The 230686-nt window shown below is 44.1% G+C and carries 195 protein-coding genes and 2 tRNA genes (2 of these 197 cut by a window edge); 68 read left to right on the top strand and 129 right to left on the bottom strand.

Annotated elements, in window-relative coordinates:
* Together CPIN_RS05730 and CPIN_RS05725 are read left to right on the top strand one after the other, a co-directional pair.
* A protein-coding gene (locus CPIN_RS05730) for a nucleoside permease (RefSeq protein WP_012788831.1) crosses the window boundary here: on the top strand, positions 1–153 show its end. 1056 nt of this gene lie to the left of the window's left edge; the window shows 153 of its 1209 coding nt (coding positions 1057–1209); the start codon falls outside the window, past its left edge; its stop codon occupies positions 151–153.
* A gap of 115 nt (positions 154–268) precedes the next feature.
* Complete coding sequence (locus tag CPIN_RS05725; protein WP_012788830.1) at positions 269–1459, top strand: Gfo/Idh/MocA family protein; 1191 nt, start codon at positions 269–271, stop codon at positions 1457–1459.
* Between the two features lie 70 nt (positions 1460–1529).
* Here the strand turns inward: CPIN_RS05725 and CPIN_RS36380 are convergent, their stop codons facing one another.
* A complete protein-coding gene (locus tag CPIN_RS36380; protein WP_012788829.1) occupies positions 1530–2123 on the bottom strand; it encodes a DUF6134 family protein in 594 nt (197 codons plus the stop codon).
* Between the two features lie 149 nt (positions 2124–2272).
* Positions 2273–4123, bottom strand: a complete 1851-nt coding sequence (locus tag CPIN_RS05715) for a 2-oxoacid:acceptor oxidoreductase subunit alpha (RefSeq protein WP_012788828.1) — start codon at positions 4121–4123, stop codon at positions 2273–2275.
* Between the two features lie 453 nt (positions 4124–4576).
* Between CPIN_RS05715 and CPIN_RS05710 the strand changes: the two genes are divergently transcribed.
* The 5 genes from CPIN_RS05710 to CPIN_RS36375 all read left to right on the top strand — a co-directional run bounded on the left by CPIN_RS05710 (position 4577) and on the right by CPIN_RS36375 (position 8545).
* On the top strand, positions 4577–5320 hold the full coding sequence (locus CPIN_RS05710; protein ID WP_012788827.1) for a Bax inhibitor-1/YccA family protein: 744 nt from the start codon (positions 4577–4579) through the stop codon (positions 5318–5320).
* A 318-nt stretch (positions 5321–5638) separates the two neighbouring features.
* Complete coding sequence (locus tag CPIN_RS05705; RefSeq protein WP_012788826.1) at positions 5639–5956, top strand: peptidase associated/transthyretin-like domain-containing protein; 318 nt, start codon at positions 5639–5641, stop codon at positions 5954–5956.
* A gap of 147 nt (positions 5957–6103) precedes the next feature.
* Entirely contained in the window at positions 6104–6859 is a 756-nt protein-coding gene (locus CPIN_RS05700) for a head GIN domain-containing protein (RefSeq protein WP_012788825.1), read from the top strand.
* Between the two features lie 102 nt (positions 6860–6961).
* Positions 6962–7549: an RNA polymerase sigma factor gene (locus CPIN_RS05695; protein ID WP_044220936.1), complete on the top strand. Its 588-nt coding sequence runs from the start codon at positions 6962–6964 to the stop codon at positions 7547–7549.
* A 3-nt stretch (positions 7550–7552) separates the two neighbouring features.
* Positions 7553–8545 (top strand): FecR family protein, encoded by a 993-nt coding sequence (locus CPIN_RS36375; RefSeq protein ID WP_012788823.1) that lies wholly within the window; start codon positions 7553–7555, stop codon positions 8543–8545.
* 60 nt (positions 8546–8605) lie between these two features.
* Here CPIN_RS36375 and CPIN_RS39300 read toward each other — a convergent pair whose 3' ends face one another.
* The 7 genes from CPIN_RS39300 to CPIN_RS05655 form a co-directional block, all read right to left on the bottom strand.
* Positions 8606–9904, bottom strand: a complete 1299-nt coding sequence (locus CPIN_RS39300; RefSeq protein WP_245552088.1) for a 2'-5' RNA ligase family protein — start codon at positions 9902–9904, stop codon at positions 8606–8608.
* Between the two features lie 9 nt (positions 9905–9913).
* Positions 9914–11179 carry a kynureninase gene (gene kynU, locus CPIN_RS05680; RefSeq protein WP_012788821.1) on the bottom strand — a complete coding sequence of 422 codons (1266 nt, stop codon included), beginning with the start codon at positions 11177–11179 and terminating at the stop codon, positions 9914–9916.
* 118 nt (positions 11180–11297) lie between these two features.
* Positions 11298–12083, bottom strand: a complete 786-nt coding sequence (locus tag CPIN_RS05675; RefSeq protein ID WP_012788820.1) for a TIGR00266 family protein — start codon at positions 12081–12083, stop codon at positions 11298–11300.
* A gap of 170 nt (positions 12084–12253) precedes the next feature.
* Positions 12254–15829: an efflux RND transporter permease subunit gene (locus CPIN_RS05670; RefSeq protein WP_012788819.1), complete on the bottom strand. Its 3576-nt coding sequence runs from the start codon at positions 15827–15829 to the stop codon at positions 12254–12256.
* A gap of 17 nt (positions 15830–15846) precedes the next feature.
* Complete coding sequence (locus CPIN_RS05665) at positions 15847–16953, bottom strand: efflux RND transporter periplasmic adaptor subunit (protein ID WP_012788818.1); 1107 nt, start codon at positions 16951–16953, stop codon at positions 15847–15849.
* A 35-nt stretch (positions 16954–16988) separates the two neighbouring features.
* On the bottom strand, positions 16989–18356 hold the full coding sequence (locus CPIN_RS05660) for a TolC family protein (protein ID WP_012788817.1): 1368 nt from the start codon (positions 18354–18356) through the stop codon (positions 16989–16991).
* Positions 18357–18370: 14 nt separating this feature from the next.
* Positions 18371–18979 (bottom strand): TetR/AcrR family transcriptional regulator, encoded by a 609-nt coding sequence (locus CPIN_RS05655; protein WP_012788816.1) that lies wholly within the window; start codon positions 18977–18979, stop codon positions 18371–18373.
* A 516-nt stretch (positions 18980–19495) separates the two neighbouring features.
* Between CPIN_RS05655 and CPIN_RS05650 the strand changes: the two genes are divergently transcribed.
* From CPIN_RS05650 to CPIN_RS36370, 7 genes are all read left to right on the top strand, one after another.
* The gene (locus CPIN_RS05650) at positions 19496–20140 is read left to right on the top strand and encodes a DUF502 domain-containing protein (protein ID WP_012788815.1); all 645 of its coding nucleotides are present in this window, start codon (positions 19496–19498) and stop codon (positions 20138–20140) included.
* Positions 20141–20350: 210 nt separating this feature from the next.
* Complete coding sequence (locus tag CPIN_RS05645; RefSeq protein ID WP_012788814.1) at positions 20351–21292, top strand: zinc dependent phospholipase C family protein; 942 nt, start codon at positions 20351–20353, stop codon at positions 21290–21292.
* A 182-nt stretch (positions 21293–21474) separates the two neighbouring features.
* Positions 21475–22545, top strand: a complete 1071-nt coding sequence (serC, locus tag CPIN_RS05640) for a 3-phosphoserine/phosphohydroxythreonine transaminase (RefSeq protein WP_012788813.1) — start codon at positions 21475–21477, stop codon at positions 22543–22545.
* A 295-nt stretch (positions 22546–22840) separates the two neighbouring features.
* Complete coding sequence (locus tag CPIN_RS05635; RefSeq protein WP_012788812.1) at positions 22841–24082, top strand: DUF1015 domain-containing protein; 1242 nt, start codon at positions 22841–22843, stop codon at positions 24080–24082.
* 160 nt (positions 24083–24242) lie between these two features.
* Positions 24243–25322 carry a tetratricopeptide repeat protein gene (locus CPIN_RS05630; protein ID WP_044217942.1) on the top strand — a complete coding sequence of 360 codons (1080 nt, stop codon included), beginning with the start codon at positions 24243–24245 and terminating at the stop codon, positions 25320–25322.
* A 42-nt stretch (positions 25323–25364) separates the two neighbouring features.
* A complete protein-coding gene (gene paaN / locus CPIN_RS05625; RefSeq protein ID WP_012788810.1) occupies positions 25365–27023 on the top strand; it encodes a phenylacetic acid degradation protein PaaN in 1659 nt (552 codons plus the stop codon).
* Positions 27024–27038: 15 nt separating this feature from the next.
* Positions 27039–27701 carry a YceI family protein gene (locus tag CPIN_RS36370; RefSeq protein WP_012788809.1) on the top strand — a complete coding sequence of 221 codons (663 nt, stop codon included), beginning with the start codon at positions 27039–27041 and terminating at the stop codon, positions 27699–27701.
* 89 nt (positions 27702–27790) lie between these two features.
* Here the strand turns inward: CPIN_RS36370 and CPIN_RS05615 are convergent, their stop codons facing one another.
* Together CPIN_RS05615 and CPIN_RS05610 are read right to left on the bottom strand one after the other, a co-directional pair.
* A complete protein-coding gene (locus CPIN_RS05615) occupies positions 27791–29602 on the bottom strand; it encodes a serine hydrolase (protein WP_012788808.1) in 1812 nt (603 codons plus the stop codon).
* Between the two features lie 73 nt (positions 29603–29675).
* A complete protein-coding gene (locus CPIN_RS05610; RefSeq protein ID WP_012788807.1) occupies positions 29676–30062 on the bottom strand; it encodes a winged helix-turn-helix transcriptional regulator in 387 nt (128 codons plus the stop codon).
* A gap of 145 nt (positions 30063–30207) precedes the next feature.
* On the opposite strand from CPIN_RS05610, the gene CPIN_RS05605 reads away from it, so the two are divergent.
* The 5 genes from CPIN_RS05605 to CPIN_RS36365 all read left to right on the top strand — a co-directional run bounded on the left by CPIN_RS05605 (position 30208) and on the right by CPIN_RS36365 (position 34092).
* Positions 30208–31338: an alpha/beta hydrolase gene (locus CPIN_RS05605; protein WP_012788806.1), complete on the top strand. Its 1131-nt coding sequence runs from the start codon at positions 30208–30210 to the stop codon at positions 31336–31338.
* A 75-nt stretch (positions 31339–31413) separates the two neighbouring features.
* Entirely contained in the window at positions 31414–32124 is a 711-nt protein-coding gene (locus tag CPIN_RS05600) for a carboxypeptidase-like regulatory domain-containing protein (protein WP_012788805.1), read from the top strand.
* Positions 32125–32146: 22 nt separating this feature from the next.
* Complete coding sequence (locus CPIN_RS05595) at positions 32147–32872, top strand: carboxypeptidase-like regulatory domain-containing protein (RefSeq protein WP_012788804.1); 726 nt, start codon at positions 32147–32149, stop codon at positions 32870–32872.
* Between the two features lie 27 nt (positions 32873–32899).
* Positions 32900–33283, top strand: a complete 384-nt coding sequence (locus CPIN_RS05590; RefSeq protein WP_012788803.1) for a hypothetical protein — start codon at positions 32900–32902, stop codon at positions 33281–33283.
* A gap of 44 nt (positions 33284–33327) precedes the next feature.
* Positions 33328–34092, top strand: a complete 765-nt coding sequence (locus CPIN_RS36365) for a carboxypeptidase-like regulatory domain-containing protein (protein WP_012788802.1) — start codon at positions 33328–33330, stop codon at positions 34090–34092.
* Here the strand turns inward: CPIN_RS36365 and CPIN_RS05580 are convergent, their stop codons facing one another.
* On the bottom strand, positions 34093–34455 hold the full coding sequence (locus CPIN_RS05580) for an AraC family ligand binding domain-containing protein (RefSeq protein ID WP_012788801.1): 363 nt from the start codon (positions 34453–34455) through the stop codon (positions 34093–34095).
* A gap of 358 nt (positions 34456–34813) precedes the next feature.
* On the opposite strand from CPIN_RS05580, the gene CPIN_RS05575 reads away from it, so the two are divergent.
* Positions 34814–35974, top strand: coding sequence for an iron-containing alcohol dehydrogenase (locus CPIN_RS05575; RefSeq protein ID WP_012788800.1), 1161 nt, complete (start codon positions 34814–34816; stop codon positions 35972–35974).
* 79 nt (positions 35975–36053) lie between these two features.
* Here the strand turns inward: CPIN_RS05575 and CPIN_RS05570 are convergent, their stop codons facing one another.
* From CPIN_RS05570 to CPIN_RS05560, 3 genes are read right to left on the bottom strand one after another with little or no spacing between them, the layout of a single operon-like run.
* A complete protein-coding gene (locus tag CPIN_RS05570; protein ID WP_012788799.1) occupies positions 36054–39455 on the bottom strand; it encodes an ATP-binding protein in 3402 nt (1133 codons plus the stop codon).
* A 28-nt stretch (positions 39456–39483) separates the two neighbouring features.
* Positions 39484–40080, bottom strand: coding sequence for a DUF4194 domain-containing protein (locus tag CPIN_RS05565; RefSeq protein WP_012788798.1), 597 nt, complete (start codon positions 40078–40080; stop codon positions 39484–39486).
* A gap of 14 nt (positions 40081–40094) precedes the next feature.
* On the bottom strand, positions 40095–41561 hold the full coding sequence (locus CPIN_RS05560; RefSeq protein ID WP_012788797.1) for a DUF3375 domain-containing protein: 1467 nt from the start codon (positions 41559–41561) through the stop codon (positions 40095–40097).
* A gap of 225 nt (positions 41562–41786) precedes the next feature.
* Here CPIN_RS05560 and CPIN_RS05555 point away from each other — a divergent pair, with 225 nt between their 5' ends.
* From CPIN_RS05555 to CPIN_RS05545, 3 genes are all read left to right on the top strand, one after another.
* On the top strand, positions 41787–42065 hold the full coding sequence (locus CPIN_RS05555; protein WP_148230511.1) for a hypothetical protein: 279 nt from the start codon (positions 41787–41789) through the stop codon (positions 42063–42065).
* An 88-nt stretch (positions 42066–42153) separates the two neighbouring features.
* On the top strand, positions 42154–42693 hold the full coding sequence (locus CPIN_RS05550) for an SRPBCC family protein (RefSeq protein ID WP_012788795.1): 540 nt from the start codon (positions 42154–42156) through the stop codon (positions 42691–42693).
* Positions 42694–42861: 168 nt separating this feature from the next.
* Positions 42862–43773, top strand: a complete 912-nt coding sequence (locus CPIN_RS05545; RefSeq protein ID WP_012788794.1) for a glycosyltransferase family 2 protein — start codon at positions 42862–42864, stop codon at positions 43771–43773.
* A gap of 118 nt (positions 43774–43891) precedes the next feature.
* Here CPIN_RS05545 and CPIN_RS05540 read toward each other — a convergent pair.
* From CPIN_RS05540 to CPIN_RS05530, 3 genes are all read right to left on the bottom strand, one after another.
* Positions 43892–43963 (bottom strand) — tRNA-Arg (locus CPIN_RS05540).
* 84 nt (positions 43964–44047) lie between these two features.
* Complete coding sequence (locus tag CPIN_RS05535; protein WP_012788793.1) at positions 44048–44614, bottom strand: MarC family protein; 567 nt, start codon at positions 44612–44614, stop codon at positions 44048–44050.
* Positions 44615–44757: 143 nt separating this feature from the next.
* Positions 44758–45408: a tetratricopeptide repeat protein gene (locus CPIN_RS05530; protein ID WP_012788792.1), complete on the bottom strand. Its 651-nt coding sequence runs from the start codon at positions 45406–45408 to the stop codon at positions 44758–44760.
* 165 nt (positions 45409–45573) lie between these two features.
* On the opposite strand from CPIN_RS05530, the gene CPIN_RS05525 reads away from it, so the two are divergent.
* From CPIN_RS05525 to CPIN_RS05495, 7 genes are all read left to right on the top strand, one after another.
* Entirely contained in the window at positions 45574–46242 is a 669-nt protein-coding gene (locus CPIN_RS05525; protein WP_012788791.1) for a FadR/GntR family transcriptional regulator, read from the top strand.
* A 9-nt stretch (positions 46243–46251) separates the two neighbouring features.
* Positions 46252–47484: an MFS transporter gene (locus CPIN_RS05520; protein WP_012788790.1), complete on the top strand. Its 1233-nt coding sequence runs from the start codon at positions 46252–46254 to the stop codon at positions 47482–47484.
* 387 nt (positions 47485–47871) lie between these two features.
* Positions 47872–48162 (top strand): 2TM domain-containing protein, encoded by a 291-nt coding sequence (locus CPIN_RS05515; protein ID WP_012788789.1) that lies wholly within the window; start codon positions 47872–47874, stop codon positions 48160–48162.
* Between the two features lie 47 nt (positions 48163–48209).
* Complete coding sequence (locus tag CPIN_RS05510; RefSeq protein ID WP_012788788.1) at positions 48210–50000, top strand: AMP-dependent synthetase/ligase; 1791 nt, start codon at positions 48210–48212, stop codon at positions 49998–50000.
* A gap of 89 nt (positions 50001–50089) precedes the next feature.
* Positions 50090–50161: transfer RNA gene (locus CPIN_RS05505), tRNA-Arg, on the top strand.
* 138 nt (positions 50162–50299) lie between these two features.
* Positions 50300–51106: an SDR family oxidoreductase gene (locus CPIN_RS05500; RefSeq protein WP_012788787.1), complete on the top strand. Its 807-nt coding sequence runs from the start codon at positions 50300–50302 to the stop codon at positions 51104–51106.
* 61 nt (positions 51107–51167) lie between these two features.
* Entirely contained in the window at positions 51168–51974 is an 807-nt protein-coding gene (locus tag CPIN_RS05495) for a helix-turn-helix domain-containing protein (protein ID WP_012788786.1), read from the top strand.
* A gap of 357 nt (positions 51975–52331) precedes the next feature.
* Here the strand turns inward: CPIN_RS05495 and CPIN_RS05490 are convergent, their stop codons facing one another.
* Positions 52332–53102, bottom strand: coding sequence for a carboxypeptidase-like regulatory domain-containing protein (locus CPIN_RS05490; protein ID WP_012788785.1), 771 nt, complete (start codon positions 53100–53102; stop codon positions 52332–52334).
* 118 nt (positions 53103–53220) lie between these two features.
* On the opposite strand from CPIN_RS05490, the gene CPIN_RS05485 reads away from it, so the two are divergent.
* Positions 53221–53712, top strand: a complete 492-nt coding sequence (locus CPIN_RS05485) for a hypothetical protein (RefSeq protein ID WP_012788784.1) — start codon at positions 53221–53223, stop codon at positions 53710–53712.
* A 208-nt stretch (positions 53713–53920) separates the two neighbouring features.
* On the opposite strand, the gene CPIN_RS05480 is transcribed toward CPIN_RS05485, so the two are convergent.
* Entirely contained in the window at positions 53921–54712 is a 792-nt protein-coding gene (locus CPIN_RS05480) for a carbon-nitrogen hydrolase family protein (RefSeq protein WP_012788783.1), read from the bottom strand.
* Positions 54713–54789: 77 nt separating this feature from the next.
* Between CPIN_RS05480 and CPIN_RS05475 the strand changes: the two genes are divergently transcribed.
* Complete coding sequence (locus CPIN_RS05475; RefSeq protein ID WP_012788782.1) at positions 54790–55413, top strand: hypothetical protein; 624 nt, start codon at positions 54790–54792, stop codon at positions 55411–55413.
* 12 nt (positions 55414–55425) lie between these two features.
* On the opposite strand, the gene CPIN_RS36360 is transcribed toward CPIN_RS05475, so the two are convergent.
* The 5 genes from CPIN_RS36360 to CPIN_RS05450 form a co-directional block, all read right to left on the bottom strand.
* Complete coding sequence (locus tag CPIN_RS36360; protein ID WP_012788781.1) at positions 55426–55917, bottom strand: ester cyclase; 492 nt, start codon at positions 55915–55917, stop codon at positions 55426–55428.
* 110 nt (positions 55918–56027) lie between these two features.
* Positions 56028–56816: a PhzF family protein gene (locus tag CPIN_RS05465; protein ID WP_012788780.1), complete on the bottom strand. Its 789-nt coding sequence runs from the start codon at positions 56814–56816 to the stop codon at positions 56028–56030.
* A gap of 72 nt (positions 56817–56888) precedes the next feature.
* Complete coding sequence (locus CPIN_RS05460) at positions 56889–57170, bottom strand: hypothetical protein (protein ID WP_012788779.1); 282 nt, start codon at positions 57168–57170, stop codon at positions 56889–56891.
* Positions 57171–57273: 103 nt separating this feature from the next.
* Positions 57274–57681: a MarR family winged helix-turn-helix transcriptional regulator gene (locus tag CPIN_RS05455; protein ID WP_012788778.1), complete on the bottom strand. Its 408-nt coding sequence runs from the start codon at positions 57679–57681 to the stop codon at positions 57274–57276.
* Between the two features lie 36 nt (positions 57682–57717).
* Complete coding sequence (locus tag CPIN_RS05450; protein ID WP_222838181.1) at positions 57718–58746, bottom strand: AraC family transcriptional regulator; 1029 nt, start codon at positions 58744–58746, stop codon at positions 57718–57720.
* Positions 58747–58817: 71 nt separating this feature from the next.
* On the opposite strand from CPIN_RS05450, the gene CPIN_RS05445 reads away from it, so the two are divergent.
* Together CPIN_RS05445 and CPIN_RS05440 are read left to right on the top strand one after the other, a co-directional pair.
* Positions 58818–59216, top strand: a complete 399-nt coding sequence (locus CPIN_RS05445; RefSeq protein WP_012788776.1) for a nuclear transport factor 2 family protein — start codon at positions 58818–58820, stop codon at positions 59214–59216.
* Positions 59217–59277: 61 nt separating this feature from the next.
* Entirely contained in the window at positions 59278–59745 is a 468-nt protein-coding gene (locus CPIN_RS05440) for a hypothetical protein (RefSeq protein ID WP_012788775.1), read from the top strand.
* Positions 59746–59847: 102 nt separating this feature from the next.
* Here the strand turns inward: CPIN_RS05440 and CPIN_RS05435 are convergent, their stop codons facing one another.
* The 6 genes from CPIN_RS05435 to CPIN_RS05410 all read right to left on the bottom strand — a co-directional run bounded on the left by CPIN_RS05435 (position 59848) and on the right by CPIN_RS05410 (position 68805).
* Complete coding sequence (locus tag CPIN_RS05435) at positions 59848–61260, bottom strand: PKD-like family lipoprotein (RefSeq protein ID WP_012788774.1); 1413 nt, start codon at positions 61258–61260, stop codon at positions 59848–59850.
* Positions 61261–61275: 15 nt separating this feature from the next.
* Positions 61276–62106, bottom strand: coding sequence for a DUF4843 domain-containing protein (locus tag CPIN_RS05430; RefSeq protein WP_012788773.1), 831 nt, complete (start codon positions 62104–62106; stop codon positions 61276–61278).
* A 15-nt stretch (positions 62107–62121) separates the two neighbouring features.
* Entirely contained in the window at positions 62122–63588 is a 1467-nt protein-coding gene (locus CPIN_RS05425) for a RagB/SusD family nutrient uptake outer membrane protein (protein ID WP_012788772.1), read from the bottom strand.
* Positions 63589–63599: 11 nt separating this feature from the next.
* Positions 63600–67046 (bottom strand): SusC/RagA family TonB-linked outer membrane protein, encoded by a 3447-nt coding sequence (locus CPIN_RS05420; protein ID WP_012788771.1) that lies wholly within the window; start codon positions 67044–67046, stop codon positions 63600–63602.
* Positions 67047–67095: 49 nt separating this feature from the next.
* Positions 67096–68097 (bottom strand): FecR family protein, encoded by a 1002-nt coding sequence (locus CPIN_RS05415; protein WP_012788770.1) that lies wholly within the window; start codon positions 68095–68097, stop codon positions 67096–67098.
* Positions 68098–68196: 99 nt separating this feature from the next.
* Complete coding sequence (locus CPIN_RS05410) at positions 68197–68805, bottom strand: RNA polymerase sigma factor (RefSeq protein ID WP_012788769.1); 609 nt, start codon at positions 68803–68805, stop codon at positions 68197–68199.
* Positions 68806–68940: 135 nt separating this feature from the next.
* On the opposite strand from CPIN_RS05410, the gene CPIN_RS05405 reads away from it, so the two are divergent.
* Complete coding sequence (locus tag CPIN_RS05405; RefSeq protein ID WP_052306743.1) at positions 68941–69243, top strand: hypothetical protein; 303 nt, start codon at positions 68941–68943, stop codon at positions 69241–69243.
* Between the two features lie 58 nt (positions 69244–69301).
* On the opposite strand, the gene CPIN_RS05400 is transcribed toward CPIN_RS05405, so the two are convergent.
* The 18 genes from CPIN_RS05400 to glf form a co-directional block, all read right to left on the bottom strand.
* On the bottom strand, positions 69302–71206 hold the full coding sequence (locus tag CPIN_RS05400) for an ABC-F family ATP-binding cassette domain-containing protein (protein WP_012788767.1): 1905 nt from the start codon (positions 71204–71206) through the stop codon (positions 69302–69304).
* Between the two features lie 94 nt (positions 71207–71300).
* On the bottom strand, positions 71301–72872 hold the full coding sequence (locus tag CPIN_RS05395) for a hypothetical protein (RefSeq protein ID WP_012788766.1): 1572 nt from the start codon (positions 72870–72872) through the stop codon (positions 71301–71303).
* A gap of 121 nt (positions 72873–72993) precedes the next feature.
* A complete protein-coding gene (gene fcl, locus CPIN_RS05390) occupies positions 72994–73923 on the bottom strand; it encodes a GDP-L-fucose synthase (protein ID WP_012788765.1) in 930 nt (309 codons plus the stop codon).
* A gap of 7 nt (positions 73924–73930) precedes the next feature.
* Entirely contained in the window at positions 73931–75043 is a 1113-nt protein-coding gene (gene gmd / locus CPIN_RS05385; RefSeq protein ID WP_012788764.1) for a GDP-mannose 4,6-dehydratase, read from the bottom strand.
* Positions 75044–75144: 101 nt separating this feature from the next.
* Positions 75145–76293, bottom strand: coding sequence for a glycosyltransferase (locus tag CPIN_RS05380; RefSeq protein ID WP_044217926.1), 1149 nt, complete (start codon positions 76291–76293; stop codon positions 75145–75147).
* Between the two features lie 53 nt (positions 76294–76346).
* A complete protein-coding gene (locus CPIN_RS36355; protein WP_012788762.1) occupies positions 76347–78029 on the bottom strand; it encodes a DUF4091 domain-containing protein in 1683 nt (560 codons plus the stop codon).
* A 16-nt stretch (positions 78030–78045) separates the two neighbouring features.
* The gene (locus CPIN_RS05370; RefSeq protein ID WP_012788761.1) at positions 78046–79125 is read right to left on the bottom strand and encodes a glycosyltransferase; all 1080 of its coding nucleotides are present in this window, start codon (positions 79123–79125) and stop codon (positions 78046–78048) included.
* A gap of 1 nt (position 79126) precedes the next feature.
* Positions 79127–80257, bottom strand: a complete 1131-nt coding sequence (wecB, locus tag CPIN_RS05365; RefSeq protein WP_012788760.1) for a non-hydrolyzing UDP-N-acetylglucosamine 2-epimerase — start codon at positions 80255–80257, stop codon at positions 79127–79129.
* A 22-nt stretch (positions 80258–80279) separates the two neighbouring features.
* Positions 80280–81269 carry a glycosyltransferase family 2 protein gene (locus tag CPIN_RS05360; protein WP_012788759.1) on the bottom strand — a complete coding sequence of 330 codons (990 nt, stop codon included), beginning with the start codon at positions 81267–81269 and terminating at the stop codon, positions 80280–80282.
* Between the two features lie 13 nt (positions 81270–81282).
* Positions 81283–82434, bottom strand: coding sequence for an EpsG family protein (locus CPIN_RS05355; protein ID WP_012788758.1), 1152 nt, complete (start codon positions 82432–82434; stop codon positions 81283–81285).
* A 25-nt stretch (positions 82435–82459) separates the two neighbouring features.
* The gene (locus CPIN_RS05350; RefSeq protein ID WP_012788757.1) at positions 82460–83614 is read right to left on the bottom strand and encodes a glycosyltransferase; all 1155 of its coding nucleotides are present in this window, start codon (positions 83612–83614) and stop codon (positions 82460–82462) included.
* A gap of 5 nt (positions 83615–83619) precedes the next feature.
* Positions 83620–84645, bottom strand: a complete 1026-nt coding sequence (locus tag CPIN_RS05345; protein ID WP_012788756.1) for an ATP-grasp domain-containing protein — start codon at positions 84643–84645, stop codon at positions 83620–83622.
* Complete coding sequence (locus CPIN_RS05340) at positions 84642–85907, bottom strand: oligosaccharide flippase family protein (RefSeq protein WP_012788755.1); 1266 nt, start codon at positions 85905–85907, stop codon at positions 84642–84644. Before CPIN_RS05340 ends, CPIN_RS05345 begins: the two co-directional genes overlap by 4 nt.
* Before the next feature lie 2 nt (positions 85908–85909).
* Positions 85910–86971 carry an NAD-dependent epimerase gene (locus tag CPIN_RS05335; RefSeq protein ID WP_012788754.1) on the bottom strand — a complete coding sequence of 354 codons (1062 nt, stop codon included), beginning with the start codon at positions 86969–86971 and terminating at the stop codon, positions 85910–85912.
* Between the two features lie 34 nt (positions 86972–87005).
* A complete protein-coding gene (locus tag CPIN_RS05330; RefSeq protein ID WP_012788753.1) occupies positions 87006–88091 on the bottom strand; it encodes a hypothetical protein in 1086 nt (361 codons plus the stop codon).
* 46 nt (positions 88092–88137) lie between these two features.
* Positions 88138–90630 (bottom strand): SLBB domain-containing protein, encoded by a 2493-nt coding sequence (locus tag CPIN_RS05325; protein ID WP_012788752.1) that lies wholly within the window; start codon positions 90628–90630, stop codon positions 88138–88140.
* A gap of 377 nt (positions 90631–91007) precedes the next feature.
* Complete coding sequence (locus CPIN_RS05320) at positions 91008–91994, bottom strand: hypothetical protein (protein WP_012788751.1); 987 nt, start codon at positions 91992–91994, stop codon at positions 91008–91010.
* 24 nt (positions 91995–92018) lie between these two features.
* Positions 92019–93131, bottom strand: a complete 1113-nt coding sequence (gene glf, locus CPIN_RS05315; RefSeq protein ID WP_012788750.1) for a UDP-galactopyranose mutase — start codon at positions 93129–93131, stop codon at positions 92019–92021.
* A gap of 286 nt (positions 93132–93417) precedes the next feature.
* Between glf and CPIN_RS05310 the strand changes: the two genes are divergently transcribed.
* A complete protein-coding gene (locus CPIN_RS05310; protein WP_012788749.1) occupies positions 93418–93906 on the top strand; it encodes an RNA polymerase sigma factor in 489 nt (162 codons plus the stop codon).
* Here the strand turns inward: CPIN_RS05310 and CPIN_RS05305 are convergent.
* The 6 genes from CPIN_RS05305 to CPIN_RS05275 form a co-directional block, all read right to left on the bottom strand.
* A complete protein-coding gene (locus tag CPIN_RS05305) occupies positions 93903–95102 on the bottom strand; it encodes a sterol desaturase family protein (RefSeq protein ID WP_012788748.1) in 1200 nt (399 codons plus the stop codon). The genes CPIN_RS05310 and CPIN_RS05305 overlap by 4 nt on opposite strands.
* A gap of 182 nt (positions 95103–95284) precedes the next feature.
* On the bottom strand, positions 95285–96346 hold the full coding sequence (locus CPIN_RS05300; protein ID WP_044220898.1) for an AAA family ATPase: 1062 nt from the start codon (positions 96344–96346) through the stop codon (positions 95285–95287).
* Positions 96347–97161: 815 nt separating this feature from the next.
* A complete protein-coding gene (locus CPIN_RS05295) occupies positions 97162–97788 on the bottom strand; it encodes a DinB family protein (RefSeq protein WP_187294744.1) in 627 nt (208 codons plus the stop codon).
* Between the two features lie 729 nt (positions 97789–98517).
* Entirely contained in the window at positions 98518–99600 is a 1083-nt protein-coding gene (locus CPIN_RS05285) for a PA0069 family radical SAM protein (RefSeq protein ID WP_012788745.1), read from the bottom strand.
* A 50-nt stretch (positions 99601–99650) separates the two neighbouring features.
* Entirely contained in the window at positions 99651–101432 is a 1782-nt protein-coding gene (locus CPIN_RS05280; RefSeq protein WP_012788744.1) for a MutS-related protein, read from the bottom strand.
* 101 nt (positions 101433–101533) lie between these two features.
* Positions 101534–102967, bottom strand: a complete 1434-nt coding sequence (locus CPIN_RS05275; RefSeq protein ID WP_012788743.1) for a glycoside hydrolase family 125 protein — start codon at positions 102965–102967, stop codon at positions 101534–101536.
* A 177-nt stretch (positions 102968–103144) separates the two neighbouring features.
* On the opposite strand from CPIN_RS05275, the gene CPIN_RS05270 reads away from it, so the two are divergent.
* The 3 genes from CPIN_RS05270 to CPIN_RS05260 all read left to right on the top strand — a co-directional run bounded on the left by CPIN_RS05270 (position 103145) and on the right by CPIN_RS05260 (position 109957).
* A complete protein-coding gene (locus tag CPIN_RS05270; protein WP_012788742.1) occupies positions 103145–106471 on the top strand; it encodes a methylmalonyl-CoA mutase family protein in 3327 nt (1108 codons plus the stop codon).
* A 901-nt stretch (positions 106472–107372) separates the two neighbouring features.
* A complete protein-coding gene (gene ligA, locus CPIN_RS05265) occupies positions 107373–109502 on the top strand; it encodes an NAD-dependent DNA ligase LigA (RefSeq protein WP_012788740.1) in 2130 nt (709 codons plus the stop codon).
* A gap of 14 nt (positions 109503–109516) precedes the next feature.
* Positions 109517–109957, top strand: coding sequence for a nucleoside deaminase (locus CPIN_RS05260; RefSeq protein WP_012788739.1), 441 nt, complete (start codon positions 109517–109519; stop codon positions 109955–109957).
* A gap of 62 nt (positions 109958–110019) precedes the next feature.
* Here the strand turns inward: CPIN_RS05260 and CPIN_RS05255 are convergent, their stop codons facing one another.
* The 3 genes from CPIN_RS05255 to CPIN_RS36350 form a co-directional block, all read right to left on the bottom strand.
* The gene (locus tag CPIN_RS05255) at positions 110020–110946 is read right to left on the bottom strand and encodes an SPFH domain-containing protein (RefSeq protein ID WP_012788738.1); all 927 of its coding nucleotides are present in this window, start codon (positions 110944–110946) and stop codon (positions 110020–110022) included.
* Positions 110947–111093: 147 nt separating this feature from the next.
* Positions 111094–111303 (bottom strand): hypothetical protein, encoded by a 210-nt coding sequence (locus CPIN_RS38895; protein WP_012788737.1) that lies wholly within the window; start codon positions 111301–111303, stop codon positions 111094–111096.
* Between the two features lie 152 nt (positions 111304–111455).
* The gene (locus tag CPIN_RS36350) at positions 111456–112160 is read right to left on the bottom strand and encodes a LuxR C-terminal-related transcriptional regulator (protein WP_012788736.1); all 705 of its coding nucleotides are present in this window, start codon (positions 112158–112160) and stop codon (positions 111456–111458) included.
* Between the two features lie 548 nt (positions 112161–112708).
* On the opposite strand from CPIN_RS36350, the gene CPIN_RS05240 reads away from it, so the two are divergent.
* On the top strand, positions 112709–113314 hold the full coding sequence (locus tag CPIN_RS05240; RefSeq protein WP_012788735.1) for a superoxide dismutase: 606 nt from the start codon (positions 112709–112711) through the stop codon (positions 113312–113314).
* A gap of 54 nt (positions 113315–113368) precedes the next feature.
* Here the strand turns inward: CPIN_RS05240 and CPIN_RS05235 are convergent, their stop codons facing one another.
* The 22 genes from CPIN_RS05235 to CPIN_RS36345 all read right to left on the bottom strand — a co-directional run bounded on the left by CPIN_RS05235 (position 113369) and on the right by CPIN_RS36345 (position 134269).
* Positions 113369–114154, bottom strand: a complete 786-nt coding sequence (locus CPIN_RS05235) for a 3-keto-disaccharide hydrolase (protein ID WP_245552086.1) — start codon at positions 114152–114154, stop codon at positions 113369–113371.
* 10 nt (positions 114155–114164) lie between these two features.
* On the bottom strand, positions 114165–115553 hold the full coding sequence (locus tag CPIN_RS05230; RefSeq protein WP_012788733.1) for a Gfo/Idh/MocA family protein: 1389 nt from the start codon (positions 115551–115553) through the stop codon (positions 114165–114167).
* Between the two features lie 171 nt (positions 115554–115724).
* On the bottom strand, positions 115725–117392 hold the full coding sequence (locus tag CPIN_RS05225) for a S41 family peptidase (protein ID WP_012788732.1): 1668 nt from the start codon (positions 117390–117392) through the stop codon (positions 115725–115727).
* A 118-nt stretch (positions 117393–117510) separates the two neighbouring features.
* Entirely contained in the window at positions 117511–117741 is a 231-nt protein-coding gene (gene yidD, locus CPIN_RS05220; protein ID WP_012788731.1) for a membrane protein insertion efficiency factor YidD, read from the bottom strand.
* Positions 117741–118130, bottom strand: coding sequence for a ribonuclease P protein component (locus CPIN_RS05215; protein ID WP_044217915.1), 390 nt, complete (start codon positions 118128–118130; stop codon positions 117741–117743). Before CPIN_RS05215 ends, yidD begins: the two co-directional genes overlap by 1 nt.
* A gap of 100 nt (positions 118131–118230) precedes the next feature.
* Positions 118231–118386, bottom strand: a complete 156-nt coding sequence (gene rpmH / locus CPIN_RS37535; RefSeq protein ID WP_012788729.1) for a 50S ribosomal protein L34 — start codon at positions 118384–118386, stop codon at positions 118231–118233.
* Between the two features lie 177 nt (positions 118387–118563).
* Complete coding sequence (locus CPIN_RS05210; protein WP_012788728.1) at positions 118564–119073, bottom strand: OmpH/Skp family outer membrane protein; 510 nt, start codon at positions 119071–119073, stop codon at positions 118564–118566.
* Between the two features lie 63 nt (positions 119074–119136).
* Positions 119137–119673, bottom strand: coding sequence for an OmpH/Skp family outer membrane protein (locus CPIN_RS05205; protein ID WP_012788727.1), 537 nt, complete (start codon positions 119671–119673; stop codon positions 119137–119139).
* A gap of 183 nt (positions 119674–119856) precedes the next feature.
* On the bottom strand, positions 119857–122601 hold the full coding sequence (locus CPIN_RS05200; protein WP_012788726.1) for a BamA/OMP85 family outer membrane protein: 2745 nt from the start codon (positions 122599–122601) through the stop codon (positions 119857–119859).
* Positions 122582–123343: an undecaprenyl pyrophosphate synthase gene (locus CPIN_RS05195; RefSeq protein WP_012788725.1), complete on the bottom strand. Its 762-nt coding sequence runs from the start codon at positions 123341–123343 to the stop codon at positions 122582–122584. The genes CPIN_RS05200 and CPIN_RS05195 overlap by 20 nt, the downstream gene beginning before the upstream one ends.
* Positions 123344–123574: 231 nt before the next feature.
* Positions 123575–124441, bottom strand: a complete 867-nt coding sequence (gene porG, locus CPIN_RS05190; RefSeq protein WP_012788724.1) for a type IX secretion system protein PorG — start codon at positions 124439–124441, stop codon at positions 123575–123577.
* Positions 124442–124570: 129 nt separating this feature from the next.
* Positions 124571–125458: an NAD kinase gene (locus CPIN_RS05185; RefSeq protein ID WP_012788723.1), complete on the bottom strand. Its 888-nt coding sequence runs from the start codon at positions 125456–125458 to the stop codon at positions 124571–124573.
* 498 nt (positions 125459–125956) lie between these two features.
* Entirely contained in the window at positions 125957–126616 is a 660-nt protein-coding gene (locus tag CPIN_RS05180; RefSeq protein WP_012788722.1) for a CBS domain-containing protein, read from the bottom strand.
* Positions 126617–126938: 322 nt separating this feature from the next.
* Positions 126939–127706 carry an alpha/beta fold hydrolase gene (locus CPIN_RS05175; RefSeq protein WP_012788721.1) on the bottom strand — a complete coding sequence of 256 codons (768 nt, stop codon included), beginning with the start codon at positions 127704–127706 and terminating at the stop codon, positions 126939–126941.
* Between the two features lie 71 nt (positions 127707–127777).
* Complete coding sequence (locus tag CPIN_RS05170) at positions 127778–128320, bottom strand: CvpA family protein (RefSeq protein WP_012788720.1); 543 nt, start codon at positions 128318–128320, stop codon at positions 127778–127780.
* Between the two features lie 86 nt (positions 128321–128406).
* Positions 128407–128859: a GatB/YqeY domain-containing protein gene (locus CPIN_RS05165; protein ID WP_012788719.1), complete on the bottom strand. Its 453-nt coding sequence runs from the start codon at positions 128857–128859 to the stop codon at positions 128407–128409.
* 24 nt (positions 128860–128883) lie between these two features.
* On the bottom strand, positions 128884–129234 hold the full coding sequence (gldC, locus tag CPIN_RS05160; protein ID WP_012788718.1) for a gliding motility protein GldC: 351 nt from the start codon (positions 129232–129234) through the stop codon (positions 128884–128886).
* Between the two features lie 48 nt (positions 129235–129282).
* A complete protein-coding gene (locus CPIN_RS05155) occupies positions 129283–130377 on the bottom strand; it encodes a glycosyltransferase family 4 protein (protein ID WP_012788717.1) in 1095 nt (364 codons plus the stop codon).
* A 253-nt stretch (positions 130378–130630) separates the two neighbouring features.
* A complete protein-coding gene (locus tag CPIN_RS05150; RefSeq protein ID WP_012788716.1) occupies positions 130631–131053 on the bottom strand; it encodes a hypothetical protein in 423 nt (140 codons plus the stop codon).
* Positions 131054–131109: 56 nt separating this feature from the next.
* Complete coding sequence (locus CPIN_RS05145) at positions 131110–132255, bottom strand: ABC transporter permease (RefSeq protein WP_012788715.1); 1146 nt, start codon at positions 132253–132255, stop codon at positions 131110–131112.
* A gap of 4 nt (positions 132256–132259) precedes the next feature.
* On the bottom strand, positions 132260–133402 hold the full coding sequence (locus tag CPIN_RS05140; protein ID WP_012788714.1) for a glycosyltransferase: 1143 nt from the start codon (positions 133400–133402) through the stop codon (positions 132260–132262).
* 63 nt (positions 133403–133465) lie between these two features.
* A complete protein-coding gene (locus tag CPIN_RS36345) occupies positions 133466–134269 on the bottom strand; it encodes an alpha/beta fold hydrolase (RefSeq protein WP_012788713.1) in 804 nt (267 codons plus the stop codon).
* A 72-nt stretch (positions 134270–134341) separates the two neighbouring features.
* Between CPIN_RS36345 and CPIN_RS05130 the strand changes: the two genes are divergently transcribed.
* The 3 genes from CPIN_RS05130 to CPIN_RS05120 all read left to right on the top strand — a co-directional run bounded on the left by CPIN_RS05130 (position 134342) and on the right by CPIN_RS05120 (position 138308).
* Positions 134342–136135 carry an acyl-CoA dehydrogenase FadE gene (locus tag CPIN_RS05130; protein WP_012788712.1) on the top strand — a complete coding sequence of 598 codons (1794 nt, stop codon included), beginning with the start codon at positions 134342–134344 and terminating at the stop codon, positions 136133–136135.
* Positions 136136–136219: 84 nt separating this feature from the next.
* Complete coding sequence (locus CPIN_RS05125; protein WP_012788711.1) at positions 136220–137956, top strand: N-acetylmuramoyl-L-alanine amidase family protein; 1737 nt, start codon at positions 136220–136222, stop codon at positions 137954–137956.
* Positions 137957–137975: 19 nt separating this feature from the next.
* Positions 137976–138308, top strand: a complete 333-nt coding sequence (locus tag CPIN_RS05120) for an SdpI family protein (protein WP_012788710.1) — start codon at positions 137976–137978, stop codon at positions 138306–138308.
* Positions 138309–138378: 70 nt separating this feature from the next.
* On the opposite strand, the gene CPIN_RS05115 is transcribed toward CPIN_RS05120, so the two are convergent.
* The 3 genes from CPIN_RS05115 to CPIN_RS05105 form a co-directional block, all read right to left on the bottom strand.
* Positions 138379–139431, bottom strand: a complete 1053-nt coding sequence (locus CPIN_RS05115; RefSeq protein WP_012788709.1) for a phytase — start codon at positions 139429–139431, stop codon at positions 138379–138381.
* A gap of 29 nt (positions 139432–139460) precedes the next feature.
* Entirely contained in the window at positions 139461–142277 is a 2817-nt protein-coding gene (locus tag CPIN_RS05110; RefSeq protein WP_012788708.1) for a TonB-dependent receptor, read from the bottom strand.
* A 634-nt stretch (positions 142278–142911) separates the two neighbouring features.
* Positions 142912–144549 carry a tetratricopeptide repeat protein gene (locus CPIN_RS05105; RefSeq protein ID WP_012788707.1) on the bottom strand — a complete coding sequence of 546 codons (1638 nt, stop codon included), beginning with the start codon at positions 144547–144549 and terminating at the stop codon, positions 142912–142914.
* Between the two features lie 301 nt (positions 144550–144850).
* Here CPIN_RS05105 and CPIN_RS05100 point away from each other — a divergent pair, with 301 nt between their 5' ends.
* Entirely contained in the window at positions 144851–145204 is a 354-nt protein-coding gene (locus CPIN_RS05100) for a carboxymuconolactone decarboxylase family protein (RefSeq protein ID WP_012788706.1), read from the top strand.
* A gap of 100 nt (positions 145205–145304) precedes the next feature.
* Positions 145305–146339, top strand: coding sequence for a 2-oxoacid:ferredoxin oxidoreductase subunit beta (locus tag CPIN_RS05095; RefSeq protein WP_012788705.1), 1035 nt, complete (start codon positions 145305–145307; stop codon positions 146337–146339).
* 78 nt (positions 146340–146417) lie between these two features.
* Here CPIN_RS05095 and CPIN_RS05090 read toward each other — a convergent pair whose 3' ends face one another.
* Positions 146418–147059, bottom strand: a complete 642-nt coding sequence (locus tag CPIN_RS05090) for a LysE family translocator (RefSeq protein ID WP_012788704.1) — start codon at positions 147057–147059, stop codon at positions 146418–146420.
* Positions 147060–147171: 112 nt separating this feature from the next.
* A complete protein-coding gene (locus CPIN_RS05085; RefSeq protein ID WP_012788703.1) occupies positions 147172–148704 on the bottom strand; it encodes a GH3 family acyl-acid amido synthetase in 1533 nt (510 codons plus the stop codon).
* A gap of 157 nt (positions 148705–148861) precedes the next feature.
* Between CPIN_RS05085 and CPIN_RS05080 the strand changes: the two genes are divergently transcribed.
* The gene (locus CPIN_RS05080; protein ID WP_044217911.1) at positions 148862–149635 is read left to right on the top strand and encodes an inositol monophosphatase family protein; all 774 of its coding nucleotides are present in this window, start codon (positions 148862–148864) and stop codon (positions 149633–149635) included.
* A 12-nt stretch (positions 149636–149647) separates the two neighbouring features.
* Complete coding sequence (gene thiL, locus CPIN_RS05075) at positions 149648–150682, top strand: thiamine-phosphate kinase (RefSeq protein WP_012788701.1); 1035 nt, start codon at positions 149648–149650, stop codon at positions 150680–150682.
* Between the two features lie 299 nt (positions 150683–150981).
* Here the strand turns inward: thiL and CPIN_RS05070 are convergent, their stop codons facing one another.
* The 15 genes from CPIN_RS05070 to CPIN_RS05000 all read right to left on the bottom strand — a co-directional run bounded on the left by CPIN_RS05070 (position 150982) and on the right by CPIN_RS05000 (position 167581).
* Positions 150982–152655, bottom strand: a complete 1674-nt coding sequence (locus CPIN_RS05070; RefSeq protein ID WP_012788700.1) for an ArnT family glycosyltransferase — start codon at positions 152653–152655, stop codon at positions 150982–150984.
* A gap of 21 nt (positions 152656–152676) precedes the next feature.
* Entirely contained in the window at positions 152677–153783 is a 1107-nt protein-coding gene (gene nagA / locus CPIN_RS05065; RefSeq protein ID WP_012788699.1) for an N-acetylglucosamine-6-phosphate deacetylase, read from the bottom strand.
* 69 nt (positions 153784–153852) lie between these two features.
* Positions 153853–154236 carry an SMU1112c/YaeR family gloxylase I-like metalloprotein gene (gloA2, locus tag CPIN_RS05060; RefSeq protein WP_012788698.1) on the bottom strand — a complete coding sequence of 128 codons (384 nt, stop codon included), beginning with the start codon at positions 154234–154236 and terminating at the stop codon, positions 153853–153855.
* A complete protein-coding gene (locus CPIN_RS05055; RefSeq protein ID WP_012788697.1) occupies positions 154236–155030 on the bottom strand; it encodes an amidohydrolase in 795 nt (264 codons plus the stop codon). The genes gloA2 and CPIN_RS05055 overlap by 1 nt, the downstream gene beginning before the upstream one ends.
* 190 nt (positions 155031–155220) lie before the next feature.
* On the bottom strand, positions 155221–155682 hold the full coding sequence (locus CPIN_RS05050; protein ID WP_012788696.1) for a regulatory protein RecX: 462 nt from the start codon (positions 155680–155682) through the stop codon (positions 155221–155223).
* 66 nt (positions 155683–155748) lie between these two features.
* A complete protein-coding gene (locus tag CPIN_RS05045; protein ID WP_012788695.1) occupies positions 155749–158100 on the bottom strand; it encodes an ATP-dependent helicase in 2352 nt (783 codons plus the stop codon).
* 129 nt (positions 158101–158229) lie between these two features.
* Entirely contained in the window at positions 158230–158730 is a 501-nt protein-coding gene (locus CPIN_RS05040) for an RNA polymerase sigma factor (protein ID WP_012788694.1), read from the bottom strand.
* Positions 158731–159458: 728 nt separating this feature from the next.
* Entirely contained in the window at positions 159459–159920 is a 462-nt protein-coding gene (gene rpiB, locus CPIN_RS05035) for a ribose 5-phosphate isomerase B (protein ID WP_012788693.1), read from the bottom strand.
* A 104-nt stretch (positions 159921–160024) separates the two neighbouring features.
* A complete protein-coding gene (tatC, locus tag CPIN_RS05030; protein ID WP_012788692.1) occupies positions 160025–160876 on the bottom strand; it encodes a twin-arginine translocase subunit TatC in 852 nt (283 codons plus the stop codon).
* A 761-nt stretch (positions 160877–161637) separates the two neighbouring features.
* Entirely contained in the window at positions 161638–162903 is a 1266-nt protein-coding gene (locus CPIN_RS05025) for a hemolysin family protein (protein ID WP_012788691.1), read from the bottom strand.
* An 82-nt stretch (positions 162904–162985) separates the two neighbouring features.
* A complete protein-coding gene (gene gmk / locus CPIN_RS05020; protein ID WP_012788690.1) occupies positions 162986–163552 on the bottom strand; it encodes a guanylate kinase in 567 nt (188 codons plus the stop codon).
* A gap of 128 nt (positions 163553–163680) precedes the next feature.
* The gene (murA, locus tag CPIN_RS05015; RefSeq protein ID WP_012788689.1) at positions 163681–164994 is read right to left on the bottom strand and encodes a UDP-N-acetylglucosamine 1-carboxyvinyltransferase; all 1314 of its coding nucleotides are present in this window, start codon (positions 164992–164994) and stop codon (positions 163681–163683) included.
* On the bottom strand, positions 164991–165716 hold the full coding sequence (locus tag CPIN_RS05010) for a DUF4290 domain-containing protein (RefSeq protein WP_012788688.1): 726 nt from the start codon (positions 165714–165716) through the stop codon (positions 164991–164993). Before CPIN_RS05010 ends, murA begins: the two co-directional genes overlap by 4 nt.
* Before the next feature lie 379 nt (positions 165717–166095).
* The gene (locus CPIN_RS05005) at positions 166096–167022 is read right to left on the bottom strand and encodes a tryptophan 2,3-dioxygenase family protein (RefSeq protein ID WP_012788687.1); all 927 of its coding nucleotides are present in this window, start codon (positions 167020–167022) and stop codon (positions 166096–166098) included.
* A gap of 91 nt (positions 167023–167113) precedes the next feature.
* Positions 167114–167581, bottom strand: coding sequence for an Lrp/AsnC ligand binding domain-containing protein (locus tag CPIN_RS05000; protein WP_012788686.1), 468 nt, complete (start codon positions 167579–167581; stop codon positions 167114–167116).
* Positions 167582–167966: 385 nt separating this feature from the next.
* On the opposite strand from CPIN_RS05000, the gene trmB reads away from it, so the two are divergent.
* From trmB to CPIN_RS04970, 6 genes are all read left to right on the top strand, one after another.
* Positions 167967–168770, top strand: coding sequence for a tRNA (guanosine(46)-N7)-methyltransferase TrmB (gene trmB / locus CPIN_RS04995; RefSeq protein WP_245552084.1), 804 nt, complete (start codon positions 167967–167969; stop codon positions 168768–168770).
* On the top strand, positions 168742–168942 hold the full coding sequence (locus tag CPIN_RS04990) for a C1orf53 family protein (protein WP_012788684.1): 201 nt from the start codon (positions 168742–168744) through the stop codon (positions 168940–168942). Before trmB ends, CPIN_RS04990 begins: the two co-directional genes overlap by 29 nt.
* Before the next feature lie 195 nt (positions 168943–169137).
* Complete coding sequence (locus CPIN_RS04985) at positions 169138–169581, top strand: IPExxxVDY family protein (protein ID WP_012788683.1); 444 nt, start codon at positions 169138–169140, stop codon at positions 169579–169581.
* Positions 169582–169656: 75 nt separating this feature from the next.
* Positions 169657–169887 (top strand): 4a-hydroxytetrahydrobiopterin dehydratase, encoded by a 231-nt coding sequence (locus CPIN_RS04980; RefSeq protein ID WP_012788682.1) that lies wholly within the window; start codon positions 169657–169659, stop codon positions 169885–169887.
* Between the two features lie 17 nt (positions 169888–169904).
* On the top strand, positions 169905–171986 hold the full coding sequence (locus CPIN_RS04975) for a histidine kinase (RefSeq protein ID WP_083781066.1): 2082 nt from the start codon (positions 169905–169907) through the stop codon (positions 171984–171986).
* 24 nt (positions 171987–172010) lie between these two features.
* Entirely contained in the window at positions 172011–172766 is a 756-nt protein-coding gene (locus tag CPIN_RS04970; protein WP_012788680.1) for a LytR/AlgR family response regulator transcription factor, read from the top strand.
* Between the two features lie 41 nt (positions 172767–172807).
* Here the strand turns inward: CPIN_RS04970 and rho are convergent, their stop codons facing one another.
* Entirely contained in the window at positions 172808–174535 is a 1728-nt protein-coding gene (gene rho, locus CPIN_RS04965; RefSeq protein ID WP_044217905.1) for a transcription termination factor Rho, read from the bottom strand.
* A gap of 484 nt (positions 174536–175019) precedes the next feature.
* Here rho and asnS point away from each other — a divergent pair, with 484 nt between their 5' ends.
* From asnS to CPIN_RS04945, 3 genes are all read left to right on the top strand, one after another.
* Positions 175020–176459, top strand: coding sequence for an asparagine--tRNA ligase (gene asnS, locus CPIN_RS04955; protein WP_012788678.1), 1440 nt, complete (start codon positions 175020–175022; stop codon positions 176457–176459).
* 296 nt (positions 176460–176755) lie between these two features.
* A complete protein-coding gene (locus CPIN_RS04950) occupies positions 176756–177286 on the top strand; it encodes an ExbD/TolR family protein (protein WP_012788677.1) in 531 nt (176 codons plus the stop codon).
* Positions 177287–177316: 30 nt separating this feature from the next.
* A complete protein-coding gene (locus CPIN_RS04945; RefSeq protein WP_012788676.1) occupies positions 177317–178273 on the top strand; it encodes an isopenicillin N synthase family dioxygenase in 957 nt (318 codons plus the stop codon).
* Positions 178274–178344: 71 nt separating this feature from the next.
* On the opposite strand, the gene CPIN_RS04940 is transcribed toward CPIN_RS04945, so the two are convergent.
* Entirely contained in the window at positions 178345–179382 is a 1038-nt protein-coding gene (locus CPIN_RS04940) for an alpha/beta hydrolase (RefSeq protein ID WP_012788675.1), read from the bottom strand.
* A 220-nt stretch (positions 179383–179602) separates the two neighbouring features.
* Here CPIN_RS04940 and chrA point away from each other — a divergent pair, with 220 nt between their 5' ends.
* Positions 179603–180796 carry a chromate efflux transporter gene (chrA, locus tag CPIN_RS04935; protein WP_012788674.1) on the top strand — a complete coding sequence of 398 codons (1194 nt, stop codon included), beginning with the start codon at positions 179603–179605 and terminating at the stop codon, positions 180794–180796.
* Position 180797: 1 nt separating this feature from the next.
* Here the strand turns inward: chrA and CPIN_RS04930 are convergent, their stop codons facing one another.
* From CPIN_RS04930 to ku, 3 genes are read right to left on the bottom strand one after another with little or no spacing between them, the layout of a single operon-like run.
* On the bottom strand, positions 180798–181241 hold the full coding sequence (locus CPIN_RS04930) for a hypothetical protein (RefSeq protein ID WP_012788673.1): 444 nt from the start codon (positions 181239–181241) through the stop codon (positions 180798–180800).
* A gap of 55 nt (positions 181242–181296) precedes the next feature.
* Positions 181297–183882 (bottom strand): DNA ligase D, encoded by a 2586-nt coding sequence (ligD, locus tag CPIN_RS04925; protein ID WP_012788672.1) that lies wholly within the window; start codon positions 183880–183882, stop codon positions 181297–181299.
* Positions 183879–184673, bottom strand: coding sequence for a non-homologous end joining protein Ku (ku, locus tag CPIN_RS04920; RefSeq protein WP_012788671.1), 795 nt, complete (start codon positions 184671–184673; stop codon positions 183879–183881). The genes ligD and ku overlap by 4 nt, the downstream gene beginning before the upstream one ends.
* Before the next feature lie 93 nt (positions 184674–184766).
* Here ku and CPIN_RS04915 point away from each other — a divergent pair, with 93 nt between their 5' ends.
* Positions 184767–185114: a hypothetical protein gene (locus CPIN_RS04915; protein WP_012788670.1), complete on the top strand. Its 348-nt coding sequence runs from the start codon at positions 184767–184769 to the stop codon at positions 185112–185114.
* An 87-nt stretch (positions 185115–185201) separates the two neighbouring features.
* On the opposite strand, the gene CPIN_RS04910 is transcribed toward CPIN_RS04915, so the two are convergent.
* From CPIN_RS04910 to CPIN_RS04895, 4 genes are all read right to left on the bottom strand, one after another.
* Entirely contained in the window at positions 185202–186263 is a 1062-nt protein-coding gene (locus CPIN_RS04910; RefSeq protein ID WP_012788669.1) for a DNA topoisomerase IB, read from the bottom strand.
* A 16-nt stretch (positions 186264–186279) separates the two neighbouring features.
* Entirely contained in the window at positions 186280–187146 is an 867-nt protein-coding gene (locus CPIN_RS04905; protein ID WP_012788668.1) for an SDR family oxidoreductase, read from the bottom strand.
* A gap of 75 nt (positions 187147–187221) precedes the next feature.
* On the bottom strand, positions 187222–187875 hold the full coding sequence (locus tag CPIN_RS04900) for a YciE/YciF ferroxidase family protein (RefSeq protein ID WP_012788667.1): 654 nt from the start codon (positions 187873–187875) through the stop codon (positions 187222–187224).
* A 31-nt stretch (positions 187876–187906) separates the two neighbouring features.
* On the bottom strand, positions 187907–188248 hold the full coding sequence (locus CPIN_RS04895; protein ID WP_012788666.1) for a hypothetical protein: 342 nt from the start codon (positions 188246–188248) through the stop codon (positions 187907–187909).
* Between the two features lie 453 nt (positions 188249–188701).
* On the opposite strand from CPIN_RS04895, the gene CPIN_RS36340 reads away from it, so the two are divergent.
* The 3 genes from CPIN_RS36340 to CPIN_RS04880 are packed head-to-tail and all read left to right on the top strand — an operon-like array spanning position 188702 to position 191975.
* A complete protein-coding gene (locus tag CPIN_RS36340; RefSeq protein ID WP_012788665.1) occupies positions 188702–190090 on the top strand; it encodes a sensor histidine kinase in 1389 nt (462 codons plus the stop codon).
* Positions 190083–190538, top strand: a complete 456-nt coding sequence (locus CPIN_RS04885; RefSeq protein ID WP_012788664.1) for a response regulator — start codon at positions 190083–190085, stop codon at positions 190536–190538. Before CPIN_RS36340 ends, CPIN_RS04885 begins: the two co-directional genes overlap by 8 nt.
* A 3-nt stretch (positions 190539–190541) precedes the next feature.
* On the top strand, positions 190542–191975 hold the full coding sequence (locus CPIN_RS04880; RefSeq protein ID WP_012788663.1) for a hybrid sensor histidine kinase/response regulator: 1434 nt from the start codon (positions 190542–190544) through the stop codon (positions 191973–191975).
* A gap of 89 nt (positions 191976–192064) precedes the next feature.
* Here CPIN_RS04880 and CPIN_RS04875 read toward each other — a convergent pair whose 3' ends face one another.
* From CPIN_RS04875 to CPIN_RS04865, 3 genes are all read right to left on the bottom strand, one after another.
* On the bottom strand, positions 192065–192547 hold the full coding sequence (locus tag CPIN_RS04875) for a low affinity iron permease family protein (RefSeq protein ID WP_012788662.1): 483 nt from the start codon (positions 192545–192547) through the stop codon (positions 192065–192067).
* Positions 192548–192661: 114 nt separating this feature from the next.
* Positions 192662–194131, bottom strand: coding sequence for a sigma-54-dependent transcriptional regulator (locus CPIN_RS04870; protein ID WP_012788661.1), 1470 nt, complete (start codon positions 194129–194131; stop codon positions 192662–192664).
* 58 nt (positions 194132–194189) lie between these two features.
* Positions 194190–194621, bottom strand: coding sequence for a response regulator transcription factor (locus tag CPIN_RS04865; RefSeq protein WP_012788660.1), 432 nt, complete (start codon positions 194619–194621; stop codon positions 194190–194192).
* A gap of 655 nt (positions 194622–195276) precedes the next feature.
* Between CPIN_RS04865 and CPIN_RS36335 the strand changes: the two genes are divergently transcribed.
* From CPIN_RS36335 to CPIN_RS04840, 3 genes are all read left to right on the top strand, one after another.
* Positions 195277–196257 (top strand): helix-turn-helix transcriptional regulator, encoded by a 981-nt coding sequence (locus CPIN_RS36335; protein WP_012788659.1) that lies wholly within the window; start codon positions 195277–195279, stop codon positions 196255–196257.
* A gap of 67 nt (positions 196258–196324) precedes the next feature.
* Positions 196325–197077, top strand: a complete 753-nt coding sequence (locus tag CPIN_RS04850) for a hypothetical protein (RefSeq protein ID WP_012788658.1) — start codon at positions 196325–196327, stop codon at positions 197075–197077.
* 837 nt (positions 197078–197914) lie between these two features.
* A complete protein-coding gene (locus tag CPIN_RS04840; protein ID WP_012788656.1) occupies positions 197915–200023 on the top strand; it encodes a protein kinase domain-containing protein in 2109 nt (702 codons plus the stop codon).
* Between the two features lie 141 nt (positions 200024–200164).
* Here CPIN_RS04840 and CPIN_RS04835 read toward each other — a convergent pair whose 3' ends face one another.
* From CPIN_RS04835 to CPIN_RS04795, 8 genes are all read right to left on the bottom strand, one after another.
* Positions 200165–201307 (bottom strand): DUF4221 domain-containing protein, encoded by a 1143-nt coding sequence (locus CPIN_RS04835; RefSeq protein WP_044217895.1) that lies wholly within the window; start codon positions 201305–201307, stop codon positions 200165–200167.
* A gap of 33 nt (positions 201308–201340) precedes the next feature.
* The gene (locus tag CPIN_RS04830) at positions 201341–202501 is read right to left on the bottom strand and encodes a DUF4221 domain-containing protein (RefSeq protein WP_187294743.1); all 1161 of its coding nucleotides are present in this window, start codon (positions 202499–202501) and stop codon (positions 201341–201343) included.
* A 1291-nt stretch (positions 202502–203792) separates the two neighbouring features.
* Positions 203793–204662 carry a metallophosphoesterase family protein gene (locus CPIN_RS04820; protein WP_012788652.1) on the bottom strand — a complete coding sequence of 290 codons (870 nt, stop codon included), beginning with the start codon at positions 204660–204662 and terminating at the stop codon, positions 203793–203795.
* A gap of 15 nt (positions 204663–204677) precedes the next feature.
* Positions 204678–205202 carry a hypothetical protein gene (locus CPIN_RS04815; protein ID WP_012788651.1) on the bottom strand — a complete coding sequence of 175 codons (525 nt, stop codon included), beginning with the start codon at positions 205200–205202 and terminating at the stop codon, positions 204678–204680.
* Between the two features lie 85 nt (positions 205203–205287).
* Positions 205288–205599: a hypothetical protein gene (locus CPIN_RS04810; RefSeq protein ID WP_012788650.1), complete on the bottom strand. Its 312-nt coding sequence runs from the start codon at positions 205597–205599 to the stop codon at positions 205288–205290.
* A gap of 181 nt (positions 205600–205780) precedes the next feature.
* A complete protein-coding gene (locus tag CPIN_RS36330) occupies positions 205781–208330 on the bottom strand; it encodes a metallophosphoesterase (protein ID WP_012788649.1) in 2550 nt (849 codons plus the stop codon).
* A 62-nt stretch (positions 208331–208392) separates the two neighbouring features.
* A complete protein-coding gene (locus tag CPIN_RS04800) occupies positions 208393–209781 on the bottom strand; it encodes a RagB/SusD family nutrient uptake outer membrane protein (RefSeq protein ID WP_012788648.1) in 1389 nt (462 codons plus the stop codon).
* Between the two features lie 27 nt (positions 209782–209808).
* The gene (locus tag CPIN_RS04795; RefSeq protein ID WP_083781065.1) at positions 209809–213180 is read right to left on the bottom strand and encodes a SusC/RagA family TonB-linked outer membrane protein; all 3372 of its coding nucleotides are present in this window, start codon (positions 213178–213180) and stop codon (positions 209809–209811) included.
* A 358-nt stretch (positions 213181–213538) separates the two neighbouring features.
* Between CPIN_RS04795 and CPIN_RS04790 the strand changes: the two genes are divergently transcribed.
* From CPIN_RS04790 to CPIN_RS04775, 4 genes are all read left to right on the top strand, one after another.
* Positions 213539–214087, top strand: coding sequence for an RNA polymerase sigma factor (locus CPIN_RS04790; RefSeq protein WP_012788646.1), 549 nt, complete (start codon positions 213539–213541; stop codon positions 214085–214087).
* 66 nt (positions 214088–214153) lie between these two features.
* Positions 214154–215302, top strand: coding sequence for a FecR family protein (locus CPIN_RS04785; protein ID WP_012788645.1), 1149 nt, complete (start codon positions 214154–214156; stop codon positions 215300–215302).
* A 35-nt stretch (positions 215303–215337) separates the two neighbouring features.
* Positions 215338–216648 (top strand): DEAD/DEAH box helicase, encoded by a 1311-nt coding sequence (locus CPIN_RS04780; RefSeq protein WP_012788644.1) that lies wholly within the window; start codon positions 215338–215340, stop codon positions 216646–216648.
* Positions 216649–216705: 57 nt separating this feature from the next.
* Positions 216706–217035, top strand: a complete 330-nt coding sequence (locus CPIN_RS04775) for a DoxX family protein (protein ID WP_222838180.1) — start codon at positions 216706–216708, stop codon at positions 217033–217035.
* Positions 217036–217088: 53 nt separating this feature from the next.
* Here CPIN_RS04775 and CPIN_RS04770 read toward each other — a convergent pair whose 3' ends face one another.
* The 9 genes from CPIN_RS04770 to CPIN_RS04730 all read right to left on the bottom strand — a co-directional run.
* The gene (locus tag CPIN_RS04770; protein WP_012788642.1) at positions 217089–218603 is read right to left on the bottom strand and encodes a SusD/RagB family nutrient-binding outer membrane lipoprotein; all 1515 of its coding nucleotides are present in this window, start codon (positions 218601–218603) and stop codon (positions 217089–217091) included.
* Between the two features lie 20 nt (positions 218604–218623).
* Positions 218624–221905 carry a SusC/RagA family TonB-linked outer membrane protein gene (locus tag CPIN_RS04765; RefSeq protein ID WP_012788641.1) on the bottom strand — a complete coding sequence of 1094 codons (3282 nt, stop codon included), beginning with the start codon at positions 221903–221905 and terminating at the stop codon, positions 218624–218626.
* Between the two features lie 90 nt (positions 221906–221995).
* The gene (locus CPIN_RS04760) at positions 221996–223018 is read right to left on the bottom strand and encodes an NAD(P)H-dependent glycerol-3-phosphate dehydrogenase (protein WP_012788640.1); all 1023 of its coding nucleotides are present in this window, start codon (positions 223016–223018) and stop codon (positions 221996–221998) included.
* Between the two features lie 365 nt (positions 223019–223383).
* Complete coding sequence (locus CPIN_RS04755; protein WP_012788639.1) at positions 223384–225426, bottom strand: glycoside hydrolase domain-containing protein; 2043 nt, start codon at positions 225424–225426, stop codon at positions 223384–223386.
* 121 nt (positions 225427–225547) lie between these two features.
* Entirely contained in the window at positions 225548–225835 is a 288-nt protein-coding gene (locus CPIN_RS04750; RefSeq protein WP_012788638.1) for a hypothetical protein, read from the bottom strand.
* 350 nt (positions 225836–226185) lie between these two features.
* Complete coding sequence (locus CPIN_RS04745; RefSeq protein WP_012788637.1) at positions 226186–227541, bottom strand: efflux RND transporter periplasmic adaptor subunit; 1356 nt, start codon at positions 227539–227541, stop codon at positions 226186–226188.
* A 32-nt stretch (positions 227542–227573) separates the two neighbouring features.
* Positions 227574–228932, bottom strand: a complete 1359-nt coding sequence (locus CPIN_RS04740; RefSeq protein ID WP_044217882.1) for a TolC family protein — start codon at positions 228930–228932, stop codon at positions 227574–227576.
* Between the two features lie 169 nt (positions 228933–229101).
* Entirely contained in the window at positions 229102–229764 is a 663-nt protein-coding gene (locus tag CPIN_RS04735) for an ABC transporter ATP-binding protein (protein WP_012788635.1), read from the bottom strand.
* A gap of 3 nt (positions 229765–229767) precedes the next feature.
* Positions 229768–230686, bottom strand: the 3' end of a protein-coding gene (locus CPIN_RS04730; RefSeq protein ID WP_012788634.1) for an ABC transporter permease. Its footprint extends 1493 nt past the window's final position; 919 of the gene's 2412 nt are visible here — the last part of the coding sequence; its start codon lies off the right edge, out of view; the stop codon is at positions 229768–229770.

Raw genomic sequence — 230686 nt, 5'->3', positions numbered from 1 at the left:
CTGATCTCTGCTCCTATTGTAAGCGCTTTCAAAACAGGAGAAGGTGCACACAACTGGACCAGCATCTGGCTGATCCCTGCTGGTATCGCACTGGTAGTAATGCTGTTGTTCCTGTTGCTGTTCCGCGAAAAATCTGAAGCTAAACAGGCGTAATACGTACTGTCCAAACATATTACACTCCGCAGTGAACTACCTATGTCAACCTGGTGTTTTACTGCGGAGTTTTTATTTCAGCCCTATCGTCATCACTTAATTCAATCAGATAATTATGCAACGTATTTCCATGTTAGGTTCCGGCTTTATCGGCCGCTTCTATGCAGACTCCTTACAGGGACAGAGAAGCCGGGACAAGATTGTCAGCATCTATTCGCGCAGAGAAGAGAGTGCGAAGAAATTTGCAGAAGACTATAATGTCGCTCACTGGACTACGGATATGGAAGCATCCATTGCACATCCGGATGTGAATGTGGTTTGTATTTCCCTTCCTAATAACCTGCACGAAGCAGCAGTAGCACTCTGCTGTAAACACAAGAAAGGCGTCATCTGTACCAAGCCCCTGGGCCGTAATGCAGAAGAAGCGAAACGTATGCTGGAAATGGTAGAAGCTGCCGGTATCTTCAACGGCTATCTCGAAGACCTGGTATACACCCCGAAATTCCTGAAAGCACTGGATAGCGTTAAAAGTGGCGCTTTGGGACGTATTCTCTGGGCTAAATCCAGGGAAACACACCCCGGCCCGCACAGCGAATGGTTCTGGGATAAAGAACAGGCAGGTGGTGGCTGTATCCTCGACCTGGGATGCCATTGCGTAGAGATTGCACGTAGCTTTATCGGAAAAGATATCAAACCGGTAGAAGTAATGTGCTGGGCAGATACACAGGTAAAACCCATCGATGCAGAAGACCATGCAATTGGTCTGGTGAAATATGAAAATGGCGCTATCGGGCAGTTTGAAGTAAGCTGGACATTCCGCGGCGGACTTGACCTGCGCGATGAAGTAATGGGTACTGAAGGTACTATCTGGTTAAACAGCTTCCTGCGTACCGGCTTTGATATGTTCACAACCGGTAAAGGCGCTGATTATGTAGCAGAAAAGGCAGAAAGTAACAGTGGCTGGCTATTCCCGGTAGGTGATGAACTGAATGAGCTGGGCTATAACCACATGTTTGCTGATATGTTCAATGCAATTGAAAGCAATCAGCCTGCACGGGAAACATTCTATGACGGATATGTAGTGAACGCTGTACTGGATGCTGCTTACCGCAGCGCTGCCAGCAAACAGTGGGAACCTGTAAAGCTGGATATTTGGCGTGGTCAGACTGGCTTAACGAAACCACAGACACTGGTAGACTACGATGCTGATCATTACCTGGTGAAAGAAGAGATGACCCACTTCGGCGCCAAGAAACTCATCCTGAAAGAGAAGAAAACAGGGCAGATCATTGAACGTACGATATAAGTAAATTAAAAAGGGACTTCTGAGAAGTCCCTTTTTAATGCAATATTTTTTTGTTGTCTGTTCAGCAGTATCAACTTACTCTGATAATATACGCCTTACCCAGTGTCTGCGATACCTCTACCTGTACCAGTGTCCCTTTTTCGTATTTATAGACGTTTTTTTTGCCCTCTGGCAGCAGCAGCTCATACAAACCATTACCGAGTGAGTTAAGCGTCAGAAAGATACCTAAAGTCTCAGAGAAGATCTTCGTGATCTGCCGGGGTTCCATGAAGTACATTTCACCTACGGAATGAATGATCTCTGCCGTGTTTAATACGGACTTCTGTCCGTTCAGTACCACAGAATAATTTTTCGCTTCCCGTTGCGTAACAATGGTTTTGTCATCTCCCTCTTTTCCTGAGCTTTTGATCACCTTCGAACGGACAAGAATGTTATTGTCGAAATCGCAGGAAATATCCAGGTTGAATTTCGCCAGCAGTTTCATGTCCACTTTACTTTGGATAGAGATATTGCGGGATGCGCCGTTTACTTTACAATGTGCAGTCACATTACCAATAATGTGATTACTGAAACGTATTTCGTAATTGTGCGTTTGGGCGTGTAACAATGCACTGTTCAATGTAAACAGGCAGATAAACAGTGTAGACCAGATGGCGCCTTTCATGATAAAGGTTTTGGCTATGTTGTAGTAATCCGTACTTATATAGCAAACGTGCAGTCGCCTGTTTTGTTATATAGTATTAAATATAATAAAAATCCCGCCCCGAAAGGCAGGATTCTATATAAATTATCATGAAAGGAATGGCTGCATTACTACTGCAACATCTCTTTGATCTTGATTACCAGTTCTCCTTTAGTAATAGGTACTCCCATTATTTTATTGTAACCAACTGCATCGATCAGGAACTGCTCACGGATGATCTTGATCAGCTGACCATTGTTGATCTCAGGAATCAGTACTTTATCATAGCTATGCAGTATTTCTGCCAGATTTTTAGGGAATGGACGCAGGTATCTGATGTGTGCGTGCGCCACTTCATGCCCTTCCGCCAGTAGTTCCAGTACAGCGCTCTTAATCGCACCATAAGTAGAACCCCATCCGAGTACCAGTACCTTACCTTTTTCAGGTCCGAGTTCGATCGTCTGCGGAGGAATATGATCAGCGATTTTGTCCACTTTCTCCTGACGGATACGCACCATTAACTCATGGTTTTCCGGATCATAGCTCACATTACCGGTAATGTTCTGTTTTTCCAGACCACCGATACGGTGCTCCAGACCCGGCGTACCTGGTACTGCCCATGGACGTACGAGGTTTTCATCACGGTGATAAGGCAGGAACTGCTCTTCGTGATCTTCCAGTCCTTTTTTGAACGTTACAGGAATAGCAGGCAGATCTTTGCTCTGTGGGAAACGCCATGGCTCAGCACCATTCGCGATATAACCATCACTCAGCAGGATCACCGGCGTCATATGTGCAATTGAGATGCGGAATGCCTCAAATACTGCGCTGAAACAGTCTGATGGTGTAGAGGCAGATACGATCGGCATCGGACACTCACCATTACGACCATAATAAGCCTGTAAAAGGTCAGATTGTTCTGTTTTGGTAGGCAGCCCTGTTGAAGGACCACCACGCTGGATATTGATGATCAGCAGTGGAATTTCCAGCATGACCGCCAGACCCATTGCTTCACCTTTCAGTGCCATACCCGGACCGGAGGTAGTTGTAACCCCCATATGTCCACCATAGGAAGCGCCAATTGCGGAAGTAATACCGGCAATTTCATCTTCCGCCTGGAAAGTACGGATACCAAAGTTTTTATAACGGCTCAGTTCATGCAGGATGTCGGAAGCCGGTGTGATTGGATAAGTACCCAGGAACAGCGGCAGACTAGCCTTCTGGCTGGCGGCGATCAGACCGTAGGCCAGGGCGGTATTACCAGTGATACTGCGGTAAGTACCTGGCTCCATACGTGCTTTTTCCACACGGAAACGGGTGCTGAACGCTTCTACTGTTTCCGCGAAGTTATAACCCGCATGTAATACCTTCAGGTTACTATCGAGGATATCCGGCTTCTTGCCGAATTTCTCATTCAGGAAGTTCTCGGTGCTTTCCATGTTACGGTCGTACAACCAATAAAGGAAGCCCAGTACAAACATGTTCTTTGCACGGTCTTTTTCCTTCATACCCATGCTTGATTCTTTCAATGCTTCACGGGTCATTTTGGTAACGTCCATGGTGTGCAGCTGATAAGACTGCAGGGAACCGTCTTCCAGCGGATTTACGCCATCAGGATAGTTAGCCAGACGCAGGTTCTTGGCATCGAAACCATCGGTGTTAGCGATGATGATACCACCCTTTTTCAGGCTTTTCAGGTTAGCTTTCAACGCAGCTGCGTTCATCGCCACCAGTACGTCACAGGCGTCGCCGGGAGTGAAAATACGGTTAGAGGAAAAGTGCAGCTGGAAGCCGCTCACGCCTGCAAGGGTTCCCTGCGGGGCGCGTATTTCTGCCGGGAAATCCGGGAATGTGCTAAGGTCATTGCCGATCAACGCGGTGTTATTGGAAAACTGCGTACCAGTCAACTGCATACCGTCTCCACTGTCGCCAGCAAATTTTATCACTACATCTTCTATCTGTTGAACCGAAGTATTTGACATTGAATATCTTATTTAACTATCCTTTGTTTTTCAGGCTGTAAATTTAATAATTCGGCAGGTAGTAACCTCCGGATATATTAAAGCGCGTAGCCAAGGTCAGGGAAGACAAAAGTACACAAAGTCAATAGACTTTTCCGAAGAGAGCTATATAGTTTAATGTTATGCCGCATAACTTTAAGTAATTATGCGACCCGGCACTCAAGGTGCGCTGCTTACAGTCTGCCTGATTTTGACCGCAAAGCTATGGCAGCTTTGCTTTCATTGTTTATGTATTCGGGAAATTGATTCCGCCCTTTCTGTTTTTGTGCCAATGCCCGCCAGCAGAAGGTCCCAATACCGGGAAAATATGGATTGTGCAACAAATACTTAGCTTTTTACATTATAATCCCCTATAATAAGTGACTGAAATTCTCCCTGAAATTGTACTTTCGTAGGGACTAAACCTTTTTTATCATGGCATTATTTGGATCCAGCAGTAACCCTATACTGAGTGACAAGACACTACAGAAAGCAGGTTCTCAAAGCACAGAAGGCACCATGACCATCAATGGCACCATTGGCAAAATGGCCTTCTTATTAGCATTGGTAGTAGCCGCAGCAGTTTATGCATGGGGCGTTCCGGGCAGAAACCAGAATCCTCTTCCGTTCCTTTACGGCGGTATGATCGCTGGTGTCATTATCACCCTCATTATTATGTTCAAAAACGAGTGGGCACAATACCTGGCGCCGGCTTACGCACTTGCGGAAGGGCTGACACTGGGCGTACTTTCCGTACTGTTCCACAACCTCTATAATGGTATCGTATATCAGGCAGTAGGGCTCACCTTTGGTGTTTTCGCCGCTATGCTGATCCTGTACAGAACACGTATCATCCGTGTGACGGAAAGGTTCAAACAGATCGTTTTTACCGCTGTTGCAGGTATCGCTATATTTTATGCATTAGCCTGGATCCTGAGCATGTTCAACGTGCGCATTCCATTCCTGCATGAAGGCAGCCCTATCGGTATCATCTTCTCCCTGGTGGTGGTTGCAGTCGCTTCCCTCCGCCTCTGTATTGACTTTGATTTCATCGAAAAAGGTGCGCAGCAGCGCGCTCCGAAATACGTTGAGTGGCTGGCCTCTTTCGGTATGCTGCTGACCCTGGTTTGGCTGTACCTGGAAATCCTGAGTCTCCTCGCCAAACTGAACAGAAGATAAACTCTTTTAAATAGATGGATAGTACAAAAGCCCGCACCAACGTGCGGGCTTTTTGTTGGCAGTATGCGCCATTTTGTTGTGTACGTTCTCCATTCTGACATGACCATTTTTCACCTGCTGGCAGGTTTATGTTAAGGCATAATCCCCTATTGTTAAAGCCTTTGTAAAGGAATGTTAAAACACCTCCCGAGGATTATGTAACTGACCCGGTGGCATGGTAATTGATCTTTTCTATACGAAGTTCTTTAGTTGATTTCATCAGCAGATATGCTTACACCACAAGGCCATACTATATTGTATAACCTTAAATCGAAACATATGAACAAAGTTCAGGTAAGCATATTCGCCCTTGCAGTTTCAGCAATTGCAACCTTCTCTTTCCGCAATATGGAAGGAGGTTCCATCACCGGTAAAGTAACACCGCTTGACGGAGCCAGTACCGCCTGGGCCATTTATGGCGCAGATACACTGAAAGCCGATCTGCTGGACGGCACATTCAACGTGCAGGGCGCGAAGGTCGGTAACTACACCGTGATTATAAGTGCAAAGCAACCATTTAAAAATGTGACGCTGAGCGATGTAAGAGTGGAGGAAGGAAAAGTGACCGATCTGGGCGAAATCAAATTAGAACAATAAACAAGAGCAATAGTTGGTTTTCATAGGGGTTAATCAAAAAGCCGGTTCCATACGTCCGTATGGCCGGCTCTTTTTTTTGTACATAATGAGCCCGTTTAGGGGTACTTCTCTCATTTGCCGTTATAATGTTCAAAGTCCCCTGAAAAGATGAAAGCACTGAACTATAAAAGCATTTTTTACGGCAAATGGAGCTCCGCCGGCTGGGAGCTGCTTTTACTCGCCTTTTTCAGCATTGCCCTGACAGCCTGTAACAAGGAAGTCATATCGGGCTCAGGCATCGTTATTACAGAAACAAGACAAGTCCCGGCATTTTCAGACGTAGTTGCTGAGGGATCCTTCCGCGTACATTTAAGACAGGAGGCCGACGGTCCCGTTGAAGTAACGGCCGATGACAATGTCATGCGGGCTATTGATACCTATGTCAGCGGCAGCACCCTCCATCTGCGCATTAAAAGCGGCGTCAAACTGCATACGTCCAGAGATGTCGATATCTATGTAAACTCCAGCCAATATTACGGGGTCTCCTTTTCCGGCGCCGGTAGTGTAGAAAGCCTGGATACGATCAAAACCAACCGGTTTTCCTATAAAATGGATGGAAGTGGTAACGCCCGTTTCAGAATAGTAACTGACAGATTGGATACAGAAGTAGATGGCAGTGGCAACATACAGCTGTTTGGCAGTGCCACCAGCTTTCACAGTGAGATCAGTGGCAGCGGAGATATCAGCGGACTGGACCTGAATTGTCAGGATGCCAATCTCTCTGTTAAAGGATCAGGTAATCATACACTAAGCGTATCACATTCCCTGGATGTCAGCATACGGGGTAGCGGAGATGTCAGGTACAAAGGAGCCGCTACTATCAGAACAGATATAAAAGGATCAGGAAGAGTTATCAAATTATAAATACCGAAAGCGTCACACATGCAGGCTGGTTACATAACAGCATTTTCAGGTACTGCCAGCACTTTTGTGAGCAGGAATAAGGACAAAACCTATTTTTGCACTATGCCCGAAAATGCAGAACTACAGCAATTACTAATGGAGAATGAAGATGCCTTTATGGAAGCGCTCTTCAGGACCTACTTTTCATTTGTCTGCAAGACTATCTACCGTATTGTCCAAAGCAATGCGACAGCGGAAGACCTTGCACAGGATGTGTTCATTAAGATCTGGAACCGGCGCGCAGAGCTCCACCAGGTATATTTTAAAGCATATTTGCACAGAGCAGCTATCAATATGGCACTGGATTATCTTGATAAAAATAAACGCAGAGGTGTACATATGCCCATGGAGGAATATATGGAACCTGTACAGGCAGCACCTGCCGGTCAGAGCCTCCATCAAACCACCCGGCATATACAGCAGGCCATTGATAAACTGCCCGAAAAATGCAGAGAAATCTTTATCCTCAGCCGTTATGAAGAACTATCCTACCGGGAGATCGCCACTACGCTGAATATATCTGTAAAGACCGTCGAAAACCAGATGATGACAGCGCTTAAAAAACTACGGGTATCCCTCCAGGACTATTTACAGGTATTCATTCTGTTTCTGGCAGGCAGCGCTATTTATCCTTTACTTTTACAATTTTAATGTATGTCATACACCTTTGACCATATAGAATCGTTGATTGTGCGCTCGCTGGAAAGCAGCCTGAGTGACGCCGAGCAGACAACCCTGCAAAGCTGGCTGGAGGAGGATGACGCCAACCGCCGCTATTATGAGGAATTGCGTAAAACATGGGATCTCACTGGTAGTGCCGATGATAATATCGTGCCTGATATTGATGCAAACTGGGCATCCTTTAACCGCAAGCTACAGCATGGTAAGCAACAACAACCTACGGCGATTGTAAGAAACATGAACAGCTACCGCGGGCTTATCCGGGCTGCTGCAGCCGTGTTATTACTTGGAGGCGTTGCAACAGCATATTTTCTGTTGAAAGGCCCTGAACAAATGACGGTGCAGACAGCGGCCAATGAAACCAATATCATTGTACTGCCTGACGGTTCCAAAGCATTCATCAATAACAACAGTACCCTGCGCTATGCAAAGAACTTCAATAAAGGAGAAAGGGCTATACACCTGGAAGGCGAAGCTTTCTTTGATGTGGTAAAAGATGATGCGCATCCTTTTGTGGTGTATACACCGCAGACGCGAACGCAGGTACTCGGTACTACTTTCGATGTGAAGGCCTACACCGTACAACCGGTGGAAGTATTCGTGCTGAGCGGAAAAGTATCAGTGTCCGGACAGGAACAGCAAACCAAACAGGTAGTATTGACGGAAGGCCGGAAAGTAACTGTGGGCAAGGACCAGCAGCTGGCAGAAGATGCTATTTCCAACCATGATTTTATCGCATGGAAAGACAATATCATGGTCTTTAATGACGAGCCAATCAGCCATGTCATCAAAAAAGTAGAAGCATTGTATGATGTGAAAATCGTGGCAGATGAGAATGTACAGGAATACACGATCAGGACCAGGGTAACACCGGGTCAGCCATTAGAAGAGGTATTGAATACAATTGCGGCGAGTGCGAATGTGAACCTGACGAAAGAAGGAAGTGTGTACAGACTGGGTAAATAAAACAATGCTTAGTGATAAATAAAAAAAGGTGGTCTGTCAAACAGACCACCTTTTTTATTGTCAGGCTCCTCCCAGTTTGCATTTCTGCAAAACTTCCCAGGATTTACCGTTATGACGGAGGAAGTACAGGTTATTCACCTTAAAGGTGGCTTTATATTCCTTGTTTTCGTATTCAGGCCATGCCTTTTCAAACTGCGCATCTTCCAGGTCTTTGAAAGCAACTGTTACATGCGGAGTGAAACCGGTACGAGCCAGCATTGTACTGAAACCAAATTCCTTACGCAGGAAGTTGATCAGCTGTCTGTGCAGGGCGCCCATAGTTTCGCTCTTCTCGACGTTAATAAACAGAACGCGGTTCTGTTTATTCGGGAAGGTGCCGTAACCATCGAGGGATACCTCGAACGGAGCCTGTGTTTTGGCAAATTCAGCCAGTTCGTCACAGAAAGCTTTTTCCAGTGCAGGATCAGCTGTGAAAGGTACCTGAAGCGTGATATGCGGCAGTACTTTCAGCGCATACATCGGACCATACTTTTCAGCAAATTCCTGTTTTATTTTGATGATCTCCTTACCTACTTCAGCAGTAGGGAGTAAGGCGATAAAATAGATCTTGTTATCCACTTTTGGTGGGAATGGCTTACGCATACCACCACCGCCGCCACGGTTGAAGCCTCCGCCGCCACCGCCGCGATTGTAGCCTCCGCCACCGCCGCCGCGATTGTAACCACCGCCGCCACCGCCGCGATCATAACCACCACCGCCGCCGCCGCGATTGTAACCACCGCCGCCACCGCCGCGATCGTAACCACCGCCGCCACCGCCGCGATTGTAACCACCGCCGCCGCCGCCGCGATCGTAACCACCACCGCCGCCGCCGCGATCGTAACCACCGCCGCCACCGCCGCGATCGTAACCACCACCGCCGCCGCCGCGATTGTAACCACCGCCGCCACCGCCGCGATCGTAACCACCGCCGCCACCGCCGCGATCATAACCACCGCCGCCACCGCCGCGATTGTAACCACCGCCGCCACCGCCGCGATCGTAACCACCACCGCCGCCGCCACGGTCATAGCCGCCACCGCCACCGCGGTTGTAGCCACCACCATCACGGTCGCCGCCATAGCCACCATTGTCGCGTGGGCGATATCCACCGCCGCCGCCATCACGATCTCCACGGTTGTAACCACCGCCTTCACGATCAGAATTATAAGGCCTATCTTCTCTAGGTCTGCCCTCCCTTTCGTTATTAAAATCGGGTTTGAAGTAACCGCCCGGTCTCTCCTTATTGGGATCTTGGTCTTTTTCTGTACCAGGTGGAGAGTAGGGCCTGCGGGGGCGTTCGTTTCTCTCAAAAGTCATCTTACTTAATTAAGCGTTTGAATCAATATTAGCTATGATTTCATAAAAATGAAATACGTCTCCATATGAGTTATATAAGGGCGCCGGTGAAATACGAATTACTCCGGGTTCCCGCCAATCGACGATTATACCGGCGTCAGTCATCTTTTGTTGGATTTCTCTCCCTTTTTCATGAAAGAGCAAAGATAATTGAGCACCGCGTTCCTTACAATTTTTTGGCGTAATTATTTCAAATTTTATGTTTTCTATATGTTTTAACAGGAATTCAAGATAATTGGTGAGTTTTATGCTCTTATCTCTTAAAGCTGCCATCCCGGCGGACTCAAATAGTTCCAGTGAGGCTTTTAATGCTACCATGTTAAATACCTGCGCCGTGCTAATTTGCCAGCCTTCTGCACGGTTTTTGGGTTTAAAACCCTTCTCCATTTTAAAACGGGTACTTTCTTCATTGCCCCACCAGCCACCTAGTCTTTGCCGGTTAGTATCGAGGGCGTGTTTCTCGTGTATAAATGCTCCACCTACAGCGCCGGGGCCTCCATTTAAATATTTATATGAGCACCAAACGGCAAAATCTACTTCCCAGTCATGCAAATTCAAAGGTACGTTTCCTACTACGTGTGCCAGGTCGAACCCGACTATAGCCCCAACTCTATGGGCTACTTCCGTAATGGACTGCATATTAAACAATTGGCCGGTATAATAGTTTATTCCCCCCAATAATATTATTGCTAAGCTACTACTTTCCCGCTCAATAATCTCAAAAATATCTTCCTCCCTGATCAAACGTTCGCCGGGCCGGGGGGCCACTTCTATTATAGCTTCGGCTGGATTATAGCCATGCAGTCGTACCTGTGTCTCCAATGCATACTGATCGCTCGGAAATGCGCCCGCCTCCATCAGCACTTTAAAGCGCTGTTTTGTAGGTTGGTAAAAACTCATCAATAAAAGATGAAGATTTACAGTAAGCGTATTCATCACTGTCAACTCTTCCTGGCTGGCTCCAACTATTTTTGTGAGTGGTTTGCTACAGTATTGCTGATAATAAAGCCACGGATTTTCTGCATTCCAGTATCCTTCTACCGCGTGATGTTTCCAGTCATTCAGTTCCTGTTCTATTGCCGGTTTAACGTTCTTCGGCTGTAACCCCAGAGAATTTCCGCAAAAATAGATGGCATCTTTTCCATTTCTCTGCGGGAAATAAAATTGCTCTCTATACGTCTTTAATGGGTCTGATTGATCTTGCTCTTCAGCAAACCTCCTTGATAATTCAAACATAAATCAAAATTCCAGGTTTCTCTTAACCTGATTCCGTCATTACCTGTACTCTACTTAAAAAAATGAGTACTGTTGCTGCCTTCCATGGCAAACGGAATCACTATAACGTGTCTTAATATCAATCTCCGTCCAGTAAATTACCAAGCCCACCCAGAATACTGCCTTCTTCCTTACGCTTCCCTGTACCATAAGACACCAGTCTTGCGGCCATTCTGCTGATAGGTAAGGACTGTATCCATACTTTACCAGGACCTCTTAAAGTGGCAAAAAACAATCCTTCGCCACCAAATACCATATTTCTGATTCCTTTTACAAATTCAACGTCAAAATGCACTCCTGAAGTATATGCTACCACACAACCTGTGTCTATTTTTAATACCTGACCGGGTAAAAGGTCTCTTTCGATAACCATCCCCCCTGCGTGCACAAAGGCCATACCATCCCCTTCCAGCTTCTCCATAATAAAGCCTTCACCGCCAAAAATGCCGGTTCCGAGCTTACGTTGCCATTCAATCCCAATACTAACACCTTTCGCTGCACAAAGGAACGCATCCTTCTGACAGATCACCTTGCCACCCATCCGCTGCAGATCCATTGGAATGATCTTACCCGGATAAGGCGCGGCAAAACTCACCTTCTTCTTACCCTGCCCCATATTCGTGAAAGCAGTCATAAAAAGGCTCTCCCCGGTCAGCATGCGCTTGCCTGCTGATACCAGTTTGCCAAAAATTCCCTGATTAGCTTGTGAACCATCCCCGAACATAGTTTGCATCTGAATATCCTGATCCATCATCATAAAACTGCCGCTCTCAGCAATTGCAGTCTCCTGTGGATCTAGCTCAATCTCGACAATCTGTATTTCTTCGCCATAGATACGGTAATCTATTTCATGGTTGCGTCGCATAGCGTATGATATATTAATCAGGTTAACAAGAATGGCTCTTGTGCGTCAAATGTAAGCAATTGCTGCCTCAGTCAATTGTTAAAATTTGTTAAGGTATAAAAAAAGAAACCGCCTCGTGGAAACGAAGCGGTACCTGTTAAACCTACAACTGTTACACTGTATAGTGTGAACTAAACTCTTTCATGCATCTTCTTATCTTGATGATGTGTATGATTAGTGTGTGTTTCGGCTACCTCTCCCTCATGCTCCTCCCCGCTCGGGAAGAAATTATAAGGTTTAGGCGACATATAAGCCGGATCATGCATTTTCCGCACTTCCTCTTTCTTCATAAAGAGTTTCAATATCAGCACCAGGAAAGGCACATATTTCAGATTTCTTGCCAGTCCGTAACGGTCCAGTACGTCGATGGAACGTTTATTCATTGCATACATTACCGGTACCAGGATCAATGTCAGGAAGGTCGCAAACACCAGTCCGTATACCATCGTCCAGGCCAGCGGTCCCCAGAAAGCCACGTTATCACCTCCGAAGAAGATATGAGGCTCAAAGGAAGAGAACAGTCCGGCAAAGTCGATGTTAAATCCTACTGCCAGGGGTATCAGACCCAGAATGGCCGCTATCGCTGTCAGTAACACAGGGGTCATACGGGTTCTTCCCGCCTCAATCACCGCTTCATATACAGGCATCTTCTGCTGTATCAGCAGATCAGTAAATTCAACCAGTACGATACCGTTACGTACAACGATACCCGCCAGCGCCATAATACCTACACCGGTCATTACAATAGAGATGTCCATACCAAAGATGGCAAAACCGAGGAATACCCCTATAATGGAGAATAATATTTCCATAAAAATAACCAGCGGACGACCAATAGAGTTAAACTGTGTCACCATGATCATCAGAATCAGACCAAAAGCACCCAGCATCGCCATACCCAGGAAGTTAGAAGTCTCCTGCTGATCTTCCTGCTCACCCGTCATTTTTACACTGATACCCGGCGTCTTAGGGAAGTCCTGTATTGCTGTCTGTATCTGCTGCACCACCTCATTTGTGTTGAAACCTGTCAATACATTTGAGTATAAGGTTACAACACGCTTCTGATCAATACGTTTGATACTTGCGTATGTGTTAGAATACTTAATCGTAGCTACCGCCGATAATGGCACCTGACGGATCGTACCGTTCATATTCATATCACGGTACACAATATTCAGGTTCATCAGGGTATTGATATTGTTACGCTGATCCTCGCGGAAACGCACCATTATCTTATAGTCGTCTTCCGGATCACGGAACTTGGAAGCTTCCTGTCCGTACAGTGCTGTACGTAAGGCCATACCGATGGTGGTCGTACTGATACCTTCCCTGTTTGCTCTTTCACGGTCAATGTTCACCAGGATCTCAGGCTTGTTGCTCTGGAAGTCTGATTTCAGCTCTTCCACGCCACCAATCTCCAGACTGTCCAGGTAACGTTTCATTTTATCAGCCGTAGCAGTCAGTGCTTCAAATTCATCTCCGGAAATCTCGATGTTGATCGGTTTACCTGTCGGAGGACCACCCTGCTCCTGCTCCACAGTAATATCCACTCCAGGAATACCTCTTACCGCCTTACGGATCTTATCCAGGTATTGTACAGTAGAATGTCCGTCACGTTTACCAAACTCTACGAATGCTACAGTCACTTTACCCTTGTGCGGCTGCACACTCATATCCATCTGTGAAGGATCGCCGGCGCCTACTGCAACGTTGGAGATGATAGATTCTACAATAGGATTCTTCTTACCAACTACTGCCGTAATTTTTTGTTCAATGATATGCGTAACGGAGTCAGTATATTTCTGGTCCGTACCCATCGGCAATTCAATATATGTATAGATGAAGTTCGGATCTGCCTGTGGGAAGAACACGACTTTCGGACTGGTCACAACAGTCAGCATGATACTGAATAGCAACAATGCAAATGTGCTGATCAGGATCCATACCGGACGCCATCCTACAAGACACCATTTCAGCACCTTTCTATAACGTTCCTGCACACGCGGCCATGTATTCGTCTGGAAACGACGGGCAACACCACCCAGCCAGAACCTTTCCAGCATGATCATCGTCAGTGCGAAGAGGGTGAAATTACCTACACCTTTACTACCTGATACATATGCAAGCAATGCGATCACCACAAACACAATCGTCAGGATCTTCATACTCCTGTTGAACGTTGGCTTCGGATGATTTTCTCCTTCATGACGATCCATAAAGTCAACCGCAAATACCGGGTTGATAATATACGCCACAATCAATGATGCACCCAATGTCGTGATCAGCGTTACCGGCAGGAAGAACATGAAACTACCAATGATACCAGGCCAGAACAACAGCGGGAAGAAAGGCGCCAATACCGTTAGCGTACCGGAGAACACCGGCAGAAACACCTCTCCTGCTGCTACTTTCGCAGCCTTCACAATACCCAGGTCTTTCCTTTCATAAAATATACGGTGCACGTTTTCTATCACCACGATCGCATCATCCACTACAATACCTAATGCCAGCAGGAATGAGAACAACACCATCATATTCAGGGTGAAATCATACATTGGCATCAGCAGGAATGCAATAAACATTGAGATCGGTACGGATAATGCCACGAAGATCGCGTTCACTGCACCCATGAAGAACATGAGGATCAATGTTACCAGTAAGAAACCGATGATGATTGTATTGATCAGGTCATGCAGCGTTACACGCGTAGAGTTGGACTGATCAGCAGTAACAGTTACATCCAGTCCCGCAGGCAGATAATCTGCCTTCATTTCATCAATGATAACACGGATCTTATCGGATGCGTCGATCAGGTTTTTACCGCTCTGTTTGATCACGTTGAGGGTGATTACATTCTTGCCATCCAGACGCGCGTAACTTTCCTGCTCTTCAAAACCGTCTACTACTTCTGCTACATCTTTCAGGTATACCGTTGCACCTGACATACCACGTACAACGATATCGCGTATCTTATTAGCATCTTTGTATTCACCTTTCACACTCAATGTACGCTTCTGTCCATCCATAGAAACCAGACCACCGGAGATGGTGCGGTTTTCCATCGCGATCGCATTAGCTACGTCGTCAAAGGTGATCTTCGCCGCGTCCATTTTGTATTTATCGACGTTGATCTGGATCTCTCTTTCCAATGCGCCGACAATATCCACACGGGTAATTTCATTCAACGCCTCGATGCGGTCCTGCATTTCATCTGCATACTTCTTCAGTGACTGCAGATCAAAATCACCTGACAGGTTCACGTTCATGATAGGTATCTGCGATACGTCTATCTTGATGATCTGTGGTTCCTGTGTAAGGTCGTTTGGCAGATCTTTCTTCGCATCATCTACTTTCTCACGTACTTCCTGCCGCGCAGTTTCCATATTCTCACTCGCGTCAAATTCTATCGTGATGGCAGAATAGTCCTGCATGGAAGTACTCTTGATAGACTTCACACCGGAAATACCACCCAATTGTTTTTCTATAGGTTTCGTCACCAACGTCTCCATGTCTTCCGGAGAAGTACCGCTGTAAATGGTGCTGATATAGAACTGAGGAAACACTACTTCCGGAAACTGTTCCTTCGGCAGGCTCTGATAGGACATAATACCTGCGAGGGCCAGGATAATGGTAGCCACATAAATGCTTACCTTATTATCAATGGACCAGCTGGTAGGTTTAAATTCTTTATTCAGGTTGTCTTGCATAAACCAGTTTTAGAGTATTAAAGCTGGATAAGGTCATTATCATTCAATCCCTGGTAACCGATAGTTACGATCTTGTCACCTGTCTGCAGTCCGCTTGTGATCTCTGCCTTATCATTATAAGTGCGGCCCATTCCGATCTCTCTTCTTTTCGCTATCATCTTACCGCTTTGATTCTGTGCAACGATCACATAAGGTTTACCTAATGAGTACTGTATAATATTCACCGGTATTACAACTGCTTTCTGTGCAACGTAATCGATGATCTTCATTCTTGCGATCATGTTAGGACGCAGTTCCGGATCATTCTGTAAAGGCACTTCTAATTTTATAGTACGGCTTGTCGGATCAATCACCTTTGAAGCAAAACCGATTTTAGTACGAATGTTCTTTTCGATATCCGGGAATTCCAGCACTACCTGATCACCGGTTTTTACTTTGCTGGCATAAGCTTCTGCTACATTCGCCAGTACACGCAGGTTGCTGCCGTTTACCACGCGGAACGCCGGACTACCAGGAGCCGCATTATCACCCAGTTTAACGATCACCGCATCCACTGTACCATTGATAGGAGAAATGATCCTTGCCTGAGACATCTGATCCTGCAGGGTTGCCATTTTCCTTTCCAGTGATTCTTTCTGTGTTTTTGCATTCAGGTACTGTACTTCAGAACCGATTTTCTGATTCCAGAGGTTCTGCTGTTTCTGGAACATGGTATTTGCCAGGTCCAGCTGTGTACGCAGTTCCGCCATATTCGCCCTCATGATCTGATCATCAACCTGAGCCAGTGACTGTCCTTTACTTACGTTCTGTCCTTCTTTTACATGTATTGCTGTAACGATACCAGGAATTTTAGCAGATACGCTGACGTTCTCACGCGCATCTACAGCACCCTGTACATCGATATAATGTTCGAATACTGTATCCTGTACGTCCGCAACGACCACGGCTTTCTTTTTACGTTCAGTAGTATCCTTTTTCTGTGTTTGTTTTTCCAGTTCAGCGATCTGTTGTTTCAGGGTAGCTTCCTCTTTTTTAAGCTCCGCCAGTTTTTCCTCCGGCGAAGGACTGCCACAGGCAGCCATGAGTGCAACGATCAACAGAGCGGGACGATATATCTTGGACATATAATAAAGAGTTAATAGTTAGTTGTAGTTTTCGCTTACAGTTTTCCGTATGCTTTCAGGTAATCTACTTTTGCTACTGCCGCATTATACAACGCAGTGAAGTAGTTATTCTGTGCAGTGAGCAGTTCATTTTCAGCAGTGCTCATTTCCAGGCTGGAGCCAACACCTTCACGATATTTGATCTGTGTGGTATTGTATACTTCTTCTGCCAGTTGCATATTGCTTTCCTGCGCTTCCAGTGTCAGGATGTTATTCCGTAAGCTGGAAGTGGACTGCGCCTGTTCCATATCAATACCCAGTTTGGTATTTTCCAGTGACAGTTCTGCTTTTTTCACCTGAAGGAAAGCCTGATCTTCCTTGCGTCTGCGCTGCATACCACTGAAAATGGTAAAGGACAGGTTTACACCATAGGATACATAACCATACCATGTTTCACGGTTGAAGTAGTTGAACTGATCACTTGCGCGGCTCATACCGCCGGTACCAAACAATGACAGGGTCGGCAGTGTCTGGAACTTGTAGCGTTTCAGATCATACTCATATGCTTTCTTCTGCGTCTGGAGCAACTGATATTCTATACGCTGTCCATAGTCAAATTGTTCCGAAGCGATCGCAGATTTAATCTCAGCGGTTGACAAGGTATCTGTCAGCTGGATTGGCTGCTGAATTGCCATCCCCATCTGATATTTCAGTGCAGCAAGACCTACTTCGGTCACATTGCGTAGCTTTGTTTCTTCTGTACGAAGGTTTGTCAGCTGTACGACCAATCTGTCTACATCCAGCTTTTCCACCAGACCATTTTTATAAGTCTCTTTGGTTTCGTTCAGCAGTTTGTCCAGATTTTTGATGTTATTGCCGAGTATCTCCAGACCTCTGCGGGCGGAGAGCACGTTATAATAGGCTTTATAAACGCCTACTTTCACATCTACTTCTGATTTCTTTACTGATTTGGAAGCCAGCTGTTCCAGTGTTTCTCTGGCTTGTAAAGCCACCAGTACACTTGGGTCGAACAATACCTGTTTCAGGGTAATTTCTCCGATCACGTTGTACTTCAGACCGAATGAGAAAGGCACCAGTGTACCTTTGGGAACGGTGTCGCTAAAGTTGGACGCGTCTATCAGTTGTTTCTGTACAATAGGGTTATGCTGATAAGTGCCTGAACCGGCAAGCGTAGGCAATGCCATACCGCTTACTTCTTTGTTCTTGGCCAGCTGGATCAGTTCATCCAGTTTAGCCGAGCGTACGGAAGCCTGGTTGGCAAGTGCGTAATCTACCGCCTGTTGTGCAGACAGTGAGATAGTTTCCTGCAGCGGCGCTTTTGCGGGCTGCTGGGCCATCGCACAGTGAAAGATCATCAGCAGCAGGAGTCCTGTCAAACCTGCGTGCTTTTTGTCAAGTTGCATAAAGGTCATTGGTTTTACGATAGTTGTAGTTTATTCTCTTCCACGCGTTTGTAGCCTTCGGGAGAAACAAGTCCGTACAGGAAATGTTCCAGCAGAATACATTGTACTTTGCTCATGTCATATTTCCCGTAAGGGAATATGTCAGGCTGAAAACATAGCATGGAAGTAGCCAGTCTGTACTGGGTCATTATTTCGATATCAAAATCATTTCTATATAATCCTTCACGTACGCCTCTTTCTAAATTCAGTCTTACGGTTTTTTGCAGGTTGTTATTCTTATAATCCTGAAATACCTGGTACGCTTTCGTATGGAACTTTTGCAGATCGAACAGGATGATCGGGTTCATATTACGGAAGCTCATATCCAGCTGTTTCATGACGAGGAATAGTTCGTCTATGGCGTTCGCGGCTTTCTCCTGATTTTCAATACATTCCTTATCCAGTTGTTGCAGATACCGCGCTATGGCGTGCATCACCAGTTCATCTTTATCTGCAAAGTGAGCATACAGGGTCTTTTTGGATACACCCATACGCTGAGCGATATCATCCATTGTGATTGAGCGTGTTCCGAACTGGCAGAACAGACTGAATGCAGTATCCAGAATACGTTCCTGTATCTCCATTTTATGTGGTATGTATGTTTCTTATTATCTTCTGCAAATCCTTATAGTGATGGTTTGGTCACTTCCTTCCGGCTTCATAGTTTCTTTGGTGGTCTCTAACTGATTTGCAATGCTGAGACAAAACTATGGAAACTTTTTAAACTACAAAAGTTTCCAACGCAAATAATTTTAATATACTTATCCTGTATGTAGCAGTCTCTGTTTAAGTGCCGGGGGTTCAGTATAATCCTTTTTTACCTTATCAGGTGGGTGCAGGGAGCTGATCTGGTGTATATAAGATTCAGGGCAGCGCTACCTCAGGAGCATATCAAGGCTACCTTTTTCGGCTGCCGGTGTATGATCGATGTCGTTTCCTTTCTTCACCATACCGACCTGCTATTTATAGCAGGTATATCATTACGGTGCGCAGGTAGTCATAACATCCCCTGATGATAAAATAAACGATGTAACTTTGACCTGTCAGATATCATTATCCGGGATATTCCCGGATCGTTCACGTATTTGCATTTAAACTATATGTCTCCTAAAAGTCGTCTTAAAGTTCTGGCAGCACGCATACTGAGGTATTTCTTCCAGGGTTTACTGATACTCGCTCCTATGGGTGTAACCGCCCTGACGCTGTACTGGGTATTTGTTACTATTGACAATATCATCCCAAAGGAAATTCTGCCGCTGGAAACGCCGCTCAGATACCTCCGCTATAAAGGCGTCGGATTTGTATTGGTATTGTTACTGGTGATTGTAGTAGGTTATCTGAGTTCCTCCTTTATTGTGAGCCGCATCTTTGCATTGTTTGATCACATGCTGGAAAGGACGCCTTTTATTAAATATATCTATACTTCTGTAAAAGATGTGTTTGACGCATTTGTGGGTGAGAAAAAGAAGTTCGATCATCCGGTACTGGTGCAGATATATGGCGAAGATGTTTGGGAAATGGGTTTTATTACACAGCCTGATATGTCTAACTTTGGACTTGAGGGATATACTGCGGTATATGTACCACATGCTTATGCCATTACCGGTAAGGTATTTATGGTGCCTGTCGGCAAGGTGAAACCGCTGACCAACATTTCTGCCGGCGAAGCGATGAAGTTTGCCGTAAGTGGTGGTGTGACCAACATCGAAGTACACGACAAGCATGAAAAGAAAGAGGTACGCTGATGATTACCTCTTACAGATAACTCCTGGCGTTGGTCAGATGCCGTTCAGACATTAGTTATCCTTCGTTCATCCTTCGTTCATGAACGAAGGATGAACGAAGGATAACTAATATCCAAGCCTTATCAATCCCTTACTATTACTGTTTCTTTCCCGCTCCACGAACTGATTATTTATCTTAATATTACAATTGTCTGTTAACCAACCAAGCTTATGCACCATATCTTTCTGGCGTTCTGCCTGCACGTGATTACTATTCCTGTTTACGGATGGGGCTTCTTCGCTCATCAGCGCATTAACCGCCTGGCAGTATTTTCTCTGCCTCCGGAGATGCTGGTATTCTATAAACCTAATATTGAATACCTCTCCACACACGCGACAGATGCAGATAAAAGAAGATATATCATCCCGGAAGAAGGGCCACGGCATTACATCGACATAGATCATTACGGCCAGGCGCCATTTGCCGCGCTACCAAGATCCTGGGAGGAAGCACTGTTAAAATATACTGCGGATACATTGCAGACATATGGCATTTTACCCTGGTATCTTACACAAATGCTCTCCCGTTTGACACAGGCATTTAAAGACAAGGATCCTGACAGGATCATGCGGCTAAGCGCTGACATCGGCCACTATGCAGGCGATGCCCATGTACCGTTACATGCCTGTTCAAATCACAACGGACAACGCACAGGGCAGCAGGGAATACACGGACTGTGGGAATCCCGCATCCCCGAATTGATGGCTGATAAGACCTTTCAATACCTCTCTGCGAAGGCATACTATATAAAAGATATTAATGCATACACCTGGCAGATAGTGCTGGAAAGCGCTGCAGCTGCGGATACGGTGTTACAGCAGGAAAAATTAGTAAGTGACAGATTCCCTTCCGGCAGGAAATTTGCGTATGAAAAACGCAACGGGAAACTGATACGAAATTACGCAACAGCCTACGCGAAAGCCTATCATGGCGCATTAGGAGACATGATAGAACGTAGAATGAGCGCCGCAATCTCAGCTACAGCCAACTACTGGTATACCGCCTGGATTAATGCAGGAATGCCGGTGCTGAATAACCTCAAAAAAGGTAGCCGTACACAAGATCCCGTTCATCCCACACCTGAGCGCATGATAGGCCGGCAGGAAGCCTGAAACAGGCTTCCAATTAATTTCGATTTTAAAAAAATATAAATTATCTTTGTTAGTACTATCTTTTTAGCCTTATCCTACACGCGTTCAGCATCAATGTGAAATGCCATACTTTTTTTTCCATTCCTCTGACAAAACCAAACAAAGTGGAACAAGCAAACAATTTATTTAACTTAGAACGACCTATGAAGGTGCACAATTTTAACGCAGGGCCTTCCATATTGCCGAATGAGGTGCTGTACAAGGCCAGTAAAGCTTTGATTGACTTTGAAGGTTCAGGAATGTCTATTTTGGAAATAGGGCATAGAACACCATTGTTTCAAGCTGTATTGGACGAAGCACGGGATCTTGTTAAAGAGTTGATGCAACTCGAAGACGATTTCGAAGTTCTCTATCTTCATGGAGGTGCGACAACGCAATTCATGCAGATACCGTTGAACCTCCTCGAAAACGACGGCACGGCATCTTATATTGATACCGGTGTTTGGAGCAATAAGGCAATAAAAGAAGCGAAACAGTACGGTTTCGTGGACGTAGCTGGCAGTTCAAAAGACAGCAACTATAACCACATTCCTAAACAGTTCAGCGTCTCCCCAAAATCTACCTACCTGCACATTACCACTAACAATACCATTTATGGTACGCAGTGGCAAAAGATGCCGGAGACAGATGTTCCGTTGATCGCTGACATGAGTAGTGATATACTCAGCCGTTCACTGGATTTCAACAAATTCACGCTCATTTACGCGGGCGCCCAGAAAAACATGGGAGCAGCAGGCACTACACTCGTAATTGTCCGCAAAAGCGCATTGGGTAAAGTAACACGTAAGATCCCAACGATCCTCGATTACCGTAATCATATTGAGAACGGTTCCATGTTGAACACCCCTCCCGTATTTGCTATCTATATTTCCATGCTCACACTCCGCTGGTTGAAAGAACAGGGAGGCGCTGCTGCTATGGAAATAGAAAATGAGAAAAAAGCAGGTCTGCTGTACAACGAGATCGATCAGAACCCGTTGTTCCGTGGTACCGCTCAGAAGGAAGACAGGAGCCGTATGAATGTATCGTTCATCATGGACAAACCTGAGCTGGAAGAAGAATTCCTCAAATTCTGCAAGAAAGAAGATATCGTAGGTATTAAAGGGCACCGTCTCGTAGGTGGCTTCAGAGCTTCGCTTTACAATGCGCTGCCATATGAAAGTGTGGAAGTACTGGTAGAGGCCATGAAGTATTTCAGCCTGAAGAAAGCCTAATTCAATTAGGAATTAGGAATTACGAATTAGGAATTGTTTTGATTAGACTGTCACACAGATAATATTCTAAATATTATTCAAGTCAAATAAATAGAATGGCGCTTCAATAACTGAGGCGCCATTTTTATTTATACTAAACCCCATTTTAAAAATGTCACATTAATTGAGTATTCAACTATTTGCTATACTAATTCCTAATTCCTAATTCCTAATTCCTAATTCTTAATTCTTAATTGACTATCACTTAGACGGGAAAAATTAATTATTTACTTTTGCGGCCTAACAATCTATTATCATGGCAATCATCAGACCCTTCAGAGGATTAAGACCTACTCCGGAACTTGCAGAAAAAGTTGCTGCCCGCCCTTACGATGTGCTCAGCGCAGCAGAGGCAAAAGCAGAAGCTGCCGGTAACCAGTACTCGTTTTACCATGTTTCCAAATCGGAAATTGACCTTCCGGAAGGTACCGATGTGTACAGTCAGTCTGTATATGATAAAGCTGCTGAAAACCTGCAGAAATTTATCAAAGAAGGAACCCTGTTCCAGGACAATACCCCTTGCTACTACATCTACCGTCTGATCATGAACGGCCGCACCCAGACAGGTCTGGTGTGTGCTTCTTCTGTATCTGATTACAACATGGGTATTATTAAAAAGCACGAATTTACCCGTCCTGACAAAGAACAGGACCGTATCAACAATATCAAAACAACCCGCGCACAAACAGGCAACGTATTTCTGGCATACAACGACGTTCCGGAAGTAAACTCCCTGATCGATCATTGGATCCATGCAAATGCACCTGCTTACGACTTCACTGCTGCTGACGGTATTCAGCATACCGTATGGGTAGTAAATGAAGAAGGCGCTGTAAACGATATTACTTCCCTGTTTTCCAGCAAAGTGCCGCACACTTATATCGCCGACGGTCACCACCGCGCGGCATCCGCATCACTGGTACAGAAAGAATTTGAAGAAAAACAAATGATCGGTACCGACGATCCGGCTAATTTCTTCCTGACGACGATCTTCCCTGCCAGCCAGCTGGTAATCCTGGATTACAACCGCCTGGTAAAAGACCTGAACGGTCTGACCAAAGAAGCCCTGCTTTCCCGTCTGGAATACGATTTCACCGTAGAATCTATCGGTCACCTGCCACAACAGCCATCCATGCTGCATGAATTCAGCATGTACCTGGAAGGAACCTGGTACCGTCTCGTTGCCAAAGAAGGTACCTACACCACAGATCCGATCGGTATCCTGGATGTGACGATCCTGTCCAACAACGTACTGGATAAAATACTGGGCATCAAAGATCAACGTACCGACAAACGTATTGATTTCGTAGGTGGTATCCGCGGATTACAGGAACTGGTAAAAAGAGTGGACAGCGGTGAAATGAAAGTAGCATTTGCCCTGTATCCGGTAACTATCCAGCAACTGTTTGACATCGCTGACAGCGGTAATGTAATGCCTCCGAAAAGCACCTGGTTTGAACCAAAGCTGCGCGATGGCCTTATCTCTCAGATGATTTAATCATTGCATCATATTATTCAGACGCCCGCTCTAACAGCGGGCGTTTGTTTTTACAGATAGTGTTAATACACAGGAAACAGCGCCGAAATAGGCATTCGGTCTGCCGGACTGAATGTTTGGCACATTTTTTCTTTATTTTTACAGCAAACGTCTGATCGGCATGAATATGAGGGCTTCATTATTAAGAGCAGGTTTATTTACCGCTATATTATTTTCTTCTGTAATAACTGCTTCCGCACAGGATGCCAGGGAATTATATACAACAGCGACAGGTTTTATACGTGATGGTGATTATTCCAATGCTATCCTGGTATTAAACCAGGCACTGCAACAGGAACCTGATAATATAGACTTCAAAAAACAGCTCGGCTTTGCATATTACCTCCAGGGAGATATGAGTAAAGCTAAAAATATCATTGAGCCCATACTCAACAAAAAAGAAGCAGACGAGCAGACCTTCCAGATCGCTGGTAACATCTATCAGTCCCGCCAGGAATGGAAAACAGCACAGAAGCTGTATGAAAAAGCATTGCGTAAATTTCCGGAAAGCGGAGAACTGTATAACGATAACGGACAGTTGCTCATGTTCCTCAAAGTATTTGAAGGCGGCATGGGAAGCTATCTGAAAGGTATCGAGAAAGCACCGAACTTCTCCAGCAACTATTACAATGCCATTAAAGCATATGTGTATATGAATAATCCCGTGTGGGTAATCATCTACGGGGAAATATTCGTCAACCTGGAAAGTTATACTGCACGTACTGCCGAAGTCAGAAACCTGTTGCTGGATGCCTACAAATCTTTATACAACGATCCGGCACAGCTGAACAAAGCGATTGAAGACGAAAACGAAAATAAAAACAGGAAGAAAGCAGTCGCTGATTTTGCCGTTGCATTCAAAGCATCCATGGGGAAACAGATCAGTGTTGTAATGGCAGGCATAGATCCTGAAACGCTCATTATGCTGCGTACCCGCTTCCTGCTTGACTGGTACAGTTTTTCCGGTCTGCGTTTTCCATATGCACTTTTTGACTATCAGCGCTCCCTGCTGAAACAGGGAATGTTTGAAGCGTATAACCAGTGGATGTTTGGTCCTGTTGCCAATCAGCCGGCATACAGAGCCTGGACAAACATGCACAAGGCAGAATACGATGCTTTTTTACAATATCAGCGTAATCACCCACTGAAGTTAAGAGCGGATGAATATTACAACGACAACAAGTTTACGATGGTGAGGTGAGGTGATTGAGCCAATCAGGTAATCAATTCTCAAATTCCACATATGTTTAACATCAAACACCAAAACACAATTGAGAACGCCGTAAAGGCGAATCATGAAAGGGCTTTTTATTCACAGTACCCGGAACACCCCAAAGCCTATGGTGAAAATGCAGCAGAGCAGGGCGAAAACCGCTATAAAGCACTGCTGCAGCAACCCTTTAAGCAATTGCTGCAAACAGGAGAAACTTCCTGGGCAGGAGAAGAAGTGTCTCCTTATACCCAGGAGGCACTGGGCATTACCTACCCGATCTTCTCTCCCGACGAACTGGTACACCGTGCTATCGCTGCAGCGCCGCAATGGCGTAATACCACTGTAGACGTACGTGCTGACATCCTTGTGGAAACACTGGAAGCAGTAAAAGAACGCTTCTTCGACATTGCCTACGCCACTATGCATACGACCGGACAAAGCTTTATGATGAGCTTCCAGGCTTCTGGTCCGCATGCCAATGACAGGGCACTTGAAGCAATTGCCATGGGCTATCATGAAGGCAACCGCTACCCGGCATCTCTGATGTGGGAAAAACCAATGGGTAAAACATCCCTTCAACTGAAAAAGAATTTCCGGGCCATTCCGAAAGGAGTCGGTCTGGTGATAGGCTGCTCCACCTTCCCGGTATGGAACTCATTGCCAGGCATTTATGCCGACCTTGTAACCGGCAATCCGGTGATTGTGAAACCACACCCGAAAGCCATTCTGCCAATTGCCATCGTAGTAGCTGCAATTCAGCAGGTATTACAGGAAAAAGGCTTCAGCCCTGCCCTTTGTCAGCTGGCAGCGGATACGTCAACAGCGCTTATTACCAAAACCCTGTGCGAGCATCCGGGTATTCAGCTGATTGACTATACCGGCGGCAGTGCCTTTGGTAACTATGTGGAGGCATTGAAAAACAAGACCGTATTCACTGAAAAAGCAGGCGTCAACTCTGTTATTATCGACAGCGTGGCAGATATCGATGCGGTGATGCAGAACCTGGCTTTCTCAGTGTCATTATACTCAGGACAGATGTGTACTGCTCCGCAGAATTTCTTTATTCCTGCTGAAGGAATCACGACCAGCAATGGCAGACTTTCCTTTGATGAAGTAGTACAGAAATTTAAGGATGCGGTTGTAAGCCTCGTCAACAATCCTAAAATGGGAGCGGGTACACTGGGCGCCCTGCAGAACGAAAATACCCTGGAAAGGGCACATAATGCAGGCAAACTGGGCGCAAAAGTCATCCTTGAAGGACAACCTTTAATCAATGAAGAGTTTACCCATGCCCGTGGTTGTACGCCATCCATCCTGGAAGTCAGCAGCAATGATAAACATATCTTCGAGCAGGAATTATTTGGCCCGGTTTTGTTGCTGATTAAAACAAAGGATACCCATGAATCCATACAGCTGGCCCGGCAAATGGCGCAACAACATGGTGCGATCACCTGCGCGGCCTATACCACCAGTCCCGAGATGAAAGAAAAGATCACCGAAGAGATGAATGGGGTATTTACACCGGTATCCTTTAACTTTACCGGATTCATCTGGGTAAATCAACATGCGGCATTTTCAGATTTTCATGTGACAGGTGGAAACCCTGCCGGAAATGCCAGTTTCACTAATCCGGAATTCATCCTGCGCCGGTTCGTATGGGTAGGAAACCGGGAAGTGGCCGGAAGCTGACGGAATAATTTGTTTATGAAATATATACTTTCTATCATGCTGATCACCTTGCTGGCTGCCTGTGAACAGGCGCCGAAAGCTGACAAGGCGACCATTACAGAGGCTCACCCGGTAAAAGAGGGTAAAGGAAGCCCATACCTGGTTGACACCGCTAACAGCGAATTACGCTGGATAGGCACCAAGCCTACCGGCAAACATACCGGCCGGTTTACACTGCAGGAAGGAAAGTTATTGGTAAAAGACACGGCCATCACCGGTGGTAACATCATTATCCGTATGAACTCCCTGGAAAATATCGACCTGTCCAAATCAGATACTTCTCTGAAACGTAAACTGGAAGATGAGTTAAAAGGCCCGCTGTTCTTCGATGTGGTAAATTTCCCGGTAGCTACGTTTGAGATCACCAATGTCAGCGACTTTACGCCTTCTGTGGGTAATGAGGTATTGATGAAGAACGCAAATTATACGGTACAGGGTAATCTGACGATCAAGAATATCACTAAGAATATCTCCTTCCCTGCTATTATCAGGTTTGAAAATGGCACTATCACAGCAATGGCCAATTTCAATATCGACAGAACGCTGTGGGGAATGACCTACAGAGCTGATAAATCCATGCAGGACAAACTGATCAACTCAGCGGTAAATCTTGAATTCAGAATCACTGCTGCCAAATAATACGTTCGCCGTATAAGCATAAAATAAAAGGAGGCTGTCTACCAATATGGCGGACAGCCTCCTCTTATTTTATACCTGTTATTACCAGTTTATTTTTTCTTGTCTGCTTTGAACCGGCCGTTGGGTTGTATAGAAGTCAGTGACACTACTTCTCCTTTGTCATTCAGACTGAACTCTACGGTAAACCCTTTTACTTCCTTTAAGGCGAACTTGTTTTTATCTACAGGCACCAATGTAAAGTCCATTTGTCCTGGTACATTCATCATCAGCTGATCTTCTCCTTTGATGTGCACAGTTGCCTCCATTCCCCCAAAAGAATAAACACCGAGGTATTTCTCTAAAGCTGCTTTTGTAAGCGGAGCCATTTTGGGCGTTCTGCTAAAACGTACAGGATCTTTTACCCCCAGATCAATTTCGGTTTCATTAATATCGCCGTTCATATCTGCGTTGAATTTGATCCTTGAACCTGGTGCGGTGGTATCAATGCCTGTGTATTTATCTACCTGATACGTCTGAAATACATCATAAGCCACATGCTTCAGATAATTCTTTTCCTGCGGAATCAATGCAAATAAAGAGTCATTCTGAATAACGACCTCATAACTGCCGAATGATTTACTGACATACATGCCGGTATAATCACTCAGACTACGGATCACACCTGCTCCCTTCACTTTCGCTGTATCTTTACTATCTGAACCTTTTTTATCCGTGGCCAGTTGAGCCGCTCTCTTTTTCACCATAGAATCTGACAGGGCATAGTATTTCAATCCGAGCAGTTTGTCAGAAAAGAGGTTCCTCACCAGCATAGGCACCGGAGAACCATTCTGGTTAGCCAATACGATAATACCGATACTATCGGAAGGATAGAAACAAGTGCTGGCGGTAAATCCGTCAATATTCCCACCATGCTCTACCTGGTAGTGTCCACGGTAAGAAGAGATCATCCATCCCAGACCGTAGTCGCTGCCATGTACTTCCGGCTGGTCTTTACCTGGCCGTCCGCCTCCCATTGCCATTTGTGCGCTTTGTGCCTCGCCAACATAGGCGGCAGGTATTACCTGCTTACCGTTATATTTCCCTCCATTGATCCAGGCAGATACCCAGTGCGCCATATCGCTGACACTACTGTTGATACTACCTGCGGGAGCGATGATCTGAATATCTTTATAGTCTTTTCTTGTGATGGCAGTGTCTTTGGTAACACCATATCCTACCGCTGCATCTTCTACTTTAAAACCGTCAATAGCAGTGGAGGAATGTGTCATACCCAGACTGTCAAAGAAGCGGAGCTTCATATTTTCTTCCCAGCTTTTACCGGTCAGCTTCTCTGCTACAGATCCCTGTGCCATGAACATAAAGTTGTTATACTGCCATTTGTAACGCAATGGCTCATTGGGTTCCATAAAACGAATGCGGTATAAGAGAGAATCCCTTGTAGGTGCGCCAAACAAATACCAGGAGTAGTCATAGCGGGACAATCCTGTACGATGGCTCATCATATCCCGCAGGGTGATATGCGCATTCATATCGTCATTGTAGAAGACGAGCTCCGGCAGGTAATTGCGTACGGGCGTTTCAAAGTCCAGTTTACCTTCTTCTCTCAATACGCCCAGTAATGCGGAAGTAAATGCTTTGGAACAGGAACCGATCGCAAATACTGTGTTGGGGGTAACCGGCAGTTTTTTCTCATAATCCCTATAGCCAAATCCTTTGGCATAAATCACCTTATCTTTCTCTACGACAGCGACAGCTACACCAGCAGCATGCCAGTCATGCAACATTTTCTCTACGATCTTATCAACGCCGGCAAGACGTTGCAGTTGTTTGTCATTTGATTGTGCACTGACACGCAGAACGGCGATCAGCAGGAGACACAGATACAGGCTAACTTTTCTCATGTTGGGAATTTAGTAAGCCAAGATACAAAACTTACTTAAAACCCATAATTCTTCATAACGTGGAATACTGTTTTCAAGCGGTGACAGCTTTCTCTTCTTTCTCCTCTTTCTCTTCGTATATCAGGCTGGAGAAGTCGCACAACTTGGATAGCAGGTTACATAACTCCACGCCATGCTCCGTTAACGCATAAGTTACCTTAGGCGGCATACCTGGAAACTGGTGACGGGTGATCAGTCCTGTTTTTTCCAATGTTTTCAGTCTGTCAGACAGAATATGATCCGTAATATAAGCCAGCTCTTCCCGGATACCTGAAAAACGGTTATTACCTTCCTCTATGCAAAAAAGGACGTCTGTAGTCCAGCGTCTGCTCATGGTAAACAGCAGCTCGTTCAGCGGACATTTGTTCTCCAGGTAAGACTGGTTCTGATAGTTAGATGAATTGGTTTTTCTTTCTGCCATATACAACACGTTTTTGTCGATAGACTCAAATTACTGTTATTGCCTTAGATGTCAAAGCAGTTTGGGATGGATGGCTTATCATCATATCAGGTTCCATTCATATCTTTATGCCGCAGGAACATTACATGTTCCACAAAAAGTAAATATGGTCCGTTTAGTTCTCATCATCATCGCCTTCCTGGTTTCTTTGCTGTCTGTTTTCAGAGCGCCTACCTATCACCTTTGGATGCTGGCCATCGGCGTAGCTGAATTCGCCTGGGTCTTTATCACGATTACCTTCGTTTTGCTGGTGACCGGACTATATCCCGGCAGATTTCAGCTGGCAGGTACACTGATCGGACTCACCGCTTTACTGCTATACATATCGCCGGTTATAAGGGCGTATTTCATTGCCAGGGATCTTCCCGCCGCCATGGACAAAGCCCTGGATGAACATGATGAAGAAGGCGGCAGAACAACTCCCTTCAGCTTTATTACCATGCTGACCGACTATCCGCAGCCCAAGGTCGCAGCAAAGACATATGCCTACCGTACAGACAATCTGGCCTCCTCCTTTATGGACTTCTATCCCGCACAGCAATCCGGCCTCCGGCCCTGTGTCATCGTTGTACATGGGGGCTCCTGGAGTAGCGGAGACAGTAAGCAGCTACCGGAGCTGAACAGCTACCTGGCACATGCCGGCTACCACGTCGTTTCTATCAATTACAGACTGGCCCCGGCTTTCCTCTGCCCTGCCCCTGTTGAAGACGTATATGCGGCCATGGACTATCTGCGTGCACATGCCTCCGAACTTCAGATAGATACCGACAACTTCGTATTGTTAGGCCGTTCCGCAGGAGCGCAGATAGCCCTATTGGCAGCTTACCGGCAACAGGTGCCAGGTCTGAAAGCTGTGGTTGACTTTTATGGTCCGGCAGATATGGTATGGGGCTATTCCCTCCCTGCGAATCCCCTGGTGATGGACTCCCGTAAAGTGCTGGAAAACTACCTTGGCGGTACTTACGGCGCTGTACCGGGTAATTATGCTGCCAGTTCGCCGATCGAATTCGCAGATAAACATGCCGTCCCTACCCTCATCATCCATGGTGCAAGAGATCCCCTGGTGGCTTACGAGCACAGTACCCGGCTGAATAAGAAACTCACAGATAACGGTATTAAACATTTCTTCCTTTCACTGCCCTGGGCCACACATGGTTTTGACTATAACCTGAAAGGTCCCGGCGGACAACTATCCACCTATGCGATAGAGCGCTTTTTACATAACGTAACACAATAATATGCAGGAACCGGGGAGACCCGGTTTTTTTTACGCTTATTTATGGATTTCGGTATTTTTCAGCATCCTAAACTTATGAAACATACAGCCCCTTTTACACTGCATATACCCAAACCCTGTTCTGAGAACTGGAACCAGATGACGCCTGACGAAAAAGGAAGGTTCTGTCAACATTGTCAGGAAGTTGTTGTTGATTTCTCTGCAATGAGCGACCAGGAAATAGCTGGATACTTGTCAAATACATCCGGAAAGACCTGCGGAAAATTCCTGCCGGAACAATTAAACAGGGGTATAGGTGCTCCTGCAAGCAACAGGAAGCCTGTTATTTCTATTGCCGCCATGCTATCTGCACTATATCTGTTCCTGCCGGAAGCGAAAGCTTCCCTTCGTCCATTGACAGAACAAGGCACAAAACCTTTAGCAGATACAAGTCGCAAAAAAGAAAAACCGGTACAGCTGATCAGTGAGATCAATGGTACTATTCTGGATGACGAAAATGAAGTATTGCCAGGTGCAACTGTAATAATAAAAGGGACAAGGACAGGAACGCGTACCGATGCTGACGGGCATTTTCACCTGCGCCTGCCGGAACCGGGAGCAACATATCTCACACTGGTCATTACATATGTTGGCTTTGAGACAAAAGAAGTAAAGGTTACACGCCCACATAAGAATCTACGTATCCGGTTAGATACAAGGACAATGGTATTGGGAGAATATGCTATTGTGCAGGAAAAATCTATCTGGCAGCACTTAGCCGACAAAGTAAAAATGATGCTGAGTTAATCATTCTCTTAAACTATCTATTATGAGGAAGACAAATCCGGTTACATTATCCATTCCACAAGCCTGTCATGAATCCTGGCAGGATATGCCCCCTAATGAAAAAGGAAGATTCTGTCAACACTGTCAGAAAACAGTAATTGACTTTACAAATATGAGTGATCATGAAATAGCCAGACTGGTGAACCGTTCAAAAGGGCAGCTCTGCGGACGACTTCATGTTTCACAACTTGACAGGGAAATCTATACCACTAAAAAAAATACACCGTGGATGAAAATTGCGGCGATGGTATCAGCGCTGACATTAACAACACCAGCGGTGAGCGCAAAAGCGGCAGCTATAGCAACAGTCCAGCTGAATGAAAAGGAAGATATCATTGCCAAGGGTGATACAACAATTGTTATTTCAGGTCAGGTAGTTGATACTACAGCAGCCCGTATACCATTACCAGGTGTAGATATTGTCCTGAAAGGTGGAAAGATAAGGACCATTACAAATGAGACTGGAGCATTCATGCTTCATCTACCCGCTGACATAAAGAAAGAAGACCTGCTGCTGGTAATTTCTTTCATTGGTTACCAAACACAGGTTTTGCCGATATCATCAGCTGAACTGCAACAAAATATCGTCGTTACCTTAGTACCGGAGCAATTTGATGGCGAAGGGGTAGTATTGGGCGGAGTTCATTCCTGGAGACCGTCTACTGTATGGCAAAGATTTAAATATAAGATAGGTTCTTTGTTCCATTAGTAGTAACTTTAAGTAAACCTATTTCTGATGCGATCAGCTGCACTCTCAGCCATCCCAAAAACAGCATATACTACTATGCTGCTCATTACTGTATTTACTTTCATGGCATCTTATACCAGTGCACAGCAGCGAAAAACAATAAGAAAGGAAAATACAACTATCAATGCAAAAAACAGGCACTCGCAAATAACAGCGACCTCCTGGCTCAAAGCCGATCTTCAGGCTATTACGCTCAACAAACATTTTATATCGGCGCCGGTGATACAAGATAGTCTTATATCTATTCCCCCCTTTCAGCCAGCAGCTACTCGTGCCGGAGGACTGGTCTGTGGAGTGGCAGGTGTATTGATCATCCTGCAACCCGATCCCTGGAAACCAGTTTCGCCTTTATCACTTTTTGATTTCCTGTAACCAGATAACATCCACGTGAGACATAATACTTAAAAGCCCCACTTATGAAAAAAGGCATTACAATATCCATTCCCACTCCCTGTCATGAATCATGGCAGGAGATGACGCCAGTAGAAAAAGGACGTTTCTGTAGTAGTTGTCAGAAAGCGGTGACTGATTTTACAGTGATGAATGATCAGCAAATAATCGACTTCATAAAAAAGCATCCGGGCAGCCATTGTGGAAGATTCCTGCCGGATCAGCTAAACATCCCCATACAGGCATTATCACAGACGCGGCGAAGATTTGTACCTGCCGCTATTTTTGCTGGCTTTACGGGCTTATTAGCGTTGTTTAGTCAGCAGTCGAAAGCCGCTGATAAAGACAAGCATCTAACGATGCAATTACCACTTACTTTTACGCCTGATGAGTATACAAAACCAGTAGCGGCAGACAATGATGATTCTTCATATATTATCAAAGGCAGAACATTCATAAAAGATGGCAGCAGAAAAGATACACTGATGTATGCTACAATACGTGTGAAAGATACTCAGATAGGCGCCCTCTCAGATTTACATGGACTCTTCCGGATACAACTGCCTAAAACACTATTCTCCGGAGAAGTTACGCTCGTCATACAGGCTGTGGGAACAGAAACGCAGCAACTCATTGTACAGCTGGATGAAAAGTCGCTTTCAAAAGAACTGGTAGTAGTTACACAGGAGTTAGCGACCACCGGCTTGATGATGATCGATAAAAATGGTGAACCTTATCATGCTGATAAAAGTCTGCGGGCCCGCTTACGTCGCCTGTTCAGCCGCCGTTAATTATTGCGCGTCAGGAACGAAGTTGATATCGGCCCCCTCTTTGAAAGTGACATACACACGTCTCCAGGGCTGATCATCTATCAGTTCCCATTTATGACCTGTACCGTGTGTATCCATGGCAATCAGCACATCTCCCGGTCTCAGTGTAAACTGTTCTCCGTGATAGGTTTCAAACAACAGTGTGCCGGATAAAGTAATGACATATTGCGTAGTGGGTGCAGGATGCCAGTCATAGGTAGAACGGGGAGCCGTTTCATTGAACATAATGGAATCTGCTTCTTTCACATCTCTGTGTGTTACAGAACCAATCGTAAAATGTGAATGGCCGTCTTCTCCGGTGTATAACTTAATTGCTCTGATCATGACTGTTGTTTCCTTGTTTCATACACAAGATAGGACTGTTTGCCTTAAAGTTTTGCTAAAATGCTGTAAATGCAGGAGGCAATAAGCCAATACCATATAATTGATTAAGTCAATATTTTATCATATTGATATCTAATCATTTAACAGAACACTTATTAGCCTACCCTTATCAATAATTGACTCAGTCAACAGATAAATCCGGTTCTATTCTCCCATATCAAAGGCATATCTGATCATCATTTTTTAACAATGGACATCAAACTATTTACTGTAATAGCATGTTAATCATAGTACGCCGCTCGTTACATTTGCTGCGTAGAGAAAAGAGCAGTACACTTACTTTAACAAACAGACCCACATGCTAAATTTTGAATTCAGGAACCCGACAAAAATCTTGTTTGGCAAAGGACAGATTGCCAACCTTGCAAAAGAAATTCCTGCCGGAGCAAAGTTATTGATGCTTTATGGTGGTGGCAGTATCAAACAGAATGGTATTTATGATCAGGTAAAATCGGCTTTACAGGGGTTCGATGTCCTGGAATTCGGTGGCATTCCCGCCAATCCGGAATATGAGGTGTTACTGAACGCGCTGAAGGTTATCAAAGATGAAAAGATCAACTTTATGCTGGCAGTAGGCGGAGGTTCCGTTATTGACGGCGTAAAATTCCTCTCTTCTGCCGCATTATATGAAGGGGATAATCCATGGGATATCCTTTCTCAAAGAATCGTGACCAAAAAAGGCCTGCCTTTTGGTACCGTGCTGACACTGCCAGCTACCGCATCAGAAATGAATTCAGGCGCTGTCATCAGCCGACATGAAACACAGGAGAAGTTCTCAATGGGTGGACCCGGACTATTCCCGCAGTTCTCCGTACTCGATCCACAGGTCGTTGCCTCTGTACCTAAACGCCAGATCGCCAATGGTATCACGGATGCTTTCACACATGTAATGGAACAATACATGACCTATCCTATCGGTGCATTACTACAGGATAGAATTGCCGAAAGTATCATGCAAACGCTGGTAGAAGTGGCGCCGAAGGTTGTCAAAGATCCATCTGACTATGAAGCAGCGGCCAACTTCATGTGGAGCTGTACCATGGCGCTGAATGGATTGATTCAGAAAGGGGTTCCTACGGATTGGGCCGTACATGCGATGGGACACGAATTAACAGCGCTGTTTGGCATCGATCATGCACGCACACTGGCCATTATTGCACCCTCCCATTACCGCTATAATTTCAATGGTAAAAAGGAAAAGCTGGCGCAATATGCGGAACGTGTATGGAATATCACCAGCGGTACAACAGATGAAAAAGCGGAAGCCGGCATCAAAGCAACAGAAGACTTCTTCCATTCCCTGGATATTAACACCAGACTGTCTGAATATACAGGCGATTTCAAAGGTACCGCACAGACGATCTCTCAGAAATTCATTGAGAGAGGCTGGAATGGTATCGGGGAAAGAAAAGACCTGACACCTTCAGATGTTGAGAAGATCGTAGAAATGAGCTATTAGTCAGCCCACACATACTAATACAAAAGCGCTTCAGCTAACGGGCTGAAGCGCTTTCTTTTATTACAATATCATTGACAGTTTAAACGGAGACTTCCGAGTCCGCCATCTTATGCTGCAATTCTTTTACCGTCATATTATACAGTATACTCTGACGCCCGTTCACACGTTGCACCAGGTGTACGTGCGCAATGAAGTTCTGTACGATCTGGATCTTATCACTTGGCGTTACCACCAGCAATTGCAGGTGCAGCTGCTTACAGAGTTCCATCAGATAAGTCGCTTTCTCTTCATCCTGGTTACTGAAGCTTTCGTCCACCGCAATGAATCGCAGACTTCTTGCATTTTTACCTTCTCTGGTAATACCAAACTGGTAAGCAATCGCACTACACAGGATCGTATAGGTCAGCTGCGCTTTCTCACCACCGGATAATTGTCCCATCTGACGATAGATTTTCTTGGACTCATTCGTTTCACGGAAACGTTCATCTGCCCAGAATTCAAACCAGTTACGGGCATCCAGTACACGTGCGCGGTATGCTTCACTTTCGTCCAGCGCGGCAATCAGTGGTTGTACTCTCTCACGGAAATGCTGTGCCTTTTCTTCAAAAGTACTCTGTTGCCAGTTGGCCGACTGTGGCAAAGCATCCAGCAAACGGCTCTTGAATTCACGTGCCTCACTACCGGAAGCCACCGGACGTTTTACCAGCTGTATATAAGTATCCGGCAGGCGGTTGAAGTTGATACCAGCCAGGGAATCATTCAGTTTCTGGATCGTATTGCTGATATCACGCTCCCATTTCTCCATCTCTTCATTCAATCCACCGATCTTATAAGTAATGGTAACGTTGATATAGCTTTCGAAATCCTTCTTATAGCCTGGCAGGTTATCATTCGTCAGTTTATCCAGCCATTCGATATACTCTGTAGCATGTACTGCATCATCAGATAAAGCATGTACATCTGAAATCCAGTCAGGGAAACGTTGTAGTATCTCTGCCTGCGGATTTTTCAGACGGTTGATACTTCTGTTCAGCATCACTTCTTCCTTATGACGGGCGTCTTCTGCCAGTCGCAGGTCCTGTTCTTTATTCTCACGCAGGGATTTATAGATCGCAGCTACGTTCTCCAGTGTGACGTTACCAAGCAGGTGACTGTTCTGCTGCTGGAAGTTCAGCAGTTCATCCTTATCGCCTTCTGTAACGTGCTGTAACAGGTGTTGCATTGCCTGTTGCTCTTCTTCCATCTCTTCAATGTTACGCTGTTCCAGCGCTTCATTTCTGATCAGCATCGCCTGCAGTTCCTGGTTGTCTTCCTTCTGACGTTCGATATCCAGCAATTGCTGTTTCAGGCCGTCTAATTCCTGGTTTTCATCTGTCAGTGATCCGATCTGGTCCTGCGCTTTGCGAATGGCCTTCTGTAGCTTACCGATATTTATTTCATCAAACCCTTTATGTTCCTTCAAACGTCCTGCTGCATAGAATTGCTTCTGCAAACGGGCGGATCTGGACTTACAGGTCTGCAATATTTCATTGGAAGAAATAATCGCTTCATTCAGCTTGCTTCTTTTGGAAATGAGGGCATCTTTTTTCCGCTCATTGTTCCAACCCATCACATAACGGGAAGCATCGTTACTGTGTGCACGGTCGTCCTTTTCATGCCTGTCACGGTTCTTGATCAAACCTTCTACCGTGATGGCCATGTCATTCCTTTGCAATTCCCGCTCACTGTTCACACACACATAGCTGAAATTCTGAATGATCTGCTGCTGTACCCACGGACTGAGCTTATGATCAGGATGGAAGTCAAGTTTATGATATACCGTATCATCTTCCGGATACAGTGTCAATGCCGACTCCTTGATTTGATAATAAATCAGGCGGGTACGCAGGTTATTGTTATTGACAAAGGAAGTTACCTTTTTATAGTGCTTCTCTGGTACCAGCAAACGCAGGGAGAAAGAGTGTAACAATTTTTCCAGTGCGGGTTGCCATTCGATTTCTTCTGATTTCACCTGTATCAGTTCACCGGCGAAAAGAATTTCACTTACATCAATTCTCAGACTGCTACAGATCTCTTTACGCAGATCTACCAGGTGAGACGGGATGTTATTCCGGGACTGATGCAGTAATTCTATTTCTTTTTCCAGGCTCTCTTTTTCACTCTCTGCACGTTCTTTTACACGTTTAGCACTGTACTCGTCTTCTTCATTCAGACGCTGTTCTGTTTCCAGTTTCAGGGCTGCGCGATTCGCTTCTTTCAGTATACGCTGATAAGTTGCATCGTCGTTTACCTCTTCCTCTTTCACATGCAGGGTATCGCACCAGGACGCGAATTCCTTTAGGCTGTCTTCTGCTTCTGCCTTTCTCTTTTCCAGGTCCTGAATATCCTTTTCCAGCTGTTGTAAACGCTGTCCGGCCTTATTCTGCTCCATCAGGTTTTTCGTCACACGCTCCTGTTCCAGGAGATCGGCCATATTGACTTTCGTTTCTTCGATCTTCTTCTGCAAAGACTCCACTTCGTGACGACGATCAATAAGCGCCTGTGTCAGCAACTGGTTACGGGTGAAGCTATTCCAGATGGTAGCTGTATTAAGCTCCTGCTTCAGCTGCATGATGGAAGTCAGATAAGAGGAGAAGTTCTCATGGTGCTCTTTAATAGGGCCCAGTAAGCGGATCTGCTCTTCTGCTTTCTCGATATTACGCTGTGCATCCAACAGTGTAGTCAGATGTTTCTTCAGCTCCTGAAACTGCTCTTCCATGTTACGCGGTTCCAGCATGTTGGTACGGATAAAGTCATCCAGGTTACCCAACACCTTGATACCAACGGTCTGGTTAAACAGTTGCACGGCCTGTATGCTCTGCATACCCAATGCTTCCACCATACGCTGTGCATACTTGCTGGCAGCGTCGAACCATTCTACCTGTCTGCGACCGCCTTTATTGTACAGCTGATCAATACGACGTTTCCAGGTACCGCCCATATCAAATGGGCTGAAATCGTCGGCTATATGCATCGCGCGGTGTGCAACACCGAAGATCTTGCGCATATCGCCATTGACGAAATACCTTACCTGGAACAAGGTTACATATTGTTCCGCTTCATTGGCAAAGTTGGCCAACAGAATGCTGTATGCCTCTTCTTTATTCTCTCTTAAATAAAGGGTTTTAGCTACGCCGGTGGCCTCATTATTGACCATCCCGTATCCACCCATTACATAAGAGTCTTCCGTTCTGTCACCTTTCTTTTCACTACCACTACTCTGGTTATAGAAACGGTACCTTTTCTCAGGTACCATCAGTGTCAGCAGGGCATCGATGAAGGTGGTCTTACCGCTACCATTGGCGCCTGTGAGCAGACTGGTTTCCCCGTTAGGCTTGATACTATGAATATGTTCATCAAATGTACCCCAGTTCAATACCTCCAGGTATTGTAAACGGAATCCACTTTTATGATTATCAGTACTGAAAACGTTTAACTGCATTGTTCTTTACAAAAAGTTTTATGGTATGTTATTCAGCTTCCACGCTACTGCCTATTGCCAGTTCGCTCAGCTGCTGCTGAAAAGTTTCCAGTGCTTCACTGTCCACTTTTGCTTTGATAATTTTCCTGATCCTGAACTTCTGTTCATCAGGCACTTCATGATTTTCTATACGATGCAGAAATCCGCTTTCTTCTACTTTATCGATCAGTCGGTCTATTTCTTTGAGGAATTTGATACGGCTGGCGCCTTCTTTAAAAAACAACTCTGCGTATTCCTTGATTTCCCGGCGTTTTTTAATCAGTTCACGGGAACCGGACTCACTGATTTCAAACTCAGCCATCATCTCACGCAGCAGCACCAGCATGATGCTCTCTTCATAGCTGAAGGAACGGCGGTGTATCCAGCTTACATAGGCTTCGTCATCTTCCGTCAAAGCATGTTTTACAAAAGCAAATCCATCCTGTTCATCCAGCACCAGGTACAAACCCAGTTGTTGCAGGAAGCCGGTAAGTTCAACTTTATATTGCAATAGTTTTTCCCAGGCGCCCTTCTCCACATATTCTACAGGGCCTTTCAACAGTTTTACCACTACTGGTGCATAAGGTAGTATTTTCGCTGTGCTCATAATAGTGTGTGCTGTTATTTACCAAATAATAGATATGGAACCTCTACAAATCGTGTCTGTTCCGGATTCAACGGAATCAGTTCTGTAGTGTTTTTTACAATATATGCACGGCTGGATTTTTCACGCAGGAAGTCATAGTAACTGATGACTTCCGCCAGCCCAAATTCCAACGGAGATTGCTCCAGTACTTCTTTCAGTGTCGCTGTCTGTTTATCTTTCAGCACTGTTTCTACTTTCTCCCAAAGCTGTTTTCTGTTGATGAAAGAAGTATTCAGCATACGGCTGAAACGTTCCACGTCCGCAATCTGTTCAGTTGCATTAGCAGGTTGTTTCACTTCCACGACGGACTTTTTCTGCTCCAGTGACAGCTTCTTTTCCATCACCATTCTGATCTGCGCGCTATCGTCGATATTAATGCCGCATTCGACATTCTGGTCTTCAATCAGATCAAATACGAATTCTTTGATGTTATTGATCTGCTTCCGTAAACGCCTGTGACGGGCGATTTCTTTTTCAGAAATGATACGACTCAGCTTTTCTGCCATCTTATCGTTCGCGTCATATACCGTTTTACCCTGCTGTAGCAGCATCGATTTGATATTGAGCAGGAACTGATCATCCGCCTTGATATTTCTTTCTTCAACGGTATGTACCAGCTGTTCTGTCAGTTCTCTCCACTCCTCCTGCCCTGCACGGGAGATCAGGAAGTCCCAGAAAGCATAGAAGCTCTTACCCTGATTACTGTTACGGAGTGAATCGTATGCTTCAAAAGCGAAGCCGATGATAGCCCCTTTGCTTTGTTCAGCTTTGGTATGTTGTTCTACGATGGTACGGTGAATCGCTTTGAAGTTATCCTCCACTTCACGGAAGTCGCTGATCAGTTCATAACACAGTCGCGTGAATAGTTCCAGGCGTTCTTCTACCTGGGCATTGTTGTACCTGTCAGGTACAATACCCAGTTCCAGTGCTTTGATCTCTTTATCGAGTTCTGATCGCTTGTTCTTTAGTATTTCCAGTTTCTTAGCCCTGTCATCTTCTGTATTCTCCACAATGTCCCGCAGGGAATTAAAAAGCAGCTTAAAGCGGCTTTCTGTTCCTACGTGCTGACGCAGCTGCAGGGTCTGCATCCACTGGAACACTTTTTCTGTGTATGCACTGAGCTGGTACTGGGTATTTCCTTCGGCATCCGGCAGGTCTTGCAGGAGCCTTTTCTGGACCCAGTTCAGGATATATTTTCTGGCGCGGGTTTCTTCATCCTCTCCAAAGTTGATCTTAGCTTCTTCCAGGTCTTCGGTACCATCATCCTGCTGGCCGAGGGTTTCGGCAAGCAGGCGGGTGAGTTGGCCTTCTGATATAGAAAACCGGTTCTCCTCCTTAAAAACACCATATAGGAAGGGTAAAATCCATTGCGTATTGCGCAAGCGAAGCATTTGAATGGCTGGCGAGGTGGATATTAACCAATATAGATCGTCTTTATTCATATTAAATCCCCAAAGGGCTGTAATTTGGAGAAAAAAAATGGATTTGTGAACGGTTGTGGATAATGGGAAAGTCGTATTTTGACCTATATCCTGACTATGAAAGTATTATTAATCACGTGTTTATTGTTACTGGGGACGCAAAAAGCCGCATTTTGTCAGTCTAAATGTGCGGTTGTATATGACCAATTTGACATTATGCCAGTCCTCCCTGACCTTCAAAACGCAATGTACAAACACGCAAGCACTCAAATTACCCCCATTATCGGAATGATGGCCGGAAAGGATCCGGAATGCATGTTATCCAGTTTACATGCTAAACTGCTGGTCAACACGCAGGGAAAGGTGATAGACGTCTATTTCCGGACGTACATGCCGTTTGTTTTGCAGGAACGTCTTTGTGAAGAGTTCCTAAAAATGGAAGGATTTCAGCCAGCTGTATACAACGGGCAGACGGTATGCGCTATGTTTCCGTATGTAATCAGGTGTATGAGCTGGCAGGAGTAAGGGACGAGAACAATTCCCCTATTGCATTGTTTTTACAATCAGGCAGCTATATACCATTCACGTCAACATATACTTAAACCTACACTACATGAAAGTATTCAAGAGGATCCTCCTGCTAATTGTCGCCGTTATTGCCATTTTACTGCTGATTGCCGTCTTCACAAAGAAAAACTATGGGATTGAGCGGGAAATCGTAATCAACCAGCCCAAACAGGTGGTTTTCGACTACATCAAGCTGCTGAAAAACCAGAATGACTACAGTAAATGGGCCATGATGGACCCGGGTATGAAAAAGACCTATAACGGCACTGATGGCACGGTAGGCTTCATTTCAGCCTGGGAAAGCGATAAAAAAGAGGTGGGTAAAGGAGAACAGGAGATCAAAAAGATCACTGAAGGAGAACGCCTTGATTTTGAACTGCGCTTCTATAAACCCTTCGAATCTACCGAACAGGCGTATATGACAACAGAAGCGGTATCCCCTTCCCAGACAAAGGTGAAATGGGGCTTCAATGGCCATATGGGTTATCCTTCCAACCTGATGCTACTGTTCATGGATTTCGAAAAAATGATCGGGGACGACCTGCAGACCGGACTAACAAGACTGAAGGGCGTACTGGAAAAATAATAAAGCCGGATATGGCAATAAGGTGCTGGTGACGGAAAGTTGCCAGCACCTTATTTTTTAAAGCAGTCCCTGCCGAATGCACTGAGCTGATTTTATGTAAATATGAATATTATCAATATTTTTACTCCCTCATGCCCTCCTGGGCTAATTTTTTAATAGCAGTTTTCTATGTCAAGCCAAGCAGCAGCGCAACCGCTGGTATCAATAGTGGTGGCTACCTATAATGGAGCAAAGTATATTGAGTCACAGATGGATTCGCTGATTGCGCAGACGTATCCCAATACCGAGATCATTGTTGTAGATGACCGCAGCACCGACAATACCTTAGCAATACTCGAAAGATATGCCCGGCAATACCCTCACGTACATGTATATGAAAATGAGGTCAACCTGGGATATATCAAGAATTTCGAAAAAGGTGTTACCCTGTCTAAAGGAAGCTATATTTCCTTTTCCGACCAGGACGATGTGTGGGTACCGGAAAAGACGGCTGAACTGATGGCGGCAATAGGCGATTACCCGATGATCACTTCTGACTCTGAAATCGTGAATGACCAGCTGGAAAAACGCTGGAATCACTCTGATCTTAAAGAGATACAGGACTTCAACAATCCCCTGGTTTTTGCTACTGACAACTGCGTAGCCGGCCATGCGCTGATCATGAAAAAAGAGATCGCAGATGCTGCTATCCCATTCCCGGATATGCCGCATGATCTCTGGCTGGGATTCTTTACCACCCTGCATGGTACAATTAAATACCTCGATAGGCCCTTTGTAAAGTGGAGACAACACGGCAACAATGTGACCAGCAAACATACCGGGACTAAAAAGAGAATAGACGCTACCAAATTCCGCCTGATGACGTTCCGTGATTGCTGTCCGCCGGCATTTGCGAAAGAAAAGAAGGTCTTTGCTGAACTGCTTGAAACTTACGAAAGTTACTCACTCATACACAACTTCAATCGCATGCGCCTGTATTTCGGCAATAAGAAATACCTGCTGGCGATGAAAAAAAGGAATCCGTTCCGGAAGTTCCTGTACTGTATTAAGATGTTCTTCCAGATGCGGGAACATCCATAATCGCCGACATACATCCTTCAATAAAATCGTGAAAATCATTACTCGGCAACACCCATGCTGCTGACAAGGCTTATAAACAAAGGCGATATAGCAGGACATTGCTATATCGCCTTTTTAGTAGCCTCGACAGGAATCGAACCTGTATCTGGAGCTTCGGAAACTCTTATACTATCCATTGTACTACGAGGCCAAAGCCATCCTGTTCACCAGGAAAGGAAGGCAAAACTAAGGTATTTAAAGATCAATTACAAAAGCGGTTTACGCTTATTTTCGATCACATATTGAGATTCGTCTTGAAGATTTTTACAGCAATCGCCAGAAGGATTACGCCAAAGAATTTACGTACCACCATCAATCCTGCTTTACCCAGCATACGTTCGATCCAGCTCAGGGAACGAAGCACTACGTAAATGATCACCAGGTTGAGCAAAATACCCGCGAGGATATTTGTTTCTTCATAGTTGGCTTTCAATGACATAATGGTTGTCAGTGTACCCGAACCCGCAATCAGGGGGAATGCGATCGGGATTAGACTACCCGTTTTCGTATCCTTTTCACTTTTGAAGAATTCAACACCCAGGATCATTTCTAATCCGATTACAAAGATCACAATCGAGCCTGCGACCGCAAAGGAGTGCACATCAACGCTCAACAAATTAAGAAAAGGTTCTCCTACCAGCAGGAAAAGCACCATCAGGAAACCGGATGCGATAGTCGCCTTTCCGGAATCAATATGGCCAAGCTTCTCTTTCAGTGAAATCAGCACCGGGATAGAACCAACAATATCAATTACCGCAAAGAGCGTGAACGTAATAGCCAGAATCTGGTCAAAACTGAACATAGGAGTAACGTATTTTAAACAAAAATAACGGTTTAATTGGTTATTACATATGGAAATATACTGCTATACCTGGAATTAGTAAGGGTATTAAAAAAGGCGCCCCGCCAATGGAGGGACGCCTTTTTTGTGATTCGGTCAGATGATCAACCTGGCATACGGGACAGGTACTTATCCATTTCTTTAATCTGACTAACTATTTGACCAGTAGTAGCTTTCTGTGCTTTTGCCCTGCGGAGGTAATCTTTCGCAGTTTTGAAGTCACGACGGCTCATACAGATAGATGCGAGTGTCAGCAATGCAGCAGCGGTGTTTTCCTTATCAGGCAGTCCCATACGTACTGCTTTTTTCAGGTTCTGGTCTGCTTCTTTCAGGTCATTCTTCTGATAAGCGATGGTACCCAGCTGGAAGTACTGCATACCTTCATATTCCTTCATCGGACTGCCGGACGCGATACTCTGACGGATGGTAGCTTCCGCTTTGTCCAGGTCCTTATTGTACATCGCCATGTTACTCTGCATAAAGTAGTATACGGAGCGGATAGGTTTATACAGCAGCTTAGGAAAAGCGATCTTATTCATCATTCCCATCGCCTTATCAAGATCTCCGGCTTCAACAGCCTCCTGCACCAGCCTCATTGGTCCGAACATAAAGTGCGTAACAATGCATATTACGGCTATCAGCAAAGGAATAGTAGCTTCCCACCATCCTATCGTAATACCCAGCGCAACACCACCCACCAGGAAAAGGATCCCTAATGGCAGACGATATAGAATAAATAAATTAAATGCTTTCATTTGCGAATCTTGTTTTTAAAATCAGGTACTCCCCTTACAAAGTTGCACGTTTTACCGCTTATTACATTATAAGAGGCGCAAAGATAAATAAAAAAAGATGTGCCGATATTAAGAGATTCTTTTAACTTTGAATCATCAGATGATATGATGACTTAAGTTATGACAATGATCAGAAAAAACAGTCTGGCCGACGAAGTAGCCCAGCGCTTACAGGAACAGATCTCACTTGGCACTTATAAACCTGGCGAAAAATTGCCCACTGAACCTGCACTGATGCAGACCTTTGGTGTAGGTCGTTCCTCCATCCGGGAAGCGGTACGCATCCTGTCCAACAGCGGTGTTCTCCGCGTACAGCAGGGACTGGGCACCTTTGTGGAAGCCAGCACTGGTATCGAAGAACCACTGCCCCAGCGTTTAAAAAGAGCTACTGCCGACGACCTCGACGAAGTACGTCTGCTCCTGGAAATGAAAATTGCCCAGAAAGCAGCACTGAACAGAACAGCTGAAGACCTGGAAAAAATGGAATCCTGGTTACGTCAACGGAAAGAAGCAGCCGCTATCGATGATACAGCGGCCTCCATAGAGGCGGATATCAATTTCCATATTTCCATTGCGGAAGCCTCTAATAACAGCATTCTGACTGATCTGTATAAAACAGTCGCACATCACCTGAAAAATCACTTTCTCGCACAATTCAAAAATGCGGAGACCTTCAGAGAAACCCAGCAGCTGCATAAAAATCTGCTGAACAGCATCAGTGTTCAAGACCCGCAAAAGGCATGGCACTGGGCACAACGCATTGCACAACATAACAACGAAGAGCCAACAAAGTAAACAGTCACCATGGAAAAGACTTTACAGGAAACAGCCAAAGCACAGGCACAGCAGGCAGCCAGCAATACCGTATTTTCTATACTGCTGGCACTGAGTTTTTCTCACATGATCAATGACACGATACAGTCGCTGATCCCTGCAATCTACCCTATTGTAAAAGACTCATTAAAACTCACTTTCAGTCAGATCGGGCTGATCACACTGACCTATCAGCTGACGGCATCATTGCTGCAACCACTGGTGGGTCTTTACACGGATAAGCGCCCTCAACCCTATTCCCTGGCAATCGGAATGGGCTTCACCCTGCTCGGGCTTATCAGTCTGTCGCAGGCGCACCATTTCTACCTTGTACTGATATCTGTGGCACTTGTAGGTGTAGGCTCTTCAATCTTTCACCCGGAGGCATCCAGACTTGCCTATATGGCTTCAGGTGGTAAACATGGTATGGCACAGTCGCTCTTCCAGCTGGGCGGTAATGCAGGTAGTTCCCTGGGCCCTCTACTGGCAGCGATGATCATTGTACCAAAAGGCCAGGGCAGCATCAGCTGGTTTGCACTGGCGGCTTTACTGGCAATTGTAGTCATGCTGAATATTGCCTCCTGGTACAGGAATAACACACATCGCATTCGCAGTAAATCAAAAGGTGTCGACGATGTACAACATGTACAGTTGTCAAAAGGGAAAGTGACATTTGCCTTGAGCATATTGCTGGTCCTGATCTTTTCCAAGTACTTCTACATGGCCAGCATGACCAGTTATTACACCTTTTATCTCATTGATAAGTTCCATATCTCTGTACAGAGTGCACAGGTCTACCTTTTCATCTTCCTGTTTGCGATTGCTGCAGGCACCTTTATCGGCGGCCCTGTAGGCGACCGTATCGGGAGAAAATATGTAATCTGGATTTCTATTCTTGGCGTAGCGCCTTTCTCATTGTTATTGCCACATGCCAATCTGCTCTGGACATCTGTGCTCAGTGTTTTCATTGGTGTGATATTGTCTTCCGCATTTTCTGCGATACTCGTATATGCGCAGGAACTGGTGCCAGGTAAAGTAGGCATGATCGCCGGACTATTCTTCGGACTGGCATTCGGCATGGGAGGGATCGGATCTGCCTTACTGGGTAAACTGGCCGACAGCACCAGTATCGCTTATGTATTCGACGTATGTGCCTATCTGCCGCTGATAGGATTGCTCACAGGTTTCCTCCCCAACGTAGATCGTTCAGGTAAAACAAAATAAAAAAAACCAGCTCACCGGTCCCTTGTGGTAAAAGGAATTTTATCACCAGAGACTGGTGAGTGCATTATAAGATAAAACGCTCTGGGTTTCATCAATTAAATAACCATTAAGACACAATCTTTATATAATAGCGTAATAATGTTCAAGCAATAAGTTTAAGTGTGATTCGTGGAATAACGGGATATATTCTTGTATCGCGTAACGTAAGTCTGTCCTTCAGGTCTTGTTTCAAAATTAGCAGTTGGTGCTGAAATAACATTGCAGTTACAGGCTGGGCAGTGAATTTTAACACGCCCTTTCCATCTCCCTCAAGTATTCTCCCCCGACCGTACTATTCAATAAAAAACATTATATTTATTCAAGCCTTTCTAAAAATCTCAAATACATATGGAAACAACGACGCAACGTGATGAACGACTCTGGAAGATTGCTAAATCAAGAGCAGCTTTCAGAAACTCCCTGCTCATTTATCTGATTATGAATGCCTTTTTCTGGGTGCTCTGGTTTGTTACACAAGGACCAGGACACCACGGCACACCATGGCCTGTATGGCCGGCACTGGGCTGGGGACTTGGACTGGCATTCCAGTATTTTAATGCATGGCATCGCGACCCGTTTGGTGATGCTGTGAAAGAATATGAAAAACTGCAGGAAGAAAAGCAGCGCAGAGGCGTATAAAATTCCACTACTTTTAACAGGCGTAACGCATACCACCAAAGCTATCTATGATCAAGCAGCAGCAGCCACGAAGATTATTTGATGTAATCGAACACCAGCTAAAGAATTTCCCAAAAACAGACATGCTGGTAGGAAAAGAAAACAATGTCTGGAGAAAATACAGCACACAGGAAGTAGCCGATCTATCATTGCGTTTCAGCGCCGGGCTGCTACAACTGGGAATAGGTAAAGGGGATGCAACTCCTGAAGGTTGTGATAAAATTGCGATCATCTCTCCTAATCGTCCGGAATGGGTGATCACCGACCTTGCCTGTCAGCAGGCAGGCGCCATTCTCGCGCCCCTCTATCCAACATTAAGTGAACACGAAATGGAGTTTATCCTGAACGACTCAGGGGCTTCCATCCTGTTCATCAGTGGAGAAGATATGCTTGAAAAGATCAAACCTATCCGGCATAAACTAACGCAGCTTAAAGAAATCTATTCATTCAATAAAATAGCAGGCGCCCGTCACTGGCTGGAGATTCCTGAGATGGCCACACAAGCTGATATGGATCGCATACCGGCTATCCGAGAATCAACAAAACCAGATCAGCTGGCCACTATCATCTATACATCCGGTACCACCGGTACGCCTAAAGGTGTAATGCTGACGCATGATAATATCATGAGTAACGTTACCGCCTGTATCCCTTATCTTCCGGTTAGTCTGGAAGCAAGGGCATTAAGCTTTCTACCGCTCAATCACGTATTTGAACGCATGGTTACTTATGTATACCTGACTGCAGGTGTGCCTATTTACTATGCGGAAAGCATGGATACCATCGCCGACAACCTGCGTGAGGTCAAGCCAAGCATCTTTACGACCGTTCCCCGTTTGCTGGAAAAGGTCTATGAAAAGATCATGGCAAAAGGACTTGAGCTGAAAGGAGTCAAACGTGCACTCTTCTTCTGGTCCGTTGAACTGGGCAAAAAATACGAGATAAATAAATCATTGGGCTGGTGGTATAATTTCCAGCTGTCTATTGCCAATAAACTTGTATTCAAAAAATGGCGGGAAGCACTGGGAGGTAATATCGACGCGATTGTAGTAGGATCTGCTCCCTGTCAGGTGCGCTTGTTAAAGATCTTCACCGCTGCACATATTCCTATCCTGGAAGGATACGGACTGACCGAAACTTCACCGGTGATAAGCGTAAACCGCGTTGATGAAAAAGACCGCATGTTCGGGACTGTTGGTCCGCTGATCAGTAATGTGGAAGTAAGACTCGCAGAAGACGGAGAAATCTGTTGTAAAGGACCGAACATCACGCCAGGTTATTACAAACGCCCTGATCTCACCAAAGAATCCATCATTGATGGCTGGTTCCATACCGGCGATATAGGTGTACTTGTGAACAATAAGTTCCTTAAGATCACCGATCGTAAAAAAGAACTCTTCAAAACTTCCGGGGGTAAATTCGTTGCGCCACAGCCAATCGAAAACAAGTTCAAGGAATCTCCTTTTATTGAACAGATCATGGTTGTAGGTGAAAACCGCAAATTTACCGGTGCACTCGTTGTACCTTCTTTCCCTAACCTGGAAAGCTGGGCAGCTAAAAAGGGCATCCGCACCGGCAGTCACGAAGAACTGTTACAAAACACTGATATCCAGCAACTTTACAAGCAGGTGGTGGAGAAATACAACCAGTATTTCAGCCACATCGAACAGATCAAGAAGTTCGAATTACTGCCACAGGAATGGACAATCGCCAACGGAGAACTCTCTCCTACCCTGAAAGTGAAACGAAAAGTGATTGCCCAACGATATGAACAACAAATTGAAAAAATTTATAATTAAGTGGTAGTGGCGTGCAATTTTTAGGCGGTTTGCTTGAAATATATAAAAAACGTTTACTTTTGCACTCCACTTTAGGGTTTTGCCCCTATGGCCCGGTAGTTCAATGGATAGAATAGAAGTTTCCTAAACTTTAGATACAAGTTCGATTCTTGTCCGGGCTACAAAGAAAAAAGCAATGCTGTTGTCAGCATTGCTTTTTTTCTTTTGGACTTCCTACCCATATCATTTGAACGCCACAACAATCTCCGCCATTCCGCTTCGTGCTTTCTTTGTATCACAATTCAAAACGAAAGCAAATCATGAAAACAATATTCATTACAGGGACCTCCAGCGGTCTGGGAAAAGCAGCAGTACAGCTGTTTCATCATCATGGATGGAATGTAATTGCCACTATGCGTAACGCCGGAAAAGGTGACGATTTCAGCGAATTAGAAAGAGTGACAGTCCTTCCCCTGGATATCACTGATCCGGAGCAGATCAGATCAACGGTAGCGGCAGCTATTGCCCTTGGCCCGGTTGACGTTGTGCTGAACAATGCAGCTTATGGCGCTATGGGACCATTAGAAGGTTTTGAAGACGAAGACATCAGCAAACAGGTAGATACCAATCTGCTGGGAGCAATCAGAATTACACACGCATTCATTCCTCATTTCAGAGAGCAAAAAAGTGGTATGTTCATCAATATTACCTCTATTGCCGGTCTCGTCACATTCCCTTTTGCCAGTCTGTATCACGCCGTAAAATGGGGTCTGGAGGCATTCAGCGAAGGAATGACCTATGAACTGGCGCCCTGGGGTATCAGTGTTAAAACCGTTGCTCCCGGATTTATCCGCACAGCTTTTGGAGCCAATGCAAAGCAGACAACTGCAGCCCCTTATGAGACAGCGCTTGAGCAGTATATGAAAGTGGTGACAGGTATGATGGACCCCACTAAATCAGGCTCCACCGCAGAAGAAATAGCCGCTGTTGTATACGAAGCGGTAACAGACGGAAAAGACCAGGTACATTACACCGCAGGTGCTGACTCTACCAGCATGTACGAAAGACGCCTGGAAGTAGGCGCCGAAGCTTCCCGCAGGGAAATGTCCACAATATTCTTAGGCTGATAATACCACACCGGTCAGGTCTGAAACGGCCTGACCTTCTTCTTTTAAGTATATTTATAACATGGCCGCTACAACAGATCCAAGCATACCGCAGATTGTCTATGCCTGCGTTTCACATAAAACCGTTGACGCCGAGTTACTGGTCAGGCAACATGTGATCGAATATATCCTGGCCGGCACCTCAATCGCATATTTCGGCAATAAATCGGAGACCTTTCATGCCGGTGATATCCGCTTTGCGGTAAGAAACAGGTTGAGCAAATTTGTAAAGTTGCCACATGAAGGGGAAGAATACCGGTCAATCGCCATTTGTATTGACAAGAACACGCTCATGGAATTATCAGCACCCTATGAACGGAGTATTGCATCCAGTCAGCATTATGACAATGTGCTGCCGCTACGCCCTAACAACTTTTTTAAAAACTATATCGACTCATTACTCCCCTACCTGGAACATAGCAACCAGCTCACCGGAGAACTACTGAAAACAAAAGTAAAAGAAGCCGTACTCATATTCATGAGCGCCAATCCAGAATTGAAACGTATCCTTTTTGACTTCAGCGAACCGGGGAAAATAGATCTGCAGGCGTTTATGGAAGAACACTATCAGTACAGCGGAGACCTGGAACATATGGCATATCTGACAGGTCGTAGCATCTCTACATTTAAGCGTGATTTCGAAAAGATCTTTCACACTACTCCAGGCAAATGGTTAATACAGAAAAAGCTGGAAGCCGCACATGTTTTGCTGAAAGAAAAGAAAATGAAACCTACGGATGTTTACATGGAAGTGGGCTTTAACGACTATTCACATTTCTTTTCAGCCTTTAAAAAACTATTCGGCATGGCGCCGTCGATGGTTATATAAGCACTTAATTAATAATCATTTATATAATATTCAATCATTAATTATTGCATTGTAGACACTTTGTAGATGCCCTTTTTTTTCTTTCCTCCCCTAATTCTGCTTTCTTTACCCCGTTGAAACTATTCCGGCCAAATATCCAACTGTTTGACGATATCAATTAACTCCTTCTCACAAAGCCGGGTGCACACATCCTGATAAAGGAAGTACACCGTATTCATCATTGTACCCCAAACTTATTACCGAAATCCACCACTGTTTATCCCCATTTCAACCCACATGCTGACTAAAAGGCGCATGAACGATCCACACGACAAGCGTCCTTTTAGCCGGCCCGGGATTGACCTTCTGCTATATTGTTTAATACGTGTTTTTGTTTTTCCGGAACACGCGGGTCAGTTTATGCCACCAATGCCAGCGGGGGTTTTTACAAGCATTCACATTGGCGTATGCGCCGGTAACAACGGTTACTGTAGTCCATCCATAATGCGGTACGACCACTTCCGGCAGTGCCATCATAGATGCCTTCAAACTAACCTGTACATTGGAAAACTGGTCCGCGCTAAGCAACACTTCCCGGGCATCATATCCAAGACGGCTGATCTGAAGCGTAATTGAATCCGTAGTAAACAGCGCTGCCGGCAGCGTGAAACTAAACTGGCCCTCTACATCTGTGATACATCCGATACCTGCATGATTTTTTATACGCACAGATACCTGATCCAAAGCATTCCCTCCATCATCCATAATACATCCCTGAATACGTTTGTCCCCTCCCGCCTGTAAAGACGGCGCCATCGTAACAGCAGGTACTTTATAATTCCCATGCAACTGCCCCGGTAATATAGCCGTCAGCATTGTACTTAACAAAATAGCAGGAAAAACTGACCGGGATGGCTCCTGCGGAGCTTGTAATACCCTGTCCAACTGCGTCGCATCAAAACGACCACAGCCATTCCCCTGGTTCCACTTCAGAGAAGCTAATAATTCCGCATCAGTCATTCCCGTAAAGTCAGTCACCTTCCTCTGACAACTCAGACAAAAACGGCCGTCTCCGGCGGGTAACATTTCATGCCAGGGCTGCGTACAGCGATCAGGGATACTGAGTATAACGTCGTCTTTCTGCTTCATGGGTATCAGTTTGACACAGGATGCTCAGATTAAAAAAATTCCATAATCAAGACGGAAAAAATGGTAATTCTTACCTTTGAAACAACGTTAGCCATTTTCAACACGACAATTCCCGTTTATGACATTTCACAAATCCCTGTTTCTTATTGTTTTACTATTATTCTACTCAGCATGTCAGTATGATCCATACGCACATAAGTACACGACGCATAAACCTGACTTCGAAGATCTCATTGGCACTTACAGATTCAGCGAACAAACTGTATCGCAGGATACCGTCAATAAGGCCGGACAGGAGAGTTATATCGAATTAAGAAAAAACGGCACCTATACGATCTGTGATATGCCCGACGTCTTCCCCGAAAAAGTAAACAGTTCCCCAAAACGGATCAGGGGTAATATCTCTGTTAAAGGAAAATGGAATATTGAAAGTGTGGGCAATGTGGATAACGGATCAAATGTGGAGACACATTGGGGTATCGGATTAACAAATTTCAATAAACAATATACCAGTATCGGATTTATGGGTAATAAACCACCCTATGATATTATTATCACATTAGGTGATCCTGATGCAGGTGAAGTGCTCATTTTCACCAGAGAAGAATAAAACCTGACTGACTAACAAGGTATTCCTAATAAGTCTTTCTCTTATATAGTCAGACTATACTTATCTTACCATAGTGCTCCCTTTTCAACGTAGCATTAACGTAAGATAAGTATAGTCTAAGTATAGTCTGGGCTATATCTGAAAGCGGTGACAGCTATAAATTACTATTATTTCATGCAGCAGGGGTTCAGTAGAATTACTGTTTCCATCAGGAATGATAGAGTGCATTTTTAAATCGTTTTGCCAGTAATCCGCTAGCCTTTTCCGGATCGATTTCAGCCACAACAACACCTACTCGGCCATATGCTTCATGTGCGACACAGGAGCCGTCAGGAGCCACTAATGTGGATGCTGCATCCGTATAAGGGGAGGCATAATTGGAACTGGCTGTATAAATTGTATTTTCCATTGCCCGAAGCATTACAGCCTTTTCGTAATAAGGATTTTCCTTCGCTCCCCATTCTTTCAATTCCGGCCCGGCTGTTTCACTGCCACCAAAATGAGGCATGAATACAATCTTTGCATCCTGCTGTGCAGCCCATCTGACAGATTCAGGATAACGGAATCCTTCATGACAAATTGTAATACCAAACTTCACACCGTTCACGTCAAAAATACTGCGGGTAGTACCAGCTGTCCAGAGCTCATCTTCCGTAGGATCCAGCTGATTTTTCGTCTGATACCCTAATACCTCTCCTTTTGCAGAAACCACAAAGGCAAGATTGACCAGTTGCTCGTCTATATACCAATCCATCGGTACAATGATCGTAATCGCATGTTCTGCCGCAATGTCGCATACCTTGGCCAAAGCGTGCAATAAAGATTTCCGGGAGCGGTCTTCCGGTGCATATCCCATACCGGGATAACCTGGCAGATATGATTCCGGGAAACAGATAATTGCAGCGCTTGCAGCAGCTGCTTCTTTTACCAGCTTTTCAAGCCAGAACAATCCATCCTGTAAGGACTTCGGGAAAGGAGGTGATGCTAATGCGACTTTCATAAAGATGGTTTATAAGCCGGCAAAATTATAGAATATGGCAATATACTTTGTTGTATATTCATAGATATCCCAAACATATGAAAGTAAGTATCCCTTTGTTATTCATCATACTGTTTGTCACTGGTTGCGCTACCCTGGCAAGTACGGACAGCACAACGCAGCATACGTCATGCTATACTCCGCTTAGTAAAAAAGACATTGCGGAACTCAGAAAGCATTTCCGTATTGATACGCTGATCGTACAGGATACACATGTAGGATATGTTGCGAATGCCCCTATTGATGGAAGACGCTATTGTATGATTCCTGACAATGTTATTCTGGAAAAATGGAATGGTGGTCAAACACAATATTATGCATTAGCCCGGAACGCCACCCTTCTGAGCGATTCCACCATCATCCAATATACCTTGTTATTACCAAGTGATACATTCAGTAATAGTTTTGAAGATGGTATGTGGTTTTATGTGCGTTTTAACAAGAAAAAAATCACTTATGAAGCGAATCAAAAACCTGCTGGCGCCAGTAAAAAACCATCGGTGAACGGCACGGGTATTTATCGCTATGAAGCTGATTCATTGTATAAAGTAAGCGCCCAGCAAAATGATGTAGCATTCCGGAAAGTGGCAAAAGAAGGCTTCTATTATCTGCCACCTCCCGGCAGGCTTTTCAACATCTATCCGATCAGTGAGATCAGGTAATGCATTAGTGATTTATTTGTTGTTAATGGCAGGATTGCCGCTATTATCGGTAGGGATCATTACACCTAATGCCTCCAGAAAGCCCAGCCGATCCGTTAATACAGCGCTACTGATAATCTTTCCGTCTTTCATTTCGTATTTTACGATACCCGGCCCTGTCACATATTTCCCTGTAGCCGGAATGCGTTGATAGGTTCCTTTGTGCGTACCCTGAAATTCCTGGAATACAACCACTTTATTACCTTCGGCCACCATATCTTTAATTACCCATTGCGCGTCCGGAAAGGCCGCTAACAATGGTTGTAATTGCTGTCCGAATGTACCCGGATAGGCATCTGAAACGAACCGAGATACATTGGAGATATCCCTTTTATTAAGGACGGCTTCATACATTTTACTGACTACTGCTTTGTTATTCATGATAAGCTCCGTTTGTTTTAATGTCTGTGCTGCTGATAATAAAGGCATTACTATTACAGCCGACAGGATTACTAAAAATTTCATCGTTTGTTTTCCACAAAACTAGCGACCGTCAGGAGCCTGGAATTGTAAAAAATCATTGATTTATCTCCGGAGCTTATACATTCACAAAGCCATCTGCAACAAAAGGTTGGCTATATCCAGCATTTACCCGCCGAATAGGTACGGGCATTCCCTGCTATCAGCACCCGTTCTCCATTATCGGTACAGAACAACGTACCCAGACGCTTAGACAATTGCAGGGCATTCAGCTCCTTTTTACCCAGTTTTTCACTCCAGTAAGGAATCAGCGAACAATGCGCAGAGCCTGTCACCGGATCTTCCAGTATAGATGCCTGCGGGGTAAAAAAGCGGGATACAAAGTCACAATGCTCACCTGGTGCCGTGACAATAACCCCTCCCGGATCAAGATTAATCTGATCCAGGATCTGCCGGTCTATCTCTATATCCCGGATATCCTGTTCATGTGCATATACCAGTACATAATCTCTCGCTTTTAATACCTCCTGCGGTTGCTTACTCAGCGAACGGCTAATCACATCAGGCAATGTCGCCGCTACCGGTTTCCTGGAAGGAAAATCCAGTACATAACGCGCTCCGCTGAAAGTCACTTTTAAAGGTCCGCTGGCAGAAGTAAACAGTATACTGTCTTTGTTATAATTAAGAAAAGTTTTAATCACATGTGCTGATGCCAGGGTAGCGTGACCACACAGATCCATTTCTATTTCCGGGGTAAACCAGCGTAAGGCAAAACCCTCTTCCTGCGGAATGAAAAATGCGGTCTCAGCCACAGCATTCTCCCGTGCGAGCAGCAACAACTGTTCATCCGGCAGCCATCTTTCCAGGGGAATAACGCAGGCAGGATTACCACCGAAAATATCTGTGGTGAATGCGTCTACCTGGTATAAGTTTAATTCGGTCATGGGAAAGGGTATTAAACGTAGAAAGTCAGCAAATTGCTGACTTTCTGCACTATAACATAAAATATCGTCCGGCTATTCTTCATCATCTTCTTCAAACTCGTCTTCTTCCAGCCACTCAAGATAAGAATAGTACCATTCTTCCAGCTGTTCAAGTAACTCGTCCTTCTTACCTGGATCGTTCTTAAAGAACTCATCCACGTTGTCCAGTTCAGCAACGATATCAATATGACCGTTTTCCTCGTCTTCATCAACACGTTTAGCGAAGAAACGGGGTTGCTCTGTGTGGAAGATATACTCATTGTCAGGATCCGTAACAGGATCATCAGCAATCATAAACTTGGGTAACTTTGCCATATTAATATTGTTTTATTTTAACATTAGAAGTCCTACAGGGACCAGACAAAAGTATCGATTAATCAATTACAGCCAAAACAGTTTTTACCTGCTGTATGCACTGTTACCCTATATTCACGATTATTCTGTTCAATACGCTGATCATCAGATTATACTCCGCTTCGGTGATACCGTTTAACATCCGGCCAGACCGCTCCTGCTGTATGCTTCCTATCTGCTGATACGCTCCCCTTCCTTCCGCAGTGAAGGCGCATTTATCTTCTGCTGAAACCGTGACCCAACCACGATCTAGCATTGACTGTATGATCTCGCCGAATTGTTGTGCATTGACCGTCGACTTTATTTCCTGGAAAAACTCCCAGGTAATAATACTTTCCTGTTCTGCTATCCGCTGCATGATCAACCAGTGATGACGGGAAATGGAAAGATCTGCGAATTCATCGTTTAGAAAAGCAGTAATACGTTTGTCTGCTTCTTTCAGATACCAGCCAATCGGCTTGTTAGCTTCCATAGTATAGTTGTTATAATAGTAAGTAGGACCTGTTATTTAATTCTTCTGATAACTGACAGGCGTTTTACCTGTCCATCTTTTAAAAGCTCTTGTAAATGCGCTCAGTTCATTATATCCCAGCATATAGGAGATCGTTTTAACGGGATAATCACCTTCTTCAAGATAATGTATGGCCAATGATTTTCTGACTTCATCTGCTACATCCTGGTAGCTGATACCTTCTTCTTTCAGTTTACGTTGCAGTGTTCTCGGACTGACATTAAAATTGGCAGCGATCTCACTCAGGGACCGGATGCCAAGATAGGCATTGGTCAGCAGATACTGATGTATCTTTTCTTTAAATGAATCGCCTGCTGTGCTGTTATTCGCTGCAACATTCTGCAGCAACGTACGTTGTATTTCATAATTTGCACTGAGCAGTGGTTCTGTCCAGTAGTGATTGTCAAATACCAATGCATACTCCTCCGCACTCTTTTCTATCTCGCAGCGAAACACACGTGTATACTCGCTTTCCTGCTCTACCCTGTAAGGCAATCGCACCGATACCGGTTTCACTTTACGCAACAACAATCCGTCCAGTTCGTGTACGACAAAGACCATAAACAGTTCGAGTGTCTGTCTGAATACAAACAGGTCCGTACGTTCCGTCAAAGGCAGAAAGCGGATGATAAAATGAGACGGGGTACGGTCAACCGTAACACGCAACAGATCAGTAAGCAGATGTGCCAATGCTGCCGCCTGTTCCACTGCCTGTCCGACAGTTTCGCTGGTCCTGATAATTTCACCTACTATCCCCAGCGCTGATAATTGCAGGGACTCGCCAAAATGTAGTCCGAACAGTATATCATCGGCCAGCGCACTGGCCTCCCGCCAGAGACTATTCAGCTGATGATGACTGACAACATAGTCTTCGGTACGCTGTAATACCGCCATGTCTATACCAGCCAGCCGGCATAACTGCGTAGCGGGTACGTCACGTAAAGCGGCATACGCAATCAGGTTCAGTACAAAACGCCTGCGCATATTCTCCATAGTATGTCGCGAAATGGTAATTGTTTGTCGCATAAAGATAATAAGCGCCCCGCTTATCAGGAATAGTTTTGCAGTAAACAATCAACTAAATAAAAACAAACAACATGGAAAATCAGGCAAAACAGATAGTAACGCAATTCCTGACAGCAGTACAGCAGGGAGACAATCAGACACTGGCAGCTTTACTCGATCCAGCCGTAGAATGGGAACAACCTGGTGAAAACCGCTTTTCCGGCTTTAAAAAGGATATTAATGAGGTATTCCAGATGGTAGGTGGCATGTTTGCCCATACCAATAATACCCTCTCACTGACAAAGATCAAGGATATCGCGGTCAGCGGCAACAGCGTGGCCTGCCTTATCCAATGGACAGCCGAAGGGGCAGCAGGAGACAGACTCGATGTGGATAACATTGACGTTTATACCGTTACAGCGGGCAAGATTGTCAAGGCAAAGATCTATTCCAGTGACCTGGAACAGGAGGACCGTTTCTGGGGGAAATAAATTAACATAATAAAGTAACTCCTTGGCACACTATTCGTTCTATAAGGCAAAAACCAGTCACATGAAACTATATTTTGTAGCTGCCGCCTTACTGACCATGCTAAGTTGTCAACAATCTGCCAGTACAAGTTCCGAAACGGAAGGGAAAGACAGCACTGTTACCGCCCCGGCGATGGTAGCAGCAGGTCCTCAATGCTTTACCCGTATCTCTGGTAAGGATACTTCTTATCTGCAGTTTGAAACAGACAATGAAGTTATCAATGGACATCTGGAGTACCGTCTCTTTGAAAAAGACAAAAACCTGGGTACTATTACCGGTACGATCAATAACAACATCATTGAGGCAGAATATCGCTTTATGAGTGAGGGCCAGACCAGTGTAAGACCTGTCGTGTTCAAACTGGAAAATAACCAGGTATCAGAGGCTATTCCATCCTCTTTTGATAAAGAGGGAGTGCCTGTATTCGAAAAAGACCTGACCAAGCTGAAATATGAGGAAACTCCTTTCGTAAAAGGAGATTGCAAATAATCTGTTTCTTTTGGAAAAACAGCGCCCCACGATTGAATCGCGGGGCGTTCCGTTTTTTGTAATGGTTGGTTCAACAGGGCTTCTGGATAGTTGTAGATGCTATCATCGTATAAAAACGTCGACTACTTTTCCGGGGAGACCATGCGTCTGATTAAGAATATTGCCGTTCTTCCCGGTACTTATATCAAGGGTATAATAACTGCCATCTGTACCCGCAATCAGTTTGTTCACCTCATCCATCACTTTGATCATGGTTACATCTTTACCACCGAAATTCGCATCCAGTTGTTTGATCTCCTGATTCAGCGGATTGTAGCGATAGATTTTATCATGAGAGGTAAAATAAAATACGCCTAAAGCAGAGGATTGCCATTTAGTTTGGTCCGTCATCAGACTATCTCCCTTAAACTTCCTTTTATAGATGGTTTTAAAGCGGGAATTTCCCTCCAGGAAGTTCAGGGCGAACTTCAGTTCATAAGTCTTGCCAACGCTGTCACAAAAGGCGTATACATCATTTTCTGTGATCTTCTCCATGTCAAGCAGGTCCATTTTCAGGTCCTTTGGATTGAACAGGGAATCCTCCTGTGTATAATTGATACCGAAATAGGTCGTACGGTCAAAACGCAGGAAACGTTTTTTCACCTTGTCAAAACCCAGGTAGTACAAGCCCTTGTCATTGCTGGTAAAGACAAGGTCTCCGGACAGGTTGTAATCACCTGCGATCGGATTACTGAAATAGCCATAATAGGTACCGAACGGCGCTGTTTCCACTGTTCCGAAGTACAACTTATCATTCATCACAGCAGTCGTAGTTCCATCCAGCAACTTCTGAAAATATGCAGGATGTATATCTCCCGGTGGATCGTAAAAATTCTCTTTCAGGTATTTCATACGCTTCAGATCATCAGGACTGATCTGCACAGCCGGGTTAGTACCTCCGGCACATACTATCCAATAAGACAGCGTCACATTCAGGTAATACTGGTTGCGCAATGGTACTATCTGCAACGGATTTGTACCCAGGTTTTCTCCATTGATCGCCGGATACAGATCAGGTTTTACCGAACCGTCTGGCTTAACAAAAGAAAGCTTCGCTTGTCCGCCTTCATCGGAGAGTACCAATGTACCTGAAGTAAACTCTGTTTTACCATTGATGACGAATTCGTAGAAATACTTCATCCCGGTCGTATTGTCTTTCACAGTGAATATACAGCTGTATCTGTTAGAGCCAAGACCGTACAGGATTCTCAATGCAGGACCATCATAATCATCTGATCGGGCTTCAGATGGGATCTGTATCATCCAGTGGCAGGTCATGTCCGTTCTGCCGCCCGGGAGTACAATCTTCGGTTCGATGATCAGACTATCTCCTGTTAAAACAGTATATGCTGTATCCAGATTAGAGATAACCGGCTCATCGACTTTTACATAATCATAGTTCCCTTTATCCTTGAAGCAGGATGCCAGGAAGGGAAGCAAAGCAGCAATAAGTATATAAAAAAGTGATTTCTTCATTGTTGTAAGTTTTGCCTAGATACGTTTACCATTTTCATCCCTGAAATAATATCTGCCATCATCCGGGTTCAGTTCCAGCTTGTACTTATTATCAGGATTTCTGCTACTGTAGAAATAGTAGAAACCATCTGCTTCTTTCGTAATAACATAACCCTCTGTGGCAAACTGTTCTACCCATTTAAAAGGATCCAACAGGAAGGTCTTGAAGCGTCTTGTGTGATACAGGGCTTTAGGGATCGTGTTGAAATCCTGCAGGTTCGTACCTAACTCGGTTGCACCTGACACCCTGATAAATAGCTCATGTTTCACACGGGAGTAGTCACCCAGTTCACCCGCCCAGGTATTCCACCAGTTTGGCTTCTCCAGTCTGTTGGAAAACTTCACAATACCTTTATTCTGTAGTTTGAACGTAACACCAAAGTCTTTGGATGCTTTCAGCGTAAGACCAATGGTCAGCGTCCTGGACTTCAGCACTGTATCTTTATTATAAAGGATCAGGGGGACCAGACATAAGCCTGAATCAGCCGGCATGATGTATTCTTTCTCCAATGCCTTGAAATCCAGTCCTGATTTTGCAGTTGTGCTACTATCTACTGTTTCCAGTATAAACGTGCGTTCATGGGCCACGCGAAAACCTGAAATCCTTACCGGCACATATACGGTGTCTTCTCCTTTATCAGGAAAATAAGCGAATGAGTACAACAGGCTGTCTGTTTTGTCACTCGGATCATTAGGCGTGAAATCAAAATAAACGTTCTCTGTTGTGTCAAACAAAGGAGTTTCGTCTTTCTTGCAGGCAACGAAGACCATACAGCAAAGCACTCCGAATAAATAACTCTTTTTCATCTGGCTGTAGGTTTTTTATCGGTTACCGAATTGGATTTCATCATCAGGTAAAGGGAATACGAACATTTTATTCGTAGCCGGGTATTGGATACCTGCCAGTCCTGTTACTGCTCTGTTCAGACGTTTGTACATGTAAAAGATCTGCCCTTCTCCATAAAACTCCTTGCGGCTTTCCTTTACCAGTTCTGTCATGAACACATCTTTTGAACGCTCTTCCGTAATACGGGTACCGATACCTCTGTGAAGTCTTACTTCATTAAAGTAATCCCATGCCTTTGCAGGATCAGTATCAAACGTACACTCCGCTGCGATATAATACATTTCACTCAGGCGGAGCGCAGGCGCCATCTGGTAGTGGATGTTTGCATCTCCGTCACGGTAATATTTTTCAAGTTGTAAACGGGTACCCAGACCTCCACTCTGTTCGCTGAACCATTGTTTGTAACGGAAGTCATCGCCACCAACACCACCTGTTTCATACATATTCTGACCTTCCGCACTTGTAATAAACAGCGCACTTTCCCCATTTCTGAAACGGCTATTCAATGCGCCGGACATATTAGGCACATACCATCCAAAGAGTAATTCCCTGTATAGGATACGATCTTTCTTTTCATCATTCGGATTCAGGAAATCATTCTGGCGTGTCCAGGGGAACTTATTAGAATTGATGACTTCCAGGGCACTGGCCAGCGCATTCGCCTTATCGCCTTTGTAGAGATAGATTCTCGCCAGTTCACCACAAACAGCATAATAGTTCAGGCGATGACGACGATTCTGAAGGAACAAAGCGCCTGATTCCTCTGTGCTGGAATCCTTCGCAGGATAACCTACTTTATAACCGGCATTCAGGATCGGATCAGATACTTTCAACAGTGCTTTCGCTTCTGTCAGGTCCAGGATAGCGGAGTCCAGTACCTGCCGTACACTGGACATCGGTGTGATCTTTTTGGAGAAGTCCATTACATAGGGGATAGCCAATGCATTCGGATCGCTTACATAAGAAGGACCGAACATACGCAACAGATCAAAATGCAGGTATGCTCTCAGCGCAAGCGCTTCGCCTTTAATCAATGAATACTCCTGACCGGCAAATAACTTCTCCTGTCCTTTTATATGATGCAGGATCAGGTTACTGTTTGCTATTGCAGCATACAGCGCTTTCCAGGCATCATCCCTTCTTCTCATGAAGTTTTCTTCTTCATAGTTATAGATGGAAGTCTGTTTGTATGCCTGCGGATCCTGACTGGTAATAACATAGTTCTGTGCCAGTACATCCAGGAAACCACAGGTGATCTCCTTACCATAACTATCTTCCTGTGTACAACGACTGTACACACCATTCAGCGCTTCTTCAAAACCAGATTGTGTACTGAATAAAGCACCCTGCGACACCTCTGATTTCGGCGTTACATCCAACCATTTACTGCAGGACATCAAACCGGTCGCCATCACTATTATAAGTGTATAATATTTCTTCATCTTGCTGCTTTTTAGAACTGAGTAGATAATGAGAAGGTGAATGTTCTCGCAAAAGGATAATCGATACCTCTTTCTGCATCTATAGTGGATGTTCTCCACACATCATTCAAATTCAGTGAACACCGCAGGTTATTCATCCTGTAGCGCTTGGCCACCGACATCGGAACATTGTATCCCAGATAAACAGACTTTAATTCCACTACGTTATCGCGTTGTACAAAACGGGAAGAAGTACGGGTAGAACCCTGGTCTGCAATATCTTTAAACAGTGCATGATCTCCTGGTTGTTTCCACCTGGATTGCAGCACCCGACTATCCACATTGTATCGTGGATCTGCATTTTCTACACGGTCCACCAGTGTCTGATTATACAGATCGCCACCGCCTTTTGTATAGAATCTTACTTCAGCGACCCAGTTACCATAATACAGACTGCCTCCGAATGTACCTTCCAGTTTGGTGGTCATATCGCCGACAGGCACCATGTCTTTCACACTGTAGGTATGTGTATAGGTTCCATCTTTCTTCACAAATATCTCTTTACCATTTTCCGGATCTATCCCCATTGATCTTACGGCATAGATCGTATTAAGGGACTGTCCTTCCTGGAAACGCAGTAGCGGAACAGAATTCAGATTAGGATCACTCTCCTGTTTATCATCCACTTTATCATTGTAGCTCTTCAGCGCATTGGAGATCTTGGTGATCTTGTTTTTGTTTGTCACAAGGTTGGCAAACAGGTTGAAAGACCAGTTCTTACCTCTCAGCACGTTACTGCGGACGTTTATCTCAAAACCACGATTCACCATTTCCCCCAGGTTGGCTTTATAGTCCGTAAAACCTGTTGATGGTGGTACGATAATATCTGCAAGCAGGTCTTTGGTGAGTTTATAGTAATAACGCGGCGCAATATAGAAACGACCATTGAAAAGGTCCAGTTCCATACCGGCATCATAGTTTTTGGTACGCTGCCATCTCAGAGAAGAGTTACCATACGTTCTGAAAATCGCGCCTACCCCTGTGGAATACCAGTCGTTGCTGTAATACTGGTAAGTGGTATTAGATAAATAAGACGGGAAGGATACATCACCCGTCAGACCTGTTGTAGCCCTCAGCGTCAATTGTGAAATAACCTTACGTGGAATGAATTTTTCGTTGTGTACATTCCATCCCAGACCATAGGACCAGAAGGTAGCCATACGGGAATCAGTACCAAATTTGGAGGATCCGTCCAGACGTACGGTACCGTCCATCAGGAACTTATTTTTATAGGAATAGTTTACATAGAGAAAAGATCCGATCAGACGGTCCTGTGTGTACTCACCACTTGGAGAGCCATCTTTTTCATAAGTACGGGCAAACTCAATCTGTGAGAATCTGTCATTAGAGAAACCCTGTGCAGCAAAAGCCTTGCTGTCATTACTTCTGTCCTGAATATTCGTACCCAGTGATACGTTCAGGAAGTTAGACCTGATCTGTTTTGCATAACTCAGTGTCAGACTACCATCTGCCTGCCAGAAATCTTCATCAGCAAACGTGTATTTACCACGGTCTTTCAGATCATTACCACTTACGTTATAATATTCATTACTGAATGGTGAGGTAAATTTATCTGCAGTAGATCTCCTCTTTGTCAGGGATATCTGGCCTCTTAATCTTAATGCAGGATTAATGGTCCATTCCCCTGAAAATGCATCCATGAATTCTACGTATTGATTCTTCTCCAGACTACCCGTAGTCGCTTCATACATCGGATTCAGCACTGGATCTGTAACAGCACCACCATTAGCGCCACCGCGATAACTCCATTTGTCTACTTCACGTAACAGTCTGCCTGTTGAATCTGTTTTTGGATAGTAAGGATTCATTCTTACGTAGTTGGAAAACTCTCTGTAAGGAGATTCTCTTCCATCTACCTGTGTGATAGACATCTGATTTCTGAACTGTATCTTGTTCTGCACGTTGTAAGACAGGGATGCTGCAAGACCATAACGTTTTCTGTAAGAGCCTTTCATTACACCGTTATTGGATTGGTAACGCATATCCAATCCATATTTCACAACAGGTGTACCACCTTCAAGATATAAGGAATGTTTGTGTCCGAGATCTACCTGTAATGGCTGAGACAACCAATAAGTATTTACGCCGGCGAGTACGTTTTTCTTTTTCTGATAATATTCCTTCTCCAGATCGATCGGCGCATCTACGTTATTTGATTCATACAGTTTTGCCAGTCGTTCATACTCCAGTTTCTCTCCTGCATTCAGTACATGGTAATCAGAAAGATCAGGTGCATTCAACGTCATCTCATAACCATAGTTGACAGCCAGCTTCCCTTCTTTTGGCGCCTTTGTGCGAATGACTACTACACCGTTTGCCGCTCTTGAACCATAGATCGCTGTTGCTGCTGCATCTTTCAGCAGGGTCATAGATGCGATCCTGTTCGGATCCAGGTCAAACACAGTCTGTACATTCACCTCATAACCATCGAGAATAAAAGTAGGCTGATTGGTAACACCGGTCAGCATACTGTTTCTCGTCAGTTTGGATACGTCTGCACTTGGCAATGCGGTCGTACCCCTAACATTGATATTAGGAATTCTGTTGGGGTTAGAGCCCAGCAGATTGTTTTCAACCAGTTTAAATGAAGGGTCATATGCCTGCAAGCTGCTCAGTACGTTCTGCGGATTTACTTTTTTGATATCATCAGAAGTAAGGACCGTTGCGATACCGGTAAAACTCTCTTTCTTGATCTCATAGTACCCGGTTACAACCACATCTTTTACGGCCTGTACATCTGTCTTTAAACGTACATCCAGTTTATGTTGTCCTTTAAGCACAATTTCCTGTGCTTTGAAACCAATGAAGCTGAATACGATGTGCGCATTTTCGGGCACATTCTTCAGTTCATATTTACCGTCATTAGAAGTATGCACACCGTTTGAAGTACCTTTCACAACAACAGTTACGCCCGGTAAAGGAACGCCTGTATCATCCGTTACGAGACCGGATATATTGATAGCGGCTGGTTTTTCCTGTTCCGGCGTTGCTTTTTTTTCAACAGGCGCTGCGGGCTTGGGTGCAGGTGCTGCACCTTCCTGTTTGTAGACGATAAACATGTTAGCGCCAGATTCCTCTGCTTCCAGTCCGAGTGGTTTCAGGAATTGATTGAGGTACTGAATGAATTTCACAGATGCACCCTTGACTGCAGGCGGCTCTGTCTGGATACTGCCAATCGACTGACCTACATAGTTAATACGTACCTTATACTTTGTTTCCAATGAGACAAGGATATCTTTTAAGGTCTGTCTTCCCTTGGACTGATTCAATCCCGTTGCAGCATACAACTCCTGCTGCGGGTGGTAGTGTACTTTATCTGAAGCAGCATACCCCATGGCTGGCAACAGTAATAACAGGGCAATACGATCCCCTATACACCTAAAGTAATTTCCAGGCATAAGCAATAGATTAAGGTTGGTAGGTTGAATTTTTATCGACTAAACTTCACTAGGTTGTTTTTCTCCTGATGCTGTAGTTTTTATTGTCCTTCTTTTCGATAACCACATGTAAGGACCGTGACAGTGTTCTGAAAAATATTTCTACATCTGACATTGGTATGCTACCTGTAAATAACTCCTTCTGTAGTTCCTGCTCTTCTATCTTAATGTTAATCCCTAAGTTCTCGTTTAATACTTCGGCTACTTCCGCAATGGTTGCTTCATTGAAGACAAACATATTGTCGAGCCATGCATTATAATCTGCCGGATTCACCTTCCGGCGTGACAACTGATTAGTTTTGGTTGAAAAAGTCACCATTTCACCAGGCTTCATGCTCAGGTCTTCCTGTCCTTCGCCGTTCAGCTTCAGTTTTACGGCGCCGCTATTGAGTACCACACGTGTCATAATACGCCTGGTACTGATATTAAATGCTGTTCCTATAACCTGTACATCCACATCCGAAGTATGTACGGCAAACGGAGCATTGTTGTTTTCGTGGAGAACGGTGAAAAAACCCTCTCCATCTATCCATACTTCACGTTTACCATCACTGCCCATACTGAATCTGAGCTTTGAATTTGCATTCAGTGTTACAACAGAGCTATCTGGTAATGTGATCTTTTTTGTTTCACCGTAGGGTGTGATGTAGCCGACCAGCAACGGTTCTTTCTTATGCATGAAATACCAGGAAGCTGCAGCCACCGCCAATACACCGGCAAATGCCGCGGCATATCGCCAGGCGACGAAAATCCGCCTTTTCTCAGGTAGCTGACGGATGGAATAAGCAACACGGCTCCAGACTTCCGCCTGGTCTTCCGCTGTAGGTAGATGCTCTTCCGGCCCGATCATCAGCAATACATCCCTTGCCTGCTCTACGGTAACACGATGATCCGGATTGTCACGCAGCCAGATTTCCCAGAAGGCATTTGTTTCCTGGTCAGGATCTGTGACCCATTTCCGAAACATTCCGTCATGTAGAAACTCCCTTACTGTGTAATCTTTATAATCCATAATCAGCGTTATTCCTGATAGGCTTTAAATACATAAAGCAGCGAAATCAAAAAATCTTAGCGTCTTTTTCGACTTTTTTTTAAAAAAACTATAATTTCTTTAGAAACCTTTGGGTCGATACCCGGATATGACCAATAAAGTCAATAATTCACCACTGTGACTCTTGAGATAATTCAATGCTTTCGATAATAATACATATGTAGAATTAACGCTCAGTGACATAATTTCGGCTGTTTCCTGGGTAGACAGCCCTTCATAATAACGTAGGTACAGGATCTCCTTCTGCCGTTTTGGTAACTGATCAATCACCTTCGCGAGTTTAAGGTTGCGCTCGTTATTGGTTTGCTCGTTAATCAGCCTTTCCTCGTAAGAAGGCATGTGTGATTCCTGTGCGGCTGGTTGCTGCCTGAACAGGTTAAAAAGCCCCTCCGCCTTGCTATGTTTAACAATATTGCGCTTGAGACTGGCAAACAGGTAGAATTTGATGCTGTCAGTTACAGAAAGCTGTTGACGACTATGCCATAAGGAAGTAAAAAGATCGTGTATACAATCCTTCACCAGGCTGCTATCCGCCTGTATTTTCATTCCATATTTGTAGAGTGATGTGAACCATGTATCGTAAATGAAAGCCAATGCGCCTTCATCACTATCTATCAGCCTGCTCCAGAGCTCCTGATCTGAAAGGTCCTTATACCAGATCTCCTCCAACTATTACCGTTTACCGTTAAAATTAAAATATACTATACATATGGTGGCAGTCTAAAAATATGGAAGATGTTGCTGGCATCAAAATTGAATAATAATATTCATAGTGACTTTACACAACTTTTAAAATCTATTGTTATGATATCGAGAACATTGCGCATCGGATTTGTTGCTGTTTCAGTGACAGTTGCAGCCCTTCTTGCCGGCCATACCAGTATGGCTCAGGGTGTAGACAGTACTGCCAAGAAAATAGGCAATAAGACCGCTTCTGTGGCTGTAAAAGGGGCCATGAAGATCACCGATAAAACTTATAAAGGCAAAGAAGGTCCGGGTGGCCAGACAGTTTATATAGATAAGAAAGACAGGAAATACTATGTGGACGATAAGGGAAAAAAGGTCTATCTGAAACCTTCTGAAATCCGTGATAAGCAACAAAACTAACACGAGAAATAAAAAGGGACGCCATATAGCGTCCCTTTTTTATAAAAACTATTCATAATCAACCCATTTCGCTCAACTCCATCCAGCGTAACCCTTTATCATCCAATAACTGAATGATCTCTCCTACACGGCGTGAAAGTGGCTCCAGCTGTTCGTAAGCCAGTGTGCCTGCTCCCATTTGCTCGTCAATACTCTTCTTTTCGGCTTCCAGGGATGCAATTTCCTTTTCCAGCAGTTCCAGTTCACGTTTTTCCTTGAAAGACATTTTCTTAGCAGGCGCAGCAGGTTGTGGTGTTTCCACCACCGGTTGGGCAACCACCTTAGGCTCATTACGGCTTTCTTCCTTCCCTTTTTCATTCTGGTCCTTCTCCCAATCTCTGTACTGGCTATAGTTACCAGGGAAGTCACGCACTTCGCCGGCTCCCTCGAACACAAAAAGGTGGTCTACCAGCTTATCCATGAAATATCTGTCGTGCGTTACAATGATAATACAACCCTGGTAAGACAACAGGAACTCTTCCAGAATGCTGAGCGTTGGCAGATCAAGGTCGTTGGTCGGCTCATCGAGTATCAGGAAGTTCGGGTTACGGAAGAGGATACTGAGCAGATGCAGTCTTCTTTTCTCACCACCACTCAGTTTGGAGATATAAGTATACTGTTTCTCAGGCGTAAACAGGAATAATTGCAGGAACTGGGCGGCACTTACCTTGGTACCATCTGCCAGCGGGAAGTTTTCAGCGATATTTTTCACAAACTCGATCACACGTACGTCTTCCTTAATAATAAGACCACGCTGATCGTAGTTACCAAAGATCACCGTTTCTCCGGTATTGATCTTACCGGAATCCGGCGCTTCAATGCCCTGCAGCATATTCAGGAAGGTAGATTTACCTACCCCGTTTTTACCCACAACGCCTATTCTCTCCCCTTTCTTGAAGGTATAGTCAAATCCGTTCAGGATCTTCAGATCTCCGAAGGCTTTATAAACTTTCTTCAGTTCAATGATCTTTCCCCCCAGACGGCTCATTTTCACGTTGAGTTCCAGCTGCTGTTTCTCCAGGCGTACGCTGGCCTTTTCCTTTACCTCTTCAAATGCGTCGATTCTGGACTTGGATTTCGTCGTACGGGCCTTTGGTTGCTTACGCATCCATTCCAGCTCTTTCCGGAAGGTATTGCGGGCCTTTTCTACGCTGGCGCGATCACTTTCCTCACGGGCGGCTTTCTTCTCCAGGTAGTTTTCGTAATCCCCTTTATAAATGAACAGCTGTTGCTGATCCAGTTCCATGATTTCATTACAAACACTGTCCAGGAAGTAACGATCGTGCGTTACGAGCAGTAAAGTCACATTTTCCTGGTCCAGGTAATTTTCCAGCCACTCGATCATGTTGATATCCAGGTGGTTGGTAGGTTCGTCCATGATCAGGAGCGTATGGCGATGTTCGAAGCCGATGTCAATCAGCACTTTAGCCAATGCTACACGTTTCAGCTGTCCACCGGACAGGCTGCCCATACGCTGATCCAGGTGATGAATATTCAGTTTACCCAGGATTTGCTTCACTTTGGAGTCAAAATGCCAGGCATTCAGCTCGTCCATGCGCTCAATAGCAGCCGTCAGCTTATCCAGGTCCGGCTCGCCTTCCTCCTCGTCTGTCAGCAATTCATAGTCTCTGATAGCGGCCAGCACCGGATTCGACTGTGAAAAGATATTCGCAGAGATCGTTTTTTGTGGATCAAAGTCGGATTGCTGCTCCAGCATTACCACGCTCACGCCCTTGTGGATCCAGACAGTACCGGCATCAGGTGATTCCTGCCCGCACAGAATGCGAAGCAAAGTGGATTTACCGGCGCCATTCAAAGCGACCAGGGCAATCTTGTCCCCTTCCTCAATGTGAAAAGAAATATCCTTGAAAAGCGGCCCTGCGCCGTAAGATTTAGTGAGTCCTTCAACCGTAACGTAATGCATGGCGCGAAGTTAGTAAAATGTAGGGACGCCTGACAGCCGGAATAAAAAAAGCCTCCCGGGGATACCGGAAGGCTTATATCGTTTCTTAAGAAACCTAAAGATCGTAATACAATTGGCGGAAAGCACTTCTCAATCCAAACTGGAAGATCAGCTCTTTCTTATCCCAGCTATTGTTGCTTTCCTTCCTGGCAGTCACAGAGGCTTCCAGACGAAGGTTATATTTCGGGTTCAGCAGGTAAGCCGCTGTTCCCTGTACATACAGGAAATTCGTTTTAAGACCCTGACCGATATGATTGCCATAATCCACGGTACGGGTGAAATAAGACTTGTTGATATCCTTACCATAGTTTACACCGGCGGTATCAAGTCCGTATTTCGCAATAGTGACCTGTCCACGCAGGAAGATCCTTTTATACCTGAAATCGGCAATATTTACCCACTCCACGAAGTTCGCTCCCATAGGATGCGCCAGTGGCTGATTATAATGCCCGTAGTTATTCAGGGTACTACGCTGAGAGTAGGTATAAGGCCTTGCTGCGTTTACCTCTGTCAGGAAATTCAGATTTTTAACTTTAAACAGGTCGTTTGAACGGAAACCAAACTGGCCGCCGTACTTATTACCCCACCATCCTTTACCGCCAGTAATCTGATCCAGTTTAAACTCGTCCAGGATAAACTGGCCATAGAATGTACTGTTATTGGAAATGGCATATTTGGCATTCAGACCTAAAATAGCGTTATCAGGAGAGCCTACAGAAAACTCCACAGGACGCAGGAATACAATTGGGTTCAGGTAACTGGCGTCAAAACCACGCTTACCTGTAGAATCGGAATCCTGCCAGATCACTGCTTCAAATAAGCCAACGGAGATCTTCTTACTGATATTCCAGTCCAGGTAGTTGAATACACCCCACTTCTTACGGTATCCATTGTCGTAAGAAGCTTTTGGATATTGCATATCAATAAACTGCGCCCACATAGTAGTGTACTGCACCTTACCTACGTTTGCAATGATCTTCAGGAAAGGATAGTTGAATGCTGCATCAGATAAGAGCATGGAACGATAACCGTCGCCGATGAAATTCTTATCGTAACCTAACTGGAAATCAAAGTGTTTGCCTGCTTTATAGTTGATCAGGGCTGACGCATAAGCATAGTCAAACTTGTCGCCTTTGAAGGCTTTCCATTCACCCTGGCCCGGCACAATCCTGTTCTCACGTCCATAAGCGTCAAGGTAAGCAGGCATTTTTGCCTGATTCTCGTAAAATTCGGAACGGAAAGTGAGGTTCTTACCGATCGTACCTCCTATTACAAAACCGCGGGTGTTCACCCATACAGTTCCGTTATCTCCACTATGACCTACGATCAGATCGGGCAGGATGCTACCGTAAAAGTTGAAATCATCCCCTTTTACTTCAAGCAGATGCTCTCTGAATAATTTCCGGTATAACCAGCTTTGTTTACGGGTAGTATCTCCTTTAGGGAGATCAAAAGTTGGTTCAATTGAATAATCTCTTTGAGACGAGTGATAGCCATTACTGTCTGAAGTGGACTTATAAAATCCCAGAGAATACTGACGGCCGATACTTTGTGCGCGAACGGTAGAGCTCAATGAAATTCCTAAGCAAACCAGAACAAACACAGGGGTAATACATTTCTTGAACATAAGGAATAATTTGCTTGCCTGCTACAAATATAAGCGATTAGAGTTGGTACGATAGTACTTTATTCTGTCATACTATAGATTTATGGCATATTTCACGCTAAATAAACACTTTTCCCTGTGTTTATAAGCCATTTTCCCGAACGTCTGCGTATATCGCGGTAATTCCTTCTTCCAGTCCGATTTTCGCTTTCCATCCAAGGTTATGTAGTTTACTTACGTCCATAAGTTTACGTGGAGTGCCATCAGGTTTAGTCGTATCAAATGACAGCCCGCCTTCATAACCGGTTATTTTTTTAATCAGCAGTGCAAGGTCTTTGATACTGATATCTTCCCCTACCCCGATATTTACAAGCCCCTCTTCATTATAGTGCTGCATCAGGTAGAAGCAGGCATCGGCCATATCATCGGCGTGCAAAAATTCTCTCAGGGGAGTACCTGTACCCCATATCATTACCTCCTCAGCATTGTTTTTCTTCGCCTCGTGAAACTTGCGTAACAGGGCAGGCAATACATGGGAGTTTCTAAGATCATAGTTATCGTTAGGCCCATAAAGATTTGTCGGCATCACAGATACAAAGTTGCAACCATATTGTGCACGGTACGCATCACACATCTTAATACCGGCTATCTTGGCGATCGCATACGGCTCATTCGTCGGTTCCAGTAAGCCTGTCAGCAAATAATCCTCTCTAAGCGGCTGTGGCGCCAGTTTTGGATATATACAGGAGGAGCCCAGGAACATGAGTTTCTTTACACCATTCAGATAGGCATGATGAATAACATTATTTTGAATCATAATGTTCTCATATATAAATTCAGCCCTGAAGGTATTATTGGCTACGATCCCGCCTACCTTTGCCGCAGCCAGAAAAACGTAGTCGGGTTGCTCTGTAGCAAAAAAGGCAGCCGTCGCTTCCTGATTACGGAGGTCCAGTTCTGCAGAGGTGCGGGTGACGATATTCGTAAACCCATCCTGTTGTAATCTTCTGACAATGGCAGAACCCACCATTCCTCTATGTCCTGCTACATAAATCTTATCGCTTTGCTGCATATCCCGGCTATTCGTATTGATTAAATATTTTAAACCCTGCTTCTTTCAGTAATTTTTCTCTACGGAACAGTTCCAGGTCAGTACTAACCATCTCGCGTACCAATGCCGGCAGATCATACTTAGGCATCCACCCCAGTTTAGTTTGTGCTTTTGAAGGATCACCTATCAAAAGATCAACTTCTGTCGGCCTGAAATACCTGGGATCAATTGCTACTACTTCCTGGCCAGGTTTCACGGCTGTAATATCCGGGCCCGCACTTCTTACGATACCTTTTTCATTCACACCATTCCCCTTAAATTCAACCTCAATGCCCGCTTCTGCAAATGCCATCCTGATAAAATCCCTTACCGGCGTGGTAATACCTGTCGCAATCACATAATCTTCTGCTTTCTCCTGTTGCAGTATGAGCCACATTGCTTCTACATAATCTTTTGCATGTCCCCAGTCACGTTGGGCGTTCAGATTCCCCATATACAACTTCTCCTGCATCCCTAATGCGATCTGTGCGACACCACGGGTAATCTTACGGGTCACAAAAGTTTCTCCTCTTAAGGGACTCTCATGATTGAACAGAATACCATTACATGCGTACATATTATAGGCTTCCCTGTAGTTAACCGTGATCCAGTAAGCATACAGTTTGGCAACAGCATATGGGGAACGGGGATAAAAAGGCGTACTTTCTGATTGGGGCACCTCCTGTACAAGTCCGTACAGTTCTGAGGTAGAAGCCTGGTAGATCTTTGTCTTATTTGTCAGCCCTAGCAGTCTGATTGCTTCCAGTAACCTCAGCGTACCGATACCGTCAGCGTTGGCCGTATATTCAGGCGTTTCAAAACTAACCTGTACATGACTCATTGCACCGAGGTTGTAGATCTCATCCGGCTGTACCTGTTGAATGATGCGGATCAGATTCGTGGAATCAGTCAAATCCCCATAATGAAGCTTAAAACGGACGTCAGGCGCCTGCGGATCCTGGTAAAGATGATCAATCCGATCTGTGTTAAATAACGAACTTCTCCGCTTTATACCATGAACATCATAGCCCTTAGCCAACAGCAGTTCGCTCAGGTAAGCGCCATCCTGACCTGTAATACCGGTAATTAATGCAGTCTTCATATACGGGGTTTATAAACTTTTGTTTTTCTATGCTATTGTAAAATACGGCGAAAAACGATCTGCAGATCTATATTCCTGATTATTAAATATTTACTATTCCTTTAAAGCTCCTCACCGATAAGTGCTGTTAATGTTTTCTCATAACGTTCCCAGGTATAATTCTGCATCAATATTTTGGCATTTGCAGCCACCTTCGCGTATGGATGATTATCCTGGCCCAACTCATTCAGGTAACCTGCAAACTGCACCGGATCATCTGACACTAACAGATCTTCGCCATCCCGCGCACCTACAATGGGTCTCGCTGCCAGTGAAGTGGCCACCACTACTTTCCCCAAAGCCATGGACTCAAGGATTTTATTCTGAATACCAGCTCCTGTCTGCATAGGTGCAATCACAGCCCTGGCCGAATTGATGATTTCATACGGGTCTTCAATAAAGCCAGTCACTATTACATTTTTATTCTTTTCAGCCAGTTTAATGACAGCTGGCGCCGGATGAACCCCTACGATGTAAAACACCAGATCAGGGCTAATAAGGCTATGTACATTCTTCAGATACCAGGTTACAGCGTCAATATTCGGCTGGTAATCCATTTTCCCAAAAAAGACAATGGCATTTCGGTATTGCGGATTCGTTTTCGAATAATCGTACAATTTCGGATTTACACCATTAGGGATCCAACGCACTTTTCCTGTTTGTGCCCAGTGTTCCGACTCCTGCTTGTTTACAAAGAACGTAGCATTAAAAGTTCTGATAGATCGTTCCTCAATGGCAGTGATCCGCGGTATCTCTACTTTATAAATGCTCTTCCAGAATACAGAAGAAACCTTATCTATGGCGTTTTTATAATTGATCGCAATGGAATCTACGATGTCAAGAAACTTCGGCTTATCTGTATACTCTATGTATTTGACAGTCCTGATCAGATTTGCAATAATAAAATCCGTTTGCGGCAATAAACCATCTATATACTTCTTTACTTCTCTGAAGTAATAGTATGCTACCTGTATTGGTTCTTTCCCCAGCAAGCCTGCCAATGCATTAATATAAAACCTGTGTTTAGGAAAAGAGAAGATCTTATATGCTGCGGAATGCGTACTGAGGAACTGATTCGCATCAGCATTATCTGCGCTTTCATCCGTTATGACGATTACGTTAAGGTCGTAATGTTTATTAAGGATTTTGATGAGGTGGTAGCTTTTCAACTTATCTCCTCCTACCGGCGGATAGGGAATTCTCGTAAGCAAAAGCAAACATTTTCTTTTCTTTTCTATCATGGCGTTTTATGCACAACGCTCTCTTAGTTAGAGAGCGCTGTAAGTATTTTTCTTCTGTTAGTTCTAAAAGTACCGATGTCAGTGTTGGATTTATCAAAATCCAGGATAGTAGCATTTACAATTTGCTGTGCAAGTGCAGGATTCTTTTTCTCCAGTAATCGTAGCAATTCATAATCGACAATTCCATCTCTCATTGCTTCCAGCCTTACGGAACTGATTATTTTTCCATCTTTCGGATACACGATCCATGCATCCCCACCCACACTATTGCTGGTAGAAAAATCGAAGGGATATCCTGTCCATATGTTATATCCCCAATGCATGAACCCTGTCAGATCATATTTGTAGTTCGTCCAATGTAGAAAACGGGTCTTAATAAGTGGATTCTCAAGGAATCTGTTAGGATAATTATACTGCGGTGATACACATACATAATACCATAACTCCCCTTTATTTTGTGCCCGTTGTTTTTCAAATTTTGGAAGAGCGCCATATCTCAGATACGACAGCAACGGTACTTGTATATCCACATCAATAGGTACAGGCTGATTAATTGCCTCTATTATTTTCATATCCGGCACGACAGACCTTACAAAAGCCAGCATATCTTTATATGCCTTCGGATTCTGTTGCGTAGGCTCGTCAGAAACATGCAGGAATACAATATCATCCCAGTTCTTTTGCTTCAGATGATTATAGAGTGCTACCAGATATTCTTTATAAAACTGCCTGGCATTATTATCTGCATCATTGACCGTTACTAATTTCCGGCTGACAGCATCTCCTGCATCTGCAGGCATTACAAAACCTAGCGGACCGGCCCAGTCTGTCATCTTCTGTGCTACAAAATCACCTTCAAAACGTTTGATCCCACTCTGCATAAACAGGCCCATCATCTTATCCAAGCGCTCGAAGTTGAAAGAATAGTGCCCGTTATTGCCTTTGTTAAACGTTATCACCTTCAGCATTTCTATCCTTACTACATTCTGCCTGTAATCGTTCATTTTATCAGCCATTGCTTTCAGCGCTGTCCAATATTCATCTGAATACATTTTTGATGCCTGCGGGTTCTTCATCACAACCGATGAAGGACTAAGAAATGATGCCCAGTTAGATACCCACAAGGTTTGTTTGGTAACTGATACAGGATATACTTTTATATCAAAGTTCTTCTTTACTGACTGCTGTTCACCATTGGCTGTAACGGCTGTGACAACCAGTTCTCCATGGTATAAATCAGGTTGCTGACCAGCTGTAATAGGAACGGTCAGCCAGATAGCCTGGTTATCACCGGCATCTACAGCTATACTCTGTTGTTCATAAAGCGGATCCGGAAATGTTCCATCCTTTGACCTGATGATGTCAGTGGCGGGTTTGTCTGTATACTTACCCTGCTTTACATAGCCAACAAATTTGACCATGCTGTTACTGATTGTTCCTCCACGCTCCCCTTTTATACCTGTGATCTTCGCCGACAAAGATTTAATGGCAGTTCCTGACCTGTAGACAAACTGGAATGAAGCATACTCTCCTTTTGCCACGTCTGCCACAGGCTTTATCTCCTGAAGATCATTGGAATACTTAAATACCTTTACAAGCGGATCGACAAACATCGCCGTTGCACCTCCCTTCTTCCGATTACTTTCCTGTGCGCTAAGTATGCCAAATGGCAATACGCCTAATAACAACAAAAAGAATGCTTTCATAGCAGATTCGTTTCAGTTAACTAAATAGCTCTCTCAATCTTTGCTCCTCATCTTCCCAATAAAGCTTTTCTCCGGATGCTGATATGTTCTTGTTCATCTCCGTCAATCTTGCCTTATTACCACTCACATCCTGCAACAGACGTACGATAGCCGCTTTATCATATGGATTTACAGCAAAACCTGTTCCTTTCGACAGCACCATCTTACCTAACTCGGTATCTTCTGCAAATACAGCTGGTTTGTTGAGCATCATGCTTTCGAAAAACTTATTGGAAATCGCATACTTCACATTATAATCATCTGAAGGATAAACTGCCCATATCAGGTCAACAGCGTTGTATATCCCTGATACCTCTTCATACTTATAACGTCCGTAGAACTTTACCTGTTCTTTCCCTGCTGTATATGCTTTCAGATTCCCCATATCAGGGCCATCTCCATAAAACAGTATTTCTACAGGCAAATTCTCTGCCGCATCTACCAGGTTCTTCAGTACGTCAAAATATCTCAGGATACCAATAAAGGCTACTTTAAGACGGCCCGCTGATACCGTTGATGCCTCCGAAGCTGCTACAGCGGCTTGCTGAGGTCTATTTTCAAGCAGAATTTGCTTACCCTTAAAAAATCGGTACTTCTTAGGATAAAATCTGGAAGCATGTATGATTGCTGCTGTCTTTTTCAGAGAACTACGCTCTATTGCCTGCAATAGTTTTAGCACCATCGGGTTGCCGGCTGTTGGCATATCAAGATTTTCATATATCAGCTGCTGACCTTTCCGTATTGCCCTGGATGACAACCATAATACCTCCCAATGGGAAGCAATAATGTAATCAGGAGCGAATTCATCATTTATCTGACGGATATATTTCCCGAAACCTTTTAGTTTAAGCAACTTAACTAACGGATTACCATAAGGAGCAGCTTCTTTATACGCGTAGGTCTCGAATCCGGGAATAGATACCGCAGAGTCATCCCGGTTCCATACCAGCACCCTGATGTCAGCAGCCTGCCCATATAACTTTTTCAGAGATGAAAGTATACGTCCATTCCTTGTGTTGATCGGGTATGTGCTGTCTATCAGTAGAATTTTGATCATACTAACTATTAAAATAACCTTTGAATGTCTCCACTATCCGCTGTACCGCCTTCCCATCACCATATGGGTTGACTTTAGAAATAAAATTGTTTTCAGGGGCCAGATAATGACTGATCCTGTCCACAATTTTCTTCACATCTGTACCTACCAGCTCTACTGTTCCTCCTTCGAGTGCTTCTACACGCTCAGTCACATCCCGCATTACCAGTACCGGTTTTCCCAGACTTGGCGCTTCTTCCTGTACTCCTCCCGAATCCGTCAGCACGATATCAGCGGCTTCCATCACAAACACAAAATCCTGATAGTTCAGTGGCTCTATCAAATGGATATTAGGGATATCTTTCAGATACTTCTCCACAGGTTCCTTCACTTTAGGATTGGGATGTACCGGATAAATGATCGCCAGGTTCTTATGTGTTTGGGCCAGCTTTGCCAACGCTTCACAAATGTTTACAAACCCATGTCCAAAACTTTCTCTCCTGTGTGCAGTAACTAATACTGTCTGTATAGAAGGATCATTCAGCACCGTAATAACGTTCTGATCGACGTTACCTCCGGACAAAGACTGACGTTTAATTTTATCGGTAGTCCAGTAAAGTGCATCGATCACTGTATTACCTGTGAGATAAATATTTTGCTCCTTCACACCCTCGCTCAGCAGATTATCACGATTCAGAGAAGTAGGCACAAAATGCCACCTGGCCATACGACCGGTCAATTGTCTGTTTAACTCTTCCGGGAAAGGAGCATCCAGGTTATACGTGCGTAAACCCGCCTCAATATGTCCAACAGGTATCTGCTGATAAAAAGCTGCCAGTGCCGTTGCAAAACTTGTTGTCGTATCTCCATGCACAAGTACAGCGTCAGGCTGATAATCTTTCAGTACATCTTTCATACCCGACAATACATTGGCCGTAATATCATAAAGATCCTGACCAGGGCGCATGATGTTCAGATCATAATCAGGTGAGATCTCAAACCATTGCAGAACCTGGTCCAGCATTTCACGATGCTGTGCCGTCACACATACTTTACAATCGAAGAACGCTGATTCCTCTTTAAATTTTTTCACTAACGGGGCCATCTTAATGGCTTCTGGCCTGGTGCCAAATACCAACAATATCTTTTTCATAGCTAAATTTCTTGGTTTACTTTTAAGCCTTCTTATACTTCCTGTATAAAAAAGCATAAAAAGTGGGGCTCATTCTCAGCAAAAAGAGACCTATTTTATCTCGTGTATTTATATAATGGTTCAGGTAAAACTTTTTGAAAAAGAAGCGGGACTCCTGTTTACTGAGTATAGTATTGAAATATTGATCACGTTGCTTTGTATCCTTATTACCATGTATTGCCAATTGATTGATCAGTTGCAGCACATACGTATTGAGATAAAAGCTTTGCAATGCCTCTTCTAACCCTTGTTCTCCTTTTGCCTTGATATAATCTATGATCTGCTTCACCAATACAATTTTCTCCACCATTTTTGGAGAGATAGAGTTCATGATTGAACCACTACGTTGCCGGTAATTGTAGTAGGATTTATCTACTTTAATTACAACAGATGCATCTGCAATCAGCATCACTGTAGGCAGATCTTCATATAGATACCCCACCGGAAATCTAAATTGCCGTTCTACCACAAAGGTTCTCCTGAACATTTTATTACAGGCGGAAATAACAATATTCCCGGTAAGAAATGCCTCCAGTATATCTTTCCTGTTACGCAAAACATTACCATCGATCCTTCCTCCGGATAATACTTCGTTCCGGTCTTCATATACCTTTGTATAGTCGCAGATAACCACTTCCGCATTCCCGTCGCTTGCTACCTTATACAGATCCTGCAGCATTTCCTTTTCAAGCCAGTCATCGCCGTCGAGGAAACAGATATACTCTCCTGTGGCTGCCTGTATCCCTGTATTGCGTGCGCCACTCAGCCCCTGATTCTGCTGACTGATAATTTTCAGCGCAACCTGAGAATGTGATGCCTTTATTTTTTCAAGCACTGATAAGGTACCATCAGAAGACTGATCATTGACAACAATTATTTCAATCTCACTTAATGTCTGTTCAATGACGGACATCACACATTCCTCAATATATTTCTCTACGTTATAAGCAGGAATAATTACACTTACTTTCATCAGACGGTCGCTGTTAATTTGACTCGAAAGGCCACTTGTAAAACAAATAGTTTTTATACGGATTATACTCTTTCGCTATGGTGCCTCTATATAATCCGCTCATAAAATAGAAACTCATACCTACCAGGAACACCGCAAAAAAAGTTATACGCATCGATTTTCTTACCGGTATCACCAATAGGAAATAAGACAACAATATCTCCTGGAATATCTGAAAATACAGGCTGTATCTTGAAATCAATACCTCGAAACTGTTGGTCAGTGTCCAGATAAAAAAGTATAAACAGAAAATATTGAAGACAAAATCGAAATAAGGGGTATTCTCACGCAGATACTGACGGTATCTAAGTCCGAACAAAAATATCAGGAGCTTCAATATAAACCCAATACCGAATCCACGCCCCGCTCCATAATCATCCCTGGTAAGATAGCTAAGCAGTTTGTTGTTAACAAACTCTGGTAATACGCCCACTCTTGAAAGCATCGATATCACCTCAGTGATCGGGAAAAACAGATTGATCATGAATGCAATCAACAATGCAGCAACCACCAGTTTCACATTTGTCGCCTTATGAAAAGGAATAAAAAAAAGTGGTATGAATACAATAATGGAAGAATGGAAAAAGAACCCGATTATAATAAACAACGCATATCTCCAGAAATTACGCTTATACAGATGCTGGAAAGCAATTGCCATGAAGAGGAATGCAATCGCCTGTCTTACGCCTGCAAAATTATATTGTATATAGTTGTAGGCATAAAAACCCAGCAAAGCGACAAAGGGATAGGGAGAAAATTGCCTGATCAATATAAATGCACCGATAATATTCATCACTACGGCGATGAAGAAAACCACTGTAATATCCAATCCCATTGTTTTCACTATTGAACTCAGATAAACATATCCGATCTCAAAGTGCATGGGATCAAAAAACTCATACCTGAATTCAAAAAATTTATCTATCCTGGGCAGGATGGTATCATAGTGAAGTTCGTAGTTAGGCCAGTCTGCACCAGTATGATACCTCAATCCTGCAAAACAGGTCAGTATAATAAATGCAACACTATATAGAAATGCCTGCGACTCCTTATTTTGCCTATAACTTTCGGTCAGGTTGTAACAACCGAAAGCTGTAAATATTAGAAATATTATTAGATAGGCCATAAATAACTTTTTATATCATCGCTGATCAATTCTTCACAATAGTTTCAATAAGCTTTCCACTGTTGACAATGAGTGCATCAACAGAGAATACTTCCTGCTGACGTTGTCTGTTTCTGGCGCCCATGTCTTTACGAAGTACATCAGATGCAAATAATCTTCCCAGATCCGCAGCCAGTTTTTCTGCATTACCAACCGGAGAGAGCCAGTTTTTCATATCCTCACCCAGTGCACAATGTAATGCAGCTACATCACTACCTAAAACCGGCAATGAATGTAACATCGATTCCAATACCGCATTCGGTAGTCCTTCACTTTTTTCGAAGGCACAAAGAACAGAAATATCAATAGCGCCTAACATTGAATGGACATCTTTAACACCTCCCATAAATACCACACTATCCGTTATACCGGACGATGCCGCCAGTTGCCTGAGTCGCTCTTCTGTATTCTGCGGACGGCCAGCTAATAACAATCTATGTCCTTCCTTATTTTCTTTACCTGCCAATAACAAGGCCCACGCTTTCAGCAAGGTTTCATGGTCTTTCTGGTCATGCAGATTAGCCAGCATACAAACCAGTAAACCATGCTCAGTAAAGCCCTGCTGTTTTCTCCATTCGGCCCTGGATAATGCAGGTGTTGCCTCCTCTACGCCATTGTAAATCACGTTTACTTTTTGCTCTTTGATAAAAAGATCTTTTATCAGGTATTCTGCTCCCGCATCTGAGTTAGCTATAAAATGTGTACAATTGGAAATTGCCCTTCTATTGATCCCATCAGACATAATCCCTCTGCCATCATCACGTTGATTCCAGATGACTGTCACATTCTTCCCTAAAAATGGGCGTACAAGTCCGCTCCAGATATTCGATTCGTAACAGTAAGGCATTACTATCTCTGCTTTTATCCGTTTCAGCTGCAACAGAAAACGTAACATAGCCATCAACGCGAATGGCAGATGTAAAAACTTATACAGACTAAAAGAGCGGATGATGGAATAGTTAAAACCATATTGTTCCAATAACTCCGTACAACGCCCTTTCTGTTTTCCAAAACAGATAAAGGAAATATTAGCCTGATATTTTTCCCGGAGTCCGCGGGCCAGCAGTATACTCTGCCTTTCTGCACCTCCAAGTTCAGTCGTCGCCAGTACGAATACGATATTTTTATTGGTTAATGTCACCCTAATTATTTAATGCTATTATAAAAATCCTCTGCCATAAAATACTGTGCCTTGAATGTACCTTCATGCCATACCAGATCTTTATCCCAATATCCCGGACAATGATCATATGCCGCTATGGAAAAACAATAACTCATCTCTACCAGGAGCGGTTTATTGTCTTTATCCATTATAAAATCATATGCCATGGATTGCGTATCAAGTTTTTCAGAAACCTCAAATGCAATCCGGATACAACGCGGATCAAACATCTCTTTATCATAATCAAACTTTCCGCTGCCGGAGGCACGGAAGTCATTCTCCCTGTTATAGCGCCTTAAGCCAAAACACCTGTTCCCTATCACCACCAGCCTGGTATCATACTTATTGTCAGGTATGAACTCCTGAAAATACAGATACCCTCTTTCCCTTGGGCTGTGTTTTTCTACTTCCGTCCGGATAAAGATGCGCAGGAATGCCTTTACCACAGTAATAAAGGCTGCCATACCAGGCGCTCTTTTTGCTTTCAATATGCTATCCTTAAATAAGGCAACCCTGTCAAAAGAAGGAAATCCTTTACCGAAGGCCTTCCTCATTAACTGTTTAGCGGCAGTGCTATTCTTTACAAGCTTCACATTAACAGAAGACGCTCCACCTTTCAACTTGAATACTTTCGGATAACTGGTAGATTCGATCCACTTTCTGGCTTCTTCTTCTTCGTAAAAAACATAAGAAGGCACCATCGGGCTTCCTATAGCAGTAAACAGATATCCCTGACTGATCTTATCATCAAAATGAGATCCGGTATTACTGTTCGGAAATACCTTCATTCCCATTTTCTCCAGCGCCGTTGTTAACTGCCTTGCGAATTGCAATGCGATAATGTCTCCCTGATACCAATGCCACATCAGCCCATCACAATCTTTCAACTGTTCAAATAAATCACTGGCATAACAGTTGACCAGCTTATACGCTATATTGTGTTTTTCACAATACTCAATCCACCGGCCGCTAAAGCTATGAATCCCGTTATCAAAGTGTATAGCTATCATTCATGTGCAGTTTTAAAGTCCAGTTTATATTTTCTCCATAACCCCATCCCCAGTATACACCTGGCAAAAGTCAGATTAATAGCGGCCCCGATAGCCCCCATTGTAAGGATCAGCGGAAAAGACAAGATGAAGCCTGTCAATGATGCCAGTATGGTATTTTTCATTACCAGACGGTCCTGCCGCTTGACAATAAAATAGTTCGTACCATAGCAACAATACATCGCAAACATGAATACACTTGGCGCCAGTATACAAATAACCGGCACCCCGATCATCGGCAGTTTCAATACCCATACGATGGGATAGGACATTATACAAAAACCGATCGCGATCAAAAGACCTATAGAAAGAATAAGTTTGACAAACTTATCGAAAGACTTAAAGTTTCTGTTAAGATGCGGGAAAAATACGCGTGAAAGGATACTGATGATTTCAATACCATATTCTACGATATTCTTTGACACTCCATAAATTCCGACTACACTGTTATTCGTCAGCAAGCCTAAAATAAAAGTGGTAGAATTATTATAAAGATTAGGAACAAACTGATTAACAAAGATGTTGAAATTATCATGTAGGGTCTTACGTATTACCGCAAATCCCGGAAAAGAAAACCGTAACTTATACTTAATCGTTAACAACAACTGACCATAGATGCCTGCTATAAGATAGCCCAGCATATTTAACATGGGGAGATAATAATAATCTTCTTTTGATTTGATCAATACGAAAATACAAATCGTAAAAAAGATCTTAATCGATGCATTGATAATCGTGATATACTTCATCTGTTCTATCCCCTGAAAAAACCATTCGGGGAATAACGCACTACCTATTAGTTGCAGAAAACAGAAGGCATAAATAAACCAGTATTCCGAGAATCTGGGTACCAGGAACACCACCGAAAAAAAAACCAGGCAGGAGATACCTAACAATAGAAATTTTGTTGATAATACTTTGCTGTAGATGCTGCAAAGTTCAGCATGGTTATCCCTATGTACCGCCACGTCCCTTGTAGCAGAAATATTAAAACTGTATTCAGAAAACTTATCAAAATACAGTAAAAGGGAATTGGCCATTACAATAATGCCATAATGGTCGGCGCCTACAATACGCAACACATAGGGCAATGTCAGTAGCGGTAAAACGATATTCAGTCCATGCAATATGGACAGAGAAAAGAAGTTCTTTACCAGCGAACTCTTTCGCTTCTCCTTTACAAGTTCAATTACCCGCTTATAAAGATCAGTAGTCGCACTCATTATTAATATTGATGTGCTTTCGAAGAATACTCCTTAAACCAGGATACAAATCTGTCTATTCCGTCCTGAAGAGGGGTAGATGGTCTATAGTTAACATAAGCAGCTAATTCACTTGTGTCAGCATAAGTCGAAACAACATCTCCCGGTTGCATCGGCAACATCTTCAGGATAGCTTCCTTACCTGTCGCCTTTTCTATGCATCTGATAAAGTCCATCAGCTGAACAGGCGATGAATTCCCTATATTAAAGATTTTATACAATCCTGAAAACTCACCCTGTGCTTCTCCGCTGTCCTTCTGCTCTTTCTCATTATCAGGCAGCATAATCACCCTGATCACACCTTCTACCACATCATCCACATAGGTAAAGTCACGCGACAACTCTCCGTTGTTAAATACCTTGATCGCTTCTCCTTTCAGAATGGCATTGGTAAACAGGAACGGCGCCATATCCGGACGACCCCAGGGACCATATACCGTAAAGAAGCGCAGACCTGTTGTTTTCAATCCGTACAGGTGACTATATGTATGTGCGAACAGTTCGTTTGCTTTCTTTGTAGCAGCATACAAGCTAACCGGATTGTCAACATTGTCCGTTTCTTCAAACGGCACCTTTTTACTCATACCATATACGCTGCTGGAGCTGGCATATACCAGGTGTTTTACTTTATTGTATCTGCAGCATTCCAGTATATTCATAAACCCGACAACATTACTGTTGACATAAACAAAAGGGTTTTCAAGAGAATAACGAACACCCGGCTGTGCGGCCAGATTACATACTACATCAAACTGTTCATTGCGGAATAACGCAGCAAGATTTTCCTGGTCATCAAGGTTCAATTTGACAAAACGGTAGTTCTTATATTTATCGCTTAATATAAGCTCATTGTAGGCAATCTTATTTTTATCGATACCGGCTTCTGCTAAACGGGCATGTTTCAGATTAATATCATAATACTCATTGATATTATCCAATCCTACTACTTCAAAATTCAACTCCGCTAGTCGTTTTGTTGCGTAATACCCAATAAACCCAGCAGCTCCGGTAACTAATATTTTCATTTGATTTTCACTTGATATGTTATATATATTGAGGTTATTTCTCGGCAAGGATCTGGCGGAAAATTCTTCTGCCAATCAGCAAAATAACAGTCAGGAATCCAAAGAGGAAAGCGCCTATGATAGCGGCCTTCACTTTTCCCAAACGCTCTGTTTTTAACGGCAGAATCGGCTTATCTACGATCTGGATCACTGGCATATCCTGGGCCATCGCAATTTTGCTCAGTTCCAGGTTCTTAATTACTTCTCCGTACATCGTCTGCAGGATCAGCTTATCTCTCAGAGCCAGCTCGCCCCCTACAGTCGCCACCTGTCTTGCAGGGTTCGTGTTAAAGGGTTGTACAGCTGCTGCGGAATAGGTCTTTCTGTTCAGCAGTATCTCCAGTGAATCGGCCTGTCCCTGTAATCTGTCTACACTTATCTTGTTTCTTCTCGTCTTTGTATCGACATAAAAATCGATTGCTTCTCTTACCAGTGTTTCTGTAAACTTTTTGGAGAACGTTTCATTCAACGTAGTAGCTTTTACCGATATAAAGCTCACCTTCGGATTAGGTTTTTCAACTTCCAATTCAGCTTTTACAATACGCTCGTATATAGTACCCAGCACACTGTCCTGCTTCAGGGAATACTGATCTCTCGGGGTAGTGGGCAGGAAATGGAGATTAGCCAGCTCTGGTATCTTCTGCCAGCCTTTTCGCATCTCATTCACCTCAACATAGAGTTCAGCCAGTGTTATTTCGCGGTTATCCACCTTCACAGTGGATAATAATGCTTTTTCCACCATTAAGCGGGATTGCAGAAATTCCATGATATTGTCATCACTGAAAATACCACTTGAGCCGCCACCACCGCCCAGATCCACACCAAACTGACTGGCAATACCCATATATGCACTTAATGGATTACTATTGGCGTCTTCCAGAATGAAGGTAAGCTGACCTATATATTTTTTCTTTTTAACCAAAGACATCAGCACGCCTGCACCTCCTCCTAATATTCCCGCAAGAAGAATGATCAACCATTTACTTAAAAGAAATCTCCACCAGTCTAACAGTTTTAAAACAATCTCTCTTATGGAGATCTCTCCCTGCTGCTTGTTGTGGGAAGTATTGTCTGGATGCATCTGCTCGAAATTAATTTTAGCTTTCTTTTTTGTAATTAGACGGTGCTTACAACTTGTCAATAATGGTAATCACGATCAAAGCCACGGACGCCAGACCTGTCAACAAGCCTACTGCCGCAGGATTTATACCCTTTCTTTCAGGTCTGGTCGGAACGTAGATTTCAGAACCTGGTTTTACTTTAGGAAAGCTATTGAAGAATAACAATTTCCTGGTACTCTTTACCTCTCCGTTGGCATACACGATATAACTTCTGCGCCTCAGTGCCTGGGAGGTAAACCCACCCGCACCACGCACATAAGTTCTGAATGAAGCATTATCGTCAAAGCGTACCTTTTTCGGGAAATATATCTCTCCAAATAACTGTACAGTCTGCAGTTTCTTCGGCACATGAATAATATCGCCTTCTTCCAGTAACAGATCGTATTTAGATCCTGGATGCGCTATAATATTGTTCAGCTCAATACCCAGCAGTTGCCCGTTACGCGCTATACTTGCACGTGTCTTTGCCACATTGATACTGTCAGCGACTTTGCTATAGAATACATCCAGTTTATTTAGCAAAAATGTACTATCGTTCTCCGTATTATAAGTTTTACGAATCAGATAGGCGCCTTCTGCAGATGCTTCCGGACGAAGTCCTCCTGCGCGCTTTATTACATCTGAGATACGTTCTCTCTTTGTGTTTATCGCATATACACCCGGATAAACGAGTTCTCCGTCCAGCATCACGTTTACCTGCTCGCTGTAATTAGGTGCGCGACGCACCACGATTTCGTCGAACGGTTGTAATATAAATGATCCGGCTCCACCAGCAGCCAGGTCTGCACTCACATCAAATTGCTGGGTAATCGCCATACGTGCATCAGAGGAATCATAACCTGCAGTGCTGCGAATACGGCGTGAAATCTCAATATGTTTCAGACTCGCCGCATCTCTCAGCCCACCTGCCATGATAATCAGGTCTTCCAGATGCATACTGTCTCCGTAATTAAAATACCCTGGCTGATTCACTTCTCCCACAATCTTCACAAAATAATTTTCGCGGATACCCAGCTTTGAAAAGATGATTACACTATCCTCACGTATCAGCGAAATATTATTCTTACCAGCTATCACATCCTGCACGTTAAAGTTGATAATGGTAGGTGTATAGTCTTCCTGTAATCTGCGGATGATGCCCCTGGATGTCGCCGCCACTTCCTGTATGCCATCTGCCCTTTTGATCAGATCGGCAATTGTCATTCCATCCTCCAACGCATATTCTCCTGCATGGAAAACAGCGCCTGAAATTGTCACCCTGTTAGTATAGCGATTGATGATCGAATCAATATAAAATCTATCGCCTGATTTCAAACGGAAAGAAGCGACTGAGTCTGCCGGAATGTTTACATATTCTCTTGCCTTGTTATTCACTCTCAATGCCCTGATCACATCTCTGAAGGAATTATCTGTATATCCACCCGCAAAATCAATTACATCCTTCAGCGTTTCATTTTCCTTTGCCTCAAATATCGCCGGACGCTTTACCTCACCAAGCAGTTCGACTCTTCTCTTATAACTGTTTACTTTAACGATATCCTGGTCCTGCAATACAATATTACCTGTCAGATCACCTCTCATGAGGAAATCATACAGGTCGAAAGTGGCTGCCTTCTTTCCGCCTCTGATTACCTCGATAGCCCTGAAAGAACCGTTTTCGTTAGGTCCACCGGACACGTACAGTGCATTTGCCACTGTTGCCAGGGAAGGCAGGGTATAAGTACCCGGACGGAATATATCTCCGATCATGATAACCCTGATACTACGAATATTACCAAGAGAAATCTGAACCGAAGTGTTACCGGCTTTAATACCTGAATAAATGGTACTCAGTTGCGTAGTAATTCTCTTTTTAGCCTCATCCATCGTCAACCCGCTCACATATACCGGTCCTACATAAGGAATTCTGATATACCCGTCAGGATTCACCCTAAGGTTGTGCTGTGCTTCAGAATAACCATATATATCGATAATCAGCTCATCGTCTGCAGCGAGTTTATAGTTAGGAGGAGTTGGCATACGCAGATTAGGCTCGAAAGTCAGATTCTGGGTGCTAAACAGCTCCATACCGAATATTCTGCGGCGACGTACTTCCCTTTCAAAATCTTCTCTGTCCCTTACCTGCCTTAATTTCTGCTGATAATAGTTAATCGTATCCGCATTAGAGCCATTGTAACTACGACCGGTAGAATCCTGATCAAATACACTTCCTGAAGCCTGAGTCGTCAATTCCTTGTCAAGGTTCAGCGATTGGATACGCGCTTTTAATTTGCCAACTTCTGAAGAGGAAATCCCCCTCTGAGCAGCATACCCATCTATTTCACCAAAACTGATGTTCTTCTTTTTCATCTCCGCGACAACCTGTCTGATCTGATCGTCCGAAAGATTATCAACCTTAACCTGACTCAATTGGGCCTGCGACATGCCTGGTACTTGTGCCCGTACACAAAGGCCTACGGTCAGCAATAACAGTTGCAGCAGTAATACTTTTTTCAACATGAATTTATTGGATAACAAATATTCGGATTATTAAATATCGATTTTAAGCCCCTCCACTCAGCAAATTTCGCGCCTGGAAAAAATCCGGTGCAAATCTATTAAAAATAACATATAAATGTTAACGTCATGGAAACCAATTAAATAATTACCATATGAACTTGAAATCAACTCTACGATTGGCTTTGAGAGCTTAATAGCTAATAGTCAAAGCCCAACGATTGCTAATAGTTCGTGATATATATACACTTCTGCCAACATCTACCATGCGTGTTTTATCTTATTTTTTTCCGGGAGACAACCATATAAAAAGGGCCTTTCCGGCCCTCTTTTGTTATATTAATCATGTAAATACTTCCTATAAACACATTTGCAGTAATTTATGATCTGACAAAAAGTGCAGTAATGTCTTTTTCAAAACCAGCCTCCTCTCCATAGATCCATTCCCTGTAGGTCTCAAAATCATTAATATGATGCTTATAGTCTGTCAGACAAACAGTTATCATTTGAACGATTGCCGGAATATGCTCCTCCCTATCCTCGATTTTATACTTTTCAGGTATAGGTACATCTTCTTGGAAAGCAGCAGAGCCTCTCTTACCCGTAATAATACAGCACCTGTAAATGGCTGCCTCCCTCGGAAAGCGGTCTTTCCCCGGATGTTCTCCAAAATCGATATAGACCATCGACTCATTCAGCAACTCTCCCACCTGCGCAGGTGTCATTTTCTGAATAGGGATCCATTTGACCTCCGGCATAGCCGCCATGATCTTTTGGGTAAAAGCCAGTCCTTTTAATGGATTATACAGTACCTGTGGCTTTTTAGCCTGGTGTATATTCGCCCTGGACTGTTGTAAAAAGCTATCATTCAGATAGTCCGACAGATAGCCCGCTTCCATCCCCCATTTCCTGATAAAATCCACTGCATATACGGACTGTGCCAGGTGATAGCTGAACCTGCCCTTGATCTGGCCGGTCATAATCGCCCACTTATACATACCATCCAGCCCCAGTTTCTTTATATAGCGATAGTGTTCGGGGGCTTCTTTCGTCTTGAAAAGATTGTCAACGCTTAACCACCAGCCACATTTGCGGATGTGTTTAAACTGGCCGGCCATGAAGAAAAAGGTCTCCGGCATCACCAGCACGTGTTCTTTCTTATCTTCCAGCTGCGTCACATACTTACAGTTATACTTGACAAAGTTGGGATGCACAGGATTTTCGGCATGGGGATGATAGTAGATAACGGCGTCATACCCCAGTTTTTCAAGTTTATGGCAAAGCTGGTGTAAGAGTTCCGGTCCTCCTGAAGAAAAGGAAGACGGCGCCATTACATAAATTCTGGTATTATGGAATATCTGGATCATTGAGCAATGTACCCTTGTTGGTTTTTATTCGCTTGTTTTCAAATGTTGTCTGACCATATGCAGGGCTGAACCGACCACCTGGTGCATATCATAATAGCGGTATTCAGCCAGCCGACCTCCGAAAATGACGTCCGTTTCCTTATCCGCCAGCTCCTTATATTTCTTGTAGACACCCGCATTTGTATCGTCATTAATAGGATAATACGGCTCCAGTCCTTTCGTCCATTCCTGCGGATATTCCCTGGTAATAATAGTCGTCGGCTGCTGACCAAATTCGAAATGCTTATGCTCAATAATACGGGTGTAGGGCACTTCCCTTTCCGTATAATTCACCACGGCATTTCCCTGGTAGTTGTCGGTCGTCAGTTCCTGGTGCTCAAAGCGCAGACTTCTGTACTCCAGCATCCCAAAACGGTAGTTATAAAACTCATCCAGCTGACCGGTAAACACGACTCTTTTGGCCAGGGCAGACAGTTCCTCCCGGGCGGAAAAGAAGTCGGTATTCAGTCTTACCTCGATACCTTCCAGTAAGCGATCTATCAGCAGATTATAGCCACCGATCGGTATCCCCTGGTATTTGTCGTTGAAGTAGTTATTGTTATAGGTAAAACGTAATGGTAAGCGCTTGATGATAAAGGCTGGCAGCTCACTGGCTTTCCTTCCCCATTGCTTCTCGGTATATCCCTTGATCAGTTTTTCATAAATATCCACCCCGACCAGCGATAAAGCCTGCTCCTCCAGGTTCTGCGGATCACTGATATGCAGTGCCGCCACCTGTTCAGCAATTTTATCTTTTGCCTCCTGGGGCGTCTTCACCTTCCACAGCTGATGGAAGGTATTCATGTTGAACGGGAGATTGTACAATTCATCCTTGTATACTGCCAATGGGGAATTGACGTAGTTATTGAACATTACAAAGGAATTCACATAATCCCATATGGGCTTATCGTTTGTATGAAAGATATGCGCGCCATACTTATGCACGTTAATACCATTGACGTTTTCACAAAAGACATTTCCGCCGCTATGCTGACGTCTGTCTATCACCAGCACCTTCTTTCCGGCTTTCCTGCACTCCCGGGCAAATACAGCCCCGAATAGGCCACTACCGACTATCAAAAAGTCAAATTCCGTCATTTAATCAAGTTTGTATATAAGGCTGCCGGCTGCTACCAGGAGAGTTTTTCATGCTACAGTTGACAGTCATCCAAATGGTATCGGGGAGCAAAGCTATTAAAAATAAGATACAAATATTAGGGAGGTGAAAACCAGGCAGATTGATCAGTTTAGCCTTTACTTGATAATTTTTCGGTTATTTATCAATCCATTTCGGGCATTTTTTACGTTTGTATCATTATAATTGCCGGCCCTGCCGACAGCACAACTGTACATCGATCCCAAAATCTACAACATCCCCCAAACCATGAGTTTTTCTACATTCCAAGCTCATTTACTGGAAAACGCAGATTTCCTGAAGCCAGTTGCCATGGCACTGACCAAGGACCCGGAAGCTGCCAAAGACCTTTACCAGGAGACACTTTACAAAGCACTGAAAAACAAGGACAAATATCTCGAAGGCAGTAACATCCGTGCCTGGTTGTATACCATTATGCGCAACCTTTTTATCAATGAATACAGACGCGCCGCCAAACACTCCACTACCGCCGAGATCACGCCCAACATTACCAACAACACCCTGGCCGAAGTAAATGCAGAAAACATGCTCCGTACAAAAGAAATAAAGGGAACCCTTTACAAGCTCCCTTTATCTTTTAAGAAACCATTGCTGTTGTACTGCGATGGCTTCAAATATCATGAAATTGCGGAAATGCTACATGAACCGATGGGTACGATCAAAAGCCGTATTCACCTGGCCCGTAAACTGCTTTGTACAACTATGCCACGCCATTAAGCCGGCCTGCCGTATACAAGTCGCAGGTAACGTCTTTCAATGCTGGATCTGTAGAGAAAAAATGGCAATTGCACCAATGCAAAGACCAATAGCAATACCGGATGCGGCCATATATAAAACAGGGCGGCAAACGTCACCAGTAATCGTGCATATTCCAGGAAAAATACCCAGCGACGCTGTTCCATAATAGCGCCACTGTTAATGAGTGTCAGGAATATGGCCAGGGTCACGCAGACCTGTACAAACGCAGGCACATAGTGCTCAAATAATAAGAAGAGGAATAAAACCAGCAGAATGGTTCCTACCTGCCAGACTACATACTGCTGTAGTTTGTGCGACCCCGCTTCTGCCGTACTGCGGAACAGGTATCGTTCCTCCAGCTTCGCACGTATCGTCGGATCAATATTATCAGGTTTACCAAATATGACCTTCCACCGGGCCCTGAATCCGCTGGTCTGTTTGAGCGTATAAGCTATTTCCAGCAGGAAGTGAAAGTGTTGCCACAGGAAACTATGGCTGTCCAGCGGTTTGGTCAGCCCGTATTCCGGCTCCTCTTCCTCTTCCACAAAGGTGCCAAACAGTTTATCCCATATGATAAACACATCGCCGTAGTTCTTGTCCAGGTACTTCTCATTGGAAGCATGATGTACCCGGTGATGGGAAGGCGTCACCAGGATGTATTCCAGTATGCCCAGTTTACCGATCGTGCGGGTATGTATAAAAAACGGATAGATACCATGCAGCAGCTGTACACTGATGATCATAGCAGGTGGAAATCCGATAACGGGTAATACCGACCAGAAACACATCCTGAAAAATGCCTGGAATACAGTAATACGCGCCGATACCGTATAATTGAAATCCTCGCTCTGATGATGCACCACGTGTGCGCCCCAGAGCACATTCACTTCATGCGCCCAGCGGTGATACCAATACCAGATAAAGTCAGTTAGAATAAGCAGGGCTACCCACAGCAGGACGCTGGAGCGGATGTTAAATACCCCGAAATGAGTGTGCAGATAGTCGTAGATAAAATAGAAAATACCTACCGTAAAGGTATCCAGCAGCCTTTCTGCGATACCTACATTAATGTTGCTGACGGAACTACTGAAGCCGAAATAATTCTTTCCTGTTTTCTTAGCCACCAGATATTCAATACCCATCAGTCCCAGGAATAGCGGAACGGCCCATGCCATGTGGTTTAAATGCACGCGAATAAAGTTTCGGATTACGGGTTTTCTCTATTGTTTGGTGGCCAACGGAGCGAAATCGAAACAATATTACAATATTTCCCTGATAATAGTCTATCAATTTTATAGACAATGAAAACCAATTACAAATGTGCACCGGAGCACACATCTGCAATTGGTATCAGGTATTAGAATCTGGCGCGAAAACCGATTGGTATCTCCTTTTTCTCAAAGGAGGGTTCATGCTGGTTCATTACTTCAGCAATTGTCATAGGTTGTGTAATAGTCGTATTGAAACCCTGTTTGCCGGAAAGCTGCTGTGCTTTCGGAACCGACAGTTTACCAAACTCATATTTGGCGATCAGTCTGCCCTTACGTAACAAGGCGCTGTCTATCTGTGAAAGGTCGCTGTTGAAGGTACATACGATCTGTACATTCATACAATCTGCCAGTAAACCGTCAGAAAGGTTCAGCAGATTGGATACGGAGGAATTACCGGTTGATTTTCTGTCCATAATAATGTTCTCCGCATCCTCAATGACCAGGATCGTGTTCGGATTATCTATCAGAAGGGAAATAAAGTCAGGCTGCATCAGGTTAGCCGCTACAGAAGGTGCCAGGAACATGACCCGTTTCTTCAGCCTTCCTATCAGGTAACGCAGATAAGTGGTTTTACCCGTACCAGGCAGTCCGTGTAACAGCACAATACCTTTATCATCATTGGTATTCAGGCGCTTATAGATCATTTGATCAATCGTCTTGAAATCATCCTCATAGTACAGGGCCAGATCCAGCTGCGTCCGCTTGAATTCCATGGCTTTGAGCTTCAGACCACGCTCACCAAAAGAGATCAGGTTGATTTCGAATTTCTTTCTCTTTTCACGGATCCGGTGTTTTCGTACCAGGGTGGTAACATCGGCGATGAAAGCGGCTGCATTGCCATTATGCAGGATTTCGCAGTAATCATCTCCGAATTCCACCATACATTCATTCGGCATAATGACCAGGGCAATATCGTGCTTGTATTCCTTCTCCTTGTCACCGACCTCCTCTCTGCTATATATCCTGATGATATCCTTTTCGTAGGCCTTTTTAAAAGCGGCCAGGGCTTTTTCGCCGTTTATTGTATAAATGAAGCTAACATTAGGAATTGCATTAAAGTAATACAGATAGAAAGGGCTGCTTTCTAGCAAACCATTCCCAAAAATACTAGATCCTCCAATCGTCCGCTGCTGTGAAATATTCTCCATGCTTTTCAAATAAGTCTGCAAATGTACATGTTTCAATGGGTTATCATATACCGGAACGCTCCTGGCGTCCGGCAATGACAACATGGGGGTTAATGCAAATTAAGATGAAACAAAACTATGTTGATGAATAATCGTCATTTGATTTAAGCGGGGCAGGAATACCCCGCTTTACGTTAACTAATTGTACCTACTCAATCCAAAATATCATAAAAAAACCCGGTCAGCTGACAGCAGACCGGGTTATAACGACAACGTATATACTGCGTTATCGCATACCAGGTCTTGTTAGCATCAATTGCATTGATGCTATGCTCCATTCCTTTGAATGGCCGTGGCTTCTATGTCTTTTTATCCGTTCGCCTTTCATTCAGTTTTGCTGAAAAAAAAAGCCCCGGGTACTTGTCCCGGGGCTTGTTATATATACGAATTAATCTTCTCTATATAAAACTATTACATGCCCGGAACCAGTTGCCACGAACCTCTAAAGAGGATGCTGGCGCTGTGTTCATGTGAATTTGTTTATTGAGCATGTTTTAAATAGTTTATCCGTTAATGATGGTGCAAATATATGATGTTATTTTGGTCTTTAACAATTTTTTTGCACTTTTTTTCTTATCAACCTGCAAATATTTCCTGCTCACACGCCCATCCCTGCTGCTTATGCGTTGATAACCATTGACACGCAAAATCCCTGCTATATCATATTCGTATATACGTCGCAGATATGAAATACCGGTGACTATTTACGTCACCGGTAATGATAGTATTCCGAAGGGTTTCCAAAGCCAACAGACGAAGAGAGGTCGACCTATTTATTATATTAATAGCATACTTTCTGCTTCTTCATCAGCAGCATTCAGGATCCTGCTGCTTTGTACGTCTTCCTCCACAGCACCTTCATATTCTTTTGCCAACCGCTGCATCTGGCGGATGTGACGTTCAATATGTTTAGTGAGGAAGTAGATGTACTGGTAGATATCCAGTTTACCCAGGTGGTTGACAGAGAGGTTGGTGAGTACCAGCATGCCTTCGCCGTTCTTCAGTAAACTGAGATTATACATACACTGTGCAAACTGTTGTTTGAGCAGCGCTCTCACATCTCTCATATCCTGCAATCCGCTTGGTTCCAGGTGTTCTGGTCTTACCCATTCAAAGGAACGGCTGCCTATCACATCTATCTTATCAAACTTCTCCATGTAATCAGCGGGAATAATGATAGACTTGGCGGCATGTCTGCGATCCAGCGCTCTGCGGGTACTCTTATTAATAATAAGTAACAAAAAATAGTTGGTCAGGCTAATATGCTCCAGCACTTCCCGGATATTCCACTGGTCTGTATCCGGTTTAAAGTGTAACAGGTCGAAATCTTTTTCGAACCAGGTATCTAACTCCCTGAAGTTTGTAAGCAATGCCTCTCTTACTGATTGAATTACGTTTCTCATGATCTGTCGATTTGGGGTTATGCACCTGACCAGCTCCACTTTCTGTACGCCTTGTGGCACATAACAGTATTTATAGAATAAAAATAAAAAACCCGGCTCCATCAAATGGGCCGGGTAGCATATAGATAAGTTCTATGTTGGCTACATACCACGCCCATTAGGCCTCCTTAAGGAGAAGCCATCCTTTCGTACAGTAATCACCGGCTTTACCAGGCGATATATATACATTACAGTTATCACACAGTTGTCTTGCTCAATCATCATTTAGATTCTTCAAAAGCAAAAAGTCCCGCAATCTCTGCGGGACCTTTGTTATATCATTTGATAACTTATTTCGTTAACAATTGGTGCAACATACCCGCAACCTATTTCTGGCCTGCTTCTTCTTACAGGACATCGCCGAAATAGTATATTTTGGATTGCGTTTCATTTCATTTATTGCTTGCACAAAGATATTTTTTATTTTTTTTATTTCCGCATTTTTCCTAATAAACTTTTTCGATGCCCCTATCAATTTTTTGTTAACAGGCATGTATATCTCAAATCAGTATGCCTGTCAATATATTATATGCTTCGTGCCTGTCACCCTGTTGCGGTAAAAGCTCCACACACCTCGCTGCTGTCTTGTCTTCATCGCATATCACATCCTGTTATTCCTCCCCAACCTTCATACTGCCAGCACTGCACTACCTACCTGATTCCTTTACCGGGACTGACATCTGCACTTATCTAAAACAGCTTCAACTGCACCTGTGGCCTTTCAAAGAGGGACGTATTGAACTCAAAACGCTCCTGGTTTAATCCTACCCGCTTCGTATGCACTTTAAACTGCTGCTTGATAAGATCAGCCATGTTTCCCTCTCCTCTCATACGCCTGCCGAAATCACTGTCATTCACATTACCGCCATGCATACTCTCAATATGATGCCACACCTTATCTGCCCTGTCAGGAAAGTTCTTATATAACCAGTCATTAAAGATGATCTTTACCGCATCGTTCAGCCGAACGACCGTGTAGCCTGCAAACTTCGCACCATTTGCTGCCGCCGCTTCCAGTAAGGCCGGCATTTCATGATCATTCAGGCCCGGTATCATCGGCGCTGTCATCACCCCCACCGGAATTCCCAGCTCACTCAGCTCTTTCACAATCTTGAAACGCTGTGCAGCCGTAGTTGTACGCGGCTCCATCTTCTGACGCAGATCCTCCTGCATCGTAGTAATGGAAACGTATACACATACCAGATCATGCCGGGCCATCTGCTGCAGGATGTACTTATCCCGCAGTACCAGCGAATTCTTTGTGATAATACCAATAGGTTGTTTGTAATCCAGCGCTATCGACAAGAGCTGCCGGGTCAGAAACATTTTACGCTCCAGCGGCTGATAACAATCTGTATTCCCTGAAAGGGAAATGGGCTTGGGCACCCAGCTTTTATTATCGAGGAATTTCTTCAATAACTCAGGCGCATTCCGCTTCACCACAATCTTACGCTCGAAATCCAGTCCGGCACTCATTCCCCAGAACTGATGCGCATTACGTGCATAACAATAGATACAACCATGCTCACAGCCCTGATAGGGATTCATAGAATACCACATACCCACATCCGGACTGTCCACCTTATTGACCAAGGTCTTTGCATGTTCTTCCAGGATCTGTGTAGGCACATCTGCCTGCCACCACTCGTCAATCCCCTCTACATGCTCCTGCGCATACTCATTCCGGAGAAATTTATTCTTCGGATTTAACTGGGCTCCACGTCCTTTATAGTAGGGATTTTCAGGTATCCCCTCCTGAAATGGCAAGGTCATACAGCTAATATTTTTAGTAAAAATACTAAATTAATTAGCTATCAGCCAAATCATATTATTTCCATCTTCTGCATAAGGAACGTCGCATTCTTATTACGTGCCACTCCTTCCCGGATCCGGTAGTCAAAGAAGAGCTGGTCATCCTTAATGGTGCTTTCAAAACAATAGTTCCGGATCCGTTGCGGATAAGTTTCCTCCAGGTGGCCCAGTTCCAGGTCATGTGTAGCAATCATCCCCAGACAATGATATTGCAGGAAATGTTCTATTAGTCTGCGGGATCCTGACAGTTTATCTTCCGAGTTGGTACCCTTCAATATTTCATCCAGCAGGATAAACACACGCTCCCCTCCTTTCAGCACTTCCACGATCTGTTGGAGCCGTAATAATTCCGCCTGGAAATAAGACGTATGCTTCGCAATGGAATCCTTGATACGCATAGAAGTCATGATCTGCATCGGACTGCAACTAAAGCTCTCTGCACATACCGGCATACCACACATGCCCATCAGCAGGTTACTGCCTACACTGCGCAGGAAGGTACTTTTACCGCTCATGTTAGACCCTGTAATGATCAGGAACTCCTGTGGATTTCCTATACTGATACCGTTTCTCACACATTCTTCTGCCGGGATTAACGGATGGCCGATACCTGTTGCAATCAAACGGGACGTTTCACCTGTGATTGTAGGATAAATATAGGCAGGGTGATTATAGGCAAAGGTGGCCATACTATTCCATACCTCCATCCGGGCTATCACATCCAGCCAGCCCTGTACCTCTTCCTTATTGCGCTCCTTCCATTTCTCCAGGGCAAACACACAATGCAGGTCATACAATACCAGGCTATTCAAGGCAAGTCCTACCAGCTGATTCAGGCGCTGGTCCATGGCACTGCATATCCTTGACAACTGGTGTAAAGCATTATTGGCGGCCGTCGCCTTTCCCTGCTGTTCTTTTAGCAATACTGCACTACCGGCACTTTCCGCATTAATCAGTCGCAATAACAGCGCAAAACGGCCAAAGGTCTTTTCTTTATTAGATAGCAACTGATGCTGATCACCTACTTTCTTCATATTCGCCCCCAGTATGAGCAGGTTGATACAAAAGAAGCAGGTAAAGAGATAGTATTGATCAGTGACAAAATAGAAGACGGCTCCCACTACCAGCAATGCCGGCATGAGCCAGCGTGCGATGTTCAGCCACTTTTTGTCCAGAAATTCCAGTGGCAGCGATAACCATTTTTTCAGTCCGGCCACATCTTCCGGCTGCTCATTGGTCAATGCCGCATGTACGGCAAACAGCTGTCTGAACTTAAATCTTGGGGCCAGTTCTCTGATCACCGCCTGATGCTGTGCGATCTGTTCCACTCCCTGTAAAGGCGTTTTCAGCGCATCTGCAAGGGCGTTACTACCCAACAGCGTCCCTGTGCGATTCACATGAGCATAGAGAGAAGCATGTCCGAATACATCCAGATCGCCGGTATAAGGATGCTGTTCATCCGCGAAGCGCCCTCCATCATCAAATCCTGATTGTCCCGAAGCCGCCAGTTGCCACTCTTTTTCATTCAGTTCCAGGAACGTCTTCAGCAAGGTGAGTTTTTCCTGCTGCGACAAATAGCGGATCAGCAACACCACAAATCCCCCCAGCAGTACAATAGCCGCTGCCAGCCAGGTATAATCGAAATGCCGGCTGAAGAAAGCATATCCACAGTACAATGCGGCTACAAAAAATGCCAGCCTTGTCCAGCCAAGTATACTCAGACGACGTTGTACCTGTGAAATCTCTGCCTTGTAATCATTAATCTGTTGCTCGTATATAGCCAGGGGCGTCATGGGTTACGGATTAGTTTTGTTATAAACAGGTCCAAAAATACTCATCCTTCGCATAAATGCGAAGGATGAGCAAGTTGAAAGACTTTATTATTGAGTAATAATTACGCGTACTGTTTCTTCAGCAGCTGCGGATATTCCTGGCTTACTTTCAGGATCAGCTCACCAAACAGGGTGTTCGCCCAGGCAAACCATTTACGGGTATATTTAGTTGGATCATCCTTGTGATAAGACTCATGTATAAAGCCGGTATCGCCGTCTGTATTACGCAGGGTTTTGATACACTCAGCGATTTCATCCGGATTGCTGCTGGTCAGCGCTTTCATGATGATACTCATTGGCCAGATGTAGTCAGGGCCGGTGTGCGGACTACCTACACCATCACCATATTTACCTTTATAGAACCAGCAATGGAAAGTGCTCCATACAAAGTGACGGGAGTTCTGATACAGCGGATCGTCAGCAGTTGTATAACCCAGGTAAGGGATAGACAGCAGACTTGGTACATTGGTATCATCCAGGAACAGGCGGTTACCGTAACCATCCACTTCCAGCGGATACATATGCCCCAGCTGCGGATGTTCTACGATCGCATAAGCCTTGATCGCTCTGTCCACTTCGTCAGCCAGTTCTGTACATTCTTTTGCAAAAGCGGCGTCTTTGAATACCACTTCACTGATCTCGCTCAGCTGACGCAGGGATACTACGGCAAACATGTTGGACGGGATCAGGAATGGGAACACAGTCGCATCATCAGAAGGACGGAACAGGGAAACGATCAGTCCAACCGGCTGTATCGGTGCACCCCAACCGCCATTTGGCGCAGTATCTGACTGGATCGGGGTCTTACGCTGGAATTTGTAAGGCCCTTTACCCTCTTTACGCTGCTGCTCTTTGAAAGTTTTCACGATCAGTTTAGCGGCTTTTTTGTACGTATCATCCAGTACACTTGCATCACCACTTACTTTCCAATAGTTATAAGCCAGACGCACGGTGTAACACAGGGAGTCAATTTCCCATTTACGCTCATGCAGCTCAGGTTTCATTTCGGTCAGATCGGAATCCCACTCACTACCGGTCGGTCCTTCGTTGAAGGCATTTGCATACGGATCGATCAGTACGCATTTGGTCTGCCTGTTCACCACACCCGCGATCAGTTGTTTCAGTTTATCGTCTTCTTTTATCAGAGACAGGTAAGGCCATACCTGCGCAGTGGAGTCGCGCAGCCACATTGCGTGGATATCGCCGGTCAGTACAAATGTGTCCGGACGACCATTTTCTACCTTAAACTGTACGGTAGTATCCAGGGTGTTCGGAAAACAGTTCTCAAACATCCAGGCCAGTTTCTGGTCAGCGATCTCCTTTTTAATATTCGTGATCGCCTTTTCAACTGCCTGACTGGTAAACTTACGTTGTGCCAGCGGAGGACGTTGGGAAGTATAACCCAGCGGATTACTGAATACCGCCTTAGGGAAACCCAGCGCCACAGCGCCTGCCAGCAAACTGCTGTTTCTGATAAAATCTCTTCTTGCCACCATTGCTGATATAGATTTTTCTATTACGATTGCATTTGTTTCTACGACCTGCAACTCATAAACGTGAATAATAGGGTGAAAATAAAAAAATACGGCAATATTCCACAGTTACGATTTTCGTAAATTACGGACTTTACCGGCTCCACGTTTGCCGTAACCACGTTCAAACACCAGAACAATATGACTGACAACCTATCAAACAAGGTCCGTATCGTAACGGCAGCCTCTCTTTTTGACGGACACGATGCAGCCATTAATATTATGCGCCGCATTATGCAGGCAAAAGGCGCGGAAGTGATCCATCTGGGCCACAACCGTTCGGCAGCGGAAATTGTGGACTGTGCCATCCAGGAAGATGCCCAGGGTATTGCCATTACCTCTTACCAGGGTGGACACCTTGAATTTTTCAAGTACATGTATGACCTCCTCCGGGAAAAAGGATGCGGTCACATTAAAATATTTGGCGGTGGCGGAGGTACCATCCTCCCTTCCGAAATAGCAGAACTACATCAATACGGTATTACCCGGCTTTACTCTCCTGACGATGGCCGCCAGATGGGACTGGAAGGAATGATTGAAGATGTGATTAAACAATGCGACTTTACCACTACCAAAGGACTGAACGGCCATTTACAGGAACTGCCTTCCCGCAATGATAAACTGATTGCCCAGGCCATTACCGTAGCGGAAAATGATCAGTTGCCCGATGCGCTTCCCTCTGCAAAAACAGGGGCTGGCGTCGTTTTAGGGATCACCGGTACCGGCGGGGCCGGTAAAAGTAGTGTGACAGATGAAATAGTACGCCGCTTCCTCCGCAGTTTCGATCAGCAGACCATTGCCGTTATTTCTGTGGATCCTTCCAAGAAAAAAACCGGTGGCGCCCTCCTCGGAGACCGTATCCGTATGAATGCGATCCACCATCCCCGGGCCTATATGCGCTCCCTGGCTACCAGGGAAAGCGATAAAGCCGTCAGCGCACACGTACAGGAAGCGATCGATATCTGTAAAACAGCCGGTTTTGACTTGATCATACTGGAAACTTCCGGCATCGGCCAGAGCGATACCGCCATTACTGATCACTGTGACGTGGCCCTCTATGTGATGACGCCAGAATATGGCGCTGCTTCTCAGCTGGAAAAGATCAATATGCTGGATTATGCAGACGTCATCGCTATCAACAAGTTTGATAAAGCAGGCGCCCTGGATGCACTCCATGACGTACGCAAACAATTTAAACGCAATCATAGCCTCTGGACCGCTACCGACGATCAATTACCGGTTATCGGCACAATCGCATCCCAGTTCAACGACCATGGCATTAACCAGCTGTTTGAAAAATTGCTGGCGGTGATCGATGAGAAAAAAGCCGTCCGTTTCGGTAATGTAACACATGAAACAACAGACGCGACTACCACCAAATCGCAGATCATTCCGCCCTCCCGGGTACGTTATCTGGCGGAAATCAATGAAAGCATCCGCGATTATGGAAAGTGGGTAGACGAACAATGCAATATTGCCACCCGTCTGTATCAATTAGAGGGAGCCGCTTCCCTGTTGAATGAGGGTCAGCAGAAAACCATAAAAGATATTGCCGATCACCTGCGCACCCAGCTGCACCCTGAATGCCAGCAATTACTGGGCAACTGGCCGGCGCTGAAAAAACAATATACGGCTCCTTTCTACGAATTCCAGGTAAGAGATAAAGTAATCAAACTTCCGCTTTACAGCGAAAGTCTTTCAAAGTCTTCAATACCCAAAATCAGTTTATCGAGATATAACGACTGGGGTGATATCCTCCGCTGGCAACTGACCGAAAATCTGCCAGGTGAGTTTCCTTATGCGGCAGGTGTATTCCCACTGAAAAGAGAAGGAGAAGATCCTACCCGTATGTTTGCTGGTGAAGGCGGGCCGGAACGTACCAATAAACGCTTCCACTACGTATCCGTCGATCAGCCGGCTAAGCGCCTCAGTACTGCATTTGACAGTGTAACCCTGTATGGAGAAGATCCTGCACACCGCCCGGATATTTACGGAAAGGTAGGTAACTCAGGGGTCAGCATTGCCACTGTGGATGATGCTAAAAAGCTGTATAGCGGTTTCGATCTCTGCGATCCGAAGACATCTGTGTCTATGACTATTAATGGTCCGGCGCCGATACTACTCGCCTTCTTCATGAATGCCGCCATTGATCAGCAGTGTGAAAAATATATTGCTGCGAATGGTCTGACTGATAAAGTGAATGCCCTGATCAAAGCAAAGTTCAGCGATAATCCGCTACCCCATTACAACGGAGATCTGCCTCATGGCAATGATGGTCTGGGGTTAAAGTTGTTAGGGATTTCCGGTGATGAAGTACTGGAAAAAGAAGTCTATGAAAAGATAAAGGCACATGCATTATCCACTGCGCGAGGTACCGTGCAGGCCGATATTCTGAAGGAAGATCAGGCACAGAATACCTGTATTTTCTCCACTGAATTTGCACTGAAACTGATGGGGGACGTGCAGGAATATTTTATCAGTCAGAAAGTACGCAACTTCTACTCTGTGAGCATTTCGGGTTATCATATTGCAGAAGCAGGCGCTAATCCTATTACGCAGCTGGCCTTTACATTGTCGAATGGTTTTACCTATGTAGAGTATTACCTGAGTCGCGGTATGCATATCGACGACTTTGCGCCTAATCTCTCGTTCTTCTTCAGCAATGGTATGGACCCTGAATATGCGGTGATAGGTCGTGTAGCACGCAGGATCTGGGCTAAAGCGATTAAATACAAATACAAAGGCAACGACCGTTCGCAGAAACTAAAATATCATATTCAGACTTCCGGCCGTAGTCTGCACGCACAGGAAATTGACTTCAACGATATCCGCACCACCTTACAGGCATTATACGCCATTTACGATAACTGTAATTCATTACATACAAACGCCTATGACGAGGCCATTACCACGCCTACAGAAGAAAGCGTGCGCAGGGCAATGGCTATTCAGCTGATCATCAACCGGGAATTAGGTACTGCGAAAAATGAAAATCCGACACAGGGATCTTTCTTTATCGAAGAACTGACTGACCTGGTAGAAGAAGCTGTAATGGCCGAATTCCAGCGTATTACGGAAAGAGGCGGCGTATTGGGAGCGATGGAAAGAATGTATCAGCGTAACAAGATCCAGGAGGAAAGTCTGCATTATGAATCGCTCAAACATACCGGCGAATATCCGATTGTCGGTGTGAATACATTCCTGAATAAGAAAGGCTCTCCGACAGTTATTCCGGAAGAGGTGATCCGTTCCACACAGGAAGAAAAAGAGTTCCAGATCAATACGCTGACCGCCTTCCATCAGCGACATCATCACCGCAGCACTGCTGCATTACAACAACTTCAGCAGGTGGCGATCAACAATGGTAACCTCTTTGAAGAATTAATGGAAACCGTTAAACATTGCTCTCTCGGACAAATTACACATGCACTTTATGAAGTAGGTGGCCAGTACAGAAGGAATATGTAATCATAAACCGGTTAAAACCGCTGCCTTCTTCGAATAAATAGCTAATTCTTCGTACTACACCCTTACTACGCCGTTATTACGCCGCTATCTCTTCGTTCAGGAACGGAGAAATAGCGGCGTAATAACGGAATAATGAGCCTTTAATGGGATAAATAAAGCGCGGATCAGCCACCATGGGGGATGTAAAGAAGTACCATTTTTGACAGCAAGATGAGTTGAACGGACAATTATTTATAGCGCAGATAAGTGGTTATGGCTGAGGAGGCTATATATCATCTATCATTTTAGTTTCATTTCGAAATGGTTCTTTTGGGATTTGTTGTATTTATTCGCAGCAAAAAAACGCCTATAAATAAAATGCCCCTGCATAAAAAATTTATGCAGGGGAAGAAAATCTACACGAGGCAAAATGCGCATCGCTAGATTTCATTGACGTGGAATTAGATAATATTTTACGTGGAATCTATAAAACGTGGAACTTATAAAAGCTAATATTCTAACATGGAATTACATAAAAGCATTAACGTAGAATTATATAAAAGCACTAACATGGAAATTTATAAAAGCGTGTTTTTACGTAACATGGAATAATATAAAAGCAATATGTTTGAATCTCTACATTTCTTCGTTCATTTGAATTTCTTTCGTAGCGGGTCTTCAAATTGGCAATTGCTACCTTAGAAACTCAGATTTAAATTTTGGCCTTTCAGATACTTTCGTTTCGTTACACAATCTTAATTAAATTTTTGTTAATAAAAAACATTTTTAACATCTTTTTTTTAAAAATAATAAGTGTAAAAAATACGAAATTATAAGCAAATAAGCCATAGTGGCTGATTTAAATGATTTTAACCATTACTTTCAAAGTATTTGTATTTTACGTTCTGATAGCATTTTTTATATGTATACGAAAGAAATAGAAATCACTTTGCTTCAATTAGCAAAGGACCTGTTAGGAAAATTGCAGCAAAAAGAAACTATCCAGGACCTGGATAGTACGCTGGAGAACCTGCGCCGGGTTATTATTTATAATGACTGGCGTTACTATGTGCAAAGTGACCCCGTTTTAAGTGATTACGAATATGATCAGTTGTTTGCCTGGTTGAAAGAACTGGAAACCGCTAATCCTGACAAAGTCAGCGCTGACTCCCCCACGCAGCGCGTTGCACTGGGTATTTCAAAGAATTTCCCCACAGTACAGCACCTGGTACCGATGCTGAGTCTGGAAAACTCCTACAATGCAGATGATCTTAATGACTGGGACCGCAAGGCACGTGAGATCAGCGGACTGACAGACATCGAGTATTGTATTGAACCCAAGTTTGACGGCGCCAGTATTTCCCTCATTTATGAGAATGATAAGCTGACCCGTGGCGCCACCCGTGGCGATGGCGTATCCGGAGAAGATATTACCGCAAATATCAGACAGATACGTTCTATTCCGCTGAGTGCACACTTCGCAGCCCATGGTATTCAATCCATAGAGATAAGAGGAGAAGTGTTGATCAATAAGAATACGTTCAAAGCATATAATGACCAGCGTGCAGCTGATAACCTGCCTCCGCTGGCCAATCCGCGTAATGCGGCTTCAGGTTCACTCCGGATGGTAGATCCGCGTGAAGTAGCCAAACGCGGACTGGAAGCATTCCTCTACCACATGAGCTATCACGTGATGGATGATGGAAAAACCGAACCACAAGAGATCAAAACACACAGCAATACCCTGCAGCTGCTTGCCAGCCTTGGCTTCCGCTCTCCTGCAAAGGAAATGAAAGTGGTAAAAGGCATCCAGGCAGTCATTGATTATGTACTGGAATTTGAAAAGGAAAGAGACAATCTGCCTTATGAAATAGATGGTATGGTGATCAAGGTGAATGATTATGCCTTGCAGGACAAACTGGGTATGACCACACACCATCCCCGCTGGGCAATGGCGTACAAGTTCAAAGCCAGACAGGCGACCAGTAAATTACGCAGGGTTGAATTCCAGGTAGGACGTACCGGTTCCGTTACGCCTGTTGCGAAAATCGATCCTGTACCTATAGGCGGTGTTACGGTTGGTTCCATTTCATTGTTCAATGAAGATGTCGTAAAAGAAAAGGACCTGAAAATAGGCGATACCGTACTGGTAGAAAGAGCGGGCGACGTGATTCCTTACATCGTGAAATCACTTGCAGATCTGCGCGATGGTACTGAGGAAGAGATTAAATTTCCTACGGAATGTCCGGTGTGTAATGAACCACTGTTCAAACCAGAGGGTGAAAGCGTATGGCGCTGTATCAACCTGATGTGCGAGGCACAGGTAGTGGAGAGAATGATTCATTTCGTCAGCAAAGACGCGATGGATATCCGTAGTCTGGGTGAGAGCAACGTTCGTAAATTCTATGGCCTGGGACTGATGAAAGATATTCCAGGCATCTATAAAATAGACTTCGCCCAACTGGAAAAGCTGGAAGGCTTTGGTAAGAAATCGTTGACCAACCTGCAAAGCGCCATAGAGCAGTCAAAAACGCAACCTTTACATAGACTGATCTTCGGTCTGGGTATTCGTTATGTCGGTGAAACTACGGCCAAGACACTCGCAAATGCCGTTAATCACCTGCTGGATCTTAAAGACTGGACAGAAGAGCAGTTACTCGCACTGGAAGATATCGGACCAAAAGTAGCCGGTAGTATCAACCAGTTCTTCCACCTGGATGACAGTATTCATATGCTGCAGGAATTAGAAGCGTTGGGGCTGAATCTGAAAAGCACTAAAGCAGATCATCCAGGCGGCGGTAATCTTGACGGACAAACCTTCCTTTTTACCGGTACGCTGAACAAGCTGAAACGCAATGATGCAGAAGCGATGGTAGAGCAACAGGGAGGTAAAATATTAAGCGGCGTAAGCAGCAAACTGAACTTCCTGATTGTAGGTGATGATGCCGGCAGTAAACTGGAGAAAGCGAAAAAAATCAACACGATCAGGATACTGAGTGAAGATGAATTCCTGAACCTGATTCAATCACAGGCACCGGTTACGGAATCATAAAGCAGACGAGCAGCATGGATGATAAATATTATATGCAGCAGGCGCTTCGTGAAGCCCGTAAAGCATTTGATGCAGGAGAGGTACCTGTTGGCGCTATCGTGGTACTGAGCGATAAGATCATTGGTAAAGGCAGCAACCAGGTAGAAATGCTGAACGACTGTACCGCACATGCAGAAATGCTGGCATTAACAGCGGCTTTCAATTACCTGGGCAGCAAGTATCTCATGGAAGCCACCTTATACGTAACGCTGGAACCCTGCCTGATGTGTGCAGGTGCGCTTTACTGGAGCAAGATCGGACGTATCGTATATGCGGCAAAAGATGAAAAAAACAGTTATCGCAGAGTAGCAGGCGCTACTTCTCCTTTCCATCCCAAAACGAAAGTAGAGCAAGGGCCTTGTGAAGAAGAGAGTCTGCAGTTAGTGAAGACCTTCTTCGAACAGCGAAGAAAATAAACGAAAGCGGCGTTGCCTCACCAGAGACAACGCCGCTTTTCTTTCAGCAATATATATAGCTTTTAATTTTTCTTTTCCATCAGTTTGTTCATCGCCATCATCTGCTGCATAGTATGATCCATTCCTTCGGAGGAACCATCCAGGAAGATCACATTTCCTTTACTATTTTCAGCGAAATGTTTGATTGCTTCTGTCCACATAGAGAAAAGGATTACGGAAGTATCCAGGTTAGCCTGCTGCATTTCTTTGGCTGCCATGGTCATACCTTTTGCCACCTCTTCGCGGAACAAAGCCACACCCATACCACGTAACTGTGCAGCCTGACGTTCTGCTTCGGCAGCGATCTTAATCGCATTACCATCTGCTTCAGCGGCTTTGGTTTTTGTGATCAGCAATGCCTGACCTTCGTTCTCAGCAGCAGCTTTCAGGTTATTGGAAGCTACCACCTGCGCCATGGATTTCATGATCGCATCATCGAAGGTAATGTCGTTCATCTGGAGATCCTGTAAATGAAAACCCCAGGCTTCCAGGGTCTGATCGATCTGTTCTTTTACGTGTTCAGTGATATCGCGACGCAGACCCAGAACTTCTGACTGACGTTTGGTAGCCACAAAACCACGAATAGAACCCTCAATGGTACGTACCAGTGCCTGCATGAAGCTACGTTCATCCACAAACTTAAATGCTACGTTTTTGATGGTTTCTTCGTCCTGGTTCCATACGGAATAGAGCAGCATGGCCTTAAAGTAAACATTGGCCTGGTCAACGGTAATAGCCTGGAATTCCAGTTCTACCGAGCGGTTCTGGATAGAGATGCGTTTAAATACCTTTTCAACCAGTGGAATTTTAAAATTCAGGCCAGGGAAGAGAATCCGGTTATACTTTCCGAAGATAGTGGTGACGCCGATTGTACCCTGCTGTACGGTTACGAAACTTGACAATAGGATAAACAGGATAATGACGCCGATTACAATGTATGCAATACTCATAATTTGGAGTTTATGAGTATAAATGTATGATAAAAGACGGCAATATGGAAATGACTTTACCTGAGAATGTTAAGATTCATAAAAGAGACAAACAACGGACGAAAGCCGAGTTAAAAACACAACGAATGAATGTTAAATTCGCTTAGGTCATATTCTTTGTTTCCTTGTAAAGTAAATGTATACGTCGTCAAGTTCGATCTGCTTCAATTGATAAGCAAGCCGGGTTCTGAGATCCCCCGTCTCATCCTTGATCTTTTTATATTGATATTTCAACATTTCATATCTCGCCATTATCTCCTCTGCTGTTGCTGAACGGTCAAGTTGCAAGATACTCAACGCACTTTCATCTGTAATCATAGCAATAGGGGTTTCGGATGTCTTTCTAACGTTTAAAAAATCTGTTTTTCTAATGCCACTAATTTAGTCGACTTTATCCTGGCATCAAATACCCAAGCTTGGGTATTTTTACCTGTATTTCCTCTAACCACCTACAGTTTACACTACATAATTTATTGATAACCAACCTTTCTTGCTAAAGCGATTAATTCGGTTGTATTACGGACTTTCAGCTTGATCCGGATATTTTTACGATGTGTTTCTATAGTATAACGACTAAGATTTAACTCAGCGGCTATCTCTTTGTTATTCAATCCCTTTACAGTGAGTTTGAGAATATCTTTCTCACGCGGGGTGAGTTTACTGATGAGATCTTCATGTTTACGACGCATGACATCCAGCATGGCTTCAGTTAGCTGGTCATTGGTATCCATGGCCATGGTCATATCTACAAATGCACAGATCACCTCTTTCACACCACCGGCTTCATCCCTGCTGTAAGGAATAGCAATGCCTGTCAGCCAGCGCCAGTTTTCGGCGCCCCGTTTACGAAACCGCAAGACTCCCCCAAATACATTCTTATTCTCTTTGAACGACTGTTGGGCTATGACAGCCAGTTCAAAATCATCGGGATGCATGACTTTTTTAAAGAAATCCAATCCCAAGCTATTCATTTCCGCTAAAGTGTATCCTGTTACATCTTCCATATAGCGGTTACACCAGTTGATCGTTTTGGAATTATTCTGGTGAGTATAAAGCATAGCGGGGAAATGGTCTAAAAGACTTTCCAGTGACTGGATGCGGGTCTTTAACAGTTCATTTTCCTTTTGTAAGGCGTTGAGGGAATAGCTCTGGCCCATGTCCGAATCTGTCAACATACATTAAGTTTTATACAAACAATAGCTGAAACTTAAGGGCTCAGGAGTGACATAGCAAACCTGATCCTACGCAACGCAGGATTGTCTAGTATTGTAACTTTCAAGTTTAAACGAACAGGAATGTAACACGAAAATTTGTTACAACGCTTAACGTAAATATAAAATAAAAAAGTATATATCCAACATAATTGGTATGCGAATTGGGCGAAACCACCTAGTCGCGGGAGGCGACAGGGAATTAGGAATTAAAAATTAGAAATTAAGAATTAGGAATTAGGAATTAGGAATTGGTTAGTCTGAAGGCCCCGATAAGCCCATTTTTGAATAAGCGCCGGTTGCATCAGGCTTAGCGGCAAAGGTCGATCCTTCAAGGAATAGACGCTATAGTTGATGTGTAAGACCATTAGTCATTTTAATTCTTAATTGTTAATTCTTAATTCTTAATTGTGCCGCCGGTCCCGGCCGTGTTTGATATTTATGATATTAGGCAGTAAATTTGAAAACTCTTTTTGAGATACATATTCATTAACGCAATAAAACATTAAGTTATGGCATTTACACTTCCGAGCTTACCGTACGCACACGACGCACTGGAACCACATATTGATAAACTGACAATGGAAATTCACCACGGTAAGCACCATCAGGCATATGTAGACAACCTGAACAAAGCGATTGCCGGTACTGAAAATGAAAATAAATCCCTGGAAGAGCTGGTAGCAAGCGCTGGTAAAATCAGCCCTGCTGTAAGAAACAACGGTGGTGGTCACTGGAACCACAGCTTCTTCTGGAAAGTAATCGGCCCTAATGCAGGTGGTGAACCTACAGGCGCGCTGGCAGATGCTATTAAGAGCACTTTCGGTTCTTTTGAAGAATTCAAAGAGAAATTTGCTAACGCCGGTGCTACCCGTTTTGGTTCCGGTTGGGCATGGTTGATCGTAAAAGACGGTAAACTGGAAATCACTTCCACGCCAAACCAGGACAATCCACTGATGGATGTTGCTGAAGTAAAAGGTACGCCAGTATTGGGTATCGACGTTTGGGAACACGCTTACTACCTGAAATATCAGAACCGTCGTCCGGAATACCTGAAAGCTTTCTGGAGCGTGGTTAACTGGAGCGAAGTAGCTAAGAACTACGAAGCTGCTAAATAATTTTAGCGGCTTTCCCATAAAGATAAGGCCCGGTCGCTGACCGGGCCTTATTATTTACAATTGTTTGATCTTCACATTCCTGAACCATACTTCGCTTCCGTGATCCTGGAGGTCTATATGACCTTTTTTTGTTTCACCGTAAGCTTTGGCATCTTTCCATTTACCTTCTTTTCTGGCCTTCTTCCATTCAGGAGAACCGATCTGATAGTCAGCAGTCTTCTGACCGTTCAGCCAGTGTTCCACATGTCCTTTATTTACAACAATACGGGTATGATTCCACTCCCCAACTGGCTTAGCCGCAGCTACCAGCGGAGCGCCCATTGCGTAGTTAGCGCCGGTTTTCTGCCAGTCCTCCAGTTTTTCAGGGAAGTTCTCATCATCGATCAGCTGGTACTCAGGACCGCTCAGATAAGCTGATTCCTGGTCTTCTGAAGCCAGATAGATAATACCGCTGTTACCTTTTGGAGCAATCTTCCAGTCCGTACGGAACTCAAAGTTTTCATATGTGCTGTCGGACGTCAGATCCGCACGTTTATCACTCTTATCTTTTTCGCTTCCCAGGCAGTGCAGGGTACCATTATCGGCTACCCAGCTATTCGACTGTTTGCTTTTATAAATATGCCAGCCATCAAGGTTCTGACCGTTGAACAACAATGTCCATCCTTCTGATTTTTCTGTATCTGACAGCAGGTTGTCTGCTGCATCTGTTACAGGCGCCTGCGCTGCAGACGTATCGGCTGTGACGGTAGTACTGTCATTCGACGTGGAATTTGAACCACCGCCGCATGCTGCCAGGCTGATGGCCATTACTGATAATGCCGGAACAAATAATTTCATCATGATCTTTGGTTTATTTGTTTATCGATTTCAGGGCTTTAGGATCCCATTGAATAATACGGTTGTTAAAGTAGCTATCGTTACACAGTAATGCAGGTGCGGCTGCCCGATAGCCAAACAGGGCGTCTTCACTTACTTTACCACCTGTGCGCATCGCATTGAACAGATTGTAGAAGTGATCAAAATGAGCGCCTTTATAGCCTTCTTCCGCTACATATTCCAGCTTATCCGGCGGCAGCATTTCCTTACGGTCATAAACGTACTGTTTACCATGATCGACATCCTTTTTGCCCTGCAATAAAGGATCGTCTGTAGCTGCATATGTTTTGTTGCGATACAGGGTTACCTTATCCCATTCTACCGTCATAGAACCTTCGCTGCCTACCATCCGCAGATAGTTGGTACCACCGGTACCATCCACGAAGTTCACGCGCAGGGAAAGGTTAAATGCAGGATGTACTTCCGTTTCAGGATAGTCAAACATGCCGAGCATTACATCCGGTACTTCACGGCCATCTTTCCAGTAACGGAGACCACCGGTAGCCATTACTTTTTCTGGTCCGATAGAACCGGTTACAAAATGCAGACTGGAGAACAGGTGTACAAACAGATCGCCGGATACGCCGGTACCATAATCCCTGTAATTACGCCAACGGAAAAAGCGTAAGGGGTCGAAATCTCTTTTAGGCGCATTTTTCAGATAAGTGGTCCAGTCGACGGTTTTCGTAGAAGCGTCCGCCGGAATAGGGTACTGCCAGGCGCCGAAGGGAGACATACGTGCCCAGAATCCTTCCGCATAATTGAGTTTTCCGATAGCGCCGTCTTTCAGCAATTGTCTGGCTTTTTCATTCCCCAGAGAACTCATCCCCTGGCTTCCTACCTGGTATACCACTTTGCTGTTTTTCTGTTGTGCCTCTACTACGGCAGGGCCTTCAGAAATGTCATGTACCATGGGTTTTTCGCAATAGACAGATTTGCCTTTATTCATCGCAGCCACGGAGATGTCTTTGTGCCAGAAATCGGGTGTGGCGATAATAACCGCATCTACATCTTTACGCTCAAGGATCTCACGATAATCGCGGGTAGTAAAGATGTCGTTACCCCATTTCTTTTTTGCATCTGCAAGACGACCATCGTAGAGGTCACAGGCGGCTATCAGTTTAGCGCCGGGTACGGTAATAGCGGTATTGGTATCCGCAGTACCCATGCCACCGGCTCCGATCAGTGCGATCTGGATCTGGTCATTGGCACTATACTTTTCGTTTACACGCGACAGTGATTCGAGGTTACGTTTTCTGTCGGCTGCTGTGATGATGTTGGGCAATAAAGAGGCGCCCACTACTCCTTTCGCCACTTTGGTGATAAATCCCCTGCGAGAGTTGTTATTAGCATTTTCAGGCATGCAGTTCTTTATTTTGGTTTTTAATAACGTGTGTAGAGAAGAGAAGCATAAATTAAAATTAAAATGCCGGAAATCATAATTTTCCGGCGGCTGCCTGAAAAAGAAAAGTCCACAAACAGGTGCGAAAGCAGCCTGCTTATGGACTTTTATCCTTTTAAAAAGAAGTTGTTGTTATTTCAGTAACTGCTGATAACGTTCCGGTGAATGCAGTACGGCAATCGCCTCATTGACTTCATTATCACTGGAAAGTGATTTTTCAATACGACCACGCTGCATATAGTAACGGCTGGCGATCTCTTCTTCCAGTAACCGTTTGATTTCTGTTTTATTCTTCAGCAGGTCCTGTTTCTTATCATGTTTCATTTTGACCTGCAGCGCTTCAAACTCTTTTGCTACTGCCTCATAGTATTTCTCTTTTCTGGCGGTAGCCTGGAATGATTCCAGGGCTTCTTCACTACGGGTTTTGTAGCTGTAGTTTCTGCCATCGAGATATTTCAGGAAATCGGAGAAATCGTCTTCACTAAGTTCGAAGGTATTGGCAGCTGCAATTTTCGGATGACTGTAGTAATACTGGGTAGCGAAATCAAAGATGTATTGTTTACGCAACAGGGTGATAGCTACCTGGCTGAGCAGGGTTGGTTCTACTGCATCATCTGGTTCTATGCCACCGCCATCTCTTACTTTACGGCCAGCTACAGTATTAAAGGATTTACGCACAGAATCGGCTACATATTCCACCTCACCATCGCTGTTTCTGTGGGAATAGTCAATGGCCTGGATACAGCGACCGCTTGGTGTGTAGTATTTCGCGGTGGTCACTTTCAGTTTCGCATTATAAGGCAGCGGACGCGTGGTTTGCACTAATCCCTTACCAAAGGAACGCTGACCGATAATTACGCCCCTATCGAGGTCCTGAATAGCGCCTGCCACGATTTCTGAAGCGGAAGCCGAGGAGCGGTTGGTCAGTACGACCAGGGGGATATGTGCATCGAATGCGGATGTTTCGGTTTTATATTCCCTGTCCCAGCTCTTTACTTTTCCTTTGGTGCTAACAATCGTTTTATTCTTATCCACGAAGATATTGGCCACTACCACTGCTTCATCGAGTAAACCACCCGGGTTACCTCTGAGGTCCAGTATCAGCCCTTTCATGGAAGGATATTGCTTTTTAAGTTCTGCGAAAGCCCCTTGTACCAGTTCCCCGCTGTTTTCGGTGAACTGTGTCATCCTGATATACCCGATATCGCGGTTGGTGATACCGGAGAAGCTGACAGCTTTCACATTGATTTCTTCCCGATTAATCTTCCTGGTGTTCTGTGCACCGGTAACAGGATGTTTGGTGATCATATCCAGGGAAGAGCCCGGAGCACCTTTCAGCATACGGCTGATCTCCTCCTGGTCCAGTCCTTTGATATCCTTCCCATCAAGTGAGAGAATGATATCGCCAGGTTTCACACCGGCTTTATCCATCGGACCGCCTTCGTATACGTCGGTGATAACGGTGCGTTCGCTGTCGGTATTGACGGACACCCCTACTCCACCGTATTTACCGGTGGCCATAAACTTTAGTTCATCCAGGTTTTCTTCCGGTATGAAATCAGTGTAAGGGTCTGTCTCTTCCAGCATGGCGTCAATGCCTTTATGCATGAGTTTTTCGGGAGGCAATTCATCTACGTAGTAGGTATTGAGTTCGCGGTAAAAGGCGGCGAATATGTCAAGATTCTTGGCTATTTCGAAGTACTTATCCTTCTCATTATAAGCCATGATACTCATACCGCCGGCCACCAGCAGCACCAATACCAGCATCATTCTTCTATTTCTGCGAAAAAATGCACGCATAGGTTCTTTCAGTTAGTCTGTTACAGAGAAAAAGCTTCTGTTGTGAAAATTAGTCAATCTATTAAACATAAACTGTTAAAACATTGGGATCTATCCTAATAACTAGGTGCTTTCCAGCCTAAGGTACGGGATCGTGTCCATGCCCACCCCAGGGGTTGCAGGACAATATGCGTTTAATGGTCAGGTAACCGCCTTTGAACAGCCCATGTTTTTGCAGGGCTTCCACACCGTATTGGGAACAGGTGGGGGTATAGCGGCATTTATTAGCACCCAGCAGCGGGGAGATCCCCCATTGGTAGATCCTGATCAGCCATATAAACGGGTAACTCAAGTATTGGAAGACTTTCATTATTGCGCCACTTCTTTTTCCAGCTTCTTTAAAATTACCGAAATTTTATGGTGCAGGGTGGCATAGGGGGCTATTTTCTTATCTGTATAAATAAAGAAAACGAGCAGCTGACGGGACTGTTGCTGCAATGTGTTGTAGAATTCCTGCTTTTGCAGGCGCCAGCATTCGCGGGTAAGACGTTTTACCCGGTTACGGTCTACGGCATGAGGGAACCGCTTCGTAGAGGCGCTAAAGCCGACCTGTACGGGATATTTACTGAGAGGTTGATCTACCTGCATATACACTATGCGGTAGGGAAAAACAGAAAACGCTTTTCCTTCGCGAAAAAGCGTTTCAATGAGTTTTCTGCTTTTTAACCTTTCTTCCTTGTTAAAAGAATAAGTTTTTATGGCAAGTTCGATTTATCAACCTATAGCGATACATTCTGTTCTATCAGGAACCAGCCTTAAAGCCTGTGCACTTCTCAGTTACACAGTTAAACAGCGGTTCTTATTTCAGCTTCCGCTCGTCAGAAACTGTTAATTTCTTACGTCCTTTAGCTCTACGGGAAGCTAATACTTTACGGCCGTTAGCAGTTTCCATTCTCTTTCTAAAACCATGAACGCTCTTTCTGCGTCTGTTATGCGGTTGAAAAGTACGTTTCATTTTAATATTTTGTTTTTACCTGTACTATACTAAACACTATCCCGGATTGCGGAATCCTGTTTTTAAAACGGAAGGCAAAGGTAGGGAAAATTATCAAATAGTAAAGTGTTTTCTAAAAAAAACTGCCCCGGAGTTACTCCGGGGCAGCTATAAAAGTTAATAACTGCTTATAGCGAATTATTTGATACCCAGTTTTGTTTTAACAGCCGGAGCCAGGTCATCACCTGCAGGAGACACCAGCAGAACGCCTACAGAGCTGTCGATTACGTAACCGTAGCCTTTTTCTTTAGCTACATCTTCGATTGCTTTACGTGCTTTATCGTAGATTGGTTTCAGGATTTCACCACGTTTCTGCTCGATTTTCTGCTGAGCTGATTCCTGGTAGTCCTGTATATTTTTCTGAGCAGTCTGGATCTCTTTAGTTTTGATCTCCTTCATGTTATCAGTCATAGTAGCTGCAGATTTATCGAATTCAGCCAGTTTCTTCTGGTATTCATCGATCAGCCCTTTACCATCTTTATCCAGCTCCTCTGCAAACTGCTGCAGTGTTTTCTGTGCAGTCTGTGCCTCCGGCATAGCCTCGATCAGAGCTTGAGCGTTAATATGTCCAACCTTGGACTGAGCCATTGCATTTACGCTGAACAATCCTGAAACTGCCACGAAAGCAATAATTACATACTTCTTCATGATGTTGTCTGTGTTTAAAAAACTTTTAATACTAATACAAAGGTTATAAAATGGTTTATACGATTACTCGCCTGTAGCCGGTGCGTCTTTCTTAATACCCAGGGAACGCAGAATGTCGTCGCTCTTATCCAGTTTAGGATCAGAGAAGATGACAGTTACTCCTCCCGATTTATCCAGTATGAAGTCATACATCCTCTGCGCGGCCAGTTTCTGAACGGCGTTGTAAACTTTATCCTGAATAGGCTTTACCAGTTCCTCACGTTTCTTGAAAAGATCTCCTTCATATCCGAAGCGCTTCTTCTGCAGATCTTTTGCTTCTTTCTCCTTTGCTATTATTTCTTCCTCTCTTTTATGTTTCAGTTCTTCTGTCAGCATCACCTGTTCTGCCTGATAAGACTTGTACATCTTATCTACTTCCAGGAATTTAGCGTCTATTTCTTTCTGCCATTGTTCTGCGACAGCATCCAGTTTACCCTGTGCCTCTTTATAATCAGGCACGTTTTCCAGGATATACTTTGTGTCTATCACGCAGTAGCGCTGTGCAAAGGCCGTAAATGTGCAACAGAACAGAACGGCGGCTATGAGGGATATTTTTTTCATACTTGTCGTTTTCAAATTACCTGCCAAATTGATACCAGGGTTCGAAATTGCAATATATAATTTAAAATTTATTCTAACATCATTCCGCACTACCACTTTAGGTCCATTATACTGCACTTTTTTCTTCATGCGACTGACTGAATATCAACGCCTGCGCGTTTTTTATGCCAACGGGCGTATCGATTATTCCGGTTCGAAGCCCAGCATGAAGGTGAACTTAGCAGCATCTTTCAGACCATTGCCGGACTGCAGACGGTCGAAACCGATACCATAGTCAAATCCAAGCAGACCAAACATCGGCAGGTAGAAACGCATACCGAGACCTGCTGAACGACGTAATCTGAACGGATTGAAGTCTCTTACATCGCGGTAACCATTGGCTGCCTCCACGAACGCCAGACCAAAGATGGTAGAGCTTGGGTTCAGACTGAACGGATAACGTAACTCCATCACATATTTGTTGAACACGGTGAAACCTTCATAACCTGTTGGTTGTCCGGTTTCTGAGTTCATCCTAGGATCCGAGGTATAGTATACCGGATAACCTCTCTGGGAGATGATATCACGGTCATAGATCGCGAAGTTACTCAGACCATCGCCACCCAGCTCAAAACGACCAAATGGAGACAATGTTGTGCGGTTGTTGTAGCGGCCGATGTAACCGAATTTAGCGGCTACTTTCAGTACGAACACTTTGTTATCAGAACCTTTAGGTCTGCTCAATGGAACGTACCACTCCGCGTTGAAACGATATTTCTGGTATTCAATCAGGTTAAACTGATCCTGAATAGACTCCAGTTTGTAATCCCTGTTAGGATTAAATATGGAGTAAGGAGGCGTGAACTGTCCGGACAACAGGAAGTTAGAACCACTGCTCGGATAGATCTGCTGGTTCACAGATGAACGGGCGAGGGTCAGTTTAATGTTGACGTTATTGGAAGTACCGCTGGAGAAACCAGGAATATTGAAATAGTTATAGTTCTTCAGTTTATACTGCTGATAGTTCAGGGAGTAGATCAGCGTGAAGAAGTCATCAGGCCATTTCAGCTGTTTACCGAGGGATACGGAACCACCCAATACTTTGAAGTAAGCATTGTTAGACAGGGTGCTACCATATATATAAGCAGAATAAGCGTTCGGGTTCTGGTAGCTGCTGTAGAAGCTGACAGAGAACTGGTTACGCTTTTTACCACCTAACCATGGCTCGGTAAATGAGAAGTTATAGGAGCGATAGGCTTTACCGTTGGATGATACACGCACAGATAATTTCTGGCCGTCACCACTTGGTAATGGATCCCATGTTTCCTTTCTTAAAATGTTACGCAGGGAGAAGTTGTTGAAGGTCACACCCAAAGTACCGGTCAGACCGATGTAACCACCCCATCCTGCAGATAATTCCAGCTGGTCATTCGCTTTCTCTTCTACAGTGTAGTTGATATCCACGGTACCATCCTGGATGTTCGGGATAGGGTCCATACCGATCTTCTCAGGGTTGAAGAAACCGAGGTTCGCGATCTCGCGGTTGGAACGGATCAGGTCAGTACGGCTGAATTTCTCACCAGGCAGCGTACGCAACTCACGACGGATTACGTGTTCGTTGGTTTTTTCGTTACCGGCAATACGTACTTCTTTGATGGTTGCCTGCGGACCTTCAGAGATACGGATCTCATAGTCGATGGTATCGCCATGGATCGCCACCTCTACAGGGTCAGCACGGAAGAACAGGTAACCGAAGTCCATGTACATACCACCGATGTCGCCACCTTCAGAAGACAATAAGCGTTTCTGCAGCAGTTCCTGGTTGTAGGTATCTCCTTTTCTGATACCGAGTACACGGGTCAGCAGGGAGTCGTTATAACGGCTGTTACCTTTCCAGGTAATGTTACCGAAGTAATATTTCTTACCCTCGCTGATCTGCATGGCTACGTTTACACCACCATTGTGCGCACGATAAGTAGTATCTCTCACCAGAACGGCGTCACGGTAACCCTGTGTGTTATAATAAGCGATTACTTTCTCTTTGTCTTCTGCGTATTTGTTCTCATTGAACTTGGCAGAAGAGAATAATTTGAAACGGAAATACGGATCCAGTTGTTCCATAGTGCGGGAAGGATACAGGAAACCGAAGGTTTTCCAGTAGTTTTCCTGCAGTTCGGTTGAATCTTCATATACCGACTCGATATCCGGATATAAAGTGAAGCGGGTACGCTCTTTGGTACCTTTCATTTTCTTCTTCACTCTTGTATCGTCAATATTGTCGTTACCCACGATCTGGATATCGTTCACTTTTGCTTTACCACCTTTTACTACGGTAATTACCAGGTCGGAAGCATTTACCTGGGAGGTATCTGTTCTTTCGGTAATGTTAACAGTAGCATTGCGGAAGCCTTTATCGCCATAGTGTTTAGAGATCACGCCGATTGCATTCTGTTTCATGCTCTCGGTTACAACGGATCCTTTACGCAGGCCGGCTTTTTTTATCAGTTCTTCTGTTTCAGACTTTTTAACACCTCTGAAAACGAAGTTATTCAGACGAGGGCGTTCCTGGAGTTCTATTTCCAGCCAAATCTTCCCGTCTTCTATTTTGGTAACATAAATAGCAACGTTGGCAAACAAACGCTGGCCCCAGAGACTCTGGATGGCCTTTGCGAACTGGTCACCGCCGGGATAAACCACTTTATCACCGACATTGAGGCCTGACAGGGAAATCAGCAGAGATTTATCCAGGTATTGCGTCCCTACAATGGTAATGTCAGCAATTTCGTAAGGCTGTGCCTGTAACGGACCTGATAAATTCAATCCCGCCGCTTGCTGGTCAGGTGTTGGAACCGGCGTAACACTAGTGTCCCTGATCTGGGCGGACACACGAATGCCGGCACTGCAACATAATACTATGGCCAGTAGGCTCTTAGGAAATAATTTCTTCATTCTGCTGTATTTGTTCGCTTGTTTTGCCAAAGCGCCTTTCTCTGTTCTGAAAATTGAGGATGGCTTCGTAAAGGTGTTCTTTGCGGAAATCCGGCCAACGCGTGTCGGTAAAATATAACTCCGCATAGGCCAACTGGTATAGTAGAAAGTTACTGATCCTGCATTCTCCGCTCGTTCTGATCATCAGTTCGGGGTCTGGCAGTGTAGCAGTACAAAGATATTTCTGCCACATCTCAGGGGTTACTGCCTCCGGTGCGAGCTTACCATCTTTTACATCCTGGGCGATATTTTTCGCGGCATTCACGATCTCCCAACGGGCACTGTAACTGAGGGCCATTACCAGGTTAAGCCCGGTATTCTGGCTGGTGATGGACATAGCCTCCTCCATTTCATTTTTACAGTTACCCGGCAGCATGTTCATGTCCCCAATCACATGCAGCCTGATATTATTTTTCATGAGAGTAGCTACCTCATTGCGGATGGTATTTACGAGTAATTCCATGATACCGTTTACCTCGTAAACGGGGCGGTCCCAGTTTTCTGTCGAAAAAGCATACAAGGTAAGGTACCCGATACCTAATTCAGCACAGGCCTCGGTAATATTGCGAACACTTTCGACGCCCTCATGGTGTCCGAAAAGTCTGTCCTGGCCACGCTCTTTAGCCCAACGGCCATTTCCATCCATAATGATGGCAATATGTCGTGGTAACCGTTGCAAGTCTAATTTATCCTTCAAACTCATGAGTATCTCCGGCGGATTATAATATCGATACAGATTTTTAGTAAAGTTTGCAAAGATACAAAAATAGAATTATGCCTTTCCCGGCAAAGGGGGGGAGGGGGTTTTAACGTAGTTTTAACAGCGAAATCCTTTACTGACCGCTGTTTTGCGCCAAAAACTGATAATGAAAATTTAACAAAATAGGCCAATTGGCATTATTGAACTGCCAATAGCCTGACCATGACTGCGAAATCAGAATTTACATCTGTAAGAGGTGAATAAAATGCTGATTGTGAGCTCCGCAGTAACAAACTGGTCCTTGTCCCGGCTGTTGCCACGCTGACGTCCGGCTACCCCGATACGGTCTCCTGTAGCGTAGGAACGGTCCTGTAAAAGATAGGCAGTAGTGTTATGTCCCTGAGCATCAGGAGGAAATACGGCCGGACCAGCATAAGTGGTACTTACATCATCCAGATAGTCGGTGTTGGTAAACCGGTATAAGACCTCCAAACCAAGGTTCACCTTGCGGGAGACGTTATACTTGAAACCTCCTCCCAGCAAAAATGCCAGGGACGTCAGACTGTAAGGCTTCCGATCCGGATACATGGCGCTACCCTGCCCCTCGGTACGCAAGGGTTGCAGACGGTATTTCACCCCGTTCAGGTAAGCATAAGGATTATAATAGAAGAGAGATGCCCCGCCGGTGAAATAAGGCGAAAAGCGGTAATATTGAGAACCCGGCTCAAACCGGAAAAAGTTAAAGTCACCCTGTACCCCCAGCTCAAATACGTCTGTATTGAAACTCAGATTACGTCTGTGCTGAAAATCATTCTTGTTGTAAATATCGGAATAGCCCAGCTGCATAAAACGACCATGTACACGCAGACCAATATAGTCGTTCATGTACTTCCGGTAATAAATGCCTATAGACGGCTTGGCAGCATTCAGCGCACCTTTGGTATTGAGATCCCCAAAATAATGAGCTGCGCCCACTGAAAGGCCCAATTCTCCGGTATATGACAGCTCATTCTGAGCGAAAGCGGGCGTCAGGAACAGGGATATTACTGCTACGAGGCCGGACTTTAAGAAACACTTGAAGAAAAAGTAAGGTTTACCCATAGATCGGTACTGCTTAACGCGACGATAATTCCTTAAACGCGATTATCCCTGCTTTTGGTATTAAATAAATCAAACAAATGTAATGAAAAATACTAATGTGCTTATTTGCAATTCTCTGTACAGATATAATTATTTTAATCTATTTCTCGTGTCTATTCCCCACAACAACTTATTCCGCAATGTATGCAGAAAATTGCTATCATCCAGTCTTAAAAGGCTGATCTTGAAATCTTCCTTTTTGATAGCCAACTGGACCGTATTATCAATTATTTCCATCCTTGAGTCCAGGGTACATAAAAACTGATCGCTACGTCCCTCCACTTCAAATGATATCACATTATTATCCGGAACGATGACTGGTCTCACATTCAGGTTATGCGGCGCCACCGGGGTAATCACAAAACTACCCGCATCCGGAAATACGACCGGTCCGCCACAACTCAGGGAATACCCGGTTGAACCCGTAGGTGTCGCCACAATCAATCCATCTGACCAATAGGTGTTCAGAAACTCACCATTCAGGTAAGTATGGATTTTGATCATCGCGGAAGTATCTTTCTTGTGGATTGTGAAGTCATTCAGCGCGTACGGCACCTCGCCAAACAGCCCGATATTGGAGTCCAGGTGCAGCAGTGAGCGTCGGTCTACCACATAGGTACGTTGCTTCAATGCCTGCACAGCTGCATTAATGGCATCCTTGCCGATACTGGCCAGAAAACCCAGCCGACCAAAGTTGATACCTAATACCGGTACGTTCGTATCCCTTACATAGCAAACAGTGTCCAGGAGCGTCCCGTCTCCTCCCAGGCTAACCAGAATGTCAGCCTTCCCATGCAGATCGCCCGCGCAACAGAATGTGTCAGGTGTTTTACTGAAGCGGATATACGGCGCCAATGACTCGCAGAAAGGTTGGTAAATAACAGTCTCCATTTCCTCCCGCGCCAGCTCATCCAGTAATAACTGGATAATGGGCAGGTCTTCTTTTACAAATCCCCGGCTGTAAATAGCAATATGCATAATCTGATCTTAGTTGGACCATGGGCAAAGCAAAGAATACTTAGCCATGATTGGGCGTAAAAATAGCCTTTTTTAACCTGCCAACTTAAACAAAGATAAAAATGCCCTTGCTACACAGTCTGACCTCTCATTTCAACGGAACAAATAACTAATCCTTAACGGGGTACTGAACTAAGTGACGTTAACGCAGGTGAATATACGTCTGTATCATTCCTGTAATACATTATACAGCGGTTATCAGTTCCACCTATTCTAGTCCCATCGTTGAGTGTAGCGGTTTTATCAACTGTTACACATCTTCACGCCAAACGATCGCGGGTAGCAAATAGTTGCATTTATGGCAGGTAGACGATTACAAACATTCAACAGCAGACATTGGCAGGTAGCTGAGTCAGGCTAAACAAGCAGGGCTTTCAGCAATATCAAACTATATAAAAAGCGAAACGCATATCGGAAGATCCGCTATGCGTTTCGCTTTTACTGAGCATGGTTGCACAATTACATGCTGATATAATTCATCAGCAGATCGTAGTTTTTCTTCAGCAGGTCTTCTTCCTGCTCTTCAGTAATGGTATACTTAATAATGTAATTAAATCTTTCAAAAGTAGCCACCAGTCCATGTAATTCCTGACGATTGGTCTTCAGCAATACTTCCAGGCGACCGGAAGGAAAGGTGATGGTATTCACGCTGAGCAGTGTCACGTCGTTGGACTCTGCAATACGTGCTATTTCACTCAGACTGTAATCACGCGGATCAACATCCAGTGCCAGGATGCCGCCATGTTCCTTCACACCATTATATTGTGCGAGGGCAGTCAGTAAACTATCTTTGGTGAGTACGCCGATATATTCCTTTTCATGGCTGATAACAGGCAGTACGGCTAGTTTCATTTCATGAAAAAGACGTACGGCTTCGAAGAAGTGCGCATTTTCAGCAACAACCGGTTTAGGGCCGTTGTATTCCATGTTTTCCAAAGCAATTTCCGGATCTTCCAGATCCAGTATATCATCTTCTTCTACCAGTGCCAGGTATTTGTTCTCCAACACGAGTGGCAGCTGCGTCAGATGATATTCATTCATCAGTCGCAGGGCTCTCGAACCTGGATCCAGGGGATGCAGAATTGGGACGACGGTTGATATGAGATCTCTTGCCAGCATTGTGTTTGAGCTATTATGATACAATAATAAGAAAAGAATCGCGAACGCCGTCCTTACGGGAAAGATTTGTGATAAACGGACATGCTCTCACTTATATACGAAACGCTGGGTCAGAATGGTTTGTTACATGGGAGACAGGGAAAATTAAGAGTTAAGAATTAAGAATTGGTAAGCCGCACCTGAAAAAAGACTACTTATAAAGCATCAGGCTCATTTTTAATTCTTAATTGATAATTCTTAATTACAAAACAAGAGGCTGTCCGCCACATGGAGAACAGCCTCTTTAAGAATGTTATTCGCAAGAAGGTTTATAGTTCGTTGTTTACTGGTTTTTCAACTTCTCCAGAAACGGATGCAGGATCTTGTTGAATTCGTCCGGACGCTCCATCATCGGGGCGTGGCCGCATTTATCAATGAAGTGCAGTTCTGAGTTAGGAATGAGTTTTTTGAACTCCTCGCCCACCATCGGAGGTGTTACGGTATCGTTCAGTCCCCATACCAGCAGTGTAGGTATTTTGATATCACGCAGTTCTTCGCCCAGGTTATGACGGATTGCGGATTTTGCCAGGGTAATGATCTTGATCACCTTCAGACGGTTGGTAGTAATGTCGAATACTTCATCCACCAGCTCTTTGGTAGCCATTGCCGGATCATAGAATGTCAGTTCCGTTTTCTTACGGATATATTCGTAGTCGCCACGTTTAGGATAAGTTTCACCCATACCATTTTCAAACAGTCCGGAGCTACCGGTCAGTGTCAATGATTTTGTATGCGCTTCCGGATGTTTCAGGAGGTATACCAGTCCTACGTGACCGCCCAGGGAGTTACCAAGCAGGTGTACATTGGTGTACCCCATGGTTTCTATGAACTTGTGTACATACTTCGCGAGTCCTGATACGGAAGTGTCCAGAATATTCAGATCAAACAGAGGCAAAATCGGTACTACTACTTTATTGTAGTGCCGGAAGTAATCAATCAGACCGCCAAAGTTGCTCATTGCTCCGAATAAACCGTGCAATAACACCAAAGGCTCCCCCTCCCCTTCTTCAATGAATTTAAACTTTCCCTGTGTTTTTATTTCGTAAACCATTGCCAAAGCTTGAAAGTCAATTTTGCGCTAAAATAATTCTTTTTATTAATTCAAATAATCTTTGAAGCGAGCTAAGTAGCTTGTATTTCCTTCGCCGCGTTGTCAAAAAATGACTGAAGATTTTCGAACATATCCCTGAAGATGGGAACAATTTTGCCCCATACATTCATCACAACCGGACCAAGAGGCTCAATGTAGGGGTATACTACAGATTGCATCTTTAATTCCGGGCTTAACCAATACATCTGATTGGCAATCCACAATAGGATGCTATAAACAGTGATAAAGATAGCACTATATAATATAATTCCACCTAATTTGTTTAACCATCCCATCATTGCAGCCTCTACCATGGCCTGAATAAGTGTGGCGCCAAACCTCACCAGAAATACGACGCCAACAAAAAGCGCGATGAAACACAGTATGGGTAGCCAGCGGGTGTGAATATTCCAGTGTTCCTGGGCATAGAGGGCCGTTACAGTGGTTAATTTCAACGCGGCTGCCAATCCCAGGGTCACCGCAATAAAGGAGAAAACGGCTACGATCAGCCCACGGCTGTACCCCTTATAGATGGCTAATACCATCAGGATAGCAAAAACTATGTCAATGCCCATGATTTCAATAGGATAAAGAAGGGAAAGAACAGGACCGGCTTTGCTTATCCGTTTACGATCTGCCTGTACCGGTCCTGCTGCTGCAATTATTTGGCTAACAACTCTTTCACCATTGTGGAAATAGCTTTACCATCCGCCTTACCGGCCAGTTGTTTAGAAGCTACACCCATCACCTTACCCATATCGGCAGGTGAACTGGCGCCTGTTGTTGCGATGATCTCAGTAATAACGGCTTTCAGTTCCGCCTCATCCATCTGCTTAGGCAGATATCTTTCGATCACTACCAGCTCCTCTTCTTCTTTTACTGCCAGGTCTTCACGGTTCTGCTGACGGAAGATCTCCAGGGAGTCTTTCCTTTGCTTCGCCAGTTTCTGCAAGAGTTTAGTCTCGTCAGCCTCTGTCAGTTCTCCTCCACCACCTTCTGCTGTTTTCGCCAACAATACGGCAGCTTTGATAGCGCGCAGCGCACGCAGTTCAGCTTCGCTTTTTGCCAGCATCGCTGCTTTGATAGCAGCATTGATATTTAATTCTAATGACATATGTGGTTGTTTTAAGGTTATGGCTTATTGTTGTTCCAGCTTCTGCTTTTCTTCAAACTTCTTAAAGAAGTCTTTTGCAAAAGCACGGAGGTCATCCGCCTGATCCTTGTATGGAGTCGCACGCTGATAGGTATCGGCCATGGTCATCATGGTCTGATAAAAGAAATCTGCCATTTCATCCACCATCATTTGTTTAGTCCATAAATCTATACGCAGCGCGGTTTTATCACCACCATCCCAGAAAGCAACCATCATTGCTTTGGCCTCCTGGAAACGGTCCGCTTCAGAGCTGTCTGTAGCTCTCCATTCTATCTTCTCAGGTACCCGGTCATTATCCAGTCCCACCTGAATCTGTATGGTAGATGTCTTTCCCATGATATTTGTTCCCAATTTTTAAGAACCGCAAATTTAGGTATTAATTGCCTAATCTGTTATCAGCACGTCCAAGACCGTAGCCCAGTCCGCTTTTTTAATATTTCCCAGTAAACGGCTGCGTAATTGTTCGTCCTTATAAAGCAGGCACATCTTATCTGCCAGATCTTCCAGACTTTCCGGATCAGCAAACAATACAGCGTCTCCGCCTGCTTCTCTGGCAGCAGCGCCATCTAATGCAATCACCGGTACCTCACTCTGCATGGCCGCATATACCGGCATGGCCACCCCCTCAAAACGGGGCGGATAAACCAGGGCATAAGCGCCTGCTACCAGTTTTGCCAGTTCCGCCTGATCAACCTCAGGCAGCAGTATCACATCATTCCTGTATTTGTAGGAAGTCAGTGATTCTATAATCTCTCTTCCAGCACTTGTATGATCCCCTATTAACAATAATTTCATATTGGAATGCAGGCGACGCTTCAATGCTGAAAAGGCTTTTAACAGCGGTAAAAGGTTATTTCTCGGATGTACCCTGCCTACTACGGCAAAGTATTCCACGCGACCGGCATACGTTTCTTTTACTTCCTCCCGGGCTTCCCATTCCAGCGGATGATAACTTGCATCTACCGCAGGTTTCAGCACTTTTAGCTTCGCAGCGGCTTCAGGCGCATACTGTAATACGTCCTTTTCCAGCGTAGTAGACAGTACGATCACTTTTTTAGCCTGCCTGATATATTTAATCAGGTTTTTCTGCAAAAACCGCTGTGCTGCCGACGGTATACCTACCGCGCCATGTAAAAAGCCCATATCACTGATCAACAGCTGAGCCGGTACTTGGCTCCTTAACGGGAATTGTCCATCCAACCCCAGGAACAGATCCAGTTGCTGTTTTTTCATGGCACTGACCAGCTTCCATTCCAACCACAGATAACGACGCCATGCCTGTGTACCACTGAGTGGTATCACTACAGTCGTCACATTGCCCGGCCATTGTATGACGCCTGATGGGGCCTGATCAAAGAAGAGGATGAACTGGTGTTCCGGATGATGGTTACATAGTCCCAACAATAAATCCCTGACTATATTACCTGTGTCAGCTGGCGTATCCCGCAGTACACAGGAAGCATTCACTCCTATACGCATAAATTTGGCTGCTTATTCTGCAGGTGCAAAACTAGAAAGAAATAAAGACTACGAAGGGATAATTAGCGGCTGGAGCAGTTAAAATAGTATTAAAAAGTTGGGATTTACCACTTTTGCTTCCATAACGCTTATTCGTCGCTGATTCGTCATTAATTCGTCGCTTGTTCGTCCAAGCACCAAAATAAAAGCCGGATCCTTATTGGTAGCGGATCCGGCTCTTATATAGTATTTTCAATCTGATGCTATATTAACATTATTCTTCCGACTTATTGGTAATCCAGAAGGTCTTGACAACGACATTCTTATCGTTTCCTTCAGATGTAATCGTGATAGTCACCTTCACCGTACGGATCGGCTCCAGTCCTATCAAAGTCACATTGATCACACTGTCTTTAGAAGGCGCTACCGGATTCTGCGGGAATACAATTCCACCCGGATCAGTAATAACGTCTACTTTGACATTGACACCTTTTTCAGGCATTTTAGAAGAAACTTTTACCTGGAAGGTATAACTACTGCCGGGAGCAGCCGTATACTGGCCTTCTGCTACATTTTCCAGCGATACTTTCAGACCTTCTTCTTCGGGTTTAGGTTCAGCGGCTCCTTTTTTACCACAGGATGTAAATGTCAGCCCGAGGAAAGCCAGTACAATAAAGAGATATGATTTCAAAGGCATAGTAAAAAATTATGGATATAGTAAAATTAACTGTTTTTATAATGCGATCCAAGTGTTCACTGGCGTACATCCATCGCATCCCGCAAGCCGTTTCCTAACAGATTAAATGCCAATACCATCACCATAATTGCCAATCCCGGAATTAATGCAAGCATAGGGTTATGGGTGATAATAAAGTTGTAATTCTCCTTGATCATCAGTCCCCAGGAAGGCTGCGGGGGTTGTACCCCGACGCCCAGAAAACTCAGTCCGGCTTCTATCACAATAGCAGTGGCAAAATTACCTGCCGCCACTACCATCACCGGTCCCAGAATATTAGGTAGTATATGCCGCACAATGGTACGTGTGTGTCCATAACCCAGCGCTTTTGTCGCTTCTATAAAAGGCAGCTCCCGTAGCGCCAGCACCTGCCCCCGGATGATCCTGGCCACATTCACCCACATAGTCAGTCCGACCGCAATAAACACCTGCCAGAAACCCTTACCCAGCGCCAGCGTAATGGCAAATACCAACAGTAAAGTAGGCACTGACCATATCACATTCACGCCCCACATCACCACATCATCTGTTACACCGCGGAAATAACCGGCTATCGCCCCCAGAAAAATGCCAATGGTCAATGAAATGATCACCGCAATACAACCTACACTCAGACTTACCCTTGTTCCGACCAGCAAACGGCTCAGGATATCCCGGCCGAATTTATCAGTCCCCAGTCTGTACGTACGTTCCTGTATATGTCTTGCCCTGACGGCCTCCTGCCATTCTTGTAAACGGTCTCCTGCAGGTATTTCCTTTGCAAATAATACCCGGCTCAGGCTATATTTCTCCCGGGCCGTCTCTTCTTCATCCAGATACCGGTCCACCACCACTGTATCTCCCTGAAAATGCCACTCCGTTATCGGGACGTAACTAAGCGTATCCTGCTGCCCGTTCATCAGACGGGAAAAGAAACTTACCGTACTCAACTCCCTGTCCTGTTTCAATGCCAGCAGGCGCAGGTGAAAACCAGGCTTTTGTCCGCCGGCTTCCAGCATCATCCTGTTAGCATAAGGCGTTCCGTCCGGCGCAATGATATAAGCAAGTACACTCACGATAATAGCCAGTATGATCAACAACATACCTGCTACAGCACCTTTATTGCGCCGCAGGCGTTTCCAGGCCTGACGGCCAAAAGAAGTGTTGCTGTTACTAAGAGACATATTGCTATTTAACTTTTCTGCCTTTCCACTGATAAGATCCAAACTTACCTAACCAACCCGCTACTACAATGTAAGGAATATGAAATAACTGTCCGGGTATAAACCGCGATAACAATGAAGTCTTATCAAAGAAACGCGCTACCGGTATCAGGAAATAGAATTCCACCAGCACCTTATAGACCAACAGCCCCAGCATCCACAAGCGTAATGCCGGCATGAATAAGGCAGCGATGCCCGCCAGCAGGATACCCACATTCCAGAAATAGACCAGCGCCAATACCCATATCAGTCGTTTATCATCATATTTATCTGCTTTGGAAGACCAGCGTATCCGCTGGTTCATAAATGCTTTGAAAGTATCCACCGGCAGTGTACGCACGATCGCATCTTCTGTTTTCATATACAACACGCCCTCAGGATATGCACGATAGATCTTAAACATCAGCAGCATGTCATCGCCTGAAGCGATATTATCAATCCCCTTGAATCCACCTACCTCATAAAACACCTTCCGCTCATATGCCAGGTTAGCGCCATTACACATGGTGCCTGATTTTAACGCTGCCAGCGCACCTGTTATGCCCTGCATCGTCATAAAATCCAGTGACTGTAAGGCTTTGAAGAAATTATCCTCTTTGTGAAAACTCACAGGAGCTGCAATAAATTTAGGCTGATACGTTTCATAAAACTGTACCATCCGCATGATCCATTCCGGTCCCATTTCACAGTCGGCATCCGTTGTCATAATGATATCGCCGGTAGCACGATCTACAGCCATTTCGATAGCTTTTTTCTTATAGGAATTGAGTCGCTGCTCTGCACTCAGGTGCTGACTCAATTGTAACAAACGCACATTCGTCGCCGGAAAATTGCGTACCGCTTCCGCGGTTCCATCTGTAGAAAAATCATCGATCACAATCACCTCAAACAGCTCCGCCGGATAAGTCTGTGCTTTTAATGCCTGTAAAAGGGGCGGCAGATTATCTTCCTCATCTCTGGCGGGAATGATCACCGTTACTTTTGTGCGGCCGCTGATCGGGTTAACGGGCTTAAATGACTGCAGCCTTTTCCAGCCCTCTCCATAACGAAACATCAGATAACCGTAAATAATACCTAACAGAGACAAGATCGATAGAATAATGTACATAAACTGCTTCATTAGGCTGCGGCTGGTGTAGTCCGCAGCGGATGGTATGTTGTTGTTGATTGATTAAAAACTATATGCCCGGATCACTTCCGCGGCATCTTCACTGATCAGCTGGTGTCCTCTTTCCAGCACCTGCATCTCACAGGGGAATGTGCCATCCATAAACCGTACACCCAATATGGGAGGAATAACGCGGTCATACTTCCCGAAAAGCAACAATGTGCTGATACGGTATTTTTTCAGTTGCTGTTTACACAATTCCCGGTCCGGCATCATCTGTCCCATACATGTCCACACAAAATACACCCTCTCCCGCTTTTCCAGCGTATTCATACTGTTGAACGTGAATTTATGCAGTCCCCGACTGATAAAACGTAAGGAACGCCAGGTGCGCAGCAAACCGAAAAATAACTGTGGATGATAGGTACAGTGCTTAAACAGCTTGTTGCCCATATTGGTTTGTGTGGCAAACATATGCCAGCGGTTATCTTTAAGCCCGTCGGGCGCCAGCAGGTAAAGCCGGTCAATCCTTTCAGCCAGTAATTGCACAACGCAGAGGGCTACCCGTCCTCCCATACTATACCCCATCAGGGAAAAGGTCTTAAAGCGGTAATGTTGCAGAATGAGTAATATTACTGCTTTCAGATCATCCATAGAAAATGGCCGCTCTTCCAGCCACTCCGTTTTTCCATGCAGTGGAAGGTCCAGTGACACAATCGTAAAATACCCTCCCAGGGTATAATGTAAACGGCTGAAACTCTCCGCATTCTCTCCAAAACCATGCAAACATATCAGCAATTCCTCTCCTGTTCCATCACGAATGGTATGAAAACGGCTTTTCAGATATGGCAGGAAAAAGGACGACATGTTACAAATGTATCAACTTTTGCCGTTTGCACTAAAACAAGTAAATTACAATAGGACCAAAAAAAATTCAGGATGGACGCTACAGTTGATAACAAACACGCCCTGAAAGGCGTGGAATTCCTCGTTAAAGAAACCCCTGCCAACGAAGTCTTTACCCCGGAAGATTTCTCTGAAGAACAACGTATGATCAGAGAAATGGCAGAGCAGTTTGTAACCAAAGAAGTTTCTCCCGTACTGGACCGTATTGATAAACTGGAAGAAGGACTCATGCCTTCCCTGCTGGATAAAGCGGGTGAACTGGGCCTGCTGGGCGCAGCATTTCCGGAAGAATACGGCGGACTCGGAAAAGACTTCGTCACTGCTACCCTGATCAATGAAGCTCTTGGCGCCGGCCATTCCTTCTCAGTAGCAATGGCAGCACATACGGGTATCGGTTCTCTCCCTATCCTGTACTTCGGTACAGAAGCCCAAAAACAGAAATACATTCCTTTCCTCGGCAGCGGACAAATGAAAGGCGCTTATGCACTGACCGAACCCAATTCCGGTTCAGATGCCCTCAGCGCCAAGACAACTGCGAAACTGTCTGCAGATGGAAAATTCTATATACTGAACGGCCAGAAATGCTGGATCACCAATTCCGGCTTCGCAGATGTATTCACCGTCTTTGCAAAGATCGACGGCGAACAGTTCACCGCATTCATCGTAGATAAAGATACTCCCGGCTTCACCCTGGGTGCTGAAGAACATAAAATGGGTATCAAAGGATCTTCCACCAGGCAGATCTATTTCCAGGATGCCCAGGTACCCGTGGAAAACGTACTCGGAGAAATCGGTAAAGGTCACCTGATCGCCTTCAATATCCTGAACATCGGCCGTCTGAAACTCTGCGCTGCCGCTGTCGGCGCTGCTAAAAACGTTACCAGCATCACCGTACAGTATGCCAATACCCGCGAGCAGTTCAAACAGCCCATCGCCAATTTCGGCGCTATCAAACATAAACTGGGTGAAATGGTGATCCGGAACTGGGTATGCGAGTCAGCCCTCTATCGTACCGCACAGCTCATTGACGATAAAGAAAAAGAACTCCTCGCTGCCGGCAAACCATTCGCAGAAGCCCTGCTGGGTGCTGCCGAAGAATATGCCGTAGAATGCGCTATCCTGAAAGTAGCCGGTTCTGAAGCACTGGACTTCTCCGTGGATGAAGGTGTGCAGATCCACGGTGGTAACGGTTTCAGCGATGAATACGTTATTTCCAAAGCATACCGCGATAGCCGTATCAACCGCATATTCGAAGGTACCAACGAGATCAACCGTCTCCTGGCCCTGGATATGACCCTGAAACGTGCTTTAAAAGGTCGGCTCGATCTCATGAACCCCGCCATGAATGTCATGAAAGAACTCATGAGCATTCCTGATTTCGGTAACGAAGACGAAACACCTTTTGCCGCGGAAAAGAAGGTGGTCGCCAACTTCAAAAAAGCCATCTTACTCGTAGCTGGTGGCGCTGTACAGAAACTCATGCAGAACCTCCAGAATGAGCAGGAAATACTCATGAACATTGCTGATATGGCGATCGAAACCTTCGCGGCTGAAAGCGCCCTCTTACGTCTCCTGAAACGCATAGAACTGGAAGGCGAAACAGTCAACGCATTACAGGCCGACATCGTTCGCACCTACATCAATGACGCGGCTGACCGTATCAACAAATATGGAAAAGATGCGATCAATTCATTCGGTAGCGGCGACGAACAACGGATGATGCTACTCGGTATCAAACGCTTTACTAAAACGGCTCCTTTCAATACAAGGGATGCACGCAGACGTATAGCCGATAAATTAATCGCAGAAAATAAATACGCCTGGTAAGCTGACCATCGCAATTTTTCAATACTTTCGAATGCCATCCGTAAGAGCGGATGGCATTTTTTTTGATTACTTTGTCGCGGGACTATGAGGAGATTCGCATTACTACTACTGTTACAAACAGCATACACAGGTCTGCAATTACATGCACAGGCGTTCCTGAAAATGGCGCAGCCACTCAGGACAGAAATTAATACCGGCAGCTCAAAGCAATACTGGTCAGGACGCACCTGCGTAGGCTGTAAGGTACTGCTCAACAACGACAGCATTCACGTATACCCCAATGGCGTCTTCGCGATCAAACGTGAAGCAAAACCAGGGAGAAATACCTACGTGCTCTCCTCCACCGACAGCACCGGCAAATTCGTTTCCCGCACCTACAACATCTATTTCACGACACTTCCGCCAGCAAGGGTAACGCCCTCCTTCCGGATCGATAACGTTACCATCTCTCCTAAGACCAATACCACGCTTTCCGCAGGGGATACCTTACGGGTACGCATGAAAGGCTATCCAGACGGTCAGGCCAGCTGGTTCAACGGCGCTCCCATCGCGGAACTGCCGGCTGCACAATCAGGTGGTATCCCTGGCTATTATGCCGGCTACCATGTCATGACGGAAGCTGACTCCATGCTGGACGGAAAGATCAACGTATCACTGAAATACAAAGGACAGACAGCCGTATTACCTGGTAGTTTCCGTTATACCTATCTGCGTAATACCGAACTATATGCACGCACCATCGATGATCAGTGCTACCTGACCATCACGCCCGACGGCGACCGCCTCGGACCTGAAAAAATGGGCTACCTGGACAGAAATGTCCTGTTACATATCTCCGGCAGAGAAGGCAGCCATTACCGCGTAAAACTGAGTAAGTATCAGTATGCATATATTCCTGAAGGACTCGTAGATACGATGACATTGACAGAACCTGTACCGCAGAGTATTGTCAATGAAGCAAGGGTATGGAGTGATAAACAGTTTGACTATATCTCCATCGGACTGGCAGATAAACTCCCCTACCTTTCCACACAGGAGGTCAACCCGGGGAAAGTAATCGTAGATATACACGGCGTCGTATCAGAACCAGGCTTCCTCCCTTCTTCTGAAGGTACCGGAGAGATCAGCCGGATAGACTGGAAGCAGATAAATCCGGAGGTATTCCGGATCAACATTTCCCTGGCCCATAAACAGCCCTGGGGATATAAGATCTTTTATGCCGACAGCAATCGCCTGACCATCCGCATCAAACATCAGCCAGCTGACCTGCAGTTAAAAAATCTGACTATCGGCCTCGACGCAGGTCACGGTGGAGGCAATGTCGGTACTGCCGGTGCAATGGGTATTGCTGAAAAACAACTGGCACTGAACCTTACCCTGCTGGTAAAAGCCGCCCTGGAAAAAGAAGGCGCTAAAGTCATTACTACACGCATGAGCGATGTATTTGTAGACAACCAGGCGAGATTATACAATTACCGTCAACTCGCGCCGGATCTGCTGCTGAGCATTCATATGAACTCCTCTGTCAATCCGGTAGATGTAAAAGGAACAGCGAATTACTATAAATACCCCTTCTGTGAACCATTGAACCGGTACTTACATAACCGGCTGCTGGAAACGGGCTTGGCTGACTTTAAGAATAATGCTAACTTCAATTTCATTCTAAACATGCCTACAGAAATGCCCTCGGCATTGATAGAGACCCTGTTCCTGAGCTATCCGGAAGATGAAATCCGCATCCTGGATGAAAACTTCCGCTTGGTGTTAACAGAAAAGATCGTACAGGGACTGAAGGATTTTCTGCAGGATGCAGGTAAATAATCCATAAAATTGCACGCCTATGTTCTCAATCAGCAGCTTATTGATCTCCCCCTTTTTGACAGGTATTGTTTTCGTGCTGGCCGCATTGATCAGCAAACAGTTTCCGCCGAAAAAGATCAATCCCGTTTACGGATACCGTACCCGGAAATCAATGGAAAATGAAGAAAACTGGCAACTGGCTAATCAGTATTCCAATAGCGTCATGCTGAAAGCAGGCCTGGGCCTTATGCTGCTTGGGTTAATCCTCTCTTTCTTCGCGTTCAATCAGGCCATAATGGGCGTATTGACAGCCGTATCAGCACTAGCAGGTGGTATAGTCATCTTCCTCTTTACAGAAAAACAGTTAAAATAACGATATGTATACAAAAGCAGGAAGGCGTCCACTATGTAGCGGACGCCTTCCTGCTTTCGTATTTCCCTGTCTATTTTTCTTTGATCTTCGCTTGTATATCTTCCCAGGAATAATAATGGAATACTCTTCCATTGCTCATGGCGACAAACATTCCCTTCGGGAATTTACTTCCCAGCGGAACAGCCGTCACTTCTGAACCATCGCTCTCCAGTGTAGATACCGGTACCTCTGCCATTAGTTTATGTTCATTCGCTGCTCCATTTTCACCCTCTCTTCTGTAAATCATGAATGAATTATTCTGCTGATTGGATACCAATAAATATCCTGTCGAATCAGATGTCGGGTAAATGGAAATACCCTCATGATCAGAAACAAATCCTTCTTTGGCAAACAATGCCAGTTCCTTATTCTCCCATTTCGCCGGATCAGCTAAATACTTACGTACGCCAACCGTTTCATCAGAATAATAAACGTATCCCAGCTTGTTATCCACCGCAATAGATTCTATCTCTTTTTTACCGCTGTAAGCGCCGAATTTTCGTACCAGGCGGCCCTTTACTACCCCGTTTTCATCCACAAGGCGGTATTGCCAGAGATATCCTTCAGCAGGACCACTCTTGCGGCCGACAATGGCGAAAATAGCGGCATCTTCCGGACGGGTGTACATCGCTACTCCCATCGGAGCGCGTTCTTTTTCCCCCTCGAATACCGGTATACCACCACCATCAACCGGCGTCAGCTCAGGCAGACGAAATATGCGGATCGTATTTGTTTCACGTTCTGTCAGTACGGCAATATCCACCGGCTGACCATTCAATTTGAAGCCGTAAGCGATGTCCACATTGTTCGGGCGTTTTAAACCCAATACCTTGTTGACAATTTTCCCCTCAAGATCAAAGGCATACAATCCTCCATCACTATTCTTATCGGTGCCGATGATGAGGCTTTTCAATGTATCTGCTTTATTGATCCAGATGGCAGGATCGTCTGTATCATGGCCTGTTTCCTGTGTAACCACTACCGGCTTGATACCATCCTGTCTTACAACAGTTTTTGCTGAATTCACCTGGCAGGCGCCAAATATTACGAGACCGCTTAAAGGCGCCAATATATTCTTTAACATGTATCTTATCTATTTAAGAAAACAATAAACTACAAGTCGAACTTCACGCCGAAGTTGTATCTCGGACGATAGTATTCTGCCTGCATAGTCCTGGAAGAAATACCCTGATAGTAGCGCAGTGGCTGGTTAGTCAGGTTGTTTGCTTCACCGAATACTCTTAAAGTCTTCGTCAGCTTGAAAGAAGCATTCAGATCCAGGAAGAATTGTTTATCATAAAAACGATCGTCAAAATCATCACCACCCAGTTCATCCAGGTAAGAAGCGGTATAGTTACCGGACAGTCTTGCCGTGAAACGAGGGTTCTCATAAGACAGGGAAGCATTGAACATATGAGGAGCAGTACCTGGTAAAGATACATTGTCACGTTTGTCGCCATCCGCATTGTAAATACCGTCTGCTTTAGATTTGGTATAAGTATAATTTACATACACACCGAAGCCTTTCAGGAAACCTGGCAGGAAATCCAGCTGACGTTGTAATGCAACTTCAAAACCATATACTCTTACATTATCGCCGTTACGCGCCTGTTTGTATACCCACTCTTCACCGGCAGGGATCGGGTTGGTAGCTACGTCTTTATAATCAGCTGCAAATTTCTCAGTAGTGTAAGCATTATCTCTGTAAGTGTAGATAAAGTCGCTGATGCTCTTATAAAACAGTCCTCCGGACAGGATACCTACTGATTTGAAATACTGCTCAGCCATCAGGTCGAAGTTCCATGCATAAGCTGCTTTCAGAGATGGGTTACCTGCACTCAGTTCTGCATCATCAGCAACACTGCTTACATAAGGAGCGATGTCATAGTAGTTAGGACGCGCGATAGAAGTTGTTGCTGCTGCACGCAGTACCAGATCACTATTTACATTGTATTTGAATGTAACGCCAGGCAGCACGTTTGTGTAACTGTTGGTTACTTTACGTTGTCCTTCCAGATCTTCTTCTTCAGCTACTACGTTACCTTCATAATTGATGTGTGTGTTCTCAACACGTACACCTGCAATCACAGACAGTTTGCTGGTCAGGTCCTGATCCCAGCGGATATAACCGGCAGAGATCCTTTCTTTTGCGTTGAAGTTTACCGCGAGGTATTCAGCAGGGTTATCGTTCTTCTCAAATTTAGAAGCGTCATCCAGTTGCTGTGCACCCAGGAAAGTATTTACTACAAACGTACCCGGTACATATTTTTCACCTGGCTGATAACCTTTACCGCTGATGTTGATATTGGAGATTTGTGCCAGGTTACCGAATTCGGTGGTTGGCTCATATTCAAAGAAGTTATTCACCCTTTCTTTATCCTTCAGACGCAGACGTGTACCAACACGCAGACGGCCTTTCTGACCAGGTACCACGCTCAGTGGGAAACGCAGGTTCAGTTTGAAGCCATATTCGTTTTCTTTGGTAAAATCGTGGTTTTCTGACAGGGACTTGAAGCCGAAGTCTTCATCTCTCACACTAGGCGCAGTTGCCAGCGGGAAACGTGGATTGCTCACGTCCAGGCTCACCGGACCATCATCCGCACGGTACTCGATATAACGCTCATTTGGTCTGTCTTCACTTGCTCTTGAATAGCTGGCAGACCAGTCCAGGTCTACTTTGCTACCCAGCAGGTGTTCACCACGTACGGAGTAGTTCTGTACGCGCTGGTCTTCCAGACGACGGCTTTTGTTACGGCCATTATCGATACCACCTTTGGTTTCACGACGTATGGAACCAACATAACCGGTGATAGCGTCATTCGCATCATACTCAGGTTCGATATCAGTTAAACGCAGGCGGTAACGGTTTTCTCTGTCATCGCGCCAGTTGTACATAGCAGAAGCGTAGATCGTGTTCTTTGCATTGATCTTGTAATCCAATGCTGCGGATGCACTTCTACGGATACGCTGTACATTATATTTACGTACTTCTGATTCAGAAACAAAAACATTACCGAAGTCATCTTTACTCCAGGTAGCTTCCATATCATCGGAACCATAGTCATTATTATTATAAGAAGCACTTACTACCGCACCCAGTTTGTTGTTGAAGAAACGATTCGCCACTACCAGTCCGCCGGTATATAATGCTTTACCACGGATCGGGTTTACTCCACCGGAAGCAGTAGCAGATACACGCAGACCGTTTGGCGCTGCACGGGTTACCAGGTTTACGGAACCGCCGATCGCGTCAGCGTCCATGTCAGGTGTCAGGGTCTTATTCACTTCGATGGTCTGTACCATATCTGAAGGGATCAGGTCCATCTGCACACGACGGTTATCACCTTCAGCAGAAGGGATACGGTCACCGTTCAGGGTCACTGAGTTCAGTTCCGGCGCTAAACCACGGATAATGATGTTACGGGCTTCACCCTGGTCATTCTGCATAGTGATACCAGGAATACGCTTGATCGCATCACCTACGTTTGCATCCGGAAAACGACCGATCTGGTCAGCGGATACGATATTAGTAATATTAGGATTGTTACGCTGCTGATTGAGGGCTTTCGCCTGACCACGGAGACGGTCTCCGATTACCAGCACTTCTTTACCTGCAATACCGCCAGCTTCAAGTTTCAGTTGCAGGTCTGTTGCTTTCCCGGAAGCAACAGTCACTTCCTGTGTGAATGTCTGATAACCAATATAAGTTACTTCCAGGGTATAGGTACCTGCAGGTACACCCAGGAATTCGAATTTACCCTGCTGGTTGGAAACAGTGTAATGATTACCTGGTTTTAATTTTAGCGTCGCACCAGGCAGGGATAAATGCTGGTTCTTATCGACGATGTTACCGGTCACCAGGCCGGCGGTCTGTCCGAAGCATAAAATGCTCATCCAGGAAAAAAGAATGGTGAATAGAAATTTTTGCATATCGGTAGTGAGTTAATCCGTTTACTCCGCAAAGGTGCATTTGGGAGTTGCTGAAGCCAAATTAAGGGGGTATACAAAAAGGATACACCGTTACAAACCCCGTGAACAAGCAGGCAACAAGCGAAACAAAACAGATCTAACTTATTGATATACAATATACAAAACCGTAACAAAATGCCTGTTAAGAAAATATTACCGCAACATTAAGGGAATGTTAACTGGGGATACACTGCGGTTTCAGATGGTGTCGCTGACTGGGGTCCGTTAAGTACATTGATGTTGCTGTTGTGCTGATTTGGGATTGGATAGAGCTTTAGTTGTATACAGGGGACGGGCTAAGGTCCGCTTTACCATCTGAAAGCCTGCGCTATATTTATGGGTCGCTTTGGAACTTTTAGAAGTTTAAGGTGGAGATGATTGGGGTAGGATAAATGCTTTAGAGGATAGTTATCCTTCATTGATCCTTCATTCAAAAACGGAAGTTCAACGTAGGATAACTATCCACTGACTATACTAAAAGCATATTTATCTGGAGGTAATTGCCCTGAAAACGAGCCTATTTAGGGAGAAAGGATATCAGATTATCGAAACTGACCTTATCAAATATTAAATTGACGCTGTCAAATATAATGGCTTATAAACTCTGAATAAATGCAGTCAGGCTCTCACCCTGTTGCAAATTTAACTTCTTTCGCAGCCGGTATCTTACTACCCGCAAACTATCTGTAGAAATACCTAATAAGGTGGCAATATCCCCGGACTCCATATTCATCTTCAGTAATGCTACCAGGCGTAGGTCATTGGAAGTCAATGTATCACAATACCGTTTCAGGTTATCAAAAAATGCCTGGTGCACCTGTTCGAAGATATTTCTGAAGTCTACCCAATACTGATCGTGGTTAAAACTATGGTTGATCTGTGAAAGTAATTGTTTCAGCTGTTTCTTCTGATCGCGTTTGTCTTCCTTGACCATTTCATCTAGGCGCACACGCAATTCCTCCAGCAATTGATTCTTCTGAATGAGATGTAAGGTATGTGTTGTCAGTTCGCGGGAGCGGACTTCCAGTTCTTCTTTCAGTTTACCTTCCTGGAGCTGTTTATTCTGTAAGGCGGCTTCCATCAGTTCCTTTTCTGTTTCAAAGATCTGCCGGTGCTGCATACGCAGGATCTGTTCATTACGGATCTTCAGTCGCTGACGGCTGATAATCAATAATCCCAGGGCGACAAGTAATAATACAACGAGCACGATGGCCACGGTCATAATCCGGTTGGTCTTCCGGGCATTCTGCAGACGTTCTATTTCGTTATTCTTCTTTTCAATGTCATAAACAGACTGTAACAGGGCTACCTGTTTGCTGTTTTCATCTGAGTAGGTTTCCAGCAGGTACTGGCGACTAAGCTCCAGGTAATAAAATGCGCTGTCATTGGTCCCTGCCAGGTGATGTGCTTTGGCAAGATCACGGTAAGCGCCACTGAGCTGACGTTGTTCATGTAACTCAAGGGCGAGTACCAGGGCACGACGTGTCTGATAGAGCGCTTCCGGGTAATGGCCTGTTTTACGGGACACGTCTCCGAGATTATTAAGTATTTCTATACGGGCCAGTTTATCACCGGCTTCCATATTCAGGTCAAGTGCTTTTTTAAAATACCAGGCGGCAGAGTCATAAACTGCCTGATCCTCATATATACTACCGATATTCTCATAGATCTTGGACATGCCTTTTTTGTCGTCCGCCAGCAGATAGGTCGTAAGGGCGTGTCGTTGGTACAGAAACGCGCTGTCGTAATCCTGTTCTTTCTCATAGAGATGACCGATCATACCATAGGTAAGGGCGACACCCGCATTATCATGCACAGAACGGTAGATATCAAGGGCTTGCTCATAATGCTCACGGGAGCGTTCGGGCTGTTTATTATAATAATACAGTACCCCGACCTCATTAAGATTGCCGGCCAGCTGACGGGAGGCGTTTGTTTTACGATAAATGCTGATCGCCTGCAGGTGGTAGTCCAGCGCCTGCGGAAAGTGCCCCAGGTGAAAACAGACCTGTCCCATCTGGGAAAGGCAGTTGGCTGCTGCCTGCTGATCTTTCTTTTCGATGGCCTGGTTATAGGCATTCTTCAGCTCCAGGAAGCTGGAATCCGGCTTAATCTGTTCATAATCATCGTTATCGAACTGTTGCAGTTTTGAAAGCTTTTCATTTTGTGCAGGCAGTTGGACGGACAATAGTCCGCCTGAAATCAACAGTAGAAAGAAACGCATCGCAAACATAATCAGCAGATAAAGCGCAAAGAAACGGCTTGAATGTTATCTTATTGTTAAGCGGACGAGGCTTCTGTCGTATTTCAGGCAGAATGGGGATACTGCTTCCGACGCATCCGGATACAGCAGCCTGCATCACTTCTTGTTATGAGCAATAACCTATAGTTATTTAATAGCACATAACTCATTCATTTACAACAGACAATTAAATCATAACTTTCCCTTTCCGGCACCATAGTCTACTGAACAAGTAGATTGATTTATATTTGCGAATCAATTCATAGCTTTAAGGTGTGTAAACAACAACAAAATGGCAGACGAGATACAAGCTTTTAATGATTACCGCGCCAAAATGAACGAGGTAATCCTGGGAAAACAGAATAAGGTCATTAACCGTTTATTTAACCTTGATACAAATACTTACGCTGAGGGCGCGTTGAGCACCAAAGTGAAAGAAATGCTGGGATTGGTTTCATCAATGGTGCTCCGTTGCGATGACTGTATCAAATATCACCTGGGAAAATGCCACGAACAGGGCATTACTACAGAAGAAATGTATGAGATCTTTGCCGTAGCTAACATTGTTGGCGGTACTATAGTGATACCACACACCAGAAGAGCAGCCGAATACTGGGAAGCATTACAGCAACAGGAACAGGCATAATAAAAGGGGGAAGTAGTAATATTCCTTTTTGCGTAAACCGTAAAGAGTAACAATTCGTAACTTTGCCCACCGTTTTTTTCTTTTTCTTTAAAACATTCAGATGTCAACAGCTACTATAGCTCCGCAGACGTTAACGGCGAAGGATTTTGCAACGGACCAGGAAGTACGCTGGTGCCCAGGTTGTGGAGACTACTCGATATTAAAACAAGTACAGACTATTATGCCCGGTCTGGGCATTCCTAAGGAGAATATTGTGATTGTATCCGGTATCGGTTGCTCCTCACGTTTCCCTTATTATATGAACACTTACGGCATGCACTCCATCCATGGTCGTGCTACTGCTATCGCTTCCGGTCTGAAAGCTGTACGCCCTGAACTGAGCGTTTGGGTGGTAACCGGTGATGGCGACGGTCTCTCTATCGGGGGTAACCATACCATTCACTTACTGCGCCGTAACTTCGATATCAATGTGATGCTGTTCAATAACCAGATCTATGGTTTGACGAAAGGCCAGTACTCTCCTACTTCAGAAGAGAACAAAGTGACCAAGTCCACTCCTTTCGGCAGTATCGATCACCCGTTCAATCCGCTGGCACTGGCACTGGGAGCAGATGCTACCTTCATTGCCCGTAGTATGGACCGTGATCCGAAACACCTGCAGGAAATGTTGAAACGCAGCCATGCACATAAAGGCGCTTCCTTCCTGGAGATCTACCAGAACTGTAACATCTTTAACGATGGTGCATTTGAAATCTTTACTGAAAAAGGCAGCAAACTGGAAGAAACCCTGATGGCAGAGCAAGGTCAGCCGCTGATCTTTGGTGCACAGAAGAATAAAGGTATCCGCCTGGACGGTTTAAAACCTGTTGTGGTGGAACTGGGTGGCGAATACAGCGCTGATGACCTCTGGATCCATGACGAAAAAGATTTCTATAAAGCACAGATTCTCACCCGCATGTTCGACGATGCTCGTATCGAAGGCCACCTGCCACGTCCTTTCGGCGTGTTCTACCAGGCTTTCCGTCCTACTTACGAAGAGCAGCTGAACTTCCAGACAGAAGACGCACTGGCTAAAAAAGGCCCTGGCGATCTGGATAAATTACTGGCAGGTAAAGAAACCTGGACTATCAGATAGTTTATTACCACCACCAATAAAAAAGAAAAAGCCATCCTGCTTCGGCGGATGGCTTTTCTTTTTATACATGTCTTTGTATTAATGTCCTGTAATTGCTGCCGGATCAAACAATACCTTATAAAGTAATATCACCCCAAATACAATCAGACTCACTCCGGCTATCCTGTTCAGCCATACCACATTGCTCAGTGTCAGCTTATGCCTGATTTTATCAGCTACAAATACCTTCAGTACGTCGGTGGACAATACCCAGGCCAGACAGGTCAGGTACATCACTACACGGTGCCCGACCGTAGTAGAACTGTTGGCCACACATACACCCAGCCAGAAGATGATCACCCCCGGATTCAGCGTGTTCATCAGAAAACCGGCCAGCCATATTTTCAGATAATCATGTGTGCGGAACATTTCAGGACGCTCGTCTCCCGTACTGATGGTGACCTTTTTAAAGAACAGGCCATAGATCCCCATGCATACCAGGAGAATGCCTCCAACGATGCCGATATATTGTTTGTATTCTTCAAGACCGGTAATGAAAGACGTAGCCAGATTGCCCGTCAGTACAAAAAAAATATCACTGAATGACACTCCCAAAGCGAAGCTGACCCCTGCCTTAAAACCGTTGTTAATACTATACTTTATAATGGCAAAGATGACAGGACCTACCGATATTGATAGAAAGAGGCCCAACACCATGCCCGCTGCCAGTGCTGCTATCATGCGCTACAAAATTCCGTCGCCGTTACTCTTACGGCTATCCTTAGTAATAAAAAAGGGTAACTTTAATTGCTGAAAGTTACCCATCTTTTTATTAATAAAATCGTTAAAATTCTTAAACTGACTTCACGCTCAGGAACTGTTCCCAGTCTTTCAGCTTGTCGCCTTTCATTACACGCGGGAACTTATTCATCGCACCTTCCTTACCTTTCGCTCTCATATAGTCAATGAATACTTCGTTCGGCAATACTTCTACGAACAGCTCTTTCAGGGCGGAAGTTCTTTCCACTGCGTAATCGTCATTCACTTCACTCAGTGTCTGATCGATGATCTCACGTACACGGTTACTGTCTACATTCACATCATCAGTACCAATGTACCAACGGTGTGCAAACAATCCGTCATACGGGAAGCCTGCTACGGTGAATTCTCTGATGGTAATACCCATCTTCTTCTGCACCATATCAATCGCCTTGTTCATGTTGTCGATACTCATGTGTTCTCCGCAAAGACTGAGGAACTGTTTCGTACGACCAACAATGACGATCTCATGTTCTTTCACGGAAGTGAACTTCACCACATCGCCGATCAGGTAACGCCATGCACCCGCACAGGTAGACAGCATCACTGCATACTCAACATCTTCCACTACTTCATGGATCATGTAAGCCTTTGGATTAGGCTTCACTTCGCCATCAGCAGTAAAGTTTTCTTCGTTGAATGGAATAAACTCATAGAAGATACCCGTATTCAGCACCAGCTTGATACCACGTACACCTGGCCTTGCCTGGAAACCGAAAGAACCTTCGGAGGCCATGTAAGTTTCGATGAAGTTGATCGGCTTACCGAGTAATTTCTGGAAGCTGTCACGGTAAGGTTCGAAAGATACCCCGCCATGAATATATACAGCCAGGTTCGGCCATATTTCGTGAATGTTCTTTACACCGTGATACTTGATGATCTCGGCTAATACGATCTGCACCCATGCAGGCACACCACATACTGTTCCTACGTCCCATTGTTTCGCCTTACGAACGATCAGCTTGATACGCTGCTCCCAGTTTGGCTTCCTGGAGATATTACCTCCCGGCTTATAGAAACGTCTGAACCAGCGCGGAATGTTCTTCGCCTGGATACCGCTCATATCTCCTTCGTAGTAGTCACCTTTCTCATAAAGGGCAGTAGTACCACCCAACATCAGGATACCTTTCGTAAAGGACTTAGGGGGAATATTGAAGTTCGCCATGGAATAAAGCTGCTTTACGCCCACTTTCTTGACGTTTTTCAGCATATCCTTGGTAACCGGAATATGTTTACTGGCCGACTCCGATGTACCGGAGCTCAGCGCGAAGTATTTGATTTTTTCAGGCCAGCTCACGTTTGCCTGTCCTTCCAGACACTTATGCCACCATTCAGCGTGCATCTTGTTATAGTTATGCACCGGTATGGTAGAACGGTACTGAGCCGTGATATTGGGACTGTTCAGGATTTCCTGGAATTTGTAATGCTGTCCAAACTGCGTGTCCTTCGCCTTCCCCAGCAATCTCCTTAATACCTGTAGTTGGTATTGGCGGGGCGTCCCTAACTTAAATGTGAATTTCTTCCTGATGCGCAGTGACCTGGATATAAGATTACCTAAAATGGCCATTTAATTTTCCTTCTCATTTATTAGCTGCAAAAATACGCCGATTTTAGATTGCGACGGCCGGAATTTGAATCAGTGGTATTGACCACTGGCAATCTTACACAAACATATTAACAAAAACGATATGGTTAGAAAAAAAATTCCCGCGTACCTTTGCCCCATGTTAAAAGCTACCCTACTCAAAGCAACAAAAGCCGGCGGAGATGTTCTACAGCAATACTTTAACGGCTCTTTTGAGGTCACCAGCAAAAGTTCAGTAAATGACCTCGTTACCGAAGCCGATAAGAATGCAGAAACGGCGATTTTCAGTGTGATCAGGGAACACTTTCCCCAGCACTTTATCCTGAGCGAAGAATCCGGAGAACTGGTCTCTGACTCCAATGTCAAGTGGATCATCGACCCCCTGGATGGTACGGTTAACTTTGCACATGGTATTCCGATCTGCTGCGTGTCTATCGGCGTAGAGCAGGACGGTGAAATGATCCTCGGGGCTGTTTACAACCCATTCCTGAACGAGTTCTTCTTTGCCGAAAAAGGACAGGGCGCTTACCTGAATGACAAACGCATCCGCGTATCCGCAAAAACAGAAATGAATAAAGCCTGCATGGTAACCGGTTTTCCGTATACCTGGGGTGAATATACTCATAGCCCGATCGAAGTGTTTGAGTACTTCGTAAAGCAAGGTCAGCCGGTACGCCGCCTCGGTTCTGCCGCTATTGATCTCTGCTGGGTAGCTACCGGTCGCTTTGACGGTTATTACGAACACAGCCTCAACGCCTGGGACGCCGCTGCCGGCTTCCTGATAGTAGAAGAAGCAGGTGGTAAAGTAACTGACTTCAAAGGCAACCGCTACTCTCCCTACCAGCGTACGCTGATAGCCACCAATGGCCTTATCCACGAGCCGCTGATAGATATCGTTAACGGTAAATACTAATTTTCATACACCATGAGTGACGAAAGAACAGAGATTAATTCCTTAGGGGAGTTCGGACTGATAGAACTCCTTACAAAAAATATCGAAATTCAACAGGCAAGCACCATCCTCGGAGTAGGCGACGATGCAGCTGTCATTGATCATTTCGGCCGGCAGACAGTTATTTCCACTGACATGCTCGTGGAAGGTATTCACTTTGACCTGATGTATACCCCGCTCAAACACCTGGGTTATAAATCTGTCGTAGTAAACCTCTCCGACATCTATGCCATGAATGCAACGCCTACACAGATCACCGTGAGTATTGCATTCAGCAACCGTTTCTCCGTAGATGCCCTGAGCGAATTCTACGAAGGCGTTTATGCCGCCTGCGAGAAATACGGCGTAGACCTGATAGGTGGCGATACCTCCTCCTCTCAGAAAGGCTTTATCATCAGCATCACCGCTATCGGTGAAGTCGCTCCTGATAAATTTGTAAAACGCTCTACTGCACAGAAAGGCGATCTGCTTTGTGTATCCGGGGATCTGGGCGCCGCATTCCTGGGTCTGACAATCCTCGAAAGAGAAAAGAAGATCTACCTCGAAAGCCCGCAGTTACAGCCTGACCTGGAAAACCAGAGCTATGTGATCGGCCGCCTCCTCAAACCGGAAGCCCGCCGCGATATCATCAGCTTCCTGGAAGAACAGGATATCCACCCTACTTCCATGATGGATGTAAGCGATGGCCTCAGCTCTGAAATCCTGCATATCTGCAAACAAAGCAACCTCGGTGTGAAACTCTATGAGGATAAAATTCCTATCGCCAACGAAACAAAGGAACTGGCGCTGAAATTCAGCCTGGATCCTACTGCGGCAGCATTGAGCGGAGGGGAAGACTACGAACTGCTGTTCACCATCAAACAGGAAGACCACGATAAGATCGTCCTGTCAGAACAGATCAGCGTAATCGGCTACATGGACGATATCAGCGAGGGCGCACATATCCTGACAAAAGGCGGCAACAAATTCAAACTTGTTTCGCAGGGATGGAATGCCTTTCAGCAATAAATAAATTTATCGGCTCAACACCGGACATAAAAAAAGATCGCAAGTCAGTTGACTTGCGATCTTTTTTTATCTGATTTCACCTTGTTCAAATTTCCACTAAGCCATCTGCTTTTAGTGACGAAACATATGATCCCCGCCTCAGCGGAAGCGCCCGCTACCGTGTTTGACGAAACCAGTAAAGCTTTCGGAAACATGGAAGATGGATATTAGTGGACGCCTTTCCCTTTTATACACACAAAAATTAAAAACTACCCGCCAGTCTCCGCTACATTCAATTCTTAATTCTTCATTCCTAATTTTTAATTGACTTCAACGATCACCGTCTGACTATTATGCGTCGGCGGCAATATCCCCGAAAACACACAGAATTTCAGATGATAAATACCCGGTGCATCTGGCATGATCACCTCCATACGTATTAACCGTCTTTCAATAGCCCTGCTGACAGCGAGGTCTGATTTCACGCCATTCTGTGCCTCCAGGAAAGCATACCCCACAACGGCTTCATTAGCTTTATCAACAGGTACCTGCTGACCATAACCATTCTTCAGATGCAGAATAAAAGGCATCCGTTCTCCCCTTTTCACCTTCACTTTTTTCATAGCAGGTTCCAGTGTTATCAGGGAATAAGAATAATACGGATCTGCGCTGTAAGCGTTCCATGGTCCTTTTACGGTATTGAAGCGCTCTGAAAACGGCAGTTTGTTATCAGGCGTAAATGTGATCATAGCCGGCTTACCCCACAGCTGTTTCTCTGTATCCCAATAGTTATACTGATTACGGCGGTTATAGCGGTTATTGATGACATACGCCAGTTCGCCACTATAGAACATATACTTGGAAGGCCATTGATAACTGTTGATGAATACAACGGGTCTGCCGGCAGCATGTTTTTTCATCTCTTCCGCCCAGGGCTTGTTATGATGAATCTCAGGACGGATTGTTACCTCCGGCATAAAATCCCACACCATATACACCCTGGTAACCATTACCAGGAAAAGCGTCAGGATAGCGAGATAAGGCATGATGCGCAGCGACCATTTCAGGGAACGTCTCCTACGTACAGCCTGATGGGCCAGTATCATCGTTGGTGTAAACAACATCACCGTCCAGTTGGTCTCTACCCTTCCTTTGAACGTGCTAAGAAGGAAAAACGCCAGTACGCCGATCACGCTGAATTTAAGCGCTCTTTCAAAAGCACTCTGAATCGGACACACAAACGCATAATACAACACCAGCCACCCGGCTACAGGCCCAAACAACAACAGCTGTCCGAGTATGTATTCAATGGTGTAATTGACACTATAACTGCTGGCATTTCGTTCTACCAGGTGATACTGTAATGACGGGAAATTATGCGCATACTGCCAGTAAAGATGCGGCATGAAAAGAATGGTCGTAATGATACAGGCCACATAGAATTTAAATACACGCAGCAGGTTCAGATTGGAGATCAGCGTAAAGCCGACAATCAGAATACCATGGTATTTACTATAGAACATCAAGGCCATACTCAGGCCCAGCAACAATGTATTCTTCCAGCTTTGCTGCTCCAGGAAATTACGGTATATCAGGAAGAAGAGAGCAGTAAAAAAGATCAGCGGAATATCAGGAACGGCCAGTATACCACCCAGCTGCATAGCGCCCATGAGACACAGCAACAGGTAAAACAGTTTATTATCCCTGCGGGGGATCAGTTTATCCGTTATGATCAGCGTAAGCAGGTTGAGTATAACCATCCCTAAGCGCACGCCAAATTCATTATGGAACAGGCCATATCCCAATTTGATCAGCAACGCCACCATCGGCGGATGATCGAAGTAGCCCCAGTCCAGGTGACGGGAATATACCCAATAATAGGCCTCGTCATCCATCAGCTCTGTAAATCCGGCCTGGAACAGGGCTAGTAACAGCCATATCAGGAGGAAAAGATGCTTATACTGGTTCTTCTTAAAATATGCTGCGATGGCCATGTGTATTACAGGTTGAAACCGCTAAGATAACCCAATTAACTGTTTGAAGTCCCAGTTCGTATCCAGCACAACCATAGCGGACGTATATCCAGGCGCTATTTTACCCAGTTGATCTGCACGTCCTGCTACTGTAGCCGGGTATAAAGAGGCCATACGTAAAGCCTCTTCCGGTAGTATACAGGCGGCTTTAATACAGTTCAGCACCCCTTTGTGCATGGTCAGCTTCGAACCGGCCAATACCCCCTGTGCGTTATTATAACGATCTGTTTCTTCCACATAGATATAATCACCTTCATTGGTAGCCACAACAGCATCTGTGATCAGGAAGAGCCTTTCTCCCATGATCTTCTTGCTGATCCGCAAAGCGGCAAAATCTACATGTATACCATCAGGTACAATACTGGCGTGTACGCTGGGATGATCATAGATAGCCCCTACCAGACCAGGAGCACGATGCTGGAAAGGAGACATGGCATTGAATAGGTGTGTGGTAGTCGTAATACCGTTGTCAAATGACTGGTAAGCGGTCATATAATCTGCATTGCTATGACCGGCGGATATCAGTATCCCGGCATCCTGCAATCGCTTAACCAGCTCAGCGTCCATACATTCGGGAGCCAGTGTCATCATTTTAATGATGCCTTCACCTTGCTTCAGCAACTGATCAATGTCGGCTGCGGTAGGACGTTTGATATATTGCGGAAGGTGTGCCCCTTTCTTTTCGGCATTGATAAATGGCCCTTCCAGGTGTAATCCCAGTACTCCCTGGCCACCTTCCTGCCAGTATTGGCGCACGGCTTCTATGGATTTGCTGATCACTTCGGAAGAGTGGGTAGGAATGGTAGGCATGAAATACGCAGCGCCGCCTGACTGACAATATTCATAAGTGGCCTTTAAAGTGGCTGTATCAGGCGTTAAAGGAAACAGCTTACCGTTACCTCCGTAAATCTGGAGATCAATAAATGCGGGGGCCAGAATATCGCCTTTCAGATCGGTCAGTTCGGCGGCTTCAGGTACCTGCGCCTGTGGCAGTACATGCTGAATGCGGCCATTTTCTGTGAGTACGGCATAGCCGTCCAGCCATAAGTCTCCTGTGAAGATCCGGGTGTTGATGTAAGCCCTAAGCATTGACTATGTTTTAATTATCTATAGATAACAGTCATAGTCAATACCAGCTGGCATGCTTATGACTGTCGGTTACGCTTCATATAATTCCAGAGGTAAGCCGTCAGGGTCGGTAAAAAAGGTAAACCGTCTGCCAGTGTAGGGATCGGTACGTACAGGCTCGGGAGTGACATTGTACGTTTGAAGATGCGCTATCGCCTTTTCCAGGTTATCTACAGCGAAAGCCAGGTGCCTTAATCCTGCTGCTTCCGGTCCGCTGACTCTTTGCGGCGGATCCGGAAAGGAAAACAATTCAATCACATAATACTCGTTTAATGCCAGGTCCAGCTTGTATGACCGGCGTTCCAGCCGGTATACTTCGCGGATGATCCTGAGACCGAGTACTTCTGTATAAAAACGCTTGCTCTTTTCATAATCAGAGCAAATGATTGCTATATGGTGTAGACCTTTTAACATTAAAAAACCTGGAATTTATCTGCATCCTTCAGGAAAGGAAATTTACTTCTCACTTCTTCCAGGCGGGAGCGTTCAAGTGTAGTGGTAAAGATATCCTCATCGTGTGATTTCTGATAGATGATCTCACCCAGTGGGTCGATCAGGCTGGAATCACCACTGTGATAGATGTTATTACCGTCGTTACCTACCCTGTTCACACCAATCGTATAACATTGATTTTCAATAGCACGTGCATGGATCAGTGCTTTCCATGGCGTACTTCTGCGCTCAGGCCAGTTAGCCACATTGATCAGCACATCGTATGCAGGTTCGCCGGTTTCAGGTGAAATCGCATTCCTGGACCACACGGGGAAACGCAGGTCATAACATACCGTCAGGCACACTTTCCATCCTTTTACGGAGGCGATCAGGCGTTTATCGCCCGCCTGGTAGTGCTCATGCTCACCACCGAAACCAAACAGGTGACGTTTATTGTAAGTACCGAAAACACCGTTAGGCTGCATCCAGATCAGGCGGTTCCAGTATTGGCCATCCTCTTCAATGATCAGACTTCCGGTCAGAATAATGTTCTTTTCGGCAGCCTTCTTCTTCATCCATTGCACAGCAGAACCGTCCATTTTTTGTGCCAGTCTTTCAGGCGCCATACTAAAGCCCGTGCTGAACATTTCCGGCAGCACCACTACTTCGGTTCTTTCCTTGATCGAATCGACCTTTTCGTCGAACATGCGAAGATTCTCGTCAATATTTTCCCAGTTCAGGTTAGTCTGTATGAGCGTTACTTTCAGATCTGACATAGTCAATTAAGAATTAACAATTAAGAAGTAAAAATTAGGAACCATCAGTTTGGATTAATTTTCAGAAGAATACACGGCAATTCCTGCACAATTCTTAATTCTTAATTCTTTAATTCCTAATTAAAATTTGCAAATTATGATTTGCAAATTACGATGACTTCGTTTAAAAAGTATGAAAATTATCCGCTAACTAATCCCCTCCTTTTGCGATTTGTTCAATGACGTCCTGTATAAATTCTGGTTCGTACCCTTTTTGCAGGAGATATTGCATGGTTTTGTACTTCCTTTTGAGGTACTGCTCTCCCTTCAGGGAGGCATATTTCTTCTCCGCCAGGGTATACAGGGTTTTGTCATAGTCCTCTGCGTCGATCTCTTCCATCCCCTTTTTAATACAATAAGCCGATACCTGCCGCTGTTTCAGCTCCATCTGTATCTTCTTACGTCCCCATTGTTTCAGACGGAATTTTCCGCCTGCAAACGCTTTGGCAAAACGTTCCTCGTTCAGGAAGTTGTCGGAGATCAGGGCGGCAATCGCCTCGTCTACCTCCTCGCCTCTTAATCCCAGCTCAAAACATTTGCTTTTCACCTCACTATGGCAACGTTCCTGGTAGGCACAATAGTGACGCAGTTTCAGTATCGCGGAAGCTATCATTCTGTATAAAGAAAAACTGCAAGAGATGGGTTATCCCCCTTCTCTTGCAGTCAGTTATAAGTGCAGTTATTTTTTTACGATCATCAGGCGGGCGTAGTTCAGCATGATCTTCTTTTCACCGCCTGCTTTCGGGAAGTTGACGGTAGCCACCCGGTTATTCATGGGGCCGTCCATCGTGGTAATGGTACCGAAACCGAATTTCTGGTGCTCGACTTCCATACCGGCTTCCATGGTAGCCGGATCGTCCGGTGTGAAGTTAGGAGAAGGAACGTGTGTGCTTGGCATCGCCGTCTGCATCGGTTTTGGCGCCGGACGCGGACCAGCAGGTTGCTGACTGGACTGCGGCGTTTTCTTCTGCATACGGTCAAACATGTTGCCTCCTCCGCTATTACCCCATAGACCGCCGCCGTTGTTAATCGGACTACGGTTTACACCACTGCCGCCTGCATAGCTGCGGTCAATGTATTTTTCCGGCATCTCTTCCAGGAAACGGCTGGATTCATTATTCACCAGCTGTCCGAAGCGATAACGGCTGTTGGCGTATGTCAGGAACAGACGGGATTTCGCACGGGTGATCACCACATAGAACAAACGGCGCTCTTCCTCCAGTTCTTCTCTTGAATTGATGGAAAGACCACTTGGGAAGAGGTTTTCCTCCAGTCCTACGGAGAATACTACCGGGAATTCCAGTCCTTTTGCCGCGTGGATGGTCATCAGTTTCACCACATCACTGTCTTCATCGTTGCCTTTATCGGCATCTGTCAGCAATGTGATCTGCTGCAGATAGCTACCCAGGGATTTTTCTGCTTCCAGCAGTTCACCGTCTTCCGTAGGCGTTTCGGTGAATTCCTTGATGGAGTTCAGCAACTCCTGGATATTTTCGTAGCGGGCCAGGCCCTCTGTTGTTTTATCGTTGAACAGTTCCTTTACGAGATTGGTAGATTTACCCACCTGTAAAGCAATGTCGTAAGCATTATGTTTACCCAGCATTGCCTGGAAACTGCGGATCATGATCACAAACCCTTCGATCGCTTCCAGTGTACCGCTCTTGAATCCGAATTCACGCGCTCTTTCCAGTACATTCCAGAAAGTGATATTCTGGTCATTGGCAATCACGGAGCATTTATCAACGGTTGTTTTACCAATGCCGCGTACAGGATAGTTGATGATACGTTTCAGGCTTTCTTCTTCCTGTGGATTGGTCACAATGCGCAGGTAAGCGATAAAGTCTTTGATTTCTTTACGCTGATAGAAGGACAAGCCACCGAAGATGCGGTAAGGGATGGCCTTACGGCGCAGGTTTTCCTCAAATGCACGGCTTTGCGCGTTCGTGCGGTAGAGGATGGCGAAGTCTCTGTTGGCGTAGTGATTGCGGAGCTTTTGCTCTGCAATGGTATCTGCTACGAACTTACCTTCCTCATTATCCGTCATGGTACGTACCAGCTTGATCTTTTCACCGTCTGCGTTATCTGTCCAGAGGTTCTTTTCGATCTGTCCCTTATTATTCGCAATCACCTCGTTGGCTACGTTAAGGATGGACTTGGTAGAACGGTAGTTCTGCTCCAGTTTTACCACTTTCGCATCATCATAGTCTTTTTCAAACTGGAGGATGTTCTGTATGGTGGCACCGCGGAAGGAATAGATACTCTGTGCATCGTCACCTACCACGCAGATGTTTTCATGCGCAGCGCCCAGTAGTTTGATGATCTCGTACTGAGCCGGGTTGGTATCCTGGTACTCATCGATCATGATATATTTGAACTTATGCTGGTATTTGTGCAGTACTTCCGGGAAGCTTTTCAGCAGCTGGTACATTTTGAAGAGCAGGTCGTCAAAGTCCATGGCGCCGTTCTTAAAACAGCGTTTGGCGTACATATCGTACAGCTTACCGGTCATCGGCCTGTTAGCGCGCATATCTTCCTGCTGTACCGCATAGTCATGCTGATACTCTTCAGGGCCCATAAGGCTGTTTTTAGCCGCAGAAATGCGGTTATATACCAAATTAGGCTTGTAGTGCTTATCGTCCAGATTCTGCTCGTTTATGATGGTTTTAAGCACACTTTTCGCATCGTCAGAATCGTAGATGGTAAAGTCGTTGGGGTAACCGAGCCGGTGTGCTTCTGCTCTGAGCAGTCTGGCAAACACGGAGTGGAAGGTGCCGATGTAGAGGTTACGTGCTTCTGTACCGCCGAGGATCTTTTCCACACGTTCCTTCATTTCACGGGCTGCCTTATTTGTAAATGTCAGCGAAAGGATATTAAACGCGTCTACCCCGTTACGCATGAGGTGAGCGATACGGGTGGTCAACACTTTCGTTTTACCGGAGCCGGCGCCTGCCACGATCATTAGCGGACCATTAATGTGCGCTACTGCCAGCCGTTGCTGCTCGTTCAGTTCATCTAAATAATTTGCCTTCATTCTCTTTATAAAAATCCCTGATTTGCATCAGGAAATGATGTTTGAATATTTAAAAGGGAAGGCATAAAAGTACGAAAGAATGAAGAAAGGGAGAAAAGGAAATCCCTCTCCCCTTTTCAAAAGGGGGTATTAATATCTTGCTATACGGGACTTCAGCATTTTACGCGCGAAATGGATCCGGCTTTTCACCGTACCCAAAGGCTCGTTCAGCATGGCGGCTATTTCGTAATATTTATACCCTTCAAAATAAAGCATGAAAGGTTGTTTAAATATCACGGGCAGATTATACACGGCCATATGAACATCTTTTATACGCAGGTTGGTTTCTGCGGCATTGCCGATGCTGGGTTGTTGTTGGTGTAATAAGAATTCTCCGGCGGAATTGTCGAGCAGACGGAACTGCCTGTTGCCCCGACGATAGTTGTTGATGAAGATATTACGCATAATGGTATACAACCATGCCCTGATATTGGTACCGGCAAGATACTTGTCACGGTTGGCCAGTGCGCGGAAAAGCGTTTCCTGGTAAAGGTCTTTCGCTGATTCTGAATCTTTCGTTAAGGTAACCGCATACGGTCTGAGAAAATCCGCATTTCCCAGTAACAACGTATTGAAATCTGAGGATGACATAATGGTGATCGTTTAAGCATCTGAAATAATTGTTGATTCAGCTGAATAAACCTGCTTTAAGGGAAACAGTCGTTTATGTAAATGTTGATTATCATATGTAAGGGTATTAGTTACTTAAAATGGTTACGTTAGTTAGTCAGTTAGTCTTCACGTAGAATGAACATTCGAATGATACTGGGGATGCAAAGCTTAAAGGCTGCTTTCTCAAACAGAAGTACACATACACATTCTCTTTCCGGATATTTACAAAGACAATATACTTCTCACGATCGTTGCCGGACATAACCCACTCCTGACTTTCCTGAAAAGCCCTGACGATTCCACCTTATGATGTGAGGTGTTTCCATGATTGTACTTTTTGGTTAAGCGTACTGGGGTACTGTTCGTAACTTTTTCTTATGGTCCTTTAACTTGTTTGTTTTCTTATTCTCGACGATTGTTTTCTATTCCCGTTGTTTCAGTATCTGACGGTTAAACGTGCAATTAGTGTTCTCTTAGTTTTTCTATTTTCTTTGGGTACATCAAATACTACAACACACACATCTGAATAGGCTAAATACAATACGAACTAACATTCAACTGACTGACTCTTAACACAATTTAACGAAAGCAATTGTATTTACCAAAAAAACAGGGTGGTATAACATATAAATAATAAACGCTGATTATCACCGGCTTAAACCGGGAAAATCAGCGTTTATTATTATGAAAGATGAGCGGTGTAAAACCTATAAACAGGCGATCTTTCTGACCCTGTTTTCATGACGGCCGCCTTCAAATGGCGTGTCAATGAATACATCTACGATCTGCTTGGCAACGGCATCATCTACAAACCGCGCAGGGATGCACAGTACATTGGCGTTATTGTGAGAACGTGCCAGGCGCGACAACTCTTCTCCCCAGCAGATAGCAGCACGTATACCCTGGTGTTTGTTAGCCGTAATAGCCACGCCATTACCACTACCACATACCAGTATACCAAACGCAGCCTGCTCCCGCTCTACCAGCGTAGCTACCGGATGCGCAAAATCAGGATAATCAGCCGGGTCTTTTGAATGAGCACCTGCGTCCTTTACCTTCAGCCCTTTTCCCTCCAGGTAAGAAATAATCTCTTCCTTATATTCAAATCCCGCATGATCAGCGCCAATAGCTACCGGCAGCGTAAGATTAAATAGTGGTTGTGATGCCATAAAACAAAAATTTAAAAAGTGAAAGTTACAGAAAGCACAACGCGGAATATCCTGTTTATAACAAAGGACATTCCGCGTCTGTTTTAAATTTTATCAGCGTCAGATCAAGACCATTCTTCTGCTTCTTTCTCTGCCTGCTCCATTCCTTTCAACGCTCTGCCCGAAATGTATATGCTAATTTCGTACAAAAGATACAATGGTGTAAATACAATCAGCTGGTCAATTACATCCGGAGGAGTGATCACCGCTGCCAGCACCAGTATCACAACAATCGCGTGCCTGCGGTAAGTACGAAGGAACGTCGGTGTGATAAAGCCGATCTTCGTCAGGAAGAATACCAGTACAGGCAATTCAAACAGAATACCCATACCCAGTACAATCTGTGACATCAATCCGAAATAGTCGTCTATGAAGAACTGGTTAACAGCCCTGTCCGTAACGGTATAACCTGCCAGGAAGTTGATCGTGAACGGCGCCATCAGGAAATAACTGAAAGCGATACCCATGAAAAACTGGAAAGATACCCAGAAGATCACTCCACGCGCACCTTTCAGCTCACGTTCTTTCAGTGCCGGCTTGATAAAGCTCCAGAATTCCCAGAAGATATAAGGGAAGGCCACTACCAGACCAAATATAAATGCCAGTTTGAACTGCAACATTACCTGTCCTACCAGGATATGGTTCTGAAACACAATAGGCACCGGCGTGATACAAAGTTTATCACCCAGGCCAACCAGGTTACCCAGCTTACATAAAGCCACATAAGAAGGGAAAGTTGGATTGGTGGGTCCAAAGATAACATCATCCAGTATCTCCTTTGTGTAAACAAAGCCGAAGATGCTCACCACTATCAGCGCAATGATCGAACGCACTATATGCCAGCGCAGGTCTTCCAGGTGGTCAAAGAAAGACATCTCTGCCTTTTCCTCGTTATTCGAAAAAATTTTCTTGAACATATCAGTTAGTCGGACTGTGATTGATTTTATGCTAAGGAGCACAAATATAGCGGTTGCTTCCAACAAAACAGAGCAACTTACCCTATTAGTAGAAAGTTTTAAGCGAATTTAAAGGTATAAACGCAAGCTCCGGGAGACCGGTAACTATCGCTACCTGCCTGCCGTACGCCCGTCGTAATTATTGTTGATGAAAAAACGCCGTAAACCGGCAGGTGAAGAAGAGAAGATATATAATGAACTTTGAGGTAGGTACAAAAAAAGAGCCAGCCCGAGAAGAATCAAGAGCCGGCCTTTCATCCATTGTTTGTTAACCCCAAAAAAGTTGAATTCGAGAATGTCTTTGTTTCCAGATTCACTTTGCATCCGATTGATGGCAAGCTTTCAAGATGATCGTGTTTCTGGTTACTTTTAAATTTCTATCACAAAAATAGAAAGAAATATGTTATTATCAATGTTGTAACAATTTTTTTTACATCCTTTTAACAAAAATCAAATCATTGTGTTACATCATCTGTAGCAAATGTATAAAATTCGTGTTAAATCCCTACTACTTTTTTTAAATCGTTTTAGCAGGGGCGATGCTAATCAACCGCGAAGCGTCTCATTCACTCTGCAAATATATTAAAAAAAATATCACAATATCAATTCTTGATTTCTTTTATTTTATAAAAAATTAGTAAGCTCTCCTAAATTGTTGAAAAATAAGCAACTAAAACAGCCTATTTCATAGATAAAAAAGTTTAATTTATCTTGAAATATAATCAGAGCACCTTCATCTTCACCATTTCAATCCTCGTTTCAGTAACATTCAATACATCAAACTCATAATCGTCTATGATGATGCGCTCTTTTAAGCGAGGAATCTTCTCGTGGTGATTGATAATATAGCCGGATAATGTCTCACTCTCGTCTTCAGGAAAATCAAAACCATATTTTTCATTCAGATAATCCAGTTCCAGTCGGCCAGAGAAAATATATTCCTTCTCCGCAATCTGCTTTTCCACAAACTCTTCCACGTCATGTTCATCCTTGATCTCACCAAAGATCTCTTCCAGTACATCTTCTATCGTCACAATACCCGCTGTTCCGCCAAATTCATCTACCACCCAGGCAATGCTCCTGTGCTCTTTATTGAACTTACTCAGCAGATCAATAGCGCTCATTGTTTCAGGTACCGCCAATATCGGATGCAGAATAACAGAGATCTCACCCGGACTCTTAAACATATCCAGCTGATGAATATAACCCAGAATATTGTCGATCGTATTTTCGTAAATGATGATCTTCGAGAGTTTGGTTTCAACAAACTTCTGCTGTGCAGCGCCAATAGGACTGCCGATTTCCAACGCTTCTATTTCCTTACGCGGAATCAGACAACCACGGATCTTCACATGCGCCAGTGATAATGCGTTTTCAAACAGCTCTGTATTCAGTTCCTGGTTCTCTGTCATATGTTGTTGGGACTGACGTATAAAATGCTCCACATCCACTCTTGGGAAGGATGTGTCTGTCTCCACAATACGCACGTTGAACAGATATTTCAAAATCCATTCAGAAATAGATACCAGCAGACTGCCTATTACAAACAGCGGCTTGGATAATACGGAAATGGGTAATGCAAAAAAGCTGAGTAACGCTTCCGGCCGTGAACGAAAAATAGCACGGGGAATAAAGAAACCGAAAGTCAGCAGTATCAGTGTGCTCAATACGACATCGATGAACAACAGTACCGGCTGCAGGTTCGTATTCTGCTGGGGAGGTAATACAAGGTTCCATATCGGCTGGAAGAATCCGGCAAAAAGTATCCCATATATCACCACAACAATAGTCAATCCTAACAGACTGGTAGCCAGAAACCGGGAGGGGTTGTCATTAAAACTGGCCAGTATTTTACCGGTAGCGCGCCCCTGTTTCTTCTTCAGCTCAATGCTCAACTTGTTCACATTGGCGAATGCCGTCTCAAGTCCGGCAAAGAAACCTGCCAGCAAAACCAGTGTAGCCAGGATCAGGAGTGTATAAGTATCCATAGAGTTCAAAAGTAAGGAATTATAGATTCCACATAATAGGTACGGTCATTCATTATACAAAGATTGCACCGGAACATTATGTTTACTGTCCGAGGAATCCGGTTACCAGCTTTTTAACCGCTGTATAAGCCGTTTCCAGATCGTCATTCACTACTATTTCGTCAAATTCATGAGAGAAAGACAGCTCGTAACGGGCTTTTCCCAGTCTTTCTTCCAGGGAAGCCTGCGTTTCCGTGCCACGTTCACTCAGTCGTACCCGTAAGGTATCCAGTGTAGGCGGTGCGATAAAAATAGTCAGTACACCCGTGTGATATTTTTCTTTGATGGAAAGAGCCCCCTTCACATCAATATCCACCATTGGCACTTTCTCCTTATCCCATATACGCTGTAACTCTGTTTTCAGGGTACCATAATATTTACCGGCATACACCATCTCATATTCTGCAAACGCGTTGTCATCAATTTTCTGGTGAAAATCATCCAGCGACAGGAAGTAATAATCCCTTCCATGCACTTCATTCTCCCGGGCAGTACGCGTTGTGGCTGAAATAGAAAAAGACAGCTGTGGCAATTCTGACAACAGCTTTTTTACGATGGTGGTTTTACCTGCTCCGGAGGGAGCAGTTATAATAATAATCTTATTGCTCATGTTCTGATCTGATTATCCTGGTTCCGCTATAAATCACAGGCTGCAAGTAATTGGTGCGGGCATTTACCATATTAGAATATGATCGTTCGCGCCAATCTCTTGCAGCCTGTAGTATACCTTATAATACTTTAAATTCTCTTGATGTCTGCACCGAGTTTTCTCAATCGCTCGTCGATGTACTGATAACCGCGATCGATCTGTTCGATGTTCTGAATAGTACTCTTGCCTTCCGCGCTTAATGCCGCGATCAGCAGGGAAACACCCGCACGTATATCCGGAGATGACATGGTAATGCCTCTCAGCGCATGTTGTCTGCCCAGACCAATCACTACTGCACGGTGCGGATCACACAATACGATCTGTGCGCCCATGTCGATCAGTTTGTCTACAAAGAACAATCTGCTCTCAAACATCTTCTGATGTATCATCACGCTACCTTTCGCCTGTGTGGCTACTACCAGCACAATGCTCAGCAGGTCAGGCGTAAATCCTGGCCATGGATGATCCGAGATCGTCAGGATGGAACCATCCAGGAAAGTCTGGATTTCATAACTATCCTGCGCAGGAATATAGATATCATTATCCCTGATCTCCAGGTTGATACCTAACTGACGGAACTTTTCCGGGATAATACCCAGATGCTGTACACCGGCATTCTTGATAGTGATCTCAGACTGCGTCATTGCCGCCAGTCCGATGAAGGAACCTATCTCGATCATATCCGGCAGCATCGCATGACTGCAACCTTTCAGGGAAGAAACACCCTGAATGGTCAGCAGGTTGGATCCGATACCGTTGATGTTGGCACCCATGCTGTTCAGCATTTTGCACAACTGCTGCAGGTAAGGTTCACATGCCGCGTTATAGATCGTCGTTGTTCCGTTGGCCATTACTGCCGCCATCACGATATTGGCAGTGCCGGTCACAGATGGTTCATCCAGCAGCATGTAAGCGCCTTTCAGACCACCGTCTCCCGCTTCCAGACGGAAATAGTTATCGTCATTATCATATACGAACTGCACACCCAGTTTCTCAAAACCGATGATATGCGTATCCAGCCTGCGACGACCAATCTTGTCACCGCCCGGTTTAGGAATATACGCCTTACCAAAGCGTGCCAGCAAAGGACCTGCTATCATAACAGAACCTCTGAGACGTCCGGATTTTTTTTTGAATTCTGCACTCTCCAGATAAGGAAGATTGATCTGGTCAGCCTGAAACTCACAGGTATCACGGCTGATTCTGTTGGTCTTCACACCCATATCCCCGAGCAGCTCTATAAGCAGATTTACATCGAGGATATCCGGGATATTACTGATAGTAACTTTATCAGCTGTCAACAGGACAGCGCTGATAATCTGTAAAGCTTCGTTCTTGGCACCCTGGGGCACAATTTCCCCTTTAAGACGGTTGCCGCCTCTTACTTCGAAAGCACTACTCACTTGTTCCTGTTTTTATTGTATTTGTTGTTATTGTGCTTATTGTTATTCTTCTGATTGTTGCTCTTGAACTTTTGCTGGAAGTTCTTGTTACGTTTGCTGCCACCGCTGCCACCGCCATTGTTGGATGGACGTGGCTGGAATTCAGCATTCGTATTGTAATTAGGCGCGTTGGCCATTGAAGCGGCAGTCGGCGCTGGTGAATGACCCGTCTGGAATTCCAGGCGGCCATCAGTGATACCATTCAGCTCAGCCTTGATAGCATCATCATGAACACTTTCCTTATGCCAGTTGCTATAAGCCAGTTTCATGTAGTTGCCTATACATTGCGTAAAGCCTTCTTTCTTTTCAGGATTATCCTCGTTGATCGCTTTATCGATCACCATTTCCAGGTTTTTACCAAAATGGCGGTTACGGGGATATTTTTTGGGATAACCCAGCGGCTCCGGTCTTGCTCTCAGTGTCTCTCTGGTTGGAATGGGATATGGAGATTCCACATCCAGTTTAAAGTCGGATATCAGAAACAAATGGTCCCATAGCTTATGTCTGAAGTCCTCCACATTACGCAGGTGAGGATTCAGCGTACCCATCAGCTCTATCAGTGACATCGCATTACGTTGACGGTGCTCATTATCCTCGATGCTGAGTACATACTCTATCATCTTTTGGATATTGCGTCCGTACTCCTTCATTATCAAATGGTTACGGGTTGTATTGTATTCCATATCGCTACTTAAAATAATATCTGTGTAAATTTTGAAAGGTAAGATCTGCTTGCGCATTCACAAAGCAACAAAAGCTGATTGGAGAACATCTTTGTACCTGGTCATCGTATCCAGGACGGAATGACTTTTAATGTGAAAGCTACCGTTCCTTGCAAACTTATGAAAAATAGTTCAATTATATCAATAGTTAAATTCGTCGCAAAACAGTTTCCCTGAAACATTCATGGCACAATTTCGTAATACTGCAAGGGGCTGATTTTTCAAAGAAAAAGGTGGACCACTGAAGACTGGGGTAATAAGGCCCTGGAGGTTAACAGGAAACAGATGCCCGTAGGAATAAAGTGACTGTCCCGACCGGGGCCGGGACAGTCACTTCTATTTATTCAAATGCTAGTTTTCCCCAGTTTTCCAGCTCTTCTTCCGTCCAGATCTCGGGGAAGAATACGATACGCTTATGACGCGGAGGCAGATATTGCTGCCAGTTGGTGCCTCCGGTAGCCGCGATATCCTCCGGTTTACGGTTCAGATAACGTACGGCGGATTTATAGTGCATCAGCGGCCATCTCACATTAATGTTCAGGTCGTACTCCTTTAGCAGGGGCATCACCTCTTCCTGTACTTCCTTTGGCAGCTGTTTGTAGCGCAACTGCATATTGTTTTGCTGATAACGCTCTGCCACGAACAGGAAATCGCGCATATACTTCTGCTCAAACTGGCGAAGGGTCAGCGTTTTCTTGCCCGTAGCCAGTTCGGTAGCGCCGCTACGCCAGTAGATATTATCCAGTATTTCTGACAACTCCTTCCCTTTCAGGCCTTCCCGCTGCTGCTCATATACCAGGTTTACCAGTCCGGTAGAGCAGATCTCTATCTTACGGAACTGGCCACTCTGAAATCCGCTGGCCGGTAACAAAGCCATCCTGAACTGCAGGAATTGCTGCTTATCCATACCATCCACCATGATCTCAAAGGAATTGATCAGGTTCCGGAAATAGTTATTGATACGCTTCAGCTGCGTTTTAAACAGATCCGCTGTCAGTTCCGGCGCCTGACATACCTGCTCGATAGCCTGTAAGGTCAGTTTGAAATAAAGCTCCGTGATCTGGTGATAGATAATAAAAATGTTCTCATCCGGTATCGGGGTCCGGGGATGCTGCAGATTTAATAATACATCCAGTTGGATGTAATCCCAATAGGTAAGGTAGTCGGCATAAAGGAGCCCGTCAAGATAAGATGAAAGATCCTGGCCCATTGCGGCATACTTCTCTTCCAGCCGCTTGATTTTGTCAGCGATTTCAGTTGTAACCATGATATAATAAGTAAATTAAAGACCCCTTCCCGGCCGCTCATGCATATATATTTACATATAAGCTGACGGGAAGGGCGCCGGGATTGCTCCCTTATTCCACAACATTAATGGTGCGGTAAAAACTTTCCTCCAGCGATATCAGCGTCTCAGTCCGCTCTATCCCCTTTATCTTCTGCAACTCGTCATGCAATATCCTCCTTAATTGAGTAATATCCTTACAGATGATCTCTGCAAACATACTGTAACTACCCGTCGTATAGTTCAGTCTTACCATCTCGGGGATCTTGCGCAATTCTTTAGCCACAGTGTCATACATGGAACTCTTTTCAAGATAGATACCGATAAAGGCAATCACGTCATAGCCTATCATTTTTAAATCTACATGCAATTTTGTACCTTTAACGATACCCAGTTCTTGCAATTTCTTCATTCTAACGTGGATCGTGCCACCGGAAACGAAAAGCTTCTTCCCGAGGTCAGCGTAGGAGATTTCTGCATTATGCATCATTTCACTGATGATCTGCAAATCTAGTTTGTCAATATTCAAATTGTGGCTCATTTTTACAATTTGTTTTGGAATGTATTAAACCTATATGCAAATATTTGAAAAATTTCGAAAATTCAAAAATTTTTCTTAAAAAATTTGCAAGAAAACGGTTATGTCTTTAGATTTGCATCATAATAGTTCATCAAACGACGGTTTTCTACAAACAGACAGTATCAAAAACTGAACAGATTTGAAAAAATACCGCAAAATTTTGAATAACTAGTTCTTTAAATTGTGGGGTGATGAAACTGGCAGACATGCCCTCTTGTCTCGGGGGTGGGGATCACAGGATAAACACAGCATAATGGGTTGACCACTAATCTTATTTGTGCTGCGGCTAACTGCCTCGTGGAGGTTCGACTCCTTCCCCTACAGCTATTTAAAAGCCTGCTTCCCTATGTGGAGCAGGCTTTTTTGCTTTATTACAGTGCTCAACTCTCCTTTCAGCCACCCGGCTGCATACTCCGCCGGGAAAAACACTATTTTTGCAGCGATGGGACAAAAGAAACTACAACGCTTCGCAGAAATTGAGACCTTTCCGAATGTTTTAATATACCCGGAAGGAATGCCCGGCAACTGGCATACATTCTTTAAAAACGATCATCCGCTTACGCTGGAACTCGCCTGTGGTAAAGGCGATTATACATTGGGCCTCGCCCGTCGCTACCCGGAAAAAAACTTCCTGGGCGTAGACCTCAAAGGAAACCGCATCTGGCGTGGCGCTAAAACCGCTATGGAAGAACCCCTGCCCAACGCCGGCTTCCTCCGCACACAGATCGATAAACTGGCCAACTATTTCGCACCTGGAGAAATTGCAGAAATATGGATCACCTTCCCGGACCCATTCCTCCGCAACTCCAAACAGAAAAAGCGGCTGACACACCCAAAATTCCTTCAGCTGTACCAGCCGCTGCTGGCAAAAGACGGAACAATTAATCTTAAAACAGACTCTCCTGAATTATATATCTTCACAAAAGAAGTGATTGAAGCCGCAGGCTGTATCTTAATAGAAGATATTCCGGACATCTATGCCATGACCGAAGTACCTCCCCTGCTGCAAATCCGTACTTATTATGAAGGAATGCACCTGGAAGACGGCCGCACCATCAGGTACCTGAAATTCAGACTACCCGAAGCCCCGCTCGACTGGCGTGAGATAAAACTGCCTTCTCATGCAGAAGCCACTGAAGGAGACGATTGACTTCTACTATAATGAACAGGGATACATGGTATTCACTGAACATTATCACCTGGAAAGAGGGTACTGCTGCGGGAACGGCTGTAAACACTGTCCCTACGGGTACGATAAAGTACCCGAACCCCGGCGGACCACCCTGCTTACCAACAGGCTGAACAGAGACAAAGAAAAGTAACGTATCTTTCTACTACCTACAGTCCCATTACCTACCGGCTTCAGCCGGTCCTCCCCAAAGGATGGACATGCAGGATGATTAGACAGGAAGGATTTAACGACGACGATTTAAACTTGAAAGATGTACTTTGGGTATCAGGAAGAAAGCATAGAGCAACCAAATAGTCAGACTGAAAACGATAATACCAATTGTCATATGTCGGTACTTAAGCTAAAGCTGGATCATGATCAATTGCTGGAGGATTTCTTTGAATCCACCCATGTCATCGGAATCGTATCCGCCGCACGCGACTATCAACTCTGCTGGCAGATTAATAAGCACATGCACCTCGATTTCCGGATAAATAATTCCCTGGAAATTAACCTCTCCAAAAACAACAGAGCGTTCTATTTCAGCGTTTTTGAGTTTGAGGAGCCAATAAAGTCTTCTGTACACTATTTCTATAATAATCACTGTCAGGCAGAATATCTGCTGCCCGAACTGAAAAATGTAGACTACCTCTGGATGGTCAAAGGAGACTACTATCAGTTAAATGACATCAAAAAATTAATCGACCAGTTACGCCACGTAGAGCTTGTACAATTAGTATCTTTATTGGATATTAGAGAGATTAAGAATAAGATGAACCTCATCTTCTAACCGGCCAGAAACCGGTTTCCTTCACCGAATTACACCCGTGAACAAGGCATTGTTTCATGTTAAAATCCTTTTGTTATGTGGGAAGAAAAAAAGAACCAACTATATAGGTCCTTCGAATTCAAAGACTTCAAAGAAGCATTCGCATTTATGACAAAAGTGGCCCTTATTGCTGAAAAAATGGACCATCACCCCAACTGGACAAATGTTTATAACAAGGTAGAAATATACCTGAATACACATGACGCGGGAGATGTGATCACCGATAAAGACCATAAGCTGGCGAAAGCCATCGATGGGTTGTTGTAAATTTTTATTGACACACAGTGATTCGTATTTCTTTACTTTTCCTGTTGTTTTGTTGCTCCATTGTTACCAAGGCTGGCATACCCGCACTAGATACACTGGTGGCAGATTTTGATCATCTGCCTGCTGCTGTTGACCTGCGGCCGTATCTCCTGTCCCTGGTAGATAAAGGAGGATCTTTAACACCACAACAGATTTCATCAGCATCATTTAACCACAACTATCACCTGTTCCATGTAGAAAAAAAACATATTGGAAAAGGAAATAATTGTTGGCTGAAACTCCATGTAAGAAACACAGGTACCCAGGATTCCACACTCACTCTCTTTGCCGGCTGGCATGATGATATGAGCTGGTACATCCAGGACAGCGCCAACCACAAAATGCACCTGCTCATGCATACCGGTCTGATGCGGGACCGCGCAGGTGTACAAAGATGGGAACACTACGGTTTTAACGTCACCGTCCCTCCCGGCAGCACGCATACCTACTTCCTGCATATCAACAACAAATACTATAACGAAAACGGGCTGATGCCCACCTTATTCAATGACCTGCAATACGGACAATTTCGCAACGGTCAGTTTGAATACTACCGCAAAGAAACCATCCTGATACATGTATTACTCGGTATGCTACTGGTATGCCTGGCAATCGCCGTCATCAATTACATACAACTACCCGATAAATCCTACATGTACTTTGCAGCCTACATGCTTGGACTAATCGTGTTTTTTACCCTCCGCCTGGAAAGTCAGCCCTACCAGCTATCCGTATTCTACCGATGGCCCATGCTGAAATATTACTGGGATATCCCGGCACTGTTATTCTGCTTCTACCTGATGTATCTCGCCTTTGGCAATACTTTCCTGAACCTCCAGGAGAGATACCCTTTCATGGAGAAACTATTTACTTCAGTAGCCGCTATCATCGGAGGTATCATCATTATCTGCTTTTACTGCATTGCACTGGAACAATACCAGGTGCCGGTGATGATTTATAGTTATGTCTATATCTCTACCCTGCTCCCTTTCCTGATCGTATTCATCGCACTGGCCAGACGCTCGCGTCATCACCCGCTGGTACGCTTTTTCCTCTTCGGATCACTCTGTTTCTACATGGCCAGCTTCGGTTCATTCCTCATGCTGATCAGACCATTGGGACTTATCAATGCACTCGGAGAGATTTCCGCACCATCCCTCCTTATTGTAGCAGGCGTATTGCTGCAATCTATGTTCTTCCTCGCCGGACTCAGTTACCGCAATAAACTGGTACACCATGAAAGAACACGTACACAGGAATTACTGATAAAACAGCTGAATAAGAATAAAGAACTGCAACGTAAACTGAATGAACAGCTGGAAGAACTCGTAAAAGAACAGACCACAGAGATCCTGCGTAAAAAACAGGAACTGGAAGAACAACGGAAAATACACCTGGAAACAGAGTACGATAAGAAACTGACAGAAATAGAACTCAAAGCAATCCGTGCACAGATCAATCCGCACTTCATCTTCAATTGCCTGAATTCTATTCAGCTGTTCGTTATGCAGCGGGACTTTGAATATGCACAGAAATATCTATCTGACTTCTCCTACCTGATCCGTAAAACACTGGATTTCTCACGTCGCAATTTTATTTCATTGTCCGATGAAATTGCATACCTGAATACTTATCTTGGGTTAGAGAAAATGCGGTTTGAGCATAAGATGGAATATGAGATTTATGTCGATCCTGCTATTGCCACATCAGAATCAGAGGTACCCGCCATGCTATTACAACCTTATGTAGAAAACGCAGTGAAATACGGCATGACCAATACCAGCTACCCTATCGGCAAATTGCTGATACAGTTTAATCAAATCGCCCCGGATATGCTGGAATGCCTGGTAGAAGACAATGGCATCGGTATTATCCGCTCCAAAACTTTGCGTACCCTACCGAAACATCATCAGTCTTCCGGTATGGAAATCAGCTTCAACCGTGCCGAACTCCTGAATAAGATGTACAATACAGGTATACATATCGATATCATTGACAAATCGGAAAATAATAACACAGAAAGTGGTACTATTGTAAGGATACTGATCCCCCAACTTTAGGCCATACAAGCTTATTGGAATACTATGATAAAGGCCGTTATAATAGATGATGAACGCAACAGCCGTGATATCATATCACTGATGCTGGAAAAATACTGCCCGGAAGTACAGGTAGCCGCTACAGCGTCTGACTGTGCAGACGGCATCGCTACGATTCAGCAACATCAGCCACAGCTAGTATTCCTTGATCTTGAAATGCCCGATGGTACCGGATTTGACGTATTATTAGGCACACAGGACGCCCCTCCTTTTGAAGCCGTTTTTGTAACCGCTTTTGAAAAGAAATTCCTGCATACCATCCGATTCAGCGAAGTAGAAATTATCCTCAAACCGATTGACCGGGAAAGCCTGATGAATGCAGTCAGTAAGATCGCCGACCGCATACATGCTAATGCCAGCACTTCCCGTTATAAAGTATTGCTTGAAAACTTTAATAATGGCCGTAATATCAATATGGATATGGTCATCCCGGTGACGCAACATGAAGACATGATCATCGGACTCAATAAAATCACCTACCTGGAAGCATCCGCAGAAAAGACAACCATACATCTGTCGGACCAACAGCAAATACAGGCAGATCGTTCATTCCGCTATTATACAGACCTGTTCAGCACTTTACGCTTTTATCAGATCAACAATCATCAGATGGTGCAGTTATCTCAGATCAATAATATTGAAGGGGATGGCAGCAGGGCCTTGCTGAAGAATGGGGTAAAACTGGAAGTCGCAGACAGAAGGAGAAAAGATCTGGTCAGTCACTGGAAACAATACAGATAACAATAAAAAAAGGTCCCGTCTGAGACAGGACCTTTAATTTTTTATCCATTCATGGAGATCAGGAACTCTTCGTTGTTCTTGGTTCCCCTCATGTGTTGCAGCATAAAGTGCATGGATTCCTCTGTATTCATATCTGCAAGGTGATTACGCAGAATGTGTATACGTTTCAGGATATCTTTTTCCAGCAGCAGGTCATCACGGCGGGTAGAAGATGCAGATACGTCGATCGCAGGGAAGATACGTCTGTTGGCCAGTTTACGGTCAAGTTGTAATTCCATGTTACCGGTACCTTTGAATTCTTCAAAGATTACCTCGTCCATTTTAGAACCTGTATCGATCAATGCAGTAGCAAGGATGGTCAGTGAACCGCCATTCTCAATCTTACGGGCAGCACCAAAGAATTGTTTTGGTTTCTGCATAGCGTTTGCTTCCACACCACCACTCAATACTTTACCAGAAGCAGGAGCAACTGTGTTGTGCGCACGTGCCAGACGGGTAATGGAATCCAGGAGGATTACTACGTCATGACCACATTCTACCAGGCGTTTTGCTTTTTGTAAAGCGATAGCAGATACTTTTACGTGTTTCTCAGCTGGTTCGTCAAAAGTAGACGCAATGACTTCCGCTTTCACGCTACGTTCCATATCAGTTACCTCTTCCGGACGTTCATCGATCAGTACGACCATCAGGTATACTTCAGGATGGTTTGTCGCGATTGCATTAGCTACTTCTTTCAGCAACATGGTTTTACCAACCTTTGGCTGTGCTACGATCAATCCACGCTGACCTTTACCGATTGGGGTAAAGAGGTCCATGATACGGGTAGAGTAGTTATTGGAAGTAGTAGTAAGACGTAATTTTTCGAATGGGAATAATGGTGTCAGATAATCGAAAGGTACGCGGTCACGTACTTCTTCAGGAGACTTACCATTAATTGTTTCTACTTTCAGCAGTGCGAAATATTTCTCACCTTCCTTCGGAGGACGCACGGAACCTTTCACGGTATCGCCGGTTTTCAGTCCGAACAATTTGATCTGTGAAGGAGAAACATAAATATCATCTGGTGAACTGAGGTAGTTATAATCAGAAGAGCGGAGGAAACCATAACCATCAGGCATCATTTCCAATACACCTTCACTGATAATTATACCGTCGAATTCTATATTAAAAGCAGGTTCTTTCTTGTTTGAAGGAATGCGCTGTTTCTGCGCCAGTACCGGCTCCTCCGGCATTACAAAATCATCCTCGTCTTCGTCGTCTTCTTCCTCTTCCTCTTCTGCTTCCTGAGCATTGGGCAGAGTGGTAATTACATCTTCCTCTTCTTCCTCTTCTTCAATATCTTCAGTGAATTGCGGGATGATTACATCATCATCGTCATCGAAAGTAAGAGAGGGGATATCTAAGTCTATATCGAAGTTCTTTTTCTTTGGTTTGGTGTCCTGCGCCTTAGGTTCTTCAAATTCTGTTTCTTTTGATTTAAGGCCGTTGGCAGCTGGTTTTCTGCCACGTTTTGGTTTTTCGTCTGCAGCTGTGGTCTCTGCTACAGGTGCTTCTTCAGCTTCTTCTTCCTTTTTAGTCTTACGTTTACGTGTTTTCTTTTCTTCACCATTTGCCGGGTTACCTTCAGAGGCCATTACTGCCTGCTTATCGAGTATTTTGTAGATAAGATCCTGTTTGCTCAGTTTTTTGGCGTTTGGCACATCGAGTTTCTCTGCAATGTCAAGCAGCTCAGGAACGAGCATGTCGTTCAATTGTAAGATGTCGTACATCATCGTGTGTTGTCAAATTTAAAAGTGTTGTGAGGTGGGTACCACTACATACCAACATACACCAATTACAAATAATTGTTTTTTGAGTCCAATAAATTTAATCTGGTTATTAAATCTGATAGGGAATGTTGAGTTTAGGACTGCCGACGAAGATGGAAATATGGAAATTTAGAACTTTATCAGGCAGGTTTGTAACGCAAGATTAAAACAAGTTTCGCTATTATCCAAAAAAAAAGCACTCTTCCAACCTCTTACAACAGCAGCCAGACAAGCGTCCGTGCGGTCTTTCCCCCTTGAAAACCCCGTCCCATAGCCCCTCTGTGGTTTTGGCCCCTGAATATCCATCAACATTCCTGCCAAACAGCCGGTCAGGGCTTCAGAATTAATTTAACATTTTATTTGGTTCCTGCCCCGGAAGCTCCCTTATACCCTATGCAGTATGGTCCATATCTCTTAAATTTGCAATCCTAAAATATATATTCATATGAGCCAAAGAGTAAAAGTCAAGCAGATACTGCTAGACGAAAAAACAGACTACAATGTAGTGGTAAAGGGTTGGATACGGTCTTTCCGTAACAATCAGTTTATAGCACTGAACGATGGCTCAACCAATAATAACATCCAGGTAGTAATAGACCAGGAATCCGTTACCCCAGAACTGCTGAAACGCCTTACCACAGGGGCTGCTATCAGCGTGTCCGGTCAGGTGATCCCTTCTATGGGTAAAGGCCAGCGTGTAGAAATAAAAGCAATTGAACTGGAAATACTGGGCGATTGCGATCCGGAAAAATACCCGCTTCAGCTGAAAAACCGCCCCAGCCTGGAATATCTGCGTGAAATTGCACACCTGCGTTTCCGTACCAATACCTTCGGAGCCATCTTCCGTCTGCGCCACGCCCTGGCATTTGCCGTACACAAATTCTTTAACGAAAAAGGCTTTGTATACCTGCATACGCCGATCATCACTGCTTCTGACGCAGAAGGCGCTGGTGAAATGTTCCATGTAACATCCTTCGATCTTAAAAATCCGCCGCTGACAGAAAGTGGTGAGATCAACTATAAAGAAGATTTCTTCGGCCGCGCTACCAACCTGACTGTATCCGGTCAGCTGGAAGGCGAGCTTGGCGCAATGGCGTTTGGTGATATCTACACTTTTGGTCCTACCTTCCGTGCAGAAAATTCCAACACAGCCCGCCACCTGGCTGAATTCTGGATGATCGAGCCTGAAATGGCCTTCTATGATCTGGAAGAAAACATGAACCTGGCAGAAGCTTTCATCAAGTATGTACTGAGCTACGCACTGGAAAATAACAGGGAAGACCTGGAATTCCTGGCGCAACGCCTCCTGGAGGAAGAAAAACAAAAGCCTCAGCAGGAACGCAGCGAGATGGGCCTTATCGAAAAACTGGAATTCGTGCTGAACAACGAGTTTGTACGTATCACTTACACTGAAGCGATCGACATCCTCAAAAACAGCAAGCCAAACAAAACCAAAAAGTTCAATTACCTGATCGAAGAATGGGGTGCTGACCTCCAGAGTGAGCACGAACGCTACCTGGTAGAAAAACACTTCAAGAAACCAGTGATCCTTACCGATTACCCGAAAGCTATCAAAGCGTTTTACATGAAACAGAACGAAGATGGCAAAACAGTAAGAGCAATGGATATCCTGTTCCCTGGTATCGGCGAAATCGTAGGTGGTTCACAACGTGAAGAAAACTACGATAAACTGGTAACCCGCATGGAAGAAATGCACCTGCCGGTAGAAGAAATGAGCTGGTACCTGGATACACGCCGCTTCGGATCCGCACCACACGCAGGTTTCGGTCTTGGTTTCGAAAGACTGGTGCTGTTTGCATCCGGTATGGGTAACATCAGAGACGTGATTCCTTTCCCAAGAACGCCGAAGAGCGCGGAATTCTAATTCAATTAGGAACTAGGAATTAAGAATTAGCAATTGGAGTATTCAGACCTAGTTACTAATTACAAACAGCCTTTTTTTTAAGTCTTATAGCAGGGCGCTTCATTTAAATGAAGCGCCCTTTTTAATTAATTATCTTCATTCCTTTTTAATTAAAAGCTTATTCACCCCTATTCCGCCTCGTCCCACATAATTCCTAATTCTTAATTCCTAATTTAATTTTATGGAATCCCTTCCCTCCCGCATCTATATCCCTGAAGGCGCGCTTCCAAATTTCCTTACCACCAAATCCTTATGCAATGGCTGAAATAAACACCGGCGGCTCAGAACGTGGCCGTAAAAAAGGCACCCGATCAAAGAAAAACAGTACACGTGTTGATATGACACCCATGGTAGACCTGGGCTTTTTGCTCATTACCTTTTTCATGCTCACCACAACGATGCTGAAGCACAGAACAACTGATCTGATCATGCCTGCTGAAGACAAAGAACATCCGTCCGTACTGGCTGACAGTAAGTCGCTCACCATCTTACTGGGCGCCAATAACAAAGTCAGTTACTATGAAGGTATTGGTAATGACCCTGCACATCCGCCTGTAGTAAAACAGTCTTCTTATGCCAACAACCATGGTATACGCGACGTCATCATCGATAAGCGCGACCGCGTTATGGACATGCATAAAAAAGATGACCTGATGGTGCTGATCAAAGCAGATAAAGATGCCAGCTATAAGAATGTAGTGGATATCATGGATGAAATGCTCATTAACCACGTAGCCAGGTATGCAGTTGTTGACATCACGGCGGAAGACGAAGCTTTCTTAAAATGAGTTATCTTAGTAAGGTAAAACTCATTTACTATGGCAATAACTCATTCCATTCCGGTTGTGGACCTCGCCGCCTTCACCTCAGGCGACGCCGCCAGTAAAGCAGCTTTTGTGGAGCAGCTTGGTAAAGCTTACGAAGAAGTAGGCTTTGTGGCGGTAAAAAATCACGGTATTTCTGACGATCTTATTGCGAAACTGTACAAGTACGTACAACTGTTTTTTACCCTGCCGTCCGATATCAAGCGGTCTTATGAGATCCCTGAACTGGCCGGCCAACGTGGCTACACCTCCTTTGGGAAAGAACACGCCAAGGGCTATGATGCGCCTGACCTGAAAGAATTCTTCCAGTTCGGCCAGACAGTAGAAGATGATGACCCGATCGGTGCAGAATACCCACCTAACGTGGCAGTAAAAGAAATCCCGGCATTTACGCCTACTTTCTTTGATGCCTACCGTGGTTTTGAAACGTCAGGAAAAGCCCTGCTGCAGGCGATTGCCATCTACCTCGGACTGGACGAGTATTACTTTGATCAGTTTATTCATAACGGTAATTCCATCCTGAGGGCTATTCACTACCCTCCTATTACGGAAGAACCATCTTCTGCCATCCGTGCAGAACAACATGAGGACATCAACCTCATTACCCTGCTGGTAGGCGCTTCCGCAGATGGATTACAGATCCTGGACAAACAGAACAACTGGGTACCCGTAACGTCATTGCCGGAACAGATCGTTGTAAACGTTGGCGATATGCTCCAACGCCTTACCAACAATCGCCTGAAATCAACTACACATCGCGTGGTAAACCCACCGCGTGAGATGTGGCATACCAGCCGTTATTCCATTCCGTTCTTCCTGCATCCTAAATCTGAGATGCCGCTGAATGCACTGGAAAGCTGCGTAACCGCGGAACATCCGCTCGCTTATGAGCCAATCACCGCCGGCGAATACCTGGATGAACGCCTGAGAGAAATCGGTCTTAAAAAATAGCTATAAACAGAAAACGCTCCACCACGGAGCGTTTTTCTTTTCTCTCTTATATGCTGATTTATACTACATTTTTAATTCACACTGGTCCCGTTGCCCTCCTTCTTCACCAGCGTCTTATATTCTTCCAGCACAGCCGTATTGCCGCTGAATAGCTGTACAAAGTAATCCTTCATCTCATTCGTCATACGGTACTCATTCTGGGGAAAATTCAGGAAATAACTATGCTGACTGCCTACCTGCTCCCGAAAATTGACATAATTGGCATTTTTCGCCAGCTTCCCTTTAAGCTTCTCCCCCAACTGCGCCTCCAGCGTCAGTAAATGAGCCCCTTTTAGTTGCCAGTCTGATTTATTATAATGGATATAGATCTTATTCGCAAAATGTATGTTCTCTACCCATTCCGCGTGTTTTTTAGAGGGTACACAAGCCGCATTGATCACTACATTATCAATAAAAGGTTCATTATTCAATTGCTGATAATCCTGCACTTTCATCATCTCCATCAATATAATATTACCCATACTATGACAGAACGTAGAGACCTTCACCTGCTGCATCCAGTCCTCTTTTTCCCTCCGGGCCTGCTGTATAACACGGAGCAGCCGGTAATAATGCGGCGCCGATAAACGGGCATTTTCCCGTGCAAACCTGAAATTACGCGCCGGCCGGTAAGTGGTGTTGATACTGGCATAATCAAACATAATCACATTCACCTGGTATTGCGACCGCATCAGCAATGCCCTTTCCACATTTGTCGTAAAGATCTTCCCCATCCCCTCCGCATAAACGACAATATCCCGCTTTTCCGGCAATAAATGCATCGCATCCGCCAGCGTAGGCGTCTGAAATACATTCCATTGTCCACCATGCTTCTGCAGAAAGAAATATTTCAACGCTGACGTATCCACATATTCATCTACAAAGCGTAAACTATCCTTGTACAGGTGCCTGTTACTCACAAAAACCAGACAGGTATCTGTCGCCGCCGTCTTAACACTATCTGACTGAAAACTAAAATTTGCCCAATAATCATCACTGTTGTAGAATGATAACTGAGCATGAACGTTCAGTGAGAGTGTTACGCATAGGATAACCAGAAATCTCTTCATAAAACTGCTTCTAGAATTAAAACATTCATTATCAACAAATTGACAGGCTACGAGATAGAGGTGGGAAGTATTCAATATCCTGCAAAGTATTGAGAATCTACAACAAGTATTATGCCTGTACGTTACAGGCTTAACCGAAGAAAATCAACAGTTTGTCGCTTTATTGTTTGTTATTGTCAGGAAATTATTGAAATTCGGGCAGCCTAATAAATACTAAAGCGTGTTTCTTCGTCATATTCCTTTCCTGCGCGCTGTTTTTATGCATAGCATCACAGCATACGGGGGCCCGCAGGGTCACCTGGCTATGATGTTGAAAACATTTGTGCACCAGAGACGGGATGTGACAGAACAGGAACTGATGGAATACAATGCTTTCTGTCAGCTCCTGCCCGGCGCCTCTTCCTCCCAGACGCTTACACTGATCGGATATAAACGCGGCGGCATTTCGCTGGCCGTAGCTACCCTGTTAATATGGATAGCCCCTGCCTGTATACTTATGGGCTCCCTGAGCTTCCTGTTGCAGTATTTCGACCAGAAAGCGCTGAATACTGATATCTTTAAGTACGTACAACCAATGGCCGTCGGTTTCCTTATTTATGGAAGTATGCGGGCATTCCGTATCAGTATACGCAACCTGGCAACGACGATGATCATGATATCGTCCCTCCTGATTGCCTATTTCTTTAAATCTCCCTGGACCTTTCCCTCACTGATCATATTGGGGGGAATTGTATCCAATTTCAGTGATAAACGTATCCCGGATATTCAGGATAAGCCCAAAAAGATCCGCTGGACCAACATCTGGCTATTTGCCCTGCTGTTCATCCTGGCAGGATTTTTCTCAGAGCTGGCCCGTACACACGACTGGATCACACGTCGCCCTTTTAACTTATTTGAGAACTTCTACCGCTTCGGTAGTCTGGTGTTTGGTGGTGGAGATATCCTGATTGCAATGATGCTGGAACAGTACGTATCCCGTGCCAAGACGCAGTTCATGAGTGCTGAAGAGCTGCTGACAGGAGCCGGTATCATGCGGGCTTTACCTGGCCCCACCTTCTCTATCACCGCATATGTAGGCGGTATGGTCATGCGTAACCTCGGCCCCGGCTACCAGTTATTAGGTTGCGTATTGGCGCCTGTGGCCATCTTCCTCCCCAGCTTGTTATTGGTCCTGTTCTTCTTCCCGATATGGCATAACCTGAAGAAATACGTGGTTATTTACCGGGCATTGGAAGGCATTAATGCCGTAGTAGTAGGGATCATGTGGGCAGCCACGATCATACTCTTCATGGCCATCCCACAGAACGGGTATACGATTGCAGTAACCGCCGTCACACTGACCGTACTATGCATTTCCCGTATACCATCTCCTTTTATAGTGCTCGCCTGCCTGATATTAGGCTGGCTCTTATAGTCTATTCCGGACGTGTCGTTTTCTGATTTTTCTTAAATACCATTGCAGACAGTGCTGATGCTACTATTCCCAATACAGCATTCGTAAAAAAGATATTACCTGCCAGGTAGATCCAGAAATTCGGGTTTTCAGTCTGCGATTCTGCAATAAAATGCATAACAATGGTAAACAATGCGATAATTACAATTGCCCATAACGTCGTTCTGAATCCCATTGCAAATAATGCCATAGCAGACGTCCGCTCATGATGCTGACTGTTATAATGAATAACGGAAAACAATACACCGAGAAACATCAGCAGATTACCCAGGTAACCCGTCCATAAATAGCCCGCCATATTGGTGAAATAGAAGATAACCGTAAACACCACAGAGATGACCGCTATGATGATCCCATACACCGGAGCCAGGTTAACATGATGATGTTGATGATTGACTGTTTGCATAACGGTTCATTTTTAGGTTCTAAAAATCAAACTGCTATACGGTGTAAAACAATTATTATTCCACATGCGCTGCTGCTATCGACTCCACTTTTTCTATCGCCTTGCGCAGGTCATTTTTCGTCTTATCGATATCTTTCCACAAATCCCCCACGGCTCTTATTCTATCCCGCATATTCTCCATCGTAAAATTACTGATAGCAAGATCGTCATTCAATTCCTTCCAGTCCAGCGGAGCAGACACGGTAGCTCCCGGTTTCGGCCTTACGGAATAAGGTGAAGCAACAGTCTGCCCGCGACTATTCTGCATATAGTCGATATAAACCTTCTTATTACGTTTAGACTTCGTACGGATCACATTGGTAATCTTCGGTAATTCCTGTTGCACCTGCTTGGCCACATATTCCGCAAATAACCGGCAGGTTTCATAATTATATTTTCCGCCGGTAGGCACATAAATATGCAATCCCGAAGCCCCGGACGTCTTACAAAAAGACTTTACACCTACCTTATCCAATAGTTCCTTTATCGCCAATGCGGTTTCCACCACGTACTTAAAAGCAATATTCTCCGGATCCAGGTCCAGTACGATGTAATCCGGATGATCCAGATTTTTCACACGCGATAACCAGGGATTCATTTCAATACAGCCAAGGTTGGCCATATAGACCAGTGTAGCAGCATTGTTACAAACCAGGTAATCCACATCCCGGGATGCAGAAGCCGCATGTAAGGTGACTGTTTTCACCCAGTCAGGAGCGGATTCCGTATCTACATCTTTCTGATAAAAACCTGCGTCTTTGATCCCATTCGGGAAACGATGCAGGCTGAGTGGTCTGTCTTTCAGATAAGGCAGCACATAATCCGCCATATCCATATAATAATCGATCAGGTCACCTTTTGTCACCTTTTCATCGGGCCAGTATAATTTCTGCTGATTGGTCAGCGGTACCTTTTTACTGTTGAGTGTCACTACCCGCTCTTTCTCAGGGGTAGCTTTCACCGGAGCAGCGGTTGCTGCCGCTTTTTTAGTAGCCATCTTTGTAGGTTTTGCAGTTTCCTGATGCACCTCCTCCGCCGGTTTGTCTTTCCTCAATCCAAGGAATACCGGCTGCCGTAGCTGCTTGTCACTTGTCCACGAAGAGAACTTCACCTGGCATACCAGCTGCGGTTTTACCCAGGTAACCGGTGTATTTGTCCTGATCTTTTTATCAAAAGGCGATGTTTTTTGCCGCAGTGGTTGCATCTTCTCATATAGTTCGTTGATCAATGCCCCGTTTAATCCACCGCCACAGTTCCCCACATATCGCAATTGCTGCTTATCATCATATACACCCAGTACCAGGGAACCGATCTTCTTTCTGCTCCCCTTAGGATCAGTATATCCACAGATAATCGCTTCCTGTTCATCGATGATCTTTATCTTCAGCCAGGCCATCGCACGTTTCCCTTCTGCATACAGACTATCTGCTTCCTTTGCAATGATTCCTTCCCAGCCTTTCTCCTTCGCCTGTTTATACAATGCGTCACTATTGTCCATAACATGATCCGAATAAATGACGTCCTTACGCTTCAACTGCTTCACCACCGTTTTCAACAATTCTTTTCGCTGGATCAACGGCATAGCTTTCAGGTCTTCTCCATCCAACTCAAGCAGATCAAACACCACATACACCAGATTGCCAGAAGGATCATTCTTATAATTCTGTAACGACTGGAAATCGGAAGTACCGTCTTTTTTCAGGATAACGATTTCTCCGTCCAGCACAGCGTCATGCTGCAGACTTTCCAAAGCTTTTACAACAGGGGCGTAATCCTTATTGAAGGAGAGATGATTCCTGGAGTATAGTTCCACTTTGCCTTTCCTTACATCTGCTATAGCCCGGTAACCATCCCATTTCGTTTCAAACAACCAGCCTTCCCGGCTGAAAGGAGCGTCTACCAGGGTGGCCATCATCGGTGTAAAAAGCTCCTGCTGCCGTTTATTTTTTTTTACTGTTTTTTCTGTTTGAGGCGCTGTTTTCACTTTTGTGAGACCTGCTTTTTTTTTACCTGCGCCTTTCATTTTTTCTTTTTCCTTCACGCCCCGGTCCTTTACGCGCTGCGGCGTGAAATCTTCACTATTATAAGCGTCCTTTACGGCATAGTCATCTTTGTGTTTCAGTAACAGCCAGGCATTATCCTCCGAATTCTTCATCTTCACCAATGCAAACTCCCCTTTCACTTTCCGCCCTTTCAGGCGTATTTTCAGATCCCCTTCTCTGATCTCTTTATTTGCCTCTTTATCAAAGCTGCTACCATCCTCCCGCAGTAATTCGTAATTGCCTTTATCCCAGACATAGACATAACCAGCGCCGTAATTCCCTTCCGGGATCACACCTTCAAAATCTTTATAGTCATATGGGTGATCTTCCACCTGCATGGCCAGTCTCTTATCCGCAGGATTCATAGAAGGTCCCTTTGGCACCGCCCAGCTTTTCAGCACTCCATCTACCTCCAAACGGAAGTCATAATGCAGACGTGATGCATGATGCCTTTGTATGACAAAAATGTGTTGCTTTCCACCACTCTTTTTCTTCGCACCTTTAGGTTCCGCAGTCTGTTTGAAATCCCGTTTTTCATCATATGTTTTTAAGCTACTCATGACGCACGTTTTTTAGTTGTTTTTCCTGACGAGGAGGTATTCAGACTTGCCTTTAACTGACTGAACAGATCGCTGCTCTTGGTATGCACCACTTTCAGTTTCTTAACGGTGCGGCGCTTGCCACTGGCTTTTGCTTTAATGATCTTTAATAATTCTTCATGATAAGTATCCTTGAACTGGCTGATATCAAATTCAGTCGTGTAACTGTCCACCAACTGTATCGCCATATCCAGCTCCTTCTTGCTGACTTTTGTATTGGAAGGAAAAGACAGCTCTTCCGGAGAGCGTATTTCCTGTGAAAACCTTAGCTGTTGCAACATCAGATAATCTTCTCTTGGCCGGATAATGGCCAGGTGTTCACTCGTTCTGAGTACAAAACGCCCCAGACCGGCCTTACCCGTTTTCTGCAATGTTTTCAACAACAAATCATATGCTTTAACGCCGGCTTTATCCGGTTCAATGAAATAGGGTGTTTCAAAATAGATATCATCTATTTCCACCAGTTCTACAAATGATTCGATGGTGATGATCTTACTCTTTTCAGGACTGGCTTCCTGAAAATCTTCATCTTCCAGGATGACGTATTCATCATTATACAGGTATCCTTTCACAATCTGTTCCCACGGCACTTCTTTGCCTGTATCTTCATTCACCCTTTTAAATTTTATATGGGCGTGATCTTTCCTGTCCAGCATGTCCAGGTCCAGTCTGCTGTCCTGCACTGCACTGTACAATTTGATGGGTATATTGACCAACCCGAAACCGATTGTTCCTGACCATACAGCTCTCATAAAAAGATAATTTAGTAGTGATAATGAGTGAAAACCAAACTATATGCCATGGCACGTGTTTTGGATTTTATCCTGTAACAAAAACCTTTGTTTATGGAAAAGCCAGGCGAAATGACCACCCTTAGCCGGGTGATGCAAAAACTACATGAAAAAGGCCTAGACCACGAACTAAAAATGAGTGATCATGGCAGAATGCAGAATATAGAGAAACAAAAGATCTACAATCCTGAGGAATTGAAGATCATCAAAACCTACCGGTTTGAAGGTGAGTCAGACCCCGCCGACATGTCCGTATTATACCTGATAGAGGACAAGGAAGGCGAAATCGGCTACGTGCTGGATGCCTATGGCGTTTACAGCACGCATGAGGAAGCCGGATTTGATGAATTTATCCAGAAAATACCGGTAGAAGACAGAGAAGATCAGTTGATCTTCGCATAAGATATTGTCCAGTAGAAATTAAGCATTAAAAATTAAGGATTAAGAATATTAGCATCGGGCTAATTCTTAATCCTTAATTTTTAATGCTTAATTTTTTCCCTGTTTCTTCTGTTCCTTCATAAACTTCAGCAATACCTGCTCGTCGTTATGCAAACCTCCTTCGGATGCCTCCGTTCTTCCTGCCCGCAACTCTTCCAGGTAAGGCTCCAGTTCACATAGTTCATACGCTTCAAGTATCTTAGGATGTATGTAATATTTCCTACAAACGGCCCTTGTATTACCGAGTTTGCCGGCTACACTGTCTATTATCTGCACCAGGTTCTGTTTACATTCATGTGCAGAGGCAAACGGCGTAAGATCTGCCAGCAGGTTTAGTGCATTCACAGTACCTGACCAGGTACGGAAATCTTTACAGGTAAAATCATCGCCGGTCCATTGTTTCAGGTATTCGTTGATATCTCCGGAGTCTAGACTCTTATGGTCCTCCCCTTCGTAATACTGAAATAATTCCTGTCCGGGAATATCTCTTACCTTATGCAATAATTTGGCTAATTGGGCGTGTTTAAGCGTTATTTTATGCATGACGCCCTTCTTACCCTTAAACTTAAAAAAGGCCGTATTTCCGTCTATTTTTACGTGTTCTGTATGCAATGTAGTCAGACCGTAAGACCCGTATAACTTCTCATAAGATGCATTCCCTACTCTGATCAGCGTTTCCTGCATAACGCTCAATGCAATCGCCGTAACTTTCTCTTTATCAAGACTTTTTTTACGCAATGCAGCTGTGATATGTTCGCGTAATTGCGGTAGTTTCTCCCCAAAATGTAGGAGGCGGTCGTACTTCGTTTCATTACGTACTTTTGCCCAGGTGGAATGGTAGCGATATTGCCTTCTGCCCATGGCGTCGATACCTGTTGCCTGCAGGTGTCCGTTTGCATATGGAGAGATCCATACCTCTTCCCAGGCGGGAGGTAATACCAGGCCGCGGATCCTTTTCAGCACCTCTTCATCTTTGATAATATCTCCATGCTGATCACGGTACCGAAAGCCACTCTTAACCCTTTCCCGGCTATATCCCGTGGTACCAGACTTCACATAACGTAGTTTAACAGCTTTGGCAGTAGCCATTGCTTCAGCAAGCAGGTCCATAATTTAGTATTTTACACTAGCCATTCACGATTTCTCCCCCGTTGGGATGCAGCACCTGTCCTGTCATATAACTGGCGTCATCACTGGCCAGGAATACATAACTGGCAGCTACTTCCACAGGTTCTCCCGCGCGTTTCAAAGGCACGTCCGAACCGAAGGTTTTTACATGTTCCGCATCAAAGGTGGCAGGTATCAATGGTGTCCAGATAGGTCCGGGCGCTACCGCATTTACCCTGATCTTTCTTTCTGCCAGCGTAGATGAAAGAGAGCGGGTAAAGCTGACAATAGCTCCTTTCGTGCTGGAATAATCGATGAGATGCCCACTGCCTCTGTATGCAGTAACAGAAGTCGTGTTGATGATAGCAGCGCCCTCCTTCAAGTGTGGCAGGGCTGCCTTTGAAATATAGAATTGTGAAAAGATATTGGTGGCGAAAGTCTTCTGTAACTGCTCCGCAGTAATATCTTCCAGATTTTTCTGTGGATATTGTACCGCTGCATTATTCACGACAATGTCCAGTCTGCCGAAAGTATCTACTGCTTTCGCCACAACAGCTGCACAGTGTTTTTCATCAGATAAATCCCCCGGCACCAGTAATGCTTTACGTCCATATTCTTCTACATGCCTCTGTGTCAATGCGGCATCGTCGTGTTCATCCAGGTAGGCAATAACAACATTTGCCCCTTCTCTGGCAAAAGCTACCGCTACTGCCCTTCCGATACCGCTATCACCACCGGTAATAAGGGCTACTCTGTCCATTAGTTTACCTACAGGACCTTCCTTTTTCTCAAATACCGGTTTGGGTTCCATTTCCGATTCTATGCCTGGCTGGCGCGGTTGTTCCTGCTCCGGTCTTATTTGCTTTTTATCTTCTGACTTCTGCATTTTTTTCCAGATTTAAGAAAGGCCCCTGGCATATCAAAATGCAGAGGCCTTAGGGTTCTCATTTATACATTAAACTTATTCAGCAGCTGCTTCTTCATTTACAGAAGATTCAGCAAGCTGGGTAAGCAGTACATCTGTTTCTTTCTCCTCATTCAGCGTCTGTTCCAGTAACTGTACAGCTTCCTCATGTCCCATTTTTCCTGCAAGTGTACGCAGACTACCATAAGATGCGATTTCATAATGCTCGATCTTCTGGCAACAGATAATAAGACCTGCGTCGCGTACAGCGCTATCTTCCTCTGTATCCTCGATCACTTCCTGTCCTTCCGCAATCAGCCCTTCCATAGCAGGACATTTTTTAGCTTTCGCTGTCTGACCGATTGACTCAAATACCTGCTCGAGTCTTTCTACCTGACCGCGTGTCTGCTCCTGGTGAGTTGCGATGGCTTCTGCCAGCTCCTCAGAAGTAGCCGCTTTCTGCATTTTACCCAATGCCTTTACAAGATTCTTTTCAGCCCAGTAAATGTCTTTTAACTGATCAACAAAGAGTTCATGAAATTTGGAGTTTGGCATATCCTCGTTCTGGCCTTTATTGCTTTTTGAGCGGGAACTGGAAGATGATTTAGGAGCCGTACGTGAGCCGGTAACGGATTTGTTGCCTGCAGCGCTTCTTCCTGTAGATCTGGATTGAGTGGATGTCTTTGATTTGGTTTGAGTTCTTGTTGCCATGTTATTTGGAGTTTAATAATGATTAGTAATATTATTCTTCGGGAATGACCTTTGTATCCTCTTCATCGTACGTGTGGCCTATTTCCATGAGATCTTTGTCGGGGAAAAGATCCGGCGACCTTTCCTGTACATCCTCTCTGTCCTGTTCTGCCATTACTTCTATCCTTTCTTCTTCAGCCTTTGGATCGGGAGGCGTACGTTTTATATCATGATCCGGTATCTCATTGGGCACCGGAGGCGGTGGACCTGGCGGAGATGGAGGAGGCGTTATTTCCGGATTGTTTGGCCTTGGAGGCTCCTCTTGCGGAATGGGTTGCTTTTCCGGTACCCCACCCGGATTCGGATTTCCCGCCGCCGTATGATAGTATTGCATAAGATTAGTTTTTTGGGTGAACGATTCCTTGAACAGTGAGCAATTGTATCGCGATGTTTTTCAACGTATTTTGCTTTATTGAAAAAACAAAGTTCATTCCAGTAACCTGCAAATGCCACGATATACGGATTACACGTATACTACAACACACTTCAATCCTTTTACAGCAAAGCGTTACAGACACAATGAAGTCACATGAATGCATATATGAAGCACTTTAGCAGCCACGACCGGAGTGCCTGTAGAATATGCATTTCACAATGTGGAAATTGATGGATACTATTTCAAAAATTATAAGTGGAATTGATATACATAGCACAATATTTGTATGCATATGACAGCTATAACCGGATATACGTGCAGAGATTACCTGTGAAAGAGGAGCCCTACTGGCTTCTGATTATCATGTAATTAACGTAAATTAGAAAGCTTACCACACAATCAGCGGGAAAAATGCATATACCTGTACAAAAGAAGATCAGACTGGGATTCTTTATCGCATTTACTGTGATCATCGTCGCATCCATATGTTCCTTTCTGGTAACGAAAACATTACTGGATAATGCCAGATGGATGAATCAGACGATAGAAATCTCAAAAAGCCTGGAAGTGATCACCAAACAGCTGAAGGACGCGGAATCGGCCCTGCGGGGCTACCGGCTGACGCAGGATACCACTTTCCTGCGCCCCACTATGCAGGAACGAAGTATCAAGATAGAAGAAGAATATATGTTGCTGCGTCGTATTACGGCTGACAGCCGCCGGCAGCAATTGCACCTGGATACCCTGAAAAAACTGCTGGAAAAGAAATACCAGCAGCTGATTGCTGGTGAAGCCAAACTGTCTGTGCGTCAAACTGACACGAGTGCCGTACAGGAAGGGGAAAAATGGATGGACAAAATAGACCTGAAAGTCCAGGATATGCTGCACATCGAAAATGCGAAACTGCACCAGAAATCCCGGTTACAGGACTTTTTCTCCGCCATCTGGATACCGGTGATTTTTATTTCCTCCCTGATGGCTATCCTGATAGGTATCTATTCCTACGTTACTCTGACACGGGAATTCCGCTTGCAATTGCATATCGAATCCCGCCTGAAATCCTATCAGCATGATCTGCAACAGAATATCAAACTACTCAATAAATCCAACGAAGAACTGGAGCAATTTGCCTACGTAGCCTCTCACGACTTACAGGAACCCTTACGTAAAATATCTACCTTTAGCGACCGCTTACAGACAAAGTACGGAGGCGAATTGCCTCAGGAAGCATCGGATCTGATCGTACGTATGGTAGGCGCCGTAGGGCGAATGCGTGTACTGATCAACGACCTGCTGCTTTTTTCCCGCGCCGGACGTATTACACCCGAGCATATTGAAAAGGTGGATATGACGCAGGTCCTGCAGGAGGTTACCGGCGATCTGGAAGTGAGTTTACAGGAGAAAAAAGCGACGGTCCATATAGCACAGCTGCCAGTCATTGAGGGTATGCCGACCGCATTTCACCAGTTATTTCAGAATATCATTACCAATGCGATCAAGTTTGCGGATCCCGGCAGACAGCTGGTGATCAATATCAGGGCTGAACAGGAAAATAATCAATGCCGTATATATATAGAAGATAATGGTATAGGTTTTGACCCGGCTTATGCCGAGCGCATCTTTTTGTTATTTCAAAGGTTACACGGCATGAGCGAATATTCCGGTACCGGCATCGGACTGGCCATTTGTAAAAAAATAATAGACAGCCATCATGGACACATCACCGCACTGGGATCACCTGGCAAAGGCGCGACCTTTATTATCGAATTACCACTAACACAAACCCTCTACAATGAATAAAATTAAAACTGCCGGAAAAATTAGCATCCTTATTGCTGATGATGATGCTGATGACAGAGAGCTGATCCAGGCAGCTTTTGATGAAAACAGTACACAGCACCACATAAGTTTTGTGGAAAACGGCGAGGACCTCCTGCATTATCTAAAGCGGGATGGTCACTATGCGGATGAAACGCTACACCCTTTTCCACAGATTATCCTGCTGGACCTGAATATGCCTAAAAAGGACGGAAGGGAGGCATTACGCGAACTGAAGGCAAACAACGTTTTTAAGAGTATCCCTGTTATCATTTTGACTACTTCCATGGAAGAAAAAGATATTATTAACAGTTATGAGCTGGGTGTAAACAGCTTTATTATAAAACCGGTCACCTATTCGGGCCTCGTGGAATTTACCCGCGTGTTAGGACAATATTGGTTCGAAATAGCAGAACTGCCAAATGTTTAGAGAATGACAGATCAACCCGTACATATATTGATGATAGACGATGATGAAGATGATTTTTATCTCGTCAGCCAGTTATTACAGGACATTTCTCCGGGCCAGTACCAGCTTGACTGGGCGCCCACTTACTCCAAAGCAGTAGAAGAAATAGACAGGAAGGTACATGATATCTACCTCGCTGACTACCGTCTTGGCCCTTATACAGGGATCGATATCCTTCACCATTTTCAGCAACTGGAATACAAAGCGCCGGTGATCATGCTGACGGGTAAAGGTGATTATACGATTGATAAGGAGGCCATGCAGGCAGGTGCATCCGACTACCTTGTGAAAGGGGAAATCAGCGCCGATCTGCTGGAAAGATCTATACGTTATGCACTGGATGAAGCGCGTCACCTGCGGATCATCGAAGAGAATGAAAAGAAATACTTCGGTGTATTCGAAAAGGCGCATGACCTGATCATCCTGGCCGACTGCGATAAGAACGTCATTGATGCGAACCCTTCTGCTATCAGGACGCTGCAATACAGTAAAGAGGAAATGCTGGATTTAAATCTCAAGCAGTTATTCTTCCTGGAAGAACAGAGTAAACATTTCTTTGATCATATCTGCGGAGAAGATTCCAGTCTGCGTACAGAGTATAACTTTGTCACTAAACACGGAAAGAAACTGGACGTGATGGTGAGTGCGGTGATGCTGGACGACGCAGAACAGATATTCCTGTGCGTTGTACAGGATATCACAGAAAGAAAAAGAGAGGAACTGGAAAAACAACAGCAGCAGAAATTTGTGGTAACCGGTCGTATTGCACGTGTGATCGCACACGAAGTAAGAAACCCGCTTACCAACATATTGCTGGCAGTCAGCCAGTTTAAGGGAGAGCCTGTCAGTATGGAAGATAGCCAGGTATATGTTGATATCATCGAACGTAACTGTACCCGTATCAATCAGCTGATTACCGAACTGCTGCATTCTACCAGGATGATCGAACTGAATGTGCATCAGCATGGAGTGAATGAACTGACCGATAAGGCACTCGCACTGGCGCAGGACCGTTTGCAACTGAATGAGATCAGTGTCAGGAAAGACTATGTGAAGCAGGATGTGCTGATTCCGGCAGATGAAGATAAGGTTGTAATTGCACTGCTGAATATTATCATCAATGCGGTAGAGGCGATGACGCCAGGTAAAGGCTTGCTTACTTTACAGACGACCAAACAAAGAGATAAAGCCATTATTACTATCGGTGATAATGGGCCTGGTATTCCGGAGGAAACAAAAAGCCGTTTGTTTGATCCGTTCTTTACTAATAAACCTAAAGGAACCGGTCTGGGCTTAACCAGTACACAGAATATCATTATGAATCACAAGGGAACGGTACACGTAGAAAGTGAAGAGGGAGAAGGAAGTGTATTTACGATCGTACTGCCAACCAACTGATCTTCTTTTGATTATACTTATCCTACGTTAATACTCCGAAATAAACGCAGCATTAACGTAGGATAAGTATAGTCAGACTAATATCCAACCTATACTTCTTTCAGTTTCTCTTCTGTATTCTCTATCGCTTCTTCTACAGAATGCGACTCTTTCATATCCATTCTTTTCTTCGTTTCTTCTGCCAGTCTGCAATAATAATTATGCAGTGTATCCAGTTCCTGCTCTGACAGATCTTCCACTACGATCAACCGGTTACTCGCCATTTTATTGGCGGCAATCAATTCATTTAATTTTAGTTGTACGGACTTGGAGTCTTTATTCTGGGACTTCTGGATGACGAATACCATCAGGAATGTGATAATGGTCGTACCGGTATTGATAACCAGTTGCCAGGTGTCAGAATAGTGGAAAACAGGGCCTGTTATTGCCCACACCAGGATTGCACCCATGGCGATAAAGAATGCCCAGGGAGAACCGGTGGCCTGAGCGACTTTGCTGGAAAATCGCTCAAAGAAGTTTGAGTTTTTTTTATCGTCGTTGTTTGTCTGTTGCAGGTTATTTTGCGAATCCATAATGCACGGTTTTATGTTCTTAAAAATGCAAATAGTATACCGTGCAGCATAAAAAAGGCCTGCTGGAAAGCAGGCCACTGATTGAATATTAAACAAACATTATATTGATATCGCTTAGTAATTAATATTGAGCAACCTTAATTTGTTGTATAAGGTCTTACGATCGATGTTAAGCAGTTGCGCTGCTTTCGTCTTGTTATACTTCACTTCTTTGAGTACGTTAATGATCTTGTTGTACTCCGCCTGCAAAGCAACTGTTTTCAGATCGTTTTCATTTGTGATGGAGATCAGTTCACCGGACATATTTACCTGGTGATCTTCCTCATATGGTTGTTGTGAGAATGACTCCTTCATTTCCAGCGGCAATGTGGACAAAGTAATGTCCTCATGCTCCGGCGTAAGCAGACATGCACGGCGTATCACGTTTTTCAGTTCACGGATATTACCCGGCCAGTTGTACCGGCTGAAACATTCCCATACTTCATTGGCGATCTTACCACAATTCTTCTGTAGTTCTCTTTCTACCTGACGCATAAATGCATCAACGAACAACGGAAGGTCTTCTACCCTTTCACGCAGTGGTGGAATATAAGTAGTGAACTCGTTGAAGCGGTGGAAGAGATCCTCACGGAAGCGGCCTTTTGCTACTGACTCAGAGAGTTTCTCGTTGGACGCTACGATGATACGTACGTCGATCGGAATTTCTTTCAGATTACCTACTCTGCGGATGACCTTTTCCTGGATCACACGCAGCAGGGCTACCTGAATATCGTAAGAAAGGTTAGCTACCTCATCCAGGAACAGCGTACCGCCGTGTGCCTGTTCGAAGGCGCCGATCTTTGTATTGATAGCACCGGTAAATGCGCCTTTCTCGTGACCAAACAGCTCACTGGCTGCCAGTTCTTTAGAGAGGCTACCACAATCCAGCGCTACAAACGGCTGATTATGCCGTTTACTGTGATGGTGAATGAGATGTGCTACAGATTCCTTACCCGTACCTGTTTCACCGAAGATGATTACACTGTAATCAGTTGGTGCTACGAGTTTAATCTGGCGGAACAGTTCTTTTGCACCGACACTCTCACCATATACGTACTTATGACTTTTATCCAGCATTTCACCGTCTGCACCGCCATCATCTGCTGGCTGTGAAGCGCCGTTGGCAGCGGGAGCAGCACTTACGGTACGCATTGGCATAGACGACTCACGTTCACGTTCGGCGTCCATATGTGCAAATGCCTTATGTACCAGGTTTAATATTTCATCCGGATAAAGTGGCTTTGACAGGTAGTCATACGCGCCATTCTTCACCATATCCACTGCGACTCTGACGTCGGTATACCCGGTGATGATGATAACGATCGTACGTGGGTTGATTTGCAGGATATCCTGCAGCAGCTGTGCGCCATCGGTATCTTTTAACCGGTAGTCACATAACACCAGATCGAAAGTTTTTTCTTTCATCATCTTCAATGCAGTCGCACCACTCATGGTAGTGTCCACCTTGAAGCCATGTTTACCTAAAAACTTGCTTAGTAACGTACAAATATTGATCTCATCGTCAATTATCAGAATATTTCTCATAATATTTATATGTGGTGTTAGACAACAGCGTTTTTAAATTTACAAATTAATCACCTACTTATTTCTGGCTTAACATATTACTCATCAGTTCATCCAGATTCGTCACATTGAATGGTTTTGCCATAAAGTAACTGGCGCCGGCATTCAGTGCTTTCTGCTTTTCCATTCCATTATCGTAAGCACTGATGGTGATGACCGGCAGTGCGGGACATTTCTTTTTGATGGCTGGAAGGGCTTCTAAACCCGAACCATCCGGGAGATGTATATCGAGGAAAAGCAAATCAGGTTGTTGTTGCTGTAAGTATTGCATACCTTCTGTGAGAGCATGTACGTACTTCACCTTATAGCCATGTTTTACCAGGCTTAATTGCAATAGTTTACAGATATCAGGTTCATCATCTATGATCAGAATAAACGATCCTTTTTTCCCCTCAGTAGTCAATATTTTGTCGGACGGGTGGTCCACATCCGTTTTTATATGCTGTACCATGCTTTCACTTATTCCATTAAAAATTGATTATCAAATACTTGTAGATGTATTCTTTTTATAAAGCCGATGTGCTCGCCTAAAATCCACCCTAATCCTTCCTAAATACCTATTTCTTTATCTTTCAAATATCAATCCATTACCAAACCCATGATTTTCACAGGAACAATAAATCCCTTTCCTGCAAAGTTGTGGAATTATTTCCACAATACCTGTAGACTCTCCACTAAATGCGATATGAATCACAACGAAAACCGCCCTTCTGACAGATGGTATAGTAATTGAACTTTTATACCTACAATTAAGATTTTCATTCATAGCTGTTGTTTAGTCATTGTCCCGGGTGCAGTATCCCGGGACAATTTTTTTTCATTAACATCTCATTCACAGATTTCTCTTCCCAAGCGTCTACATTTGAATATCCAATAAATGTTTAATCCACACCTGTGTACTCCACGGGTGTTAAATATTTTAACAGGTTGTTTTCTTGTTTTAAGTGAAGAGCCAGGTTTTTTAGCCTGGCTCCTTTTCTTAATAATTTCTTAACCCGCTTTTTTTTGCACTCCCAGCCATTCTGGCGAATATTACCGTTGACTTTAACCCAGTCTGTTGACCTGAGTCTTCCTTGCCAACATCCCTCAAAGCAAACTTTACCTATATGAACGTGACTATAGAGTATGGTATAGTCGGTATTCCGGAGCACCATATTAAAGTGACACATCAGCTTCCATCACAATACGCAGCCTATCGCTGTGACTTTGCCGATCCTGTTCTGGTGACTTCGCCTGCAGTGGATATTATTTATCATACGGCGGTAGCGAATGGGTGTAGTATGAGTAATAACCTGTTTATCGTGAAAGAACCGGTGCAACTACTCCCTAAAGTAAAGGAACCTTTAAGTACAGTCTGCTGTATGGTAAGAGGCAGCATTAATATTATGCACTACGACAGCGTCGTTACCTTGTTACAGGGTCAATACAGCTGTTTCCATGTAATAGGCGAGCAACAGGCATCTGTATTCACACCTGGCATATACGAGGTGCAACATTATTCCTTCAGCAGGGATTTATTGGCTTATTATACGTTAAACTCTGCCATGGTCTCCAAATGGTTGTCAAAAATAGATGGAGAGGTACCCGCCCTCCTCACTCCTACTGCCGGTATCATCTGGGATAAACTCCATACGCTCAATCACGAACTCAAATACAGCATTGTTAATTCAGGCCTACGACGTTCGTGGTTGTCCGCCAAACTACAGGAACTACTTATTCTCATACTTGAACACCAGGATAACAAAGCCCTCCCTCCCAGTTCCGACCTCACCTTTAATACCATCAAAACATTTATCCGTAATAACCTCGACAAAGAACTGACGATCTCCCAGCTCGCCGCCACCTATTATATAAGTGAATCCAAATTAAGACACAGTTTCACAAAATATTGTGGCATGTCCTTCTCCGAGTACCAACTAAAGATCCGCATGGAACGCGCACGTAATCTCTGTATCAACGAAACAATCAGCATCGCACATATCGCTTACATCGTAGGTTATAAAAACCCTTCCGCCCTCACTAAAGTCTATAAAAATTACTTCGAAGAAACACCCAGCGAAACACGGCGTAATGGCGGCAGCGAATGACGCTACGGATAAGTAACTTTGCCGCTCAGGATAATTTCTGCTGAGACAGTTTTTGTAACTTCTCTGTATGAATTACTTAACCCTACTCACATTGTTCCCCAAGAAGATCAATGTTACGTTTGTTGACGCCACTTCCAATCAGATACTCTCAAAACGAAAAATGCTGAAAGATGAATTACCGGAAGTGTTTGATAAACCCACCGTACTAACTCTAGACGGCGAACCCTGGCAGGTAATAACAGCGAACCCTGTCTCGGGTGATGATTTCCATTATTCGAAAAAGTTAACGCTGACCATTCAGCGAAAAACTGACTTTGATACCTCCAATCAGCGATCCTTAGTTCCAACTCACGCAGATACCTTGCCGGTCATTATACCGGGGATCTATTCAGAGACCATTCATATTAATCAATGGATGCAGTTGCAGTTTCTGCCAATAGATCTCATGCCTGTTATTGAGACGGACTTAGGAGAGATTACCAAAATTTTAGAGACAGGGAATAACCTGGTAGGATATCCCTCCCCCTATACCCGCAGCAATATTCCTCTACAGGCAATTCATATCCCCATGAATGAATTCTGCGATCTCATCTCTGTCAGTGCCCGGGGAACATTGGGTGTAGAATCACAGGGGGTTATTCATGCTTCATTTCTGACTCATTCGCATAGTCATGTTTACTATGGTATCGTTGAAAATGATATCATCACATCTTTGTGTCTGCGGGAATTTGAATATGTCGATGACGAGTTTTCACTGCTGACAGAAAAGTTTCAAATAGCGTTAGTGGATTGGTGTAATGGTACCGTTGTCGGAGGATGATGGAAATGTGAGCGCGGGGAAAGACGCGTAGGATAAGTAAATATGCCGCTTGGGATAATTTGTGAGATTTAATTTAACCTAACTTTAATATAGAGACAGCTTATTATCTTCCTAATGACGAAACCTTCTAATTGATTGGTTAACCCGATTCAATGCCTAAACGTTAATCCAAATAAAAGATATCTACGCACAAAATAGGCTGCTAAACAGACGTTTTGAACAATAACACCTATTGTTCGACTCCCTGTGTAACAATAATAAAAATACCCAGCATCATGCATAATTATAACCGCAAAATTTAATTACAAGCATTCTCTTGCCTGACAGAAAATCTCAGGCGTGATACAAAACAGCATTATCTATCTCCGTCAACTAAAGCTCTACAGGTAGACGGTCTATGATACTTATTTGCAGGGATGACTAAAACGCCATATGAAAATCCCGCTTATTGAAGAACTAGATCATAGATCTTAACTTAATCCACGTCTATACTCGCAGAGACTTTACCTATCATTAAAACGCATAATTACACTCAAAATGACTACAGACATTTTTGACAGAATTAAACGGATAGACCGTCTCATTCAAACAAAAGGAACAGGCACCGCCGGCGAGCTTGCAGAAAAACTATGTATTTCCCGCGCTCAGACATACGAGTACCTGAATTTAATGAAAGACTTCGGTGCGCCTATAAAATACTGCAAGTATAGGCAAAGCTACTACTACGAAGAAGAAGGCAGTTTCATAACGTCCTTTATTAACAAAAGAGTCCTGGCCGAAAGGATATAACCATTCAATAGTACCAACAACAATTTCTCTAAACAAATACTCAAGCTTATGGAAGCGCTTACCGAAATTATAGTCGACGATCCCAGTCTCCTGGAGAAAAAGAAATCCGAAAAAAAGAGCGGCAATAGAATTGGCTACTATTATATCATTATAAAGAGCTTAAAAGAAAGTCTGAAAAATGATGTAGTAAAATGTTTCTATATCAAAGGGATTACAAATTTTGGTCTTTGTGTAATAAAGGAAGGAACTTATGGAGATTCGAAGGATAGAGAGGGAAGAGATATAAAAGACCGGTTGATATGGCAGCAGAAACTACATAGGGAGTTACAGGATTTAGTGAGGATACCGAGGCTGTTGGGGAGTTTTGAGGAGAATAATAATTACTATCTGGTAATAGAGTATATTAAAGGGAAATCGCTGCTGAATCAATTAAAGATCAGAAAAAATTCATTGGCCATATTTTATGCGGATAAAGAAATCACCGAATGGTCGATGATTGATTATGTGGATCAGATTGCAAAGTTTCTAAAAAAGCTTCATGAGCTGGATTATGTTCACAGGGATGTAACACCAGCAAATTTCATAGTGACACCTGGTGAGAAGGTCTGTGCAATAGACATGGAACTTTCTTATTATTTAAAAGATCCGGATGTACCTCCGTTTCAATTAGGCACATTCGGATATATGTCTCCGCAGCAAAAGAATCAGTCATCTCCATCTAAAGAAGACGATATATATTCAGTTGGTGCGATATTGTTCGAAGCTATTACGGGAATAAACCCACTCAAGGTGATGAACTGTTCGACTGAAAATGTACAGTCAAAAATAAATTTACTGATCCGAGACAGTAAAACAGCAAATTTATTATCCAATTGTTTACATCAGGATCCGTCGAAGAGACCCTCTCTTCAAGAAATTTCTGACGAACTAACTAGTTATAAAAAGGATCTAAAGTCAGGAAAAGAGAGCTATTTAAACACGACCTTGAGTCGAATAAATAAGGATGAAATTAAAGCCACGATAGAGAATACGATTAATACTTTGTCTAGTCCATTATTTGCGGATGAAACAAAAGGCTGGTTTTCCGAAAATCTACACGCCGAAGAAATAAATAACGATAAAAACAAAATCAATAAGGCATGGTATGCTAGTTTTGGTTTGGGGGCCGCTGGAATTATATATACACTAAGCAATGCATACCAACATGGGTTCAATGTCGAATCTACTAAGCCATATGTCGAAATTGGCATGAAGTCGATTGAAGAAAAGTATATTAATTCAACAACTCCTAAAAATCCAAGTCTGCTTTTTGGATCTTCAGGTATTGCATTCACCATTGGAAAATCTATCGAAACATCTCTTATTTCAGACGATGCTAAATATAGACAATGGATTAAAGAGCTGATTAATCCAGAAAATTCATCATTAAATCTTTCTCACGGGATCGCTGGTCAAGGCTTAGCTATGCTTAATTTGCAAGATACCCTTGATACTAGTTACCTAATGACTACAGCTTCGGAATACGTACATAGGATCCTCGCTGCGCAGGAAAAGAATGGAACCTGGACAAGTGAAGGTGAAAGTAAACGGTTATTGAATGTTTCAATATCAAAGGGCTCTTCCGGGATTCTTTTATTCCTTATTGAATATTTAAAACTCACAAAAGATAATCACGTTCTTTCTGCAGTTGAAAAAGGCCTACGACAGCTTATGATTACAGCGGAAGTGAAGAGAGATTATATTTTTTGGAAATCACAATCTGGGAAAGCTTTAAAATACAACTTTTTAGACGGCAATTCTGGAATAGCACTCCTATTGTTAAAAGCATACGAAGTATTAGGGGCTTCACAATATAAGGATTACGCTCAGAAAATCTTAATGGCGATTAAACCGCAAATAATACATAACAATTTAAGTTATGGCGGTGGCTTATCAGGACTTGGAGATATCTATCTCAAATTCGCAGGTGTGCTAAAAAATGATATCTGGAAGGATCGGGCAGATTGGATTGCGAACTTAGTTATGCAATTAGGAAAAGATGATTCAATTCATGGAAACTATTGGTTGACAGATAGGGAACGACAACCGGTAGCGAATTTCATGACTGGTAACGGAGGTATTATACACTTCCTCGTTAATTATTACTCGAGTCTTTAAAACGCTTCTTTAAGGCATTTTTATCAAAATACTAACAGTTTTAAAGCAAGCAGGTTAACATTTAAATAAATGTTTAACCCGCTTGCTTTAAAACTGTTAGTATAGAAAATTCTAATTCGTTTATCTGACGATGTCGCTAATTTAATTTATTGAAACATATTCCAGACGCACAAAATGAAGCGCATATTCATCTTTCGAATTCACTCTTGCGTATATATTGCCATCCGGCATAAAGAATATCGACTCCAGCCAAATATTTGGATCAACAGCCCCTTCACCGATAATTGCGTGATTCTGATCCATTATTATTACTGACTGTTTTACCGACCATTGCTTTGATTGATATTCAGCTTTCGTAATCTTTTGACGAAAAATACGCAGATAGTATTTTTTTGAGTTGTCGTAGAAAATTGAACTATAAGCGTCAGTAAACAAGAAATTCTCAAAGGCCTTCTCATCCGAAAATTCATCCGCTTTTATTTCAGGCAAAACAGTTGTCTGACTAACGCTTTTTGCATAGTAAGATTTATGGTATCCCTTAAAATCAGTTTCGTATACGAGTGAATCTCCAGCGAAGCTGATCACGAATCTACCACTATCATTATAACAGTAACTCGAATTTAAAAACCGGTAACCATGAATGGAATGCCTAAACTTATCCGGAAAATTGTAGCGAAGTTCTGCCTTACCGGTGCTCAAATCATATTCATAAAACAGCTTCCATTTTTGTATCTTTTTTAAAGACTTTTCATTAACATTGTTTCGGACAGCAGTATATAGCTTGTTATCTTTACTATAAACCGGATTATCGTTACCAATTAAAGACCAAGACAAGGGCGGATCATCAACAAAATCATATTTTGCCTTTACCTTTCCCGAACTATCCAAAAGTGTGAGTGATTGATAATTTGAAACATAGATGCTATCAAAATTTTTAGTAAAAGAACTTGGCTTATAAATCTGGTCGTCCAAATATCTTTTTAACTTAATTCTCTTAACTTTTTTGCCAGTTAGCGCCTCATATATATTAATATTTTCCAATCTTTTATCATGTATAGCCAGATAGACAACGCTATCTTGTTGAAACGAATTGACAGACCTGATAGTACTAAAAGATTTATCATCTAGCGCTAAATGAATAGTGTCACTTGTTGGTTGTAAGGAAATTTTATCATACTGTGGTTGAATAGATACATACTCGCTGTTATTTGTGTCTTCGTGTTCGCTACAACCACAAATGCAAACGAATCCAAACAAAAACAAAATGGCATAAGATTTAGTCATACAAATTCTCATAGTGGATGGTCAAATAATGTGTTACCTGGCAGCGGATGCCAAATCATAGTAAACCAGTTTAACAAAATGGATATTCCTTTTATCTTCATCGTTAACCCTCGCGTAAATATCACCATTAGGAGTAATTAACAATTGGTCTAACCTAACATTGAATGGAATACTTGATTCACCAATTATTCTGAATTGGCTATCGAAAATAACCAGAGATTGAGGTCGGTTCCAGCGAAAGGCATCATAATCGTCCTCCGTTAGCGCTTGTCGGGCAACTCTGAGATATCTTTTGCGCACGGGATCAAAATATATTGCACCATAGGAATCTCTAGTTAGGTATTTTTCATAAGCGCTACGTTCTAGAAGATCCTTCTTAGTAACGGGGAAAACATCCTTTTCATGAAAACAGCTTTTGGCATAATGGCTATAATGATATTTTTGCAAATCTGTTTCATATATATTTGTATCTGCAGCTAGACTGACTACGAATCTTCCCTTATCATTAATGCAAAAACTAGATGTGAGCATTCTGGATCCATAAATATCACTTTGAAATTTGTCTGGAAGATTATAAAAAAGTTGAGAAGTCTTATCACTAAAATCAAATTGATAAAGAAGTTTCCATTTTTTCACTTCCTCTATATCACGTTCTTTTACTATTGGTCTAACTGAGGTATAATATTTTCCATCCCTGACAGCAAGCGGGTTTCCCCCTTCAAATTGAGCCCAGGAACTTGGATGGTTTGCCAAAAATTCAATAGATCTATTTTTCGCGGCACTGGTATCAAATAAGTATAGTCTGTTACGATTAACTATGAAAATGCTATCAAATCCCAACATATAGGCGGAAGGGTGATATACGTCATGATCAAAAAACATATCTTTTAACACCATTCGTTTAATAAGATCTCTGGTGCCCAAATCATATATACTTAGAGACGCTCGCTTATCTAATGAAGCAAGGTAATTTCTACCTTTTTGCGAAAAAATGTTTAACGATAAAATCTTACTACTTGCACTGTCCGACAGTTTCAAATGGATTGTATCAGTCGTGTATCTTAAGCCAACTTTATAATAATCAGGAGGCACATATTTATAAGTAGACTGTGGTGGCTCAGATGAAGTATTACATCCAGTTACGATAAATCCAATCGCCAAAATGATTGTCAGGGTATAACAAATTCTTTTCATTTTGAATGGCATAATTTTAATAAATTATTCAGAACGGAGCAGCTCATATACCTACCATAGCACTTTCGCGATCAACAGAGGGAATTACTATTGTTTGAAACAGTTAAAAGACAGCCTTTCCTTCCTCTTAGTAGCAATATCATAACTTACTAGATACCAAAATAACGAGTCTATAAGTTGATTTGTCGTTGTATGCAAGGAGTCGCTATATGTCACACTTGTTTATTCTAGGTAAAGAAACCTATCATAGGGAGTGAGTGAATAGCATATGATATAGATAAAACTATGAAAATCATAAAATAATCAAGTTCAATACGGATGATTGATTAAAAATCAAACCATTATGAAGTTTTGAATATAAGCTTTTGCGCATAGATATTAGCTTACATCGCCTATTGTAGTGCACTGGTTATTTATTGAGCAATTGACCTCTAGAGTCATAGATGATATAAATCCAAGCATAGTTGTATTAGAACCTCTCTCACAAACGGATCCATTTGTAATCGTATCGAAGCAAGTAGCGGCCCCGGAAGAAATCATTTTACAGGTTACCTGGTTTGCAATACGAGGGGTAGCAGTTGCCTGCAGTTTACCATTTGCAGCAAAAGAACCCTTCTTCAAAGAGGGCCTGTTCGCATAAACAATAGTGGTAATACCAGAAACCACTAATATAACCAAGTTCAATACAGATATCTGTTTAAAAAAAAATTTTTTCATAACAAACAATAATTATAAGTATAATAAATCAAATACTATCTGTTCATAACAATCATTAATTTAACGCCAATGTTTCTCAATCTTGTATAGATCAAATATCACAAGTAGTCCTCCTGGCTTTATATCGTCAAATATAGATTGGAGTAGATTGAGTATTATAAGTATTGATTAAGGATAAATGAAAAATAGAACTGGATGAACACATTTCAATTTGAATTGAATTGTGTAGTTAGTATGATTTAATCCGAGTTTATTTAGAGTTCATGACGCTAATGAGAACAAGTTGTCGGTGACGCAAATGTACCTGGAAGAGTATCATTGCACACAGCAATACGAGTACCAAATTTACAAGTTTGTTGGCTGAGCATAGCCAATTTGAATTGTAAATTACCATTAACAACAAATACTATTTTTTTCAAAAGTTTGCTAAACAATGACTGTCGTCGCATCAGCGGATGCAGCCAAAATCAGAATATTCAACAATGATATTTCTTTGACAAAGCGGAACTCTATAAAATTTTACATTAAAGCATCCACTAATTAGAAAGACTTAAAAACCAATGCTAATTCAACTCTAGTGGATATGTGGCTTCTCAACAAGATCATTCCGCAAATAGAATTTCTTCTTCTTCAGCATAAAAAATTTGCACATAGATGTCCATGATTTATCGACGGAATACTTGGTTTGAAAAGCCCAATATAGAATCTCACCCTCACTATTCTTTCGCCGCGTTATAATGTTTTTAACGCCATTAATAACTGGCAATTCGTCCATTATAACGTTATCATGAATATTTATTGAACACGATGAATTTTGACTCTGCCCCTTATATAATGTTTTAAAAGCGTGTCTGGCACGTATTGATTTATTAATTTCTGTTATTGACACATAACCGAAAAAATACCTTTGTGAAATATCAAGTTGAGTATAAATATTTTCACCAATCTGTTCAATAAAATTTTTTGTATTTAACCAACGCCACAACTCGTTATTACCATCATATAAAAATGTACTGCGGGCTATTCCTTTGGCATACTGCGGCTGATGCAATCTCCATTTATTATCTAAAGGGCTTAAAATTGTCTCAGTTCCCAAAATAACATGAACATGACCGCCTTTTCTTAAAGCAGCCTCTTCTAAAGAGTAGATTAACCAAAAGCATTTAATTAGATTTTCACTGCCAATTTGATCAGCCCAAACCATCAAATGTCCTTCATCAAATGTCCATTGATAGTATCGATTCATTACACCAGCCCTTATTAAAATTTTACAGAGTAAATAAAAATCGATATTCATATCAGATACCGCGAATAACTTGGAAGGACTAATAAACATGGAATGTTCTTCAGACAAATTGGATTGCAGTAAAAAAGCAAAATAATTATTATCATCTTCCAGGCCAGGAAGGGATAAAGCAACGCGAATTTTCTGATTGATACCCATCTTGAAGGATTTGATTTACCTAAAAAAGTGTGCGAGGTCTTTACGTACTGTATGTGGAACTGCTTCGACTTTTTTATAGACTTTCTTCTGATATGAATAATACATTGTTGGCTTATCACTATATAATTTATAACTATACGCCTCATTTGTACTATCTAATTGCAAACTTTTGCTTTCCGGCAACCCATAGTTCTGTTCACTGAAGTATCCCAGTATAGTCCTTCTACCTCCATTTGCAGATATAATGACAAAATGATGGTCGTCCATGCTGGAAATATTTTTTACTATCTTATCAATAGTTTTTTTTCTGCAAAAAGGACAACTCGCATGCACTGGCAAAATCAAAAAGGCTAATGAGTCATTTTGATTTGGTAATGGTATCACTTTAGTCAAACGAACTAACTTATCAAATAGAGCTGACTGTTCCACAGCATCAGAAATAGGAAATTCACTAACCTCAATGTTAGATTTAGAATAGCATCCCCACAAAACTAACGCAAGCATAAACAGAACGGCTAAATACTTATTCAACAATTGCATAAGTAGTAAAATGAATCTTTTGGAAAAGATCTAACTAGAATAACTTTCAATGATTACTTGAAAGTTATTCTAGTCATTATAACAATTAGCTTATGTCACCAATTGTGGTATTGTTACCATTGGCAGCACCAGTTAAAGTCAAAGATGACGCTGCACCGATACCTGATGTCAAAGAACCGTTAGTTGCGGTTGCTGTATCAAAACATGTTGCAGCACCTGAACTAACAACCTTACATGTTTGCTGATTTGCTACTCTTGGTGTAGCAGTAGCCTGAAGTCTGCCATTTGCGGCAAAAGCTACTTTACTTGTCTTTTTTGAAGGAACAACAGCAGCAGTTACTGCTGATGCAGCAACCAAAACGACGCTGAGCACGGAGAATTGCTTGAGAGATATCATAAAATGAGTTTTAAAAGTTAAACTAAGGTTTTAATTGAATGGCCATTCTATACAAAATTAGAACGTAACTGTCTGTTTATACCAGACACAAAAAAAACCGATATAAATCGGTTTTTTACAAAGTCTTATCTATAAACACAACACCTTATCAAATATAATATGACCACATAAACATACAATACTATTTCTGCGTTAATGAGGGCGATTGATATAGCAACTGAATACTTAAAGTATCAATTCCTACCTCATATAATGAGTTATCTTTAATAAGCAGTGCACTGGATAATCCTGCTGCGTGTCGTGTATCAGTGTTTATTACTTTACAATTATAGTGTGTGGTTATTCTGTCTCCCTGTCCAACAATTGTATGCCCAGTAACAATATGATTTACTTTATAACGGCTCAACACAGAATCTATTACCGCTTCCGAAGTTTTGTACACGGTATCAACACCGTTTACGCCAGCTACCATTTTCTGTTTCTCTTTTAAATAATATTGACGATACCAAAAAGGAGACAAGTCATAGTCATATATATACCTTAAACTAACATCTGAGGATTTTCTGGCGATACTATCTTTAAAATAGTAATCTCTGGCCATACTATTAATACTATCAAGTGACATGTTTAAATCAAGTATCTTATCACTTATACCACCATGTACAAAAAGCACAGCTCCAATTTTCAATACAATATTTTTTGTACTCAGCCATCTTCCGATCTCACTATTTTCTGCCATCAATGTCGAATAATCCTTTTTTATCAAGGCTGCACTATTTTTATATTTAGCATTAACATATCTTATATCGCCATTGAAATTCATAATTTCATGATTGCCCAAAACAAAATGAACATATCCCCCTGCTTCTTTAGCCTCTTGTTCAAGCTTATAAATCAACCACAGAACCTCCATTACTTGTTTTCCACGATCAACGAAATCGCCATTACATACCAAATGCCCTGTTCCATAGCTCCAGTTAAGGTTGTTGTCAATAACCCCATTAGCTTGAAGTATCTTCCTAAAGGCTTTAAAATTTCCCTCAATATCTGACAAGACAAGTAGCTTATCTGGTTTTTCAAAGACACATGGTTCAATAGCCAACTTAGGTTGAATAGGCACTAGAAAATTCTTTTTGTAAATATCTGTTGATACAGAAACTATTCGATTTTTTTCTAATTTATATTCTTCTAATCTATTACCATGGATTGTATATACATCGGTACCTTGGTCAGAATTCAGAACGTATGGTCCATCATGTAAAAGAGCCAGCTGATGTCCAATATGATCGATTAATGCTAAGCGCTCATGTGTTGTGAGTTCACCTTCCTGAGATGTGATAATTCTTGAGCCTCCATCCGTAACATAAACTGTTGGATACTGCAAGACATTATAATTTCTCAAAAGTGCTCCTTCTTCTGTCTTACTCCTAGGATGTAATATAAAATCATATGCCATCTTATCGGCCTTGGAATAAGTCTTAACTAAAGGAGAACCTGAAATAATATTTAGGAAAATAGCATTAGGATCATCTTTAAATCTATTCTTAATTTCCTTCATAGCCGAAAACGAATTACGACATTCATCCAGATCATTCAACATTGTAAGAATAACTACTTTACTCTTAAAGCTATTTTGATCAAAAAACACCCCGTTGTCATCTTCAACAAGAAATTGCGGCATTGGTTGTCCAACTAATTGTGACTTCAACATATTCTCGTAGTTCAGAAGATAACTTTTACAGGAAATGTTCGCAGCACTGGCATAATATCTATCCAAAATATCTAGTACATCTGGAGTAAATCCATTTTTTTTAAGTATTCTGCAAGTTTGATTTAGTAAAAAGCTCTCTTTGGCATTACCTACATATTCTCTTCTACCTATACTATCCATCAAATAATAACTATCCAATTTTGAGGATGCACTTTCAGAAAAGGCCCTTAAACTTGGAAAACCTAATCCCCGCAATAACTGGTGAGATACGAATGTCGCGTCAACAATATCTTTCAATGGCAGCGACCGTGCCCATACGGCAGGTTGCGAAAAACAAGTGGAATCAAAGATATTTTCTAATGCACGTGAGTTTATAGTGCTATACTTTGTCGTATCTGATAAAAGCACATACAATCCCCTGAATTTCATATGACGCTCCCGCTCAATATCAGCAATTAGATTAGCCCTTATTAACGTATAACTTGAATTTGGGATACTATCTTTTTTCGAATCAATTAATGGCAATATTTTAGCGTACAGGCGATTAAAATAATTATTCCATTGCAAATAGTCTTCTATGGAAGTTGTTGTGAAATAATACTGATTGTCCGGTTTTCTTTCATCTTTTTGAATTTGATATACTTGTTTTAAAAGATTGGGCTTTATGCTACCTTTTCCTGAAAAAGTGAAAACGTTGTTTGTCCAATTGATAACAATGCTATCTCCTGGCTCAACCAGTAGAAACCATCCGATATTAAAATGCGCAGCGTCATTAATACTTATATAAACCGAGGTATCAGTACACAGAGACCATTTTAGGTTTCCACGATCCTGTCTAATATTCTTCAACTGGAGTTGGCCCCAGTATTGGACGGGGCTATAAACCAATTCTATGGTATCACCCAATTGTGATACATTTCCTGTAACGCTTATTGTAATCTTATTACTTTGATCTTGAGCTATTATTGTGCGATAACAAAGAATAAGAAAAAAAACAAACACCAACGACCTCTTTACCATAATTAATTAAATAGTTTTAACCCATAACATCTCTTTCGGATCAATATAGGCCATATGTGAATTTAATAGCCTTCATTTTGTTTCAGGTGAGATAGATCTACATCTGGCTTAGGTATAGGCGCAATAGCTTTCTCATTTGGATACGATAATTCCCTCACATTTGCGCTCAGCGCATCTTTTCTATATACTCCTTTCTTCCAACGTAAAAGATCAAACATTCTCATACCATCAAATGCCAATTCTTTGCGTCGTTCCTGATATATTGAGTCTCTTAAATTAGAACCAGTTACTGAAGTCTCGTCAATCCCCGCCCTTTTTCTGATACGATTTATATAAAACCCTGCACTGTCTTCTTTGTTAAGATTAAAATAAGATTCAGCTGCGTTTAAATACATTTCAGAACTTTTAAACAGCGTCAAATAATAATCTCCTATCGGGCCATACGCGTCTCCAGTAACACCCTCAGGAAATTTCGTAACAATCCATTTTTTTGATACCGTATCCAAGGAAATCCATTTACTTCTTTTATCCGAATAATTGCTTCTTAAAAGTTCTGCAATATCATCTGTTGGATAATAAATATTATAGCCAAAATACAATCCCAGAAAGCTTGTAGAATAACCGCTTTTTCCAAAATTTGATGGGACTAATTGAAATAACGCATCTGTCTCCTGATCTGTATATGATTTCTCAGGGTAGTTTTGTAACATTAATGGCACATGTTCAATTACATCCAAAGCCATGTCCTTAGATGCGGAATACATCTGTCTAAAAAGATACACCCTAGACAGCAAAGCCTCCGCCGCATAGTAGTTCATTCGCTTATTTGACGCGATAGCCTTAGGCAATAACTGCATTGCTTCCTGAAGATCAGACACTAGATAGTTGTACACCTCATTCACTGTTTGGCGGGAAACAGCTATTTCTCTATCTGATGTGGTAATATAAGGTATGCCTGGATGCCTGCCATCAATTGTATAGTTATAAGACTGCGCAAAAAGATTTACTAGATATGAATGTAGCAATGCCCTCAATGCCAATGCCTGGCCTTTTATCCTGTTCGCCTTTAAGCCATCTTCCTCTCTGAACTCATTAGACTTTTCAATAACAAAGCTGCATTCTCGGACCAGACGATAACCTGTCTGCCATAAAACGTCTAAATTTGCGGTCTGCACATTCTGCTGCCACATGTAATGTGCTGATAAGAATCCTCCGACAGTTGTTTTCACGTTATCAGATACCAAATCAGGATATACTGCATATTGGCCCTCATAAAATTCTGCTGCCATCCCTACATAAACACCATTTAAATAATCATCCAACGTGGTAAGATCTTTCACGTATGCTTCCTTTAATAGCACCGTTTTATCAGGCACATCAAGAAATCCTTTTTTACATGCCATGAAAAGCAAAGTAGTCATGAAAAAAATACCTATTTTCCACCATTTCATAATATTACTTTTTTGAAAAAATTGCGATTAGAATTTTGCATTTAGGCCAACAGAAATAGATCTTTGCATTGGATAACTGGTACTTGAGAAGCCAGCTACATTTACGGTCGCCGGATCCAGTGCCGGAGAAGAACTCCATAAAGCCAGATTGCTCCCTTGCACAAATATCCTGGCTCCACTTATGCGTAACTTTTGGGTAATACTCTCAGGACATGTATACCCAACAACAACGTTTTGTAATCTTATATAATCGCCGCTAAAAAGAAACCGACTTGAATAAATTGTCGCCCCTCCTAAGGCATTTGACAATAGGCGTTTAGGATTAGACGCAATATCACCAGGATTTTGCCAACGATCTAGTGCATTCACTCCCTGATTGCTGTAAGGAGAATAACCGTCATTCACAAAACGGCTGTCATCGTATATTAAATAACCATATTGATAATAAAACATTGATGATAAATCAAATGCTTTCCAGTTAAATCTACAAGTAATCGACCCGAATGCTTTGGGTTGTGTTTGTCCAATAATAACTCTTTTGGCAGCATTAGGGTCCTCATTAGGTTTACCAACACTATCCAGCCACTGCGAGTTTCCACTTGAGGGATTTACACCTGCCCATTTAATTGCATAAAAGGAGTTAAAGCTCTCCCCTTCTTTATTAGCTGTTGGCCCTACAACTGTCGCGGCAAGGGGTACATCCGCCTTCACCAGCGTGTTACGGTTTGTACTCCAGTTCGCATTAATATTCCAGGTAAATTGTTTTGTTTTAATGACATCAGTTGACAAAGAAATTTCAACTCCTCGATTGCGCATTTTCCCGAGGTTACCAAGCATTGAGCTAAATCCTGAACTCAGCGGTAAATTAATTGTGTAGATTAGATTAGATGTGTTACGTTGATATATATCTGCAGTAAACGATACCCTGTTTTTTATAATAGAGCCTTCTACACCAGCATCCCAGCTTAACGTATTCTCCCATTTTACGTCCGGATTCCCTGGGGTCGAAGTATAAACTGCTGTAGCATTCTGGTACTTGGCGATAGAAGATTGATCATACGGAGTAAATCTATTTATAGCACCGGCGTTTCCGGCGGCTCCAATACTTCCACGAATCTTGAGATAGTTGAGATATTGCGAAACTGTACTCATGAAATCTTCTGACGTCATCACCCATCCTATTCCAGTCGACCAGTAAGTACCAAATCTCTTATCAGCGCCAAATCTGGAAGACCCATCCTTTCTGATAGTACCTGTCAGAAAATACTTTTTCCCAAATCCATAATTCAATTGTGCGAAATAAGACAGCAATGTTTCCTTTAAAACATATCCACTTTGCCTCATTATTGTTGCACCCGGACTTGATATTTGATCATAATAAAATGAACCCAGGTTTCCTACTGCTACAGCCATTGTCCTTTGGTTCATTATTTGAGCTTCCTGTCCGACAATCAAATTCAGCTCATGAATGTTTGAGAAAATCTGATTATAGTTCAGCATATTAGTGTTTATTATGTTAGCCCTACGAACATCCTGTTCCTCTATTTTACCACCAATCGAAAGTGTTAAAGGATCAGAGAGCCGCGTATCGACCTTTTCCTTGGCCTCAGAAAACATAAAATCGACACCCAGGTTGGAGGTGATCTTAAAATTTTTTAAAAAAGAGACTTCGGCCGAAACTTTGGTAAGAGCTCTATATGCTGTATTCTTATTTGTATTATATGCTAATGCAGCTGCTGGATTTACCTGATTTTGGGAGGAACCACCTACTGCATAATTAAGTTGAAAGTCTCCGTTATCCAGGCGAATGGGATTTAAAGGAGACATTAATGCTATCGCAGCGGCGTCCATATCGCCGGCCCCACCAGCAGAGCCGGCGTAATTTTGTACGTTATATGAAAGGAAATTGTTTAGCCCGAGCCTCAACCATTTCGTTGGTCGGTTTTCAAAATTAAATCGTACAGATTTCCGATCATATCCCGTTCCCCTGATAACACCGTTCTGTTTGGTATATTCAAAGTTTAAGAAAAAGTTAGTATTATCATTACCTCCTGATGCGGACAGCTCATTTGATATCGTTGGTGCCACATCATTATACAGCTCCTTTCTCCAATCAGCAGCAGGATAGAATATTGTATCATTCCCATTTACACGGTAGGAAAATTTTGAAAAAAGGTCGCTTTTTATGGCTTGATCTGTCCACTTAATTGGATCTGTATTTTTATATGTTTCGTATAGCAACTTTAAATACTCATCTTGAGTAAGTGTTCGTTGTCTATTGGAAATAGCTTTAGAAATATCCGTCTGATGTCTGAATTCAAATCTGGTTTTCCCGGCCTTTCCCCTCTTACTGGTAATAAGTATCACCCCATTACTTGCCTTTGCACCATATAGTGCAATTGCCGAAGCATCTTTAAGAACCGATATACTCTCAATATCTGAAGGGTTTAACTGCGCCAAGGGATTATTAATAGAAGTTGTATATGAGTCATATGAAAAAGACATTTGTGTCGTCTCCTGCGAAACAGGAATACCATCTATCAATATCAATGGATTCCTTACAGTCGACCCATTCCTCGGATCCGCCGACGTTGCAATTCCCCTCAACACAAAATTAGCTATCCCACCACCAGGTTGCCCGGTACCAGGTGTCACTAACAAACCAGGCACCACACCCATCAAACTCTTATCAAAAGACCTATTCGGCAAATTCTGTATATCCGCGCCCTTCACAATGGTCATTGCCCCGGTCACAGCCCTTTTCTCCGTCGTTCCATAAGCCGTGACCACCTGCAGACTATTCTCCTCTTGCCTTAACCTCACCTTCACATTTGCCTTTCCGCCAACTGGTATCTCCGCCATTGTAAACCCCATAAAACTCACCTGCAACACATCTTTCTCACTATTACGCCTCAACGTAAAACTCCCATTTCGCTCCGTAGCCGTCCCTACATTCGTCCCTTTCACTCTCACACTTGCTCCTGGCAGCGGCTCCCCTTTTTCATCCGTCACCACCCCACTAATACTCGTCATCATGACCGTATCCTTCTTACTCGGCATAATCGACTTTATAAATATCTTATCCTTATTTCCTTTCACATATTCATAAGTCAGTCCTATCGGCGGCAGCATTTCTCCCAGTGCCACTTCTACCGGTGTCGCGACGAATTTCACGCCAACAGTCTGATTCGTATTAAGGTCTCCAAAGAACAGCAAAACGCCGGTTTGTTTTTCAATGACATTGAAAACATCCCCCAGCGCGATACGACTACTGGTGAGTGTAACATTTCTGCCAGGTTGCGTACTCTTCTGCGCAACGGCTTGAATACAGGGAAGTAACAGGCAAAGAATGCCCATTAAGCTACGGGTTGCGTAGCAGTGAGTAAATTTTTGATGCATAAGGACAAGACTAAATGGTTAGTTAATACACAGTCACCTGACGATATTTGGTAATGAATTTAGCTAGGTTACCCCTTTCTATCCTTAAAGAATAGCCCTCCTGAAAAATGGGTGAATTCAGGAGTACATTTTTTTTCGGGACAGGCTCACCCACCCGCGGAGATATAGGAAAATAGGGGCTTTCCGGCTATGTTAACTGATTATTAAGAAATAATTCAAAAGAAAGAGCGTAAATTAAAGTGTCGTACATCAGAACAGACAATAATAAATTAATGGGAAACATTATGATATTAACGTAGAGCATACTAGCTTGCACCGTGCTTTTCATTCATAATCATTCATACCAGAACTAATCAGCATGCACACCGATGTGAATGACGACTTGCTGTTACAAGAACTAAAATCCGGGGATACAAAGGCGTATAAGACTATGTACTTGCGTTTCGAAAAGCTACTGTTGTTCGAAGCCAGCCGGCTTTTAGGTGATGTAGAAGAAGCAAAAGACGTAATACAGGAGTTCTTTATAGACTTCTTCGAAAAAAAGCGATACAATAATATACACACCAACCTCAAGGGATATCTATATATCTCCATACGGTACAATTGTATGCTTATCCTAAAACGACAGAAGAGTCTGCAAAAATCACAACAGGAATACTATTCTTCACAGGAAGAGCCAACCGTACACCTGGAAGAAGAAAACGAGCCAACTGTCCGCGACTATATCGACAATAAAGTGAATGAACTATTGAAATTTATGCCAGCACAAAGAAGCAAAGCATTCCAACTCTATGTCCTTCAGGGCATGAAGAGAAAAGAAGTAGCCAGCATAATGGGTTTAAGCGATAATACTGTCAAGACGCACCTCGCTACCGCAATTAAAACATTGCGTGAAAAATTGTCATAATAATCATATAATTATATCACCCATTTTGGGAGCGCAATACTCTTATACTTGAATTAATAATAACTCATGGAATTAGACAGGGATCATATTCATCAACTGATGAATGAAAAAGTGGTGATGGGGGTTATTAACGAAACAGATGAGCAACTCCTTCAAAATGCATTTAAAGAACATCCGGAACTAAAAACCGAATTCGAACAGCTTCAGCAGGAATACGCCATTTGGTCCAGTGAACCCGCCATACAACATCTCGATAGCGAAGCCGACTTCGCGCTTATCGAAGATGAACTGAAAAGCAGAAAACGCCGTAAAAGGAATGGCCGTGCTTTTAGTATGCTGCTCATCGCCGCATCCATAGCCGCCATCGTTGTTTTTATATACCCGCTTTTTACCAGCCATCCTGATAGCATAACACCAAGCCAGGAGCTGGCCCTTAACAAAACAACACTGCAACTGCAGTTATCCAATGGAGAAGTCATCGATCTCTCTGCCCCTAAAGATAGTATTACCCTCACCGGAGGAACACAACTGAGGAATAACAATCATTCCCTCACCTACTCCACAAAAGATAATACCAATACCACTGAACAGGTCAACAAACTATGGGTACCTCCCGGCATGGATTACCACATCACACTGTCTGACGGCACCATCGTCTTCCTGAATAGCGCTACCTCCCTCCAATTCCCCTTCCATTTCACCGGCAATACCAGAGAGGTATTTGTTGACGGAGAAGCCTACTTACAGGTCGCAAAAGACCATAACCGGCCATTTATCCTGCATACCCCCAAAGGTGCCGTACAGGTGCTCGGAACCGCTTTTAACGTGAATACTTACGACTCCGGACGTATAAAAGTCTCCCTGGTAGAAGGCGCCGTTTCCTTTGCCAACGCAGAGAAACAAACCATTCTCAAACCAGGACAAGCAATTACCTACCTGGAAAATAAAGGGACAACGCTGACTGCTTTAAACGAAAACGAATTACTCTGGATTCAGGGAAGGTATAAACTGGATAATGCCCCGATGACTGAAATCACCAAGGTACTCCCCCGCTGGTACGGTGTAAAAGTTGTCATCGACAACCCCGCCGTCGCTGAAAAGAAGTTTACAGGCACCATCCTGAAAGCGGAACCTGTTCAGGAGTTCCTGGACGCTATAAAGCTGACCACAGGAGCTGATTCCTACTACAAAGACGGCGTACTCCATATCCGTTAAATACCGCTCCCGAAGAAATCCGTACTTTTGCCCCGATGCAAAAATACGCCTCCATACTCAACGCCTTTAAAATCGACGCACTCAATGAGATGCAGATCGCTTCCATTGACGCCAATCAAAAGGCCGACAATGTCATTCTTCTCTCCAATACCGGCTCAGGTAAGACCCTCGGTTTCCTGATCCCGATCCTGGAACAATTAGACAAAACTACGCCTGGTACCCAGGCCCTCGTCATAGCGCCTTCCCGCGAACTCGCCATGCAGATCGAAAAGGTCTGGAAAACCATGACCACAGGTTTTAAAGTAACCTGCTGCTACGGTGGACACCTGCGTGAAACAGAAGAAAATAACCTGCTGGAAGCACCCGCACTGATCATCGGTACCCCCGGCAGACTCGGCGACCACATCCGCAGAGAGAATATTAAACCCGCTGGTATCAAGCTACTCGTGCTGGACGAATTCGATAAATCCCTCGAACTGGGCTTCCAGGACGAAATAGAATTTATCATCGAATCCCTGCCAGGTCTGAAAAAGAGGATCCTGACCTCCGCCACCGAAGCAGTAGATATACCCGGCTTCGTAGGTATCGAAGAGCCTGTCAGACTCAACTTCCTCACAGAAGAAAAGTCAGAAGCCCTCGCAATAAAATACGTGGAAAGTGAGGATAAAGATAAACTCGATACCCTCTTCCGACTCGTATGCTTCCTCGGTAACCGCTCCACCATCATCTTCTGCAACCACCGCGAAGCCGTAGAACGTACCAACTCATTTCTGAAAGACAGCGGACTTACCTCCGTATTCTACCATGGCGCCATGGAACAACGCGACCGAGACGCCGCCCTCTGCAAGTTCAGAAACGGTACCAGTAATATCCTGGTAACCACCGACCTCGCCGCACGCGGACTCGACATCCCTAACATCAGATATATCGTTCACTACCACCTGCCTCATACTGCCGATACCTACACCCACCGTAATGGTCGTACCGCCAGAATGGATGCCAGTGGTACCGCCATCCTGATCATTGGCCCGGATGAAAAAATGCCTTCCTATGTAGAAGAAAATCCGGAACTCATTACCCTTGAGGATAAATATGAACTGCCGGAAAAACCAAAATGGACCACCTTCTACATCAGCGCTGGTAAGAAAGACAAAGTCAATAAAGTTGACATTGTGGGCTTCCTGACCAACAAAGGACAGCTGAAAAAAGAAGATGTAGGGCTGATCGAGGTAAAAGACTTCTTCTCCTTCGTTGCCGTAAGGAAAAGCAAAGCCGCTCATACCCTCTCTCTGATAAAGAACGAAAAGATTAAGAATAAGAAAGTAAACATTGATGTAGCGAAATAAACTACTTGGGGGAATTCGCGTTTATATGATATGCGCAGTAGGATTTCCTTATATATTATGGCAGCCATTTATGTGGCCGCCGGTATCAATCACTTCATCAATCCGGAAATTTATATAGGCATCATGCCTCCCTGGCTGCCCTTCCAGACCGAACTCGTATACATCAGCGGCGGTGTGGAAGTGGCAGGGGGCTTACTGCTCCTGCCTGCCGCTTCACGGAATATAGGCGCCTGGATCATCATTGGCCTTCTCCTGGCCGTATTTCCCGCTAATATCCAGATGGCCATCAACTACTATGCAACGAAACATCCTATGCTCTGGCTGGCCCTTTTACGGCTTCCCCTACAGTTTGTACTGGTCTGGTGGGCCTGGAAGTTCACAAAATAAAAATCCGGCCATCCCCTTGCAGAAATGGCCGGACAATGCAAAAAGTAAATATTTTATTTCGCAATCCACATGCGTGTATTCAGGTTATCAGCGCCCTGACGTTTAACAGCATCTCCACGATTGCCGCCATTCAATGATTGCTCCTTCTGAGGATAGATAAATCTTACCGGTACCTGGTTGTTGTTCAGGTTAGATGGGCCTGGCACGATTTCAGGCATACCAGTACGTCTCCAGTCAAACCATGCTTCCAGTCCGTTGAAATAATAAGCTACCCACTTCTGTAAAGCGATCTTTGCCAGTTTCTCTGCCTGGGTACCAGTATATGCAACTGTCGCCTGGGTCAGATAGTTAGCCGGCATCGTCACATCAATACCATATTGAGACGGTACTATGCTCTTCCAGTAGCTGAAATTGGCAGTAATACCATTGTTGTAATAAGTAGCCGCATCGCCGACAGTAATCATATTACGCTCTCTCGCTTCCGCCAGCGTAAACTGTAACTCCGCATAAGTCATGATTAAGGCCCTTGGTGCTGCCGGATCCGGCGCCGCCTGTCCGATGTCGTTACATACCAGACAGGCAAACGTGTACCCTACTCTGGATACGCCCTGTACACCGCCATTATAAGCCAGCGCATTTACATCACTCAAACCATTCGGAATACCTTCGATCTTTGGTGCATTGGCAGCCACTGAACGCTGGCTCGGACGACCAAATACCTTCAGACGAGGATCGTTTAATGTCGTCAGACGGTCACTTAGCGTCTTACTCACCCTGAATTCATCAAATGAACCCACACGGGCATCATACAAAGGCCATTGGTTAGGGGCAGCTGACAGATACTTCAACTCAGCGTTGTCCGCATTATCCGTAAATACCGGGTAACTAGACGGATTAGACAGCATCTCCGCCATCTCCGCACTGACATCTTTACGCTTAGACAAACGCAACAGGTAACGAAGTCTCAGGGAATTAGCCAGCTTACGCCATTTCAGGATAGCATTCGCGCCACCACCATACAAGATGTCTCCATCCAGGGTAGTACCGCTCTTCGCCAGATAGCTGTTCGCTCTCTTCAGATCAGCCAGAATACCGGCATAGATCGATTCCTGGTCATCATACTTCGGCTGGTATTTACCTTCCAGTTTAGCCCTGCCGGCTTCTGAATAAGGTACATCGCCATAAGTATCCGTCGCCAGCGCAAACATCCAGGACTTCAGTACCAGGGATACACCCAGGTATGGATTCGTAGAATCCGCTCCTACAGCCGTAAAGATGTTCTGCAGGTTACGATAGTTATTGTAAACATCGTCCCATACGCCATTCTGCTCACCCCACAGATAACGGTCCTCATTTACAAACTGTATCTTGGCATGATGCTGCGCGACGATGTTACCAATACCCCAGGCAGTATTCACCTGGTTACTCATCATATTCTTGATCACCCCGCTTAACAGCAGATCAGGTGTCACATTAGTGGGGTTGTTCTCATTAGTGTTGGTATCACTAAAGTCGTGTGTACAGGATGATAAAAGGCCGGCCAGTAAAAATATCTTAAAGAATTTCATGATTGCTTGTTTTAAGGTGATCATAATTTAAAACTCAGGTTCACACCGTAGCTACGGCTGCTTGGCAGGCTCATATACTCAATACCAGGCAGGGCTGTACCGCCGGAATAAGACATCACCTCTGGATCTACGTGTGGTACATTATCCCACAGGAAGAGGTTACGGCCTACCAGTGATACGTTCATACCTTTGATCACCCCCTTTTTAAATGATCCGGGGAAGGAATAACCGATCTGCAGTTCACGCAGTTTTACAAATGACGCATCATACATTACTCCCTCAGCGATGTTACGACCACCAGTCCAGGCACTGTGCCACTCGCGTACCGCTACCTTCGTGGTGTTAGGACTGAACTTACCATCTGCCGCCTGTACCACACCCGATCCGATCACGCCATTGCCTGCTTTGCTCATATCATAACCATCTGCACGTCCTTCCAGGGTCTCTTTGATGATACCGCCTTCACGACCTACGGTCTGTGTCAATGAATAGAGTTTACCGCCATGACGCACATCAAACAGACAGCTCAGACGTACACCTTTATAAGTAAATGTATTGCCGATACCCATCAGCCAGTCAGGGTTATAGTTACCCAGTCTGATTCTTTCGGTAGTAGCCACCGGACGCCCATTCGCTGCGAATACCATCTGACCGGTATACTGACCGCTTGCATCATAGTAAGGTGCATTCGCATCTGTGTTCTGTACGCGTGCGAAGCCAATACCATACAGGTCACCCATACGCTCTCCTACTCTCGCTTCTACTGATACGTTTCTGTCAGCCATTACATAGTTGGTCAGACCGTCAGTCAGCTCCAGTACCTTACTGCGGTTAGTAGAGAAGTTCACGTAAGCATCCCAGTTGAAAGATTTAGTCTTGATCGGCGTCACATTCAGCATAACCTCAAAACCATGATTACGGATAGAACCTGCATTGATCACACGACTTTCATAACCACTGGTGTTAGATAAAGGAATGTTCAGGATCTGGTTCTTTGTATTACTCTGGTAATAAGTCAGGTCCAGTCCTACCCTATTCTGCCAGAAACGGATGTCAGCACCAAATTCAAAGGCATTGCTGATTTCCGGTTTCAGATTCAGGTTAGATAAACGGCTGGTTTCGCCATAGATCTGAGAAGCGCCAAACGGATCGCTACGATTAAAGGTCTGTGTAAAGGCAAATGGATCGGTATCATTACCTACCTGTGCAAAGCTTCCTCTCAGTTTCGCAAAACTGATCACAGATGGCAGTTTCACCATATCGCTGATAATAGCACTCAGGGCTACGGAAGAATAGAAATAAGAATTCTGCTCCTGTCCGAAAGCTTTCAGATCTTCCGGCAGTGTGAGTGCACTACTCCAGTCATTACGACCGGTTACATCCAGGAACAGCTTGTTCTTATAAGAAACTCCTGCTGATCCGTAGAAACTGTTGATACGCTTACCAACATTATTCTGGTTAGATACCAGCGCAATGCGGGAGTTTGTCAGACGATATACATTAGGAATGTTCAGCTGACCAGCAATATCCTCGTTGAAACGGGAAGTCTGACGCATCTGGTTACCACCCAGGGTCGCATTGAAAGAGAAATTAGAATTGATCTCTTTATCTGCTGCGAACAGGAAATCTGTGTTACGCTCTTCATTTACAATGTTCACTTCACGGTACTCACCGTAAGGGAAACGCTGTGTACTGAAAGCCCTGCGATACTCGCGACGCTCATTGCTCCAGTCAGTAGCAGTACGTACCTGTAGGTTCAACCAGCTGGCGAGATCATATCTTAAAACAACATTACCGATCAGACGATCATAATACTGACCATTCGTATTCTGATATACGGTCAGATATGGGTTGTCATGGTAGTTGTAGTTCCAGTTATACTGTTGTCTGTTGTCCAGACCACGCTGCCACAGACGCTTCAGATCGCTTACTCTCACTGAAGCCGGCAACCAGCAGTTAAACAGGTACATGATGCTCTCAGTACCATAACTGATAGAAGGACGGTTGTCACTTTCACTCTTGATATAGCTTACGAATGCTTTTGCGGTGAATTTTGGCGTGAAATGGTAGCCAGCTGAAAAACTGGTTGTATTTCTTTTCAGATCAGTATTAGGTACTATACCGGTCTGATTAAGATTTGTATAGCTCAGACGGAAATCACCATTATCGTTAGCGCCTACCAGGGCTACGTTATTGGTGAAAGTTCTGCCTGTCTCTAAGAAATTCTTCAGGTTATCATTGTCAGCCTCCCAGGTGCTTGGTGTGATCACGCTACCTGCCGGTGCATTCATGTCACCGCCTGTATAAGGGATAGCCTGGCCATTCAGGGTACGAGGGGAATTGAACTGCGGGAACAGTTGTCCACGGAAAGCAGGACCCCAGCCTTCATCTGTTCCATCTGATAAACCAGCGCCGCCACCGTTTACAAAGGCGAAATCACCGCCGCTGGCGTTACCCTGACCATACGTTTTCTGGTATTCAGGCAGTTTTAAAGCTGATTCCAGAGTGATGTTGCTGTTCACTTCCACACCCAGACCTTTCTGTTTGCGGCCGGATTTGGTTTTGATCATTACCACACCATTCGCCGCACGGGAACCATACAGGGCCGCAGCAGCAGGTCCTTTCAGTACGTTCATGCTCTCAATATCATCCGGGTTGATGAAACTGGCGCCGTTACCAAAGTCCACTTCCAGGTTATTGCTACCGGAACCGCCATTGATCGCATTGCTGATAGGCACACCATCCACTACGTATAATGGCTGGTTCTTGTTAAGATCTACTGATCTTTCACCACGGATGGATACCCTTGCGGATCCACCTACGCCCGACGGGCTACCAATTACAGTTACACCAGCTACTTTACCAGCCAGCTGATTAACTACGTTAGATTCCCTTGCTACAGTCAGGTCTTCACCTTTCACCTCCTGTATAGAATAACCTAACTTTTTACGTTCTTTTTTGATACCTAATGCAGTTACCACTACCTCACCCAGTCCACGGGTATCAGTAGGAAGCACGATATTGGCTGCCTGAGCAGCACTTACTTCCTGTGTGGTAAATCCGATACTACTGATAATAAGGATGTCACTGTTCCCGGCTTGAATGCTGAAATTGCCGGCATTATCTGTAATGGTCTTTTTAGATGCACCTTTTACCTGTATGGTTGCACCAGGTAATGGCTGCTTGTCGTCCCCGGAAATTACTTTCCCGCTGATAGCCTGCTGGGCCATCACACTCACGGAAAATAAAAGAAGGAAAACGCCTAACGATAGGAATTGTAGGCATAGACGTGTGTAGCGCATAGCAGAATACAAGTTTTAGTGGTTGATGAATTCTGCTGCGAAGGTTACAATCCTATCTTATCGCTATTTTAACAAGACGTTAACAATCAGTTAAATAAATCCCTTTTCAAGGGAAAGGAAGGCTTCTCGTGGATTTAAGTTCTGCCATAATATAGTATATACCGCCTGCGCAACAGGCATATAAGCACCCACTTCCATGTTCATTTCAAACAGGCATTTGCTGGCATAATAGCCCTCTGCAATCATGTTCAGCTCCAGCTGGGCCGCCTTCACAGAATAGCCCTTACCAATCATATTACCGAAGGTACGGTTACGGCTATGCAAAGAATAACAGGTTACTAACAAGTCGCCCAGATAGGCGCTGGCGTTATAATTATGTGCACCTGCTTCGCTATGATCTTTTCCATACGCTTCCAGGAAAGACTGCATCTCCCGGAAACAATTGGTAATATATACACTGAGGAAGTTATCTCCATATTCCAGTCCGTGTGCAATACCTGCACCTAAAGCATAGATATTCTTCAGCACCGCTGCCAGTTGCACTCCAATCACATCGCGATTCACGATCGTTTGCAGATAAGTGTTAGTGAACATATCCGCAATAGACTGTGCAGCTGACTCCTGTAAGCCTGAAAAAGTCAGGTAAGACAGTTTCTCATTCGCTACCTCTTCCGCATGACAAGGACCGGTAATCGCATAATACTGTTCCAGCGGAAGCTCAAAAATATCCGACAGATAATCGTTGATCAGCAAGTTGCTCCCTGGTACCAGACCCTTTACCGCATTCACCACCTTCTTGCCTTTCAGTGCCTCAGGTGACAACTGCAACATCACATCCTCCAGGAAAGCAGAAGGTACCGCCAGCACCAGCACATCACTTGCAGCCACCACCTCTTCCAGGTTGCTGCTCAGTTTCACCATATTCGTGTCAAAATACACGGAGGTGAGATAATGCCTGTTATGATGACGCAGCTGCATATAGCGGATCGTGTCTTCATTCCGGATCCACCAGGAAATCTGATTACCATTATCTGTTAAAATCTTGGCCAATGCTGTTGCCCAACTGCCGCTACCAATAATACCTGCTTTCACGTATCTGTCTTTTTCTCGCAAAGTAAGGAATTTTACCTGCTAATATGACCATATCGTTAAGTCTCCTTTTCCTGGCGGTCAAAAAAAACATAGGTCTCCCAGATATCCCACGCCTACCTCACAATTAATCCATCTACCGGTGCTTACAACGGAGGTTCAGATGCCTATGCTCACCTTAACCAGCCTCCTGCAACCAGCTAACGTCCCTTAATGCTTCCCTGCATAGCCCCACCACCACTGCCCAATCGTCTTAAAAGCGGGGGTCAGTCCGCTAGGTATCTGAACCATAGCAGAAGCTGCCCTAACCCATATAAGGATGGCTAACTGGGAGACCTCTGCAGCTTATATAGCAATCACCTCATTTAATTAAGAGCAACTTAGTTAAATTACTGGCGGGTAATATCTGCTATCCATTTATTACCAAGGCCCTGCTGCATATCTGGTTGATCACTGGCTACAATCTCCAGTTTACCGCCCTTCGCGATCTCGCTATGCGTGATCCAGTTGCGGTCCAGCTTCCTGCCATTCAGCCACACCTCTTTAATATATACGTTCTTAGGACCAAAATTCTTCACCTGTACAGAGAACGGTTTTGCACCCGGCCACTGCCATTCAACAGACTCAAATAAAGGCACGTTCAGGTAGTATACCGGCGAACCGATACACGCCGGGAATATACCGGTAGATACCAGTACAAACCAGGAAGACATCGTACCGGCATCGTCATCCATTGTCCTGACATAGGCTGCCGGCTGGTTCTTATAGATCGGGCCGATCTCGGAACCGATACCACGACTGTTATCATTGAAGTAGTGCTGTACCATGGTATCAACAGCTATCTTATGAACAAGCGCCTGTGACTTCCAGGGCTGGTTGGTCACATTATACATGAACGGCGTCTGCAGATCCGGCTGGTTCGCATGACAGTAGTAATCATTATCAAAGAATTCATCCAGCTGGGAAAGATATGCCTGCTCACCTCCACACAGCTCCATCAACCCTTTCAGATCGAAGGGCACAAACCAGCGGTATTGCCAGATCGTACCCTGGTACAATCCTCTTGCCTGCATACGGTCTACATCTCGTTTTGTGAGATCCTGGAAGTCTTTCAACCAGTACTTTTTATAATCTGCCGCCTGAACTTTATACTGGTCTCCATGGGCTTTATCTTTCTGTGCATAATAGAGTTCCGCCAGTGCCCACGCATCATAGGAAGACTCCAGCGCCTTATCAGGATGCGCATAATCCAATCCTTTAATTTCCTTCTCTACAGAGTCAGCAATGGCATTAAAATCGAACTTATAGCCTTTTTTCAGGGCATCCAGCAGTACGACGACAGCATGCTCTGTTCTTACAGTAATGGAAGGCTCATGCAGTGTTGCATAGTCTTTTTTACCATGGGCATACAACCCTGCAATAGAGTTCGTCATGTCCTGGTATTCCTGCGGAAAAGCAATAGACAATAAGGGTAGCTGCGCACGGTAGTTATCCCAGATCGCCCAGCCATTATACATCTTACTGTTAGTGTGTTGTAAAGTACCATTAGTGGCAGCATATGCGCCATCTGGCTCCGATACTACATAAGGAGACTGGATAGAACGATAAAACAGGGAATAAAACAGCTTCTCCCTTGCAGGATCCCCTTTCACCTTAATATGTCCCAGCATATCATTCCACGCTTTCTCACTCCTAACCTTTACCATATCAAATGCATCCTTCGTTATAGCTGCCTTTGCATACGTAGCATTAACGGAGGATAACCCTATCCTTACACCCAGGTTATTATCAGTTACATCAGCTACCAGTTCATGCGCCTGCGTAGCGGTCCATTTTACTGGACGATCAGTTTCTACGTAATAATATACTCTATAAATACCGGCACTACAGGTAGTTCTGGATTCCACCCATCCGCTTACTGCATTACCTTCTATGGTATGCTCCTCGGCCACAAAACGGCCGACATGGGCAAATCCGAGATCCAGTAATAGCCCTTTCTTTCCTTCAGGGAAAGTATACTGATGCAGACCTGCATTCTTATAAACGGTAAAAGATGCCTTAATACCGTTGGTGAATCCTACATGATAATAACCAGGGGAAGCCTGCTCTTCATACTTGATAAGATCCGCTTTTACCGGACCATCCCCCAGAAAAGGACGCAGCAGCAGGTTACCACCGCAACCCTGGCAGCCTACACCCTCCATACGGTTGTGGGTAAATCCAAGAAATTCTTTAGCATAATACTCATATCCTGTATGAGTGGAAGGATACGTTTCGGGACCAATGCTCACCATACTGAAAGGATAGGAAGCAGCGGGAGACATTTGTCCGTTGTCCCCGGAAGAACCCAGGAACACATTCACCTGACCTGATTGCTGAGCAACTGCCGTTAGAGAAAGCAGGCTCAGTAGATATATTAGCGACTTTTTCATACAAAAGCCCTAAATATATAGCAGACGGCCCACAAATAACAGTTAACTGTTACTGGCGGACCGTTAATTATTTATTACCAAGAAATAAAAGGATACCGCATTTAAAGCGGATGGCAATTATTTATTCAGCGGCTTTTGTTGTGGCTTCAGCTTTCACTTTAACTGGTTTTGCACCCTTTACTGCTTTCTTTGTCGCTTTCTTCTTCACGATTGCTGCCTTTTTCTTCTTGTCCAACCCTTTGCTCAAAAGTTTCGCAGCTTTCTTAATTCTGTTTTTGAACTTCGTATCTCCTAACTCATTTTTCAGGTCTACCAACAGGAGGTCCAGCTTCTTTTCTATGGTGTCGCGAGCTTCTTTTCGGGATGATTTGGCAGGTCTGGCGGGCTTCGCAGTATCTGTACTTGACATATTATGTAACTTTATTTGATGTGATAACATAAATTTAATATTAAATTAACACAGGGCAATGTTAAGTTTTTCCGTGTCTCCTAAACAGCTGATTATCCATGCAATAGAAGGCATCCAGGCTAATCCGGAAACATAAAAATGAATGTCTTAACAGTAGATTCTACAGGCAATTTTGGTAAGATTTTGAGTACTCAATTCACTCACTGGTGAATAAAGCTCCATAAGTAATATTCATAATACCACATTAACCCGCACAATGACTGTCGAAGACATCCGGGAGAACGATATATAAAAAAGGGAACGGCTCCGTATACACGAAGCCGTTCCCTTTTTTACAATTACTGAAATATCTATTTACCGGTTCCTTCGAATAGTTCTTTCTTAGGTACCACATTTACTTTCTTTCCTTGTTCAAGATCTTTTGATACTGCAGAATAAGGAGCGCTGATAATCGTCTCTCCCGGTTTCAATCCGCTCAGGATCTCAATATTCGCGTCATCCTGCACACCGGTTGTTACGATAACCTGACGTACGGTTTTATCCGCCTGCAATACAAAAACAACCTCTTTTTGATTCTTGCCGCTTTCTTTTGCTGCCGCCAGATCTTCTTTTTTCGCACCTACCGCTTTTGAGCTATCCACCACATCACGGGTAGTTACCGCATTAATAGGCACCGCCAGCACATTATTCTTTCTGCGGGTCTGGATATCAACACTGGCGCTCATACCCGGCCGGAAAGGGAAGTTCTTTGGATGTGCCGGATCAATCAGATCAGCATAACTTTCGGCCAGGATACGGATATGTACGATGTAGCTGGTCACCTGTTCTGCAGAAGAGGTAGTCGCAGCAGACGCAGTAGCAGCACCTTTACTGGAGCTGGCAATCTGCGTTACAATGCCTTTGAACTTACGATCACTGTAGGCATCCACTTCTACGATAGCAGTATCATTATATTTTACACGGGGAATATCGTTTTCACCAACATCCACCTGTACTTCCATAATATTCAGATCAGCAATACGCATGATCTCAGTACCACTCATTTGTCCGGTACCTACCACACGCTCCCCTTTCTTTACCGGCAACAGGGATACCACACCATCCATAGACGCTACGATCGTCGTACGCTGGAGGTTGGTATTGGCTTCCGTCACACCAGCTTTGGCGCTCTGCACCGCGTAACGGTTACTGTTCACCTGTTCTGCGGCAGCATTGTAGTCCGCCAGGGCAGAACGGTAAGTCGCTTCGGCAGTTTCAAATTCACTACGGGACACTACTTTCTGTGCCAGCAGTTCCTTGTTACGATCGTAAGCAGCTTTACTTTGTTCCAGTTTGGCTTTAAATGCGTTGAGAGAAGCGGCAGTATTCGCCAGTTGTGCCTGTGCCTGGCTGAGGGAAGCTGTCGCCTTATCTCTTACGGAGCCATAGACATCCGCATAGATACGCGCCAGCACCTGTCCTTTTTTAACAGAATCGCCTTCCAGTACCGGAAGGTCTACGATTTCGCCTGATACGTCGGAGCTCACCTTAACTTCTGTTTCAGGGTAGATCTTGCCACTGGCAGATACCACCTCAATGATATTTTTATCTTCTGCCTTATCGACAGCCACTTTAATGCTGTCATCCTTGCGTGCATTGCTCAAGGCGAAAATAGCGATCAGCACAATGATGATCCCCAGGATCCAGAAAAGTGTCTTTCTCTTCATAAAACGGCGTTATTTCAAAAGGGAGGGAGCCGCTACAGGGAGATCTTTTGATCCCTATAAAACTCCAGTAGTTTCATTCTAAATATGAACTCGTATTGCGCCGATACTTTATCGATCTGCGCTTTAAACAGGTTAGTTTGCGTAGTAATATAGTCAATAGTATTCATTAAACCCAGGTTATACCGTTTGGTCGCAAAATCATACGCACGCTGGGAAGCATCAACACCCTTACTGGATGCGGAGAATTTCTGAATCGCGGCTACCGCATTGGCATGGGCAGTATAAATATCCTGACGCAGTGTTTGCAGATCCTGGTCTTTGGTCAGCTGCTGATTGGTAATATCCAGTTTCGCCCGCTGTACCGCTGTACGCTGTTGCCAGCCATTCAGGATCGGAATATTCAGGGTCAGGCCTGCGGACTGACGGAAGTTATTATTTACCTGCTGGTTAAAAGCGATTGTCTTACCTGTTGCCCCATCTTTCGCCACATCGGTGTAACTCGTATTCAATGCGCCATTGGCAGATAAACTGGGATACAAATACCCTTTCTGTGCCGCATAGGCGCGTTGCAGGGATTTTATTCTCAGGTCATGCCCCTTTATCAGCGGGTTGGTCATCTGGGAAGAACTATATACCATCTCGGGATCTACTTCATCCAGTCTCGGTACTTTCAATTCTGAAATATTCTCCGGAATCTGTGGTACATATGACTGATCAAAGCTCAGGTTGAGATACGCCTTCATCTGCAAAGTAGACATGATCACATTGTTCTGTGCCGTGATCAGGGTTACACTATCACTCGCCAGTTTGGTTTCCAGGTCAGCCTGATTGCTCTCCGGAACAGAACCCGCAATAACCAGTTTCTTGGTATTATCCAGCTGAGAAGTAGTCAGTTTTACCTGTAACTCGCTGACATGCACCTGCTCAATATTCATGAGTAATTGCAGAAAGGTACTGGCAATGTTAAAAGCAACATCATTCCTTGCCTTTTCCAGGAAACGATCCTGCGCCTGCAACTCATATTTATTGGCAGCAATTATATTACGTTTTGCAAACCAGTTGAAGATATCAACATTGGTATTCGCACCTCCACCAAGGTTAAAATAAGATTGCGTAACATACACGTTCGTATACGGGTCAATATTACGACCAGAACCCAATTGGGCCTGTACAGCAGCGCCAAGGGTGGGGAGCTGCGATAGCTGGTTTTGTCTGAGTGTCAACGCTGCATAACGTTTCTGTACGTCCTGCTGCTTGATAGATATATTGTTCTGAAGCGCATAATCTACAGAGCGTTGCAGTGTCCAGGTATCCTGCGCCTTCAGGGCCGCAGAGTTAGCAAACAAAATGCACAGCGCCAGGAGACATCCCGGGATTTTGGATATTTTCATGACATTCCAAAAATATAATAATTGTGATGATAACATAAATAAATTCTTTATGAAGGGCGTAAAATACTTGCAGATAAACAATTCCCGACGATGGACATCTTATCAGAACCTACGCCGGGGCGCAACAACTTGATAAGATTACCTGACGTCGGGAATGGCCTATATTGATTTATGCGATTTTCCCGTCACGGATCTGTATGATCCTGTGACCATAACCTGCATTAACTTCGGAATGCGTTACCTGTACTATCGTAATCTTATCTTTTTCATTCAGTTGCTTGAACAGCTCCATGATCTCCTTCGCCTGATCAGAATGCAGGTTACCGGTTGGTTCATCAGCCAGGATCACTTTAGGCTCGCCTACCAGCGCACGGGCTATACCAACCAGCTGTTGTTGTCCGCCGGACAACTGACTAGGAAAAAGGTCTTTTTTAGCTACTATATTGAAACGATCCAGGATATCAGCCACACGGCTCTTACGTTCAGCAGCGGGAACATTCTTATATAGCAATGGTGTCTCAATGTTTTCATATACCGTCAGCTCATCAATCAGGTGATAAGCCTGGAAAACAAATCCTATGGCGCCCCGGTGCAGTTGGGTACGTTTCTTCTCATTCATCTTATGCACCGGTTCTCCGTCAAACAGGTATTCGCCCTGATTAGGTTCTTCCAGCAAGCCCATTATATGTAACAAGGTGGATTTACCTGAACCGGAAGGGCCCATTATAGATACAAACTCTCCTTCGAAAATTCTGAGATCAATATCTTTTAATATTTCATTCTTACCAAATCCAACGGGATAATACTTGGAGATATGTCTTAATTGTATCATTGGTTATTCTGTTTTTAGTGATTTAACCGGGTTCATTAAAGCTGCTTTTACTGACTGAAAACTTATCGTGAAGAATGCGATCACAACGGCAGCAATTCCAGCCAGCAGGAATACCCACCATTTCACATCAATGTGATAGGCAAAATCCTGTAACCATGCCCGCATCAGGTACCAGGCTACAGGTGTAGCGATCAGGATAGCGAACAATACCAGCCGCAGGAAATCTTTTGCTATCAGGGTCACAATACCTGTTACGGAAGCACCCAATACTTTGCGTACACCTATTTCCTTGTTACGCTGCGCAATGACGAGTACCGCTATAGCAAAAAGACCAAGGCAGGATATTACAATGGCTACCACAGCGCCACTTATACTGATCTTTGCCAACCGGGCTTCCGATCTGTACATTCTGTCAATATTTTCATCCAGGAAAGAGCCTTCAAATTCGCCGTCAGGGTCAATGGTATGCCAGGCTTGCTTCACTTTCTCCATCGCCAGGGGCAGGTCTGCCGGTAACACACGCACAAAAATATACATTGGTTTCATCCCGGGAATCAGCTGGATAGTCATCGGGCCAGTCTCCTCTTTCAGGGAATGAAAGTTAAAATTCTTTATAACACCCACCACGTGAAATTTCCCCGTTACCTCCATTTCAACCCCTATAGGATCCTTCTCGCCCAGCTCCTTCGCCATCAGCTCATTGATGATCACAGCACTGGAATCTGTTGCGAATGCACGGGAGAAATCGCGCCCTGTCACCAGTTGCAAACCCAATGTCTGAAGATAATCATATTCTACCATCGACCAGTTACATTTCACACCCCGGCCTTTATAATCAAAGCCATAGGTGGCACTATTCCTGCCGCCATCCAGCCCGTCTCCCATATTAGTATTCGATCCGGTGACAGACAAAATATGCGGG

The organism is Chitinophaga pinensis DSM 2588 (genome assembly GCF_000024005.1).
GTDB lineage: Bacteria > Bacteroidota > Bacteroidia > Chitinophagales > Chitinophagaceae > Chitinophaga > Chitinophaga pinensis.
The sequence above is the reverse complement of the archived record's forward strand: the minus strand, read 5'-3'. Positions and strand labels throughout refer to the sequence as shown.

Bases quoted from the DNA above. Each gene is read 5' to 3' on its own strand.
- CPIN_RS05465 (WP_012788780.1), bottom strand. From the start codon at position 56,816: ATGACCGAATTAAACTTATACCAGGTAGACGCATTCACCACAGATATT.
- CPIN_RS05445 (WP_012788776.1), top strand. From the start codon at position 58,818: ATGGAAAATCAGGCAAAACAGATAGTAACGCAATTCCTGACAGCAGTA.
- CPIN_RS04765 (WP_012788641.1), bottom strand. From the start codon at position 221,905: ATGCGCTACACACGTCTATGCCTACAATTCCTATCGTTAGGCGTTTTC.
- CPIN_RS05280 (WP_012788744.1), bottom strand. From the start codon at position 101,432: ATGACGCCCCTGGCTATATACGAGCAACAGATTAATGATTACAAGGCA.
- gmd (WP_012788764.1), bottom strand. From the start codon at position 75,043: ATGAAGACTGCATTAATTACCGGTATTACAGGTCAGGATGGCGCTTAC.
- CPIN_RS05370 (WP_012788761.1), bottom strand. From the start codon at position 79,125: ATGATCAAAATTCTACTGATAGACAGCACATACCCGATCAACACAAGG.
- CPIN_RS05090 (WP_012788704.1), bottom strand. From the start codon at position 147,059: ATGATAGCAGCACTGGCAGCGGGCATGGTGTTGGGCCTCTTTCTATCA.
- CPIN_RS36380 (WP_012788829.1), bottom strand. From the start codon at position 2,123: ATGAAAGGCGCCATCTGGTCTACACTGTTTATCTGCCTGTTTACATTG.
- CPIN_RS05555 (WP_148230511.1), top strand. From the start codon at position 41,787: ATGTACAAACACGCAAGCACTCAAATTACCCCCATTATCGGAATGATG.
- CPIN_RS05525 (WP_012788791.1), top strand. From the start codon at position 45,574: ATGATCAGAAAAAACAGTCTGGCCGACGAAGTAGCCCAGCGCTTACAG.
- CPIN_RS05520 (WP_012788790.1), top strand. From the start codon at position 46,252: ATGGAAAAGACTTTACAGGAAACAGCCAAAGCACAGGCACAGCAGGCA.
- CPIN_RS05420 (WP_012788771.1), bottom strand. From the start codon at position 67,046: ATGCCTGGAAATTACTTTAGGTGTATAGGGGATCGTATTGCCCTGTTA.
- CPIN_RS04770 (WP_012788642.1), bottom strand. From the start codon at position 218,603: ATGAAATTCTTTAAGATATTTTTACTGGCCGGCCTTTTATCATCCTGT.
- CPIN_RS36375 (WP_012788823.1), top strand. From the start codon at position 7,553: ATGTCATACACCTTTGACCATATAGAATCGTTGATTGTGCGCTCGCTG.
- CPIN_RS04775 (WP_222838180.1), top strand. From the start codon at position 216,706: ATGGCAGCCATTTATGTGGCCGCCGGTATCAATCACTTCATCAATCCG.
- CPIN_RS39300 (WP_245552088.1), bottom strand. From the start codon at position 9,904: ATGACTTTTGAGAGAAACGAACGCCCCCGCAGGCCCTACTCTCCACCT.
- CPIN_RS05645 (WP_012788814.1), top strand. From the start codon at position 20,351: ATGCACCATATCTTTCTGGCGTTCTGCCTGCACGTGATTACTATTCCT.
- yidD (WP_012788731.1), bottom strand. From the start codon at position 117,741: ATGAAAGTCTTCCAATACTTGAGTTACCCGTTTATATGGCTGATCAGG.
- CPIN_RS05700 (WP_012788825.1), top strand. From the start codon at position 6,104: ATGAAAGCACTGAACTATAAAAGCATTTTTTACGGCAAATGGAGCTCC.
- CPIN_RS04835 (WP_044217895.1), bottom strand. From the start codon at position 201,307: ATGACTAAATCTTATGCCATTTTGTTTTTGTTTGGATTCGTTTGCATT.
- CPIN_RS05570 (WP_012788799.1), bottom strand. From the start codon at position 39,455: ATGCAGTTAAACGTTTTCAGTACTGATAATCATAAAAGTGGATTCCGT.
- CPIN_RS05000 (WP_012788686.1), bottom strand. From the start codon at position 167,581: ATGAGCCACAATTTGAATATTGACAAACTAGATTTGCAGATCATCAGT.
- CPIN_RS04740 (WP_044217882.1), bottom strand. From the start codon at position 228,932: ATGAAAATATCCAAAATCCCGGGATGTCTCCTGGCGCTGTGCATTTTG.
- CPIN_RS04910 (WP_012788669.1), bottom strand. From the start codon at position 186,263: ATGGACCTGCTTGCTGAAGCAATGGCTACTGCCAAAGCTGTTAAACTA.
- CPIN_RS05580 (WP_012788801.1), bottom strand. From the start codon at position 34,455: ATGATCAGAGCAATTAAGTTATACACCGGAGAAGACGGCCATTCACAT.
- CPIN_RS05345 (WP_012788756.1), bottom strand. From the start codon at position 84,645: ATGATAGCTATACACTTTGATAACGGGATTCATAGCTTTAGCGGCCGG.
- CPIN_RS36330 (WP_012788649.1), bottom strand. From the start codon at position 208,330: ATGGTAAAGAGGTCGTTGGTGTTTGTTTTTTTTCTTATTCTTTGTTAT.
- CPIN_RS05040 (WP_012788694.1), bottom strand. From the start codon at position 158,730: ATGTCATCCTCAGATTTCAATACGTTGTTACTGGGAAATGCGGATTTT.
- CPIN_RS04930 (WP_012788673.1), bottom strand. From the start codon at position 181,241: ATGCAAACAGTCAATCATCAACATCATCATGTTAACCTGGCTCCGGTG.
- CPIN_RS36340 (WP_012788665.1), top strand. From the start codon at position 188,702: ATGCATATACCTGTACAAAAGAAGATCAGACTGGGATTCTTTATCGCA.
- CPIN_RS05450 (WP_222838181.1), bottom strand. From the start codon at position 58,746: ATGCGACAAACAATTACCATTTCGCGACATACTATGGAGAATATGCGC.
- CPIN_RS05230 (WP_012788733.1), bottom strand. From the start codon at position 115,553: ATGCCTGAAAATGCTAATAACAACTCTCGCAGGGGATTTATCACCAAA.
- CPIN_RS04790 (WP_012788646.1), top strand. From the start codon at position 213,539: ATGCACACCGATGTGAATGACGACTTGCTGTTACAAGAACTAAAATCC.
- CPIN_RS04830 (WP_187294743.1), bottom strand. From the start codon at position 202,501: ATGAAAAGAATTTGTTATACCCTGACAATCATTTTGGCGATTGGATTT.
- CPIN_RS05095 (WP_012788705.1), top strand. From the start codon at position 145,305: ATGTCAACAGCTACTATAGCTCCGCAGACGTTAACGGCGAAGGATTTT.
- CPIN_RS05705 (WP_012788826.1), top strand. From the start codon at position 5,639: ATGAACAAAGTTCAGGTAAGCATATTCGCCCTTGCAGTTTCAGCAATT.
- CPIN_RS05005 (WP_012788687.1), bottom strand. From the start codon at position 167,022: ATGGTTACAACTGAAATCGCTGACAAAATCAAGCGGCTGGAAGAGAAG.
- gloA2 (WP_012788698.1), bottom strand. From the start codon at position 154,236: ATGTTAAAAGGTCTACACCATATAGCAATCATTTGCTCTGATTATGAA.
- trmB (WP_245552084.1), top strand. From the start codon at position 167,967: ATGTGGAGCAGGCTTTTTTGCTTTATTACAGTGCTCAACTCTCCTTTC.
- CPIN_RS05395 (WP_012788766.1), bottom strand. From the start codon at position 72,872: ATGTTCAAGAAATGTATTACCCCTGTGTTTGTTCTGGTTTGCTTAGGA.
- CPIN_RS05165 (WP_012788719.1), bottom strand. From the start codon at position 128,859: ATGTCATTAGAATTAAATATCAATGCTGCTATCAAAGCAGCGATGCTG.
- CPIN_RS05295 (WP_187294744.1), bottom strand. From the start codon at position 97,788: ATGAGAAACGTAATTCAATCAGTAAGAGAGGCATTGCTTACAAACTTC.
- CPIN_RS04850 (WP_012788658.1), top strand. From the start codon at position 196,325: ATGAATTACTTAACCCTACTCACATTGTTCCCCAAGAAGATCAATGTT.
- CPIN_RS05565 (WP_012788798.1), bottom strand. From the start codon at position 40,080: ATGAGCACAGCGAAAATACTACCTTATGCACCAGTAGTGGTAAAACTG.
- CPIN_RS05275 (WP_012788743.1), bottom strand. From the start codon at position 102,967: ATGGTGGCAAGAAGAGATTTTATCAGAAACAGCAGTTTGCTGGCAGGC.
- CPIN_RS04755 (WP_012788639.1), bottom strand. From the start codon at position 225,426: ATGAAAAAGTCGCTAATATATCTACTGAGCCTGCTTTCTCTAACGGCA.
- CPIN_RS04900 (WP_012788667.1), bottom strand. From the start codon at position 187,875: ATGGCAACAAGAACTCAAACCAAATCAAAGACATCCACTCAATCCAGA.
- CPIN_RS05435 (WP_012788774.1), bottom strand. From the start codon at position 61,260: ATGAAGAAATCACTTTTTTATATACTTATTGCTGCTTTGCTTCCCTTC.
- CPIN_RS36335 (WP_012788659.1), top strand. From the start codon at position 195,277: ATGAACGTGACTATAGAGTATGGTATAGTCGGTATTCCGGAGCACCAT.
- CPIN_RS05115 (WP_012788709.1), bottom strand. From the start codon at position 139,431: ATGTTAAAGAATATATTGGCGCCTTTAAGCGGTCTCGTAATATTTGGC.
- CPIN_RS05360 (WP_012788759.1), bottom strand. From the start codon at position 81,269: ATGAAAGTAAGTGTAATTATTCCTGCTTATAACGTAGAGAAATATATT.
- CPIN_RS04880 (WP_012788663.1), top strand. From the start codon at position 190,542: ATGACAGATCAACCCGTACATATATTGATGATAGACGATGATGAAGAT.
- thiL (WP_012788701.1), top strand. From the start codon at position 149,648: ATGAGTGACGAAAGAACAGAGATTAATTCCTTAGGGGAGTTCGGACTG.
- CPIN_RS04915 (WP_012788670.1), top strand. From the start codon at position 184,767: ATGGAAAAGCCAGGCGAAATGACCACCCTTAGCCGGGTGATGCAAAAA.
- asnS (WP_012788678.1), top strand. From the start codon at position 175,020: ATGAGCCAAAGAGTAAAAGTCAAGCAGATACTGCTAGACGAAAAAACA.
- CPIN_RS05535 (WP_012788793.1), bottom strand. From the start codon at position 44,614: ATGTTCAGTTTTGACCAGATTCTGGCTATTACGTTCACGCTCTTTGCG.
- CPIN_RS05195 (WP_012788725.1), bottom strand. From the start codon at position 123,343: ATGAGTTTGAAGGATAAATTAGACTTGCAACGGTTACCACGACATATT.
- CPIN_RS05430 (WP_012788773.1), bottom strand. From the start codon at position 62,106: ATGAAAAAGAGTTATTTATTCGGAGTGCTTTGCTGTATGGTCTTCGTT.
- CPIN_RS05150 (WP_012788716.1), bottom strand. From the start codon at position 131,053: ATGCCTTTGAAATCATATCTCTTTATTGTACTGGCTTTCCTCGGGCTG.
- rpiB (WP_012788693.1), bottom strand. From the start codon at position 159,920: ATGGCATCACAACCACTATTTAATCTTACGCTGCCGGTAGCTATTGGC.
- CPIN_RS05595 (WP_012788804.1), top strand. From the start codon at position 32,147: ATGAGGAAGACAAATCCGGTTACATTATCCATTCCACAAGCCTGTCAT.
- CPIN_RS05325 (WP_012788752.1), bottom strand. From the start codon at position 90,630: ATGTTGAAAAAAGTATTACTGCTGCAACTGTTATTGCTGACCGTAGGC.
- CPIN_RS04780 (WP_012788644.1), top strand. From the start codon at position 215,338: ATGCAAAAATACGCCTCCATACTCAACGCCTTTAAAATCGACGCACTC.
- CPIN_RS05590 (WP_012788803.1), top strand. From the start codon at position 32,900: ATGCGATCAGCTGCACTCTCAGCCATCCCAAAAACAGCATATACTACT.
- CPIN_RS05695 (WP_044220936.1), top strand. From the start codon at position 6,962: ATGCCCGAAAATGCAGAACTACAGCAATTACTAATGGAGAATGAAGAT.
- CPIN_RS04820 (WP_012788652.1), bottom strand. From the start codon at position 204,662: ATGGGTATCAATCAGAAAATTCGCGTTGCTTTATCCCTTCCTGGCCTG.
- CPIN_RS05155 (WP_012788717.1), bottom strand. From the start codon at position 130,377: ATGCGTATAGGAGTGAATGCTTCCTGTGTACTGCGGGATACGCCAGCT.
- CPIN_RS04980 (WP_012788682.1), top strand. From the start codon at position 169,657: ATGTGGGAAGAAAAAAAGAACCAACTATATAGGTCCTTCGAATTCAAA.
- CPIN_RS05480 (WP_012788783.1), bottom strand. From the start codon at position 54,712: ATGAAAGTCGCATTAGCATCACCTCCTTTCCCGAAGTCCTTACAGGAT.
- CPIN_RS05120 (WP_012788710.1), top strand. From the start codon at position 137,976: ATGTTCTCAATCAGCAGCTTATTGATCTCCCCCTTTTTGACAGGTATT.
- CPIN_RS05285 (WP_012788745.1), bottom strand. From the start codon at position 99,600: ATGACCTTGCCATTTCAGGAGGGGATACCTGAAAATCCCTACTATAAA.
- CPIN_RS05495 (WP_012788786.1), top strand. From the start codon at position 51,168: ATGGCCGCTACAACAGATCCAAGCATACCGCAGATTGTCTATGCCTGC.
- CPIN_RS04990 (WP_012788684.1), top strand. From the start codon at position 168,742: ATGCAGAAGCCACTGAAGGAGACGATTGACTTCTACTATAATGAACAG.
- CPIN_RS05105 (WP_012788707.1), bottom strand. From the start codon at position 144,549: ATGTTTGCGATGCGTTTCTTTCTACTGTTGATTTCAGGCGGACTATTG.
- CPIN_RS05725 (WP_012788830.1), top strand. From the start codon at position 269: ATGCAACGTATTTCCATGTTAGGTTCCGGCTTTATCGGCCGCTTCTAT.
- gmk (WP_012788690.1), bottom strand. From the start codon at position 163,552: ATGAGCAATAAGATTATTATTATAACTGCTCCCTCCGGAGCAGGTAAA.
- fcl (WP_012788765.1), bottom strand. From the start codon at position 73,923: ATGCAGCAAAGCGATAAGATTTATGTAGCAGGACATAGAGGAATGGTG.
- CPIN_RS05320 (WP_012788751.1), bottom strand. From the start codon at position 91,994: ATGATCCAGATATTCCATAATACCAGAATTTATGTAATGGCGCCGTCT.
- CPIN_RS05140 (WP_012788714.1), bottom strand. From the start codon at position 133,402: ATGTACATTATTCTATCGATCTTGTCTCTGTTAGGTATTATTTACGGT.
- CPIN_RS05460 (WP_012788779.1), bottom strand. From the start codon at position 57,170: ATGGCAAAGTTACCCAAGTTTATGATTGCTGATGATCCTGTTACGGAT.
- CPIN_RS05270 (WP_012788742.1), top strand. From the start codon at position 103,145: ATGACTGACAACCTATCAAACAAGGTCCGTATCGTAACGGCAGCCTCT.
- CPIN_RS05310 (WP_012788749.1), top strand. From the start codon at position 93,418: ATGAGTTTTTCTACATTCCAAGCTCATTTACTGGAAAACGCAGATTTC.
- CPIN_RS04950 (WP_012788677.1), top strand. From the start codon at position 176,756: ATGGCTGAAATAAACACCGGCGGCTCAGAACGTGGCCGTAAAAAAGGC.
- CPIN_RS04750 (WP_012788638.1), bottom strand. From the start codon at position 225,835: ATGTCAAGTACAGATACTGCGAAGCCCGCCAGACCTGCCAAATCATCC.
- CPIN_RS36365 (WP_012788802.1), top strand. From the start codon at position 33,328: ATGAAAAAAGGCATTACAATATCCATTCCCACTCCCTGTCATGAATCA.
- CPIN_RS05300 (WP_044220898.1), bottom strand. From the start codon at position 96,346: ATGGAGAATATTTCACAGCAGCGGACGATTGGAGGATCTAGTATTTTT.
- paaN (WP_012788810.1), top strand. From the start codon at position 25,365: ATGTTTAACATCAAACACCAAAACACAATTGAGAACGCCGTAAAGGCG.
- CPIN_RS36345 (WP_012788713.1), bottom strand. From the start codon at position 134,269: ATGTCGTCCTTTTTCCTGCCATATCTGAAAAGCCGTTTTCATACCATT.
- CPIN_RS04795 (WP_083781065.1), bottom strand. From the start codon at position 213,180: ATGCATCAAAAATTTACTCACTGCTACGCAACCCGTAGCTTAATGGGC.
- CPIN_RS05715 (WP_012788828.1), bottom strand. From the start codon at position 4,123: ATGTCAAATACTTCGGTTCAACAGATAGAAGATGTAGTGATAAAATTT.
- CPIN_RS05175 (WP_012788721.1), bottom strand. From the start codon at position 127,706: ATGGTTTACGAAATAAAAACACAGGGAAAGTTTAAATTCATTGAAGAA.
- CPIN_RS05100 (WP_012788706.1), top strand. From the start codon at position 144,851: ATGGCAGACGAGATACAAGCTTTTAATGATTACCGCGCCAAAATGAAC.
- CPIN_RS05010 (WP_012788688.1), bottom strand. From the start codon at position 165,716: ATGGAATACAATACAACCCGTAACCATTTGATAATGAAGGAGTACGGA.
- CPIN_RS05650 (WP_012788815.1), top strand. From the start codon at position 19,496: ATGTCTCCTAAAAGTCGTCTTAAAGTTCTGGCAGCACGCATACTGAGG.
- CPIN_RS05210 (WP_012788728.1), bottom strand. From the start codon at position 119,073: ATGAAGAAGTATGTAATTATTGCTTTCGTGGCAGTTTCAGGATTGTTC.
- CPIN_RS05530 (WP_012788792.1), bottom strand. From the start codon at position 45,408: ATGAAAGCATTTAATTTATTTATTCTATATCGTCTGCCATTAGGGATC.
- CPIN_RS05415 (WP_012788770.1), bottom strand. From the start codon at position 68,097: ATGGATTATAAAGATTACACAGTAAGGGAGTTTCTACATGACGGAATG.
- CPIN_RS05440 (WP_012788775.1), top strand. From the start codon at position 59,278: ATGAAACTATATTTTGTAGCTGCCGCCTTACTGACCATGCTAAGTTGT.
- CPIN_RS05485 (WP_012788784.1), top strand. From the start codon at position 53,221: ATGACATTTCACAAATCCCTGTTTCTTATTGTTTTACTATTATTCTAC.
- CPIN_RS05235 (WP_245552086.1), bottom strand. From the start codon at position 114,154: ATGATGAAATTATTTGTTCCGGCATTATCAGTAATGGCCATCAGCCTG.
- CPIN_RS36360 (WP_012788781.1), bottom strand. From the start codon at position 55,917: ATGAAATTTTTAGTAATCCTGTCGGCTGTAATAGTAATGCCTTTATTA.
- nagA (WP_012788699.1), bottom strand. From the start codon at position 153,783: ATGCTTAGGGCTTACATCAACACCCGGATCTTCACAGGAGACTTATGG.
- CPIN_RS05605 (WP_012788806.1), top strand. From the start codon at position 30,208: ATGGTCCGTTTAGTTCTCATCATCATCGCCTTCCTGGTTTCTTTGCTG.
- CPIN_RS05560 (WP_012788797.1), bottom strand. From the start codon at position 41,561: ATGAATAAAGACGATCTATATTGGTTAATATCCACCTCGCCAGCCATT.
- CPIN_RS05085 (WP_012788703.1), bottom strand. From the start codon at position 148,704: ATGGCCATTTTAGGTAATCTTATATCCAGGTCACTGCGCATCAGGAAG.
- CPIN_RS05305 (WP_012788748.1), bottom strand. From the start codon at position 95,102: ATGGCATGGGCCGTTCCGCTATTCCTGGGACTGATGGGTATTGAATAT.
- CPIN_RS05110 (WP_012788708.1), bottom strand. From the start codon at position 142,277: ATGCAAAAATTTCTATTCACCATTCTTTTTTCCTGGATGAGCATTTTA.
- CPIN_RS04735 (WP_012788635.1), bottom strand. From the start codon at position 229,764: ATGATACAATTAAGACATATCTCCAAGTATTATCCCGTTGGATTTGGT.
- CPIN_RS05255 (WP_012788738.1), bottom strand. From the start codon at position 110,946: ATGAGTATTGCATACATTGTAATCGGCGTCATTATCCTGTTTATCCTA.
- ligD (WP_012788672.1), bottom strand. From the start codon at position 183,882: ATGAGTAGCTTAAAAACATATGATGAAAAACGGGATTTCAAACAGACT.
- CPIN_RS05130 (WP_012788712.1), top strand. From the start codon at position 134,342: ATGGACGCTACAGTTGATAACAAACACGCCCTGAAAGGCGTGGAATTC.
- CPIN_RS05050 (WP_012788696.1), bottom strand. From the start codon at position 155,682: ATGATAGCTTCCGCGATACTGAAACTGCGTCACTATTGTGCCTACCAG.
- CPIN_RS05515 (WP_012788789.1), top strand. From the start codon at position 47,872: ATGGAAACAACGACGCAACGTGATGAACGACTCTGGAAGATTGCTAAA.
- CPIN_RS05125 (WP_012788711.1), top strand. From the start codon at position 136,220: ATGAGGAGATTCGCATTACTACTACTGTTACAAACAGCATACACAGGT.
- CPIN_RS36350 (WP_012788736.1), bottom strand. From the start codon at position 112,160: ATGTTGACAGATTCGGACATGGGCCAGAGCTATTCCCTCAACGCCTTA.
- wecB (WP_012788760.1), bottom strand. From the start codon at position 80,257: ATGAAAAAGATATTGTTGGTATTTGGCACCAGGCCAGAAGCCATTAAG.
- CPIN_RS05225 (WP_012788732.1), bottom strand. From the start codon at position 117,392: ATGCGTGCATTTTTTCGCAGAAATAGAAGAATGATGCTGGTATTGGTG.
- CPIN_RS05490 (WP_012788785.1), bottom strand. From the start codon at position 53,102: ATGAAGCAGAAAGACGACGTTATACTCAGTATCCCTGATCGCTGTACG.
- CPIN_RS05655 (WP_012788816.1), bottom strand. From the start codon at position 18,979: ATGGAGATACAGGAACGTATTCTGGATACTGCATTCAGTCTGTTCTGC.
- CPIN_RS05660 (WP_012788817.1), bottom strand. From the start codon at position 18,356: ATGCAACTTGACAAAAAGCACGCAGGTTTGACAGGACTCCTGCTGCTG.
- CPIN_RS05615 (WP_012788808.1), bottom strand. From the start codon at position 29,602: ATGAGAAAAGTTAGCCTGTATCTGTGTCTCCTGCTGATCGCCGTTCTG.
- gldC (WP_012788718.1), bottom strand. From the start codon at position 129,234: ATGGGAAAGACATCTACCATACAGATTCAGGTGGGACTGGATAATGAC.
- CPIN_RS05185 (WP_012788723.1), bottom strand. From the start codon at position 125,458: ATGCATATTGCTATTTACAGCCGGGGATTTGTAAAAGAAGACCTGCCC.
- CPIN_RS04985 (WP_012788683.1), top strand. From the start codon at position 169,138: ATGTCGGTACTTAAGCTAAAGCTGGATCATGATCAATTGCTGGAGGAT.
- CPIN_RS05550 (WP_012788795.1), top strand. From the start codon at position 42,154: ATGAAAGTATTCAAGAGGATCCTCCTGCTAATTGTCGCCGTTATTGCC.
- CPIN_RS05200 (WP_012788726.1), bottom strand. From the start codon at position 122,601: ATGAAGAAATTATTTCCTAAGAGCCTACTGGCCATAGTATTATGTTGC.
- CPIN_RS05240 (WP_012788735.1), top strand. From the start codon at position 112,709: ATGGCATTTACACTTCCGAGCTTACCGTACGCACACGACGCACTGGAA.
- porG (WP_012788724.1), bottom strand. From the start codon at position 124,441: ATGGGTAAACCTTACTTTTTCTTCAAGTGTTTCTTAAAGTCCGGCCTC.
- kynU (WP_012788821.1), bottom strand. From the start codon at position 11,179: ATGTTTGAATTATCAAGGAGGTTTGCTGAAGAGCAAGATCAATCAGAC.
- CPIN_RS05355 (WP_012788758.1), bottom strand. From the start codon at position 82,434: ATGGCCTATCTAATAATATTTCTAATATTTACAGCTTTCGGTTGTTAC.
- rho (WP_044217905.1), bottom strand. From the start codon at position 174,535: ATGTACGACATCTTACAATTGAACGACATGCTCGTTCCTGAGCTGCTT.
- CPIN_RS04885 (WP_012788664.1), top strand. From the start codon at position 190,083: ATGAATAAAATTAAAACTGCCGGAAAAATTAGCATCCTTATTGCTGAT.
- CPIN_RS05500 (WP_012788787.1), top strand. From the start codon at position 50,300: ATGAAAACAATATTCATTACAGGGACCTCCAGCGGTCTGGGAAAAGCA.
- CPIN_RS05340 (WP_012788755.1), bottom strand. From the start codon at position 85,907: ATGAGTGCGACTACTGATCTTTATAAGCGGGTAATTGAACTTGTAAAG.
- CPIN_RS05675 (WP_012788820.1), bottom strand. From the start codon at position 12,083: ATGCGACGCAACCATGAAATAGATTACCGTATCTATGGCGAAGAAATA.
- CPIN_RS05710 (WP_012788827.1), top strand. From the start codon at position 4,577: ATGGCATTATTTGGATCCAGCAGTAACCCTATACTGAGTGACAAGACA.
- CPIN_RS05670 (WP_012788819.1), bottom strand. From the start codon at position 15,829: ATGCAAGACAACCTGAATAAAGAATTTAAACCTACCAGCTGGTCCATT.
- CPIN_RS05600 (WP_012788805.1), top strand. From the start codon at position 31,414: ATGAAACATACAGCCCCTTTTACACTGCATATACCCAAACCCTGTTCT.
- CPIN_RS05025 (WP_012788691.1), bottom strand. From the start codon at position 162,903: ATGGATACTTATACACTCCTGATCCTGGCTACACTGGTTTTGCTGGCA.
- CPIN_RS05425 (WP_012788772.1), bottom strand. From the start codon at position 63,588: ATGAAGAAATATTATACACTTATAATAGTGATGGCGACCGGTTTGATG.
- CPIN_RS36370 (WP_012788809.1), top strand. From the start codon at position 27,039: ATGAAATATATACTTTCTATCATGCTGATCACCTTGCTGGCTGCCTGT.
- CPIN_RS05335 (WP_012788754.1), bottom strand. From the start codon at position 86,971: ATGAAAATATTAGTTACCGGAGCTGCTGGGTTTATTGGGTATTACGCA.
- CPIN_RS04785 (WP_012788645.1), top strand. From the start codon at position 214,154: ATGGAATTAGACAGGGATCATATTCATCAACTGATGAATGAAAAAGTG.
- CPIN_RS04940 (WP_012788675.1), bottom strand. From the start codon at position 179,382: ATGAAGAGATTTCTGGTTATCCTATGCGTAACACTCTCACTGAACGTT.
- CPIN_RS05475 (WP_012788782.1), top strand. From the start codon at position 54,790: ATGAAAGTAAGTATCCCTTTGTTATTCATCATACTGTTTGTCACTGGT.
- CPIN_RS05455 (WP_012788778.1), bottom strand. From the start codon at position 57,681: ATGGAAGCTAACAAGCCGATTGGCTGGTATCTGAAAGAAGCAGACAAA.
- CPIN_RS38895 (WP_012788737.1), bottom strand. From the start codon at position 111,303: ATGATTACAGATGAAAGTGCGTTGAGTATCTTGCAACTTGACCGTTCA.
- CPIN_RS05630 (WP_044217942.1), top strand. From the start codon at position 24,243: ATGAATATGAGGGCTTCATTATTAAGAGCAGGTTTATTTACCGCTATA.
- CPIN_RS05260 (WP_012788739.1), top strand. From the start codon at position 109,517: ATGGATGATAAATATTATATGCAGCAGGCGCTTCGTGAAGCCCGTAAA.
- ku (WP_012788671.1), bottom strand. From the start codon at position 184,673: ATGAGAGCTGTATGGTCAGGAACAATCGGTTTCGGGTTGGTCAATATA.
- CPIN_RS05665 (WP_012788818.1), bottom strand. From the start codon at position 16,953: ATGTCCAAGATATATCGTCCCGCTCTGTTGATCGTTGCACTCATGGCT.
- CPIN_RS05145 (WP_012788715.1), bottom strand. From the start codon at position 132,255: ATGTCTCTTAGTAACAGCAACACTTCTTTTGGCCGTCAGGCCTGGAAA.
- CPIN_RS05400 (WP_012788767.1), bottom strand. From the start codon at position 71,206: ATGCATTACGTTACGGTTGAAGGACTCACTAAATCTTACGGCGCAGGG.
- CPIN_RS04745 (WP_012788637.1), bottom strand. From the start codon at position 227,541: ATGAAGAGAAAGACACTTTTCTGGATCCTGGGGATCATCATTGTGCTG.
- CPIN_RS05070 (WP_012788700.1), bottom strand. From the start codon at position 152,655: ATGGCCATCGCAGCATATTTTAAGAAGAACCAGTATAAGCATCTTTTC.
- CPIN_RS05055 (WP_012788697.1), bottom strand. From the start codon at position 155,030: ATGTCAGATCTGAAAGTAACGCTCATACAGACTAACCTGAACTGGGAA.
- CPIN_RS05635 (WP_012788812.1), top strand. From the start codon at position 22,841: ATGGCAATCATCAGACCCTTCAGAGGATTAAGACCTACTCCGGAACTT.
- CPIN_RS36355 (WP_012788762.1), bottom strand. From the start codon at position 78,029: ATGAAAGCATTCTTTTTGTTGTTATTAGGCGTATTGCCATTTGGCATA.
- CPIN_RS05205 (WP_012788727.1), bottom strand. From the start codon at position 119,673: ATGAAAAAAATATCCCTCATAGCCGCCGTTCTGTTCTGTTGCACATTT.
- CPIN_RS04895 (WP_012788666.1), bottom strand. From the start codon at position 188,248: ATGCAATACTATCATACGGCGGCGGGAAATCCGAATCCGGGTGGGGTA.
- CPIN_RS04905 (WP_012788668.1), bottom strand. From the start codon at position 187,146: ATGCAGAAGTCAGAAGATAAAAAGCAAATAAGACCGGAGCAGGAACAA.
- CPIN_RS05405 (WP_052306743.1), top strand. From the start codon at position 68,941: ATGATATCGAGAACATTGCGCATCGGATTTGTTGCTGTTTCAGTGACA.
- CPIN_RS05545 (WP_012788794.1), top strand. From the start codon at position 42,862: ATGTCAAGCCAAGCAGCAGCGCAACCGCTGGTATCAATAGTGGTGGCT.
- CPIN_RS05330 (WP_012788753.1), bottom strand. From the start codon at position 88,091: ATGCATCCAGACAATACTTCCCACAACAAGCAGCAGGGAGAGATCTCC.
- CPIN_RS05180 (WP_012788722.1), bottom strand. From the start codon at position 126,616: ATGCTGGCAAGAGATCTCATATCAACCGTCGTCCCAATTCTGCATCCC.
- CPIN_RS04875 (WP_012788662.1), bottom strand. From the start codon at position 192,547: ATGGATTCGCAAAATAACCTGCAACAGACAAACAACGACGATAAAAAA.
- CPIN_RS04870 (WP_012788661.1), bottom strand. From the start codon at position 194,131: ATGAGAAATATTCTGATAATTGACGATGAGATCAATATTTGTACGTTA.
- CPIN_RS04800 (WP_012788648.1), bottom strand. From the start codon at position 209,781: ATGAAATGGTGGAAAATAGGTATTTTTTTCATGACTACTTTGCTTTTC.
- glf (WP_012788750.1), bottom strand. From the start codon at position 93,131: ATGACGGAATTTGACTTTTTGATAGTCGGTAGTGGCCTATTCGGGGCT.
- CPIN_RS05510 (WP_012788788.1), top strand. From the start codon at position 48,210: ATGATCAAGCAGCAGCAGCCACGAAGATTATTTGATGTAATCGAACAC.
- CPIN_RS04815 (WP_012788651.1), bottom strand. From the start codon at position 205,202: ATGCAATTGTTGAATAAGTATTTAGCCGTTCTGTTTATGCTTGCGTTA.
- CPIN_RS05080 (WP_044217911.1), top strand. From the start codon at position 148,862: ATGTTAAAAGCTACCCTACTCAAAGCAACAAAAGCCGGCGGAGATGTT.
- CPIN_RS05170 (WP_012788720.1), bottom strand. From the start codon at position 128,320: ATGGGCATTGACATAGTTTTTGCTATCCTGATGGTATTAGCCATCTAT.
- CPIN_RS04865 (WP_012788660.1), bottom strand. From the start codon at position 194,621: ATGGTACAGCATATAAAAACGGATGTGGACCACCCGTCCGACAAAATA.
- ligA (WP_012788740.1), top strand. From the start codon at position 107,373: ATGTATACGAAAGAAATAGAAATCACTTTGCTTCAATTAGCAAAGGAC.
- CPIN_RS04945 (WP_012788676.1), top strand. From the start codon at position 177,317: ATGGCAATAACTCATTCCATTCCGGTTGTGGACCTCGCCGCCTTCACC.
- CPIN_RS05610 (WP_012788807.1), bottom strand. From the start codon at position 30,062: ATGGCAGAAAGAAAAACCAATTCATCTAACTATCAGAACCAGTCTTAC.
- CPIN_RS04840 (WP_012788656.1), top strand. From the start codon at position 197,915: ATGGAAGCGCTTACCGAAATTATAGTCGACGATCCCAGTCTCCTGGAG.
- rpmH (WP_012788729.1), bottom strand. From the start codon at position 118,386: ATGAAACGTACTTTTCAACCGCATAACAGACGCAGAAAGAGCGTTCAT.
- CPIN_RS05045 (WP_012788695.1), bottom strand. From the start codon at position 158,100: ATGAAGGCAAATTATTTAGATGAACTGAACGAGCAGCAACGGCTGGCA.
- CPIN_RS05575 (WP_012788800.1), top strand. From the start codon at position 34,814: ATGCTAAATTTTGAATTCAGGAACCCGACAAAAATCTTGTTTGGCAAA.
- CPIN_RS04970 (WP_012788680.1), top strand. From the start codon at position 172,011: ATGATAAAGGCCGTTATAATAGATGATGAACGCAACAGCCGTGATATC.
- serC (WP_012788813.1), top strand. From the start codon at position 21,475: ATGAAGGTGCACAATTTTAACGCAGGGCCTTCCATATTGCCGAATGAG.
- tatC (WP_012788692.1), bottom strand. From the start codon at position 160,876: ATGTTCAAGAAAATTTTTTCGAATAACGAGGAAAAGGCAGAGATGTCT.
- CPIN_RS04810 (WP_012788650.1), bottom strand. From the start codon at position 205,599: ATGATATCTCTCAAGCAATTCTCCGTGCTCAGCGTCGTTTTGGTTGCT.